This window comes from Mycobacterium liflandii (assembly GCF_022354805.1).
In the GTDB taxonomy this organism is placed as follows: Bacteria; Actinomycetota; Actinomycetes; order Mycobacteriales; family Mycobacteriaceae; genus Mycobacterium; species Mycobacterium marinum.
In genome coordinates this window covers 5,819,612-6,050,297 of record NZ_CP023138.1, presented here as the reverse complement: position 1 = coordinate 6,050,297, position 230,686 = coordinate 5,819,612, and the positions used below count along the sequence as shown (strand labels likewise).

Sequence of the window (230,686 nt, the reverse complement as noted above, 5' to 3'; positions counted from 1 at the left end):
CCCAGGCTGCGCCGCAGACTACGCACCGATGTTTTCGGGGCATGCGAGAACCTGAACAACAGCACGTGTGACTCGTCGGCTCTGGTGTGCGTCAGCGCCCGCAGCCGCTCTTGGAGGGAACCCAGGTGCGCGGCGAAATCGGGTGACAACCCACGTAGTTCGTCGTCGTTGCGCGCGTAGAGGAACACCGGAGCCAGGGGCTGCACCGCCAATCCGAGGTGTTGCGCGGTGATCCACACCGCCTCCATGGCCGAGCCGCCGCGCGCGTAGTCGGCCAGAGTATCGCCTTGAATGGACACCACGCCGAAGCCCGAGCTGGCACAGATGCGGGCGCGCGTGTAGTTGCCGAGCCCCGCACCGGCCTCCCACTCGGCGAGCTTACGTATCACGTCCGGGCGTCTGGCGATGTTGAAGCCGGTCAGCTCCCAGCGGTCCATCTCCAGGCTGCGCATGTCGATACCCGACTCCATGGAATCGGTGGTTGGCCAACGGATCTCCGACAACATCTCGGCGTGCATGTGCTGGGTCAGGTACCGAACGCGGTCTGAGGCGGCGAAAATCGACGCCACGTCCGCGATCTCGTCTGCACCGGTCAACAACTGCAGCCGAGCGCCCTCGGCCGCGGCCACCGCTTCCAGGGACGCGGCAACCCCGTCCTCGAGTGCGACAGCGGCACCCCGATGACGATTGGTTTCCCGCAGCCACATCGGCTCATAGAGGCGGGCCAGGTTGGGGTCCCCGCCGTCGGCAAGCTTGACCACGGCCGACAGTCGATGCCCGTGCCCGGCGATGTCGGCAGGTCCAAGTACTCCGTGTTTGGCCGCGGCAACTCGGGCGTTGAACCATGCGGCGCCGACGGCGACGGCGCTAGCGCGGTAGTCGACGTCCAACGTCGCGACGTGCTCGGTCGAGAGCTCGATGGTCACCGAATTCGGGTCGGTCTCGATATGCCAAGGCTGATTATTGGCGGCCGACGGCGCCCGATTGGCCGCGGCCGCGACGATGAGGTGCGCGGCTGACTCCGGTGGTTCGGCGGCCATCGCACAGTCCGCGCCCGACGGGCTGGATTCGTCATGCGGGGCGGGTTCGGCAACCCGATCGAGCGCCTGCCCGACGTCGATGCGCACCCGGCCCGATGCAAGCGGCTCGTTCAACCCGATGCGGCGCACGGCTTCACAGACCGCGGTCGCCCCGAGCGAGACCTCGCTGGCCAACTGCGGCCAGGTTGCCAGGGTTTGCTCGATCTCGACCAGCGAGGCCGCGGACCGGGTGGATAGTCCCTGGATGTCGAACAACCGGAGGATATAGGGGAGCTTCTCTCGATTGGACAAGCCCGACAGCTCGTCGAGGTCGATATCGCCCAACAGTCCGTGCAGGATGGGGCGCGACGGATCCATGTCGAACCGTTCGATGTCCACCAGGCCCCGGTCGCTGGTTGCCATCAGCACCGGAATGTGTCGTGCCCGGGCGGCGAGGCGGACCCCAACCTTCATGTCGAGCGAGTCGCATTCCTCGACGAGTATGTCGAGGCCGTCCAGGAACGCGTCCATGGCCGCGGCGGACAGCCCGGACGTGTTGACCTCCACGGGGAGGTAGGGATCGAGTTCGGCGATGCGCCGAGCCGCCACCGTCGCCTTGTTCACTCCCAGGTCGAAAACCGTTGCCGGTACCCGGTTGAGGTTGGAAACCTCGAGGGTATCGAAGTCGGCGAGCCGCAGCGTGCCGCACAGTCCTTGGGTGGCCAGCATGTGCGCGACGGCATGCCCCACGCTCAGGCCCACCACGCCGATCTTGAGCCGATCCGAGTCGATCCTGTTCGGAGCCGGTGATCAGGTTCCGGTTGCGATCCAGCCGCAGCGCCCGAAAAGATCTGGGGCCGAGGATGCTGACCACCGTCTTGCGCCAGGGATAAAACGCCCATCGCTTGGATTCGGCCATAATTTCCGGGGCCAGCGGGGGCAGCACACTTTGGGCATTGGCCTTCTGCTCGTCCCATCTGTCGATCACCTCGATATGTGGATCGGCGCGCAACTCCGCCAACGTACGCCGATCGCTAGCATCGGACTCATCGAGGATCACCGGGCGATTCACCGGCTCAGAGTAGCAACGGTCATCTTTTGGGGCGCGCTTGACTGGTGGTGTTGGAATCGCGGCAAATGGCGGCTGGTCGCTCGCCGCCGGATGTTTGCCAGTCGTCGACCAGATGCGTCGGCCCCGTCGCCGCGAATCGACCGCGATCATGCTGCGCGCCTGGTCCGGGCCCGGTTGACCGCCCGCATGCGGCTTGTCCGCGGACCGATTGCTGGTTGGGATGGAAAGAATCGGCATTCGGTTTGGGGATCGCGCCAATCCGGCCTCCGTCTTGGCCCAAAAAATCATCCCAGCTAACGACATTTGCCGTCAGCAAGATTGGTTTAGGGCGAGATCGTGGTTTCTAATTCTTGGTGCGAGTTGCTCGGACCAAATCATCATCGGATGACATTTCGATTGGACGTGCGGCAGTGAATTTGGAATGACGATGCAAATCGACGGCCGTGGTCAGAAGGTAGGGCTCCGGCGTTGTTGATTAGCAGGCTTGTGAGCTGGGTTGATGATCTTTGGTGCCGCGCTATTGGGGCCGGAGTGTAGGCACGGGCTATCTGGAGAACGATCGAGTTGGTTACTGTTCGTCGTTGGTCTGGAGTTGCCCGTGCCTACCGTTTCAGTATTGCCTGTGTCGTCGGTTCCAGAGGTGTTCGACCGCTGGAGTCCTGGTGAGCGCAGCGAGCTCATCGGATCGGAGTTTCTCGGTGTGTTGGTCTCGGTGCCAGACCCGAGGGACCCACGCGGTCGGAGGTATTCGCTGATGGCTTTGTTGGCGATCGCGGTTCTGGCCACTGCCGCGGGGATGCGCGGCTATGCTGGTTTTGCCACATGGGCGGCCACCGCTCCCGATGATGTGTTGGCCCAATTAGGGGTCCGGTTCCGGCGGCCCAGTGAGAAGACCTTCCGCGCTGTTTTGTCTCGGCTAGACCCCGCCGACCTCAACGCCAGGATGGGCAGTTACTTCACTGCACACGTGGCCAGCAGCGACCCCAGTGGATTGGTGCCGATCGCGTTGGACGGCAAGATGCTGCGTGGTGCCTTTACGCGCCAAAGCGACAGCCACGCATCTCGTGTCGGTGTTCACCCACCGTGCCCGATTGGTGCTCAGTCAACTCGCTGTCGCCGAGAAAAGCAATGAAATTCCCTGCGTACGTGCCCTGCTCACGCTGCTGCCGGGTAGCTTGCGGTGGCTGGTCACCGTGGATGCGATGCATACCCAGGTCGTCACCGCGAAGTTGATCTGCGCCACCTTGAAGTCGCACTACCTGATGATCGTCAAGTCCAACCAAGCCAAAATACTTGCGCGTATCACCGCGCTGCCCTGGGCCGAGGTGCCCGCAGCCGCTACCGACGACTCCCGCGGCCACGGCCGTGTCGAGACCCGCACCCTGCAAATCATCACCGCTGCACGAGGAATCGGCTTCCCCTACGCAAAACAAATCATCCGGATCACTCGTGAACGCTTGATCACCGCCACCGACCAGCGCAGCGTGGAGGTGGTCTATGCCATCTGCAGCCTGCCGTTCGAGCACGCCCGCCCTACCGCGATCATGACCTGGATGCGTCAACACTGGGGAATCGAGAACAGCCTGCACTGGATACGCGACGTCACCTTCGACGAAGACCGTCAAAGGGCACATACCGGAAACGGCGCACAGGTCCTAGCAACGCTACGCAACACCGCGATCAATCTGCACCGCCTCAACGGCGCCGACAACATCGCCGAAGCCTGCCGGATCACCGCTTTGACCGCCAACCGCCGCCTAGACCTCCTCAATCCACAATTCCCCAGCTCACAAGCCTGCTAATCAACAACGCCGGAGCCCTGGGTCAGAAGGCGGCGGCCTGACCGTCTCGGCGTGGGTCACTGGCGGCCAGGTAGCCATGCTCGAGCCGCCAAATCGCTTGGCAGCTACCGAACTCGTTGTAGTCCTCGACGGTAACCAGATCGTGGCCACGGCGGCGCAACTCGTCCAGCGTCGACGGTGGAAAGCCCTTCTCACAGCTGACTTTCAATCCCTGGACCCATCGGAATCGGGGACCGTCACATGCCGCTTGCGGATTCTGGTCGTAGTCGGCGATGCGGACCATCATCTGTACATGTCCTTGGGGCTGCATCTGGGCGCCCATCACGCCGAAACTGAGTACCGGGGCGCCGTCCTTGGTGACAAAACCGGGAATGATGGTGTGGTAGGGGCGTTTTCGGGGTCCGACCTGGTTCGGGTGTCCTGGTGTTGCAACAAAACCCGATCCCCTGTTTTGCAGTGATATCCCTGTTCCGGGCACCACCACGCCGGAACCGAACCCCATATAGTTCGACTGGATCATCGATACCATCAAGCCGTCGGCATCGGCTGCCGTGAGATAGATGGTCCCCCCTTTGGGGGTCCCGGCCGAAGCTGGCTTTGCCTGTTTGAGGTCGATCAGTGCCGCCCGCCCTCTGAGGTATTCCTTGTCGAGGAGTTGGTCGGGCCCCACCGTCATGTGGTCGATATCGGCCAGCTGGTGCTGGGCATCGCTGAAAGCCAGCTTCAGCGCCTCGATCTGCAGGTGCACGCTGTCGGCGGAATCGACTGGATAACAGGACATGTCGAACTGGTCGAGGATCCCGAGCGCGATCAGCGCCACGATGCCCTGGCCGTTGGGCGGAATCTCGTGGATGGTGTAGTCGCGGTAGTTTGTGCTGATGGTGCCGACCCAGTCGGTGCGGTGCGCGGCCAGATCGCTGGCGCGCAGCGCTGCGTCATTGGCCCGCGCGTGCGCTTCCAGCTTGTCGGCCAGCTCGCCTCGGTAAAACGCTGCCCCCGTGCTGGCGGCGATCTTCTCGAGTGTGTCCGCGTGGTCGGGAAAGGTGAACAGCTCGCCGGGCTTCGGCGCCCGACCGCCGGGCAGGAACGCCTCAGCGAATCCGGGCTGGTCCGCGAACAGGGCCACTTGAGCCTGCCATTGTGCGGATACCTTTGGTGATACCAGAAAGCCGTTGCGGCCGTAAGTGATAGCGGGACCGAAGAGCCGTTCAAAGGGCAGCTTGCCGAACTTGGCGTGCAGGTCCACCCATGCCGATACGGCGCCCGGCACGGTCACCGAATTCCAGCCGAGCATCGGAACGTCCTTGCCGCAGAAGTATTCCGGCGTCCACGCCGCAGGCGAGCGGCCGGATGCGTTGAGCCCATGCAGCTGTTGGCCGTCCCAGACGATGGCGAAGGCGTCCGAGCCGATGCCGTTGGACACCGGTTCCACCAGGGTGAGGGTGATGGCGGTGGCGATAGCGGCGTCGACGGCGTTCCCGCCTTCGGCAAGCATCCGAAGACCCGCTTGGGCGGCCAGCGGCTGTGAGGTGCACACGGCGTTGGCGGCCAGGATGGGCGTGTGCGGCCATGCGTACGGAAAGGTCCAGCCGAAGGGCGAGGCGGATCCGGCAGATGAGGTCACCGCCGGATCGTTGCACGTAGCTGCGGCGGGCTCAATTGAGGTGGCCGGCTCCCGGCGGGCGCCGGGGCTACGCCACCAGCAGTGGCGCCATCCAGGTCAGCTCCGCGGGCAGTTGCGAGCTCCAGAATCCGCCGTTGTGCCCGCCGGGGGAGAATCCGCCCGCGGGCGGATTCGGAAGTTGAGCGATGAACTGCTTGGTCGCGCTGTAGAACGGATCGCTGTCGCCACAATCCACTCGGATCGGGATCGAGCCGAGTGCCGGCATGCCCCATACCGAGTTGGCCGCATAGTCGGCGGCCCCGTCGAAGGCTCCCGGTGCGGCCGCGCCGGCCGAGGTCCACAGCGCCGGGCTCACCGCACAGATCGCCGCGGTGCGGGCCGGGCCGAGCCGTCCGCCCAGCAGCAATGCGCCGTAGCCGCCCATCGACCAGCCGAGGAAGGCCACCCGTGAGGTGTCCAGGCGCTGGGAATCCAGCATCGGGATGAGTTCGTCGAGCACCATGGCCCCGGAGTCCTCCCCGGACGCTCGCTTGTGCCAGTAGCTACCCCCGCCGTCGACGGCCACCACCGCGAACGGCGGCAACCCGGCGTTGACGGCCTGGGCGAGGCCCTGCTCGACCCCGCCGGCCATCACGGTGGCCGCGTCACTGCCCTTACCGTGGAGCGCGATCACCGGCCGCAGCGGCTGGGTCTGGCCGGGCGGGCGGGCGATCGCCCAGTTCGTCGTGATCCCGCCTTGAGCCGCTGACACAAACGAGCCGGTGGTCATCGTCGGAGCTGCCTGCGCGGGCGGGGGCGGATCGAGCGGCCGTGCCGGAGCCAATGGAACGTTTGTGCCAATCGGCGGCGCGGGCGCGGCGCGCGAAGTCCGCGGCAAAAGCGCCATGTCGAGTGCATATGCGCCGACCGCGCCAAGGGTGGCGCTGGCGCCGAGACCGAGCACGGCGCGGCGGCTGAGGTCTGGCATGCGGGCCATCATGCCATGGACGTTTGGCGAAAATGGCAATGCAGTACCACTTTTGCTGGCAGCATGTGTGGGCGTGACGGCAGCTGTTACTCGAAAAGGAGAACGTCGGCGGTATGCGTTGGTAAGTGCCGCCGCCGAGCTGCTTGGCGAGGGTGGGTTCGAAGCGGTGCGCCACCGGGCGGTCGCGCGGCGGGCTGGACTGCCGCTGGCGTCGACCACTTACTACTTCTCTTCCCTAGACGATTTGATCGCCCGGGCGGTCGAACACGTCGGGATGATCGAGGTGGCGCAATTACGGGCCAGGGTCAACGCGCTGTCGCGGCGGCGTCGGGGCCCTGAAACCACCGCCGACGTGCTTGTTGACCTCCTGCTGGGGGATGTCTCCAGTCCTGGGCTCGCTGAGCAGCTGATATCGCGATATGAGCGCAATATCGCTTGTACCCGCCTGCCGGCGTTGCGCGAAAGCATGCGTCGCAGCTTGCGTCAGCGTGCTGAGGCGGTCGCCGAGGCCATCGAACGATCCGGGCGTTCCGTGCGCATCGAACTGGTGTGCACATTGATCTGCGCGGTCGACGGCTCGGTGGTGTCCGCCCTGGTAGAGGGGCGGGATCCGCGTGCCGCGGCGCTGGCGACGGTGGTCGATCTGATCGACGTGCTGGCGCCGGTCGATCAGCGGCCGGTCCAGGTCTAGCGCCTGGCTGTAGGCGCCGGGGTCAGGCCGGCCGGCAGGGTCGGCGTCAGGATGTAACCGCTGGTGAGGTCTCCGTAGACGGTGATGTCGGCGGGGCATCGTTCGGCGTACAACGCCACATAGGCGCACACGACGGCATCGACCGGGTCTTCGGCGCGGCGCAGCTCGCACTTGCGCTGCGCGGTCACCACCTGCCGGCGCAACGAGAGCCAGTCCTGGTTCCCGGTCACCTGCAGCGGCACCGGCGCGGTGCGCAGTGCTTCGACCTCGTCCATCAGTCGCAGCAGCTCCGATCTGAGCCGATCGACGCTGCGGCCAGGTTTGGCCTTGTATTTCAAGGTGCGTGGCAGCCGAAACAGGGCCACCGTGGCCGCGCGTGGATAGACCTCGATGGCGCGCCGGGAAGCGGGGGAGAAGGGGTCGATATCAAGGCTCAGGGAGTCGGCCAGGCGTGCGGCCCGCGGACCGCGGGCAAACTCGGGCTTTCCCGTGTTGACTGGATGTGCGCCCGCCTCGAACTTGCGAAAGTCCCGGTTGAGTGCGGTCTCGGCCGGCCGCTGGCCGGTGGCATTGGCCACCACCAGCGGCGCGTCGAAGGCGACCCGGCAAGCACCCCGCAGATAGGGCCCTAGCGCCGCGAGCACCGCGGCATCCTCGCGGACCGCGCCGGCGCAGACCAGGTGACCGTCCGAGTCGAGCACCGCGACGCCGGTCGGATTGCGACCGGCCCAGGCCAGATCCACGCCGGCGAAGTACACCTGGCCAGGGTAGGGCGGCCTCATCCGGGTGCCCCTACCTTGCCGACCGGTCGCCCGCATCCGGGATCTGGACCTGCCCGGAGTGCTCGACCGTAAGCTGTGTCTTCGTGAGGACCAAGTGAGCGTTCCCAACGTCCTGGCCGCCCGCTATGCCAGCGCCGAGATGGTTGCGATCTGGTCGCCGCAGGCCAAGGTGGTGGCCGAGCGGCGGCTCTGGCTGGCGGTGCTGCGGGCGCAGCGGGAGTTAGGCGCAAAGGGCACCGATGTTCCTGCCGACGCGATCGCCGACTACGAGCGGGTGATCGATGACGTGGACCTGGACTCGATCGCGTCCCGCGAGCGGGTGCTGCGCCACGACGTGAAGGCCCGCATCGAGGAATTCAACGCCCTGGCCGGCCACGAGCACGTGCACAAGGGGATGACCAGCCGGGACTTGACCGAGAACGTGGAGCAGCTGCAGATCCGGCAGTCGCTGGACCTGACCTTCGCTCACGGGGTGGCGGTGGCGGCGCGGCTGGCCGAGCGGGCGGTGGCCTACCGCGATCTGGTGATGGCCGGGCGCAGCCACAACGTCGCAGCGCAGGCCACCACGCTGGGCAAAAGATTCGCCTCGGCGGCCCAAGAGACACTGATTGCCCTGGTCCGGTTGCGGGAGTTGATCGACCGCTACCCGTTGCGCGGGATCAAGGGCCCGATGGGCACCGCCCAGGACATGCTCGATCTGCTGGACGGTGACTCGGCCAAGTTGACCGACCTCGAACAGCGGGTGGCCGACTTCCTGGGCTTCTCGACGGTGTTGACCAGTGTCGGGCAGGTCTACCCGCGTTCACTGGACCACGACGTGGTCTCCGCGCTGGTGCAGCTGGGCGCGGGTCCTTCCTCGTTGGCACACACCATCAGGCTGATGGCCGGCCACGAGCTGGTCATCGAAGGTTTCGCGCCGGGGCAGGTCGGTTCGTCGGCGATGCCGCACAAGATGAACACCCGCAGTTGCGAACGCGTCAATGGGCTTCAGGTGGTGCTGCGCGGATACGCCTCCATGGCCGCCGAGCTCGCCGGTGCGCAGTGGAACGAGGGCGACGTGTTCTGCTCGGTGGTGCGTCGAGTCGTGTTGCCGGACAGCTTCTTTGCCATTGACGGTCAGACCGAGACATTCCTGACGGTGCTGGACGAGTTCGGAGCCTATCCGGCGGTGATCGCGCGTGAGCTGGACCGCTACTTGCCGTTCCTGGCCACCACCAAGGTGCTGATGGCGGCGGTGCGCGCCGGTATGGGGCGGGAGTCGGCCCATCACGTGATCCGCGAACACGCGGTGGCCACGGCACTGGCGATGCGTGAACACGGGTCCGAACCCGACTTGCTGGACCGGTTGGCCGCCGATCCGCGGTTGCCGCTGGATCGCGCGGCACTGGACGCGGCGCTGGCCGACAAGGCGGCATTCACCGGTGCCGCGGCCGACCAGGTTGACCAGGTGGCCGCGCAGGTCGACGCTCTGGTGGGTCGCTACCCGGAGGCGGCCAAATACGCTCCGGGGGCAATTCTGTGACATCCGCCGGCGTGCTCTCCAAGATCGACTTCACCGATCTGGACAACTTCGCCGACGGTTTCCCGCACGCGCTGTTCGCGATCCATCGCCGCGAAGCACCGGTGTACTGGCACGAGCCGACCGACAACACCCCCGACGGAGAAGGCTTCTGGTCGGTGGCCACGTACCCGGAAACTCTCGAGGTGCTTCGTGATCCGGTGACCTACTCATCGGTTACCGGCGGCCAGCGTCCCTTTGGTGGCACCTTGTTGCAGGACCTGGCCATTGCGGGACAGGTGCTCAACATGATGGATGACCCGCGGCATGCGCAGATCCGGCGGCTGGTCAGCTCCGGGTTGACACCGCGGATGATCCGCCGGGTGGAGGACGACCTGCGTGCCCGGACCCGGCGGCTCCTGGACGCGGTGGTGCCGGGTGAACCTTTCGACTTCCTGGTGGACGTGGCCGCGGAACTGCCGATGCAGATGATCTGCATCCTGCTGGGAGTGCCTGAATCTGAACGGCATTGGCTATTCGAGGCCATTGAACCCCAGTTCGATTTCGGTGGCTCGCGCAAGGCGGCGGTTTCGCAGCTGTCGGTCGCGCAGACGGCCGAGGAGGCCGCGTCGCGGATGTACTCCTACGGCCAGGAGCTGATCGCATCCAAGCGTGCCGCGCCCACCGACGACATGTTGTCCGTGGTGGCCAACGCAATGGTGGACGGGGGAGATGAGCCGGCCCTGTCCGATCTCGAGCTGTACCTGTTCTTCAGCCTGCTGTTCAGCGCTGGGGCGGAGACGACACGCAACGCGGTGGCGGGCGGGCTGCTGGCGCTGGCCGAGCATCCAGAACAACTGCGCGCGCTGCGTGGCGATCTCGACTTGTTACCGACGGCGGTCGAGGAGATGGTGCGCTGGACGTCGCCGTCTCCGTCTAAACGGCGTACCGCCACCCGTGACGTCACCTTGGCCGGGTGCTCGATCGAGGCCGGGCAGAAGGTGCAGATCTGGGAAGGCTCTGCCAACCGCGATGCCCGGATATTCGACCACGCTGACGAGTTCGATATCACGCGAAAGCCAAACCCGCACTTGGGATTCGGGCAAGGCGTTCACTATTGTCTGGGGGCCAATCTGGCCCGGCTGGAGCTGCGCGTGCTATTCGAGGAGCTGCTCGGCCGGTTTGGTGTCGTGCTGGTTGGTCAGCCGGTCGAATGGACCCGCAGTAACCGGCACACCGGGATCCGACACCTGGTCGTAGAACTGTTTGGTGGGTAGCGCTATCGGGTAGCCGGCCCGGCTGACGCCATGGGTCGCGCTCGTCCTGGAGCTACCCGGGCGGCCATCGATGTGTGGTGGTGCATCTTCGCGCGACGGCCTACCCATCCGCTATAGTGTCCGATATCGGCTACTATTCTCATCTGCCGGGTGTCCACCGTCACAGGTCAAACCCCAAGTGAGACAAGTCGCTTCGGGTACCTAAGGTTGCTTTGGGTACCTATAGTTCGCGGTAGGTAGTGTGCGACGCGGCTCTTGGGATGGGCCGCTGAGGGGAGAAGACTCGATGACGGCGATTATGTGGATGGCCTCGCCGCCGGAGGTGCACTCGGGCTTGCTCAGCAGTGGCCCGGGCGCCGGTCCGATGCTGGCGTCTGCTGCCGCATGGAAGTCGTTGAGCGGCGAGTACGCCTCTGCCGCAGCGGAGCTCGCTGGCTTGGTGGGTGCGGTGCCCCAGGTGTGGTGGGGCCCGGCCGAGCAGAGTTATGCGGCTGCCAATGAGCGCTATCTTGCGTGGTTGACCCAGGTCAGCGCGGATTACGCGCGCCAGGCCGCCCTGGTCGACGTGGTGGTGGCCGCGTACGGCGCTGCGGTGGCGGCGATGCCGAGTTTGGTCGAACTGGCGGCAAACCACACCGTTCACGCGGTGCTGTCGGCGACGAATTTCTTCGGGGTCAATACGATCCCGATTGCCGTGAACGAGATGGACTATGTGCGGATGTGGGTCCAAGCGGCCGCCGTGATGGGCACCTACCAAATGATTACGCAGGGGGAGTTGCTAGCGGCGCCAAACATTGCCCCAGCCCCGTGGATACTCGTACCCGGCGGTGAAGCAGCCGCGGTCGTCGGCCCCGCGGCCTCGGCAGCTGCCGCGACACCACCGCTTGCAGCGCTGATCGCATTGATCGTTGCTGCGATAGAGACTCCCAGCATTGCCACCGTACTTGCGGCGCTGGTGGCCATTGTTGCATTTCCAGTGCAAGCGGTCGTATTTTTCTTCAGCACCCTTCTTGGTCAATTCTTTTCGTGGATTCCCGTAATTTCGTTGTCGTATGCCCAAATCATCATCGGGTACTTTGTCGGATTTCTCGCGGCAGCGCCGGTGCTCACTTCTGGCGCCGAGATTGCGGTGCCGGTGAGCGTGCCGCTCGGTGTGGGGCGCCACCTCTATGACGTGCAGATGGCGAATGCCGACCTCGCCGAGGTCGAACGGGTTGCGGAGAGATCCAGGGAGGTGCTGGTCAGCGCACATCACGCGATAGCGCCCCAGCCGCTGTCCGATTCGGTATCGACGGTGGCTTCGGTGGATGTGCCGGCGGTGGCGCCAAGTGATCAGGGTGCCGGCCCGTGGGGATTTGTCAGCACCGCCAGCAAGGGGATCGTGGCGCAGCCGAGCGGGCTTACCACGTTGGCTGGCGCCGAGGTTGGCGATGGCCCGGCAATGCCGATGCTGCCGGCCACTTGGTGGCCGGCATTGGCTACCGTCGCGGGCTGAGGCGCGGCGGGTGCGAGGGCGCTCGCGACTTGGGTTGGCCAGGGTCGCATCCCGGTAGGGACGAAGCGGTGCGGTTGGGCGGTCGGCGTTGCTGGTCGGCGCCTTCGGTGGCGGGGCCAAAGGCCCCTGCCTGGTGGGCGCGGATTCGGTTATCGTGAGTCATGCGCGCTCACTGAGTCGCAGGTGAGCGCACCGCGAAGGTATTGCTGGTGGCAACGATGAGGACTGCGAATGAGATAGCCGCAGCACGGCTTTCGATGCCGGCGCTGCGTGCCCTGCGGGACCGGTTCGTTGCCGGTCGGGTCGATTCGACATATCTGGATTCCACTCCGGTGCGGCGTATCGTCGCCGACAGCTGGCGGCGCAGCCTGGCGACCGGCGTGGACCCGGACCGCGGTGGCGGGCAGATCGCGCAGCTCTCCGACACCGTGGAGCGGCTGCGCAGTGCGCACCCACTGGCGCCGGTGCTTCCCCTCATTCGCCGCCTGCTGATCGATGATGCTGCCGACTCGGGCGTCATTGTTGCGGTGACGTCCGCCGACGGCACCTTGCTGTGGGTGGACGGTGACCGCCGCGCCTGTCGAAAAGCCGAGTCGATGGACTTCGTGCCCGGGGCCGACTGGAGTGAGCGCGGCGCCGGCACCAACGCTCCCGGAACCGCGCTGGCGCTGGATCGAGAGCTTCAGATTCGCGGATCAGAACACTTCTCCCGCTTGGTGCAACCGTGGAACTGCACCGCGGTGCCGGTGCACGACCCGTCGACCGGTGTGCTGATCGGGGCCATCGACCTCACCGGCGGCGAAAGCGTCGCCTCACCCCAGACGTTGGCGTTGTTGCGGGCCACCGGCGTCGCCGTGGAAAGCCAGCTGGCCCTGCTGCGCAGCGGCGCTGTGCAGCCGCAGCCGTCGCGACAGGCGCAACTGTCGGTGCTGGGTGCGCAGCGACCCTCCTGGCGGGTCGCGGGGATGGGCCCGACGATGTTGGCCGGTCGTCACGCCGACATCCTGGTCCTGCTCGACCGGCACCCCGAGGGGCTCAGTGCCGATCACCTCGCCGTGCTGCTCGATGACCGCGAACTCGATGTCGTGACTATTCGCGCGGAGATGTCCCGGCTGCGTCGCGTGGTGGGGGAGCACCTGATCGCCTCGCGTCCCTACCGGCTCACCGAACCCATCGCCACCGATGTCGGCGATGTCTTCGACGCCGTGCGTCGCGGCGACCTGGCCGAGGCGCTGCGCCACTACGCCGGTGCGTTGCTGCCGCAATCGGTGTCCCCGGGTATCGCGCGGGTGCGCACCGAACTCAGCAACACCTTGCGGGCCGCCGTTGTCGCATCCAATGATGCCGATCTCCTGGCGAATTGGCTCAGGCTGCCGGAGGCGCGCGATGACCGGCAAGGCTGGCGAATGCTCTACGACCGCTCGCCGGCCGGCTCGCCATGGCGGGCGCAGGCCCAGGGCCACCTGGCTGGCCTGGACTTCGATCTGGCCTGAGGTTTCGCCGTTGCGGGGGCGTGCAACGGTGCTGCAACCCTCACGTTCCTAGATTTGTGATGACCGACACATTTTCGGGGTGGCACAAACTTCATACAGCCCCATCAAGCCAGGTTAAGGCAGGTGAAACCATGACCGTGTTCGCACGTCCGGGCGCGCACAGTTCATTGATGACTTTCGAGTCCCGCTACGGCAACTTCATCGGCGGCGAGTGGGTCGCGCCGGCCGCAGGCGAGTACTTCGAGGACCTAACCCCGGTAACCGGCGCACCGTTCTGCGAGGTGCCACGCTCCACCGATGTCGATGTCGAAAAGGCACTCGACGCGGCCCACGCCGCGGCGCCCGCCTGGGGCAAGGCCGCACCCGCCGAGCGGGCAGCGATTCTGCACAAGATCGCCGATCGGATGGAGGCGAACCTCGAAGCGCTAGCGCTGGCCGAGTCCTGGGACAACGGCAAGCCGATCCGCGAGACGCTCAACGCCGACATTCCGCTGGCGATCGACCACTTCCGGTACTTCGCCGGGGCCATCCGCGCCCAGGAAGGCTCGCTGAGCCAAATCGACTCCGACACCGTGGCCTATCACTTCCATGAACCGCTGGGCGTGGTGGGTCAGATCATCCCGTGGAACTTCCCGCTGTTGATGGCCACCTGGAAGCTGGCCCCCGCCCTGGCCGCCGGCAACGCCGTTGTGCTCAAGCCCGCCGAGCAGACCCCGGCCTCGATCCTGTACCTGATGAGTCTGATCGGTGACCTGCTACCCGCCGGTGTGGTCAACGTGGTCAACGGATTTGGGGTCGAGGCCGGCAAGCCGCTGGCATCGAGCAACCGAATCGCCAAGATCGCCTTCACCGGAGAGACCACCACCGGACGGCTGATCATGCAATATGCCAGCCAGAACCTGATCCCGGTGACGCTGGAGCTGGGCGGCAAGAGCCCCAACATCTTCTTCTCCGACGTGCTGGCCGCCCACGACGACTACCAGGACAAGGCGCTGGAGGGCTTCACCATGTTCGCCCTCAACCAGGGCGAGGTGTGCACCTGCCCGTCCCGCGGCCTGATTCAGGCCGACATCTACGACCGGTTCCTGGAACTGGCGGCGATCCGCACCAAGACCGTGCGCCAGGGGGATCCACTCGACACCGAGACCATGATCGGCGCGCAGGCCTCCAACGACCAGCTGCAAAAGATCTTGTCCTACATCGAGATCGGCAAAGAGGAGGGTGCGCGGGTGGTCACCGGGGGTGAGCGTTGCGAACTGGGCGGCGACCTCAACGGCGGCTACTACGTGCAGCCCACCATCTTCGAAGGCACCAACAACATGCGCATCTTCCAAGAGGAGATCTTCGGCCCGGTGGTCTCGGTCACCTCGTTCACCGATTACGACGACGCGATCCGCATCGCCAACGACACCCCCTACGGGCTGGGCGCGGGTGTGTGGAGCCGTGACGGCAACACCGCGTATCGGGCCGGGCGTGACATCAAGGCCGGCCGCGTCTGGACGAACTGCTACCACGCCTATCCCGCCCACGCGGCGTTCGGCGGCTACAAGCAGTCCGGCATCGGACGCGAGAACCACAAGATGATGCTCGACCACTACCAGCAGACCAAGAACCTGCTGGTGTCCTACGGCAGCAAGGCCCAGGGCTTCTTCTGATCGCGTTTCGAAAAAGACCCACCAATAAGACCGTCAACGATTGGAACCGTCATGACCCAGACACTGGCTAACCCAGGTGCAACGCAGGCGACCGAAACCCTGCGCGCGGCGGTCGTCACCGGATTCGGCGAGCCGTTGCAGATCAAGGAACTCGCGTTGCCCACCCCGGGCTACGGTGAGGCACTTGTCAAACTCGAGACCTCGGGTGTGTGCCACACCGATCTGCATGCGGCACATGGAGATTGGCCGGTCAAGCCGGCCCCGCCGTTCGTTCCCGGGCATGAAGGCTGCGGCACCGTGGTCGCGCTCGGGGACGGCGTCACCGACCTGAAGGTCGGCGACAAGGTGGGCAATGCCTGGCTGTGGTCGGCGTGCGGCAGCTGCGAACAGTGCCGTACCGGATGGGAAACGCTGTGCGAAAACCAGCGCAATGGCGGCTACACCGTCAACGGCAGCTTCGGCACCTACATGCTGGTCAACGCCGACTACGCGGCACGCATCCCCGACGGTGCCGACCCGCTCGAGGTCGCGCCGATCCTGTGCGCCGGTGTCACCGTCTACAAGGGGCTCAAGGTGACCGACACCCGGCCGGGCCAGTGGGTCGCCATTTCAGGAATCGGCGGGCTCGGCCATGTTGCCGTGCAGTACGCCCGCGCGATGGGCTTGCGGGTGGTGGCCATCGACATCGATGACGACAAGCTCGCGCTGGCCGCCCGGCTGGGCGCCGAACTGGTGGTCAATGCCCGTACCAGCGATGTCGTCGCGCAGGTGCAAGAAGCCACCGGCGGGGTGCACGGCGTCCTGGTCACCGCCGTGCATCCGCAGGCGTTTGGGCAGGCCATCGGGCTGGCGCGGCGCGGCGCGGCGGAACGATCGTGTTCAACGGGCTACCCCCGGGGGACTTCCCGGCGCCGATCTTCGACATCGTGCTCAAGGGCCTGACGATTCGCGGTTCGATTGTCGGCACCCGCCAGGACATGGCCGAGGCGCTGGACTTCTACGCCCGCGGTTTGATTCACCCCACGGTGGAAGGCGCCGCGCTCGAAGACATCAACCACGTCTTCGAGCGCATGGAGCGCGGCCAGATCGACGGCCGCGTCGTCATCGACTACCGGTAGCGAAGCCTGACCCCGGCCGCCCGCAATTCAAGTGCGGCCAGGCCGCGGATGATGGCCGGATCCTCGCGGCGCCAGCCACCAACCGGATCCGCGCTGACGGCCGCCAGCTTGGCCGCTGGACGGTTGGTCAACGCCCGAAGGGCCAGCAGCTGCTGGCCCGCCGCCGTGGCGGCCAGGGCCGTCACGGTCCACTTGCGCCGGAAGAACCGCAACCGTAGGAACAACCACGGCATGGCCACGGCCAGGATCGGCGTGGCGGCCACCGCGAGTGCGAGCACGATCGCCAGCCAGCTCGCCGTGGAATCCAGATTGTGTCCGGCCTCGGCGATGCCGAGTGCGGCGTCGGCCGCGGCGGCAATCGGCTTGCTGACCGCATCGCCCACCAACGGGATGTGCTGGGCGCCGTGCCCCGCCGAGGCCAAGTTGCCCGCGACCCCTTGCGAGCCGGTCTCGATCTGGTGCCCCGCTTCGGCGATCGCCGAGATGGCGCGGTGCACGGCGATGCCGACGAATACCCACAGCGTGGTCCAGACGGCCACGGTGATATCGCTGAACAATTGGATCGCCAACCGGAGCGGCCTGGTGGAGTAGGGCAAGAACCGCGATTTCATACCACTGATACCAGCACAGCTCCCGGCAGAATGGGGCGGTCTGGTTGCCCGATAGGCTGGCCCGATGCGCCCCCAATTGTCCGACTACCAGCACCTGGCCAGCGGCAAGGTTCGCGAGCTATACCGCGTGGACGACGAGCATCTGCTGCTGGTCGCCTCCGACCGGATCTCGGCCTACGACTACGTGCTCGACAGCATGATCCCGGACAAGGGCCGCATCCTGACCGCGATGAGCGTGTTTTTCTTCGGCCTGGTCGACGCCCCCAACCACCTGGCCGGCCCCCCGGACGACCCGCGGATCCCCGACGAGGTACTTGGTCGCGCGCTGGTGGTGCGCCAGCTGGAGATGCTTCCGGTGGAATGCGTGGCCCGCGGCTACCTGACCGGGTCAGGGCTGCTGGACTACCAGGCGAGTGGGAAGGTCTGCGGTATCGCCCTGCCGCCTGGCCTGGTCGAGGCCAGCAAGTTCGCCGAGCCACTGTTCACCCCGGCCACCAAGGCCGAGCTGGGTGACCACGATGAAAACATTTCCTTCGCCCAAGTGATCGAGACGGTTGGCGGGGTACGCGCCATCCAGCTGCGCGACCGCACCCTGCAGATCTACGTCAAGGCCGCCGACCACGCCCTGACCAGAGGAATCATCATCGCCGACACCAAGTTCGAATTCGGCGCCGACCGCGACGGTAACCTGCTGCTGGCCGATGAGATCTTCACCCCCGATTCGTCGCGGTACTGGCCCGCCGATGAGTACCGGGCCGGGGTGGTCCAGAACAGCTTCGACAAGCAATTCGTCCGCAACTGGCTTACCAGTGCGGAATCCGGTTGGGACCGCGGCGGTGATCAGCCGCCACCCTCGTTGCCGGATCACATCATCGAAGCCACACGGGAGCAATACATCGAAGCCTACGAACGAATTTCGGGTCTCAGTTTCGGTGAATGGATCGGGCCGGGCGCATGACCGATCCCACCCTTCCCCCCGTCGCCAAGCGCGTGGAGATTCGCCGGGAGCACCACGGCGACGTCTTTGTAGACCCCTACGAGTGGCTGCGCGACAAGGACAGCGTCGAAGTCATCGCACATCTCGAGGCCGAAAACACCTATACCGATCAGACCACCGCGCATCTCGAGCCGTTGCGGCAGAAGATCTTCGATGAGATCAAAGCCCGCACCAAGGAAACGGATCTCTCGGTTCCGACGCGACGCGGCAACTGGTGGTACTACGCCCGCACGTTCGAGGGAAGACAGTACGGCGTGCACTGTCGTTGCCCGGCCGCAGACCCGGACGACTGGAATCCGCCGCAATTCGACGAGCACACCGAGATACCGGGCGAACAGGTTCTGCTCGACGAGAACGAGGAAGCCGAAGGCCACGATTTCTTCGCCTTGGGCGCGGCCAGTGTCAGCCTGGACGACAACGTGCTGGCCTATTCGGTAGATGTGGTCGGCGACGAGCGTTACACCTTGCGGTTCAAAGACTTACGCACCGGCCAGCGCTACCCGGATGAAATCGCAGACATCGGCGCGGGCGCGACATGGGCCGCCGACCACCGCACCGTCTACTACATCACCGTTGACGCCGCCTGGCGCCCGGACACGGTGTGGCGCTACCGACTCGGCTCACCCGGATCGTCGGAACGGGTCTACCACGAACCCGACGAACGATTCTGGCTGGGCGTCGGACGTACCCGCAGCAACAAATACATTTTCATCGCGGCGGGCTCCTCGGTGACCTCCGAGATGCGCTACGCGGATTCGGCCGACCCCAGCGCCCAATTCACCATCGTGCTGCCGCGCCGCGAGGGCGTCGAGTATTCGGTGGAACACGCCGTGATCGGTGGGCAGGACAGGTTCCTCATCCTGCACAAAGACGGCGCGGTGAACTTCACCCTGGTGGAGGCACCGGTCGACGACCCGACCCGGCAACGCACCCTCATCCCACATCGCGAGGACGTGCGCCTGGACGGCGTGGACGCCTTTGCCGCCCACCTGGTGGTCAGCTACCGCATCGAGGCGTTGCCCCGCATCCAGCTGTGGCCGCTGACCGCCGACGGTGATTACGGCGAGGTCGAAGACGTCGTGTTCGACTCCGAGCTGATGTCGGCCGGCCTGGGCGCCAATCCCAATTGGGATTGCCCCAAATTGCGAGTAGGCGCAGGATCTTTCATCACCCCGGTGCGCATCTACGACATCGACTTTTGCACCGGTGAGCGCACCTTGCTGCGAGAGCAGCCGGTGCTGGGTGGCTATCGTCGCGAAGACTATGTCGAGCGCCGTGACTGGGCTCATGCCGAAGACGGCACCCGTATCCCGATCTCGATCGTGTATCGCGGCGGCATCCAGCTTCCGGCGCCGGCAATGATCTACGGCTACGGCGCTTACGAGATATGTGAAGACCCACGCTTTTCCATCGCGCGATTGTCACTGCTGGATCGGGGAATGGTGTTCGTCATCGCCCACGTTCGTGGCGGTGGCGAGATGGGTCGGTTGTGGTACGAACACGGAAAGTTGTTGCAGAAGAAGAACACCTTTACCGACTTCATCGCGGTGGCGGAGCATCTGGTGGAATCGGGCCTGACCCAGCCGGAACGTCTGGTGGCATTGGGGGCAGCGCGGGAGGGCTGCTGATGGGTGCGGTGGCCAACATGGCTCCGGAACTCTTCGCCGGAATTCTTGCCCAGGTGCCCTTCGTGGATCCGCTGACCACGATTCTGGATCCGTCGCTACCGCTTACCGTCACCGAATGGGACGAGTGGGGAAACCCGTTGAGCGACAGCGAAGTCTATGCCTACATGAAGTCATACTCGCCGTATGAGAACGTCGCGGACCGGCGGTATCCGGCCATCTTGGCGATGACTTCGCTCAACGATACCCGGGTGTACTTCGTGGAGCCGGCCAAATGGGTTGCCGCGCTTCGTCATGCCAACGGTGACGGCAATCAGGTGCTGCTGAAGACGCAGATGAACGCCGGGCACGGCGGTATCAGCGGGCGATACGAACGCTGGAAGGAAACCGCCTTCCAATACGCGTGGTTACTGGCAGCCGCCGGTTGCGACGATAGCGGCGGCGGCTAGGAATACGAGCTCCTCGGCGCTGCGCACAGATAGCCGCGTCGTCATCGACTTGGGTGGGCTGGGCATCCGGGCGGCATAGATGTTGGCGGGGAACATCGCCAGCATCAGGATCAGCAAGCACAGTGCCGCTGCCACCCGGGTGACCGGCAGCAGCAGGCCGGCGGCGCCCAGCAGTTCCAGCGCTCCGGTGATGGAGACCAATAGCCCGGGCGCCGGCAGCCGGGGCGGCACGATCGCGACGAGGTCGCCGCGTAGCGGCGGCGCGAAATGCGCGATGCCGGTCAGGGTGAACATTGCCGCCAGTCCGACCGCGATCGCGGCGGACCAGCTGTCCAGGTAAGCGACGCCGAGCTGGCCGATGATGCGGGCCACGATGCTGCCCAGCACCAGGGTGATCATCGGTGCCATCTGAGCCTCCCAACAATCTAGTCGATGACAAGATTGACCGTCAGGCTAACCCGCGGAACTATTCACTGTCAAGATTGGCTTGTATGCTGGCGGGATGAATCGTCCGGCGTATCACCACGGTGACCTGCGGGCCGTAATCCTGGACGAGGCGGCGCGATTGGTGGCACAGCGGGGCGCGGACCGGGTGTCGATGCGGGAGCTGGCGCGCGACGCCGGCGTGTCACATGCGGCCCCCGCGCACTACTTCACCGATCGGCGAGGCCTGTTCACCGCGCTGGCAACGCAGGGATTTCAACTGCTGGCGGCCGCCCTCGTGGCGGCCCGTGGTCACTTCGCCGATGCTGCCCTGGCCTACGTACGCTTCGCGATCGAGCATCCCGGCACTACCAGGTCATGTTCAACCGGTCGTTGCATGACGCCGATGACGCCGACCTGGCCGCGGCGCAGGCCGCTGCCGCTGCCGAATTGGCCGCCGGGGTAGCGACCTTGCGTGACCCGGGCGCGCGGTTCGATCCGGAGGGCGCGCAGTTGGCCGCCTGGTCCTTGGTGCACGGCTTCTCGACCTTGTGGCTCAACGACGCACTCGATGCGCAAGTGCGAGCGCTAGACCCGATGGACACCGTATTGCGTATCGCAATGATGCTGTTCAAAAGCTAGCCGGAGCGGCTGCCGGCGTTTTGGGCAGGAATGCCGCCGGGATGAGGGTCGACACCACCAGCACCACGGCAACCCCGAAAACCACCGTGTAGGCGTGGGAGAGATCATGCATCACGTTGTCGGCGAAGTCGGGGGTGAGGGCCTGGGGCGGTAACCCCGGAGGGGTCAACCGTGACTCCCCGTGCGGCCGCGTTCTGTTCCAAAGTGGCCACCTTGTTTGCGACCCAGATGTTGTCGCTGCGATTGAACTGGTTGGTCAGTATCGTCGCCATCAATGCGGTGCCGATCGATCCGCCCACTTGCTGGGTCACGCTGATCAGGGTCGAACCACGCGCGATCTCCCGCGGCTTCAGGGTCAGCACCGCTGCTCCGGCGAGCGGCATCATCGTGCATCCCGTGCCCATGCCCATGATCGCGAGCCCGACCAGCAGCGTGGGTAGGTACTGCGCCCGGGTGGCGACTCCGAAGGTGAACATGGCCAGGCCCACGGCGATCAGGACGATGCCGAGCAGCACGCTCTTTCCTGGCCCGCGCCGGTCCATGAAGGCACTGACGATGGGCATGGTCAGCATGGCGCCCAGGCCCTGGGGGATCAGATAGAGCCCCGATTGCATCGGCGTCTGGTGCAGCACTTGTTGCAGGTAGGTGGGGATCAACAGCGAAGAGCCGAAATACGCCGCGGCGAAGGCCAGCAGCGTCAGATTGGCCTGGGTGACCACGCTGTTGTTGAACAGATGCAGGTCGATGAGCGGGTGATCGGCACGGTGCCACGCATGCCAGGCGAACCCGCCGATCAGTGACAAGCCGGCAATGACCGGTATCAACACGTAGCGATCGGCCACGGTGCCCCGGTCGGGAATCAATGACAGGGCCAACAGAAATGCCGCCAGGCCTGGCGAGAGCAGCAGCACGCCGATGACATCGAAACTTTCCGAGGGCACCGGACGATCCGCCGGAAAGGTAATCGCCGCCAAGGCGAACGCTGCCAGGCCGATGGGCAGGTTCACCAAGAAGATCCAGTGCCAGCCGAAGGAACTGATCAACCAGCCGCCCAGGATGGGGCCACCGATCGGGCCTAGCAACATCGGTATGCCGATGGCTGCCATCAAGCGCCCCAGCCGTTTTGGGCCCGCGGCCCGAGTTAGGATGATGAACCCCAGCGGCATCAACATGCCACCGCCGACACCCTGAAGCACCCGAAAAAAGATGAGCGACAGGATGTTCGGTGCCAGCGCGCACAGCAGCGACCCCAGGGCGAAGGCCAGGACCGAGCCCATCCACAGTCGCTTGGTGCCGAACCTGTCGGCTGCCCAGCCAGCCACCGGGATCACGGTCGCCAGTGCCAGCGTGTAGCCGGTCATGGTCCATGCCACGACAGCCTGGGTGGAGTCGAATTCGATGATGAACGTGCGCTGTGCGACGCCGACGACGGTGGCGTCCAGTACCGACATCAACGAGGCGAGCACGCAAACGCCGGCAATGCGCAGCAGTCCCGCGTCGAGCCGGTCGGGGTAGACGTGTTCGCCGGGGCTGCTTGTCCCCGTGCGGGTATCGGGCGGTGCTACCTCCGCCGGTGTGCAATGCGCCTCGTCCATGGCGGTACTGAGCATATCTAGGCATATCTCGCCATGTCATCGGCGGCGATGCGCCATTGGCCCGCCGGCTTGCCGGTTAACCCGGCCGTAATCGGAATATCCGCACGTCAGGCATGCTAGTTAGACGTTTTAAGTCTGCATGTCCTTCACCGTCTCGAAACCTGCATTCGGCAAACTGCAAGCGTGGCTGGAAAACTGATCGTCTCGGTTTCGGGGATAGGCGAGCGCACCCTGGCCGACGTCGAGTCGTTCTGTGCGCAGATGGACGAGCGCTCGGTGCCGTTGTCGCTGTTGGTCGCGCCGCGGCTCAAGGGGGGCTACCGGCTCGATCGCGATCCGCACACCGTCGACTGGCTGGCCGGGCGTCGCAATGGTGGCGATGCCCTGGTGCTGCACGGGTATGACGAAGCGGCGACCAAGAAGCGCCGGGGCGAGTTCGCGACACTTCATGCCCATGAGGCCAACCTGCGGGTGATGGCCGCCGACCGGGTGCTCGAACATCTCGGGCTACGTACCCGCTTGTTCGCGGCGCCGGGCTGGGTTGTTTCGCCGGGTGTGGTCAAGGCATTGCCGGGCAACGGATTCCGCTTGCTCGCCGATTATCACGGGATTTCGGATCTGGTCCGCAAGACGACTGTGCGGACCCGCGTACTGGGCATCGGGGAGGGTTTCCTCTCCGAACCGTGGTGGTGCCGGATGGTGGTGTTGTCAGCCGACCGAGTCGCTCGGCGGGGCGGTGTCGTGCGCATCGCGGTGTCAGCCCGTCAGCTGCGCAAGCCGGGACCGCGCCAAGCCATGTTGGATGCCATCGATCTGGCGCTGATGTACCGCTGCACACCGATGGTTTACAACTGGCGCCCAGATGGTGCGGTGCTCGACGCCGCATAGTCGCTCAGGCTCACCGGCAAGCTCTCAACGCCCTGCAATTGATCACCTGTACCGGTGCGCCGCCGACTACGCGCTGGCAGCCGCAGCAGTCCGCGAGCCAACGCGACCCCGATCAAACATGCTCCCCCGCCAGCGAGCCCTAGCGGGTTGGGAACCTCGGCGAGCAACAGTCCCGACAACGCGATCACCAACGCGGGAACCATGAGCGTGGTCGCGGCCGTCACTCCCGCGTTGGTGCGCGCCAAGGCATACGCCCACGTGGTGAACGCGATGGCGCTGGGGCCCGCCCCGAGAAACACAAGCCACCAGAGATCGGCGGCGGAGGCCAGGCTCAGTTCCCGGGCCGCTGCCGGCAGAAATGGCAGCGTCACGATGAAGCCCACCAGCGTTCCCCAGAGGGTGGCACTCAGCGCGTCGACGGTCCGCAGTGCCACCTTCTGCAACAGCACCCCAGCGGCGTACAGCACCGCGGCGAGCAACCCCAGACCGACGCCCAGCCATCGGTCTGCGACCCGCCCCCGCCGGCGCTGATGAGCACAACGCCGGCGAAAGCGATTGCAATGCCAGTCAACAGCCGCGCCGAGTAGCCCTCGCCGAGAAAGAAACCCGCGAAGACGGCCACCAGAATCGGGGCCAAGTTGACCAGCAGCGCCGTCGTTCCGGCATCGATGTGTTGCTCGGCCCAGCTGATCACGATCGAATAGGCGCCGAACCATGCCACCCCGTAGGCGATCACAAGGGTGAGCGCGGCGGCCGACGGCGGACGCAGACGCCTGGTCGTGGCGTGACCGGCATAGGCGGTGTACGTCGCCGCGATGGTAGCGATCACCGCCATCACCATCACCGCGATGAAGAGCCGGCTCAGCGCCAGGACGCCGGGGGAAAACACGCGCCCGGCCGACCGGACTCCGACAAACGCGAACGCCCACAGCGTGACCGTGACCCCCATGGCCAACGCGGGCATGTTCACGGTGCGTTGCGAGGAGGTCGTCGAGGAGGCCATGGCGGGTATCGTCCCCGGAAAAACACTTCAGCACAATTGAATATTTCTAAACTAATGATTAGCAGTACCGTATAGGCGTTGCGCGTGATCGATCCTCATCGCCTGCGCATCCTGCGCATCCTGCGTGCCGTCGTCGCGGAGGGATCGATCGGTGGTGCTGCCGCCGCGCTGGGGTGCACACCGTCCGCGGTGAGTCAGCACATCGCTGTGCTGCAACGTGAGATCGGACTCACCCTGGTGGAGAAGGTCGGGCGTGGAATCGCCCCCACGGATGCAGGCGCAACCCTCGCGGCGGAGTCGGCGGCGGTCTTCGACGGGCTGTCGCGTCTCGACGGTCTGGTCGCTGATCTTCGACATGGCCGCGCCGGCACCCTGCGGGTGAGCTACTTCGCGTCGGCGGGGGCGGCCTGGATGCCGGCGGTCATCGCGACCATCAGCTCGGAATATCCCGCTGTCCGGCTGGATCTACGGTTGGTCGAACTCGCCGACGCCGACGACGCGGCGCCCGACGTCGAGATCAATGTCGCCGGCATGCCCGGCACCGAGCTATCGAACTACGACATCGCTGCCCTGGTCACCGAGGATTACGTGGTCGTGGTCGGCGCCGGAGACTCTCTCGCTGAACGGGATTCGGTGACCCTGCGTGAGCTCGCAGGCGAACCGTGGATCGACAACGACGTTGCGCGCGGCAACTGCCGGGAGAATCTCCTGCGTGCCTGCACTGCCGCGGGATTCACGCCGTGCTTTCGTGTCGAAACACACGACTACGTGACCGCGGTGCGATTCGTTGCCGCAGGTGTCGGTCTCACCGTGGTACCCAGGCTTGCCCTCATCGACCTACCTGCCGGGGTACGCACCGTCGCCATCTCCGAACCGACGCCGCGGCGCACCATCGTGGTTCGCCGGCACCACCGCGCACGTAACAATGTGGTCGCCGGCCGCGTACTCGAACTCATCCATCAACAGGCGGTGCGGACGCACGGACCGGCGGTGGGGGCACTGGCCTGATCTGGGCTTGGGTCGCACATCTTGACCCGAAAGACCTTGGGTGAAGTCGAAAATGATATGGCTGCAAGGTGTCTCGAGGTTAGAAGGTGACCGCGCTTTCTTCGGGCAACACCTGAAAGTCGGTATCGGTCATCTCGGCGAGCCGGCCGTAATAAATGCCACGTGCCTCGGTGGCGATGATCCCCTGATGGATGGGTACGGCGCGGGCCGGCGCGACCGATCGCAGGTAGTCGACGGCCTCGGAGATCTTCATCCACGGGGCGGCCGCCGGCGTGGCCAAGACGTCCACCGGTTCGTCCGGGACGAACAGGGCGTTGCCGGGATGCATCAGCCTGGCGCGATGATCGCCGTCGCCGACCAGGTACGAAATATTTTCTATGACTGGGATTTCCGGATGAATCACCGCGTGACGTCCGCCGACGGCCCGGATCGTCAGCTCACCGACCGCCAGTTCGTCGCCGACGTGGACCTCCCGGCATTCGGTGCCAAGTACGGCTGCGGTCTGCGCGTCGGCATACAGGGCGGCATCGGGGTTGGCCGCTAGCAGCGCGGGCAGCCGGCTCACGTCGACGTGATCAGGGTGCTGGTGGGTGATCAGGATCGCCGCCAGGCCAGTGATCCCCTCGAACCCGTGCGCAAAGGTCCCGGGATCAAACAGCACTCGGGTTTGACCGAAATCCGCGAGAAGACAGGAATGCCCAAAATGCGTCAGTTGCATGTCTACGATTGTGCCCTGATGGCAGCCCTGCCGATGCGACTGTTGCTGGCGACAATGCTGGTCGCCGGCAGCTTGGTGATCACGGTAGGGGTGGCCACGCCGGCAGTGGCGGAGCCCGAAACCTGCCCACCGGTCTGCGACCAGATTCCCGGTGCCGCGTGGATCCAGCGACGCGCCGTGCCCATGAACGCGGTCTATCGCTGGCCCGCGCTGGGCGCGGTCGCGACCGCCCTGACCAGGACGACACCCCGGTTCCGGTTCGAGGAAATCTGTGCCACACCGGCCTTTCCGGACGGCATCCGCAAATCGGCCGTTGCGGGCCGCGCGTCGGTGACTCACCCGGACGGTCAGTGGCAATTGCAGGCCCAAATACTGCACTGGCGGGGCGACACGGCCCGCGGTGGAGCCATCGCCGCGACCGTCTTCGGCGCCGCGGTCACCGCGCTGCGCGCGTGTCAGCTGGGGGCGCCCAAGCAATCCCCGTCGGTGACCGACGACGAACCCACCCGGATGTCCGCGGTGATCAGCGGTCCGGTCATCATGCACACCTACCTGGTTGCGCACCCGGCGAGTAGCACCATCAGCGAGCTCACGCTGTGGACTTCCGGACCGGCGCAGGTGGAATGGCCGGTGATCAACGATTCCACCGTCCTGGACGCCATGGTTGCGCCGCTGTGTGAGGCCTATATCGCCTCGTGCAGCTGAGCTGACCGCGCCGTTCCACCGGGGATCTAGGCGGTCATGCCAAGTGCTTCCACATGCTGTGCACGTGCCGCCGCCAAGGCGGCCGCCCTTGCGGAAACAGAAGCCGCAGGCGACACCAGCTCCGCTTCGGGCGCTATCGCCGACGCTATTGCGGAAGGCGCGGCAACAGGTTTAGCGCCCGCAATTTCAGATTCAGCCTCGGCGGGCGGTGCGTACAAGCTCAGAAAAAACGGGAGGTTCGGGCCAATATCGATATTGAACGCGTCCGATAACCCGCGCAAAGTCCCGGACAACGCGCATGCCGTTGCGATGAGCAGCAGCGTTGGGCCGGCCAGGGCCAAGGCCGGTGCCGCCAGGACGCCCACCGCCAAGGCAATTTCGTACAAATACACCATGAGAAATGTGTGCCAGAACACCAGCAGAATGATCATCGACAAATGGACGATTACATATAAATACACGCCCAAGATGATCGAATAGTACAGAATATTCATGATCAGCCACATGATTAAATCGATGATGTCGATTTTCTGGGCGGTGGCGGGCGTGCTGATTTCGGCCTTGAGTATGAGCGGGGCCGGTGTGGTGTGGGGCATCGAGGCCAGCGTCGTGCCTGAGACCGCCTGATAGGCGCTCATGGTGGTGGCCGCTTGGATCCACATCCGCGCGTAGTCGACTTCGTTGAGCGTGATGGGGATGGTGTTGAGTCCAAAAAAATTGGTCGCGACGAGCGCCGCATGGGTGGTGCGGTTGGCGGTCAACTCCGCCAGTGTCGGCATTGCTGCCAGCGCACTGGCGTAGGCCCCCGCCGCCGCCTCGTGCTCGGCCGCCGTCACCGCGTAGTCGGCGCTGGTCTTGGTCAACCACGTCAGATACGGGACATGGGCATCGACATAACTCTGCGCGCTCGGCCCCTCCCACGCCACGGCCGACTCACCCAGCATGGTGGTGAGTTCCTCTGCGGCCGAGGCGTGTTCGGCGGCCAGCGCCGTCCATGCCGCGGCGGCCTCGTGCAGTGGGCCCGGGCCCGGGCCCGCGCTCAGCAAAGCCGAATGCACTTCCGGCGGCGAGGCCATCCAAACAGACGCCGTCATAAAAGTCCTCCCGAAATCCGACAAGTCGCCGCCACAGTACGGACGCTTGGTGAACAAACGGGGTTAGCTGGTTGCCGGCATCGGGGTGCGGGCGTCGCGTCGGTGAACCGGCGCCGGCGAAGCGACACAACGCAGCGAAACCGTCGGTTGGCTCCGGTGCGATCGCACACCGATCTCGATGGGTATGCCGTCACCGGATCGGCGAACAGCGCGTCTTCGGTCGGTTGTTCTCACGGGCCGGCAGCAGCGGACTCGCGCCCGTGACGCGCCCCGGAGGCCATCGCCGGTAGAGTTGGCGCCGAGCAATCGGAGCTGAGGAGGAATGCCGGTGGCCCGGGTGGTCGTCAATGTGATGCCCAAAGCGGAGATTCTGGACCCGCAGGGCCAGGCAATCGTCGGCGCCCTGGGGCGTCTCGGGCATCCCGGAATCTCGGATGTCCGCCAGGGCAAGAGATTTGAGCTAGAGATCGACGACAGCGTGGACGATGCCACGCTGGCTGAAATCGCGGAATCGCTGTTGGCGAACACGGTGATCGAGGATTGGACGATAAGCCGGGACCTGCAGTGACAGCTCGGATCGGGGTCATCACATTTCCCGGAACGCTCGACGACGTGGACGCCGCCCGCGCGATCCGGCTGGTGGGCGCCGAGGCGGTGAATCTCTGGCATGCCGACGCGGATCTGAAAGGCGTCGAGGCCTTGGTGGTGCCCGGCGGCTTCTCCTACGGCGACTACCTGCGGGCGGGTGCGATCGCCAGGTTTGCCCCGGTGATGGGCGAAGTGGTGAGCGCCGCGCGGCGAGGCATGCCGGTCCTGGGGATATGCAATGGTTTCCAGGTGTTGTGCGAGGCCGGCCTGCTGCCCGGCGCGCTGACCCGCAATGTGGGGCTGCACTTCGTCTGCCGCGACGCATGGCTACGGGTGGCGTCGACGTCGACCGCCTGGACATCGCGTTTCGAACCGGCCGCGGACTTGTTGGTGCCGCTCAAGTCCGGGGAGGGCCGCTATGTGGCCTCAGAACAGGTGCTCGACGAGCTGGAAGCCGAAGACCGGGTGGTGTTCCGCTACCACGACAATGTCAACGGCTCGCTGCGTGACATCGCCGGGATCAGCTCCGCCAATGGCCGGGTGGTCGGGCTCATGCCCCACCCCGAACACGCGATAGAGGCGCTGAGCGGCCCCTCCGATGACGGGCTCGGGCTGTTCTATTCGGCGCTAGACGCGGTGCTGGCCGCCTGAGGTCGGCCGGATCAGCCGGCGTCGCGCATCAGCGGCGGCGTCTGCGGCAGCTCGGCGACCCGGTTCAACTCGCCAAACAGCTCGATCGATGCGCCGATGGCGCGGTCCACGAATACGGCGAATTCGCTGAAGTCCACCGGACCGGCGATCCATTGGGACTTGTAGGCGGTGACGCCGATGCGCTGTGGGTCAGACGAGTTGTGCACTATCGCGGTGACTCCGCGACGCTGGGTGTTCCAGCGGTCGGCGAACCGCGCCAGCAGCGCACGGTCGCCCGCGGGGAAAAAGCATGCGGGAGCGACCCGAATCGCGAACACTTCCGGATGCGCCGGTGAGATCTCCAGGTGGACGTGCAGCCGCTGGGGATGGGCGTCGGTGACGAAGAAGAACTCGCCGTCGTGCTGGCCGCGGAAATACCGCCTTCCACGGGTGCACAAGTAGCGTTCGATCAGGGTTGCGCACAGTGGCTCGGTCATGAATCCATGCTCCGCGCTGCGGCTATGCAGATCCTTGGAGCCAGGGAAAGCGGATCCAAAGAATCAGTTGAGAATTTCCTGAGTGGCTGCTGCTTGTCGGTTACGAGAGCGGATACAGCCCCGGCAGGTTGACCACGATCGCCTCCTGGGTGCTGCGCGCGATGACCACTTCGGCGGGCATGGTCGGGTCGGGATTTTCTTCCCGGTGCGGCAGATAGGGCGGAACGAAGATGTAGTCGCCGGGTTCGGTGGCGATACGCACCTCTTGCTCGCCGTCGTGAAACACAAACTCCGGGCGTCCGCTTCGCACATAGATTGCGGTTTCGGAGTCGCCGTGGTGATGGTTGGCCGAGACCGTCCGGGGCAGGACATGCGTCTCGCCCATCCAGATCTTCTCCGCGCCCACCGACCTTCCGCTAAGCGCGGCAAACCGGCGCAATCCCTCCGACTGCGCGGTATCGGAACTGATTTCGGAGGCCTTGATGTGGTGTACCTGCGCGCGACGGCGGTCCGGGGCGGCTGTTTCGGCTGGGAAGTCGGGATGGAATCCGTCCGAGGTTGCCATGGCTGCTCCGATTGTTGGGTGAGTGCTAGACAAGGACGAAAAACGAATCGCGGTAGGCCTCGAGAAGTCGCAGCCACAGTTCGCTGATCGTTGGAAAGCATGGTACGGCGTGCCACAGCCGGTCGATGGGCACTTGGCCGGCGATGGCGATGGTGGCCGCGTGCAGCAACTCCGCGGCGCCCGGGCCGACGATGGTGACACCGAGGAGGCAACCTCGGTCGACGTCGACGACCATGCGGGCCCGGCCGGCGTAGCCGTCGGCGAAGAGCTTGGCCCCGGTGACGACATCGCCGATTTCGACGTCGATCGTCTTGATCCGATGACCGGCCCGCGCCGCCTGCTCGGCCGTCAGCCCCACCGCGGCGGCTTCGGGGTCGGTGAAGAAAGCCTGTGGCACCGCGTGATGATCGGCGGTGGTCGCATGCGCACCCCACGGTGCGGTGTCCAGCGAGTCTCCGGCGGCGCGGGCACCGATAGCGCTACCGGCGATGCGGGCTTGGTACTTGCCCTGATGGGTGAGCAGTGCGCGGTGATTGACATCGCCTGCCGCATAAAGTCAACCGCCATCGACGGCGTTCACGCGGCAGGTGTCGTCGACATCGAGCCAGTTGCCCGGCGCCAGCCCGACCGTCTGCAGGCCGATGTCGTCGGTGCGTGGTGCGCGGCCGGTAGCGAACAACACCTCGTCGACCTCGAGCCGCGTATCGTCATCGAGTTCGAGGGTAACCGGTGCATCGGGATGCGGCCGGTGCAGCGCGCGCACTGAGATCCCCACGCGCACATCGACGCCCGCGCGGGTGAGACCGCGGCCGACGAAGTCGCCGACAAACGGTTCCATCCGGCTCAGCAATCGGGATCGCGCCAGCAGGGTCACTGACGACCCCAATCCTTGCCAGGCGGTCGCCATTTCGACACCCACACCGCCCGCGCCGACGATCGCGAGCCGGCGGGGCGCCGAACTGGCCTCGGTGGCTTGGCGATTGGTCCACGGCCAGGCCTCGGTGATGCCAGGCAGGTCGAGCAAGGTGGGGCGACTTCCGGTGCAGACGACAACCGCATGCCGCGCCGCGATCATCAGCGTCTGGCCGTCGTGATCGGACACACTGACTCGACGCGGACCCGCCAGCCGCCCATGGCCGCGGATCAGCGTCGCGCCGATACCACTGACCCAGTCGGCCTGGCCGCCGTCATCTCAGTTGCTCACGTACCGGTCCCGGCGATCGAAAACTGCTGCGGCGCTGATTGAGCCGCTGATTGCCTCGCGCGCACCGTCCACCAGGCGGGCATCGGCAACGGCGATCACCGGACGTAGCAGCGCCTTACTCGGTACACATGCCCAGTACGAGCATTCACCGCCGACGAGGTCACGCTCGATCACCGCAACGTGCAGCCCCGCAGCCTGGCAGCGGTCAGCGGCATTCTGCCCGGCTGGTCCGGCCCCGAGCACTATCACGTCGAACGAAAGATCGGGTTCGCCGGCCGGTATCCGGGCGCGTTCGTCTTCGGTCACGGCCGCAGATCCTTCCGTCGACTCTCTCTGCGACGCTACGCCCCGCACGCTGGTGCGCTACCGGCGAGTGTGGGCTGAGTTCGTCCTGTTCTTCTCGACGACTCAGCCGCGTTGCTACTGGCCCGCTCCCACCAATGCCCTGGTGCGGTGGGACTCCAGCCGGTACTGATCCCACGCCTGGCGGCCGTAGGACATGCCGGGGTGCCAGCCCGCGGGGTCCATACGACCGGGCCGCGGGCGGCGTCTCGGGCCGAAGCGCTCGCCGCTGGGTGTGACGGTCGGCGGCAAGTCCCATTTCTCCGAAGGTATTTGGTCCGGGCCTAGCACGTCAGCTTCGTACCTCTCGTTGGTGGTGCACGACTGTTTGGCTACCTTCCAGCGTCTTGCTCGATCGGTGGCGGGCCGTAGTGGGTGTGGCGCCCGGCCACGGAGGTTTTCGGGCCGCGCGGTTGTATCCAGTGATAGTCAGTCAGTCGCAGCTGGCGCTGTTCGCCGGCTGCAAGTTGGCTGGGAAACCCCAGGCGACGGCGCTCCCGTGGTCCGCCGTCGGTCCGTCGGCTATCCCGAGTGCGGACTCAGCGCGACCGAGGCTTCGGCGGTGTAGCACAGGAAGGTCAGCGTCTCCTGCAGGTACAACTGCACGGTGTCGGCGTCGTGGCTGGTGTACCCGATCGCGACATCGGTGCCCAACTGCAGGTCGAAGTCCCCGCCGCGAGTGGTCAGCACGAACGCACCGTCGATGGCCGGCGCCCAGATGATGTCACCGTCGACCAGCCGGTTCAGATGCTCACGAATGGGATAGCCGTGCTCGGTGGTCTCGCTGACCTTGGTGTAGACGTCGGCGGCCAGCAGCACCGAGTAGGGTCCGTCGACGCCGGCCAGCCGCAGTTCCGACAGTGCCTGGGTGATGACGTCCGGGATTTCGCGCGGGTCCTCGGGCAGCGTGAGCGGCGGGTTGGAGCTGGAGCTGCGGATGCCCTCGATCGATGCGGCGCCGTAACCCTCGAAGATGGTGCGGTCCTCCACGAACGCCAGCTGCTTGGCGGCCGCCTTGACCGGGTCCCAATCCGAGTCCTGGGAACCGCGTTCGACATCATCGATCTCGTTGCGTGACAAGGTGAATGGGACCCGCAGGCGCACCAGGGGCTTGCTCGCCCGCAGGTGGGCGATGACCCCGTCGGTAGGAGCCTTCACATCGATCAGCCGGCCCGTGCTCACTGCCGCGGTGACCGGACCTCCGGGGTCGCTCACGTCGACCACCCGACGGCCCGCGATGTGGCGCTTGAATGTCCGGGTGGCCTCCAATTCGATTTCGGCCCAAGCGGCTTCGGTGACCGGTGCCAGATCGCGGTAGAGGTTGTTCATTCGGAGGTTCCTTTCAGGCTGCCGATCGAGAGTGAGCCGTCGTCCGCGGTTGGGACGGCCGCCGGTGCCAGCGGCAAGGGCGGTGGATCGTCGAGGAAGTCGATGGTCGGCGAGAAGAACAACCCGCCGGTTGTCGCCGTGGAAAAGTCGAGCACGCGATCGGTATTTCCGGGCGGATCGCCGAGAAACATGTTGCGCAGCAGCCGTTCGGTGACGGTGGGAGTGCGCGAATACCCGATGAAATAGGTGCCGTATTCGCCCTTGCCGACCTCACCGAACGGCATGTTGTGTCGAACGATCTTCAGTTCGACTCCATCCTCGTCGGTGATGACGTTGAGCGCGATGTGCGAGTTGGCCGGCTTGGTGCTCTCGTCGAGTTCGATGTCTTCCAGCTTGGTCCGGCCGATCACCCGCTCCTGCTCGGTGACCGACAGCGAGTCCCATGACCCCATGTCATGCACATATTTCTGCACGTGCACATAGCAGGAGCCGGCAAAGTCGGGATCCTCGTCGCCGACGGTGGTCGCGCCGATCGCGATTGCGCCACCGGGGTTTTCGGTGCCGTCGACGAAGCCCAGCAGATCGCGATTGTCGAAAAAGCGGAAGCCGTGCACCTCGTCGACGACGGTGACCGCTGGGGCCATCGCCTTGAGGATTCGGCCGGCCAGCTCGAAGCACACGTCCATGGTTTCGGCCCGGATGTGCAACAGCAGGTCCCCCGGTGTGGCCGGCGCGTTGTGGCGTGGTCCCGTCAACGGGACGAACGGATGCAGTTCGGCCGGCTTTGGGCCGGAGAACAACCGATCCCACGCGTCGGCGCCGATCGAGGCCACCACCGACAGGTGCTTGGTGGGGTCGCGGAATCCGATGGCCCGCACCAATCCGGATATCTCGGTCAGCGCGTCATGCACGGTCTGCTCGCCGCCGGCGTCGATGGTGGCCACCAAAAAGATTGCGGCTGGCGTCAGGGGCGCGAGGATGGGTTGCGGCTGAACCGAAGGCACCCTGCCGACCCTAGCGTGAATCCCGCAGTCCCCAACAGCCATGATGTTGAGCATGTCCGATGCGCCCACAACTTCAGCCACCGCTCGAGGCCTCGGCGAGTTCATCGACGCGTCGCCCTCCCCGTTTCATCTGTGCGCCACGGTGGCCCGGCGTCTGCTCAATGCCGGGTACACCGAACTGAGTGAGATAGACCGCTGGCCGCAGCAACCGGGCCGCTACTTCACCGTTCGAGCCGGTTCGCTGGTCGCCTGGGACAGCGGCGGCGTCGGGACCGCGCAGGCACCGTTTCGGATTGTCGGGGCGCACTCGGACAGCCCGAACCTGCGGGTCAAACAGCACCCGGATCGGCTGGTCGCCGGCTGGCAGGTGGTGGCGCTCGAACCGTACGGGGGAGCGTGGCTGAACTCCTGGCTGGACCGCGACCTGGGCGTCAGCGGGCGGCTCTCGGTGCGCGCGCCCGGTGTTCGCGGCGGCATCAGTCACCGGCTGGTCCGGATCGATGAGCCGATCCTGCGGGTACCCCAGCTGGCCATCCACCTGGCCGAGGATCGCAAGTCGCTCACGCTGGATCCCCAGCGGCACGTCAACGCGGTATGGGGCGTCGGTGCGCAGCGGGGTTCCTTTCTCGGCTACGTCGCCCAGCGCGCCGGCCTGGCGGAGGGTGATGTGCTGGCGGCCGATCTGATGACCCATGACCTGACCCCGGCCGCGGTCATCGGCGCCAACGCCGACCTGCTCAGCGCGCCGCGGCTGGACAACCAGGCCAGTTGCTATGCGGGACTAGAAGCGCTACTGGCCGCCGAATCGGACCAGGTGCTGCCCGTGCTGGCGATCTTCGACCACGAGGAGGTCGGCTCGACCTCGGACCACGGCGCGCAGTCCAACCTGCTGAACACGGTGCTGGAAAGGATCGTGCTGGCCGGTGGCGGGGTCCGGGAAGACCTGTTGCGGCTGTTACCGGCTTCACTGCTGGCGTCCGCGGACATGGCGCATGCCACTCATCCCAACTACCCCGAGCGCCATGAGCCCAGCCACCAGATCGCGGTCAACGCGGGGCCGGTGCTCAAGGTGCACCCCAATCTGCGCTACGCCACCGAGGGGCGGACAGCCGCGGCCTTTGCGCTGGCCTGTCAGCAGGCCGGTGTGAATCTGCAACGTTACGAGCATCGGGCCGACCTGCCGTGCGGGTCGACGATCGGGCCGATGACCTCGGCCCGCACCGGTATCCCCACCGTGGACGTGGGTGCCGCGCAGCTGGCGATGCACTCCGCGCGCGAGCTGATGGGCGCCGCCGACGTGGCGGCGTATTCGGCAGCGCTACGGGCGTTCTACGCGCCCGAATAGTGGGCGGCAATAGACTCGGTTGGCATGACGCTCAGTGTCGAGATGGTCACCTTCGACTGCAGTGATCCCGCCCGGCTGGCCGGCTGGTGGGCCGAGCACTTCGGCGGGACGGCGCACGAATTGCTGCCCGGCGAGTTCATCGCGGTGACGCGTCCGGCGGGGCCGCGGCTCGGATTTCAGAAGGTGCCCGATCCAACACCCGGAAAAAACCGGGTGCACCTGGACTTTTCGGCCGCCGACGTGGACGGTGAAGTGTCACGGCTGGCGGCCGCCGGAGCGACCGAGGTACAGCGGCACCAATTCGGGGAGAACTTCCGGTGGGTGGTGATGGCCGATCCCGAGGGCAACGTCTTCTGCGTCGTCGGCCAGTAGCGCACCGCCATCGACGGTCAGGCCGCGCGCGAAACGCCGAACAGCTCACGACAGCGGTCAAACCCCTCAACCCGAACCTCGACGTTGCGCTGGCGCAGCCAGTCGTCACGAGTCAACCGGAAGCGCACCTGCTGTGCCGCGGCGCCCTCTCGCGCCACTCGGTCGACGCCGTTTTCCCGGTAGCCCTGACGTCGGGATATCGCGATCGAGGCCGGATTGTCGGGGAACGCTGCCGAGGTAGCGGCCTGGGCTCCAAGCTCACAGAACACGAAATGCAATGCTGCCGCCCGCATCTCGGTGCCAAGGCCGTTGCCTTGGTACCGCAGTCCCAGCCAGGATCCGGATTCGACTTCGCCGGCGATCGGGAAGTTGCTGGCGCGCAAGCCCTGCACACCGACGGCCCGACCCTCGACCACGACGGCCAGTGGCAGGGCCCAGTCATCGCGGCTGAATCCCGCCAGCTCCCGCCACAGGAAGGACAAGGTGTTGTACGGCAGCTCCGCCCGAGGGGCTCGGGTCCAGGGGACGGAAAACGGCATCCGGTCCGGCTCGTGCACGCCGTCCAGAATTGTGTCGATCAGCTGGTCGCACAGCTCTTCGGTGGGCAGTCGCAGCTGTAGGCGCGAGGTAGTGATCCGCAGATCGAACAGCGGCCAGTGACGAGACATCGCCCCATTATATTGACCGGGCCGACCGCTGTCAGCCGGTTTTCTTGCCGCGGGTCTCCGGCGGGAGCGATGCGGCCCGGGACTCTAGACTGTCTGCGTGACGAGCGCTCGCAGCCACCAGACTGACACAGTCGCACATGCCGCCACCACCCCCGACCAGCCGCAACCGTTTCACGAGCTGGGCCTCAAAGACGACGAGTATCAGCGGATTCGTGACATCCTGGGCCGTCGGCCCACCGACACCGAGCTCGCCATGTACTCGGTGATGTGGAGCGAGCACTGCTCCTACAAGTCCTCCAAAGTCCATTTGCGCTATTTCGGCGAGACCACCACCGATGAAATGCGCGCCGGGATGCTGGCCGGAATCGGCGAGAACGCCGGCGTCGTCGACATCGGTGACGGGTGGGCCGTCACGTTCAAGGTGGAATCGCACAACCACCCCTCCTACGTCGAGCCCTACCAGGGTGCGGCCACGGGTGTCGGCGGCATCGTCCGCGACATCATGGCGATGGGTGCGCGGCCGATCGCGGTGATGGACCAACTGCGCTTCGGCGCCGCCGATGCCCCCGACACTCGCCGGGTGCTCGACGGTGTGGTCCGCGGTGTCGGCGGTTACGGCAACTCGCTGGGGTTGCCGAACATCGGCGGCGAGACGGTCTTCGACGCGTGCTATGCCGGTAACCCCTTGGTCAATGCGCTGTGCGTGGGCGTCTTGCGTCAAGAGGACTTGCACTTGGCGTTCGCCTCCGGCGCCGGAAACAAGATCATCCTGTTCGGCGCGCGGACCGGCCTGGACGGCATCGGTGGGGTGTCGGTGCTGGCCTCGGACACCTTCAGCTCCGATGGCGAGGGCGAGGGCGCGCGCAAGAAGTTGCCGTCGGTCCAGGTGGGCGACCCGTTCATGGAAAAGGTGCTCATCGAGTGCTGTCTCGAGCTCTACTCGGGCGGACTGGTGATCGGCATCCAGGACCTCGGCGGCGCAGGGTTGTCGTGCGCCACATCGGAGTTGGCCTCCGCCGGGGATGGCGGCATGGCGATCAACCTGGAAGCCGTCCCGCTGCGCGCCAAGGAAATGACGCCCGCCGAGGTGCTCTGCAGCGAGTCGCAGGAACGGATGTGCGCGGTGGTGTCGCCGGAAAACGTGGATGCGTTCATGGCGGTGTGCCGCAAGTGGGACGTGCTGGCCACGGTTATCGGCGAGGTCACCGAGGGCGACCGGTTGCGCATCACCTGGCACGGGGAGACGGTCGTGGACGTGCCACCGCGCACGGTGGCCCACGAGGGCCCGGTGTACCAGCGTCCGGTCGCCCGCCCCGACACCCAGGATGCGCTCAACGCCGATTCGTCGAAGAGCCTGCCCCGCCCGGCTACCGGCGACGAGCTGCGCGCGACTTTGCTTGCGCTGCTTGGCAGTCCGCACCTGTGCAGTCGCGCGTTCATCACCGAGCAGTACGACCGCTACGTGCGCGGCAACACGGTGCTCGCCGAACATGCGGACGGCGGCGTGCTGCGTATCGACGAGGCCACCGGTCGCGGTATCGCGTTGTCGACCGATGCGTCGGGGCGCTACACCCTGCTTGACCCCTACACGGGTGCCCAGCTGGCACTGGCCGAGGCCTACCGCAACGTCGCCGCGACCGGCGCGACCCCGGTGGCGGTGACCAACTGCCTCAACTTCGGCTCGCCCGAGGATCCCGGCGTGATGTGGCAGTTTGCCCAGGCAGTGCGCGGCTTGGCCGATGGTTGTGTGGCGCTGGGAATTCCGGTGACCGGCGGCAACGTCAGCTTCTATAACCAAACCGGGTCGACGGCGATCATGCCCACCCCGGTGGTCGGGGTGCTCGGCGTGATCGACGATGTCACTCGTCGCATCCCCACCGCGATGGGCGCTGAGCCCAGCGAAACCCTGATGCTGCTGGGCGATACCCGAGACGAGCTGGACGGCTCGATCTGGGCACAAGTCACCGGCGAGCACCTGGGCGGCACGCCCCCCGCGGTCGATCTGGCGCGGGAGAAGCTGCTGGCTGACGTGCTGCGCGCGGCATCGCGGGACGGGCTGGTCTCCGCGGCGCACGACCTGTCCGAGGGCGGACTGGCCCAAGCCATCGTCGAATCGGCATTGGCGGGTGAAACCGGCTGCCGCATTGTGCTTCCCGACGACGCCGACCCGTTCGTCATGCTCTTTTCCGAATCGGCCGGCCGGGTGCTGGTGGCGGTGCCGCGCACCGAAGAGAGCCGGCTACGGGCCATGTGTGAAGCGCGAGGATTGCCCGCGGTGCGTATCGGGGTTGTCGACCAGGCATCCGATGACATCGAGGTGCAGGGCTTGTTCACGGTCTCGCTGGCCGAACTGCGCGCGACGTCTGAGGCGGTGTTGCCGAGATTTTTCGGGTAAGTCGGCTGCGCGCGCTGGCTCTGGCCGCCGGCTTGGTCGGCTGGAGCCTGGCCAGTCCGCGGCTGCCGGCGCGGTGGCGGGTGGCGCTGCAGGCCGTTTTGGGTGGCTTACTTGTGCTGGTGACCCGCGCACCACTGGGGCTTACGCCGCCCCGGTTGTGGGCCGGGCTGCGACTGGGCGCGGTGGCCGCCGCCCCGGTGGCCACCGCGATCGCGGCGATGACTCCGGTGCCGATGGTGCGCCTGTCGATGTCCGAACGCGACCTGCCCGCATCGGTGCCGGGCTGGCTCGGGCTGCAGATTCCGTTCGGGACGGTCTGGGCCGAGGAGGCGGCGTTTCGTGCGGCACTGGCCACCATGGGCACCAGAGGTTTTGGTCACGTCGGTGGGCGGTTGCAGCAGGCGGTCACCTTCGGTCTGTCCCACGTCGCCGATGCGCGCGCGACCGGTGCGCCGCCGGTGCCTACGGTGCTGGTCACCGGCCTGGCCGGCTGGCTATTCGGGTGGCTGGCAGAGCGCAGCGGCAGCCTGGCCGCACCGATGGTGCTGCACCTGGCAATCAACGAGGCGGGGGCGGTTGCAGCGCTGACGGTCCAGCGTCGCTGGATTAACGGTGCCGAAATCACGCCGCGGCGCCGCTATACTTGACACGCTGGCTTTTCGCAGCAAACGACTCGACCGAGAGGCTTGGCACCCCAGGTGCACAGACTTAGGGCCGCGGAGCATCCGCGGCCGGACTACGTTCTTCTTCACATCAGCGACACCCATCTTGTCGGAGGGGATGACCCTCTCTATGGTGCAGTAGACGCCGACAGCAGGCTGGCTGAACTCCTTGAACAGCTCAAGCACTCGGGGGTGAGCCCCGATGCGGTGATTTTCACCGGCGACTTGGCCGATACCGGTGAAGCGGCGGCCTATCGTAAGCTGCGCGCGGTGGTCGAACCTTTCGCCGCCGAGTTGGACGCCGAACTGATCTGGGTGATGGGCAACCACGACAACAGGGCCGCCCTGCGCACGTTCCTGCTGGACGAGGCCCCGTCGATGGCGCCGCTGGACCGGGTAAACATGATCGACGGCCTGCGGATCATCACGCTGGACACCTCGGTGCCCGGGCATCACTACGGCGAGGTCCGGGATTCCCAATTGAGATGGCTCGCCGAAGAGCTGAAGACCCCCGCCCCGCACGGCACCATCCTGGCGCTGCATCATCCGCCGATTCCCAGCGTCCTGGACCTGGCCGTAACGGTGGAACTGCGCGACCAAGCCCGGCTGGGGCGGGTGCTCGAGGGCAGCGATGTCCGGGCCATTCTGGCCGGCCACCTGCATTACTCGACCAACGCCACCTTCGTGGGGATCCCGGTCTCGGTGGCCTCGGCCACCTGCTACACCCAGGATCTCACCGTTGAGGTCGGGGGAACCCGGGGCCGAGACGCGGCGCAAGCCTGCAACCTGGTGCACGTGTACCCCGACACCGTGGTGCACTCGGTGATTCCCATCGGTACCGGCAAAACCGTGGGCACCTTCGTCTCGCCCGCGCAGGCGAAGCGTCAGATTGCCGAAAGCGGGATGTTCATCGAGCCGTCACGGCGGGACTCGCTGTTCAGCCACCCTCCGATGGTGCTGACGCCATCGGTTCGGCCAAATCCTGCGGATTGATATCCGCGGCAACCTTTTCCCATGGCGCGGGGATGGGGAAGTAGCGCTCCAGGAAATTGACCACGCGCTCCGCCCGCTCGGTGCCGCCGACTTCGGGGAAGCTGCCGTCATTGAGGCAGAAGAAGTCATAGTTGCGGCGCCTGCGTAATTCGGGAAGTAGGCCGAGCCCGGCGCGGGTGGTGGTGTCCACGTAGAGGACCTTGGCTTTCTCTTGCTGGACGGCCTTGCCGGTCATCAGCGCGTAGTAGTGGTACAGCGAATTCGTCACCGAGATGTCGGTGCCGGACCGGAAGGCGCTGGCCTGGGTCCGCGCGAATTCCTCCGGAAACTCCCGCTCCAACTCGATGAGCACGCTCTTGCGCAGCGGCACGGCGGTGTGTTCGAGGTGACGGGTGATCATCTGACCGAATCGGGCGAACAGCAGCTGGCGGTTCACCCGGGCCGCGTTTTCAAAGCCACTGCGGGCCGGATCGTTTGCCCCGAGCCCGATCCTCGTATTGGCCTCGATGAACCGGGTGACGCCGCCAGGGGAGAAGAACATGCTGGCCTTGAGTGGCCGGCCAAAGAACATGTCGTCATTGGAATACAGAAAGTGCTCGCTGAGCTCGGGGATATGGTGCAGCTGACTCTCCACCGCATGCGAGTTGTAGGTCGGCAATGCGGCCCGGTCGGAAAAGTGGTCCTCGGCGCGCACCACCGTGACGTTCGGGTGCTCAGCCAGCCACGGGGGCGGGGTTGAATCCGTCGCGATGAAAATGCGACGGATCCACGGCGCGAACATGTTTACCGATCGCAGCGCGTATTTCAGCTCGTCGATCTGACGGATCCGCGCCTCGGCGTCGTCGCCTTCTCCCACCACATGCTGCGACATCTGTGTGGCGCGTCGGGCCCGGAACTCCGGGTCGCTGCCGTCCACCCAGGAAAACACCAGATCGATGTCGAACGTCACATCGCTGGCGTGAGGTGTGAACATCCCATCCAGCGTTGGCCATTTGTATCCATATAGCTTGACCGACGAAGGCGAAAGTTCGTCGCGCGGCAATACCTTGCGGGTGAGGGAGTTTTCTATGGGGCACCGGATGAGCGTTTCCTCGAAGACCCAGAATTGGATCTCGACACCAAACATTGCGCCATAACGAAATCCGCCCGGCGCAATCCGCCGGCGATACAAACGCAGAATTTGCGGATCGGCCACCCTGGAAAGGTGGCCATTAGCCAGCAAAACGGGAGAAATTCCTTTCTCATCAATCGTTTTGGCGTACATCGGTTCGGTGGCACACGCCGCGGCGAGAGCGCGTTCGAGGGCGGGACGCAACTGTATGTCGACCGCAAGAATCGGGCGGCCGCTGTGGTTGCGAATCAGCAGGAAGGGAATGCCAGCCCGGTTCAACGTCTTTCGCAGGAAGACGAGGTCCTCGATCTGTGCCTCTTGGGGGGTGAGGCTCGATTCCAGGCGGGCAATCTTGCCGCCCCGGGTAACGATGATGGGAGCCAGGCCGCGCGCGGCGGGCCGACTGCCGTCACGTGAAGGGATCTTGGGCATCGGAACACCGCCTTAGGTAAGAGTGATTTCGGCACCGCGAGGATCTCACACTTCCGGCGCCCCCGCAGTGCGAGAGAGCCCGGCGGCAGCGGGGGGCTCCGGGTACCCTTAGCTACGTTGACAAATACTGCGCCGCAGACGATTTAGCACTTTGCCGACATCTGCAGGACACCTCGCCGTTTCCGGCATGACCTATGATGCCGGGTTCGTTGAGGCGTTGTTTCAGTGCACCCGGTCCGGCTGGTCGGCGACGATGCTGCCGTCGGGTTGCCGCAGCGGCGCCGGGCTGCCGTCCGGGTCATCGAACCCCTGGGTCGCGCAGGGATACGGCGGGTGTGCCGGGAGCGGGTCGATGAACATGGGATTGACCAGCCAGCGCCCGTCGGCGTCCGCGTAGGCGCGACACATCAGCTCGATCTTGTTGCGGTTGATCACCAGGCGCAACGCGGTGGCGTCGGTGAGGCACGTGGCGTCCCCGTTGGAGTCTCCGGCCGCGAACGATTGGCGGCGCCCTTCGGGGAGTTGGTCGAACGCGGCCGGCCCCGAAACCCCGAAAACCTGCTCGTTGACCCGGCACCGTTTGCCTTCGTTGAAGGGGATTGACGGCTCCCCGCCGCACTGGGCCAGACGCGTCGTGAGCACCTCGCCGTCGTGTTCGGTGCGGACACCCATCACATGGTCGGCGGCGATACCCACGTCCGCGGCCCACACCCGCACCACCGGCTCGGCTGATGCGGAGATGATCCGCACATCGAATCCGTTGGCCTGCAAGGTCGCCACCAGGTCCCGCATCTGCGAGTAGTAACGCACCCAGGCGATCTGTTGAGTGCTGCCCACCGTCTGTTCGGCATTCCCGGCCGCGTCCAGGTTCTCCTGCCGGGCCGCGGTGACAAATCCGGTGACCTCTGCCTCGGTCCAGCCGGCCAATAACTGCGCGGCCCAGGCATCGGCGGGTTGCATGCGCCGATGGTTGAACCCGGCGAATGCGGCCGCCCCGGATCGTGTTTTTTCGTTCGTGTACACCGAAATCAGCTCGTCGGCGCATCCGGTTTCGGAGCCGGTCGGCAAGGGCTGGCCGGGCGCCGCGAGGTCGCCACAGGCCGCGGCCAGGGCCGCGGCCGCCGGCGGGGTCAGATACGGGCTGGTGCTGGTCCAGTCGCCGGCCGCGGGCTGGCGCACCTTGGAATTGCGGATCATCCAGAACAATGTCGCGTTGCCGATGTCGTTTCGCACCATGGTGTTGTCCCAGTCGAACAACGCCACCGGAGCCCCGTCTGCCACCGAACCGGACTTGCCGCAGCTGCCGAGCCGGCCGATCATCTCGTTGATCCGGTCCCGATTGTCGCCGTACCATCCGGGATCGGCGGCCATCGTCCGGCAGGCAGTCCCGGTCGAGCTGGTCGAAGCGGTGCCCGAATGATCGCCGCCGCCGCTACAACCGGCCAGCCCCAGCATCGCCGCAGCAGCAAGTACCCGCACAGGCCAAAGTCTCATCGCTCGTCTCTCGCACGGTGGGTTTCGGTGATCGCAACATTAGGGGTTAATGGTGTTCTCACCGAACTGACGTCCCCAGACATATTCGTTGAGCAGGGGTTGTCCGATCTCGAGATGGTTGTAGGGCGCCATGTTCGCGCCGACGTCCATCACCAGATACGGAGCGGGCCACAAGTCGCGGGTGATCGTCTGCCAGCACCCCGGTCGCCCGCCGGGGCCGCCCCGCGCATTCACCCGCGGCAGATTCTCTGGATAGATATACGGATTCGGCGCACCCGATATGGCGCCCGATGAGGCTGCTCCCAGCGAGTAGCCGTTGAAGCCCAGCGCGTTGCGGATCCGGGGGGCGACCTCGTCGTAGTTGCGGATGGTGCAGAAGATCTCCGGGCTGTACTCGTCGAGCAGCTGGCCGGTGGGCACCAGATCGGCGGCGCCGCGGGTCAGGTAGGGGCCGCCCCGCTCGAACACCTCCGAGCCGTTGTTGGCCAAACCGACCGATGCCAGTAACGCCGCATCCAAATCGCTACGTCGCTGGTTGACCGTGCGCGCGACGGTCACCGTGGAGTTGACGGCATCCCATAGGTCCGCCGAGGCGTCGGCATAGATGTCACCCAGCGCCGCCAGCCCCCTGATGTCGCGGTGTACCTGCGGCATCAGGGGGTTCACGTCATCGAGGATGGCGTTGCCGTTGACCAGTGCGGTGCCCAACCGATCGCCCAGGCCGCTCAGGGCCTGCGCGGCCGCGCTCAGCGTCAGGTTGAGCTTGACCGGGTCGACCTTCTCGCTGATCGCCGTCACATTCTCGAACAGCGTGTTGAATTCCGTGGTCACCGAGGTCGCGTAGATCACGCTGGCCGGCGTGATGTGTTGCGGTGCCGGGTCTGTTGGCGAGGTCAGGGACACATATTTGTTGCCGAAAACGGTCGTCGCCTTGATGGTTTCCGACACATTGGCCGGAATTGACCCGATGTACTTCGGCGTGACGTCTAACGCGAATCTGGCCGCTGGCGCGCCGTCATGGGTGATCTCGGTGATGCTGGACACCCGGCCGATCTGCACACCGTTGAACGTGACCTTCGCGCCCGGATCGGTCACCAAACTGGCCCGCGGAGCAATCATGGTCAATCGGGTCTTGGGGATGAACGTCCCACGAAACTGCCAGTACAACATCGCACCGAAGAACACCAAGACCATCAGGGCCGCTAGACCGATGATCTTGTAGGGCGGCCGCGATCGCGGGTCCATGATTCTGAGACCCTAAGGTATGGCCGCCCGCGATAGAACCGATCCGGCAAAGACCCGCCAGATTGTCTTGGAGATTGCGGACTGGCTGCGCGACGAATCCCATCCAGCGCCGGGCCGCACCGCGCTGGCAACGGCGGTTCGGCTCACCGCGCGCACGCTGGGTGCGGTGGCACCCGGCGCGGCCGTCGAAGTCCGGATCCCACCTTTTGTCGCCGTGCAGTGCATTCCCGGGCCCAGACACACCCGCGGCACTCCGCCCAATGTCGTCGAAACCGATCCGCGCACGTGGTTATTGGTGGCCACGGGGCTGTTGAGGTTGTCCGAGGCGACGGCGACCGGCGCGTTGACGTTGTCCGGCTCACGGGCAGATGAAATCGGACACTGGCTACCGCTGATTGATCTCGGCTGAATTTTATGTCCTGGCCTGTGATTATTGTTCAACGCGGAAGATGGCCAAAAGGAAAACGCAGGTTTGATTCGGCCCCACGGCCATGGTGGCCGTAGACTCTTACTCGTCACCAACCGCGCCCCAGGGAGTCGCCAAACCGTGACCGCACAGCAGTCCGAAGAAGACTTCAACGCGCCTCGTGAAGAATGCGGTGTATTTGGGGTCTGGGCCCCGGGCGAAGATGTTGCCAAACTCAGCTACTACGGCCTTTACGCGCTGCAGCATCGCGGCCAGGAGGCGGCAGGCATTGCCGTCGCCGACGGCTCGCAAGTGCTGGTCTTCAAGGACCTCGGCCTGGTCAGTCAGGTGTTCGACGAGCAGACGCTGGCAGCCATGCAAGGGCATGTCGCCATCGGGCACTGCCGGTACTCGACCACCGGCGACACGACCTGGGAAAACGCCCAGCCCGTCTTCCGCAATACCGCTGCGGGCACCGGAGTTGCATTGGGTCACAACGGCAATCTCGTCAACGCGGCCGCCCTTGCGGCGCGCGCCCGGGACGAGGGACTGATCGGAAACCGATCCTCGGCGCCCGCCACGACGGACTCGGACATCCTGGGCGCACTGCTGGCCCACGGCGCCGCCGATTCCAGTCTGGAACAGGCCGCCTTGGAGCTGTTGCCGACGGTGCGTGGTGCCTTCTGCCTGACCTTCATGGACGAAAACACGCTGTATGCCTGCCGCGACCCGCACGGGGTGCGGCCGTTGTCGCTGGGTCGGCTCGATCGCGGCTGGGTGGTGGCATCGGAAACGGCCGCGCTCGACATCGTCGGTGCGTCGTTCGTGCGTGACATTGAACCGGGCGAGCTGCTGGCAATCGATGCCGACGGGGTGCGGTCCACCCGCTTCGCCAACCCCACCCCCAAGGGTTGCGTCTTCGAGTACGTCTACCTGGCACGCCCGGACAGCATGCTCAACGGCCGGTCCGTGCACGCCGCCCGGGTGGCGATCGGTCGTCGGCTGGCCCAGGAGCGCGGGGTCGAGGCCGATTTGGTGATCGGCGTGCCGGAGTCGGGTACCCCTGCCGCGGTTGGCTATGCGCAGGAATCCGGCATCCCCTATGGACAAGGGCTGATGAAGAACGCCTACGTCGGGCGCACGTTCATCCAACCGTCACAGACGATCCGCCAGCTCGGTATCCGGTTGAAGCTCAACCCGCTCAAGGAGGTGATCCGCGGCAAGCGCCTGATCGTCGTGGACGACTCCATCGTGCGGGGAAACACGCAGCGCGCCCTGGTGCGGATGTTGCGTGAGGCCGGTGCCGTCGAAGTGCATGTGCGAATCGCCTCGCCGCCGGTGAAGTGGCCCTGTTTCTACGGCATCGACTTCCCCTCGCCGGCCGAACTGATCGCCAACGCCGTCGAGGACGAAAACGAGATGCTCGAAGCCGTGCGTCACGTGATCAACGCCGACACGCTGGGCTACATCTCGCTGCGGGGATTGGTAGCGGCCACCGAGCAACCGATCTCCCGGCTGTGCACCGCCTGTTTCGATGGCAAGTACCCGATCGAGCTGCCCGGCGAGACCGCCCTGGGCAAGAACGTCATCGAGCACATGCTCGCCAACGCGGCGCGCGGAGCCGAGCTGGGCGACGTTGCGACCGACGAAGTACCCATCGGGCACTGAGATGTGCGCGGCGCGAGAGTTGCCGATACCGGCGGTGAGCGCCGCCCGGTAGCCTTTATCGCGATGACGGATCCCGAAAAAAGTCCAGAAAGCTCCGGAAGAGGCCCAGCCAGCCAAGGCGTCACGTACGCGGCGGCAGGTGTGGACATCGAAGCCGGCGACCGAGCCGTGGAGTTGTTCAAGCCGTTGGCAACCCGGGCCACCAGACCCGAGGTGCGTGGCGGGCTCGGCGGATTTGCCGGATTGTTCACCCTGCGCAACGACTACCGCGAACCGGTGCTGGCCGCCTCCACCGACGGGGTCGGCACCAAGCTGGCGGTCGCGCAGGCGATGGACAAGCACGACACTGTCGGTCTTGACCTGGTCGCGATGGTGGTCGACGACCTGGTGGTGTGTGGCGCGGAGCCACTGTTCCTGCAGGACTACATCGCGGTCGGCCGGACCGTGCCGGAACGGGTCAGCGCGATCGTCAGCGGCATCGCTGAGGGTTGTGTGCGCGCTGGCTGCGCCCTGCTGGGGGGTGAGACCGCTGAACATCCCGGGCTGATGGCACCCGACCATTACGACATCTCGGCCACCGGGGTGGGTGTGGTCGAAGCCGACAATGTGCTGGGGCCGGAACGCGTCAAACCCGGCGACGTCATTATCGCGATGGGCTCGTCGGGGCTGCATTCCAACGGTTACTCGCTGGCCCGCAACGTCCTGCTGGAGATCGACCGGATGAATCTGGCCGGTTATGTGGAGGAGTTCGGCCGCACGTTGGGTGAAGAGCTATTGGAGCCCACCCGGATCTATGCCAAGGACTGTCTGGCGCTCACCGCTGAGACGCATGTCCGAACGTTCTGTCACGTCACGGGTGGCGGGTTGGCCGGCAACCTGGAGCGGGTAATCCCGCATGGGCTGGTCGCCGAGATCGACCGCGGCACCTGGACACCCGCGCCGGTGTTCGCGATGATTGCCCAGCGCGGCCGGGTGGTGCGCGAGGAGATGGAAAAGACCTTCAACATGGGCGTCGGCATGATCGCCGTGGTAGCCCCTGAAGACACCGACCGGGCGCTGGCCATACTGACCGCGCGCCACCTGGACTGCTGGGTGCTGGGCACCGTCTGCAAGGGTGGCAAAGAGGGTCCACGTGCCACGCTGGTGGGCCAGCACCCGCGATTCTAGAAACCACAAGCCCTAGGGCGGAGTCGCCACCGGCGTAGCCGGTGGCGACCGAACCCTAGGGTTGGAATGTCAGCGGGAAACCGACCTGTGCGCCTAGCGGCGCCAGCTCTCCTCGTCGTCCCACGAGTCTTCGGTGTCGTCCACTTGGTCGGATGTGTCGGGACTTGCACCCGACAGCTCGCGCTGAAGCCGCTGGAAGTCGGTCTGCGGGGAGCTGTATTTCAGTTCTCGAGCAACCTTGGTCTGCTTTGCCTTAGCCCGGCCGCGGCCCATGGGGGAACCCCCTCGCGAAATAACGGAGCGGCCTAACAAGTAGGCGGCTCCGATCTCTTAGTGTCGTTATTGTCCTGCGGACAGCTTACCGTGCCGCGCGAGCGCGCGTGGGGCACCCTGCCAGCGGGCCCGGCCAGAATGGCGGACGTCACAGGGAATCATCGCGCACTGCCCCGTAATCGGTCCAGAGCCAGCCTTCCGGCGCCCACTTCGTCCGCCGGTGGCAGAGACTGCGCATCGATCAATGCCGGGATGGTGGCTTCGGCGCCGGTCATCAGCGCGGTGTCGGCGGGCAGCCCCCGCTTGGCCAAGGCCAAGGCAACCGGTCCGAGGTCCACGTGATCGACCACCGTTCCCACCCGTCCTACCGAACGCCCGCCGGCTAACACCGAGTCGCCGGTGGACGGTCGGTCCGTGGAACCGTCCAGATGGAGCAGGACCAGCATCCTGGGCGGTTTACCCAGGTTGTGTACCCGCGCGACCGTCTCCTGGCCCCGATAGCAGCCCTTGTCCAGGTGCACGGCCCCGATGCCGGGGCCACCGATCCAGCCGACCTCATGGGGAATCGTGCGTTCATCGGTGTCGACGCCCAGCCGCGGGCGCTTGGCCGCCACCCGATGCGCCTCGTAGGTCCAGATGCCGGCCGGTCGGACCCCCGCCTGCGTCAGGCGGTGCTTCCAGTCGGCGGTGCCGTCACGCGGTACCAGCAGATCCAGTTCGATCTGGCCGGCGCTCGATGGCATCCGGCGGGCGAAGCCGCCGCCCGGCAACGGGACCGCCATCAGGTCCGCGGGCAGCGCATCGAGACCGAGTGCGTCGAGCACCGCTTGGTCGGACAACTGCGGCCCGATCAACGACAGCACCGCCAGGTCTGCGGTGTCGGGGGTCACCTCCGCCCAGAACACCATCTTGCGCAGGTAGTTCAACAGTGGTTCGCCGCGCCAGGGTTCGGTATCCAGATAGGTGGTTGCGCCCAACTCGGTCTGGACCCAGTGGTCTTCGACTCGGCCCTGCCCGTCCAGGCTCAGATTCTGGGTGCTGGCCCCCTCGGGTAGCTCTCTGACGTGCTGCGTGGAGATGTTGTGCAGCCAGCTCTGGCGGTCTTTTCCGGTGAGGGTGAGCACGGCTCGATGCGAGCGGTCCACCAGCACGGCGCCGGTTTCGGCGGCGCGCTGTTCGCCGAGCGGATCGCCGTAGTGCCAGATTGCGCCGGCGTCGGGACCAGGATCAGGAGCGGGAACTGCGGACACACCACAACTCTACGGAGCGGCCTAGATCGGAAAAAGCATGGCCAAGAACAAGACAGCCATCCCGCCGGCCATCATCGCCTGAACCGAGTCGCCCAGCCAGCTGTACCGTGGCGCGCATTGCCGCCGGTCGAACAGGCGCCGCAATATCCAGAACGCCCCCGCGCCCGCGAAGCCGACGGTGCCCAGCCAATTGGCCGCGCTGAACCAGAGCGGTGCCCCGCTGGTAGCCGGCATGTTCATCGCGGTCATGGCTGTGCCCGGCATTGACATGACGGCATACATCCAGGCTGTCGCCAGCATCATGATCGCGTGATAGCCATACCGCACCCGTACCGCAGTCGTTGGGGCTGCGCGCAGTGCCATCACCGCGAACCACACGGTTGCCAGCAGGAAAAACGCGACAGGCCCCGTGGTCGGCAGCCGGGTGGCCCAGGGCCAGGCCATGGTTGCCATCGCAACGGCCATCGCGAAGTGCAGCCCATGACCGACGACCAGCGTCCACGGCCGGCGCACGGTGATGATCGGCAGGCCGCATTCGGCCGCGGACAGCGCGAACAACACGGTCACCACCCAACGCAGGGGCAGGTCGTGAATCATGCGTTGATTCGGGATCGGTGGGGATGCAAGTCGCCGTCACACGTCGCGGCCGAAGCGGCGCAACCGCAGCGAATTAGTCACCACGCTGACCGAGGACAACCCCATTGCGGCGCCGGCCACGACGCAGGGCTCCGGCGTTGTTGATTAGCAGGCTTGTGAGCTTGGGAATTGTGGATTGAGGAGGTCTAGGCGGCGGTTGGCGGTCAAAGCGGTGATCCGGCAGGCTTCGGCGATGTTGTCGGCGCCGTTGAGGCGGTGCAGATTGATCGCGGTGTTGCGTAGCGTTGCTAGGACCTGTGCGCCGTTTCCGGTATGTGCCCTTTGACGGTCTTCGTCGAAGGTGACGTCGCGTATCCAGTGCAGGCTGTTCTCGATTCCCCAGTGTTGACGCATCCAGGTCATGATCGCGGTAGGGCGGGCGTGCTCGAACGGCAGGCTGCAGATGGCATAGACCACCTCCACGCTGCGCTGGTCGGTGGCGGTGATCAAGCGTTCACGAGTGATCCGGATGATTTGTTTTGCGTAGGGGAAGCCGATTCCTCGTGCAGCGGTGATGATTTGCAGGGTGCGGGTCTCGACACGGCCGTGGTCGCGGGAGTCGTCGGTAGCGGCTGTGGGCACCTCGGCCCAGGGCAGCGCGGTGATACGCGCAAGTATTTTGGCTTGGTTGGACTTGACGATCATCAGGTAGTGCGACTTCAAGGTGGCGCAGATCAACTTCGCGGTGACGACCTGGGTATGCATCGCATCCACGGTGACCAGCCACCGCAAGCTACCCGGCAGCAGCGTGAGCAGGGCACGTACGCAGGGAATTTCATTGCTTTTCTCGGCGACAGCGAGTTGACCGAGCACCAATCGGGCACGGTGGGCGAACACCGACACGAGATGCGTGGCTGTCGCTTTGGCGCGTAAAGGCACCACGCAGCATCTTGCCGTCCAACGCGATCGGCACCAATCCACTGGGGTCGCTGCTGGCCACGTGTGCAGTGAAGTAACTGCCCATCCTGGCGTTGAGGTCGGCGGGGTCTAGCCGAGACAAAACAGCGCGGAAGGTCTTCTCACTGGGCCGCCGGAACCGGACCCCTAATTGGGCCAACACATCATCGGGAGCGGTGGCCGCCCATGTGGCAAAACCAGCATAGCCGCGCATCCCCGCGGCAGTGGCCAGAACCGCGATCGCCAACAAAGCCATCAGCGAATACCTCCGACCGCGTGGGTCCCTCGGGTCTGGCACCGAGGCCAACACATCGAGAAACTCCGATCCGATGAGCTCGCTGCGCTCACCAGGACTCCAGCGGTCGAACACCTCTGGAACCGACGACACAGGCAATACTGAAACGGTAGGCACGGGCAACTCCAGACCAACGACGAACAGTAACCAACTCGATCGTTCTCCAGATAGCCCGTGCCTACACTCCGGCCCCAATAGCGCGGCACCAAAGATCATCAACCCAGCTCACAAGCCTGCTAATCAACAACGCCGGAGCCCTGGGCCACGACGGGATTCAGTACGCCGAGTGCGGCAAGTGGGATCGCGGCGGTGTTGTAGCCGAAAGCCCAGCCCAGGTTCTGGTAGATCGTGCGCAGTGTGCGCCGCGACAGCTCAATCGCTGAAACGACACCGTCGAGGCGCCCCGACATCAGGGTGATGTCGGAGGCTTCAATGGCCACATCGGTGCCGGTGCCGATGGCAATGCCCAGGTCGGCCTGCACCAGGGCGGGGGCGTCGTTGACGCCGTCACCGACCATCGCGACAATGCGGCCCTCGTCCTGCAGTCGCCGAACCTCGTTGACTTTGTCCGCCGGCAACACCTCGGCGAGCACCCGGTCAATGCCCACCTGAGCCGCGATCGCGGCGGCCGTGCGGGCGTTGTCGCCGGTGATCAGCGCGACCTGCAGGCCCATGGCGTGCAGCTGGCTGACCACGTCGGCGGCGTCGTCCTTGACCGTGTCGGCCACCGCGAGCACACCCACAACCTGGCCATCCTGGCCGACATACACCGCGGTGCGGTCGCGCTCTTCCAGGTCCGCGGCCGCCGCGGCCAGCTGCTCGGGCAGCCGCAGGTGTTGCTCGTCGACCAGCTTGCGCCGCCCGACCAGCACGGACTTACCGCCAACCTCGCCTCGGACCCCATGCCCGGCCAGGTTGGTGAACTCGGTGGCGGGCGGAACCTCCAACTCCCGCTCACGTGCGCCGGCGACGATCGCGGCCCCGATGGGGTGTTCGGAACCCGACTCCACCGCGGCGGCGATGCGCAACACCGCATCCGGTTGGCGCCGCTTTCCGGCGATGACATCGGTGAGCTCCATCTGGGCCCGGGTGAGGGTGCCGGTCTTGTCGAACACGACGGTGTCGATCTTCTTCGAAGCCTCCAGGACCTCGCCGCCTTTGACCAGGATCCCCATGTCCGCACCCCGGCCGGTGCCGACAATGATCGCCGTGGGCGTGGCCAGGCCCAGTGCGCACGGACAGGCGATGATCAGCACCGAGACGGCCGCGGTCGTGCCGGCCACCGGGTTGGCGGCGAGCAGCGTCCACCCGGCAAAGGTTGCGGCGGCAATGCCGACGACCACCGGCACGAACACCGCCGAGACCCGATCGGCCAACCGCTGCACGGGGGCCTTGCCGCCTTGCGCCTCCTCGACCAAGCGCACAATCTGCGCGAGCGCGGTATCGGCGCCGACAGCGGTGGCGCGCACGGTCAGCAGCCCATCGGTGTTGACGGTGGCGCCGGCAACCCGGTCGCCGACTCCCTTTTCGACCGGAACGGATTCGCCGGTCAGCATCGACTCGTCGACGGCTGCCCGCCCGTCGATCACCTCTCCGTCGACCGGGATCTTCTCCCCGGGCCGGACCCGCACCAGGTCTCCGACTTGCACCCGGTCAACCGGCACGAGGTGTTCCTCGCCGTCCACGATCAGCCGGGCCTCTTTGGCGCCCATCTCGAGCAGCTTGCTGATCGCCTCCCGGGTCTTGCCGTGGGCGGTGGCCTCGAAATAGCGGCCCAACACGACGAACGCGATGATCAGCGCCGCGGTGTCAAAGAACAGCGGGCCACCGGCGAACAGCTGATAGGTGGAGTAGATGAACGCGGTCAGCGTGCCCAACGAAATCAGCGTGTTCATGTTCGCCGAGCGGGCCCGCGCTTGCTGCACCGCCCCCACCAGTAACGGCCACCCGGCGATGAATTGCACGGGTATGGTCGCGGCGAACGCCAGCCATCCCGCCCACGGGTATGCGCCGAAGAACATCGTCAAGCCAGAGGCCAGCAGACCCAACGGCCACGCCAACCAGGCCCGCCGCGACCAGAAGCGAATTCCGCTCCGGGCCTGCTCGCTCGGCGACAGCTGAGTCGCGGTGTCCTGCTCCGGCGAGTAGCCGATGCGATCCAACGCCGCGCGCAGTCGCGCGATCTCCGGCGGGGGGTCGTCGTCGTTGTCGTCGGTGCGCATGCCCAGCAGCGCTCGTGCCAGCCCGCCGATGACCCTGCCCACGACGCCGCCGTCGGCGATGCCGGCCGCACGGGCGGCGGGCGCGGGCGCGGGCGCCGATGCGTCACCCGCGTGCTCGGCCTCGGCGATCGCCGACACGATGGCGGCGGTGTCGCAGTGGGCGGGTGAGTACCAGATCACCACCGATGCCGTTCGCGGATAGGCGCGCACCGCACGCACACCGCCGACCCTGCCCACCGACTCCTCGATCGCGGCAGCCCGGGTGGCGTCGATCGCAAACCCATTGGCATGCACCCGCATCCGTCCGGCCGCCGCGGACACCACGGTGACCGTGGCATCGGCGGCGCAGGCCAGCTCAGTGGCAAGCATTGTTGGCCTTGGTGACGATGCTCGGCGGTGTGTCCTTGGCCGGTGGTGGCGCAACTTCGGCGCCCACCCGCTCGACCGCTTCGGCCAGCACATCGGCAGCCGCCAGGCGAACCCGCTCGGTTGCCTGTTTGGTCCTGCGTTCGGTGGTACGCGCGGTCCGCAGGCCCCAGGCCGTCGCCGTCACCGTTGCCGACCGCCACGGAGCTTTCGCCAGCGCTTCGTAGGTCGCGACACCCACCACGCCGGTCACCACCGAGGGCACCGCCTTCGTCCACAGTCCATGCCACAGCGTCATCTCGCGCTCCCTTCACTTCTTGCCTCGTCACAAGTTGCGGACAGGCGCCGGGCCTGGCCGCCACAGCTAGGTGCGAACCGCGGCGATCCCTTCGCGGATCGTCATGCCGGGCTCTGTGCCGGTTGGTCGCCAGGGGGTTCGCAGACCACGGCGCCGCCCAGCTGCGCCTGTGGGCCAGTCAGGGCGGGCGTGAACTTCACCGCGTCGATCAGTTCGTCAATGGCCGCCTGGCCGCGCCCATCAAGCACCGCCGCGGAAAAGCAGGTCTCCAGGTGGTTGTGCAGCATCACCCGATTTGCCCGCTCCAGCGAGGACTGAACCGCGGAGAGCTGCTTCATGACGTCCACGCAGTAGGCATCGGATTCCAGCATCCGAATGATCCCGTCGAGGTGCCCTCGAGCCGTCTTCAGCCGGTTCAGCGCCGCACGTTTCTTGTCGGTCAGCTCGTGGCTCATGGCCGGTACCAGTTCCGCACGATTCCAGCGTACTCCACCCCACCCGGGGTGGGGTAGACGCGATTGGCGGGCCGTCCGCTGGCGTCAGGCACTGCCGCGAGTACGCCCGCCGCGGGCCACTAGGCTGCTGGGACATGACAGGGCAGACCGGTGTTGTCGTCACGCTTGATGGGGAGATTCCCGAGCCCGGGACCCCGTTACTGCACGCCGATGATCTTGCGGCGGTCCGGGGCGACGGCGTGTTCGAGACCCTGCTGGTGCGCGACGGTGCGCCGTGTCTGGTCGAGCCGCATCTACAACGCCTGACCACCTCGGCTCGATTGATGGATCTGCCCGCACCCGATCTCGCGCGCTGGCGGCACGCGATCGACGTGGCGGCCCGGCGCTGGGTGGCATCCACCGGTGCCGAGGGATCGCTGCGCCTGATCTACAGCCGCGGCCGGGAGAGCGGTTCGGCGCCCACCGCGTACGTGATGGTCAACCCCGTACCCGAGCGCGTTGCGGCGGTCCGGCGCGCCGGCGTCGCCGCGATCGCGCTGGACCGCGGACTGCCGGCCGTCGGCGCCGACGCGATGCCCTGGCTGCTGGCCGGGGCGAAGACGCTGTCCTACGCGGTCAACATGGCTGCGCTGCGTCATGCGGCCAACCAGGGCGCCGGAGACGTCATCTTCGTCAGTTCGGACGGTTACGTCCTGGAGGGGCCGCGCTCGACGGTGGTCATCGCCACCGACTGCGACGGCGGGGCCGGCGCAAATCCGTGCCTGCTCACACCCCCGCCGTGGTACCCGATCCTGCGCGGCACCACGCAACAGGCGCTGTTTGAAGTCGCCCGCGCCAAGGGCTACGACTGCGACTATCGGGCACTACGCGTCAACGATCTCGCTGACGCACACGGAATTTGGTTGGTGTCGAGCATGACCCTGGCCGCCCGCGTGCACACCCTCAACGGTCGGCGGTTGCCCCGTTCCCCGATCTCCGAGGCATTCTCCGAACTGGTTGACGCCGCCGTCGTCAGCGACCGCTGAACCCAGAAAATCTGTTGTGGGCACGCCGATGCGGGGGTACGGTCGGCCGTACACAGGGAAGGAGGTGGTCCGCGAATTGAGTACTTCATGGACATGTGAGGTGGCTACGCGCTAGCTGCATTGGCTCGGAAGAGCTGGCGTTACGCGCGCTGGCGAATCCCCCGTAGCCACCCGGCCCCCGAGCTTTCGGTCTGTCCAACCGGAACTTCGCTCGGGGGCCGCTCCATTTCCGCGGAAACCCAACCCCTCGAGTTGCCGAGCTATCCGCGCTCGCCGGCCCGCGCCGCCGGATCGAACTCGCGGTACCGACGTGCGAACTCGTCGCCGGGAACCGGCCACTGTTCGCCGTCGCCGTCGCGCACCACCCAGTCGCCGTCGGCCGCGGTAGCCGGACCTTCCGGGGTGCTGATCGCCTCCCCGGCGTGCGCCGGGCGGGCTTGCACCGGCCCCTTGCGACGCCACTGTCCGTCGCCATTTTGTTCGTAGCTGGCCCGGAAAACATCGTCTCGCACCGACCACGTCTTCCCATCCGCCGCAACGGCCCAGTCGCCGGGGTCGGCGTGCCTGGTGCGCCCCGAATCCGACGTCCATGCCCAGGGCGCGTTTCGTTGTTGCGCGCTGACGGTTCCGACCCGGATAAACGGTCGCCACAGCGGACGCGACCGGTAGCCGAGCCGGCGCAGGCTCCACAGGGTGTCCGCCAAGCTGCCCAACGCGGCGTTGAGCAGATCCCGATCGCCTTCGACGACCGCCCAGTCGACGAGCCTGTCGTGGAGCTTGCGGGCGTCGTCGCGGGTGGGGCCGTAGCTCCAGCCGTTGCGGCGGTAGTAACGACACCAGTCTTCGTGCTCTGCCCGCGCCATGCTCAGCGCCGCATGGCGGTCAAAGCCCATCAGCGAAAGCTGTTCCAGTGGCGGTGATTCGGCCATCTCTTGGCTGGACAGTGGTTTGGCCGGGTTGCCCCAGGTGTTCCAGGTATGTCCGGCGATCTGTTTGACCATCCACAACGCGTTGCGTACCCGGCGCCGGGTGGACCCACGATAGAACTCGTTGAGCTCGGCCCACGGCATCGTGGCGGGTGAGCGCGATTTCGTCGGGCCGATCCCCGCGACCTTGCGTTCATGGATCAGCCGTGCCGCCCGGTCCCAAACGTCTTGGATCCTTCCCTCCCGGGTGTCGAGCACCAGGGAGTAGGACTGCAGCAATCCGACCACCTGGATCGAGTCGTCGGTGATGTTGGTGCCGAGGTCCGAGGCGTACACGGGCATCTCGGGAAAGCGGGCGGCCAGCCTGGTCCCGCGGGTCGCGGCGTCGGGACCGGCCAGAATCACCCCGCAGTTGGTGGGGTCGGCGTCGGAGATCAACCGCCACATGGTCGGCACCGTCGGCGCCTCCGAAACCGCAGTGACTGCCGGTCCGGTCGATGACCCGAATCCGGCTTGCTGACGGTAAAACTCGTGATCGCGCACGTAATCTTCGGCGTCCGTCTCGACCAGGGTAAGCGCTGGCAGCGGGGGCGCGCCGGGTGCGGTGTAGAAGTCACGCTCCAGGGCGCGGCGGGTCAGCTCGGCGCACAGCGCCAGGGTCAACTGTGAAGAGCCGCAGACGAATACGCGCGTGATCCGGCCGGTCGCCATGACCCCGTCGAGCAGCCGGCTGGCCGTCACCTCGTACTTGCCGACCACATCGGCCGCCCAACGGGTGTCGGATCCGCCGAATTGCTTGGCGCGCCAGGATTCGGCCAGCCACGGGTCATCGATACGCACGATGAGCGGCAACCGTTGCTTGTTGCCAAGCTGGGCGACTCGGCGACCGATCACATCGAGCCAGAGCAGGTTGGTCGACGGGTCGGGCGACATCAGACAAAGCCGCCCCAGGTGGCGCCACAGGCGCAACGAAGCCAGCGAGGACGGCGCGTTGAAGTCCACCAGCACGACGCGGGCGCCCTGCCGGCGAGCCCGTTGCACGTGTTCGTTGTCGGCGTTGGTGATCAGCACCAGGGTGCCGTGACGGTCCAGCGCCCGCGCCACACCGCTGAGCATGGGTTGGGTGTCGTCGTCGCCCCCCACGATCACGGTGACCGAATCGGCGAGGTTGGCCCGCAACCGGTCCACCCGGGAGCGGAAGATGCCGACCACCACACCGCCCAGGCCGGTAAAGATCGCCGAGAGTGCGGCGAACCGGGCCAATTCGAGTGCGACCGGGGTGGGATTGGGGCAGGTGCGTCCGCTCAGCGAGGTATCACCGACACCGCCTTTGACCAATTGGGCGGTCCACATCAGCGGGGTGAAGACGGCCGGATGGTTGTCGTCGTGGCAGCTCCAATACGCGCTGAGTCCCAGCACGGCGCTTGCCGAAACGAGCAGCGCGATGACGGTGAACGACACCCCCACCAGCCGGTGGCTGGCACTGGACCGGAAGGTCAGCACGCTGACCGCGCCCAGCACACCCACCACGATTGCGATGGTCGCCATCGATCCCGGCCGGCCGAACCAGCTCACCGGACTCGGCAGCTGGTCCAGGATGGCGGGCTGTAACGCGACGGCGGCCAGATAGCCGATCAGGAGCAGACCGACCAGCGAGAGGACCCAACGTGCCAGCGGCGCGGCTTTCCTGCTGCGCAACATCGGCCGGCTCCCTTCGCGGCTGAGCGGCTGCTTGAAACGTGGAACAAGTACACGCAGAACCGTCGGCGAAAGGCAATAAGAAACTAGAGGTGGGGGTTGGTTTTGCCGGGCCGGCGCCGGGCGCTACTAGCCGGCGTAGCGCGACAGGCGGGCCGAAAGGTGCGGCACCAAGCCGCCGTCGGCGTCCACTCGTTCCTCGACATAGGCGAGGTCGCCGCCTTCGATGATGCCGTAGAGCCGCTTGGCGCCGCCGACCAGCACTCCGGACCGGCTTCGGGCGAGCGCGTCGGTGACCAGCTCCCAAGATGACTGGGTGAGCGGGCGGCCGTAGAACAGTTCCACGTAACCGGCCGAATGCGCCAACAGCAGCTCGATGGCCTGCGATTCGCTCGGATCGTCCTCGGGGTCGCTGACGAAGCGCCAGAAGCCGGTCTCACGCAGGCCCGGCTCCTCGTACTGCCCGTCCTCGTCGAGGCGCCATGACCGGGCTTCCCAATTCAGATAGTCGCCACCATCGTGGGAAACCACGATCTGCTGGCCGAACCGGTAGTCGCCGTGGGGTCCGCGACCCTCGCCCTCACCACGCCACACTCCGACCAGCGGCAGCAGCGCCAGCAGCGCGTCGTGCAGGTTGGCGCCGTGGCGCAGGTTTGCGGTGTCGGCGGGTAGCGGTAGGTCGTCGAACGTGGGGATATTGCGGGCGGCGGTCAACTTGGCGCGTTCCGCCGCAGCGGCGACGGCGCGATCACCCGAGCCCGCTACTGCATCCGGTCCGTCCTGGCTCGCGTCAGACGTCACGACTCGTCAGTGATAAGCCGATACAGCGCATAAAGCGCGAACCAGGAGATGACCACGGTCGCAAGGACCAGCAAGATCTCGTAGAACAGCACCACGCCGATGATTCTATTCGGCCATGCGGGTCGGCGAGTGTAGGAGGGTCCGGGGACCCTCAGGCGATCTTGACATCCACCTCGTGGATGCCCGCCCCCGACGGTCTGACCACGGCGTCACCGTTTCCGGCCTTGGACAGTGCGCGCACGGTCCACGATCCCGGCGCGGCGAAAAACCGGAAGTCGCCGGTCGCCGATGCCACGACCTCGGCGGTGAACTCGTCGGAGGAGTCCAGCAGCCGCACGAACGCGCCGCCGATGGTCTGCCCGTCGCGGTCCACGACGCGACCGGTGATCACCGTTTCCTTTTCCAGGTCGACGCTGGCGGGCAACGTCAGTCCTTGCTTGGGCGCAGTGCACATATCAATTTCCCAACTCGATCGGGGCGCCCACCAGGGAGCCGTATTCCGTCCAACTGCCGTCGTAGTTCTTTACGTTCTTGTGCCCGAGCAGTTCGTGTAAGACGAACCAGGTGTGTGAGGACCGTTCCCCGATGCGGCAGTACGCAATGGTTTCCTTGGCGCCGTCGAGACCGGCATCGGCGTAGAGCTTGGCCAGCTGCTCATCGGTTCTGAAGGTGCCGTCCTCGTTGGCGGTCCTGCTCCAGGGCACGTTGATGGCGCCGGGAACGTGGCCGGGCCGCTGACTCTGCTCCTGGGGCAGGTGCGCGGGCGCGAGAATCTTGCCGGAGAATTCGTCGGGTGATCGCACGTCCACCAGGTTCTTGACGTGGATGGCCGCGATCACCTCGTCGCGGAACGCCCGGATCGAATTGTCCGGTGTCACCGCGGTGTAGGAGGTTGCCGGCCGGCTCACGGCGGCGGTGGACAAGGGGCGCCCATCGAGCTCCCACTTCTTGCGGCCGCCGTCGAGGAGCTTGACGTTCTGGTGTCCGTACAGCTTGAAGTACCAGTAGGCGTACGCGGCCAACCAGTTGTTGTTGCCGCCGTAGAGGACCACGGTGTCGTCGTTGGAGATGCCGCGGTCGGAGAGCAGTTTGGAGAACTGCTGGGCGTCGACGAAGTCGCGCTTGATCGGATCCTGCAGATCGGTGCGCCAGTCCAGCTTGATGGCACCGGCGATGTGGCCGTCATCGTATGCGCTGGCGTCCTCGTCGACTTCGACGAAGACAACGTTGGCGGCCCCGGAGTTTCCAAGATTGCTCTTAGCCCAGTCGGCGGAGACCAGGACGTCGGTGCGTGCCATGGTGTCGGTCCTTTCAGGTTATTCAGGTGAACAGCAGTTAGGCGGGGTGGGGATCGCGTCGCAGGCGTGCGGCCAGCGGGTAGAGCTCACAGCCCAAACAGATGCCGAAGGCCGCATTCAGGAAGGCAGCCACCAGTGCCAGCGCGGTCGCGACCGCGCCGACCAGGAACGGGCCGAGGGCAAAGCCGGCGACGCCGCAGACCGCGAACACCAGCCCGACGAGCTGGGCGAACTTCAGCGGGGGGACCGGCTCACGCTCCCGAACCGCCGCGATGCGAGGTGCCACGAATGCCGAAAACAGCACTCCATATGGGTGCCGGCGCGGTCCGGCGAAGGCACCGACGGCGAACGCGGTGGCCTGCAGGCCCAACACGACCGCGGCGGCGGCGGGGTTGAGGGCCGAGATGATCAGGACCACCAGCAGAACCGCGGTGGTGACCCATGCGGCGAACCGGGGTCCTCGAACGTCTACCAGCTCGACTGCGGTGCGGGTGTTGGTGCTGGACACGGACTGCTCCTAGAAATGGCTGTTGCGCGGCGATGCAGGGCACTTCGGGCGATATAGCGATATAGGGCGAAGTGGGGAGATAGGCCACGGTCAGATTCCGCGGCTGCCCCGAGTGAACTGCGTAGACGACGCAGCTACTCAGCAGCTACAGCAACAGCAACAACCCGCGATGCGGCACAGATCTACTGCGCGACGCTTGGTGAGCAGAGGCTCAAGGCGGGCTGACACGCCGGTCAGCTTACCCAATAACCCAACGACATCGTGATCGAGCCACCAGAGCGGCGCGCACGCCGCCGCGGTCACGACTGCTTGAACCCCTCGAGGGAAATCGTCACGTCGTTGGTGATGCCTTCGATGATGATGTCCGAACCCCGGGCCCCTACCGTGTTGGGGGCCACGGCGAACGGCAGCTTCTGGTTCGGCAGCCGGCTGCTGAAGGCGCGCAGCACCGCACCGAGTTTGTCGTCCGGAACGGTTTGGTCGGCGGTATCGGGGCCGGTGACGACGCGGGTTGGGGTGATGACCAGGGTCGACTGGTCCTCGGGGGCGATGGACACGTCCACCGAGACGCTGACCCGTTGATCAAAGTCGGCCGATGTCGGCGTTCCGCTGAGCACCAACCCGTGACCGTCCGATATCCCTGACTCGGTCGTGCCTCCGGTGGCGTCGTTGCTCTCCTGCGGGGGCGCCTGCACCATCAGATCGCTGATGCCGAGGTGGCGGCCCAGGTGCATCGAGTCGATGATGATGCGGCTTTCCAGCTTGTGCACCGTCATCCGCGAATTCGGCTCGATCAGCCAGGAAGCCTGGGAGAGGTCGATCGAATGCATGGTGGCTTCGAGCGTGGCCACGCCGACCACGGCGTGCTCGACGGCAATGGCCTTGATCTCCAGCTCGAAGTACCGATGCCTCATCGCTTGCGGAATGAACGGGAAGCCGAGGATGGCGACAAACGGGTCCGACCCCAGGTGCGCAGCCTTGCGTACGCTGGTCGACAGCCGGTATTCCGCGTAGATGCTGGCCCCGAAGTCGATGCCGACGGCACCGAGGATGACGATGCCCAGGACGATCGCGGTTGCAGTGAGTCCGACCAGCACCTTGCGCATCCGCATATTGTGGCCTACCGGCCGGATTGATCCGATCGGATCGTCGTGCTGGGCCGCGCCCCGGTCATGAACTGTCAGCTTGGTCACAGTTACCGGGACGGACCTGGGTGGGTCGGCCCAGGATGCGGCCGCCGGTCAGTCGAACCGCCAGGGCGCTAGCACGACCGCTAGCTGGCGGTTGTCGCTGCACGGCGGGCAAAGAGCGTGCCCTGGGCAGATCCTGGGCGGCGCAGCCCCGGGCGGCCGGCGCGACGCGCCGCGGGGCCCTCCGGCCACCCGTTTCTGCCTTGCGCAACGCCTTATCGTCGGGCCAAAGACCAGGTGGCAAGTTATCGTTAGATGTGCTGGGCGCTAACGTCACATGTCGCGATGAATCTGGGAGATGCCTTTCCCACGACGCTGGAGGGGCTTGTTGGAGTTATTACTACTAACCTCGGAGCTGTATCCCGACCCTGTGTTGCCGTCACTGTCGTTGCTTCCTCACAATGTACGGACGGCCCCAGCGGAGGCTTCTTCGCTACTGGAAGCGGGCAACGCGGATGCGGTGCTTGTTGACGCTCGCAACGATCTATCGGCGGCTCGTGGTCTTTGTCGTTTATTGAGCACGGCCGGCAGGTCGGTGCCGGTGTTGGCGGTGGTGAACGAGGGCGGCCTGGTGGCGGTTAGCGCCGACTGGGGTTTGGACGAGATCCTGCTGCCCAGCACCGGACCCGCTGAGATCGACGCCCGACTGCGTCTGGTGGTCGGCCGCCGCGGAGGTCAGGCCGATCAGGAGAGCGTCGGCAAGGTCAGCCTGGGCGAGCTGGTCATCGACGAAGGCACCTACACTGCCCGGCTGCGCGGCCGGCCCCTCGACCTCACCTATAAGGAGTTCGAACTACTGAAATACCTCGCGCAACATGCCGGTCGCGTGTTCACCCGCGCGCAGCTGCTACACGAGGTATGGGGGTACGACTTCTTCGGTGGCACCCGCACCGTCGATGTGCACGTGCGGCGCTTGCGGGCCAAACTCGGCCCCGAGCACGAGGCGTTGATCGGCACGGTACGTAACGTGGGTTACAAAGCGGTTCGACCGGCGCGCGGACGGTCAGTGGCCGTCGATGCCGACGACGAAGAGGCCGAGTCGGATCACGACGGTTACGAAGAGCCACTGGTTGACCCGTTACGCAGTCCGTGACGGCGGGGCAATGGCGCTCGCATCTGACCGACGATCAACAGCGGCAGGTGCGTGATCTCGTCACGGTGGCAACACAAGTCGACGGGGTGGCTCCCGTGGGCGAGCAGGTGCTGCGGGAATTGGCCCAGCAGCGCACCGAGCACCTGTTGGTCGAGGATCAATCACCAGGGAAATCCGCCATCGGCTATCTGAATCTCAGTCCCGCCCATGGGGCCGATGCCGCGATGGCCGAGCTGGTGGTGCATCCGCAGGCGCGGCGGCGCGGGATCGCGACCGCAATGGTGCGTGCGGCCCTGGCGAAGATGGGCGGACGAAACCAGTTCTGGGCGCACGGCACCCTGGCACCCGCTCGGGCCACGGCGTCCGCGCTGGGGCTGACCCCGGTCCGCGAACTGGGACAGATGCGGCGGTCGCTGCGCCAGCTTCCCGAACCGGTGATCCCGAACGGACTGCAGATCCGCACGTATGCCGGAACGGAAGACGACGCCGAGTTATTGCGGGTCAACAACGCCGCCTTCGCCTATCACCCCGAACAGGGCGGATGGACCGAAGCAGACTTGGCCGAGCGCCGAGGTGAGCCATGGTTCGATCCCGCTGGCCTGTTTCTGGCCTTGGAAGGCTCCGAAGGCGCCGAGGACTCCCCAAGCGGCCAGCCCAGGCTGCTCGGCTTTCACTGGACCAAGATTCACCTCAATGATCCCGGCCTCGGCGAGGTCTATGTCCTGGGTGTCGATCCAGCCGCGCAGGGGCGCGGGCTGGGCCGCACGTTGACGATGATCGGTCTTCGCTCGTTGGCTCAGCGGTTGGGGGATCGCGATCTCGGCCACGAATCCACGGTCATGCTCTACGTGGAGTCGGACAATATCGCCGCCGTGCGGACCTATCAGGGGTTGGGCTTTTCCACCCATAGCGTCGACACGGCCTACGCCCTGGCGGCACCGGACGCGGCGTTGGCCTAGCGTCGGTGGTCGGCCCGGTTGCGTGTGCGCCGAAGGGCATACTGGCCGGGTGGGTCGGCAATCCGTCTGGGAGACGGCGAGCGCCGCCGGAAACCGTCGAGAACGCGTGCAGGAAGCGAGATTTGTGAGACTCGGCATGGTGGGCAGAGCCTTGGCGACGGTGATGGCCGCAACGACGTTTTGCGCCGGGGTGTTGACCGCGTGCGGTGGCGATGACCGCCGGGGCTCGTCGGCGAACTCCGGAGCGGTTTCGCGACGGGTGGAGTGCGGCGGCAGGAATACCTTGACCGCCGAGGGGTCCACCGCTCAGGAGGACGCCATGGCGCTGTTCAACCAGGTGTGGGGCGAGCTTTGTCAGGGTAAGAGCGTGTCCTACAAGGCCACCGGGTCCGGTGCCGGCCGCGAACAGTTCATCGCGGGGCGTGTCGATTTCGCGGGATCGGACTCACCGCTGGTCGCCGACCAGATTGGGCCGGCCGCCGACCGTTGCGGCGGCAATCCGGCCTGGGACCTGCCACTGGTTTTCGGTCCCATCGCGTTGGTGTACAACTTGCCTGGCGTCAAGACGTTGATCGTGGATGCCGATGCACTGGCCAAGATCTTCAGCGGTCTGATTCGGACCTGGGATGATCCGATCCTGCTTGGGCTCAACCCCGGTGTGGCGCTGCCCAACGCCCCGATCGCACCCGTCTATCGACAGGAATCGTCGGGGACCACCGACAACTTCCAGAAATATCTGACCGCCGCGGCGCCGCAGAGCTGGACCAACGGGGTCGGCGGGGAGTTTCGCGGTGGTGTCGGCCAGGGCGCACGCGGCTCGGCGGGGGTGATCACCGCGGTGCAGTCCACCCCGAACTCGATCGGATATGTCGAGAAGGGTTTCGCCGACAGCGCCGGCCTGCCGTTCGCGCAAATCAACAACGGCATCAGCGTCGTACCGCTGACCAACGAAACGGCCCGCAGTGCCGTCGATGCGGTGACGTTTGCCTCCAGCGGCAATGACCTGGTGCTGGAGCTGAATTCGATCTACGGGCTGCGCAACCCGGGCGCCTACCCGATCATGCTGGCCAGCTACGAGATCGTGTGCTCGAACGGATATGACGCGGAAACCGGGGCCGCGGTGAAGGCGTTCCTCGCGACCGCCGTCAACAGCGGTCAGAGCGGCCTTGCCTCGGCCGGTTACGTTCCGGTGCCCGATAATGTCAAACAGCGCCTAGTGACCGCGATCAACGCTCTGCAATGACCGCCTGAGGATCAGCGCTCGGTAGGCACAAGGGTGATGGCATCGATGGGACCGCAGTGATAACACCTGACCCGGCCGACGTGGGTGCGGGGAACTGCCGGAATCGCCGGTCATCTCCATCAATCCGTGGGGCAACGGCAAACCGGGTTTGGCGGACCGGATATTTCGTTGGCTGGCTCAGGGCGCCGGAGTCCTGGTCGTCGCCCTGATCATCGCGATCGGCGTATTCCTGGCGTGGCGCGCGATTCCCGCACTGGCCCGCAACAAAGAAAACTTCTTGACCTACGGCGGGAATTGGGTGACCTCCGATACGTCGGCGATGCACTTCGGAATCCTCGACCTGCTCGAGGTCACGGTCTTCATCTCGCTGTTTGCGCTGATGTTGGCGATGCCGGTCGCGCTGGGCGTGGCGATCTTCCTGACTCAGTACGCGCCGCGGCGGGTTGCCGGCCCGTTGGCCTACCTGGTGGATCTGCTGGCCGCGGTGCCGTCGATCGTCTATGGCGTATGGGGTCTATACGTGCTGGCGCCGCAACTGCAACCGGCCGCTGCCTGGCTCAATCGCACCCTGGGCTGGTGTTTCCTGTTCGCCAGCGGTGATGGCCCGGTCGACGAGGGCGGCACCGTCTTCACCGGGGGGATCGTGTTGGCGGTGATGATCTTGCCGATGATCACCGCCGTCACCCGGGAAGTCTTCGCTCAAACTTCCCAGGACCAGATCGAGGCCGCGCTGGCGCTCGGCGCCACCCGGTGGGAGGCGGTCAAGACCACCGTGCTGCCGTTCGGGCGCTCGGGATACGTCAGCGGCGCGATCCTGGGTCTGGGCCGGGCCTTGGGTGAGACGGTCGCGCTGCTGATCATCCTGCGCGGCACCGAGCAGGCGTTCGGATGGTCGTTGTTCGACGGTGGCTCCACCTTCGCCACCAAGATTGCCGGCGCGGCCTCGGATCTCGACGACCAGTATCAGGCCGGGGCCTACCTGGCCGCGGGACTGATGCTTTTTCTGCTCACCCTCGTGGTCAACGCCATCGCCCGCACCGCGCTCATCGGTACCAGAAGGGTGCACCGATGACCTCGATGTTGGACCGGCCGGTCAAGGCGCGCACGTTCTCGGGACTGGCGCGCCGCCGTCGGCTGGTGAACAGCCTGGCGACCGTGCTGGTGACACTGTCGATGCTGGTGGCACTGACGCCGTTGATCTGGGTACTGGGTTCGGTGATCGCCAAAGGCTTCAAGGCGGTGACTTCCAGCGCGTGGTGGACTCATTCGCAGGCAGGGATGACGGCATTCGTGGCCGGGGGCGGCGCCTATCACGCGATCGTCGGCACCGTGCTGCAGGGCTTGGTGTGTGCGGCGCTGTCCATTCCGATCGGCATTATGGTGGCGATCTACCTGGTCGAATACGACGGTGGCGGGCTGATGGGCAGGCTGGTGTCCTTCACCGTCGACATCCTGACGGGCGTGCCGTCGATCGTGGCCGCGCTGTTCCTCTACGCATTGTGGGTCGGGGTGTTGGGTTTTCCCCGTTCCGAGTTCGCGGTGTCCTTGGCGCTGGTCTTGTTGATGCTTCCGGTGATCGTGCGGGCGACCGAGGAGATGCTGCGTATCGTTCCGGTGGATCTGCGCGAGGCCGGCTATGCGCTGGGGCTACCGAAGTGGAAGACCATCGTCCGCATCGTCATTCCCACCGGGTTGTCCGGCATCATCACCGGGATCCTGTTGGCATTGGCCAGGGTGATGGGTGAGACGGCGCCGTTGCTGATCCTGGTCGGATATGCACGGACGATGAACTTTGACATCTTCAGCGGGTACATGGGCTCGTTGCCCGGCATGATGTATGACCAGACCACGATGGGTGCCGGAATGAACCCGGTACCCACGGACCGGTTGTGGGGCGCCGCGCTGACGCTGATCTTGGTGATTGCCATCATCAATATCGGGGCCAGGGTGCTCACAAGAATCCTCGTCGCCAAGTAGTCAAGGGCAGGAGCGCTAAGTGGCCAAGAGGCTAGACCTCAAGGACGTCAACATCTACTACGGGTCGTTTCACGCCGTCGCTGAGGTGTCGCTGTCGATTCTTCCCCGCAGTGTGACGGCGTTCATCGGCCCCTCCGGCTGCGGCAAGACGACGGTGCTGCGCACGCTGAACCGGATGCACGAGGTCATCCCGGGTGCCCGCGTCGAGGGCTCGGTGCTGCTTGACGACGAAAACATCTACGGTCCCGGTATCGACCCGGTGGGGGTGCGACGGGCGATCGGGATGGTCTTTCAGCGCCCCAACCCCTTTCCCGCGATGTCGATTCGCGACAACGTGGTTGCCGGCCTCAAGCTGCAGGGCGTGCGCAATCGAAAGGTGCTCGACGAAACGGCCGAGTATTCCCTGCGTGGGGCCAACTTGTGGGATGAGGTCAAAGACAGGATGGACAGGCCCGGCGGCGGGCTGTCCGGTGGGCAGCAGCAGCGGTTGTGTATCGCGCGGGCCATCGCGGTACAACCCGACGTGTTGCTGATGGACGAGCCGTGTTCGGCGCTGGATCCCATCTCCACGATGGCGATCGAGGATCTGATCAGCGAATTGAAACAGGAATACACCATCGTGATCGTCACCCACAACATGCAACAGGCCGCCCGGGTGAGCGATCAGACAGCGTTTTTCAACCTGGAAGCCGTGGGCAAACCGGGCCGCCTGATCGAAATCGACGACACCGAAAAGATCTTCTCGAACCCGCGGGAGAAGTCCACCGAGGACTACATCTCGGGCCGTTTCGGCTGACCCGGGTGGCCCCGGCCGCCACGGCCGATCGCGGTCAGCGCGAGTGGGTTGGCGATTCGTCTTCGGGGAATCTCCCGGTGGCCTGAAAGATCACCCGCCGCGCCACTTCCACGGCGTGGTCGGCGAAACGTTCGTAGAAGCGGCCCAGCAGCGTCACGTCGACGGCGGCCGCCACGCCGTACTTCCATTCTCGGTCCATCAGCACGGTGAACAGATGCCGGTGCAGATCGTCCATCGCGTCGTCTTCTTCGCGGATCCGGGCCGCCTTCTCCGGGTCGCGGGACAACACCACTTCTTGCGCACTGCTCCCCAATTCGACTGCGACCCTGCCCATTTCGGCGAAGTAGCCGTTGACCTCTTCGGGTAGCGCGTGTTGGGGATGGCGCCGGCGGGCGATCTTGGCCACGTGCAGGGCCAGGGCCCCCATCCGGTCGATGTCGGCCACCATCTGGATTGCGCTCACGATCGCCCGGAGGTCACCGGCAACCGGTGCCTGCAAGGCCAGCAGCACGAAGGCGCTCTCCTCGGCCCTTGCGCTCAGCGTCGCGATCTTCTCGTGGTCAGAGATCACCTGTTCGGCCAGCAGCAGATCGGCTTGTAACAGGGCCTGAGTCGCCCGCTCCATCGCGATGCCTGCCAGCCCACACATCTCACCGAGCCGCTCGGATAACTCCGAGAGCTGCTCATGGTAGGCCGTCCGCATGTGCTAAGCCTACGTTCTCGACCGCCTAAACGCCGCGAAGCGCCGCCCGAAGGGCGCCTACTCGCAGGTGGTGTCGGCGGCGTTGGTCACCGTTAGGTCTTCCGGCAGCTTAATCGGTGGGCTGGTGGAATTGCGGCTGATCTGCACGCTGACCGACGAGCCGTTCGGCGGGGGAGCGGTCACCGCCTTGAAGTCGGCGCCGAGCACCACCTGCACCACCTCGCCGATCCCGCTGACCCGCTCAACCTTGCTGTTGCCGAACGCGGCGGCCACCGTCGCGGCGGCTTGCTCGTTGCCGGGGGCAAAAAGCACCGTCGTGGTCTGCAACGAATTCGGGTAGTCGTCGGGTGCCATCACGTTGAAGCCGTTGCGCTTGAGCTGGCTGGCGGCGGTGGCGGCCAGACCCGTGGTGCCGGTTCCGTTGGAGACCTGCACGGTGACTTCTTGCGGCGAGGTGGTTGTCACCTGTTGGTGCTGAACCTCGTCGGCAGGACTTGCCGGCGGCGCTGTGGGGGCCGTGGTCGGTGCCGTCGTGGTCGGCCGGTTTCCCAACGTCTGGGCGTTGTGATCGTTTTCCAGCGGCAGCGGCTCATCGTCGATGATGGCGCTGAACAGCGCCTTCATGTCGGCCGTTCGCGGGGGCTCGTCGCCGTTCTCATCGGTGATACCGGTGGGCACGGTGACGAACGTGATGTGTCCGGCCGCCATGCCCTGCAGCGACTGACCCAGCTCAACCAGATCCTTGGTCTTGACGTTGTCGACGTAGCTGTCGCCGATGAACATGTCGACCACGTTGTTGAGCTTGTTGAGGTTGAACAGGGTGTCTTCGGAAATCAGCGAACGCAGCAGCGACGACAAGAACAGCTGCTGACGTTTGATGCGGCCGTAGTCGCCGTTGCTCTCGGTGGTCACCTGGCGGGCTCGCACATAGTTCAGGGCGGTCGTCCCGTCGATCACCTGGCGTCCAGCGTGTTCGAGCACCGTGTCGATTTCGTAGTCGCGCAGCGGCGTGGTGCTGCACACCTCGACACCACCGAGCGCTTGGACCATCTTGGCGAAGCCGACGAAGTCGATGGCGATGAACCGGTTGATGCTCAACCCGGAGAGTTTTTGGATCACCTTCACCAGACACTTGGGCCCGCCGAAGGAGAACGACGAGTTCAGTTTGGTCTCGGTGTAGACCATCCGGGGACCCATCTGTCCCGTCGTCTCGTCATAGATCGGCCCGTACTTGCCGGTGTCGGGGTTCCAGGCCTCGCACTTGACGGGGGTGATCGCCAGGTCGCGGGGGAACGAGACCGCCACTACTCGTTTGCGGTTCGCCGGGATGTTGACCAGCATCACGGTGTCCGACCGCGCCCCGCCGGCGTCCTCGGTGTCACCGGCGCCGACATTCGAATTGGCGCCGGCACGGGTGTCCATGCCGACGATCAGGAAATTCTCGTCGCCGTATTGCCCGCTGGGGTTGACGATGTCGCCCGAGTGCGGGTCGAGCGCGCTCACCGTGTTGAGCCGGTTGTTTTTCGACGAACTCCATTCCCACGCCCCGCCGGTGAGCACCAGCGCCAGCACGGCGAACAGCGCCGCCAGCGACCGCCCGGCCAGCAGTATCGGGCGCCGGCGCGGCTTCGGCTCGTCCTTGCCGGGCCGGGGAGTCTTTGCGGTCGACCTGCGACGCAACCGCGGCCGCCGGGCCCGCGCCGGTGCGGCCGGCTGCTCGCCGGGCGATTCGGGGTCGGACTCGTCGTGCGGATAGTTGGCAGAACCGAGGTCGGGGAGTTCGGAGAGCAGTTGCAGCGAGTAGGCCGGGATGGCGATGACCTCGGTGTCCAGCTGCTCGTCAGCCGGCTCGTGGACCTGGTCGGCGATATCGGGGGCGGCATCCGCGGGACTGGGTCGGGCTCGGATTCCGGTGCGCTGTGGTGGTGGGCCGGATGGGCGGGAACGGGGGCCCCGAGTTTGGCGATCAACTCGGCGACGCTGACACCGCCGTCGATGTGAGAGCCGACCTTCGGGGTGCGCTCGACGTCGTCGTGGGCTTGGCGCGGTTTCGCGCCACCGCGGGTGTCGACCGCCGCGGCGGCCTGCGCCACGTCGGCGGATCGTGTACTCGACCATCGAACGAGGTCGTCATCGACAGGTGCGGCCGAGAACCGCTCCCACGGCGCGGCGCCTCGCATTTCCTGTCGGTTTGGGGTAATCAATTCATCACCGCGGTGGGTGCCGGACGCGCGCCGATGGCCAGGAGTGGCGTCCCTCTTGCCATCACCCATGTCCTACCGGCCTCCGAAAATCGGATGAAGACATCAGCGTTGTCCGTGCGCATACCACAGCGCAGCGCCAAGGTGATGGCGCCGCGCAATGCAATAAAGCCCACATCGTACTGACATATCGGCGCACACGCGATTTCGAGAGCGTCTCAGTTCGACTGCCGAAGTCGATGGGGCTAGCCGCCGGAGTGCATGACGTCCGCGCCGTCGGGCACCCGGCAGTCATCGGGGTCATCCAGCCAACCCTCGGGAAGGGCGACTCGGGAGGGTGAACCCTGCCGGCCCCTGGGGCCGTTGGCGGCTTCGGGGAAAGCGACGCCGGGGTCCAACCGCGTCAGCAGAGAGTCGAGTTCGTCTAGGGTCTTGACCAGCGCCAATGCTCGGCGCAGGTCGGATCCGGCCGGAAATTCGTGCAGGTACCAGGCGACATGCTTGCGGATGTCGCGCATGCCCTTGTCCTCGCCGAAGTGCGCGGCCAGTAGTTCGCCGTGCCGGCGGATGATGTCGGTCACCTCGCCCAGGGTGGGGGGCGTGGGTCCCGGGTTACCGGTGAAAGCCGCCGACAATTCGGCGAACAGCCACGGCCGGCCCAGGCAGCCGCGGCCGATGACAACGCCGTCGCAACCGGTGGCGGCGATCATCGCCAGCGCATCGCTGGCGTCGTAGATGTCTCCGTTGCCGAGCACCGGGACCGTCCGCACGTGCTGCTTGAGCAGCGCGATCTGCTCCCAATCGGCCGTGCCCGAGTAGCGCTGTGCCGCGGTCCGGGCGTGCAGTGCGACCGCGGCGGCGCCCTCGGCCTCGGCGATGCGGCCGGCATCGAGGTGCGTGTGGTGCGCGTCGTCGATGCCGATGCGGAACTTGACCGTCACCGGTATGTCGGTGCCCTCGACCCCGCGCACCGCGGCGGCGACGATCTGGCCGAACAACCGTCGCTTGAACGGCAGGGCGGCCCCACCGCCACGCTTGGTCACCTTGGGGACCGGGCAGCCGAAGTTCATGTCGATGTGATCGGCCAAGCCTTCCTCGGCGATCATGCGGGCCGCAGCGTAGGTGGTGTCGGGGTCGACGGTGTAGAGCTGCAGCGACCGCGGCGATTCGTCCGGGGCGAACGTGGTCATGTGCATGGTGACCGGATGGCGCTCGACCAGAGCGCGCGCGGTCACCATCTCACAGACATACAGTCCACTGACCGTGCCGACCTTGGCCTGCTCTAGTTCACGACACAGCGTGCGAAATGCGACATTGGTCACACCAGCCATCGGCGCCAATACAACCGGGCTGGCCAGCTCGATCGGGCCGATGCGCAATGCCGGAACTACCGCCGGCTCATCGGCAGCTTGCCGGCCGTCTTGTGCAGTTCGAAGGCCGACACCCGCTTGCCGGTACGAGCTTCCCGATCGAGCTGGCGCTGCTTGGACTCCTCGAACTTGTCGCAGGACATCTCGAGTTCCTTGACCAGCAGGGCAAGTTCGTCGCGCATCTTGGCGCCCTCGCCGGTGAAGTCCTCGCGCTCGAAGATGCGCCACTTCTTCAGCACCGGCATGACGACCTCGTCGAGGTGGATGCGCGGGTCGTAGACGCCCCCGACGGCGATGATCACCGCTTTGCGCCGGAACTCGGGCACCTGGAACCCGGGCATCTTGAAGTTGTGCAGGATCAGGTGCAGCGACTTCATCGCCTGGTTGGGGGCCAGGTCGAACGCGGCCTCGCTGACGTCGCGGTAGAAGATCATGTGCAGGTTCTCGTCGGCCGAGATCTTGGCCATCAGCTGGTCGGCGATGGGGTCGTTGCAGGCCTTGCCGGTATTGCGGTGCGAAACGCGGGTGGCCAGCTCCTGGAAACTCACGTAGATGACCGAGTCGGTGACGCTCTCGGCGAAATAGTCGCCCTGGTGGTTCTGGCCCGGGCTGAAGCCGCGGTTGACCACCTCGAGCCGTAGCTTCTCCAGCTCGACCGGGTCGACGGAGCGGGTCACCACCAGGTAGTCACGCAGCGCGATGCCGTGTCGGTTCTCCTCGGCGGTCCACCGGTTGACCCACTGACCCCAGGCGCCGTCCATGCCCATGTTCATCGCGATCTCGCGGTGATAGGAGGGCAGGTTGTCCTCGGTGACCAGGTTCTGCACCATCGCGATCTGTGCGACATCGGAAAGCTTGCTCTGCTCCGGGTCCCACTCCTGGCCGCCCAGGGCGTAGTAGTTCTTGCCGTCCGACCACGGGATGTAGTCGTGCGGGTTCCAGTTCTTGTGCATGCTGAGGTGCCGGTTGAGGTACTTCTCAACGACCGGTTCAAGCTCGTGCAGCAGGTGTAGGTCGGTCAGCGGGGCCGACATGGCGCCCTCCAGTATCTGTGGTTTTGCGGATTTATCTGTGTCTGTGGGTTGCAGTCAATATATCTGTGTCGATCGGTAGCATCAAGTTTGCGCACTATCGGGCGCGCCACTAGTGGCGTCGCATTTCGCGCAAATATCGAGTCGCAGGCCCTGCGATATTAATCGGCTTAGTCGTGCTGTCGGGCAGCGACTGGGTGCTCGGCTTCACCTCGGTCACGGTGTGGAGCGTAGGCGGCGGCGGTGCCGAGCAACAAATCCACGCAGTAGTCAATAAATTGCTGGCGGGTGGCTCCCAATTGTCCATTCAAATATGCGGTGAAAAGGCCGGTAAGGGCACCGATCAGGCTGGTGGCGACCAGTTTCTGCAAAACGGGGTCGGCGATTTGAGAGAGTTTGCGTTGCAGTAAATCGATGAAGTTGGGCATCCAGTCCGCGCCGGAGCGCGTCAGCACCGGTTCGACGGCCGGCGCCAAAAGCAGGACGCGACCGCGTACCGGATCATCGACCATCAGTGCAACGAATCGCTCCACGGCGTCTCGGGGGGTATTTGCCGACATAAGCGTCGCCATCGCTCGGGTGCAAACGTCGTCGTAGACTGCGCGTACGAAATGGTCACGGTCGCTAAAGCTTTCATAGAAATAACGCTCGGTGAGTGCCGCTTGGCGGCAGACCGCGCGAACGGTCAGCGCCGGTCCCGCTTCCTCGCCGAGCAATTGAACGCCGGCGGCGATGAGGGTGTCGCGGCGTACGGCGTGGCGATCTTCCAGCGGGACGCCCGTCCAGCGACCCCGTCTTTGACCCGCCTGCACATCCCTCCTAGAATCAAGTGACAACGCGTGTAGTCAAAATTGCTGACATCACCCAACCGCCCGGGGGACACCAGTGACCCAAGATACGTCCGCGGCCTGCCCACTGACCAGCGCCGAGCCGAAGTCGTCGACGAACTCTGCCGGCCAGGTTGCCGCGTCCGGCGATTCGCAACCCGCAGCAACCGGTTGTCCGGTTTCGTCGCTGGGCTATGAGGCGGCGCCGATCCCGCTGGGGCCGGACTCGTTGACGTGGCGGTACTTCGGTGACTGGCGCGGCATGTTGCAGGGGCCATGGGCGGGATCCATGCAGAACATGCACCCTCAACTTGGCGCGGCCGTCGAGGATCACTCGACGTTTTTCCGCGAGCGCTGGCCCAGGCTGTTGCGGTCGCTCTATCCGATCGGCGGCGTGGTGTTCGACGGCGACCGTGCCCCGGTCACCGGCGCCGAAGTCCGCGACTATCACGTCAACATCAAAGGGGTGGACGCGGCGGGTCGCCGATACCACGCCCTGAATCCGGACGTCTTCTACTGGGCGCACGCCACGTTCTTTGTCGGCACAATTCACGTGGCCGAACGGTTCTGTGGGGGGTTGACCGAAGCGCAGAAGCGCCAGCTGTTCGACGAACACGTGCAGTGGTACCGGATGTATGGCATGAGCATGCGGCCCGTTCCGGCGTCCTGGGAGGAATTTCACGTCTACTGGGACCACATGTGCTGCAACGTGCTGGAGAACAACTTCGCCGCGCGCGCCGTGCTCGATCTGACCGAACTGCCTAAACCGCCATTTGCGCAACGGGTTCCGGACCGGCTGTGGGCGTTGCAGCGAAAGTTGTTGGCCCCGTTTTTTGTGTGGGTCACCGTCGGTCTTTATGACCCACCGGTGCGAACCCTGATGGGCTATCAGTGGTCGCGGCGCGATGAGTGGCTACACCGGCGCTTCGGGGACTTCGTGCGCCTGATCTTTGCGCTGGTGCCGCGTCGAATGCGCAAGCATCCGCGCGGGCGCGCCGGCTGGGATCGGGCCATGGGGCGTATCCCAGCCGACGCGCCATTGGTGCAGACTCCGGCGCGCAACCTGCCGCCGCTGGACGAGCGTGACAACCCCATGCACTACTGCCCTGAGGTCTGATCCGGCGCGGTGTCAGCTGTGCGCGTGGCTGTGCACGCTTTCCAGGCCCGATTCATGCACGTGCTGATGGGTGTGCTCGGTCCCGTCATCGTGTGAGTGCGGGTGTGCGTGCTTGACGTGTTCGTGCTGATGGGTGGTGTGGGCGTGGCTGTGGGTCACCTCGCCGTGCCGGTGTTCGTGCGCATGCGGCCCGTGGTGGGTATGCTCATCGGACATGGATTCATCTCTCCTTTTTCTTCTTGTGTGAAACATGTTGTGGTTCTGAGGGGCTCGGTTAGGCGTCGGTTACGGCCTGCAGCCCGCCGTCGGATCGGTGATGGCGGGGGACGCCGGGGCCGGCGTGCTCGGCGTTGAAGACCGCATCGATCACCAACTGCCGCACGTGCTCGTTTTCCAGGCTGTAGAAAATCGTCGTCTTGTCCCGGCGGGTGCGCACCAGCCGCGCCATCCGCAGCTTCGCCAGGTGCTGGGAGACCGAGGGCGCGGGCTTGTGGATGTGTTCGGCGAGTTCATTCACCGACATCTCGCGATCGGCCAGCGACCATAGGACCTGCACGCGAGTGGCGTCGGCAAGCATCCGAAACACCTCAACCACCAAGCCCACCTGATCGTCCGGCAAGGGCTGTGATCTGTTATCTGCATGCATACGCAGATAACAGTTCAGATTGGTAGTGTGGTGTCAAGATCACCGGTTGTTGGACGTCTAGTCGGCCGAGTTGGGGGCCGCCGCGCGCTTCCCGCCGTTGAGCTCCTGCCAGAACCGGTAGACGTTCACGGCTGAGGGGCGCGGGTCGTAGCGCATCGGCAGGCGACGGTCCTGCCAGGCCTTGGCGAACTCGTCGTAGAAGGTCGCGAGCTCGAAATACTTGCGGTCGTCGACGTAGTACTGCTCGTAGATGTCGCGGGTGGTCAAAAAGATGACTTCGTCGGGGGAGCAGTAGTAGAGCGAACCCAGGCACATCGGGCATGGGTGCGCCAGCACGTAGAAGGTGGTCCCGAACAGCTGCTCGGTTCCCAGCTTGGTGCACGCTGCGCGGATGGCGAGGATCTCGGCGTGGGCGGTGGGGTCGTTGGTCTGGGCCACCTTGTTGGCGCTCTCAGCGAGTACCTGGCCGTCTTTGACGATGACCGTCGCGAATGGTCGGCCGCCTTCGGCCACGTTTAGGCGGGCGAGATCGATGGCGCGCTGAGCGAAGTCGGTCACACTTGTCAGCCTAGACCGGGCGCAATCGGCGCAGCCTGTGATACTAACTAGATTATCTATAGTCTTTTCCGGGTTTGGGGACGAAGGAGCGGCATGGTGCGTACCGACCGGTATCGTTGGGACCTTGCGACAAGTGTCGGTGCGACGGCGACGATGGTCGCCGCCCAGCGCGCGCTGGCTGCCGACCCGCAGTACGCGCTGATCGATGACCCGTACGCGGCCCCGCTGGTGCGTGCGGTCGGCATCGACGTCTACACCCGGCTGGTGAATGGACAGATTCCGGTTGATGTGGAGTCTGGATTCGATCCGGCCCGGATGGCCGAGGCGATGGCCTGCCGGACCAGGTTCTACGACCAGTTCTTCGTGGACGCCACCCGAAGCGGGATTTCCCAGGTGGTGATCCTGGCGTCCGGCCTGGATGCGCGCGCCTATCGGCTGGGCTGGCCGGCGGGCACCGTCGTCTATGAGGTCGACATGCCACAGGTGATCGAGTTCAAGACCCTCACGCTGGCCGATCTTGGGGCCGAGCCGACCGCCGAACGCCGCACCGTTGCGGTCGACCTGCGTGACGATTGGGCGGCCGTGCTGCAGGCCGCCGGATTCGACAAGGACGTGCCCTCGGCATGGAGCGCCGAAGGCCTGCTCGTCTACCTACCCGATGACGCCCAAGGCGCGTTGTTCGACAACGTCACCGCGCTCAGTGCTACGGGCAGCCGGCTGGCCTTCGAGTTTGTCCCCGACACGGCGGTGTTCAACGACGAGCGGTGGCGTTCGCACCATGCCCGGATGAGCGAACTGGGGTTCGAGATCGACTTCAACGACCTCGTCTACCACGGTCAGCGCAGCCACGTCATCGACCATCTAGCCCGCGACGGCTGGCAGAGTGCGTCCCACACCGCCAAGGAGCTACACGCGGCCAATGGCTTGGACTATCCCGACGATGACATCGCCGCCGTGTTCGCCGACATCACCTACACCAGCGCGGTGCTCGGGCGCTAAAGGCTGCGTAGCCGGCGCTAGGAGCGCAGCAGTTCATCCCTGAGGCGCGGGGTGATCAGGTCTTGGAAGACCTCCCGCGCGGGACCGTAGAGGTCCTGCAGGGTCGAAACGAGCGCATCCCGGTTGAACTCGGGAATCGAGCCGAGCGGCGTCCAGAAGCTGTCGATGTCCATCAGGAAGAACGGTCCGGTCTGGGCCGCGGTGACGCGACGCAGGTGGTAGTTCGCATCGAGGGCCTGGCCCATGCCCGGGCCGTAACGCAGGATGAGCGACTTGCCGGGCTGTGCCTCGCGGTAGACCGCGGCGCCCTGCCACTCGGCCATGGACAGCCCGCCCGGAGCGATGCGTTGCGGACCGAGAAGCTGCTCATCGATCCAGTTGCTCCACGTGATGCGGCCATCGACACCGGCGGGAACCCGGATTTCGAGGACGTACCGCAGGCCGATGCGCTCCACCCCGACGATGGACGACACCTGCGCCCGCGCGTCCGCGACCCGCAGCAGGATGTCGCAAAAATTATCGAAACTGCTGTAAGCGCTGGTCTCGACGACGATCGCCTGGTTCTTCAGCGACGCGGAAACCGTGTTGTCCCGATTGCCGTAGCGCACGAAACGGTCCGCCACGGGCGTGGGGGCGGCGCCGGGAGCCGTCATGCCCCAACTCACGTCTTGGGCTTGACGTTCGATGGGCAAGTCGTTGATGAGAAGGTGCTTGAGCTCGCGGCTGCTTGATTCGGTGAGCGAATCCGTTGCCGGGTGCCGAATTTCCGCGGTCACCAGAGCAACGGGTGCGTTGGGTTGGACTCCATCGGGATTCATCTCGGGAAGCATAGCCGGAGCATAACCAAGCGCTGGCGGGTTCTAAACGCCGCCCAAGGCTGGATGTGGCCGAAACCGTGAAGTGATCGTGCCCACTCTCATCGGCCGCGGATCGCACCCGGCCGATTCGCGCCTGCGGCCCGCCTCGGGATCGGCCGGCTCCGTGAAACGACCGATCCCGCGCGGGGAATCGGCCGAGTTCACGGCCCGTTTGAGTGCCCCCACTAGGACTCGAACCTAGGACCTGCGGATTAAAAGTCCGTAGCTCTACCAACTGAGCTATAGGGGCTGCGGAGGTCAAGGATACTGGGTCCGAAATGGGGGCTCGTTTGAGGATTGGCCCTGTGGTGACCTAAGCTAGCGAGGCTTCCAACGAACCACGTTGCGAGTGCCCCGGAGTGATTCGGATCGGGCCCCCATCGTCTAGTGGCCTAGGACGCCGCCCTTTCACGGCGGTAGCACGGGTTCGAATCCCGTTGGGGGTACACGCGACGCGGTAACGCGGAGCAAGCAGTACAGCAAGGCCCTGTGGCGCAGTTGGTTAGCGCGCCGCCCTGTCACGGCGGAGGTCGCGGGTTCGAGTCCCGTCAGGGTCGCCGATTATGGCGAGGCACATGCTGCCTTGGGGCCAGGTAGCTCAGTCGGTACGAGCGTCCGCCTGAAAAGCGGAAGGTCGGCGGTTCGATCCCGCCCCTGGCCACTCTTCTGACCTGCATAGACACGGATTATGCACTCGATGGTTGGTTTGGTTCGTCCGGTTCTTGTCCGGTCGTCGGTGTCTGAATCTCAGTCGCGTGAAGCTGATCGAGGTTGGTTGCCACTTGGTCTAGTTCGTCGGCGTAGAGATCGCTATAGATGTTCGCGGTCACGGTCGGCGTCGAGTGGCCCATGGTCTTCTGGACATATCTGAGGTCGGCGCCGGATTTGCGGGCCAGGCTGGCGTAGGTATGGCGTAGATCGTGGATGGTTAGTGGCGCTAGGTCGGTGCTTTTGAGGGCTTTGTTCCAGTGGGTGTGGCGACGCCTGTTGTTGGAGCGCAACATCGCTCCGTTGGCTGAAGTGACGGCGGGTTGGTCCGGTGCCCGCCCGGTGATACGCCCCTTGAAGATGTCGACGACGACTTGGGGGAGCGGGACGGTTCTAATGCCGGCTCGGGTCTTGGGTGGTCCGATAACAATGTGGCCCTCAACTTCCGGTGCGGCCCGTCGCACATAGAGCCGACGAGCAGTCAGGTCGATGTCCTTGACCCGGAGGCCGACGAGTTCGGACCAGCGCAGGCCGGTGTAGGCCAGGATCGTCACCACGTCGCCCTGATCGCCGCACGCGGTAGCGAGCATCCGGACCTCCTGAGCAGTCAAGTATCGGTGACGCTCCCGCTCAGGAATGCGGCCCGCCGAGACGCCGAGCGCGGGGTTGCGGTGGATGCGGCCGTCCTGGTGTGCGACATCGAGAATCGACCGCAGGAGACGCAGCGTCGACACCTTCGCCCACGGGCCGACCGTCAGGCCGTCAACGAACGCCTGGACGTCAGCGCGGGTGATCTCGTCGACCGGCACATGCCCGAACCGCGGCTTGATGCGCAATTCCCAGTGCTGGTTGTAGCCGCTCCAGGTCTTCGGCGACACCGCCGGCTTCTTGGAGTCGGAGAACTGCGTCCAGATCCTGCTGAGCGGCGTCCGACCAAGGCGGGGGTCGAACCGACGTGCGCCCAGCGCGGCCTCGTTGTCCCGTTCGGACTTGAAGGCCTTCGCCTCGCGCAGCGTCGGGAACGTCGCGGACGTTTCCACCCAGCCGGATGGGGCGTCCGGGTCACGGATCAGGTAGCGGACTTGGTAGCGGGGCTCACCGGCGGCGTTCAGCCGTTTACGGATGCCGCGCGGAGTGTTGCCGGCCATTACCGACGCACCTGCTTGAGCCAGGACCGGACTTCGGTCGCATCCCAGCGCCGTACCCGCTCCGACAACGTGTAGCAGGGCGGCCCGATCTGCTCGCCGGTCGTTTCGCGGAGCGCTGCCCACCGGTTGAGCGTCGCGGCAGAGACGCCGAGCAGCGCTGACACCTGATCTGCAGTCAGCAGCTCAGGAAAGCCGCCGGTGGAGACGAGCGTTTCCCGGAGACCGTGAATCACCATGGCATCACCTCGCTGCTCGGATTGCATCGGACCCGTTATTCACTGCGCTGCCCTCCGGCGGTTGTCGATCTTTCGTACTGCCTTGCAGTGGAGCGGATCTGATCGTCAGACCAGTAGTCGGATCGGACCTTGGTCGTATGGCCGTCCTCGGCGATCACGTAGCCGGTACCCGGTCTGTCGGGGCTGATTCGGTGTGCTGCCGCTTTCTCGGCCATGCCGTCACCGAGGACCATCGTGACTTCCTCGCGGGATCGCAGTCGAAGCGCAATGGTCTGGGTAAACAGGCCTCGCATCGGCAGGACTTCCTTGCGAGGGTCTTGCAGGAACGCGGCGACCACGATGCCCAGTGCTCGACCCTTGGTGAGAATCCGTGACAACAAGGCGGCGGCTTCCTTTCGAAGAGCTGGGTCGCTCATGTAGGCGGTCAGCCCTGCCAGCTCGTCGATCAGCAGCACGACCAGCGGTGAGGCCTTGGTCGGACGGTGCTCGCGGGTGAGGCTGGCCATCTCGTTGCCGCGCTTGTCCATCAGCATCTCTAGCCCGGCAAGGGTTGCCACGGCGTCGGTCTCGTTGGTGGCGATCTTGGTGAATAGACCTGCGCCGACTGACAACTCGATGCCGTACTTCAGGTCAATTCCGATCAGATGAACTACTCCGGCGCCGACGGCAGGACCAAGCCCGCAGGCGATGCCCCAGAAGACGGAACCTTTGCCTGCACCCGAGCAGCCCACGGTGAGGGTGTGTCGGCCGCTCAAGGGAAGGATCCAATCGGAACCGTCCTCGCGCCGACCGAGTGTCACCCGTGTTGTTGTCACCGCCATTGGCGGCGCTGCGTGACGTACCGTCGACAACTGCTCCCGCTTGACCAGCTCGATGCGCATCGTCCCCGGCGAGACGACAACCGCCCGCGCCGAATGTGCGCCGGTAGCATCACGGATCGCAGGGACTGCGCGCTCCAGGTCTTCCACGGTTTGTCCCATCCTTGCCCGCACCGTGAGCCGCCGGGTGGTCTGAGACACCTCTGTTCCCAACAGCTTTGGATGAAGCCAGCGGGTCGAAGTGACCTGGCGCCCTTCTTTGTCGCGACGCGTCACCTGTTCGGAGGCGGACAAGCCGCAGCGCTTGCAGAGCCTGCGCCAGGAGATGCACGCCCACAGTCGCCAGCTCAGGAGTGTGGCCGGTGTTGCGAACCGTTCTTCGAACGTCTCGGGTGAGTGCAGTCGCCAGGAGACGAGTGCAACGCCGGCGAGTGCCACGATGATCGCCACCCACAGGCCGAGAGTGGCGAGGAAATTCACGACGTGGTCGAGCCGGAACGGGGTGTCGGGATCGAGCTGTGCGTAGGGATCGGGATTCATGCCGACTCCCGACTTGTCGCTGCGCTCGTGGACGGCTTGCCCGGTGCCCTCATGTCGGAGGCTCGAAACGACCAGGCGATCCGGGAGAAGTCACCCGATTTCTCAACGTAGGGCAGCGCCATGAGACCGTCGAAAACCACTGGGGTAAAGGGTGTTCCGCTGGAATTGGCGGGCGCGGAGGGCTGCGTCGGCGAGGCGAACTTGACCGTCACCGTTCGGCTGCGCTTCGGTGCTGCGGGATCACCGTCGAGTACTTCGACCTGCCACATCGGCAAGCCGGTATCGCGATCCCTTGCCTGCACGCGGTTGTCGCCGGAGGACTTGTCGAAGTCGATCATCGGCGTTATCTCGGATACGAGGAACGCGCCGAGGGCGAACACCTGGTCGTGGCCGATTTGGAGCCATTTGGGGATGGACATTGCTGAGCCTTTCGAGAGAATTGACTAGATGACTACTCAACCTAGTCGTCTAGAGGAGTAGGTCAAGTGTTCGGGCGCGCTTGGTCGTTTCGCGACGTTTCAGCGCGCGGAGAAGTCGTATTCCAGCAGGTAGGCCGATGCCACCTTCACTGTGTCGCACACTTCAACGGCCACGTCCTTGGTGTCATAGGCAGTCCGCACCACTGTTAGAACAGGCGCCCCTGGCGGGAGCTGCAAGGCACGGCGTTCTTCGGGAGTGGGCATTCGGGCGCCGACCTCCTCGGTGAACCGCGCGAGGGTGTGACCAGCCTCTTCAAAGCGCGCGTAGATGCCACCTGGCCCCGTGTCGGTCTGTTCGATCTTGGTGCCCTGCGCGAATGCGACAGGAATGTATGAGGTTGCCGTTTCGACCGGCTTGCCGTCGGCGAGGTAACGTCGGGACCGAACCACCACTTCGTCATCTGCAGTCAGTCGAAGCCGTTCGGCCACAACCGAATCCGGCCTCTCGCGGGAAACGGTGATGTTGTCGACTTGAGGTGTGTGGCCGGACCTCTCCGCTTCGACGGTGAATGCCGCTTTGCCGTTGGCGCGATGTTGCCGGGCGAAGCGATCGGATGCGAGCCGCCTAATTGGGGGAGCGGGGCGCACAAACACCCCGCGACCGTGCTCGGAGATCACCAGGCCTTCGGTGCGCAGTTCTTGCACTGCCTGGCGGACTGTCATCCGCGCGACCCCGAAATACTCGATTAACTCGGCCTCGGAGGGCAGGCGTCCGCCAGCTTCTAGCTCGCCAGAGATGATGGCGCCACGCAACATGCTGGCGATCTGCCGATACGGCGGCTTATCGTCCGCCCGGTCGATCTGGCCAAGTTGCAGCACCTGAGAGCCTTCCACTACATGTCTAGGCGACTAGTCTAGGGAAACGACACGTCTCCTGTCACTAAGGGAGTCGGCCGCAGAGGAGTCTTGCGCATGGCAGCCACACCGAAACATTCGGTCAGCGTCGCCGGCATTGTGGTCCGCGACGACGGTCGCGTTCTAGTCATCAAGCGGGACGACAATGGCCACTGGGAGGCGCCCGGGGGGGTCCTGGAACTGGATGAATCTTTTGAGGCCGGTGTTCAGCGCGAGGTGTTGGAAGAGACAGGGGTTGAGGTCGCCGTCGAACGGCTGACTGGTGTCTATAAGAATCTGGCTCACGGAATCGTCGCGTTGGTGTACCGCTGTCGGCCGCTCGGAGGTGAAGCGCACGCCACTGAGGAGGCGTGCGAAATTCGTTGGATGACAAAAGAAGAAGTGCAGTCGGCGATGGTCCCGGCGTTTGGTGTGCGTGTGCTGGATGCCTTCGAGGAAGCGCCTCAGTCGCGGGCGCATGATGGAGTGAATCTCGTGCGCGTGTGACAGCTCGGGGGCTCTACCTCGGTAGGAATCGCAGTGTCCGCACTCCGGTCTCGGGCACTAGGGTCCAGCCGCCATGTACGGGATCGCCGTTCTCGCGCATCGCTTTCGCTGCGACGAGCAGCACGGTATTGAGACTGCCACGCAAGACCGCGGTCCTGGCCTCGTCGTCGTAGAGCGCCCAGCCTTCGGCGGACTCGCTCAACATGTAAGTCACCATGGCTGGAAGCTATCGCGTTGGACCGACAACAAGTCGTAGTCCGACACATGGCCCAGTCGCCGAGTCCTATCCGATTTCGGCGAGCCCGTCGACAATCTTCATTGTCTCGACCGCGACAGTAGTGACCTTCGCGATGAGGTCGACGATGTACCGCGGGTCGTCGTGCTCGTCGCACCAGTCGTTCGGGTCATTCACGATCCCGGACGCCTTGTCGGTCTTGACCTGGTAGCGGTCGATGATCCAGGCCAGCGCGGAGCGGGAGCCGAGCATGTACCTCTCGGCGTCCTCGGGGATGCCGGTGATCGTGACCTTCGGGTTGTATATCAGCTTCGTGTGGTCATCCACGTTCTTGCTGGTATCGGGGTCCTTCTTCTTGGCCCACTTCAGCTTTGTGACCCGCCACGTCTCGCGATCAGCCAAATCAGCGCCGGGCTTGAGCTGCACGTCGACCGGATAGGGTTCAACGTCTTCGTACCCGACGTGGAGGCCAGACAGAGCCCGGCCGGCAATCGCTAGCTGCTCGAATCGCTCCAGCGTCTCCGGAGTCGGAATGTGCGGCAGCATCTTCTTCAGGTCCGCCGCGTACGTCGATCGGTAGGCCGGGTCATGCAGCAGGCCGTAGACGTAGAAGAAGATGTCGTCTTTGGTGACCTGGTCGCCGACCGCCTCCCGATATAGGCGGAGGATGCCGTCGGTGATGTTGTCGACGCGACTGTAGCCGTACTCGTCTACCTCAGCTGAGCCAGCTGCCAGATCAAGGGTGCTGTCGTCGGGCTCGGCCTTCTCGTAGGTCCAGCGGGGATAGAAATTGGCGGCACCCGCTCCGAGATCGATGATTCGATCGGTCATCAAACACATGAACGGAAGCGCCATGCTGCCGGGGTTTGGTGCATACATTCCGATGTTTGCGTGATGGCGTGTTGGAAACATGGACGTAAGCCCGCCGGGGCGTTCAATAACTGAAGAGTCGAAATAGACGGTCTGGTGGTGGAACGGTCGGTAGATGGCGTCACGATGCGATTCCGGGTTGAATGCCAGCCGAGTTCCCCGTGCTAGCCTCGATTTCAGGCCGTCACTCCAGCTGATGTTGAAGGAGTCAGTGTCGATGAACGCATCAATATTCTGCCTACGATCGGTGATTGACCGCTGCGCGCAGTATCCGTCGAAATGGTCAGCCTGACTGTTATAGGAGTTGACCATGCGACGGACGTTTGCGTTGACTGCCTCGGCCGAGAAGCTATCAACCCACGCATCTCGGTTAGTTTTGAGCCCGCCTGAGAACTTCGCGAAAACGGACGACTCACCGTTCTTGCCGCCAATCACTGGCCAGGCGCTGAAATCGTCGCTGCGCTGGTTGACCCAATCTCCGTCAGCGTTGGGCGTGATGGCTTGCCAGTCAACGGATTCGAGATCGCCAACCGCGACGATCTCCAGTTTCCGCTCGCGGGTCAGGTAGTCGCCGATGTCTCGATAGAAGACTTCGCACGATCCGACGTGTTCGGGATTGCGAACCCCGATGAAGACGGCCACGGTGCTGCGACTACCGGAACCGAATACCTTGCCGCCCTCGCGCCGTGACTGATCCCCGGCGGTTCGCTGGTTCCCCCGCATGTTGTAGACGTAGATCCGGCTGTACTCGTCTGCCAATGTCAAGCGGATACCGTCCGCGGTATTGCTGTCGATCCAACCGCCGTTGGAGACGTACGCAACGATCCCGTGGTCGCCCACGCGGTCGGTTGCCCAGCGGAATGCTCGCAGGTAGGAGTCATAGAGGCTTGTCTTGAACTGAGCTGTCGACCGCGCAGCGTAAGTCGACTCGATCCGCGCATCAAGTGTCGGATACTTCAGGTTGGCATTCAAGTCGTTGGCACGGTCCTGCCCTCCCGAGTACGGCGGTTCCGTACATGGTTTCGGCGTGTTGCAGACCGCGGCGCGTTTTCCACGCGCAGCGGACTGTCGAAGCTCCCCCGCACAGCGATCGGAACTTGGTCTTGCCGTACCAGCCAGTCGCCCACAACGTTCCACCACCTGGTGTGTGGACGAGCGTGACTGGGCAAACCCGATCTCAATTATTCTCGTACTGGCCTGACAGCCGCTCATAGCTCCGCTGCCGCGGAGTTCATCGCCTCCTCGTTCTTCCGTCGAGTCCGTGCGTAGATGAGGTCGGGCACCAACGGTGCTGAGCGTCGCAGGCTGTAGAGGCGTTCCTGCCAGACGAGCAGATCCTCGTCGTTGAGCGGGTTGTCTCTGGTACCGCGTACGGCGTGTTCAATGTCATCGGCCATCGAGCGCCGGTCGGCGCACGCCTGCGTAGACGACCGCAACTGCTCACCGATGTCTAGGCAGGCCGGCAGCAGCGGTGCTGCCACACCAAGCAGAAACGTCGTCAGGCTGGTACCGATAATCATGCTGGTCATCACAATGACAACCGTCCAGACGACCAACACTGTCAGCCAGTAACGAGCGTTGAGGCGCTGCAGCCGTTCGGAATAGGCCGCGTTTGCCCGCTGCGCTATAGCCACGCACACCGTTCCTGCGGCGCCGCGATCCAGCGGGTACCAGCCCAGGGCTCCGGCGTTGTTGATTAGCAGGCTTGTGAGCTGGGGAATTGTGGATTGAGGAGGTCTAGGCGGCGGTTGGCGGTCAAAGCGGTGATCCGGCAGGCTTCGGCGATGTTGTCGGCGCCGTTGAGGCGGTGCAGATTGATCGCGGTGTTGCGTAGCGTTGCTAGGACCTGTGCGCCGTTTCCGGTATGTGCCCTTTGACGGTCTTCGTCGAAGGTGACGTCGCGTATCCAGTGCAGGCTGTTCTCGATTCCCCAGTGTTGACGCATCCAGGTCATGATCGCGGTAGGGCGGGCGTGCTCGAACGGCAGGCTGCAGATGGCATAGACCACCTCCACGCTGCGCTGGTCGGTGGCGGTGATCAAGCGTTCACGAGTGATCCGGATGATTTGTTTTGCGTAGGGGAAGCCGATTCCTCGTACAGCGGTGATGATTTGCAGGGTGCGGGTCTCGACACGGCCGTGGCCGCGGGAGTCGTCGGTAGCGGCTGCGGGCACCTCGGCCCAGGGCAGCGCGGTGATACGCGCAAGTATTTTGGCTTGGTTGGACTTGACGATCATCAGGTAGTGCGACTTCAAGGTGGCGCAGATCAACTTCGCGGTGACGACCTGGGTATGCATCGCATCCACGGTGACCAGCCACCGCAAGCTACCCGGCAGCAGCGTGAGCAGGGCACGTACGCAGGGAATTTCATTGCTTTTCTCGGCGACAGCGAGTTGACCGAGCACCAATCGGGCACGGTGGGCGAACACCGACACGAGATGCGTGGCTGTCGCTTTGGCGCGTAAAGGCACCACGCAGCATCTTGCCGTCCAACGCGATCGGCACCAATCCACTGGGGTCGCTGCTGGCCACGTGTGCAGTGAAGTAACTGCCCATCCTGGCGTTGAGGTCGGCGGGGTCTAGCCGAGACAAAACAGCGCGGAAGGTCTTCTCACTGGGCCGCCGGAACCGGACCCCTAATTAGGCCAACACATCATCGGGAGCGGTGGCCGCCCATGTAGCAAAACCAGCATAGCCGCGCATCCCCGCGGCAGTGGCCAGAACCGCGATCGCCAACAAAGCCATCAGCGAATACCTCCGACCGCGTGGGTCCCTCGGGTCTGGCACCGAGGCCAACACATCGAGAAACTCCGATCCGATGAGCTCGCTGCGCTCACCAGGACTCCAGCGGTCGAACACCTCTGGAACCGACGACACAGGCAATACTGAAACGGTAGGCACGGGCAACTCCAGACCAACGACGAACAGTAACCAACTCGATCGTTCTCCAGATAGCCCGTGCCTACACTCCGGCCCCAATAGCGCGGCACCAAAGATCATCAACACAGCTCACAAGCCTGCTAATCAACAACGCCGGAGCCCTGGGTACCAGCCCAGGAGACCGCCCTGCTTGGCGCGGTCCAGCACCTCTGTATCCGAGCCAGCGAGCTCGGCGACATCTTCAGGGGTGGGGCGCGGTACTCTCGTAGCCAGCGGCGGCATGTCGAAGACGAGCCTGTCGAAATCTTCCTGGACCGCCGCGCCCTGAGCGGCGAGTTTCCCCTCGAAAGCTTTGAAGATGGTGCGCGACAGGAAGATCCAGACGCCAGCGACCGCTCCCACCACAACCGCGGCTTTGGGAAAGAAAACTGCCAACGGCGGTGCCACTATGCCCATCACGCTAAACCCGATCCACCGCAGGTAAGTCCAGCGCTTCGCCTTTGCATACAGGGCTCGCTGGGCAATCAACAGTCGCAGCGCCCCCTGGGAGTCCTGCGTGGCGGCTATATCGGCGGCGGCAGGGGCCGTATAGTCGTGGTCTTCGGTGTCCATCTGCGCACCCTGTTATCCGTAGGTCGGAAATTTCATACCGGAAACATTGCGCCACAGTGAAATCGCCTCACTGTGCTTGTCCGTACATGCCTTCAGCCACGCGCTACGCGCGGTGTTGGTGGCGCTTGCGAGCTGGGCTGTGATCGCCTGCCTTTGTTCGTAGTTGAGATACCCAGAGACGTCTTGACCTGCGTGCCAGCATCAGTGGATCTCCGACTGCGCAAGCTCGAACCACTTGAAGATAGGCCAACTATAATCGTCCCACGATGTCGATAGTTTAAGCGCGATCACTTCGAGGTGATAGCTCTGCAGCTTAACCGGCTGACGCCGATTCCAGTGTTTCAGCATCGTGATCACTCGCCGGAAGCGGGACCCCCGAGCCGTAACCGCCGCGGCGATGTCGCTGCTGTGCTGGGGAGGGTTGGTCGGCAACCAGATCTCGCGTTTCATGTCGGGAATTTCGTACCCTGTGACCTTCCCATTGTTATCGTTCACTCGTAACGCTGGGACAACATCGATGTTGGGCCAGGACTGGAAGCTAACCGTGACGGCTTGTCCGTTACGCCGTCCTGCCCCTGCCTGCCCGGTCCCCAAAGCATTTTTCACCGCGAGCAGCACCTGCGACGGTCGGCGGTCCTTGATGTGTTTGCCGTAGTGGAGCACCGCCATCACGTCGACGTCCGCATGCTCCTTTAGCGCGGTGTACCGCGGGATTGAACCGAAGGCTATCGCCTCCAGTACCTCGATGCCGTTGTTGCGCAACCGGTCTAACACCGAGTCTCGACGCGCATTCGCCGTTGTGCGATGGTCTCCAGGTAGATTAACTTCCTCGTGGAAGCGGGCGAACGCCGCTTCAGTAGTCCAAGCCATATCACTCCATCGTCAGTGCCGACGGCCGACCCATCGCTGCCCTGGCGGTCAACGGATGACGGCTGGAACAAACCCTAGTGGCCCCCACCGACACGCTGATGTTGGTCGACGGCACCCCGTCGCGCCGGTTGGCACGCGTCGTCGTGGTCGATCTGAATCGTCGAACCGGCCGCTTGTTCCTTGGACGGCTACACCATGCTCGCTGGGTGCCACCCGAACATCGCCCGGTGAAACTTCGCTCGTTCGGGTGGCTCAGGATCAACGTGTCCCAGCGGCACTTCAACGCACCCCAGGAATCGGCTCGGAGCTGGAGCGCGATCCTCCTCGTCGGTCACGGTTTCATCGGTCGACTCTTTCGCTGCGGCAGCTTGCTCGGCGGCGATCATGGTGTTGGGTTTGTTGCAGAGGATCAGTCGCGTGAACGCTTCGACGTACTCCAAAGCTGCTCCCATCAGAGTGAACCCAGCAGTGGCCAAATCGGCGGACATTACTTGGGGGCCGAAGGGCGAAATGGGTTCTGCCATCCACACTCCGAGGTCGTCGTAGTGGGACTGGTCCAGATTCCCAGCTTCAGGTGCGAAATGCTGTATCCCGCCTAGCATCAGCGCGGCATTAGTGGCGTTCCCATATTGCCGTCCGGGCTGCGGCACGACCTGGAGGATGCCGTCGTGGATGTGGTTGCGCAGGTGTTTGCAGACCCAAGCGTATTTCTGTAAGCGGATCACATCGTCGAGCAACGTTTCGTCATACTGCTTCTGGACCAGCTTGTTAACGAAGTCGCGTGAGTCCAGTGACCGGTTTCGAATGGTTTTGTGATCCTTCGACGTGTCGAGCAGCCATGCGTACAGGCGTCCGTAGATGTCGAATGCTGCTGCAAGGTAGAGGAGTTGACGATCGAACGCCTCAGCGGCTGTCTCGACTACGTCGCTCCTGCGTTTGTCCAAAGGGTTGGACAAGGCGGCGAGCATGTGGTCCAGCGCACATGCTGCGCGGGCCAACCGGATGAGGATCGAATTGAAAGCCTCGGCGCACACGGGACCACCTTGCGCGGCCGCGGCATGTGCCGCGGCGAAGTCGAAGAACGTCATCGCGCTGGTAACGCCCCACAGGTACGAGTTCACGATGGTTCCCGTCGACTCGGTCGTCTCCCACGCGCCGCCACCCAGGAGTTGACCGCGCTCTATGGCCACGACCGGGTTCGAGGTGACTCGCAAATAGTGCCCGATGAGGGCAACCGCGTCGTCGGGAGTTACCGTGACGACGATGTCGTTGTCTCCGACATCTGTGCGCCCGGCGACGGCCCGATTGGTGACGATCACGTCGATCTCTACGGCTCCGGCGCCGGCGGCGTAGGCAGCGGCGGTGTGGCGTTCATCGAGGCATAGAACAGGCGCGTCGGCAGGAGCGGTCTGCTCGTCGAACTGCTGGAAAATCGGGAAGAACCCAGGGCTCCGGCGTTGTTGATTAGCAGGCTTGTGAGCTGGGTTGATGATCTTTGGTGCCGCGCTATTGGGGCCGGAGTGTAGGCACGGGCTATCTGGAGAACGATCGAGTTGGTTACTGTTCGTCGTTGGTCTGGAGTTGCCCGTGCCTACCGTTTCAGTATTGCCTGTGTCGTCGGTTCCAGAGGTGTTCGACCGCTGGAGTCCTGGTGAGCGCAGCGAGCTCATCGGATCGGAGTTTCTCGATGTGTTGGCCTCGGTGCCAGACCCGAGGGACCCACGCGGTCGGAGGTATTCGCTGATGGCTTTGTTGGCGATCGCGGTTCTGGCCACTGCCGCGGGGATGCGCGGCTATGCTGGTTTTGCTACATGGGCGGCCACCGCTCCCGATGATGTGTTGGCCTAATTAGGGGTCCGGTTCCGGCGGCCCAGTGAGAAGACCTTCCGCGCTGTTTTGTCTCGGCTAGACCCCGCCGACCTCAACGCCAGGATGGGCAGTTACTTCACTGCACACGTGGCCAGCAGCGACCCCAGTGGATTGGTGCCGATCGCGTTGGACGGCAAGATGCTGCGTGGTGCTTTACGCGCCAAAGCGACAGCCACGCATCTCGTGTCGGTGTTCGCCCACCGTGCCCGATTGGTGCTCGGTCAACTCGCTGTCGCCGAGAAAAGCAATGAAATTCCCTGCGTACGTGCCCTGCTCACGCTGCTGCCGGGTAGCTTGCGGTGGCTGGTCACCGTGGATGCGATGCATACCCAGGTCGTCACCGCGAAGTTGATCTGCGCCACCTTGAAGTCGCACTACCTGATGATCGTCAAGTCCAACCAAGCCAAAATACTTGCGCGTATCACCGCGCTGCCCTGGGCCGAGGTGCCCGCAGCCGCTACCGACGACTCCCGCGGCCACGGCCGTGTCGAGACCCGCACCCTGCAAATCATCACCGCTGTACGAGGAATCGGCTTCCCCTACGCAAAACAAATCATCCGGATCACTCGTGAACGCTTGATCACCGCCACCGACCAGCGCAGCGTGGAGGTGGTCTATGCCATCTGCAGCCTGCCGTTCGAGCACGCCCGCCCTACCGCGATCATGACCTGGATGCGTCAACACTGGGGAATCGAGAACAGCCTGCACTGGATACGCGACGTCACCTTCGACGAAGACCGTCAAAGGGCACATACCGGAAACGGCGCACAGGTCCTAGCAACGCTACGCAACACCGCGATCAATCTGCACCGCCTCAACGGCGCCGACAACATCGCCGAAGCCTGCCGGATCACCGCTTTGACCGCCAACCGCCGCCTAGACCTCCTCAATCCACAATTCCCCAGCTCACAAGCCTGCTAATCAACAACGCCGGAGCCCTGGGGAAGAACCGCGCAACCGACCAGCCTTCCTCCGATTCGGTATTCGTCGTGATGTGGAACTCCGCCGCGTCCATGAATCGGCCGGCGTCGGTGACCGTGGTGAAGTCAACAGTGTGTAGCATCGGCTTATCCAGAAGCGTCGACCATGCATCTGGAGGCTGATCCATCCCCTTCGGCATCAGCAGGTGGACTTGGATCTCGTCGCGGGTGAGGAAGCCAGTGAGGTAGCCATCCGCAGGAGGCTGCGGGATCGACTCGACGTCGATGCCGAGCCTCATTGGCCGCGTCTCGGGCCGTATTGGAAACAAGGGAGTGGTCTTCTCCGTGACCGGCGGCCGCACGTAACGCATGAACCGCTTGTTGGGACGGCCCTGAGGGATCCTGATCGTCATCCCAGCATCGTCGCACCGCAGTATGACAACTCAACCCAGCATTGTCGGTCAGGCTGTCGCACCTGCAATCAGACTTCACGCCCACACGAGGTTGCCCATGTCAGCGGCACGTGAATTCTGACCCCGGCGCGGCAAGGTGGCTTCCAGTCAACGTCGCAACAGTTGATGGTCTGGTGAGCTTAGCAGCGCGGTGAAAAGTTTGGCGGGACTGCGGTCTTCGAGGGTGTGGCGGGGGCGGTTATTGATCTCATATTCGACAGCGCGCAGATGGTCGGGTGTGTGGGTGCTTAGGCTGGTGCCCTTGGGAAAATATTGGCGTAGCAGCCCGTTGGCGTTTTCGTTGCTGCCGCGCTGCCACGGCGAGCGGGAGTCGCAAAAGTAGACCGGTACGCCGAGGTCCGCGGTGATGTCGGTGTGCCGGGCCATTTCGATGCCCTGATCCCAGGTGATCGATCGGATCAGGTTTGATGGCAGGTCACCCAAGGTCGCGGCGATTGCGATGCGCAGGGAGTCGGCGTCACGGGCGGGAAGGTGCATCAGTCGAATCAGCCGGGTCTGGCGCTCGACGAGGGTGCCGATCGCCGAGCGCTGGTTCTTGCCGAGGATGAGGTCGCCTTCCCAGTGTCCTGGCTGACTGCGGTCGGCGGGGGCGAATGGCCGCTGGTGGATCGACAACATCGGCTGGGCGAACCATGGGCGACGCCGGCCCGGCCGCTGGTGCGCGCGGCGATGGGTCCTGCCGGTGCGCAATGGGCCGCGGTCACGTGATCACCGCTGAGGCCGTACCTCTGCTTCAACCCGTCCTGCGCCTCCAAGCAGCACTCGCGGATGCTCCGCGGTCCGACCCCGAAGCCGTGATCATGGCCGCGGTTCGCGCCATTGAGCACTGCAACAGGTGGGCGGCTCCTCTCGCGGGCCACAAGTGGTACGCGTTCGTCGCCGAGTACTTCTTCGACGAGTACACCGTCACTTCGTTCGCCAACCGCGCAGTTCGCGACGTATTCGCCGCGGTCGTGCAGCACGTTCCCGATCGTTCACCGGGTGCTCGGATCCCCGCGGAGTTGCTGACTATCCGCGAAGACATCACGGATGGTAGCTGGGGCTTCCGCATCAACCGGCAGAAGACTTTGGACCACGTGGCCGTGCTGAAACGGATATACGCCGATCACTGGCTATCCCGCCAGCTCAACGAGACCGACGACATTTTGTCCTCGGGCGCTTCTCTCGGTGGAGCGTTCGCGATCGAGCAGCAGCGCCTTGAGAACCGGATAGCCAGGCTCACGCGGTCGCGCAACGCGGCGATTCACGGAGGGCCGTTGTCGTCGGCTGCCTGCGACAGCATCGCCGACTTCGCCACAGTCATTGCGCAGAAAGCGCTGTACACAGCGGTGCGTGCGACGGTCGCCGGGCAGGCGGTCGACGTCTACGCCAGCAAGCAGCGGGATGAGTACCGCCAGCGCAGCCAGAACCTCGCGTCGGGTGGCGATCTGAAGAACCTGTTCACCCTCATCTAGAGTCGGTCAGTCCTCCGGCTCGGCGTTGTAGAAGTCGTCGAGGGTCCACACTTCCGCTGCGACCGTCAGCTGCTCGGTTTTCGTTCGGGTGCCACGGCGGTCCATCGCACTGGAGGTCATCTCCACGGCGATCTCCTCGGGTGCGTTTCTACCGGCGACGATGGTCAGTGTGAAGTCGCCAGACTGCTCGCGCGGCCGGAGGTCACCGACGTTCCACGCGACCTCGAAAACGCCACCCTTGTCGGAGACGGACCCGGCATGCGGGAAGAAGTCGGGGACCTGCGCCCTGGTCATCCCGGCGAGAGCGTTCTCACGCATCTGGTCCAGCGGGTCCGGCCACTTCGGCAGCGGGGGAAGGTCACGGACATTCGGCGGGCAGGTGCGGACCAGAACCCCGCCCTTGCGGATGCGGACCGTCAACTGCAGACCGGAGACCGGGTCGTCGGTATCGTTGCCGACCTGGAAGCACACTGTGTTCGCTTCATCGTCGTTGACGATCTGGCGGAGCACGTGGTCCATCAGCCGGCTGCGCAGCCTGGTGAGGTAGTCGCCGACCCGGCGGTCGAACTCCCCGGCGTCCTTTGGGTCGGCGTACCGGAGCATCCCCAGCGGCCCGGTGATGTCACCGAGGGAGCTGAACGTGTCGTACGCGGTCCAGGCCGGACGAGCCGGATTGGGCTGTGGCTTGGGGCGTGGAGGTGGCCGATCCGGGGGCTTGCCGCTGTTGGCCCGGACGTACGTCTCATGCCGACGCAGCCAGTCCTCAAGGTCCTCCCGCTCGATGCTGAGGCGGATGAGCGGGTCCGCGGTGGCCGTCAGCGTCAGGTCCAGTTCTGGCCGCTGCGCGCCCTGCAGGAGACGGCGGCCGAGCATCTCAATCTCCTTGGGACCCGCCGGCGCCGTGCGCCCTGCCCCGCGGTGGAAGACGATCCCGGCGTGGTACTTGTCGTACTGCTTCTGCAGGGTGTGCTGCGGGTCGCCGGGCTCAGGCGCTTCGACGACCACGACGAGCACCTCGACGCCTTCGAATCGGACCGTGCGCGGCGTGAACCGAGGGGTGGATGCGTACGTCTTGATCCCCGGCGTGAGGTCGGCGTGGTCGACGGCAGGGATTCCAGCCGCGGCGCCGGGTTCCACGCCCACGACCATGTAGGCGACGCCGCCGTATTGGGGCCTAGCATCGTCGACGGACCGGTTGGCGAACCCGAGGACCGCCTTGGCTACCGCGAACTTGCCCGCAGCGACGCTGAGGTCGAGGGTGCTCTTCCACTCCAACCAGTTCGTCTCCTGGGCCTCGGGCCGGGAGCCGTGGATCGCTGCGACGAGGCGAAGAAGCTCGTCGTCGGTGCGAAGCGCACGGGTCGTGTCGATGTCGCTCAGCGTGATCGGCCGCGGATCCACCGGATTAGCGTATTGCTCGGTGGCGACAGCTCTGGGCGGCACGCGGCATGATCTCGCCGGGGTGTAGGCAACCGGGTGGGTACCGGTGCGTTGATCGCGCAAGGGCCAGCCGCGCGGACTCCGATGAGCACTACGTCCTCGACCCGTGCGACGGGGTCCTCGGCGTGGTTGGCCGCCGCCAGCAGCGGTTCGATTGGCTCCGCGGCGAACCGTCTGCTGGGCGGCCCCACGTTCTAATTGCATAAATACGGGTCATGTACTCGGTGGATAGTTTGATTCGTCTGGTTTTTGTCCGGTCTTCGGTGTGTGAATTTCAGTCGCGTGAAGTTGATTGAGGTTTGGTCAGCCCGGGCACCGGATGTCTTCCGCCAGCAGCGGCAGCAGAATTTCGGCGACCTCGGTCATGTTGTGCCGTGTCACCAGCAGCTCAAGGATCTGTTCCGGGGTCTGCCGCGGGTTGGTTCGGCGATTCGACATCTCTCGCAACGCCCGTACTCCTGCATGCGGGTGTGCTGACACTGTGTTCGCGGCGAACTGATGTGGGTGCACGGTCTCGATATCGGCCTCCACGAGCACGCGTGCTGTGCTGAACCCGGCCCGGCCATCGTCGGTGACGATGGCGTCGGCTTTGCCGATGATCGCGGCGTGGGCGACGTGGCCGTCATCGGGATCATTGAGGCCGTAGCTGTAGTCGCGGTCTTTGGATGCGTGAACCTCTGAGCCAGGAAATGCAGCCTTCAGCTGGTCGAAAAGGTGCTGACGGCGACTAGCGCTATCGGTGATTCCCCCCTTGTCGTGCAGGCCGGCCAGTACGTAGTCCAGCTCGAAGAGAATCCCAGATCCCCAGACAGGCGCGTACGCCTCCTCGGCGGCCAACTGCAGCAAGAAGTCACGCTGAAGGCTCGGCACGAGGGCACAGGTGTCGAGGACAGCGCGATACACGTGGGCGAGTCTTTCAAACGCCGCAGAAAGTCAACGCTTGCGTTTCGCCTCGGCGAGTAACTCGGCGACTTCGTCGGCATTGGCATCCGCGAACTCCGCCGAGCTTTCGCTGATGAACCGGTTGCGCCGGGCGTGAAGCTCCTCGCGGTAGGCAAGGACATCGGCAAGCCGCAGCTTGCGTCGCACCGCGCCAGGCACGTGCGCGTCTAATTCGCCGTTCTGGATGAGGCGAACCACCGTGGGGCGGCTGAGGCCGAGGATCTCGGCGGCCTGCTGGGTGGAGATTTCCTGGTCGCGGGTCAGGATGCTGATCGACTGGCCGTGGCTGAGGGCGTGGGCGGCACGCTTGAGGACCTCGTGAAGCTGTTCGGTCAGTTCGACGCGGTCATGTTCGCTCGCACCGGACAGGAAAAAGGCAGGCTCAGGAGAGGTCCCGTGACGGGCCTCGTGCGCCTCGATGAAGCTGAGTACATCGGCAAGCCCATTGGCATCAGCCGGAACCGGGTTAACAATCTCCGCGGAGGCGCTGCTCATGGGTCTCACTTCCTTTCATCTCACCATCGGAACGAAGCTAAGCGTAGCATAGTTACGAAAGTTACGAAAAGGGTGGCAGGCTGGGCTCTGCATCGCAATGTTGATTTCCCGAGGCTAATCGTAGGTAACTCGTTCGGCGCCAGCAGCTTTCAGTAGCTGGTCTCGTGCTTCACATAAGCTGTCGATAGCGGACTTCAAGTCGAGAGCGGCATCGGCCAGTTGGTGGCGCCCCGCAGGATTACCGTGTGAAGCAAGCAGTGCGGTCGCTGAGCGGAGTCTGTCCACATAGAGCAGCGCATCGACGGTGTATTGAGCGGTCCGCATTGGGGTGGCACCACCTGACCGTTGGAGGTGGTTACTCATGAGCGCTCTCCAGTCGTCAATGATGCGCCTATCGAAGCCGTGCAGTGCGTTGAGCACCCAACGTTGCCAGGCTGGCGGCCGTCGTTGCAGTGAACGGGAATGTGGTGATGGAGAGGCCATGTTCAAACCCTAAGATCCGTACTCGCCGTATCGCTACACCCGAACGAATTAGGTTTGACGGGCGCTGAGCTGAATTCCAACGCCAGCGAGCCGCGACGTTATTAGAGTGCCGTCCAGCGACACCGGCGCGGGTAGCTTCTTGATCGTTCGCGTCCCGTCAGGGCGCGCCGGTAGCGTCTATCGGCAAGGCAAGCCGAGTGGCTGCCCAATGGTCTCGATTCAACGGAGAAAAGATGGGCAACGAGATCGAATTGGTTACCGACGGCGATGGTTTGGCCGTGATCGGTAACTCAGCCGATGTTGAGCGCTTCTTGCTTGACCATGGCCTCGACCGGGCGCCCTCGAAGGTTCTGGATGCTCGCCGTCTTTCGTCGTTCGTGGGCACGGGTGGGACGGCGATGCAAGTCGGCTCGGAAGTTGCCACAAACTCGGGACGCTGGGTCAAGCTGACTGCTGAGTCCGCGCAGGCCGTCAAGCAATACGGGCTGATGGCGACCGAGACCCCCGGTGTCAGTCACGCGATGATCGGCAAGCCCGGTGAGATCAAGCAGTGGCTTCAGATCGCTCAGGCCCCGACGAAGCTGCTTAGTGGTCCGTTGGCCTTGTCAGCGGTGTCAACGATGTTGCAACAACAGGCGATGCAACAGCAGATGGACCAGATCGTGGAGTATCTCCAAGAGATCAACGAGAAGGTCGATGACATCCTGCGTACACAGAAGGACGCGGCTTTGGCGGAGATGATCGGCGTCGACCTAGCCATAGAGGAAGCGCTCGCCGTGCGCGACCAGGTTGGGCGGGTTTCGGAGATCACTTGGTCGAAGATCCAGTCGGGCTCATTCGTGCTCGCGCGGACGCAGGCATATGCCATACGCCAACTTGAAGCCATCGCCGAGACTCTGGAGAAGAAGGCCGACCTCGGCAAGATTGCCAAGGCCACCAAGGAGGCGGAGCCGAAGGTGCGCGAGTGGCTGGCGGTCATCGCGCGCTGCTTCCAGCTCCACGACGGGTTAGCCGTGCTGGAACTCGATCAGGTGCTCGATTCCGCTCCCGAGGATCTCAACAGTCACCGCCTGGGCCTGATTGAGGCCCGTCAGAAGCGGCTGGGCCTCATCTCGAGCAGCACCGCCCGCTTACTGACCCAAATGAACGAGACGGTCCGCGGCGCGAACTCCAAAGTACTGCTCAATCCACGCGACGCGCCTGTGGCCGTGCGGTCGAGCAACGAGATTGCGACGGATGTGGTGGCTTTTCGCGACCGCCTTGGCATCGAGTCGGGCGACGCGGCGACCGATGCGAGGCGGTGGCGCCAGGCCGTCGGCGAAGCCTTGGACAAAGCGCGGGCAACGGGAACAGGGGGTGTCGCGACAGCCAAAGACAAGGCCACGGATTTGGCCGACGCGGCCAAGGACAGAGCAATCGATCTAACCGGTGCTGCCAAGGACAAGACCGCCGAACTGAAAGGCGTCTTCCAGGCATTCTTACGCCGAAGGTGAGTATCGCGCGGCCAATAAGCGGTCGGCGCCTACGTGATTGCGAGCGCAAGCTTGACGACGAACGCTGGACCGTCATTCACGAGGGCATATCCGTCGGCCAGGCCGCCTTGATTGCAGAGCGTTCGTCGTCGGCGGACCCGCCGGTACGTCAAAGTGCCGGTATCGCGGTTGATGCGCGGGACCAGGCGCGTGGCCGTGCGCGGGACCACGGAAGTGGGGAAGTGACTACCCGAATCGCCGTACACCGCCTGGTTCCGCGACCACCGCCGCACGATCCGGCGGGCAGCGATGTACGCGTCCTGGGTCACCTCGACGACGACAATGGCTCTCTTGAGTCCGTAAACACCCCAGAACCGGCCCGGCCCGCGGCCGGGCTCCCGCCATAGTTCTGGCACGATGTGCTGATACTCCTTGTCGCCGTGCACGTTTGGTGATGAATGCTTGGTGAAGTAGATGGCCAGCCGCTTCGGATCGCACGCCCGCAAGCCATTGCGCACGTCGATTGCGGTCCCGGCGAGCCGGTGCCGGGCCTTCTGCTCGGCGTTGGGATGGTCGACAACCTCAGCCCACGTCTCGGACAACCAGTGAGCGAAGCCCCGTCTGGAGCGACCCGGTGATGTCGGCGGAGCCATCCACAGGTGAATGTGCGGTGCGCCGCGCCGCTGAAACTCGAGTTTCCAGATGTACCGAACCGGCTCGCCGTATTCGCGCTCAAATCGTTTGCGCCACAACACCATGTGCCGCTTCACGCTGGCGCCGTCCGGGGCGACGACTTCCCAGTCGCCGGGATAGGTGAGAGTGACCATGGCCGGGACGCGGCCGGACTCCACAAGAGGGGTGTAATCCAGCTCGGCGAAGGTCCGGCACATCGACGAGCGTGATTTGCGGGACCACTCAGTGATGACACCGCCGGTGTTGCACTGGTCGGGTGCCGTAAGGCTCCGTCGTGTCGAAGACCCGACGGCCCGATCACCGTGCCCGACATCGCCTTCGAGGTCACTTCGGAAATGGAACTTCGCATCGTCAACGTCACGTTGGTGACAACCGACGCCCCGCTCGGCGGCTTTCTCGACCCGGACGGGATTGGTCCACCCGAGTCGCACGACGCCGGGACCGACGGTGATGCGAAAACGACCCGATTCAGGTTCGGTGCCTCGACGGCCAGGACCGCAAGCCCACGGTGCTGCCGGCTCGAACAGTGCCGCAGCCGCGGTGACCATCTCGGGACTTGGGAACCGCAGCCCCAATGCGTCGATCGCCCGCAGATCGCCAGTCGCGACCCCGTCGGCGAGCGACTCGCGGACATTTTCGGCACATATAACAAGCCCGCCGGCCCGGGCCGGGTTGAAGCCGGTGCCTCGGTCGACGTCCGGCCGACCGCTGTGGCTCTCGCGCCCTGCGGCCTGGGCGGCCTCGGGCGCTCGCGACCTCCCGTCAACCGAGGCGGCAGCGACACCATGCCGCGAAGACGAGTGTTGTGATGCCGATGTCGAGTCCCGCGTCGAGGGTGTCGATACGGCGGCTGATGATTCGATGCTGGGCATCGGGGTGCCTGCTCCTTGGAGCCCCAAAGGCTGCCCACAACGCAGGCGGCAGCGCCGAAGCTCCTGGTCAGGAGTGCAAGCACCTTGTCCGGTCTATGTCCGTTCGCCGGACAAACTGAATACGTCAGCGCAGCTCAATGCGGCGCATTTGACGCACAGCATCGAATAAACCGCAGGTCAGCGGCTAATCCGTCCGCCTGAAAAGCGGAAGGTCGGCGGTTCGATCCCGCCCCTGGCCACACTCTTTGACCTGTATGGACACGATGACTGCACCCTATGGATGGGTGGTCTTGTCCGGTTCCTGTCGGTTCGCCTGGTTTCGTGCGACGTCGTGGAGCCGATCGAGGTTGGTGGCTACGTGGTCGAGTTCATCTGAGAGAGATCGCTGTATACATTCGCCGGCTGGCGTTGGTATGGCGCAGGTCGTGGATCGTGAGCGGCGCCAGGCCGGTCTTCTTGATGGCCTTGTTCCAGTGGGGGTCACCGATCGGGTTGCCGCTGTTTTTCTGTGTCAGGTTTGTGGCTTGCTGACGCGGTGACCCGTTTGGCTGTCTCGACTAGATGGGAAGCAGCGCGGTTCATCTTCTTGCACTCGGCGGTGGATAGATCTTGGTGTGTAGGCCGCCTTATTCTTGAGGCCGAGGAGGGTGCTCAGGTATTTTTCGGATCCGCTGTCGGCCGTTCTAAGCAGTGTTATGGCTTCGCTGTGAGTCCCGCCTGACGAATGCACGCCGAGTCGGACGCAGCAGATGACGTCGGACGCGGCGATACCGGCGTCCACGAACAGATCACCCGCCGCGTTGGGCATTTCATCTTCGAGATGCTCAGCGGCGTCGAAGAACTCAACTGCCTTGGACAGGCGCCCCGCGGTGACAACGGAATTGCACTCGCGCGTCCCTGCCATCAGGCCCTCCTCGCCGCCTTGGCCTTGCCTATGGGACGCAGCTGCCTATTGAGCCATGCACGTGTCCCGGAGACGGTCAGGCCTTGCCTAGCCACGTCACTTAGCAGCGGCTCACCGGCGGCGGCTGCGGCGCGAAGCTCATCTTCGGTGTACTCGACGACGCGGCCATCGTTACCAGTCCAGGCGTACTAGTTCGGCCACCCGTTGTTCCCACACCTCCGGTTCCTCTGGATGGCTATCGTGTTCGGGGTAGGAGGCACGCACCAGTAACAGGTCGATGTCGCTGTGGAGAGTCATCCGGCCCGTTGCCGCTGAGCCGAACACGGCGGCGTACTTGAGCGTCTTTCCCCACCCTTTGAGGTGCGCTTCGAGGCGGTCCAGGAACGTTGCGGTCAGCCGCGACAGCGCCAGGATCGGCTCTGCCGCAAGATGTTCGGTGTTGAGTCGGTAGGTGTTGGTTCTACCGACCTGATCATTGAGTACCACACCTTGGGTGGTGAGGCGGGTGAGGACTTTGCGGATGCCTTCCCCTGACGCGGTGGTCAGGATGCGCTGGATCTGGGTGATCGTGAACGTCACCTCGCTGGTCGCCAGAACGCCGAGAACGTCGCCGTCCAACGTCGGCGTCACCGTAGCGAATGGCCGGTTCAGCTGCACCGAGGGCGCTCCCTTGCTTGTAACTAAAGTTAGAGCAATTCAACTATAGTTAGAGCGGTGCTGCAACTATAGTTAGAGATATACAACTAAAGTTGAAATGCTTTTGGGTCTACAATGCGACGGTTGGAAGGGCGGCATACATCGTCGCGTTCGGACTTCACCTCGCGCGGCGCCGCAAAAGTGGCTGACATTTCGACCCAGCCCGATCGTGCGTCAGGACCGCGGGATCAGATGGCGGACTCGGTAGCGCGGCGCTCTGGCCGCATTAGGGCGCTCTCAAGCGCCGCGCCGCCACCACACCCGCTCTACTGGTCCGGTCATCTCCCGTCCGGCTCAAACTCCCAATGAATCTGTCGCCCTTGCCAGGCCGCTCGGGCCGCGCAGCGGCGGCTTCTCGGTGGAGCCCTCAGTCCTCCGGGTTGTAGCCGAGGTTGGGGCCCAGCCAGCGCTCGGCCTCCGGCAGGGTCCAGCCCTTGCGCTTGGCGTAGTCGGCGACCTGGTCCTGGGCCATCCGGCCGACCACGAAGTACTGCGACTGCGGGTGCGAGAAATACCAGCCGCTGACGGCGGCACCGGGCCACATCGCCATCGACTCGGTCAGCTCGATGCCGGTCCGCTTGGTCACGTCCATCAACTCGAACAGCGTCGTCTTCTCGGTGTGCTCCGGGCAGGCCGGGTAGCCCGGCGCCGGGCGGATGCCGACGTACCTCTCACCGATGAGCGCCTCGTTGTCCAGTTGCTCGTCGGGCTGGTATCCCCAGAACTCCTCGCGGACCCGCTGGTGCATCCGTTCGGCAAACGCCTCGGCCAGCCGGTCGGCGATCGACTCCAGCAGAATCGCGCTGTAGTCGTCAAGCGCCTCCTTGAACTCCACGATCTTGGTCTGGCTGCCCAGCCCCGCGGTGACGGCGAAGGCGCCGACGTAGTCGGCAAGACCGGTGTCCTTGGGCGCGATGAAGTCGCCCAGCGACCGGTTCGGAATGCCGGCCCGGTGCTCACCCTGCTGGCGCAGGTTGTGCAACGTGGTCAGCACCTCGGCACGGGTCTCGTCGGTGTACACCTCGATGTCGTCACCGACCGCGTTTGCCGGGAAGAACCCGATCACCCCGTTGGCGGTGAGCCACTTCTCCCGGATCAGGGTGTCGAGCATTTCTTGAGCGTCGTTGTACAGTTTGCGGGCGGCCTCGCCGGTGGCCGGATTGTTGAGGATGTCGGGGAATCGGCCCTTCATCTCCCAGGCGTTGAAGAACGGCTGCCAGTCGATGTACTCGCGCAACTCGGCCAGGTCGTAGTCATGAAACTCGCGCACCCCGAGACCTTGCGCGGGCAGCGGCGGCGTGTAGCCGTCCCAGTCGATCGGCGTCCGGTTGGCGCGGGCCTTCTCCAGCGTCAGCATCGGCCGCTCGTTCTTCTGCGAGTGCCGCTCGCGCAGGGCCGCGTAGTCGGCCGCGGTGGCCTCCAGCAGGCCCGGGCGCTGCTTGTCGTCGAGCAACGCGGCGGCGACGGGCACCGAGCGGGAGGCGTCCTTGACCCACACCACCGGGCCGCTGCGACGCGGCGCCACCTTCACCGCCGTGTGCGCGCGTGAGGTGGTCGCGCCGCCGATCAGCAGCGGGATCTGCATTCCCTCGCGTTCCATTGCGGCGGCGAAGTTGACCATCTCGTCCAGGGACGGGGTGATCAGGCCGGACAGCCCAATGATGTCGGCGTCGTACTCCCGGGCCGCGGCCAGGATCTTCTCGGCGGGCACCATCACTCCGAGGTCGACCACGGTGTAGTTGTTGCACTGCAGCACCACCCCGACGATGTTCTTGCCGATGTCGTGGACGTCGCCCTTGACGGTCGCCATGATGATGATGCCGTTGGTCTTGTCCTGCTCCGTGGAGCCGGACTGCGCCTTCTCCGCCTCGATGAACGGCAGCAGGTAGGCCACCGCCTTCTTCATCACCCGGGCCGACTTCACCACTTGGGGCAGGAACATCTTGCCCGCGCCGAACAGGTCGCCGACCACGTTCATGCCGTCCATCAGCGGACCCTCGATCACCTCGATCGGGCGGCCACCCGCGGCGGCGATCTCGGCCCGCAGTTCCTCGGTATCGGCGTCGACGTGCGCGTCGATGCCCTTGACCAGGGCGTGCGTGATCCGCTCGCGGACGGGAAGGCTGCGCCACTCGGCCGCGGCCGGGTCTTCGGGCTTGCCCTTGGTGTTGAACCGTTCGGCGATCTCCAACAGCCGTTCGGCCGCGTCCTCGCGACGGTTCAGGACGACGTCCTCGATGCGTTCCCGCAGCTCGGGGTCGATCGAGTCGTAGGGCACCAGCGCGCCGGCGTTGACGATGCCCATATCCAGGCCGGCCTTGATGGCGTGGAACAGGAACACCGCGTGGATCGCCTCGCGAACGGGGTTGTTTCCCCTGAACGAGAACGACACGTTCGAGATACCGCCGGAGATGTGTACCCCGGGAAGGTTCTCCTTGATCCAGGCGCAGGCCTCGATGAAGTCGATGCCGTAGGTCGCGTGCTCCTCGATGCCGGTCGCCAGCGCGAAGCAGTTCGGGTCGAAGATGATGTCCTCGGCCGGGAAGCCGACCTCTTCGGTCAGAATCCGGTAGGCGCGCCCGCAGATCTCCTTGCGCCGCTCCAGGTTGTCGGCCTGGCCCTTTTCGTCGAAGGCCATCACGACCACGGCGGCGCCGTACTTGCGGCACAGCCGCGCCTCGCGGATGAACTTCTCCTCGCCCTCCTTCATCGAGATCGAGTTGACGATCGGCTTACCCTGCACGTTCTTCAGGCCCGCCTCGATGACCTCCCACTTGGAGGAGTCGATCATCACCGGGACCCGGCTGATGTCCGGCTCGGCCGCGATCAGCTTGGTGAACCGATCCATCGCGGCGACGCCGTCGATCATGCCCTCGTCCATGTTGATGTCGATGACCTGCGCACCGACCTCGACCTGCTGCAGGGCGACCGACAGGGCGGTGTCGTAGTCCTCGGCCTTGATCAGGTTGCGGAACCGGGCGGATCCGGTGATGTTGGTGCGCTCGCCGATGTTCACGAACAGGGAGTCGTCGGTGATGTTCAGTGGCTCCAGGCCCGAGAGCCGGGTGGCCACCGGGATCTCCGGCAGCTCGCGGGGTGCCTTGCCCTCCACGACCTTGGCGATCTCGGCGATGTGCGGCGGCGCCGTCCCGCAGCACCCACCGACCAGGTTGACCAGGCCGGCGTCGGCAAACTCGGCGATGTAGCCGGCCTGATGCTCGGGGGTCTCGTCGTACTCGCCGAAGGCATTGGGCAGACCGGCGTTCGGGTAGCAGGAGACAAAGGTGTCCGCGATCCGGGCCATCTCGGCGATGTAGGGCCGCATCTCCGGCGCACCCAGGGCGCAGTTGAGGCCCACCGCGATCGGCTTCGCGTGCCTGATCGCGTTCCAGAATGCTTCGGTCACCTGACCGGACAGCGTTCGCCCGGAAGCGTCGGTGATGGTGCCCGAGATGATCACCGGCCAGCGGCGTCCGCGGTCCTCGAACAGCGTTTCGACGGCGAACACCGCCGCCTTGGCGTTCAGGGAGTCGAAGATGGTCTCGATGATGATTATGTCGGCGCCGCCGTCGACCAGGCCGTTGGCGGCTTCCAGGTAGGCGGCGACCAGTTGGTCGTAGGAGACGTTGCGGGCTCCGGGGTCGTTGACGTCTGGCGAGATCGATGCGGTCCGCGTCGTCGGCCCCAGCGCCCCGGCCACGTAACGGGGCTTCTCCGGGGTGCTGAACTCGTCGGCGGCCGCCCGCGCCAGGGCCGCGCCGGCGTAGTTGAGTTCGTAGGCCAGCTCGGCCATGTCGTAGTCGGAGAGCGAGACCGCGTTCGCGTTGAACGTGTTGGTCTCCAGAATGTCGGCGCCCGCCTGCAGGTACTCGCGGTGGATTCCCTCGATGATCTGCGGCTGCGTCAGGCTGAGCAGGTCGTTGTTGCCCACCAGATCGCTCGGCCAGTCCTTGAACCGCTCGCCTCGATAGCCGGCCTCATCCGGGCGGTCCCGCTGGATCGCCGTGCCCATCGCCCCGTCGATCACCATGATCCGCTGGCCGAGGGTGGCCGTCAGTGCGTCGGTGCAGTCAGGGCGGATATTCGGCTCAAAGGCGCTCACGTTTATTCCCTCCGTAGCGGAAGGCGTCCTTGACTCTGCCGAGCGTGGCGGATACCGGCGGGGAACCGGCGAACCGTTGCAACGCCTCTCGACCCACAAAAGTCTACGTCGTCACGCGGCGGTTCGTTGCTTGTGCTAAGTGTCCGAGCTTCGGCGGGCGGTTATCACCACCGAGGCCGCCCAGGCTCGGACACCATCACCGGTGCCAAACGAGCGCGTCGCTGGCCCGGTTCGGTTCAACTCCTGGGGCATGGTTTGCCGGGCCCGAGCTTGGGCGCCGGACAGTGACACAATCGTCGCCGAGACTGCGCTGATGCGTGATCCCGCCGCCGATACCTCAGAAGGTGTCGCTGCCAACGCTTCTGGTGCCACGCTGGCCCGAAACACAAGTGGCACCAGGTAGCGGTGCACGAACGATCACTACATCGGTTGGCGGCCAATAGGTTTGATCGAGATGACCTTGGCGCGCGGCCAGTCGTCTCGGATGATTACGTCGCCGAGGTGGCAGATCCGTTGTCGGGCCGGTCTGAAAACGTCGGGTAGCTGACCGGTTGGCCAGAGGTTTCGCCCGGGGCGATGTATTCCGGTGTCTCCGGGTGGGAGAACAGGTTCGAGTTGTCCACTTGGTGTCCTTCCAATGAAGGGGTCGGCTGGTTAGCACTGTCGACAGAAGGACGAACGACGACGATCGTATCGCGCGCAGGTCTTCCTGGTGGTGCGTTGAAGAGTTGCGATCACCGCTAGAGCGCGGTTCATACATAACTGTACGGGCAGTGATGTTGGGCACTCACGCCCACCCGGCGGCGGTGGTGGGCACGTCCGAGGTCGCTGTGCTGTTATGCTGCTAACAACGTTGACCGTTGCATTCGATGGTCAGCACGTCGTGAAACGCTTCTTCACCCCCCGTGCTCGCCCTGCTTTCGGGGCTGATGCCGGCGCAGTTCGTATCTCGGCGATCGATTTTGCCCACCGGCAATTTCGCCACCTTGTACTGACCGAACGCGCGTATCTCGCTGCCCACTCGGCGGAACCGATCCTGAAAGACATCAAATTGACTACTGGTACGACCTTTGCTGATCTCGGCGTGGGCGAATCGCTCATCGAGGTGCTCGCCGCCCGCGGGATCAGCCATCCCTTCCCTATCCAGATCGAAACGCTGCCCGACACGCTCGGCGGCCGAGACGTCCTCGGCCGCGGCAAGACCGGCAGTGGCAAGACGCTGGCCTTCTCCCTTCCGATGGTCAGCAGGCTGGCCGGGCGCCCGCGCCGCCCAGCCCGGCCCACGGGTCTGGTTCTTGCCCCCACCCGGGAGTTGGCCAGCCAGATCACCGCGACGCTGCAACCTTTGGCCGCGGTCAATGGCCTGCGGGTGACCACGATCTTCGGTGGGGTGCCGCAAGGCAGGCAGGTGACGGCGCTCAATTCCGGCGTCGACATCGTCGTGGCCTGCCCGGGCCGGCTGGAAGACCTGATGAAGCAACGATTGATCAGCCTCGACTCGATCGAGATCACGGTGATCGACGAAGCCGATCACATGGCCGATCTCGGTTTCCTGCCCGGGGTCACCCGCATTCTTGCGGCCACCCCGAGCGGCGGGCAGCGACTGCTGTTCTCGGCGACCCTGGACAACGGGGTCGACAAGCTGGTCAACCGATTCCTGCATGACGCCGTGCTGCACTCGGTCGATAGCTCCGATTCGCCGGTGCCCCAGATGGTCCACCACGTGTTCCACGTCTCGGGCGCGGCAGCCAAGAAAGACCTGGTGCACCGCCTTGCCTCGGGTACCGGCCGCCGAATCCTGTTCATGCGCACCAAACATCAAGCGCGCAAGCTTGCCAAGCAGCTCACCGAATCCGGTGTCCCGGCCGTCGATCTGTACGGCAACCTTTCCCAACCCGCCCGCGATCGAAACCTCGCCGCCTTCAGCAAGGGTGAGGCGCGGGTGCTGGTCGCCACCGACATCGCCGCCCGCGGCGTGCATGTCGACGGCATCGAATTGGTGGTGCACATCGACCCACCCGCCGAGCACAAGGCTTACCTGCACCGGTCCGGCCGCACGGCGCGGGCCGGGAACGCGGGTGACGTCGTGACCGTCGTGCTGCCCGAGCAGCGCAAGGACACTCATGCGCTGATGCGTCGTGCCGGAATCCGGGTCACTCCGCAAGAGGTCACCGCCGACTCGGCCGCCGTACATGAGCTGGTCGGTGACATTGCGCCCTATCAAGCTCCCGCGCCGAAGCAGGTGGCGGCACCGAAGAAGGCGGGCGCACCGAAAAAGGGGGCCGCGCCGAAGAAGGGGGCCGCGCCGAGGAATGGTGCGGCGCCGCATGGTTCGCCGCGGCCGAGGTCCGCGGGTTCCGGCAGCCGCCGACGGGGTCCCCGGCCTGGTCGTATGCGTCAGGAAACGTCATAGGACGCAATCAGTTTCAATGATTGCGGCTTGCGCTACGCTAGTTGTCCGGTCGTTGTTGGTACGTCCGGTAGTTAAATGAAAGAAGTAAGTGAATGGCACAGGGAACTGTGAAATGGTTCAACGGAGAAAAGGGCTTCGGCTTCATCACCCCTGACGACGGCACGAAGGACCTCTTCGTCCACTACTCGGAGATCCAGGGCAGTGGCTATCGCTCGCTCGAGGAGAACCAGCGGGTTCAGTTCGAGGTTGAGCAAGGTACCAAGGGGCCCCAGGCGGTAGGAGTCAGCGCCGTCTAGGAACCCCTCGCAAATCTTCGGGGAAATCCAGCCTTAGCGGCTCATCCACTCGATGGGTGTGCCGTGTGACCGGCCCGGATCGGGTCGGTGACGGTTCGCTGGGTTCCCCGAACGGAAGCTGTAGCACTTCCCCCGGCTGTTTCGCTGTGCGCCCACCAGGGCTTCGGTAGCGGTACCGCCGGGGGAAGTCGGCCGTGCTCGATCTGGTCGTTGAACCAGGGGAGCGCGCGCACAAACCCCCAGCAAGATCACCTCGGCCCGGCAGGATCTACGGGGCTTGGCCGCCGTGCCCGCCGATGCCGCCCGAACCGCCGAAACCGCCATGATCGCCGGACGGCCCGGTGCCTTCGGTGCCGGGTTGGACGGGCCCACCAGCGTATACGCCGCCGCTGGTGTAAGCGGTACCGCCGGCTCCACCGTTGCCGCCGTCGCCGCCCCATCCGGGGTTGAGCACGCCGTATCTGTTCACGCCGTTACCGCCCCAGCCGCCGTTACCGCCGTCGCTGCCGACGCCGCCGTATCCGTTGCCGCCCCAGCCGCCGAAACCGCCGTCACCACCGGATCTGAAGAAAAGCGTGCCCTTCGGGCGGGTGCCGCCGTTGCCCCCGTTGCCGCCGTTGAAACCCCAGCCGCCATACCCGCCGTTGCCGCCGTCGATGTCGGGTTGATCGCTGGTGGTGGAGCCGTTGCCGCCATCGCCGCCGTCACCGCCGTCGCCCATGGTTCCCTGGACACCGTGGGCGGCCCTGGTGGCGCCGTCACCGCTGAGGCCGCCCTGACCGCCACTGCCCCCGTAGGCGCCGTTCCCACCGTTACCGCCATCCCCTCCGGAGCGCCACGACGGGTCACCGGAATGGCCGTCACCTCCATCGGCGCCGTTGCCGCCCATACCTCCGGTACCGGCGGCGCCGTCGTGGAATCCCTCGGCGAGGGCATGACCGCCAGCGCCACCGGCCCCGCCGTCGCCGCCGTTGCCGCCGCGCGCACCGGCCCCGCCGGAACCGCCGCGGTCTCCCGGAAACTCCCCGGCCGACCCGGCTTGGCCGTCACCGCCGATGCCGCCGGCGCCGCCGGTGCCGCCGATTCCGCCGGCACCACCGTGGCCTTTGATGTGTCCGCCATCGCCGCCGATCCCGCCCACACCGCCATTACCGGCATCGCCGGCCCTAAACCCTTGCGCGCCCGGGGTTCCGCCGGGTGAGCCGGGGCCGCCGGCCCCGCCGATGCCGCCGGTTCCGCCGGTACCGCCGTTGCCGTAGTCCCCGGCATTGCCGCCCTTGCCGCCGGGCCCGCCATCGCTGCCCCGCCCGCCGGGCGCTCCGGTGGCCCCGGGGCCACCATCGCCGCCACGGCCACCGTCACCGATCCCGCGGGCATCCCCACCCGGACCACCCGCGCCACCGGCCACGGTGGGGTCAAACGAGGCCGCCCCGGGACTACCCGGCCCGCCATCACCGAGCAACAAACCCCCATCACCACCGGCCCCGCCGGCCATCATGGCCACACCCGAGTTAGCCCACCCGGCCCCACCGGCACCACCAGCACCGATCAGCCCGGCATCCCCACCACGGCCGGCCGCACTGGTGGCCGTGGCCGCCGCCCCCGGGCCGCCATCACCGAACAACCACCCCCCGGCCTGCCCGGCACCACCATCGACACCCGCGACCCCCGCCGCCCCGTTGCCGATCAACTCCCGGCCGGTCAACGACTCAAACGGCGCATTGACCAACGGATCGAGCAGCTCACCCGCCGGACTGGCCAGCCAGGCCTGCCCCAGCGTTTGCACCGGCTCCGCCAACACCTGAAACTGCCCATCGGCCACCGCCGCCGCCGCGGCGGTCTCGGTCTCCAGATAGGCGGTCCTGGCCGCATCCAGGATCTGCACGAAACGCTGATGGAACTGCTCCAACTGGGCGCCGAAGAGCTGGTAGTCCTGCCCCAGACCGCGGAACAACCCCACCACCGCCACCGACACCTCATCACCACCGGCGGGCACCATCGTGGTGGTCGCCGCCGCCGCGGCCGCGTTGGCCACCCCGATCGAGGACCCGATACGCGCTAAATTCCCCACCCCGTCGGCCACCACCTGCGGGGCCACCCTGACCAACGACACCACACCCACCGCCCCTTCAGCCCACCACACCCAACACCGATCGGCCGACGATATCGACGCAGGTCAACGACCTATCCACGAATCACCAAGATCACCACAACACGAAAAACACCCACCGGCGCACCACCGCACCCCCCGTCGCAGCCCACCCACCACCGACTGCACCACCACCCCCCAACCACACCCCACAACGTCTCACCCATGAGAAAACGTGTGCGCTCGATGAGGCGCGCCCGGTCAGCGCGCGGCGACTAATGGCTGGACGACACCGCGGAAACCGGTGTCCCGTGAGGGGCCCTAGTTCTGCACCAGGTCAGCCAGCGGCTCCGCGGCGGTAAGCCAGTGCCGGCGCGCCTGGCGGGCCGCCTCCCACTTGGGGACGCTCACCGCATCGTCTTGGCCCAGGTCCGCCGGGGTAGGACCGATGCGCCCGGCCAGGGAGCCAGTGCGTCCAGATCGAAGTTGTACACCTCGGCCGCCGCCAGGCCCAGGATCTGGCGGGTCTCGTCGATGGGGATGTCCCAAAACGATCGCCGCAGCCATTCCCGGGTGTGCGGCCAGGTCCCTTCCGGATGCGGAAAGTCGTTGCCCCACAGCATGTTGGACACCCCGATCTCGTAGCGCCGCGCCAGCTCCCGGCGCTCGGTGGTGGTGGCCCCGATAAAACAGTTGCGGTCGAAGTAGGCCGAGGGGGGCATCGTCAGGTCGCCCTCCAGCAGATGGCTCATCTTCTTGGCCGAGTGCTCCCGCAGGTACCGCGTGTCCATCAGCCACAGCAGGTCGTTGGCCCAAAACGCGCCACACTCGGTGGCGCCCCAGCGCAGCCCGGGGAAGCGCTCGAACACCCCCGACCACAACGCGAACCACAGCGGGCGGACTCCCCACCAGCGCACCTCGGTGACATAGATGCCCAGGTGCTCGCCGTACTCCTGCTGCGGGGCGGCGCCGACGTGGGTGTGTACCGGCATCTGCAGGTCCTGGCAGGCGGCCCAGACCTTGTCATAGCGACGGTCGTGGTAAGGCGGGTAGCTGGCCCACAGGGCGGGAATCATGATCCCGCCCCGCAGCCCCGACTCCGCCGCCCGGGTGATCTCGGCGACCGCCGCGTCGACGTCGGCCAGGATCGGCACCACCGCGACGCCCGCGCGGCGCTCGGGGCTGTGGCTGCACAGCTCGGCCAACCAGCGGTTGTGGGCCCGCGCCCCGGCCATGGCCCGCCCCGGGTCGAGCGAGCCCGACTGGGCCAGACCGGCGCCGAAGGGCGCGCCGGCGACCCCGGAAACGGCGTCGGCGTCGGGGAAGATGACCTCGCCGACCACCCCGTCGCTGTCGAGCTCCTTGTCCCGCAGGCCCACATCCCAGCCACCGGCGATGCCCTCGCCGTGCTCGGAGAACCAGTCCTGCGCGAACTGTTCGTCGATGAACCCACCGACCTGCGACGCGGCGGCCTTCTCGGCCAGGTAGACCTCGAAGTCCTCGCGGTAGTCGGGGTCGACGTACTCGCGGTACTGCTCGGTCGGCAGCTCGGCGTGGCAGTCCGCGGAGATGACCACATACGGTTCCAGGGGGTTCGGGGCCTTACGGGCTTCCATGGAGAGTCCTCTCGCTACCAGGCGCGGATGGGGTCGGGCTCGAACGCGGTGCTGCTCGCGTCGGCGGGGATGGCTGCCAGTGGCTCGGCGACTTCGGTGACGGTTGGGCCGATGCGGGCGGCCAGCGGCGCGAGGGCCTGCAGATCGAAGCCGTAGACGGCCGCCGCATTCCCGCCCACCATGGCCTCCACCTCGTCGGGGTCGACGTCGCTGAAGGTGTGGCGCAGCGCTTCCCGGCTGTAGGGAGCGGTCCCTTCCATGTGCGGGTAATCGCTGCCCCACATGATGCGGTCGACACCGATTCGGTGGCGCTGTGCACATTCGACCGGGCGCAGGAAGCTGGCGCCGACGTAGCACTGGCGGGCCCAGTACTGGCTGGGCTGCAGCGGCAGCGAGCCGGCGGTGGGCCCGGCGAAGCGGGCGATGGCCGAATTGGGCCGCCGGTAACGGGCTGCCGCCACGTCCAGTGAGTCGAGGGTCGCCGGTATCCACCCGGTGCCTTGCTCGGTCAGGACCACGGTGAGATCCGGATAGCGATCGAGCACGCCGCTGAAGATCAGGTGCCAGAGCGCGCGATGTGCCCACCAGTGCGACTCGTACACCCACACCGCCAGCGAGCTACCCCATCCGTCGATCGGGCTGGGTCCGGCATTGCCGCCGTGGTGGTTGATCACCAGGCCCGCCTGCGCGCACGCCGCCCAGAGCGGCTCCCAGTGCTCGGCATACAGCGCGGGGATGCCGGTGCCGGGGGCAACCCCGGGCAGCAACACGCCGCCGCGCAGCCCCAGCTTGGCGACCTGTGCCACTTCGGCGACGGCCTCGTCGACGTCCCCGAGCAGGATCTGGCCCACCCCGGCGCGCCGTTCGGGGGACAACGAGCAGAAGTCCGCCAGCCAGCGATTGTGCGCACGCAGGCCGGCCCACCGCAGTTCGAGGTCCCGGGCGGTACTCGGTGGGGGAGCGGCCAAGCTGCCCTGCGGGAAGAACGGCGGCACCGTATTGGGGAAGATGACCTCTCCCGCAACGCCATCGGAGTCCAGTTCCGCGTTGCGACGATCGCTGTCCCAGTTGTGTTCGGCGTCCGGCTCGCTGAGGTCGCCGAACGGATTCACAAACGTCTTGGCCCAGTCGTCGAACTCGTCTTGGTACTTCGCCTCGAGATACTCGCGGTAGTCGAGCAGGTCCGCCCCGGCGTGGCAGTCAGCCGAAATAACCGTGTATCGGTCCATGGCTATGCCCGGGCCGGCTCAGGGCTGGGGGGCGTGACCGGGGCTGGGGCGTCATGGGGTTCGTCATAGCGCTGGTGCACATAGGGCAGCAGCCACTCCTGGGGTACCCGGGTGGCGATCCGACCCACCTGGATGGTGCGCCGGCGGCACCAGGTGATCGACCTGATCTGGCGAATCACGATGTCGGCCACGGGGTCCAGCGGAGACTCGCCGAGCTCGAGGCTGCCGTCGATGTTCTCCAGCAGCTCGTAGTGGCGGTGATATTCGCCGTAGACCAAGTGCGGGTCGGTGATGCCGTTGCCGTCGGGGGAGCGCAGGAACTTGAAGTAGAACTCGGTGTTCACCTGGTCGGGCGGCAACGGCGCGCCGCCGCTCACCTGACCGCTGACGGTGATCAGCCGATAGCCCATCCGGTCAACGGTGGCGCTGACGCGGCTACCGGCATGGTCGACCTCGATGTGGGCCAATTTCTTTGGTTCACCGAATGTTTCGCGCCCACCGGTGACCGACTGTTCGGTGGACTGGGGCATGAAAAGGGGGTAATCGCCCTGCAGGTCGCCGTGCCGGGCGGTCACCGCAAACACCGCCGACCCGAATGGCGGGCGGCCCGCTATCTGGACCCGCTGCAGCTGGACCCGCACCAGCGGTTCGTCGGCCGGCTGCAGCGGTTTGGGCAGCACGGCCGCGACGATCTGCGGATCGGTGAGGTAGGTGACGGTCACCGCCTCGGTGGCGATGGGTGCCTTGGTGGCATCGATCTCATGGTCGACTTGCGCTTCGGGTGGGCGGGGACCATAGCGAACTGCGTTGGTAATCAACGCTTTCCTCCTTCGGTTTCCGGCTCCTTGGCGGCGTTGCGGCCGAGCACATCCACCAGGTAGTCGGGGTCGGCGCGGGCCACGATCGATGCCGCCTTGCGGGTGACCACCTCATCGGCCGGTGTGGGCGGGCCCATCATCCAGAACCGGTCGGCTCGTATTCCCTCCACCACTTGGTCGGCGACCGCGGAGAGCGGGGTGAACTCGACGCGGGCGCCGGCGGCCTCGAAGCGACCCACGACGTCGGCCAGGGTGTGCTCGGGGGTGCGGCGCGTCTGGGTCGCGGCGTAGCGCTGTGGCCGGTGCCGCCATGACTCCCAGATGCCGGTGTTGAGGAAACCGCCGGGGAAAAGGGCATGCGCCCGCACCCGCGTCCCGGTCATCTCCAGGTGGGTGTAGAGGCTCTCGGTCAGGCAGAGCACGGCGGCCTTGGTCATCGGATAGACCGCCATGGCCGGCCCGCCCATGGCCCCCCGGGCGATCGGCGCGAACCCGCCGTTGCCCGAGCAGGTGTTCACCACGTGTCCCTCGCCGCGCTCGAGCAGGATGGGCACGAAGGCTTTGATGCCGTGGATGACGCCCACGACGTTGACATCTATCCCCCAGTGCCAGTCGGCTAGGTCGTGTTCCCACATGTAGCCCTCGGAGACCCCGCCGGTGCCGGCGTTGTTGCACACCACGTGCACCGCGCCGAATCGGTGCAACGTCCCCTTGGCCAACGCCTCGACCGAGGAATAGTCGGTAACGTCGGTAACCACGCCGACCGCCTCGATGCCCTCGTCCGTGAGTGCGCGGGTCGCCCGGTCCAGCGGTTCGGCGAGGACGTCGGCGAGCACCACCTTCATGCCTTCCATGCCGAAGCGCTTCCCCAGGGCTCGGCCTATGCCTCCGGCCCCGCCGGTCACCACGGCCACCTTGCCTTGAAGGTCCTGCATCGAGGCATCCACTGAGGCATCCATTGAGGCAATCGTCACATCTTGCAGATGTTGCCTCAAGGGGTTGAATCGGGAAAAATTCCGGCTCCGGCCGCGGGGTCTCCCGTCCACGCCACCACCCCATCGGGTCGCGTCGAGCCGCGCCCGCGGCGATTACCGTCCACCGACACCGAGGAAACCAACGAAATTGACCCGCCGATACATTCTCACCGGCACGCCTGGAGCGGGTAAGACGTCGATCTTGCGGCGGCTCGCACAGCTCGGACACGCCGTCGTGGCGGAGGCCGCCACCGATGTCATCCTCGGTCGGCAGGCGCGCGGCGAAGACGCACCCTGGACGGGTGCGACCAAAGCGTCGTTTATCGACGAGGTTGTCGAGACACAGCGCCGGCGCCAAGTTGCGGCCGACCCGACGGGCCCCGGCGTTTGCTTCTTTGACCGCTCGCCGGTGTGCACCCACGCGCTCGCCGTCTATCTCGGGCTGCCCGTTTGCGCGGCGCTGACGGCCGAGCTTGACCGGATTGCCGCCGAGCACACCTATCAGCGGCAGGTCTTTTTCGTCCGGAACTTGGGCTTCTGCCAACCCACCACGACCCGCCGAATCGACATGGCGGAGGCGTTGAGGTTCGAACGAATCCACGAAGACAGCTACCGCGAATTCGGTTATCAAGTCATCGATATTCCGGCCGACCGGCTCGACCGTCGGGTCGCGACGATCAGCCGGATGATCTCGCCGCTCGCGCCGTGACCACCCCGCGACCGCGGCGGGCCGGGAGACGACGCAACTGATCGGTGGCCATTGTCGCGGCAAAGGCGCAGCGGATTGGTCGTATAGCACAAGGGGTGGGTTGGCGGGTCGGTCGCCCAACAGGACATGATCGTCCACACCGTGTTTACTTAGTCCACATTCGTTCGCCACCCGACGAGGTTTTTATCCATGCGCTTTGTTGATTTCAAGGCCAAGACGCCGCTTATCGGAATGTCGATGGTCTTTGGTGCCATGGCACTTGTCGCGGTTACCGCATACCTGCACGCAGGTTGGTATTCGATCATCGGCTATGCGATCGCCGCCGCGGTGGCGGCGTTCGGCTTCATCTTTACGTTTCGTGATATTCCGACACCACCACACACTCCGGGCCCGGACGATCCCGCGGGCTCGGAACCTGCCCCCGGCGGCTGATCCCCACAGCCAGCGACCGAACTGGGAAAGAGGCATCTGAGCGTTGAGAACCCCGTCGAGCCCGACCCATCCCGATGACATCGCTCTCGCGAGCGAAGATGCCGGCTATCACAAGAGCCTTAAGCCGCGCCAGCTACAGATGATCGCGATCGGCGGTGCGATTGGCACCGGCCTGTTCCTTGGCGCCGGTGGACGGCTGGCCAGCGCCGGTCCGGCACTGTTTCTGGTCTACGCGGTCTGTGGAGTGTTCGCCTTCCTGATCTTGCGGGCGTTGGGTGAACTCGTGCTGCACCGGCCGTCGTCGGGCTCGTTTGTCTCCTATGCGCGCGAATTCTTCGGCGAAAAGGCGGCCTATGCCGCCGGCTGGATGTATTTCCTGAACTGGGCGATGACCTCGATTGTCGACTCGACAGCGATCGCCACCTACTTCCATTTCTGGCGGGTGTTCGAGGGCATCCCGCAGTGGGCGCTGGCGTTGTTCGCGCTGGGTATCGCGTTGAGCATGAACCTGATCTCGGTGACCCTGTTCGGTGAGATCGAGTTCTGGGCGGCCCTGATCAAGGTGGTGTCGCTGCTGACTTTCCTGGTCGTGGGCACCATATTCCTGGCCGGCCGTTACCCCGTCGATGGTCATTCCACCGGTCTCGGCCTGCTCGCCCACGGCGGCGGACTCTTCCCGTACGGCCTGCTGCCGCTGGTCGTCGTCACCTCGGGCGTGGTCTTCGCCTATGCGGCGGTCGAGCTGGTCGGCACGGCAGCGGGGGAGACGGCGGAGCCGGAGAAGGTGATGCCGCGTGCCATCAACTCGGTGATCGCGCGTATTGCCCTGTTCTACGTTGGATCGCTGTTCTTGCTCGGCCTGCTGCTGCCCTACACCGACTACAAGGCCGGTGAGAGCCCGTTTGTCACCTTCTTCGACAAGATCGGGGTCACCGGCGCCGGCTCGATCATGAACGTGGTGGTGATGACCGCGGCGTTCTCCAGCCTCAACGCGGGTTTGTATTCGACCGGGCGCATCCTGCGGTCGATGGCGATGAACGGCAGTGCCCCGAGTTTCACCGCACGGATGTCGCAACGAGGAGTTCCCTACGGCGGGATCTGTCTGACGGCTGCCATCGGCCTGATCGGGGTGCTGCTCAACGGCGTCGTGCCCGAGATGGCTTTCGAGATCGTCCTCAATATCGCGGCGCTGGGCATCCTCGCGTCCTGGGCAACCATCGTGTGCTGCCAGATCCAGCTGTTCCGCTGGTCGAAGCAGGGCATCGTGTACCGGCCGTCGTTTCGGATGTGGGGCGCGCCCTACACCGGTTATCTCACCTTGGTGTTCCTGTTCGCGGTGCTGGTTCTGATGGGGTTCTCCTACCCAATCGGCACCTGGACGGTGGCGACCCTGGGACTGATCATTCCGATGCTGATCGGCGGTTGGTTCCTGGTCCGCGACCGCGTGCTGGAGATTGCGCGCAGACGTATCGGCTATACCGGTGAATTTCCCGTGGTTGCCAACCCGGGGCCGATGGACAAGAAATAGCGGAATCCAGCGGTGACTGCCGGGCCCGATCGGGCGCGATGAGGCCGTGTTTGCTTGGTTATCTTGGTATAACCTCGAGGTATGGTCACCCGCACCCCGACGCGTAAGGCGGCGCCGCGACGGCGTCAGCGGGCCAGCGCGTCGGCCGCACAGCTGAGTTCCGCGGTGCACGCGGTGTTGGACGCGGCGCCCGCGTCGGTCAAAGCGGGCTTTGTAGAAGCCGTCGCGGCACGGGACACGGGCGGTCTGGACGAATCGTTGTGGGGTAGTGCGCCAACCGCCAAGGAGATGAGCAGCGCTGCGCTGCAGGCATTGCAGGACGACTTCGTTGCCCGCCGAGAATTGCTGACCATGTCGCTGTCGACGGCGGAGGTTGCCGAGTTGCTCGACATCTCCAGCCAGGCCGTGCTTGACCGGATCACCGGTGGCGACCTGATCGGTCTCAAGGACGGGCGCCAGTGGCGAATACCCATGTGGCAGCTCAACGCCGGGGCACAACGCGGCTTTCTGTCGGGAATCGCCGAACTGCGACAGGCCTTTCCGGGGGGAATCGTCGCCTTGAGCAAGTGGGCCGCCACGCCGAACCCGGAACTGGGTGACATCACACCGGCCGATGCCCTGGCCGCCGGTCGCGTCGACGATGTGATCGCGGTGGTGGCGAAGTCGACCGCGGCGGCGTGGTAGCCGACCTCGGCGAACCGAATCGTCCGCTCTCAGGTGGTCGGGTCTGGACGTGGAAGTGGCCGGAAACGCTGAGCGCCCGCGGCTGGCAGTGGTGCCGGGTCTATCACCTGTCCGCGCACACCCCGGACGCCATCACCCATCGCGCCTTCGGGCCGCTGCACCGCCTCGACCACCACACGCCGCCGGCAGCTCATCCGGCGATCTGTCCCGAGGGAAGATCTGTGCTCTACGTTGCCGGCACCCTGGCCACCGCGCTGGGCGAGGTCTTTGGTGACCTGGGCGAGGCCGCCGTCTGTCCCCGGTTTCGCGTCGGGCTGTTGCGTCCGCGCACCGAGATCGTGGTGCTGGATCTGCGATCCGAGGGCGCCGCGATGCGCATTGGCGCGTTGCCGTCGCTGGCCACCGGCGCCTATCCACGGGTTCGCACTCAGGCCTGGGCACGGGCCATCTACGAAGATCAGCCGGCGCGCCGCCCGGTACACGGTGTCTACTACCACGCCGCGCACAGCAACGGTCGCGCGCTGGCGTTGTGGGACACCGATGGTGCTGTCGACCATGTGCGGACTCGCGCGCGCCAGCGCCAGGACTTCGCGCTGGCCGACGCGGCTATCTGGCCTCGGGTTCTGGTGGCCGCCGCCGAGCTCGCGATGACCGCCGCACGGGTCGATTCCTGCCCGTTGTGTGACATTTCGGCAACTTGACCAAACCGCGCGCGCGGTAGGCTCTGTGACATCAGTGACGGCGTCGTTGAACCCCAAGAAGGACTCGCATTGCTTGCCGCGACGAGGATCATGATGGCGACGGCCGGTGCTGCCCGATGACCAACGACCCGGCCGAGATCTCCAGCCGTAAGCGCCGGCACATCGACGTGTGCCTCAACCACGAGGTCAACTACGTCGGCGTGACGACCGGGCTCGAACGCTACCGCCTGCCCTTCAACGCACTGACCCAAACCAGCCTCGCCGACATCGACTTGTCGGCCGAGTTTTTCGGCGCGCCATTGCGTGCCCCGGTCCTGATCGGCGCGATGACCGGCGGTGCCGAGCTGTCCGCGATGATCAACCGAAATTTGGCCACCGCCGCGCAGCGCCTCGGTATCGGAATGATGCTGGGCTCGCAGCGGATCATGCTCGACGATGCCCGCGGGCAGCGGGCGGCGTCGAGTTTCGCGGTGCGCGAGGTGGCACCCGACGTGTTGTTGATCGGCAACATCGGTCTGGCTCAGTTGACCAAGGCCGCGGTTCCCGCGGTGGCCGCCGCGCTGCGCCGGGTTGGCGCGAATGCACTTGCGGTGCACGCTAACTCACTGCAGGAAGCGATGCAGCACGGTGGTGATACCGACTTCTCCGGGTCGCTGGGCCGGCTGCGCGACGCGGCCGACCTGCTGGACTATCCGGTGCTGCTCAAGGAGGTTGGCCACGGTATCGGGGCCGCGGCCGTCGCGCAGCTGCTGCGGCTGCCCGGCGGGCTGCCGGTATCGGGTATCGACGTGGCCGGCGCCGGAGGAACCTCATGGTCGCGGGTGGAGCAGTTGGTTCGCTACGGCGAGCTGCGCTATCCGGAATTGGCTGACTGGGGTATCCCCACCGCTGAGGCGATTGTCGAGGTGCGCCAAGCGTTGCCGGCTGTCCCGCTGGTCGCCTCCGGTGGCATCCGCACCGGAATGGATGCGGCCAAAGCGATCGCCCTGGGCGCCGATGTGGTCGCGATTGCCCGCCTGTTGCTTGCGCCGGCGATCGAATCCGCCACGGCGGTGCAGGATTGGTTGCAGCTGTTCCTCGACGAACTCCGAGTCTGCCTGCACTGTTGCGGTGCGTCGGATCTCACGTCGCTGCGCGACATCGGTGTGACAGCCATCCGGTAGCCGAGCGGTTTAGGGGCTTTCCGCCTGCGCCGGCGTTTTGCGGGGGCGCCCCGATGTCGGCGCGGGCGACTCGTAGAGCTCCTTTTCGAAGGTCTCCATCCCGTCCATCATCGCCGTCAACACCCGGTGTGCGGCCCGCAGATCGCGGTCGGACAGATCAGCCATCGCCTCGCGCATGTGGTCGCCGAGCGGCATGAAAAACTTGTGTGCGAGCTCCAGGCTGCTTTGCTCGAAGCGAAGGTGTGATTTGCGCCGGTCGTCCGGATCGGCTTCGCGGCGGATGTGCCCGGCATGGATCATCCGATCGGCAAGATAGGTGATCGCAGCGGCCGAGACGTCCAATCGCTGGCTGAGCTGGGCCGGTGTCACGGGTGTCCCCGCGGTCTCGGCGACCATGATGTGCAGCAACGCCTGGAAGTCGCCGTGGCTGAGATCGTTGTGTCGGGCGTAGTAGCGGCCGACACGGTCAGAATGAGCGGTGATTGAGCGCAGATCAGCCGATAACAGCCGCTCCAGCTCGGCTCGACTCGGCTGTCGATTCACAGCGACGCGCTTGGTCACCTGCCTGCATCCTTTTCGGGCGATAGAGCGACTAGCTTATCGCCCCTATCCCGGCGACCGGTGCACGTGGTCGTCGACGCGGCGATTGCTGTCGAATTTGCTGGAGTTGCCGCCGAGGGCACCGTCGCTGGGGCCGGTTTGGCCCGCGGATCGGTCGGCACCGCTGCGGCTGTGCCACCGTTCCAGTGGTTTGGGTGCCCACCAGTTCAATCCGCCAAACACATGCATGAACGCGGGCACCAGCAGCACCCGCACCAATGTGGCGTCGACCAGCACCGCAATGGTCAGACCCACCCCGAACATCCGCATGAAAGACACCTCTGCGGAAATCAGGCCGGCAAACGAGATCGACATCAGCAACGCCGCGGCGGTGATGACCCGGCCGGTGTGGGCCAGGCCCAGAGCGATGCTCTCATCGTTGTCGGCGCTTTGTTGAGGTGATCCAAGCCAGAACTCGCGGATGCGGGACAGCAGGAAGACTTCGTAATCCATCGACAAGCCGAAGGCGATGCAGAACATCAGCACCGGGATATTGGCGACCAACGTGCCGGTTGGTGTGGTACCCAGCGCGCCCAGATGGCCGTCCTGAAAGATCCAGACCAGGGCGCCGAAAGCCGCTGTAAGCGAGAGCATGTTGAGCACGACCGCCTTGATCGGTAGCAGCACACTGCCGGTGAGCAGGAACAGCAGCACCAGTGTCACGATCGCGATGAAGCCGAACACCATGGGTAGCCGCGAGGTAATCCCATTGACGGAGTCGCGGTTCATCTGTGCGACGCCGGTCATTTGCACCGCGGTGTCGCCGGGCAGCGCCACGGCGTGCAGACGATCCAGCTGGTTCGCCGAGGCCTTGGTGTACAGCGGCGCGGTGCTCTCCACGGTCAGGTACGCGCTGCCGGCGGCCATCGCGGTCGGTGCGGAGGGCGGGCCCCGCAACTCGCCGGCAACGAAGGTGCCCGTCGGCGCCGAGACCGCCGACACATCGGATACCTCGGACAATTGGGCGGCGTAGTGATTGAGATCCGGTTTGGTCAGCCCGGCGGTGTCGGTGATGACGACGGTGACTCTGCTCGCCGAGTTCGAGCCGAAATCGCTGCGGATTCGGTCACTGACCATGCGTGCCGACGCGGACTGCGGCAGCACGCGGTCGTCCGGATAGCCCCACTTGATGTTGAGGAACGGGATTCCCAGCGCGATCAACAACACGATGATGGCCAGGCCCACCGGAATCGCGTGGCGGGTGACCAGTTTGGCCGTGCGGTACCAGAAACTCTGCGCAACGGGCCGCGGCGGCGGTTCCGGACGCCCAAGCAGCCGCCGGCCCAGTTTCCAGACGTTGAGCGCGTCGAGCCGGTCGCCGAGCAGCACGATCACCGTTGGTGCGACCACCATCGCGGCCAGGGCCGAAAACGCCACGACCGCAACCCCGGCGTAGGCGAAGGACTTCAGGAAGTACATCGGGAACAGCGCCATCGCGACGAGCGAGAGCCCAACCGTCACCGCCGAGAACAGGACGGTGCGGCCGGCGGTTGTCATGGTGCGAACCAGGGCGTCCTCGTGGCTGCGCCCCTCGCCGAGCTCGTCACGGTACCGGCTGATGATCAGCAAGGTGTAGTCGATCGCGAGGGCCATGCCCAGGGCAACCGTGACATTTAGCGCGAAGATCGACACATCGGTCACCATCGCGACACCGCGCAGCACCGCCAGGGACCCCAGAATGGCGAAGCCGCCCACGGCCACCGGTAGGGCCGCGGCCAGCAAGCCCCCGAACACCCACACCAGCGCGGCGAAACTGACCGGGACCGCGATGAACTCCATTCGCAGCAAGTCCTTTTCGGTCTGCTGGTTGACCTGTGCATAGACCATCGCGGACCCACCGGCCTGCACCGTCACCCCACCGCGGTCGTGCGCCAACCGTTGCGCCAGCGCCTGCGCGTGCCGGGGTGCGCTGTTTTCGTCGCCCTTGAGCGCGACCAGAATCAGCGCCGATTTCCCGTCGGCGCTGAGCATGTCCGGCGGCGGTTGCGGTGTGTCCCAAGGCGATGCCACCTGCGCCACGAAGGGTGATTGCGCGAGTTGGCGCGCGATATCGGTGCCGACGATGCGCGCCGGGCCATCGCGGACACCGTCATCCGAACTCACCAGCAGCTCCATCTCCATGTCGCCTCGATGGAACTTGTCGGCGAGCACCGCCGCGGCACGCGCGGATTCCGACGATGGATCCAGAAACCCCCCGGCGGCCAGGCTATTTGCCGCCGGGATGCCGAAGATGGCGGTGCCGATCATGACCAGGATTACCACCGTGATGACCCGCCGTGGCGCGGAGAGGGAGAGTCGGGCCATTCTGGTCAACATGTCTTGTCCTCGAGGCTGTGCTTCTCGTGGCAGCCCGCCTGACTCGGCGGTACGGGCTCACCGGGTTCCCGTTGTCGCTCCCACAGCAGCAGAACGGCAGTGACCATTGCGAAGCCGAACAGGAAGTCTTCAATCGGGATGTCGAACGGGAACCGCAGGCCGGTGATCTGCCGCTCGTCGTAGCTGACGATGGGAGCGCTGAGCTTGGTAAGCCAGCCGTCGACCGGAACCTGAAAGCCCAGCACTATCAACATCGATAGCCAGTAAGCGGGACGCCGGAACAACCCGGTCCGTAGTACCAACAGCTCCAGGGCGCCAACGCCGGCCACGGCCAGCACGGCCGGCAGGGTGTACCCCAACCCGGTCATCGTCGGCGGAGCCGGTCGAGGATGGTGCTGACCGCGTTGAGGGTCAACAGGGCGCAGATGGGGATCACCAGAAAGAACAGGACCTCTTCGATCGGGACCTGAAACGGGACGTTCAGCCCGCTGATGTAGCGCGGATCGTAAGTCCACACCAGTGCGGCAACGGCCAACTCGTCCCAGACCAGGAATGCCGCGGCCACCGGTAGTACCGACCGCAGCAGCCTTCGCGGGCGCCGATATACGCCGGCGCCGAACACTTCCAGCGGCGCGGTGATTGCCAGGCATGCGAGCAGCACCAGCAGGTATTGCCAGCGATCGCTCATGCGGCACCGTACTCGGAGCGATCGGGGATGGCGTCGCTGGTTCGGGCGCGCCATGCTCGTATCAGCCCGGCACCGGCCACCCGCAGACGGCGGGCGGTCCCGACGGTGGCGCGCCGGCCGAACACCGCAAAGTCGTCGCCTTCGATGCGGTCCAGGATTTCCGAATACAGCGTCAAAGCCGTCGCGACACAGGGCCGCGACCGCGGCGCCAGCAGTTGGATCCCGGCGGCGGCGAACCGGTAGGTCTCTCTGGTGATCTCGTGTTGGGCGGCCAGAGCTTCGCGTACCCGGCCATCGCTGCGCTGGTTGTGGTGACACCACATCAGCACATCCCGATCAACGCCATATGCGGCGAGTTCGTCGGCGGGCAGATAGATGCGGTTGCGGGCCAGGTCCTCGTCGACGTCGCGAATGAAGTTGGTGAGCTGAAATGCGCGTCCCAGGGCGGCCGCGTAGGGCATGGCCTCTCGTGCCGGAACGACGGTGCCCAAGATCGGGAGTAACTGTAGGCCAATGGCTTCCGCTGAACCGCGCATGTAGGTGTTGAGCGCATCCCGGTCGGGGTAGTCGGTGATGCTGAGGTCCATGCGCATCGACTCCAGGAAATCTTCGAAAAGATCGGCGCCGATGCCGTAGCGGCGTGCGGTGTGGCTGACCGCGGCAAGTACCGGGTTATCAGGATGGTCGGCGCCGGAAAAGAACTGCTGCGCCAGCTGCTGCAGTCGCTGGGCGCGAGTGTCGGGGTCCAGCCGCGGATCGAAGGAGTCCAGAATGTCGTCGGCGTAACGGGCGAACCCGTACAGGGCGTGTACGGGTGGTCGCTGATCCGGTGCCAGCAGTCTGGTGGCCAAAAAGAAGGTGCGCCCGCTGGCGGCGTTGATTCGGCGGCTTTGTTGATAGGCCTCGCGCAACCGGGGATCACCGATCCCGGCGGCGTCCAATTCACTGCGAATCATGACAACTGTGCTTTCAGGTCGAGGTGTCGGATTGATCGGGTGGTGTTTCCCGTGATGCGGTCGGCGGCCAGCCGCCCGGAGATCAACGTCGTCGGAACGCCCACGCCAGGTACCGTCGACGAACCCGCCAGCACCGCGTTGTCGATGCCGCGCACCGTGTTCGCCGGGCGGAAGGGACCGGTTTGGCCGAACGTATGCGCCAGCGCGAACGGAGTACCTGCCGCCATGCCCTGCCGGGCCCAGTCCAGGGGAGTGACGACGTCGAGTAGTTCCACGCTGTCGCGAAAGTCCGGAAGCAGCCGGGAGGCGACGGTGTCGATCATGGATTGCGCGTAGCTACCACCGGCGCTGCCCCAATCGACCCGGCCCGCGGTCAGGTTGGGTGCCGGCGCGAGTAGATAGAGCAGATCTCGGCCCGGCGGTGCGAGGGCGGGATCGCCCGCGGTCGGTCGGGTGACCAACAACGATGGATCTCGCATCAGCCGGCCGTCGCGAATGATGTCGGTGAACGTCTGCTCCCATGCCTGTCCGAAAAGAATCGTGTGATGGGCCGCCGGCTCACTCGCGGTCGAGGCGCTGCGGCAGCCGGCGTGCACGACGACCGCCGACGGTGCCGCGCGTAGCCGGCGAAGCCGGCGGGGGGTTCGGCCCAGTAGGCGGTATGTGGTGGGCAACTCGGTGGTCAACACCACTGCATCGCAGGCAATGCGCTCGCCCCTGTCGGTGCGGACAGCGGTTATCCGCGCGTCGTCGCGCTCGAGTTCGCTTACCTGCGAACCGTAATGAAACTGCACGCCCGCGCAGGCCGCGGCGGCCGCCAGCGCGTCAGGCAGGGCACGAACCCCGCCGCGCGGAAAGAACACCCCCGATATGGTGTCCATATAGGCGATAACGGCATAGGCCGCCAGTGCATCTTGCGGCGCCACCCCGGCGTAGAGGGACTGGAAGGTGAACACCCGACGCAGCCTCGGGTCGGTGATGTGGCGCTTGACCATGCTGTCCCAGTTGCGAAATCCGCCGGCAGCCGCCAGTCGCGCCAGCTGCGGGGTGAGCAGTGATAGGGGCGAATCGAAGTTCGAGCCAATGAAGCCGGCGAATTCGATGCGGTACAGGCGGGTCAACCACTCGCGCAGCCGAAGATAACCGGTAGCTTGCTCGGGACCGGCGAAGTTCTCGATCGCCGCGACCATCCGATCCGCGTCGCAGTGCACATCGATCGAACTTCCGTCGGCGAACATGGCGGTGTAGGCCGGATCGACGGGAAGCAACTCCAGCCGATCCGAGATCGTCTCACCCACGGCCGCAAAGACCTCGTCGATAAGGTCTGGCATGGTGAGAACAGTTGGGCCGGTATCGATTCGGTATCCATCGATGTCGAGTCGGCCGGCACGTCCACCCGGCCAAGCCTCGCGTTCGACGACCGTGACGCTGCGGCCGCGGCCCGCCAGGTGTAGCGCCGTGGCCAACCCCGCTAGTCCCGCACCGATCACCACCACGTGATCGGCAGTGCCTTCAATGGTTCGCATCGCGGCTCCCTAATTCGCGTGATCTCACGTGCTGCGCTGCACGCAGGCTGCTGCCAGGTCGCCCAGCGCGGCTCGGGTTTGCTGCCCGATCGTCATGTCGGCCAATAGTGTTCGAACGCGATCGACACGGCGGTCAATCATGTCCTCGATTCGCTGCACAGCTCCCGTAGCGGTGATCAGTCGTTTGCAGTGATCAACCGCAGCGTCGCCGAGCTCAGCCCGATGCATCAGCTCGTGAAGCTGCCGACGCGTCGGCGGATCGGCCATCTCGTAGGCGGCGACCACGACGCTGGTTGCCTTGCGTTCGCGGAGATCGTCGCCACTGGGTTTGCCGGTGATCGCCGGTGTATCAAACACTCCCAGCATGTCGTCGCGCAGTTGAAACGCTTCTCCAACGGCGTCGCCGTATCGCGCGAGCTGTTCCAGCGTGCGCTCATCGCAATCGGCCATCGCGGCTCCCATCTCGAGCGGCCGGCGCACCGTGTAGTTACCCGACTTGCGCCGCGCCACGTCCAAGACGGCATCCAGTGTCGGCAGGTTGCGGATATCGTTGGACAGGTCGCAAAGCTGGCCCACCGCGAGTTCGATGCGCATGGCGTCGTAGCGGGGCCATACCTGCCGCAGACGGCGGTCCTCGACCCCGCTTTCGCGCAGCATCTGCTCGGCCCAGACCAGGCAGATGTCTCCGAGTAGTACGGCCGCCGATTCGCCGAAACGTGCTGCGGCACCGGATAGCCCGCGCCGCTGGTGGCACCGGGCCAGCTGGACATGGACGGCTGGACTGCCTCGTCGTTGCGGGGATTGGTCCATCACGTCGTCTTGGAAGAGCGCAAAGGCGTGCAGCAGCTCCAGGCTTGCCGCGGCCGATAATGCCGCATTGTTGGGACCGGCGCCGCACAACCAGCCCAGGTACATGAAGGTCGATCTCAGGCATTTGCCCTCGGAAACAAACCGCAGAAGTATGTCGCCGGCGACCTCCCACCCCGACCCGCCAAGCGCGCTGGCGCTGCGGTCAGAGACGAAGTCGGCGATCTGGGCCAGTGCCGCGGTGCGCAGCCGGGAGCGCCAATCTGCGTCGCCGAGGGAGACCGCGTCGCCGGTGGACGCCATTCGGCCGGAATCGGGTGAATCGACGGCTGTGGCCAAGGACAGGGTTGGTCGCTGTCTGGTCGACACCATTTCGTCAGGTTCGCTCAGCCGTTGGCCGTGGGCGCTAGAAGACACCGGAGCACACCCCTCTCGTAGGTGCAGAGAGTCTCGGGTTCATCCCTGATTGGCGATGTTGCTGCACCCAGGCTACCCGATGGGCTTCATAAACTTAATGATTAATTATATGAAGGTCTTCTGAGGTTTGGCGGCGCTGACGGCGCGGAGTTGGCCCTCGGCATGAACCGAACGTCTGATAGACAGGTATGCCGGTAGTCGCGGCGCGATGCGCCAGGTTCGAGCTGGTGCCGGCGGGTTAGGTTGCCAGCGCACGGATGCCGGCCAGGGCGGGGTTGCCGACAGTGGTGTCGCATGCCGATCGAGGAGAGTGACGCGATGCGTCAGGGGGGTGCCGATGTCGTTTCTAGCTCGTATTCGTGACATGGATGCCACCGCGTGGCGGTCGGCCACCTGGTCGGCGTCGGTGGTCATTCAATTCTGTTTGCTGCTGTTGCTTGCCGCCATGTGGCTGTTGGGGAAGTGGGCATTTCCGACGGAAAGCGGGCGAAGCGAACGCACGCTGTTGCTGACCGCGACGGCCCTGGCGACGCTTGTTTCGCTGGGGGCCGGTGCGGTGTTGCTCAACTCGAGTTCCTCGCAGCGGCGCGGTATTGGCTTAGGCGTCACCGGCGCCGCCGCGGTTGTCCTGATCGGCGGCATCGCCTTCGCCTTCTTGGTGTTGCGTTGACCGGGGCGACCGGCCGTTATGGACCGATCAGCTTCGCGGTGGCGCTGGCCCACATCCTGGTGGTGGAGTTCGCGACCTGGCTTTGTGTTCTCTCAGTTCCGCCGCTGGCGGTCTTCGTACTCCTCGTGTCGCTGATCTACCTGTCGATTTCCTCCGTTGTTGCCAAGAGCCCGGGCAAACTCGGTCAGGTTGGGCGGGGGATGCTGATTGGCACCGTAGCGGCGCCGCTGTCGCTTGCGATCCTTATCGCGGCCATTCTGGTGGCTCGTCTCTTCCCGGCCGGTTAGCGCCCGCGACCGGCGTCGTCAGTGGCGCACGCTGGCGGTAGGGGCCGGACCGTCGCCGCAAGATTCGCCGTTGAGCTGACAATTCGCAGGCGCCGAATACGTGCTGGTCTGGGCGGCCTGGAAACCGACGGTGACCGAGCTGCCGGGGGCGATGGTGGTGTTGTAGGACTCCGGTGTCAGGACGTAGTGCGTGCCGGTCTTGGAGAGTTTGCTGCTCCACGCTCGGGTGACCAGGGCTCCGGCGTTGTTGATTAGCAGGCTTGTGAGCTGGGTTGATGATCTTTGGTGCCGCGCTATTGGGGCCGGAGTGTAGGCACGGGCTATCTGGAGAACGATCGAGTTGGTTACTGTTCGTCGTTGGTCTGGAGTTGCCCGTGCCTACCGTTTCAGTATTGCCTGTGTCGTCGGTTCCAGAGGTGTTCGACCGCTGGAGTCCTGGTGAGCGCAGCGAGCTCATCGGATCGGAGTTTCTCGATGTGTTGGCCTCGGTGCCAGACCCGAGGGACCCACGCGGTCGGAGGTATTCGCTGATGGCTTTGTTGGCGATCGCGGTTCTGGCCACTGCCGCGGGGATGCGCGGCTATGCTGGTTTTGCTACATGGGCGGCCACCGCTCCCGATGATGTGTTGGCCTAATTAGGGGTCCGGTTCCGGCGGCCCAGTGAGAAGACCTTTCGCGCTGTTTTGTCTCGGCTAGACCCCGCCGACCTCAACGCCAGGATGGGCAGTTACTTCACTGCACACGTGGCCAGCAGCGACCCCAGTGGATTGGTGCCGATCGCGTTGGACGGCAAGATGCTGCGTGGTGCTTTACGCGCCAAAGCGACAGCCACGCATCTCGTGTCGGTGTTCGCCCACCGTGCCTGATTGGTGCTCGGTCAACTCGCTGTCGCCGAGAAAAGCAATGAAATTCCCTGCGTACGTGCCCTGCTCACGCTGCTGCCGGGTAGCTTGCGGTGGCTGGTCACCGTGGATGCGATGCATACCCAGGTCGTCACCGCGAAGTTGATCTGCGCCACCTTGAAGTCGCACTACCTGATGATCGTCAAGTCCAACCAAGCCAAAATACTTGCGCGTATCACCGCGCTGCCCTGGGCCGAGGTGCCCGCAGCCGCTACCGACGACTCCCGCGGCCACGGCCGTGTCGAGACCCGCACCCTGCAAATCATCACCGCTGCACGAGGAATCGGCTTCCCCTACGCAAAACAAATCATCCGGATCACTCGTGAACGCTTGATCACCGCCACCGACCAGCGCAGCGTGGAGGTGGTCTATGCCATCTGCAGCCTGCCGTTCGAGCACGCCCGCCCTACCGCGATCATGACCTGGATGCGTCAACACTGGGGAATCGAGAACAGCCTGCACTGGATACGCGACGTCACCTTCGACGAAGACCGTCAAAGGGCACATACCGGAAACGGCGCACAGGCAGGGCTCCGGCGTTGTTGATTAGCAGGCTTGTGAGCTGGGTTGATGATCTTTGGTGCCGCGCTATTGGGGCCGGAGTGTAGGCACGGGCTATCTGGAGAACGATCGAGTTGGTTACTGTTCGTCGTTGGTCTGGAGTTGCCCGTGCCTACCGTTTCAGTATTGCCTGTGTCGTCGGTTCCAGAGGTGTTCGACCGCTGGAGTCCTGGTGAGCGCAGCGAGCTCATCGGATCGGAGTTTCTCGATGTGTTGGCCTCGGTGCCAGACCCGAGGGACCCACGCGGTCGGAGGTATTCGCTGATGGCTTTGTTGGCGATCGCGGTTCTGGCCACTGCCGCGGGGATGCGCGGCTATGCTGGTTTTGCTACATGGGCGGCCACCGCTCCCGATGATGTGTTGGCCTAATTAGGGGTCCGGTTCCGGCGGCCCAGTGAGAAGACCTTTCGCGCTGTTTTGTCTCGGCTAGACCCCGCCGACCTCAACGCCAGGATGGGCAGTTACTTCACTGCACACGTGGCCAGCAGCGACCCCAGTGGATTGGTGCCGATCGCGTTGGACGGCAAGATGCTGCGTGGTGCCTTTACGCGCCAAAGCGACAGCCACGCATCTCGTGTCGGTGTTCGCCCACCGTGCCCGATTGGTGCTCGGTCAACTCGCTGTCGCCGAGAAAAGCAATGAAATTCCCTGCGTACGTGCCCTGCTCACGCTGCTGCCGGGTAGCTTGCGGTGGCTGGTCACCGTGGATGCGATGCATACCCAGGTCGTCACCGCGAAGTTGATCTGCGCCACCTTGAAGTCGCACTACCTGATGATCGTCAAGTCCAACCAAGCCAAAATACTTGCGCGTATCACCGCGCTGCCCTGGGTCGAGGTGCCCACAGCCGCTACCGACGACTCCCGCGACCACGGCCGTGTCGAGACCCGCACCCTGCAAATCATCACCGCTGCACGAGGAATCGGCTTCCCCTACGCAAAACAAATCATCCGGATCACTCGTGAACGCTTGATCACCGCCACCGACCAGCGCAGCGTGGAGGTGGTCTATACCATCTGCAGCCTGCCGTTCGAGCACGCCCGCCCTACCGCGATCATGACCTGGATGCGTCAACACTGGGGAATCGAGAACAGCCTGCACTGGATACGCGACGTCACCTTCGACGAAGACCGTCAAAGGGCACATACCGGAAACGGCGCACAGGTCCTAGCAACGCTACGCAACACCGCCATCAATCTGCACCGCCTCAACGGCGCCGACAACATCGCCGAAGCCTGCCGGATCACCGCTTTGACCGCCAACCGCCGCCTAGACCTCCTCAATCCACAATTCCCCAGCTCACAAGCCTGCTAATCAACAACGCCGGAGCCCTGGGGTGTTAGGACGTAATGCGTTCCCGATTGGGCCAGCTTGCTGCTCCACGAATTTGTCACAGATTCCTCGGCGGGCAGGTCGAATTCGAGCTTCCAGTCCGCCAACTCGGTCGCGCCGGGATTGGCGATCCGGTAGTTGGCGACGAAGCTGGTGTCCCATTGTGACGTCACCGCCAGCGTTGCGGTTATCGCTGCCGCGTGTGCGGTGGGGGCGGCGAGAAAAGCGGAGCAGACCAGGACAAATGCCGCGACGACAGCGTGAAGCGCGGGGCGCCGGTGGCGCTCGTTGCGATTCTCGTCGGACATCGCGCCAACGGTATAGTTCGATTAGCAACATATGTAATGGCGGTGTTTGAAAGCTGCGGTATCTTCGCCCAACCGAAACCCCGGCGAAATCTTGCGCCTTTGTTGGCTGGCTGGCTGGCTGGCGGCGTGCGATGTCCGTTGGCTCGAAGACACTGGATCCAAGAGTTTTCGGTGACTTTCTGCTCTTGTCCCCCGTGATGGCTGGTTGAGGATTGAATGGTGGTGTCGACAGCTCGACCGCGACCGACAAGTCCGCTGACGCGCCCGACATGTCGACATTCCCGGCCCGCTCAACAATCACAAGGAGAAAGAGATGAACGCGATAGCGCACCGGCAGCACGCGGGGCACGACCATTCGCATGGCGACGGTTGCGGACATGTCGCGATTCCGCATGGTGATCACGTCGACTATCTGCACGACGGTCATCTGCACCGGCGCCACGGCGATCACTTTGACGAATGTGAATCCGGCGACGGCCACTGCGTGCATGACGGGCCGTGATCACACTCACGGCGATGGCTGCGGCCACGTCGCCGTTCCCCACGGCGATCACGTCGACTACATCCATGACGGATGCCGGCATGCCGCCCACGATGGGCACTACGACGAACATTGATCGGCCGCTGATCGCCGAACACCGTCGGCGATAAACGTGAGAACGGGCTGACCCGACGTAGCCTCGGTGCGGTGAGCAGTATTGCCGATGCACTCCATAGCGGCCCATTGCGAAGGGTTGGCGCCGCCGCTGCCCTCGTCGCCTGCGGTATCACCGCCGCGCCGTCGGGTGTGTGGACGAGTCCCGGCGGGTCATCGATCCCATCGCCTCCGGTGGTCACCTCGGCCGTGCGAGCCGTCGCGACAACGGCCAGCGTGCCGGCCGGGTCCGTCCCACCGGTCAGTGCCGCCGCGGCTGCGGCCGGCCTTGTCGATGTGCGCAGTGTCGTTCCCGACGCCATCATCGACCTGCGCTACGCGACCACCAATAACTTCACCCGCACGCAGCTGTATCCCGCCGATGCCCGATGTCTGGTGCACGAATCGATGGCGCCGGGGTTGACGGCCGCCGCGGCGGCGCTGCGCCCGCAAGGGCAGGCGCTGGTGTTCTGGGACTGCTACCGACCGCACGATGTCCAGGTCAAGATGTTCCAGGTGGTCCCGAACCCGGCCTGGGTGGCGCGTCCGGGTCAATACGCCCGCAGCCACGAGGCGGGCCGCTCGGTTGACGTGACCTATGCCAGCGTGTCGCCACAATGCCCGCCCCAGCGGCAGATCAGCGGAATCTGCCTGGCCGACATGGGCACCGACTTCGATGACTTCTCGGCGCGGGCCAAGGCATTCGCCACCGAAGGGGTTAGTGAGGCGGCCCAAGCCGGCCGTAAACGGCTGCGCGACGCGATGAACTACGGCGGGTTGAGCGTGTACTCCGGTGAGTGGTGGCACTTCGATGGCCCGGGGGCGGGGGTCGACCGGCCGATCCTCAATACTCCGGTCGACTGACTGTCTCATATAATGAGATGGCTGTCTCACTGTTTGATTTAGGCGGGTAGGCTCCGGTTCATGAACGACGAACGCCGAGCCGTCTATACTCATGGGCATCACGAGTCGGTGCTGCGTGGGCACCGTCAGCGCACGGTGGCCAACTCCGCCGGCTACCTATCGCCGCATCTTCGTGCGGGGTTGTCCGTGCTCGACATCGGTTGCGGCCCCGGGACTATCACCGTCGACCTCGCGGCGCGCGTGGCGCCCGCTACGGTGACGGCGGTGGAGCCCACCGATGCGGCGCTGAACCTGGCCCGTGCCGAGGCGCAGCGATGCGACGTGTCCAATGTCGCGTTCGTGACCTCCGATGTGCATGCCCTGGACTTTCCCGATGACGTGTTCGACGTAGTCCATGCCCACCAGGTGCTGCAGCACGTGGCCGATCCGGTGCAGGCGCTGCGGGAGATGAAGCGCGTCTGTGCGCCCGGCGGGTTGGTCGCCGCGCGTGACGCCGACTACGCGGGGTTCATCTGGTACCCGCAACTTCCGGCCCTGGACCATTGGCTACAGCTCTATCAGCGGGCGGCGCGTGCCAACGGCGGTGAGCCCGATGCCGGCCGGCGGCTGCTGTCGTGGGCTCGTCAGGCGGGCTTTGCTGACATCACGCCGACCGGCAGCATGTGGTGCTACGCGACCGACGAGATGCGTGCCTGGTGGGGCGGAATGTGGGCCGATCGGATTCTGCGTTCGGATCTGTCTGCCCAACTGCTGGGCTCCGGGATGGCCAGCGCCGCAGATCTGGAGGCGATTTCGCAGGCTTGGCGCGACTGGGCCGCGGCACCGGATGGTTGGCTGGGGATTCCCAACGGCGAAATTCTCTGCCGGGTGTAGCCGCCGCGCCCCGTCGAAGCCGCGCACCCCGGCCGGCTCTGGAACCCCCCTCGCTCTGAGCCCGTTTATGCTGGTCAACTGAGTGGTATTGGCATTCTCGTTTTTTGCAAGTACGTTATTCATCGATGGATGATGTGACCCAGACTGCATCGGGCATCCCAGTTGCGCCGGTCTACGGCCCTGGGGACCGCACGGCGGAGCCGCCGTCTCCGGGGGAGTACCCCTTCACCCGCGGCAACTTCGCGTCGGGATACCGAGGCAAGTTGTGGACGTTTCGGCAGTACTCCGGGTTCGGCACCGCCGAGGAGTCCAACCGCCGCTACCGCTATCTGCTGGACCAGGGCGGGACTGGGTTATCGGTGGCGCTCGACCTGCCCACCCAATGTGGATTCGACTCCGACGACCCAGACGTCGCCGAGGAAGTCGGCCGCGTTGGCGTCGCGGTCGACACCCTGGCCGACGCCGAAATCCTGTTCGAGGACATCCCGCTGGACAAGATCAGCACCAGTTTCACCATCAATGGCACGGCGGCGATTCTGCTGGCGTTCTACGTGGCCGCCGCCGAGCGAAAGGGAGTTCCGCGCGCCAAGCTCACCGGGACGATCCAGAACGACATCCTCAAGGAGTACGCGTCGCGCGGGACCTGGATCTGGCCGCCGGAGCCCTCGCTGCGGCTGATCGCCGACACGATCGAGTTCTGTGCGGCCGAGGTCCCGAAATTCAACGCCATATCGGTGGCGGGAGCCCATTTTCGTGACGCCGGGGCCACCGCGGTACAGGAGATGGCATTCACCCTCGCCGACGGAATCACCCACTGCGACACCGTCGTTGCACGCGGTCGGATGACCATCGATCAGTTCGCCCCACAGATCTCGTTCTTCTTCTACACCCACGGCGACTTTTTCGAGGAGATCGCCAAATACCGTGCGGGACGACGGCGCTGGGCGACGCTGATGCGCGAGCGATACGGCGCCAAGACGGACAAAGCGGCGATGTTCCGGTTCGGCTGCGTGTGCGGCGGCGCGTCGCTGTATGCACCGCAAGCGCAGAACAACCTGATCCGCGTCGCCTACGAGGCGATGGCCGCGGTGTTGGGCGGGGTGCAGTCGATGTTCACTGCGGCCTGGGACGAGCCGTTTGCCCTGCCGACCGAGGAGTCCACCACTTTGGCGCTGCGCACCCAGCAGATCCTGGCCTATGAAAGCGGCGTGACCCGCGTCGCCGACCCGCTTGGCGGCTCCTACTTCGTAGAGGCGCTCACCGATGCCACCGAGGCTCGGATCATCGAGATCATGGACGACCTGCGGCGCCACGGCGGGATGGTCAGCGCCATCGAGGATGGATATCTGCAGGGCCTGATCGCCGACGAGGCCTTCCGAACGCACAAGGACATCGAAGCGGGTGTTCGACCCGTCGGTGGGGGTCAACAGGTTTGTCTCCGGGGACGCCGAACCCGACATCGTCACCTACGAACTCGACGCCGAAGGCCGTGACCTTCAGCTCAAGCGGCTCGCCAAGGTCAAGGCTGGAAGAGACAGCGACGCAGTGCAGTCCACCCTCGCCGCGCTCGCGCGAGGCGCCGGAGGAGCCGACAATCTGATGCACAGGCTGATCGACTGCGCCAACGCATACTGCACGGTCGGTGAGATGGTCTGCGCCCTCAAGGCGGTGTGGGGCGAATTCCAGCAACCGGTGGTGTTCTAGATGGCCGCCCGGATCCTGGTCGCCAAGCCCGGTCTCGACGGTCATGACCGCGGCGCCAAGATCGTCGCCCGCACGCTGCGCGACGCCGGCTTCGAGGTGATCTACACCGGCATCCGGCAACGTATCGAAGACATCGCCTCGATCGCCGTTCAAGAAGATGTGGCCGTGGTCGGCTTGAGCATCTTGTCGGGTGCCCATCTGGCCCTGACGGCACGCACCATCGAGGCCCTGCGCGACGCCGATGCCGCCGACATCGCCGTCGTCGTCGGCGGGACCATCCCGCACTCCGACGTGCCCAAGCTGCTGGCCGCCGGTGCGGCGGCGGTGTTTCCCACCGGAACACCGCTGGATGACCTGGTGCGCGACATCCGCGCGCTGACCGGCGACGCGCAAACCGCACCGCAACCGTCCATGGAGGAACCGTGCGTGTCGGAGTGATGATCGGCCCCGAGCGCGGGGATTCGGGCCGCAAGGTGGGCCGGATGCTGGCCGATATCGACTGGGCGGAAACAGCCGGCCTGGATAGCGCGTGGATTCCCCAGATTCCCAATGACTTTGACGCACTGGTCGCCGTGACCCTGATGGGAACGCGGAGCAGCCGCATCGAGCTGGGTACCGCCGTAGTGCCCCTGCAGACGCAGCACCCTATTGCGTTGGCCCGGCAAGCTCTGTCGGTGCATGCGGCCACCGGTGGTCGCCTGGTGCTGGGCGTCGGACCGTCGCACCATTGGATCGTCGACGACATGCTCGGGCTGCCCTACCAGCGGCCCGCCGCCTACACCCGGGACTACCTCGAGGTCCTGGCCGCGGCCTTGGCCAACCCCGGGCCCGTCGACGTGGAGAACGACAGCTTCCGGGTGCACAACCCGCTGGATCTGGCCGCGGTGGCGCCCCTGCCGGTGCTGGTCGCAGCGCTCGGGCCGGTGATGTTGACCCTGGCCGGCGAGCGAGCGGACGGCACCGTGCTGTGGATGGCCGACGAACGTGCGGTGGCCGAGCATGTGGTGCCCAGAATCTCCAAGGCCGCTGACAATGCCGGCCGCCCGGCTCCGCGCATCGTCGCCGGCATCCCCGTTTGCCTTTGCGGCTCGAGTGAAGTCGAGGTAGCGCGTGATCGCGCCAACCGGATTCTGGGGGAGGCCGAGGTTTCGCCGAACTATCAAAGACTGCTCGGATACGGCGATGCCAAAGACGTCGGTGATATCTGTGCGGCCGGCGACGAGGACGCGATCCTGGCTCGATTCCGTCGCTTCGCCGAGGCCGGTGTGACCGACCTGTCGGTGCGGCTGCTGCCGATCGGCGACAATCGTGAAGAGCTGGTTGCCTCCAAGCGTCGCACCCGAGACATGATTGCCACGCTGGCGACGGAGGTGCGGTGACCGCCGCGGGCCCGCTGACCGGCATTCGGGTCATCGAGGTCGGCACCATGCTGGCCGGCCCTTACACCATATTGCTGCTCGCCGACCTCGGCGCCAAGGTCGTCAAGATCGAACCGCCCGGCGGTGAGATCTCACGCACGGTCGGTGAGAGCTACTTCGCCAGCCTCAACCGCAACAAGTCCGGCCTCTGTCTGGATCTGAATTCCGAAGTGGGACAGCACCGGCTCGCCGAGCTGGCGGCCGACTCCGATGCGCTGGTGGTCAACCTGCGACCGTCGTCGATCCGCCGACTGGGGTTGACCTACGAAGCGCTGCGGCGGTTCAACGAACGCATCGTTTGCGTGGCGATCACCGGTTATGGGTTGCATGGCGGCGACGATCCGGCCTTCGACTACGTGATCCAGGCCGCCGCCGGAAGTGCCGCGCTGACCGGTGAACCCGGCGGTCCGCCGACCCTGCCCGGGTATTCCTCGGCGGACAACTCCACCGGGATGTGTGCAGCGCTCGTAGCGCACCGTGATCGGTGCGGTATCGGGTATGCCCTGACAGGTCAAGATGTAGCCGTCGGCCACCTCGCTGTCGTCAAGAGCGTCGTTGACCAGCATTGTCGCGCTGCCCTCCGTGAGGCGGGCCAGGCAGGTCCCGCAGTTGCCGGCCTCGCAGTTGAAAGGCGGGTCCAGCCCCGCTCGTCGTGCGCTTTCCAGCAGGGTCTCGCCAGGCACCAGCGGCACCGATGCCCGCCTACGGTCGAGGTAGATCGTCACCATGCCCGGTTCCGCCATGACCGCCCTTCCTGCGCCCCCACTGATGTACTTGCGTTCTTCTCTATTGAGAATACTATTCTCATCAGGAAATAGGATATTCTCAGACTGTCGTGACCGCCGGGAAGGACGAGACGTGACCGAGCCGGCCGCGCTCGTGTTCGAGGATCGGGGCTTTAGCCTGCCCGGGCTGGGGGCGATGGCCGACGGCCTGGCCGCGGCGCTACGCAAGCAAGGCGTCGTCGCGGGCGATCGGGTGGCGGTGATGTCGTCCAACCGGCCGGAGTTTGTCGCCGTGCTGAACGCCATCTGGTGTCTGGGCGCCTCGGCGGTGCTCATCAGCCCCGCCTGGAAGCGCGCCGAGGTGGATCATGCCCTCGCCCTGACCGGCCCCGCCCATGCCGCCGGGGATCACCCGGTGCTGGCCGGTCTGATGCCGATGCTGCACCTGGATGAGCCGATCACCCCCGCGGCACCGCTACCGGGCGCGCCGCGCCGTGCTGGCGATGCGCTGTTGGTGTTCAGCTCGGGCACCACCGGCCTGCCCAAGGCGGTCCGGCACACCCACGCGTCGCTGAACGCGGCCATTGGCCACTGGCGTGACGCGCTGGGGCTGACCGAGCGCGACCGCATTCAGATCGTCACGCCGCCCTCGCACATCCTCGGCTTGCTCAACATCGTCACCGCGTTGCGGACCGGCGTTCGGGTGCGTCTGCATCGCCGGTTCGACATCGACCAGATGCTGGCACACATCGAAAGCGACCGGATTACCGTGGAAATGGCGGTCGCCCCCATAGCTTTGGCGATGGCGTCGCATCCCAACCTCGAGTCCTACGATTTGTCGTCGCTGAGGTTCATCATGTGGGGCGCCACGCCCGTGAGTGCGGGCATCGCCGAGACGGTGACGAACCGGACCGGCATTGGCTGGGTGCCCGCCTACGGCACCACCGAGCTACCCGTGATCGCCTGCAGCCCGCTGCGGGGCGCCCGGCTCGACACCGTCGGACGTGTGCTGCCGGGCGTGGACCTGCGGGTGGTGTCGACCGAAACCGGTGAGCGGGTGGGCCCCGGTGAGGTCGGCGAAATCCAGGCGCGATCGCATTCACTGATGGCGGGCTATCTGCCGGCGGCCGCCACGGCCGAGGTCATGTCGCAGGGTTGGTATCGGACCGGAGACATCGGCTCGCTGGATGCCGCCGGCTGGCTGCGCGTCACCGACCGGCTCAAGGAGATGATCAAGGTTCGCGGTTTCCAGGTTGCCCCCGCCGAGATCGAGGCGGTTCTGCACGGCCATCCCGCGGTCCGGGATTGTGCGGTATTCGGGGTGCCGGACGGAGCCAACGGCGAAGCGGTAGTTGCCGCTGTCGCGGCCCGAACACCCGTCGACGCCGCCGAGTTGCGTGCCCGGGTGGCTGCCTCGCTCGCGTCTTACAAGCGGCTCTCGCGGATCGTGTTCGTGCCGGATATCCCTCGACTGCCCTCCGGAAAGGTGTTGCGCCGAGCGCTCAAGGAGCTCTATGGATGTACGTCTGACAGCTGAACAACGGCAACTGTGTGACGCGGCGGCGAAAATGGCCGACGATCTCGGTCCGGCATCTGTGCAGGATCTGGCTGACGAAGCCCGAATCGCCAAGCTGGATAGGCAGATCGAGGCGTCCGGGTGGAGAGCGTTACGTTCCGACGGCGCCTCCGGTGTCGAGGTCGCGATTGTGGCAGAAGAATTCGGGCGCGGGCTCGCCGATGCGCCATTCCTGGGACCCGTGCTCGCCGATGACCTGGCCCGGCAACTGAACTCAGACTCCGGGCGCGCGACGACGGGCGTCGGCGGCCGGGCGATAGATGCGCGCGGACATCGGCGCGCACTGGTGCTCTCGGGTACCGCCGTGCTGTCCGCAGATCTCGATGTTGCGGGAGCGGGCGCGGACCTGACGCGACTGGACGCGGGGTTGCTGGGACAGCCGGTGGCGGTCGGTGAGGTATCCGCCGATGCCGCGCAGCGCTGGTATGCGCTGGCTTTGGTCGCCACCACCGCAGACCTGGTCGGAGACGCCCGCGGCGCGCACGCCCTCGCCTGTGACTACGCGAAGATTCGCGAGCAGTACGGCAAAGCGATCGGGTCCCATCAAGCGATCGCTCATCTGCTGGCGGAGAACCTGGCGTTGATCGAGGGTTCGGTGAGCGTGCTGCGCCATGCCGCTTGGGCGGTGGACGAACTCGAGCCGGCGCAAGCCGTGCAGGCCGCCCGGATGGCAAAGGTGTACTGCGCGCGTGCCAGTCGAACCGTCTGCGAAACCGCGGTACAGGTGCACGGTGGCATCGGCAATACCTGGGACTGCCTGGTGCACGTTTACCTGCGCCGGGCGTTGACATCAACCGAGTTGTGGCCGGTGAGCTTGCAGGAGGTCGGTCGTGGACTTTCGTGATTCACCGCACGAGGCGGTCTTCCGGCAACGCCTGCGAAACTGGTTTTCGGTAAACGCCGATGACTTTCGCGGATCGGGGGACCAATATTGGGCCCGGCAGGCGCACTGGCACCAGGCCCTCTACCGCGAGGGATTCTTCGGGCTGTCGTGGCCACGCGAATACGGGGGCAGGGAGCTGGCACCGGTCTATGACGTGATCGTCGACGAAGAGTTGGCCCGTGCCGGTGCGCCACCGCGCCCCAGCGTCGGTTACCTGGTCTTCGGCATCGGCCGACACGGCAGCGACGCACTGCGGCAACGGTTTCTGCCCGGCATCATCGACGGGACCGAGCGCTGGTGTCAGGGGTTCAGTGAGCCCGGTGCGGGTTCGGACCTGGCCGCGCTGACCACCACCGCCACTCGTGTCGGTGACGATTATGTGGTGCATGGTCACAAGATCTGGACCAGTTACTCCGACGTGGCCGACTGGTGTCTGCTGCTGGCCCGAACCGAACCCGGTGCTAGCCGGCACCGAGGCTTGTCGGCATTTGTGGTCGCCATGAAACAGCCTGGTGTGCAGCAACGTCCATTGCGGATGATGAACGGAGTCACCAAGGAGTTCGGCCAGGTGTTCTTCGACGGCGCCACGGTGGCGGCCGACCGGATGGTCGGCGCCCCAGGGGATGGCTGGGCGGTGGCGATGACCGTGGTCGGGCACGAACGTGAACCGTCCACCCTCGGTTACGCCGCCCGCTACAACAAGCTCGTCGCAGAGCTGTTGGCGCGCAACCATGCCCAGGGGCATCCGGTCAGCGACGAGCTTGCCTGGGCCGCGGTCCAAGCCGAGATGCTGACTCATCACGTGCGGCGCCGGTTGTCCGAACAGCTCGACGGGGTGTCGCACGGACCCGAAGGCTCGCTGGACAAATTGCTGATGACCTGGGTGGAACAGTCTGTCGGGCATGCCGCGCTCGGCATTGGTGGCACGCATGATCCCGAGCTGTTCGGCGCCTACCTGTACAGCCGTGCGCAAAGCGTGATGGGAGGCACTTCACAGATACAGAAGAACATCAGCGCATCGCGCATTTTGGGATTGGGAGTCTGACATGTATGACATGCCAACAGAAATCGACGTTCGCGCCGAGGGGGCGCTGCGCATCATCACCCTGAACCGGCCCGATGCGCTCAATGCGGTCAACGACAATCTGCATGTTGGGCTCGCAGGGCTGTGGCGGCGGTTGAGCGAGGATCGCAGCGCGCGCGCCGCGGTGCTCACGGGCGCCGGGCGAGCCTTCTCGGCCGGCGGCGATTTCGCATATCTGGCCGAACTCGCCCAAGACGACGACTTGCGGGCGAAGACCATCGCGCATGGCCGAGACATCGTGCTGGGCATGGCCCGCTGCCGGGTGCCGGTGGTGGCGGCGGTCAACGGCCCGGCGGTGGGGCTCGGCTGCAGCCTGGTCGCCCTGAGTGACATCGTCTACATCGCGCCGGATGCCTATCTTGCCGACCCACATGTGCAAGTGGGTCTGGTCGCCGCCGACGGCGGTCCGTTGACCTGGCCATTGCACATCAGCCTGATGCTGGCCAAGGAATACGCGTTGACCGGTCAGCGGATTGCCGCGCAGCGCGCCGTCGAGCTCGGCCTGGCCAACCATGTGGCCGCCGATCCGGTGGCCGAGGCGGTGGCGTGCGCCCAGCGGATCATGAAATTGCCTCAGCAGGCGGTCGAAAGCACCAAACGGGTGCTCAATATTCACCTCGAGCGGGCCGTGCTCGCCAGTCTGGACTACGCGCTGTCGGCCGAGCACCAGTCGTTCACCACCGAGGACTTTCGCTCAATCGTGACCAGGTTGACCGCTCCGAAGAACTAGCCGGACCCGCCCAGCTTGGCCAACCCAATCAGTCGTTGCTGCGCAGGAAGTCGCGCATCACCCGGTCAAACCGGTCTGGTTCTTCGATGAAGGGCATGTGCGCGCTGCACTCGAAGAACTCGAATCGTGAGCCGGCAATCCGTTGATGCATCTCGCGCATGTCTTCCGGCGAGCATTCGTCGTACTTGCCCGCGAGCAGCAGTGTCGGCAGGGCGATTTCGGCCAACCGATCGACCACATCCCAATCGCGAATGGTCCCGACGATCCGAAAGTCGCTGGGCCCGAACATCGTTTCGAAGATCTCGGGACCCAGATTCTGGAATGCTTCAGTGAGGTAGGCAGGCCAGGGGAGAGTGCGGCACAGATACGTTTCGTTCCAGGTCGTGATTGCGGACTGATATTCGGCCGAATGTGTGGTGCCGGCGGCTTCGTGGCGGTCAATGGTGGCTTGGGTGCCAGGATCCAGCTCCGCCTTGAGCCGGATCACGCTGTCGGCGAACCGGGGAATGGACGCGGTGCTGTTGGAGATGGTCAGGCTGACGGCTCCCGATGGCACGTCCAGGACATACTGCTGGGCGAGCATTCCGCCCCAGGAATTGCCGAAGATGTGAAAGGCTTCCAGCCCGAGTGCGCGCACCACGGCGCCCATCTCGGCCACCGAGCGCCCCATTGTCCACAGATCCACGTCGGACGGGCGTTCGGAGTTTCCGCAGCCAAGTTGATCCCAGAAGATGACTTCCCGTTCGCCGGCCAGTCGTTGCAGCGCTGACAGGTAGTAGTGCGGCAGGCCCGGGCCGCCATGCACCACGAGCAGGGGAAGGCCGGAGCCGCCGCCGACGCGCTTGCTCCACACCTTGCCGCCCGGGACCGCGATTGTCGCCACCGGTTGTGTCACACCAGCAGTGTAAGGAGTCCTGGTTGTAACTGGTGCTCTCAAACTGAGATAATCAGATTCTCGTGAATGTGCGGTCGGCTTCTGGCCTCCGCGCCGCCGAAGTGGAGAAAGCCCGTGCCTGAAGCCGTCATCGTCGCTGCCCTGCGCACCCCGATCGGAACCGCCCGCAAGGGAACCTTGCGCGACACCAACGCATTCGACCTGGCCCACCATGTGGTCAGTGAGGCCACGGCGGATCTGGATCCGGGGCAGATCGACGACGTAATCCTGGGCGAAGGTCTCTACGGCGGCGGCGTTATCGCCCGCCACGCGGCCATCACGGCGGGGCTTGGTCATGTGCCCGGTCTTGCCCAGAATCGGCACTGTGCCGCCGGACAGGCGGCGGTGCAGGGCGCGGCCGCAAGCGTACGGGCGGGGATGGACCAGCTCATCATCGCCGGGGGCGTGAACTCGGCCTCCGCCTCGCCGCGGCCCCGGATGCAGATCGATGGCGAGTGGGTCGACTGGTTCCCGCCGACTCACCCGGACCGGCCGGATGCGCCGAACATGGACATGTCGATCACGGTCGGCTGGAATGCGGCGGTGGCCGCCGGAGTGAGTCGCGCCGAGATGGACGCCTGGGCCCTGCGCTCGCATCGCAACGCGATCGCCGCGATCGACGAGGGCCGGTTCAAGGAGGAGATTGTTCCGATCCCGACGCCGCACGGCCTGTTCTGTGTCGACGAACATCCGCGCCGGGACACGACGATGGAGAAACTGGCCGCGCTCAAGCCGTTGCATCCCGAGATCGACGGCTTCTCGATCACCGCCGGCAACGCCTGCGGCGCCAATGACGGCGCCGCGGTGCTGACCATCGCAAGCGACCGGATGGCCCAGAGGTTGGGCATGCCGGCGCTGGCGCGGGTGCTCAGCTGGGCGTCGGTGGGTGTCGATCCGGCCGCCACCGGCCTGGCCCCGGTCGAAGCTATTCCGAAAGCGCTTGCACGGGGCCATCTATCAATCTCCGACGTTGATCTGTTCGAGATCAACGAAGCGTTCGCGTCAATGTGCGTGGCGACCGTCAAACTGCTGGAACTGGACGCCGATCGGGTCAACGTGAGCGGCAGCGGATGCTCGTTGGGGCACCCGGTGGCCGCGACCGGGGCCAGGATGCTGGTGACGCTGGTGCACGAACTGCGCCGACGCGGCGGCGGGATTGGGCTGACGGCGATGTGCGCCGGTGGCGGCATGGGATCGGCGACGGTCATCGAGGTTGCGGCGCTATAGCTGCAAAATAGGACGCAATGAGCATCGATGATCTGATTGCCGCTGCGCGCAACGGATCTCAACGCGCCGCGGGCCGGCTCCTCAGTCTGATCGAGGGGGACCGCCGCGATGAAGTGCTGGCGGGTATCGAGGACTGGTCGCAGCGGCCCGCGCGAGTCATCGGCATCACCGGGCCGCCAGGGGCGGGCAAATCGACGACGATCACCGGGCTGGTCGGCGCCTACCGGGAGCGCGGAACCCGGGTGGCGGTGCTAGCCGTGGACCCGTCGTCCCCGTTCAGTGGTGGTGCGTTGCTCGGCGATCGCATCCGAATGACCGCGCATGTCAACGACTCCGAGGTGCTGATCCGCTCGGTGGCCAGTCGGGGCCATCTTGGCGGTCTGGCCGCCTCGGTGCCCGCCGCCATCCGGCTGCTGGGGGCGCTGCGTTACGACGTCGTTCTGCTGGAAACGGTCGGGGTGGGACAGTCCGAGATCGAGGTGGCGGCGGTGGCAGACCCGACCGTCGTCGTGCTCAATCCGGGAACCGGCGATGCGCTCCAGGCGGCAAAGGCGGGTCTGCTGGAAGTCGCCGACATTGTGGCGGTCAACAAGGCCGACCGCGTCGGTGCCGAACAGACCGTGCGAGACTTGCGGGCCGAAACCAATGCCCCGATCCTCAGCCTGGTCGCGGTCAAGTCGGAGGGCATTGGTGAGCTGTTGGCCCTGATCGACGCGCATCAGCGCGGCGATAGTCGCGATCGCCGGTTGGCCCGCGCCCGGGCACAGATTCTGTCGCTGGCGCAGACTCGGCTGCGCGGCCGTACCGACCTGGACCGGCTCGCCGAAGCGGTGGTCGACGGCCTCGAGGATCCTTATGCTGCGGCGGACCGGCTGTTGGCCCCGCCGCCGCCCTAGGTCCGCCAATTGGGGGACACGCAGTTCCTCTTGACGAATAGCTTTCCGGTCGACAGACAACGGCCTGGCGGAGTGTCAATCTTGTGCCATGGCATTTGTGACCAGTGCACCCGAAGCGTTGACCGCCGCGGCTTTGAACCTACATTCGGTTGGGGCCGGGATGAGCGCGGGCAATGCCGCCGCCATGGCCCCCATCACCGGGGTGGTCCCAGCTGCCGCCGACGAGGTGTCGGCGCTGACCGCGGCCCACTTTGCCGCCCACGGGGCGATGTACCAAACGCTGAGCGCGCAGGCGCAGGCGATTTACGAGATGTTCGTGACCACCTTGCAGGCCAGCGGCGGTTCCTACGCCGAGACCGAAGCGGCCAACGCTGTCGCCGCTCAGTAGCGGCCCACGGGCGGTTATTCGCCCGCTGTAGTCGATCGGCGGTGTCCCCCGATCAGCGGACAAGATTCTTGCCGCGTGGTGAGTTGATCGGAGGAGCCTCCCAGGTGCGATCATGCTTACCTCTGGATCGATGACGACTACCGCGACCATCGCCGCCGGCGAGGCGATGCGTGTCTCTTCTAGTTCTTCCCCGGATCTCCCCGATGCCGGGGACACCACGAAATTCCTGCGGCCCCGCAACGCCGCTTTGCGCTCCAAAGCCCGTGGCAGCAGCCGATCGGCTGCCCGCATGGCCAACACAAAGACCAACACAAAGCCCCGGTCGGCAAGGGCGCTCTGCGCTCGCGCGGTGGCGGCTCCACTTGGCGGTGCCCGCCCGTTGGGCGAACGCGCTGGTGGACGGCACCGGCCGGCCAGGGAGGGCTACCCGGCGGTCATTTGGCTGCTACTGGGCGGAAACCTGGTGGTGCGTGCCGCCGGATTCGCCTATCCGTTCATGGCGTTTCACGTGGCAGGGCGAGGATTTGCCGCTGCCGCGGTGGGCGCGGTGCTGGCCGCGTTCGGCGTGGGCTGGGCCGTGGGGCAGCTGGTCTGCGGATGGCTGGTGGACTCTCTGGGCCCCCGCGCGACGCTGGCTTGGACCATGACCATCGCGGCGGGTGTGCTGGTGGGAATGGCCGAAGCGCGCAGCGTGGCAGCGTTGCTGGTCGGCGCCATGATCACCGGCGTGGTCTACGACGCGCCCCGTCCGGTGATGGGTGCCGCGATCGCCGAGCTGATCCCAGAGCCGAGCCGGCGGGCCAAGCTCGATGCTTGGCGTTTTGGCTGGATCGTCAGCATCGGCCGAGCGATCACCGGCGGTGTGGGCGGACTGCTCGCCGCCTGGTCCGGCGTGCCGGTGCTGTTCTGGATCAATGCCGTGGCGTGCGCGCTGCTTGCGCTGGTGGCGGCCCGCTGCATCCCGGCAACGGCGCATCGGCCGCCGGTGGCACCGGCTGTGCATGTCAGGGCCGCACGCATCAGCTACCGCCGGGCATTTTCGGATGGTCGGCTGGTGCTGTTGTTCGCGTCCAGCCTTGCGACGCTGACCGCAGTGCGGGGGCTATACGCCACCGTGCCCATGCTCATGGCCGACAGCGGTCTGGGCGCGGGTGAATTCGGCTGGACCCAGGTGGCCAATGCCGCCGCCGGAATCGGCCTAACCCCGGTGATAACGCCCTGGCTGGGCCGAAAAGTCGCGGCCCGCATCAACCCGCGATTGGACATCCTGGCGATTGCCGGCGGATGGACGGCGTTGACCATGGCCGGTGCGGCGCTCGCGCACACGACTTTCGGCTTCGCCATCGCCGTGGCCGCGTCCGCTCCCGGGGAAATCGCCTGGTTCGTGATCGCGGCTGGGATAGTTCACCGAATTGCTCCGCCCGCCAGTGGCGGGCGCTACCACGGAATCTGGTCGATGACCCTGGCCATCGCGTCGGTCGTGGCCCCCCATCGTGTCCTCCTGCAGTCTGACGCACGGCGGCCATCGCTTGGTCGCGCTGGTCACCGTGACAGTGGGTTTGGCCGGGGCCGCGCTGTGCCTGCCGCTGGCCCGGGCGCTGAACAGGTCCGGTGACGTCGGGGTCCGGGACTCGCAATACACCGCTGTGGCTGCAGCCGCTTGAGCCGCTACGCGCGAGGCACCGCGTTGCGACTTCCCCCGATCGGGGGAACGGCGTTCGTCAGTTTGTCCGGCCGATCGGCGGTACCACGGCCGGGCCGGCCCGGCTAGCTTCAAACTTGCGCTGAGGTGCCGTCGAACCGCCATCCCCAAGCCCGCGACGTATCCGGGGCTGGCGCCGAAGAGCTCGGCGCTGACCCGCCGACGCCTCCGCTGACGAATGAGGAGCCGACAGATGACTCATGCCAGTGCACGCCCGGCCGCGCTCCTGCCCGACCACTTCGAAATGTATCGGCGGATGTGGGTGCTGCGGCTGCTCGACATGGCGCTGGAGGAAATGCGTGCCGACGGTCTGATGGAGTCACCGGTATCGACCGCGTTGGGTCAGGAGGCCGTGAGTATCGGTGCGACGGCGGCACTGACCGAGGGTGATCTGGTGCTGGCCAGCCGTCGCGCACATGCCCTGCACGTCGGTGTGGATCTTCCGCTGGGGCCGATGATCGCCGAGCTGATTGGCCAAGACAGCACCTGCGACCACGCTGACCAGCTGAACTCGCCGGAGCGATCGGGTGCTGCCGACCAGTGCCCGCTGCTGGCGGTCGGGCACGCATACTCGCAGTGGCTGGACAACAGCGACCGGGTCACGCTCTGCATCACCGGTCCTGACGATGTCAATTCCGGCGCGTTTGTCCAGGCCGCAAACATGGCGGTGCTGTGGCACCTTCCGGTGGTGATCGTGGTTGAAAGCGTTCCCGGTGTCGGTGTTGCCGGCCGTTTGCGCGGCGCCCCCGGCCATGGCGGAGATGCGTGCCAGCGGATTCCCAGCGTCACCGTGGATGGTCACGACGTCCAGGCGGTTCGACGCTGTGTGGCCACAGCGGTGCAGCGGGCGCGTGCTGGCGCCGGCCCCACCGTGGTACGCGCCATCACCTACCGGAGCAGCGATTTTCCCTCATTCGATGGTGATTACGACGCGGCCGCTACCGAACCTTTCCTGGATCCGCTGGTATTCACCGGCGGCCGGCTGAAGGCCGGTGGAGCCGATGCGGCGCAGCTCTGCGATGTGGAGCGCACGGCACGCAAACTGGTCGCCGACGCCGTTGCCTTGGCCAAGTCGGGGACCTGTCCCGGTCATGATGGGCGTAGTTAAGCAGCGCGCAGACCAGCTGGGCAGACCGGACGTCGCCGCTGAAACCTGGCAGCAGTGCCAGTTGGCGCGCCGGCCCCGCCTGTGCTGGTCGCAGCCCGCACGACTCGCATTTTGGTCCGAAGGTGGACCGGTGCGTGCCTGGCTTGGCAGAGCCGGGGTGCGCTGGGCGACTCCGAGTCTGGCAGGTGTCTGCCGCTGTGAGTACGGTGTTCCGGTGGGGATGACCGGCGATTTTGAGCTGGAGCGGGTGCACAAGCTGCATCAACTGCGCTCCTACCGGCTTGTCTCGGTGCTTCGCCTCGGGGTCTTGGTGTTCCTGATCGGCGCAATGCTCATCGGCACTCCCCAGCACGAATGGGCCCAGCAAATCACGTTGGTCGTGGTGTACGTGCTGGCCGCGGCGGGCGCCCTGCTGCTCGCGTTTTCACCGCGGCGAGTGGCGGCCAGCGGAGCGGTCACCATCCGGTCCTGGGAACCGCTGGCCTTCACTGCCGTCGACATAGCGGTGCTGACCGCGTTTCAGCTCTTGTCGGCCGATGGGATCTATCCGCTATTGATGATGACCTTGCTGCCGATTTTGGTGGGCGTCGACGTTTCGTCACGACGGGCGATGGTGGTGCTGGCATTCACCATTGTCGGGTTCACCATCGCCGGGGTTCATGACAATGTGCTGCTCGGCGACGCGGGGTGGCCCGATTCCGTGTTTGTGTTCTTGCTCTACGCGTTTTTGTGCGCCACCGCATTGGTGGTGGTCCGTACCGAGGAGCGCCGTGTTCGCGCGGTCGCGGGTTTGAGCGCGTTGCGAGAGGCATTGCTGGCCCAGACGATGACGGCCTCGGAGGTGTTGCAGCGCCGGATCTCGGAGTCCATTCACGACGGCCCGCTGCAGGACGTGCTGGTCGCGCGCCAGGAACTCGTCGAGTTGCAGAGCGTCTGGCCCGGCGACGATCGGGTGGAGCGCGCACTGGCCGGCCTGCAAAGTGCCTCCGAACGGTTGCGGCAGGCCACCTTTGAGCTGCACCCGGCCGTCCTCGAACAGGTTGGCCTGGGTGCGGCCGTGGAACAGTTGGCGACCTTCACTGCGCGCCGATCGGGCATCGAGGTCAGCACCGACGTCGACTACCCCATCCGCAACGAGATCGACCCGATCATGTTCGGTGTGGCACGCGAGTTGCTGTCCAACGTGGTGCACCATGCACAGGCCAAACATGTGTCGGTCAGCCTTGGGATCACCGACGGAGCTTGCGTTTTGGACGTGGCTGACGACGGGGTGGGCATCGCGGGCGGTACCGCGGCGCGCCGTCTCGGTGAGGGACATATCGGCCTGGCTTCGCATCGGGCGCGGGTCGACGCGGCTGGCGGAACGTTCGTCTTTCTCGATGCCCCGGCGGGCACCCATGTGTGCGTCGAACTGCCCTTGAAGTCGGTGCCTTCGCCGGCGCCGGATCGGCACCCGCCCGCCGGCGCAACTAGTCGAGAAGCCCTTGCCGCATCGCCTCGGCGACGGCGGCCGCTCGGTCACTGACGCCGAGCTTCTCGTATAGCCGTTGCACGTGGGTCTTGACCGTCGACGGCGCGACGTAGAGTTCGCCGGCGATCGCGGGGATGCTCTGGCCCTTGGCGATGCGATGAAGCACCTCGCGCTCCCGGGCGCTGAGCACCGCAGCCATGGGTGCCGCACGCTGGCGGATCTCTCCGGCAAGCCCGCCGACCAGCGACGGCGCCACCACATCGCGGCCCTTCGCGCAGTCGAGTACCGCCTTGACGATCTCGGTACGCGTCGAGTCTTTCAGCAAGAAACCGGCGGCACCCTGCTGCAGCGCCTGGTACACGATCGCCGATTCGTCGTGCGCCGAGATCAGCAACACCCGAGTGGGCAGCTCATTGCTGCGCACCGCCGCAGCGACCTGCGCACCGTCCATCCGCGGCATCAGGTAGTCGAGCAAGGCCACGTCGGGTAAGTGCGTCTTGATCAGTTCCAGCGCCGCCGCGCCATCATCGGCCTCGCCGACAACGTTGACCGAACCGCTCAACGACAGCGCGCGTACCACACCCTCACGAAAGAGCGGGTGGTCGTCACCGACTACCACTCGCACTTTCTCGGTTTTAGTCACATCCATGGCGCGCCGACCATGGCCTGAGTTTAGCGGGTGGTTCAGCAGGATCGATGACGAATTCCAGGCAACGCCAAGCCGACCGCCGACAGTTTGCTCCTAGCTGCCGGCGCCAGGACGAATCTTCTGGTCAGAGCCTCGGGCAGCGGCGCACAGAAAGGTCGCCGAACCCGTCGTGTGCAAATTATGGCCAGCTGGTCGGTTCGTGCCGTCTGTACGGTGTTCCTGTGGTGGTCACCAGCGACGCAGAACTGGCTCGGGTGCGCCGAACACACCAGCTGCGCGCTTACCGCATCGGCTCCGTGCTTCGGATCGGGGTTGTGTTGTTCATGGTTGCCGCCATGTTGGTCGGTACGCCGCGCCGGGAATGGGGCGCGCAGACGGCCTTGATCTGTGTCTACGCGTTTGCCGCACTGTGGGCGCTGGCGTTGGCGTTTCGACGGTCGCGGCCGATGGTCAGCCTGGACCGATTTGCCAACATCGCCAGATACGAACCGCTCGCCTTCACCGCCGTCGATGTGTTGGCGCTGACCGGCTTTCAGTTGCTGTCCACCGACGGCATCTATTCGCTGCTGATCATGACGCTGTTGCCGGTGCTGGTTGCCCTCGACATTTCGTCGCGGCGGGCCGCGGTGGTGCTGGCATTGACGCTGGTTGGATTCGCCCTGGCGTTGGCTCAGGATCCGGTGGTGATTCGGATGAATGGCTGGCCCGAGGCGATCTTTCGGTTCGGGCTCTACGCATTCCTCTGTGCCACCGCATTGATGGTGGTCCGCAGCGAGGAACGGCACGCCCGTTCGGTAGCGACGTTGAGCGTGATACGTGAAGAGTTGCTCGCACAGACCATGACGGCTTCGGAAGTGCTGCAACGCCGGATTTCGGAATCCATTCACGATGGGCCGCTGCAGGACGTGCTGGCCGCGCGCCAGGAACTGATCGAATTGCGGGCCGCCGCCCCCCACGACCAACGAGTGAGCACCGCACTGGCAGGTCTGCAGAGTGCGTCGGATCTGCTGCGGCAGGCAACCTTCGAGCTGCATCCGGCCGTTCTCGAACAGGTCGGCCTGGGTGCGGCGGTCGAACAGTTGGCCTCCTTTCACGCCCAACGTTCGGGCATCAGGATCACCGACGATGTCGACTATCCGATACGTGACGAGATCGATCCCATCGTCTTCGGTGTGGCCCGGGAGTTGCTGTCCAATGTGGTGCAGCATTCGCGGGCGCGTAATGCTTCGGTGGCTCTGGGCATCTCCGACGGCGTGTGCGTGCTGGATGTGGCCGACGACGGCGTCGGCGTCAGCGGAGAAACGATGGCGCGCCGCCTCGGCCAGGGGCATATCGGTCTGGCCTCGCATCGGGCCCGTGTCGATGCCGCCGGTGGATCGCTGGTCTTCCTCAATACACCGACCGGCACCCACGTTTGTGTACGCATTCCGCTGAAGGGCTAAACGGCGCTAGGGCGCATCGGCCGATTCGCCGGTGGCGGCCGTGCGGCCGGCCCGATAGCCGAAAACCATTGCCGGACCAATTGTTCCACCCGCCCCGCCGTATGCCTGCCCGGTCACTCCCGCCATAGCGTTGCCGGCGGCGAACAGTCCCGGTACGGATCCTCCGCTGACGTGCCGGACACGTCCGTCGCGATCGGTGCGCGGTCCGCCCTTGGTGCCCATGGCGCCCACCCGGATCGGCACCGCGTAGAAGGGCGCGCTGTCGATGGGGCCAAGTGTCTTGCCGGCAAGGGTGGTTGCCTGGTCGTCACCCCAATAGCGGTCGTATGCGCTGGCGCCGCGACCGAAGTCGGGATCGGTACCGGAGGCGACGTTATGGTTCCATCGCGCTATCGTGCGCCCCAAGCCGTCGGCGTCGATACCGGTCTTAGTGGCCAGCTCGGTGAGGTCGGTCGACTCACAGAACCAGTCCGGAACCGGTTGGCCGGGTTCGATCCCGAGGAACCCGTAGCGCTGCAGATGGGCCGAGTCGAACACGATCCAGGCGTGATCGTTCACGTAGCCACCCCTGGGATCGAGGTAGTGGAAGGCGCCGGCCATCGAGTTGTAGTCACACGCCTCGTTGACAAAGCGTTGCCCGGCCGGGTTCACGATGATGCTGCGCGGGCGGGTTCGCTCCAGCCGCACGCTGCGGCTGCGCTGCTTGCCATCGATGGTGTCGTTGGGGATCTGCACGATGGGAACCCACCAGGCTTCACCCATGTTGGCCAGCTCGGCGCCGCGTGCCATCGCCATCCGCAGCCCGTCGCCGGTGTTGTTGGGCGGTGAGACCGCACCGTGCATGGGGCCTCGCAGGAAGGCCCGCACCAGGACGGGATCCCATTCGAATCCACCGGTTGCCAGGACAACACCGCGGCGGGCACGGACGCTGATGCTGCGGCCGGACTGGGCAATCCGGACCCCGACGACCGCCCCGTCTTCGACCACCAGTTCCTCGGCCGCGGCGTCGGTGCGCGGTGTCACCCCGACGTCCAGCAATCCCTGTAATAGCCCGGCCACCAGAGCGGTACCGGCCACGCACAGGTCTTCGGATTCCTCGACGCCGGCGTGCAGCCGAGCCCGGGTTTCGGCGTCGAAGCCGACATTGGACCAATCCGGGGGGAAAGAGGTGATTCGGCTGGCCCATTCGCCGAGGCGGCTTGGTTCAAAGGCCGCCGGGCCGAGCGACCGGCCGCCCGCCGGTTGTCCGCCCGGCAACTCGGGCCGGTAGTCGGGGAAGCCGGCGGCGATCTCGAAACGCACGCCGCTGTGCTTTTCGACGAAATCGAGCATTGCCGCCCCGGTTCGGACAAACGTTTCGACCAGGGCGTCGTCCATCGAGTGCAAGGACTGTGCGCGCAGGTAGCGCAACGCATCGTCGACCGCGAGGTCCCGGTCGGGGGATCGCTGATGGGCGGGGATCCAAGCGATCCCGCCCGAGACGGCGGTGGTCCCGCCGACGGTCGGCGCCTTCTCGAACACCGCCACCGTGGCGCCGGCGACTGCCGCGCTCAGGGCTGCCGTGAGTCCGGCGCCGCCGCTGCCGAGCACGACGACATCGAATGTCTGACTCCACAACATGATTGGGTATCCCTTCAGCTCAGCTGCGTGGACAGCTGCCGCGCGGCGTCGATGACGGCGCCCTTCGCGCGCATCACCACGTCTTCTCGATGCGAGATGAGGTTGATGCAGGTTGGTGGGGCTGGTGCCGGCCGCCTGACCGGCACGGCCAGCCCATAGGTATTCGGTTCGATCTCGCCGAAGGTGGTCACCCAGCCACGCCGGCGCGTCGCGGCGACCAGCTCCCGCTCCCCGGGGCGCGCGGCCATGCTGGCTAGCAGCGCGATGCCGGCAGCGCCGCGGTCCAGGGGATATCTGCTGCCCTCGTGGAAGGCGAGTTGATAGGCGACCTGGGTGGGGACGATCACCGCGAGGGCGACCTGTTCGTCGCCCTCGGCAACCAGCAATGAAACGGTGGTGCCCAGATCATCGGCCAGTGCGCGCAGCGTTGGCAGACTGAGCTGGCGCACGTTGTGGTCGAAGGACGCGCCGAGCACCGCGAGGCCGGCTGCCGGCCGGAAGCGCCCATCTTCGCCCTTGGCCACCAGCCGGAACTGGGTCAACGTCAGCAGCAATCGGTAGGCGATGGTCCGGTGCACCCCGACCCGATCGGCAACTTCCTGCATCGACAGGCCCGCCGGAGACGCGGCGACCAACTGCAGCGCGGTGAGCCCCCGCGCCAACGTCTGCGACCCCGCTCCCGAGCCCGTCACAGTCTTGACACATCACCACCGCGCAGGGAGTTCGGACTCGCTACCTGCGTGCCGGCGAACCGGACCGGCCGCTACTGATGCTGTTGCACGGATCTGGTGGTCACGCCGAGGCATACGTCCGAAATCTAGCCGCGCACGCCGAGCACTTCTGGACCTGGGCAATCGACATGCTGGGCCATGGCTACACCGACAAGCCGGGTCACCCACTGGAAATCCGCCACTACGTCGAGCATCTGATGGCGGTGCTGCGTGCCATCGGTGCTCAACGCGCAAGCATCAGCGGTGAGTCGCTGGGCGGCTGGGTAGCGGCCCGCGCGGCCGTCGATCATCCCGAAGCGGTTGAACGCCTCGTACTCAATACCGCTGGTGGTTCTCAGGCGGATCCCGAGGTGATGGCGCGCATCGTTACGTTTTCGATGGCCGCCGCCGAGAATCCGACCTGGGAGACCGTGCAGGCGCGGATCAAGTGGCTGATGGCGGACAAGTCCAAGGACTACGACGATCTGGTGGCCAGCCGCCAACGGATATACCGCCAGCCGGGATTCGTTGCCGCGATGCGCGACATCATGGCCTTGCAGGATCCGCAGATCCGGGCCCGCAACCTGCTGGGACCAGCCGAGTACGGGGCCATCAAAGCGCCGACGCTGGTGCTCTGGACCAGCCATGACCCGACGGCCGACGTGACAGAGGGGCGCCGGATCGCATCGATGATTCCCGGCGCACGCTTTGAGGTGATGTCGGGTTGCGGCCATTGGCCGCAGTACGAAGACGCCAAGTCCTTCAATCACCGCCATCTCGACTTCCTGATGGGGCACTGATGTCTAGGAAGCGACGACAGAACGACTTTGATGTTCTGCTGGTCGGTGCCGGACCGGTTGGCCTTACCCTGGCCAATATCCTTGGCTTGCAGGGTGTCCGGACGCTGGTCATCGAGGAGCGCGCGACGCTGATCGACTATCCGCGCGGCGTCGGGCTCGACGACGAGGCGTTGCGTACCTTCCAGTCGATCGGCCTGGTCGAGGGCATCCTGCCGCACACGGTGCCCAACCAGATTCTGCGGTGCTTCGATGCCAAGCGCCGGATCCTTGCCGAGATGGCCCCGCCGGACGCGCGTTTCGGCTGGCCGAAGCGCAACGGATTCGTGCAGCCGCTGGTCGATGCGGAATTGCTCCGTGGTCTGGACAGGTTCGACCACGTCGAGGTGTGGTGGGGTCGGCCGGTGACCTCATGTGTGCAGACCGAAACCGCGGTAGCGGTCGAGTGCGGTACCGCAGCAGACGACTCTGGCAAATCGCGGCGGGTGCGGGCCGGCTATGTCGTTAGCTGCGACGGCGGCCGCAGCATCACCCGCCGGATGATGGGTGTGTCTTTCGACGGCACGACCTCGCCTACCCGATGGCTGGTGGTTGATATCGCCAACGACCCGCTGGGACATCCGAACAGCGAGGTGGGTGCGGACCCGAGCCGCCCGTATGCCTCGATCTCGATCGCTCACGGGATACGACGGTTCGAGTTCATGATTCACGCCGATGAGTCTGACGAGCAGGCCGACGATCCGGCCTTCCTGACCAGAATGCTGGCCCGGCTGGTACCGCACCCCGAACGGGTCGAGGTGATCCGGCGCCGCGTCTACACCCATCATTCGCGAATCGCCGGTGCCTTCCGCAGTGGGCGTCTGCTGCTGGCCGGCGACGTGGCACATCTGATGCCGGTCTGGCAAGGGCAGGGCTACAACAGCGGCATCCGCGACGCGGCAAATCTGGGGTGGAAACTGGCCGCGGTGGTTCGGGGCCAGGCCGGCGAAGCGCTGCTCGACAGTTACGATTTGGAACGGCGCAAGCACGCGCGGGCGATGATCGACCTGTCCACCATGGTGGGTCGGGTGATTTCGCCGACCGACCGCAGAATCGCGGCCGTGCGCAACGCGGTGGTGCGCTCCGCATCGGTGCTGCCCTCGCTCAAGCGCTACGTACTCGAGATGCGGTTCAAGCCGATGCCGCGATACGAGGTTGGGGCCGTCGTGCATGACCGGCCTCGGCGCCCTCGGTCGCCGGTCGGCACGTTGTTCATCCAGCCTCGAGTCGACACACGCGGCCAGCAGAACATCCTGCTGGACGACGTGCTGGGTGGCTGGTTCGCCGTGCTGTGCTGGAACAACAACCCGCGAAAGATTCTCGGGGATACCGCATTTGCTACGTGGAAAGCGTTGGGCGCCAAATTTGTTGCCGCGCGCCCGGCGGTCCAGCTGCACTGGACCGGCGACGATGACCCAGACGTGGTGATCGTCGGCGACCGTACGGGTGAAATCAAGGCCTGGTTCGACTCGCACGACGAATCGGTGTTGTTCGTGCGTCCCGACCGCTGCATCGCCGGCGCCTGCATTGCCCAGCTGGCCCCAGACCTGAGCCGATCGCTGGTCACAGCCCTCTCGCTTGCTTCGGGAGGGGGTGACGCCGAAAATGGCTCTGGCTCTGTGCTGTATGTCCCACAGCCCGCTGCTGAATCTACCGGGGCCGCGGCTCGACCTACTTGACGAGGTCCATGCCGCCATTGCCGAGGCCGCCGAGTTCGTGCGTGCCTACGACCCGGACCTGGTGGTCATCTTCTCCCCGGATCACTACAACGGCTTCTTCTACCGAGCGATGCCCCCGTTTTGTATTGGTATGTACGCCAGTGCGGTTGGGGACTACGGCACCCACATCGGTGCGCTTGATGTTCCTACCGACCTGGCAGCGGACTGCGCCAAGGCGGTGCTCGGCGCGGATGTCGACGTGGCCGTATGGCCAGCATGGACGTGGACCACGGGACCGTGCAGCCGTTGGAAAAGTTGTTCGGAACCGCGACCGCCCGCCCGGTGATACCGATCTTCATCAACGCGATAGCCGCCCCGCTGGGCCCACTGCGGCGGTGCCGAGCGCTGGGCACCGCGGTAGGAACTTTCTTGTCAACCCTGGACCTGCGGGTGTTGGTGATCGGACCGGGCGGGCTCTCCCATAGTCCGCCGGTGCCGACGTTGCACAGCGCAGATCCGCAGGTCCGGGAGCGCATCGTGCACGGCCAGCCTCTGACTCCCGCACAGCGGCAAGCCCGGCAGACCGTCGTGATGGAAGCGGCCAAGAGCTTCGCGGCGGGAAACAGTGACCTACAGCCGCTCAATCCGGCTTGGGACCAGCGCTTCCTGGAAATCATCGACAACGGACACCTCAGCGACCTCGATCGCTGGTCGAACTCGTTCGTCACCCACGAAGGCGGCAGCTCGGCGCATGAAATACGCACCTGGATCTCGGCGTTCGCCGCCATGGCGGTGGCCGGGCCGTATCAGACGAAAGTCCGCTACTACAAGCAGGCGGCCGACCTGATCGCCGGATTCGCCATCCGGACGGCGGTACCGATCCCATGACTGTCGGACCTTGGGGTGACGTCGACCGCATGGTCGACGTGCTCGTGGTCGGATCCGGTGGTGGGGGCATGACCGCCGCGCTGACCGCGGCGTCGAGCGGACTCGACACCCTGGTCATCGAAAAATCCTCATGCTTTGGCGGTTCCACGGCGCTGTCGGGGGGTGGCATCTGGGTTCCCGGGGCTCCCGCGCAACGCCGGGCGGGCTACTCGCCCAACCCCGATGACGTGGTCGGCTATCTGCGACGGATCACCGATGGCTTGGTGAGCGAGGCGCGCATTCGGCAGTATGTCTACTCGGCCCCACAAATGTTGGAGTTCTTGGAAGGCCTGTCTGCCTGGCTGGAGTTCGTCTGGAAGCCCGGCTACGCCGACTACTATCCGGAACTGCCGGGAGGCTCGGTGCTGGGCAGCACGATCAACGTGCCACCCATCGATCTGCGCAAGCTGGGCGACGACCAACCTCGCCTGCTCACACCGCTGGCGCTGGCCCCCAGGGGAATCTGGCTGGGCCCCAAGGAACTGCGGTCCTTCTATCGCATCCGGCAGTCCTGGGCAGGCAAGGCCGTCCTACTCAAACTGGTGACCCGGATGATCCGGGCCAGAGTCTTCGGTGAGCAGATAGCGGCGATCGGACAGTCGCTGGCGGCACGGCTGCGGCTGGCGATGAAGGAGCTAGGTGTCGCGCTGTGGCTCGATGCGCCGCTGGTGGAGCTGCTCACCGACGCCGGGGGAGCGGTGACCGGTGCGGTGGTGCAAACGGAGGGCGGCCGAGAACGGATCGGAGTGCGCGGCGGTGTGATCCTGGCGTCCGGCGGCTTTGACCACGACCTGGCCTGGCGCAAAGAGCATCAACCCCTGGTGGAGCAGGACTGGAGTTTCGGCAACCCCGCGGCACTCGGAGATGGTATCCGCGCGGGCCAACGGGTGGGTGCGGCCGCCGACCTCCTGGACGAGGCGTGGTGGTTCCCGGCGATCCAATGGCCGGATGGCCGAATGCAATTCATGCTCAACGAACGAATGATGCCGGCTCAGTTCATCGTCAACGGAGCGGGCAAGCGCTTCATCAATGAGGCGGCGCCATACATGGACTTCGGTCACGCCATGATCGCGGGCCAGAAATCCGGTGTCACCCATATACCGTGCTGGCTGGTCACCGATCACCGCTCCTTCAATCGCTACGTCGTGGCCGGTCATCTACCGATACCGAAGATTCCCGGGGCCCCGGTACCCACCGGCCGCAAGATCCCAACCGCCTGGCTGGAGTCGGGTGTGGTCAAAGCCGCAACGAGTTGGGCAGAGTTGGCGACCAAGATCGGTGTTCCGGGCGGGCAGCTGCAGGCGACTGCCGAGCGGTTCAACGAACTCGCCGTCTACGGCCACGATGACGACTTCAACCGCGGCGACAGCGTCTATGACAACTATTACGGCGATCCGACGCTGCCCAACCCCAACCTGTATCCGCTCGGAGATCCGCCCTACTACGCATTTCGCATCGTTCTCGGGGATCTGGGGACCTCGGGCGGTCTGCGCACCGACGAGTATGCCCGAGTGCTGCGGCCCGATGACACCACGGTGGGCGGACTCTATGCGGTGGGTAACACCTCCGCCCCGGTGATGGGCCGCAGCTACGCCGGCGCGGGGGCAACCATCGGGCCGGCAATGACCTTTGGCTTTGTGGCGGCCAAACACCTTGCCGCGCGGCTAGATGCGCGGCGCGCGACACCGACCACCCATTTCCACGGAAGGTAGCAATGAAAATCTCACTGTTCTACGAATTCGCTCTACCGCGCCCTTGGGCGCCCAACGACGAGCGGATCATGTTGCAGGACTGCCTCGATGAGGTCGAAGCCGCGGACAAGGCCGGATTCTCCACCGTCTGGCTCACCGAACATCACTTCCTCGAGGAATACTGTCATTCCACCGCGCCGGAGATCTTCTTGGCCGCGGCCAGCCAGCGAACCAAGAACATCCGGCTGGGATTTGGGATCATGCACCTGCCGCCCGCGGTCAATCACCCGGCCCGGGTGGCCGAACGCATCGCGACCCTGGATCTGCTGTCCAACGGACGAGTCGAGTTCGGCACCGGAGAGTCGTCCTCGATTGGGGAACTCGGCGGATTCAACATCGATCCGGCCGACAAGCGTGGGCAATGGGAAGAGGCCCTCGAGGTGGCGATCCGGTGCATGATCGAGGAGCCGTTCGCCGGATTCACCGGCGACCACATCCAGATGCCGGCTAGCAATGTGATCCCCAAGCCGATGCAAAAGCCGCACCCACCAGTGTGGGTCGCGTGCACACGCCCGGCCACCGTGCAGATGGCCGCCCAAAAGTGCATCGGTGCACTGAGTTTCGCTTACACCGGACCAGGTCCGCTCACCGAACGAGTCAACGGGTACTACAAGGAGTTCGAAGAGAACGGCACGCCGGTGACCCCCGCGATCAACCCCAACATCCTGGCCATCGGCGGTGACCTGTCGATGATGGTGGCCAAGACCGATGAGCAGGCACTGCAACGGCTGGGGCAGGGCGGCGGATTCTTCTCCTTCGGGATCATGCACTACTACATGACCGGGATTCACACGCCCGGGCGTACCGGAGTGTGGACCCGGTATCTCGAAGAGATCGAGAAGGACCCGACATTGGCTTACGGCCCGGGTCGCGGCGCCATTGGCTGTCCGGCCACCGTGCGCGAATTCCTGCGTGGCTATGAGGAAAGCGGCGTAGACGAAATCATCCTGCTGCTCAACCCGCGCAGTCATGAGGGAACCATGGAATCCATCGAGTTGATGGGCAAGGAGGTGCTGCCCGAGTTCATCGAGCGCGACGCGAAGGCGGTGGCGGACAAGGCCGTGAGACTGGCTCCTGCCATCGAGAAGGTGCAGGCGCGGCGCCAGGAATCGAATGCGCCACAGTTCGACGAGGCCTACTCGTTCGGCGGGTTGCCCACCGGTCGCGGTGGCAAGTTCACTGCCAGCGAGATTCCCGAGGCCATGGCGGAGATCAACGAAGGCCGGGTGCAAGCGGCGCAGCGCCTGAAGGAACAACGCAAGTAGCCGACCAGCACGGTACGCGGATCGGGAAAGGCCGGTGGCCCAGATCGAGCAGCTATGGCGCTATGACGGCCGTCGTGCCGTGGTCACCGGATGCGCATCGGGCATCGGCGAGCGGGCCGTGCATCAGCTGACCGGACTCGGGGCGCAAGTCGTCGGACTCGACCAGCGCCAACCCGGATATGAGATCAGCGAGTTTCACCAGATCGATCTCGCCGACCCCGGGTCCATCGATCGAGCCGTCGAGGCCATCGGCGGGCCCGTCGATGCGTTGTTCAACATCGCCGGTGTTTCGTCCGGAATTGGTGACCCGCTGCTGGTCGTCACGATCAACTTCCTGGGGTTACGCCATCTCACCGAGGCACTGCTGCCGATGATGGGCCCGGGTTCGGCGATTGTGAGCGTGTCGTCACTGGCAGCCGCCGGCTACCGCGAACACCATCGCGCCGTGGCGCCGCTGTTGAACACCACGACGATGGTCGAGGGTATCGACTGGTGCAAACGCCACCTGGAGGTGCTGGGCGCCGGCTATCAACTCTCCAAAGAAGCGGTGATCCTCTACACGATGCGAAGTGCGGTCGGTCTCGGTGCGCGGGGCATCCGCATCAACTGCACCGGGCCGGGGGTGACCGAGACGCCGATCCTGGATCAGCTCACAACCGCCTACGGAGCCGAGTTTCTCGACGATATCGCCAAGCCACTGGGCCGGGTCGCAACTCCGGGTGAACAGGCTTCGGTTTTGGTGTTCCTGAATGGTCATGCAGCCAGCTATATTTCGGGTCAGGTCGTATGGGTTGACGGTGGAAACGTGGCGGCATCGATCGCTGGAGAACTCGGGGAAGGACGGGCCTGATGGCAGATATGACTGAGTTCCGACGTGTGGCACGGGAGCTCAGCAACTGGGGGAGGTGGGGCGACGCTGACGAGTTGGGCACGCTGAACTCCATCACCGCCGAGAAGGTCCAGCGGGCGGCGAGCTTGGTCCGGCACGGAAAGGTGTTTGCGCTCGGCGTCGACTTCGGGTCATCGGGGCCTCAGGGTGCTTTCGGCTTCCGGCACAATCCAATACATCTGATGACGATCGACGGCGGCGACGCCAGTTCGTTGGCACAGTACGGGCCGGGGTGGGAGCAGAACCCGACCGCGAGGGAGATGGGCAAGTATCTGGTCGACAACCCATTCCGCTTCAACGATGACATGATCATCATGCCGCTACAGGCGGCCACCCAGTGGGATGCGCTGTCCCACGTGTACTACGACGACCAGCTCTACAACGGCTTCCCCGCCGACTCGGTGACCAGCCTGGGCGCCTATCACTGCGGTATCGACAAGGTCGATGTCAAAGGCATCACCTCGCGCGGAGTGTTGCTCGACCTGGTGCGTCATCGCGGAGCCGAGGTCTTTTTGGAGCACGGAAACCCGATCACTCCCGAAGAACTCGACGACGTGGCGCGCTCTCAGGGCGTCACCATCGAGTCCGGCGACATCGTGCTCATCCGGACTGGTTGGTGGACGAGATTTCTCATGACCGCAAACAAGACCGAGCCTTACTCGGGTTTGGATTGGCGATGCGCGCAGTGGCTGCACGATCACGAGGTTGCCGCGGTCGCTTCCGACAATCTGCAAGTCGAAGATCCGGTATCCGGCGTCGATGGTCTGTTTCTGCCGTTGCATCTGTTGTGCCTGCGTGACATGGGACTGTGCTCGGCGAGTACTGGGACCTGACCGCGCTGGCCGCCGATTGCGCCGCCGACGGGGTTTATGAATTCCAGCTCGTTGCGCCGCCGCTGCGATTTGTCGGCGCGGTAGGCTCGCCGGTCAACCCGATCGCAATAAAGTAGTGCGGATTCATCGTCGCGCGGTCGCGGTCGACGGCTTGCCTACCAGCTATCTGGAGGCCGGTGACGGGGACCCGGTGGTCTTGCTGCACGGCGGCGAGTTCGGGGCCAACGCCGAAATTGCCTGGGAACACAACATCGGCCTGCTCGGCGGCCGGTTTCGGGTGCTGGCGCCCGACCTCCTGGGCTTCGGGCAGTCGGCCAAGGTGGTTGATTTCGTCGATGGCCGCGGAATGCGCATTCGCCATGTGGCGAGGTTCTGCGATGTGCTCGGCGTTGACTCCGCGCACTTCGTGGGCAATTCGATGGGGGCCATCATGCTGCTGACCGACACGACCTCGGACGCGCCGATGCTGCCTGTGCGGACCATGGCGCTCATCTGCGGCGGCGGGCAGATCCAGCAGAACAGCCACTTTGACGCACTACAGAGCTACGACGCGACCCTGCCGGCAATGCGGCGCATCGTGGCAGCGCTATTTCACGACGCCCGCTATCCGGCCGACATGGACTATGTGCAGCGCCGATACGATTCGAGTATCGCGCCGGGGGCGTGGGAAGCCGTGGCAGCAGCCCGCTTTCGTCGCCCCGGCGCACCCCCCTCGGCTACGCCGTCCAGCAGTCGCCGGTATGACCGCATCACGGTACCCACGATGCTGGTGGAGGGGCGCAACGACAAGCTGCTTCCCAGCGGCTGGGGCGAGCAGATCGCCGGGCAGATCCGGAACGGACACTCGCAGGTTGTCGACCGTGCCGGGCACTGTCCACAGATCGAACAGGCCGGTACCGTCAACGAGCTGATGTTGGATTTTCTCAGTCGTTGAACCCGCCGGGTGCCGCGTCGGGGCCTGCTTTTAGAAGATGTAGTCCAGCAGCGTCATCATGCCGGCCTCACGGTGGTAGCTGTTGTGGCAGTGCAGAACCCAATATCCGGGGTTGTCCGCAACCAGCACCGCCCGCAGTTGTTGCCCCGGCAGCACGATAACGGTGTCCTTGCGTGCCCCGGGCGTGCCGTCGGGTTTGATCATCTGAAATGTGTGGCCGTGCAGGTGGATCGGGTGGTACATCATCGTGGGGTTGTCGAACATCCGGGTTGGCCGTTCGCCGAGGCGCACGGTCAGTGGATGCGTCTTGCTGTAAGGCTCCCCGTTGATGGTCCAGTCGTATTTCGCCATCGTGCCGCCCAGCGTGATCGGCAGGCTCATCTGGGGGTCGGGCCGGCCCAGGTTGACAGCCGTTGTGGCGGTGAACATTTCCACCGTTCCCACCCGCTTGTTGAGTTCGGCGGGCCGAAACTGTGGGTCCGGTGCGGTGCCGGAGCCGGTGGACAGCAGGGCACGCGCCAGCGCGTTCTTTCCCTCCGCGGAGGCAACCAGCGGAAAGACGCCGTCGGCGGCGGTGACGATCACGTCATAGCGTTCGGCCATTCCAATCAGCAGCGCGTCGACCTGGGTCGGAATCACCGGGTAGCCGTCGGTGTGGGTGACGGTCATCGTATGCCCGGCCAATGCGACACGGAACGCGGTGTCGGAGGCGACGTTGATGATGCGGATCCGGATTCGCTGGCCAGGCTTGGCCTTAAACGACGTGGGTGCCGCGGGAATTCGCCCGTTGACCAGGTAGTACGGGTAGGCGATGTCCCCGGCATCTCCGCCGAGCAGGTCGCTCGACCCGACTTCGCCGCTTTCTTCATCCGGCTTGCCCGTCGCCGATGTGGTTGTGGTGGGAGATGTCTTACTGGTTCCGGTGGTTGTCGTTGTCGTGCTGGTTTTGGTGGTCGGAGTTGTCGTGGTGGTCGTCGTACTGGTGGACGTGCTTGGAGCGGTCGATGACCCCGGGAGTTCTTGCATGCGGGGCTTGTTCGGATCCACCAAGGCGTCGAAAAGCTGTTGCGGGCTCTTGCCGACACCGTCGGTCCAGTCGTCGAGGACAACAATCCATTCGGAGTCGTAGCGGTTGGGTTCGGTCGGATCGTCGACGATGAACGGCAGGTACAGGCCGTGGTCGTCCTCGAGGCCGACATGCGGGTGTGCTCAGTAGGTGCCCGCATTCGGGACCGAGAACCGATAGGTGAAGTCCTGGTCTGCGCCGATGTTGGGGGTCGCGGGCTCGGCGCCATCCATGTCGTTGCGTAGCGCGATGCCGTGCCAGTGCACGGAGGTGGCGCGGTCGAGCCGGTTGGACACCGCGACCACCACCTCGTCGCCGACGCTGGCCCGGATCAGCGGTCCCGGAACCGTGTTGCCGAAGGCCAACGTTTGCACCACCGGCTCGCCCAGATCGATCTGTGCCTGTTGCGGGGTGAGGCTGGCGGTAACCGTTCGCCCGGTGTGCGGACGGGCTCGTTCGGCGGCCGCGATCGCATCGGCCATGGCCGTTTCGCCGGTCTGCGTGGTCTGCGAGTGGCCGCAACCGGCCAACGCCAGCCCGCCGGCGATGCCGGCGCCGATGAAGCCGCGCCTACTGAGCTGTGCGCTCCCGAATGGGTGGCCGCCCGTTGGCAGTACCGGCATTAACCGCTCCTCGTCTCGATCGATTCGGCAGTGCGCATATACCCTGTTTACCCTGCTAGGACATCAGGCATCCCGCAACCCGGAGCCCACCCTTTACGCTATACCGGTAGGGGGTATATAGTGAGCCGCATGAAAGGCCGCCGCGTGGTGTGGACGCGATCCGCGATCGTCGCGCTGGCCTTGGCGTGGGCCGCCGCGGTGGTCGCGGCGCAGTGCTGGTTGCCGCAGGTGCACTTGCAGCCGGCGCATTCCGATCACCCCTTGGCAACATCGGTGGGTAGTGAGTTTGTGCTCAGCGCCGACCACGCGCACCTCGTGGACAATTCGACCCCTCCATGCCCGGAACAATTCGCGACGGCGGTGTTGCCCCGGACGGCCACGATGTCGTTCGAATCCGCTCCGGTGGCCGCCGCGGCGGGGATTCCGGGCATTCTCACCTATCTCGTGGTGCCGGCCGGGCGTGGCCCGCCATCGGTGCCAGTCTATGTTCGCGCGGGTCAAGATCTGCTGACCCGGTACTGCCGCGCTCGTCGCTGACTGGTCAGCGCCAGGTCATGGGGACAAACCCGGACCGGGGACCGCTGACCCACATCAAATTGCCGCAGCGCCATCGCGGCCAAATGCAGAAGCGACGAGACAATGAACCCCAATTTACCCTTGGTAAACGCAGCAAATTCCGCTGGCGACAATCTGAACGTTTCACCCACAGCGCTTCCCGGCCGCTCACACCCGACCTCGATGCGGCCGCGGCCGACTCGGGATCGGTACCGTGTTGTTCCCGAGGGATACCACCCCATTCCCGGTCGTAACCGGCACCCGGGCGCCATGGTCGGCAACACCCCGGTGCTGTGGGTGTCGGGGGACGCGAGTCCAGTCGGCAGCGCCGATCGTGGATTCTGGGCCAAGCTGGAAGGCTTCAACCCCGGCGGCATGAAAGACCGCCCAGCCATGCACATGGTGGAACGGGCCCGCGCCCGCGGTGATCTGGCCCCCGGAGCGGCCATCGTCGAGTCAACGAGCGGCACGCTGGGGTTGGGCCTGGCGCTGGCCGGTTCCGTCTACGGCCATCCGGTCACGCTGGTCATCGATCCGGGACAGGAACTGATCGTCACGCGCATGATGACCGCCTATGGCGCCCGCGTCGACATGGTGACCGAACCGCACCCGGTCGGGGGCTGGCAACAAGCTCGCAAGGACCGAGTTGCGCAGTTGTTGGCCGCTGACCCCAGTGCCTGGAATCCCAACCAATCCAGCAACCCCGACAACGTCGCCGCCTACCGGCCGCTGGCGCTCGAGATGGCGGCTCAACTCGGCCGAGTCGACGTGCTGGTGTGCTCGGTGGGAACTGGCGGCCATTCATCGGGTGTTGCGCGGGTGCTCCGAGAGTTCAATCCCGCCATGCGGCTGATCGGTGTGGACACCATCGGCTCCACAATCTTTGGTCAGCCCGCGTCGAGCAGGCTGATGCGCGGGCTGGGGTCGAGCGTCTTTCCACGCAACGTCGATTACAGCGCCTTCAATGAAGTGCACTGGGTTGCCCCCGCCGAAGCCGTCTGGGCGTGCCGGTCCATGGCGGCTACCCACTACGCCAGCGGCGGATGGAGCGTCGGAGCGGTCGCTTTGGTCGCCGGATGGGCCGCGCGCACCTTGCCGTCGGACATCACTATCGCCGCGGTGTTTCCCGACGGTGCCCAGCGCTACTTCGACACGGTCTACAGCGACGACTACTGCAACGAGCACGGGCTGCTTGGTCAGCGACCCGCGACCGAGCCGGAGGTGATCGCCTCTCCCTCGGCCGCGGTGGTGCAACGTTGGACGCGTAGCGCGACGGTGATCGACCCGACCCAGGTAGCGGCGTGATGGGCTTCCTGGCGCAGTTCCGCAGCTTCAACCGGCCCAGCCGGGTGCTGATGATCAACCTGTTCGGCATCAACGTCGGCTTCTATATGTTGATGCCATACCTGGCCGACTACCTGGCGGGACCGCTCGGTCTGGCCGCATGGGCGGTGGGTTTGGTGATGGGCGTGCGCAACTTCTCCCAACAGGGCATGTTCTTTGTGGGTGGGACGCTGGCCGACCGGTTCGGCTACAAACCGCTGATCGTTGCCGGTTGTTTGATCCGTACCGGTGGGTTTGCGCTACTGGTGGTCGCACGGTCGCTGCCTAGTGTGCTGATTGCCGCGGCGGCAACGGGTTTCGCCGGAGCGCTGTTCAACCCCGCGGTGCGTGCCTATGTGGCCGCGGACTCCGGTGATCGCAAGCTCGAAGCGTTTGCGACGTTCAACATCTTCTATCAGGCCGGGATCCTGCTGGGCCCGCTGGTGGGGCTGGCCTTGCTGACGCTAGATTTCCGGATGACGGTGCTGGGGGCCTCGGCCGTCTTTGCGGTCTTGACGGCCGCTCAGCTGATGGCGTTGCCCCAGCACCTGGCCGACCCTGACACCAAGAACGAGTCGATTCTGCAGGGCTGGAAAGCGATTGTGCGCAACCGCTCGTTCCTGGGCTTCGCGGCCGCCATGACGGGTGCCTACGTGCTGTCGTTCCAGGTCTACCTCGCCCTGCCGATACAGGCATCGTTACTGGCGCCTGGCCACCAATCTGTTTTGGTAGCGGCCATGTTCGCGGTATCCGGGCTGATCGCGATCGCCGGCCAGCTACGCATCACCCGCTGGTTCGCGGCGCACTGGAGGGTAAGTCGCAGCCTGGTGGTCGGGGCTGCGATCTTGGCCATGGCGTTCGTGCCGCTTGCGATGGTGCCTAACGCGCAACGTTTCGGCACCGGTGCCGCGGTCGCGGCGCTGTTGGTATCTGCGAGTTTGCTCGCTGTCGCTTCGGCGGCGTTGTTTCCCTTCGAAATGCGCACCGTGGTGGTGCTGGCCGAAGACAAACTCGTGGCGACGAACTATGGCTTCTACAGCACGATAGTCGGCGTCGGAATCCTGGTCGGCAACCTTGCGGTGGGCTCGCTGATGAGCGTGGCACACCGTTTTGGCGCCGATGAAATCGTCTGGGGTGGATTGATTCTGATCGGTCTCGCGACGGTGGCCGGCCTGTATCAGCTGGACCGGCAGGCGACGCGCGCCGAGCGACTGAGCCGGCGTCATCCACCGGCGCAGCTCTGCCAACAGGCGGCCTAGTCGCGCGCAGGAACCCCGAGTCGGCCCCGCCGCAGTGGCCTAGTGTGCAGGTCTAGCCAGCGGCCAGCCAGTCACTGAAGTGGGTGGGGTAGATGGTCACATCCTCGCCGTCGGTGGGGACGATGCTGTGCCCATCGAGCACCGCGCCGAAGTAGCGGGCGTTGGGATCGGTGCGTACCTGGCGGGAATCGCCATGTGCAGCAAGCCCCATGCGGACGAAGTCGTCCATGCCGAACTTGTCCGGGCCGGCGATGTTGGTGGTCCCGTTGAGCGGATCGCTGATCGCAGCTCGAGTGACGCCGGTTGCCACATCGCTGGCCGCGATCGGCTGGATGGCCGCGGTGTGTGACAGGCGCACGGTGTCACCATTGGTGGCCGAATCGGCAATTCCGAGCACGAATTCGAAGAACTGGGTGGCCCGCACAATGGAATACGGCAGATCCGATTCCTTGATCAGCTTCTCCTGGGCGCACTTGGCCCGCAAGTAGCCGCTGTTGGGCACCCGGTCGGTGCCCACGATGGACAGCGCGACGTGGTGGCGCACACCCGCTGTTTGCTCCGCCGCGAGCAGGTTCTTGGTCGATGTGGTGAAGAAATGCAGTACGTCGTCGTCGGCAAAGGAGGGGGAATTGGAGACGTCGACCACCGCGTCGGCTACGGCAACGGCATCGGCCAGCCCCTCGCCGGTGAGCGCGTTGACGCCCGAGCGCGGCGACGTAGCGACGGCCTGGTGTGCTAGCCCGGTCAACTGGGCGACGACTTGCGATCCGATCAGCCCGCTGCCACCGATAACCAGAATCTTCATGGTCAAGCCCCTCCCGGTCCGCGTGATGGAACTGCTCAATCCAGCATCCTCCGTTTTCGGGCCGATGAAACAGGGAAAGTCCGTGGTTTTGGCGGGTCGCCGGGGGGCGTCAGGGTGATGACGGCTCCGGGTGACAGCAATGGGAACTAAATCAACTGCTTGACTTAACCTGGCTCGCGCGGATTAACTCGTTCTGTGGTCGACGAATTGGCCGGCAAAATAGCCATTGTCACCGGCGGGGCCTCCGGGATCGGGCGCGCCACGGTGGCGCGGTTTATCGCCGAGGGGGCGCGGGTTGTGATCGCCGACGTCGAAGAGGAGCGTGGGGAGTCCTTGGCGGCCGCGCTGGGCGCCGATGCCATGTTCTGTCGGACCGACGTCTCCCAACCCGAACAGGTCGCGGCGGTGGTGGCCGCCGCCGTCGACAACTTCGGCGGCTTGCACGTGATGGTGAACAATGCCGGTGTCTCCGGCGCCATGCACCGCAGATTCCTCGATGACGACCTGGCCGATTTCCACCGCGTGATGGCCGTCAACGTGCTGGGAGTGATGGCTGGCACCCGTGATGCCGCCCGGCACATGGCCGCCCACGGCGGAGGATCGATCGTCAATCTCACCTCCATCGGCGGGATTCAGGCAGGCGGGGGAGTGATGACGTATCGGGCGTCGAAGGCGGCGGTGATTCAATTCACCAAGTCGGCGGCGATCGAGCTGGCGCACTACGAGATTCGGGTCAATGCGATCGCGCCCGGCAACATCCCCACCCCGCTGTTGGCCTCGTCGGCGGCGGGACTGGATCAAGAGCAAGTCGAGCGGTTCACCGCGCAGATTCGCCAGACCATGCGTGAGGACCGGCCGCTGAAGCGGGAGGGCACGCCCGAGGACATCGCCGAAGCGGCGTTGTACTTCGCCGGTGAACGGTCGCGATATGTCACCGGGACCGTTCTTCCCGTGGATGGTGGGACGCTGGCGGGCAAGGTGATTCGCCGCAGCAGGTAGGGCGGCGGGACGATTCCCGGGTCGACCGGCGCCAGCAATTTAAATCAATCGCTTGACTTAATGCCTCGATGCGCGGTTGACTAGGCATCATGACCGCCGTTGGCAGGGCCGTTCGCGGTGAACGGGCCAGCTCCACACAAGAGGCGATCCTGGTCGCGGCCGAGCGGCTGTTCGCCGAGCACGGTGTGTTCGCGGTCTCCAACCGCCAGGTCAGCGAGGCGGCGGGGCAGGGCAACAACGCCGCGGTGGGGTATCACTTCGGCACCAAGACCGATCTGGTTCGCGCTATCGAGCAGAAGCATCGCGTACCGATCGAGCGGCTTCGCGAGCAAATGGTGGCAGCGGCCGCCGCCAAGGGGGCGGCCGCGACGATGCGGGATTGGGTGGCGTGTTTGGTCTGCCCGCTCACCGAACACCTTGCGGTCCTGGGTAATCCGACTTGGTACGCACGGTTTGCCGCGCAGGCGATGACCGATCCCGCCTACCACAACATCATCGTCAAAGATGCGCTGAGTTCGCCGTCGCTGGTTCAGGTCATCGACGGCATCAACAGCTGTCTACCGGATCTGCCGGTCGATGTGCGCTACGAACGCAACCTGATGGCGCGCAACCTCTTGATGCACACCTGTGCCGATCTCGAACGTGCGCTTGCCGCGGGCACCTCGGTGCCGCGACCCTCCTGGCGCGAGGCCGCGACCGGACTGATCGACGCGATAACTGGCCTATGGCTGGCGCCTGTGACAGCGCGCGAGTGAGAAGGGGCGCAGATGAAAGTGATTGTCGATGAAAACATCTGCGCATCGTCGGGCAACTGCGTGATGAATGCACCCGAGATATTCGACCAGCGGGGCGAGGACGGTGTGGTCGTCCTGCTCAACGCGAATCCGCCCGCTGAGCTCGCCGAAGGTGCCCGCAGGGCGGCCGCGTCCTGCCCGGCGATGGCAATCAAGATCGAGGAGTGACCGTGTCCGACACGCTCGCAAGCCCCAGCCCCGAGACGGCGGCGGGAATCCCGGACTATCCGATGTCGCGGTCCGCGGGCTGTCCGTTCGCCCCGCCGCCAGGAGTCATGTCCCTGGCGGCAGCTAAGCCGCTAACCAGGGTGCGCATCTGGGACGGCAGCACACCGTGGCTCATCACGGGATATGAGCAAGTGCGCGAGCTGTTTTCCGACTCACGGGTAAGCGTTGATGATCGGCTGCCGGGCTTCCCGCACTGGAATGCGGGCATGTTGTCGACCGTTCACAAGCGTCCCCGCTCGGTGTTCACCGCCGACGGCGAGGAGCACACCCGATTTCGGCGGATGCTGTCGAAACCGTTCACCTTCAAGAGGGTGGAAGCACTGCGCCCCACCATCCAGCAGATCACCGACGAGCACATCGATGCGATGCTGGCCGGCCCGCAGCCAGCCGACCTTGTCGCCAAACTGGCCCTGCCGGTGCCGTCGTTGGTGATCAGCCAACTGCTGGGGGTGCCCTACGAGGACGCCGAGATGTTTCAGCACCACGCCAATGTCGGGCTGGCCCGGTACGCGACCGGTGCGGACACCGTCAAAGGCGCGATGAGCCTGCACAAGTATCTGGCTGAGCTGGTCGAAGCCAAAATGGCGAACCCGGCCGAAGACGCGGTCTCCGATCTGGCCGAGCGGGTCAAGGCCGGTGAGCTCAGCGTCAAGGAGGCCGCCCAGTTGGGCACCGGCTTGCTGATCGCCGGACACGAGACCACCGCAAACATGATCGGTCTTGGCGTACTCGCGTTGCTGGTGAACCCCGACCAGGCTGGGATTCTGCGGGATGCCCACGACCCCAAGATCGTCGCGAATGCGGTCGAGGAACTGCTGCGCTACCTCAGCATCATTCAAAACGGCCAGCGCCGGGTCGCCCACGAAGACATTCACATTGGCGGAGAAACCATCCGCGCCGGCGAAGGCATCATCATCGATCTCGCTCCGGCGAACTGGGATGCGCACGCGTTCACCGAACCGGATCGGCTATATCTGCACCGCGCGGGCGCCGAGCGCAACGTCGCCTTCGGCTACGGCAGGCACCAGTGCGTCGGCCAACAGCTCGCCCGCGCCGAGTTGCAGATTGTCTACCGCACTCTCTTGCAGCGCATCCCCACGTTGACGCTGGCCACTGCGCTCGAAGACGTCCCGTTCAAAGACGACCGCCTGGCCTATGGGGTCTATGAACTACCCGTGACCTGGTGACCACTGTCTTAACCCGGATCCGAATGGAGGATCAATGATGTCGGCCCCAACCAGCTCCGTCTCGCTCTACCCGCCGGAAGGCTTTGGAGCACCCAAGAATCGCCGGGGACATGCCAGCGGCATCAATGTGGGGCTGCCCGAGGGCACGGTGGTGTTCTCGGCCGACAATCACATATCGCTGGCCGCCGACATCTTCTATGAGCGCTTCCCGGACGATCTGAAGGACAAGGCACCGCGTATCTGGTACGAAGACGGTGCTTTTCAGGTCGGGCGCAAGGGCCAGTCGTTCCTTCCGGGCGACTTCAGCGCGGTCCTCATGCAATACGACGACCTGCCCGGGGCCGCCAGCACCAACATCGAGGCGAGGATCCAGGAACTTCGTGAGGACGGGGTCGACAAGGAGCTCGAGTTTCCCAACGCGGTGCTCGCCCTCTTTCACTACCCGGACAAGATGCTTCGGGAACTCGCATTCCGCATCTACAACGAGTACATCGCCGAACTACAGGAGCGCTCCGCCGGTCACTTCTACGGTGCCGGGCTGATCAACTGGTGGGACCCCGACGGAACCCGCCGCACCCTAGAGGAGCTGAAATCGCTTGGACTCAAGACTTTTTTGATGCCGCTAAACCCGGGCAAGGACGACGACGGCAACCCTATCGACTACGCGAGCACGACCATGCGGCCAGTCTGGGACGAGATCGAGGCTTCCGGCATGCCGATCACCCACCACATCGGCGAGACCCCGCCCAAGAGCCCCTGTGAGTTCAACAGCGTCGTCGTCGGGATGATGATCAATATCGACGGATTCCGGGAGACGTTCTCCAAGTACATCTTCGGCGGCATCCTCGACCAGCATCCGGGTTTGCGGGTCGGCTGGTTCGAAGGCGGCATCGCCTGGGTGCCCTGGGCACTACAGGACGCTGAGCATTTGGTGGCGTCCTATCAGCACATGTTCAATCGGCCGCTCGAGCATGACGTTCGCTACTACTGGGACAAGCACATGAGCGCATCGTTCATGGTTGACCCGCTGGGACTGGAACTGATCGATCGCATCGGGGTCGGCAAGGTCATGTGGTCCTCGGACTATCCGCACAATGAGAGCACCTACGGCTATTCGGAGAAGTCGCTGGCCGCTGTCGTCGACGCGGTCGGGCCGCAGCATGCCGCCCGGATAGTCAGCGGCAACATCACCGAATTCCTAGGACTCTGAGGATTTCTGATGACGACGTTCGCGCGGCCGCCCTCGCCTGAGATGCAGATTCCGGAGCGGCCGGACCTGACCCGGATGCGGCGCGAGACGGGGGCCAGGCTCCGCCGCGCGATGGCCGATCGCGGCGTCGACGCGATGATCTTGTTGGGTAACAGCGCCGTCGTCTACGCCACCGGCGCCAGTTGGCCGCTGGGAGATGCCGGGCTGTCCTACGTTGAGCGCCCGGTGGCGGTGGTGCTGGCCGGCCACCCGTGGCCGCACCTGTTCCTGCCGTTTCGGGAGGGCGCATCCCAGGAGTCGGAGTTGCCCTCCGATCACCTGCACGGTCCGGTCTACCTCGAATTCGACGAAGGAGTAGAGAATTTCGCGCGCCTGCTGTCGGAGCTGATCCCACCGGCAGCCACCATCGCGGTCGACGAGTTGACCGGTGCCATGGCACGAGCCGCAAAGCTGCTGTTCCCCAGCGGTGCCCCCGTCGATGCGAGCGCCGTCGTGAGTGCCGCCAAGGTGATCAAGACCTCAGATGAACTCGCGTGCATCCGCAACGCCGTCCGAATCACCGATGAGGCGATGGTGCAAGTGCACGAGGCGCTGGCGCCCGGGATTCGGCAGATCGAGCTATCCGCGCGTTTTCTGCGCCGGGCCTTCGAACTGGGTGCCACCGCCAGCATGCTCGAACCGATCTGGCAGGTCATGCCGGCAAGCAGGGCCGAGGGTGTGTGGACCACCCACGGCGACTTGGCGCTGCCGCTGCTGAGCACCGAGCGAGAAGTCGCCGCAGGCGACGTGCTGTGGACCGACGTGAGCATCACCTACCAGGGCTACTGCTCAGACTTCGGGCGGACCTGGATCGTGGGGCGTGACCCGCAGCCACGGCAGCAGCAACAGTTCGACAGGTGGCGCGAGATCATGAGCGCCGTGGTCGGCGTGGCCCGCGCCGGCGCGACGGCAGCCGAGTTGGCCAGGGCCGCAACGGCGGCCAACGGCGGTGCTCGGCCCTGGTTGCCGCACTTCTATCTGGGCCACGGAATCGGTGTAAACGCGGCCGAAATGCCGATGATCGGAACCGATCTCGGTGACGAGTTCGATGAGAACTTCGTGCTGGAGCCGGGCATGGTGCTGGTGCTCGAGCCAGTTGTGTGGGAAGACGGTACCGGAGGCTACCGCAGTGAAGAGGTGCTGGTGATCACCGAGGAAGGCTCGACGCGCTTGACCGACTACCTGTATGACCCTTATGTCGACTGAAGTACTGCCCGACAATCGGGCGCTGCGTTGCGGGCGCCGGCAGCGTGCGCTCGAGCAGATGGCGGCCCACGATCTCGATGTCCTGGTTCTCGGTAGGCAGGCCAACGTCCGCTATGTCTCGGGCACTCCACAACTTTGGGTCGCTGGGACTAGGCCCTTCGGCCCCACCTGCGTCCTGGTCCGCGCGACAGGTGCCATTCATCTGCTCAGCACCTGGGATGAAGGCGTTCCCGATGACATCCCGCACGAGAACCTCTATGGCATCTCGTGGAACCCGATGAACACCATTTCGGTGCTCGAGCGCATCGACGGTGCCGCCACCGCCCGGCGGGTGGGGACCGACGCGCTGTCACCGGTCTTCGCCCAGCTGCTGCCGCAGGCATTTCCCAACGCGGAGCTAGTCGACGGCGAGGTCGCGATGCGCGCCGCCCGGCGGATCAAGACGGACGAGGAGGTGGTCGCGCTGCGGGCAGCCATCGCGGTCGCCGAGTCCGGGCTGGCCGCGGCGGTAGCCGAGCTGCGAACCGGGGTCAGTGAACAGCTGCTGGCCGGCGTGCTGGTGGAAGCGGTGTTGGCCGGCGGCGTCAGCACTCCCTCCAATCAGGATGTGGCGTGGGTGACTTCGCGCGAGCACCCGTGGCGGCGGGCCAGCGGCGATCGTCGCGTCCGGTCCGGGGACTTGGTGGCCTTCTCCGCGGGGGTCCTGGCCGGCGGATACATCGGCGAGGTGGGCCGAACCTGGCCCGCAGACGGTGTTGCGGGCGCCGCGCCGCTGTACCAACGATGGGCGAAGCTGTGGGATGGGCTGCTTTTAGCGTGCCAGCCGGGTGCGGGGGCCGGCGAATTGCTGAATGCCTACCGGCAGGCCGGAGAACCGGCGCCGCCGATGCCGGTAGCGCGGGGCCTGGGAATGGGCTTTGACCCTCCCGTCATCTCCGCCCAGCTGCCCGCGACGGCGGCCAATGACCGATTGGAGCCGGGAATGGTTCTTGCCGTGACGGGTTACGTGTGGGAGGCGGGGGTGGGCGCAGTGTTTGGCCGCGAAGCGGTGTTGGTCAACGCCGATGGACCCGAGGTGTTGACCGCCAGCCCGATGTGGCAGGCCTAGCCATGCCAAAATCGGAGCCGCCGGTGGACAAGGTGATCCGGTATGACAAGGACCCCGAGACCCGAATCGCCACCATCACCTTCGATCGCCCAGGCCATCTGAATGCGCCGACGATAGCCGCGCGACTGCGCTACGCCGATCTGCTGCACCGGGCCAGCATCGATGACGAGGTCAAGGTACTGGTGATTCGCGGCGAGGGAGAGGATCTGGGCTCGGGTGCGGATCTCGAAGAGTTCATGGAGGTGATGAACTCTCCGGATCAGGGCCCGCGGCTTGCCGAATTCCGGATCGGCCCTGAGGAGGTCAAGTATCCGCCGTTGGGCTCTTTTCGTCATGGCGCATCGGTCAGCCAGTGGTATGCCAATCCGAACGCCGGGATTCGTGGCCTGCAGGATTTCAAGAAGATCTCCATCCTGGAGGTCAAGGGTTACTGCTATGGCTGGCACTTCTATCAGGCGGCCGACGCTGATCTGGTGATCTCCAGCGATGATGCGCTCTTCGGGCATCCGTCATTTCGCTACTACGGCTGGGGTCCGCGGATGTGGTGGTGGGCGCAGACCATGGGCATCCGCAAGTTTCAGGAAATGGTGTTCACCGGAAGGGCTTTCACCGCCGCGGAGATGCAGGACTGCAACTTTCTCAACAGCGTGGTACCGCGCGAGGAACTCGAAGCCGAGGTGGCCAAGTATGCGTTGGTCTGTGCGCGCAACCGGCCTAACGACACGGTGTTCATGCAGAAGGTCTTCTTCGAAATCATGAAGCAGTTCCAGGGCGAGTACATGGGCAGCCTGCTTAGTGGCTTCTTCGAGTCGATGGGCAGCGGTGTGCGGGCCTACACCGATGACCTCATGCTCGATGACGCCATCGAGCAGGGTCTGGGCGATGCGGTCAAGGACAATGACAGCCGGTTCCCACCGGGGTGGCGCCTGAGCATGAAATCGCGGGCCAAAGACGGCACCGGCAAGCCTGCCAAGCAGAAGAAGAAAAAAGGTTAGTGGAGGCCACACCGCCGCCAGTTCAGCCGCCCCTGGCCGGTTACCGGGTGGTGGATCTGTCCACCGGTATCGCGGGCGCATATTGCACCAAACTGCTCGCCGACGGCGGTGCTGACGTTGTCAAAGTCGAGCCACCAGAGGGTGATCCGTTGCGCTGGTGCTCGGCTTCGGGCACCGCCATCCCCGAGGGCAACGACGGCGCCCTGTTCAACTTCCTGGCCGGTAGCCAGCACAGCGTCGTCGCGGCACCCGAATCCGATCGCGACCTGGCGTTGGTCGAGGCGCTACTGGCCGCCGCCGACGCGGTGGTGTGGTCGCCAGGTTCCAGAGTCGCTGAGCACCCGCGCCTTGGGCCGCAAGAGCTGCACCGGCGCCATCCGCAGCTCACGGTCACGTCGATAACCCCGTTCGGGCTGGAGGGGCCCTGGCACGACCGGCCCGCGACCGAGTTCACCCTGCAGGCGTGGTCAGGCGCAATCATCGGGCTCGGACGTGGCCTCGCCGATCGCGCGCCGGTCTTCGTCGGCGGGCGAGTCGGCGAAGACCTGGCCGGAGCATATGCCAGCGTGGCCACCTTGGCCTCCCGGCACCGCCGGATCAGCGACGGATGGGGAGAACTGATCGACCTATCCATGCTGGAAACCCAAATTCTCAGCCAGACTTACTATCCCGTAACCTATTTCGAAATGCTCGGCCGACCATGGCGTGACGCTCGGCGGTTGACCGTACCGGGGGTGGCTTGTGCCCAAGACGGGCTGGTCGATCTGGGATGTGGAACCGCGCAGCAGTGGTTCGACCTGTGCGCGATGGTCGGTCACCCGGAGTGGATCGACGAGCAATCGCCGTTGTCGATCACCGAACAAGCCAACCTCCATGCCGAGGAGATCTACGACTGGCTGCGCAGCCATCCGTCCGACGAGATGCGGGAACTCGCGACGGCGTTCCGGATTCCCAACGCGCCGGTGGCCAATGGGGCCAACATCGCCTCGCTCGACCATTTTCAGGCGCGAGGTTCCTTTGTCCGCAACCCCCGCGACGGGTTCCTGCAACCGGCCCATCCGTACCGGATCAGTTCGGTGCACCTGCGCCGCCCCGGTCCGGCGCCGCGGCTCGGGGAACATGGCGACCACTACCGGACGGCCGAACTGAAGCCCAGGCCGGTACCGACGCCGAAGGTTCTGACGCGGCTGCCGCTGAGTGGCATTCGCGTGCTCGACCTGACCACATTCTGGGCGGGCCCGTCGTGCACGCACCTGTTGGCCATGCTCGGCGCCGAGGTGATCCACGTCGAATCGACCCGCCGTCCCGACGGTACCCGGCTGATTGCCGGCGTACCCGTGACCGAAGACCAATGGTGGGAGAAGTCGCCCATTTTCGTGGCGCTGAACACCAACAAGAAGGGTGTGACGCTGGACCTGGGGGATTCGCGGGGTCGGGAAGTATTGCACCGGTTGATCGCAACCTGTGACGTGATAGCCGAGAACTTCACTCCGCGCGTCATGGACCAGCTGGGTCTGGATTTCACCACGGTGCAGTCGATTCGGTCTGATGCCATCCTGCTACGCATGCCTGGATTCGGCCTGGACGGACCGTGGCGCGACAATCCGGCGTTTGCTTATGTCATCGAGTCCGCGGCCGGAATAAGCTGGATGACGGGCTATCCCGACCTCACACCGTATGAGCCGTATTCGGTTGGCGACCCCAATGCGGGTGTGCATGCGGCCAATGCGCTGCTGCTGGCGCTCGAGCACCGGCGGCGCACCGGTCGGGGTGTGCTGGTGGAAGCGGCGATGGTGGACGCCGCGCGGAACATCGCTGCGGAGCAGGTCATCGAATACAGCGCGTACGGGCGGCTGCTGGAGCGCGCGGGCAACCGCGGCCCCGCCGCTGTGCCGCAAAACCTCTACCGCAGCTCTGACATCGACGAGTTCGGTCGCCTGGACAGCTGGGTTGCCATTGCGGTCTCGACTGACCAGCACTGGCAGCAGCTGGGTGCTGCGCTCGGATCACCCTCTTGGGCGGCCGAACCACGCCTGGCCACAGCGGCCGGCCGGCGCACCCACGAAGACGTCATTGACGACCACTTGACGGCGTGGTGCGGGCAGCGGGGCAGCGACGAGATCGTGGCCACCCTATGGCAAGCCGGTGTACCGGTGGCCAAGGTGATGCAACCGCATCGGCAGTCGGAGTTGGCCCAGTTGGCTTCGCGCGGCTTCTTCGAGGTGGTGGACCATCCGGTGAACGGCCCGGTCAGGCTCAGCACTGTGCCGATGCGGCTGTCCGGTTGGCCAGGACGATTTCACACCGAACCAGCGCCCCTGTTGGGTCAGCACAATCGTGAGTTGCTGACCGAGCTGGGCCTGACCGCGGCGGAGATATCCGAGCTGGAATCTGACGGTGTTATCGGGGCGGCCCCGGCAATGTACTCGGCAACCTGAGCAGCACCATGGCAATTGATCCCGCGGATGTCCTGCTCAACGGCCGGGTGGCGGTGGTGACCGGCGCGGGATCGGGGATCGGTCGTGGCGTCGCCGCTGGCCTTGCGGCGTTCGGCGCCTCGGTGGCGATATGGGAGCGGGACCCGCAAACCTGCGCGCAGGCCGCAGCCGAGCTTGGCGGCCTGGGCATCGCCACCGACGTACGCAGCGGCGACCAGGTGGACGCCGCCCTGCAGCGTACCCAGGCCGAACTGGGCGAGGTAACCATCCTGGTCAACAACGTGGGCGGGGTGTTCTGGTCGCCGCTGCTGCAGACCAGTGAGAAGGGCTGGGATGCGCTCTACCGCAGCAACTTAGGTCATGTGCTGCTGTGTACCCAGCGGGTGGCCCGGCGGCTGGTTGCCGCGGGGCTACCGGGCAGCATCATGGCGATCACCTCGATCGAGGGAGTGCGGGCCGCGCCTGGTTACGCGGCGTACGCCGCCGCCAAGGCGGGCGTTGTCAACTACACCAAGACCACGGCACTGGAGCTGGCGCACCACGGCATTCGGGTGAATGCGATCGCACTCGATATCACGATGACCGAGGGGCTGGCGCAGCTGGGCGGCGCCGCGGCACTGGAGCGCATCGGAAGTCTGGTCCCGTTGGGGCGCCCCGGTGATGTCGATGAGATAGCAAGTGTCGCGGTGTTTCTCGCGTCTGACATGGCGCGCTACGTCACCGGCCAGACAATTCACGTCGACGGTGGCACCCACGCCGCGGCGGGCTGGTACCGCGATCCGCAGACTGGCGAATACCGGCTGGGTCCGGGCTAGTGCCGCCAGCCTTCGGCGGCCTGCTCGTCGAATGTGCGGTCAATACGGGCAAACCTGCGTTGAATCGAGGTGCGGGCGCCCTCGTGTGGCAGCACGTAGAGGCGGTTGGCCAGGATGGCGTCGGCCGTCAGGCGTGCCAGCTCGTCGACGCTGAGGCTATCGTCCTGGGCCGGCAGGGAGCCCATATCCCCGGTTACCTGCGGTGCGGATGACAGTCCGTAGTCCGCGCCGCGGATCCGCTCCGAGTTGGAGACCAGCCGGGTCTCGACGACCATCGGGCACAACACCGTTACCCCGACTCCGCGGTCTTTCATTTCGCGGGAGAGGGTTTCGGCCAGGCCGACGACGCCGTATTTGGCTACGCCGTAGGCGCCGAGCCCGGCGTTGGGCACCAGTCCGGCAAAGGACGCGGTGAACGCGATGTGTCCACCGTGTTCCAGCAGCTTCGGCAGGAACGCCTCGACGGTATGAATTGAGCCCCACAGGTCGATGTCGATCACCCACCGCCAGTCGTCGTGGGTCATGTCGGCGATCGGACCCGCCACGACAATGCCGGCATTGCTGAACACCACGTCGATTTGCCCCAGCAGGCGGGCGGATTCGGCCGCGAGATGGCTGACTTCGCTCAGATGGCGGACGTCACACATCACGCCGTGCGCATCGAAACCCTCCCGCGCAGATGTTCGACGGACCGCTCCAGTCCCGGCTTGTCGATGTCGGCCAGCACCACCTTGGCCCCGCGCCGAGCGAACTCGGTAGCCGTGGCCAAGCCGATGCCGCTCGCCCCACCCGTTATGACCGCCCCGCGTCCCGCAAATCCGTCCATGTGACGGAACCCTATTTCAGGCAGCCACCTGCGTCGACGGGCAGGGTGACACCGGTTATGTAGCGGGACTCGTCGGAGGCCAGGAACAGCACGGCGTTGCTGATGTCTTCGGCCTCGACCCACGGAATCGGCAGGGTGTGGAAGAGCTGGCAGATCGGTGCCATGTCGTCGGGACCGGGATTCTCCAGGTCCGGGCGAAACATCTTGAAGGTGCCCTCGTTGTGCAGCATGGGGGTCCGGACATGCGTTGGGTGTACCGAATTGACTCGAATCATGTTTTGCCCCAACTCAACTGCAAAGGACCGCATCAGGCCCACGACGCCGTGTTTGGCCGCCACGTAATTGCCGCAGTGCGGGTACGCCTTCATTCCGCCGACCGAACTGGTCAAGACGATCGAGCCCCCGTTGCCCCCGGCAATCAGATGCGGCACTGCGGCTTTGACGGATTTCCAGACCCCGGACAGGTTGACGTCGATCATCTCCTGCCAGTCGTGTTCACCGGTCTTGTCCAGCGTGGCGCCACCGTTGCCGATGCCCGCGTTGGCCACGATGATGTCCAGCCGGCCCAGTTGGTCCACTCCGGCGTCCACCGCGGCTTTCAGCGCGTCGTAGTCACGCACATCGGCCTCGGCGGTGAAGATCCGGCGGTTGTGTCCCTTGACCAGATCGGCCGTCTCGGCCAGGTCCTCCGGGGTGGACGCCGGGATGGTGGTGTTCTCCACGATGGGTTTACACACGTCGACAGCGATGATGTCGGCACCCTCCTGCGCCAGACGTACCGCGTGGCTGCGGCCCTGGCCGCGAGCCGCTCCGGTGATGAACGCGACTTTTCCCGCGACCCGCCCGCCAAGCTGCTCAGTCATGGATACCTCACTTCCTCAGGTGGGGGTGGCTCAATCGAAGACGGCCGGCATGCTCTCCCAGCCTCGTACGGTGGAGGTCGGGGAGAGCTTGGCGTTACCAAGGTCGACATCCCATTCGGGGAAGCGCTTGAGGATCTCCTCGAGCGCGATCCGGCCTTCCAGCCGTGCCAGCGCCGAGCCCAGGCAGTAGTGGGTTCCGACGCTGAAGGTCAAGTGTTGGTGTGGCTCGCGCCGGATATTGAAAACATCACCGTCCGGACGGAATTGGCGATGATCGCGGTTGGCCGCCCCGATCAGCATCATCATGATGCTGCCTTCGGGCACCGATTGGCCGTAGTACCGTAGATCGCGGGTCACGTACCGGGCCACGTGTGGTGCGGGTGCCTCGTAGCGCAGCAGTTCCTCAACCGCCTGCGGAATCAGCGACGGGTCCTCGACCAGTGCTCGGCGCTGATCTGGATGCTCAGCCAATACCTTGCCGGCCCAACCGATCAGCCGGGTGGTGGTCTCGTTGCCCGCTCCGGACACCACACTGACATAGGTGAGAAGTTCATCGCGTCTGAGTCGACGCACGGTCCCGGTCTCGTCCTCGAATTCGGCGTTGAGAAGTTCGGTCATGATGTCGCTGGAGGGATGCTCGGCGCGCCAATCGATGTAGTGGGCGAAGAAGTCGCCGCTGACCATGCCGTCGGCGGAGGCCTTCATCGGTTTTCCGGCCTCGGTGCGTAGCTGGGCAGTGGCGAAATCGCGGGCGGCTTCCTGGTCCTCCTCCGGGACGCCCAGCAGCATGCCGATGACGCGCATCGGCATCTGGGCGCCGAGATCGGCGACGAAGTCGAACCTGCCGCTGCCGATCAAGGGATCCAAACTGCGCGCGCAGAATTCGCGGATTTTGGGTTCTAGATCATTGATCTTGCGCGGGGTGAACATGCGCGACAACAACTTACGGTGAACGTCGTGGACCGGCGGATCCTCGAAGACGAGTACGCCCGCGGGGATGTCGATGTTGGCCTTGATGATCTCGAGGATTGCCCCCCTGGCCGAACTGAACGTTTGATAGTCGACGATGGCCCGGTCGACATCGGCGAACCTGCTCAGCGCGTAGAAGCCGTGCTGCGCGTTGTAGTACAGCGGCGCCTTTTCGCGGAGCCGGCGGAACATTGGGTAGGGGTCCGCGTTGAGCTCTACGTCGTACGGGTCGAAGTAGACGTCACTCGCTGCGGTCACTGTCACCCATGTCGCCTCCCGAAGGAACGTGCTTGCCCGTTCGCCCGTGCAACACGAGTCGTGCGGCACCTGAACTCTGTCATCACCCGCCAACGAGTGTCAACGAGGAATCCGTTTTAGCTAATCGCAGTTCTTATATGAAGATAATAGCGTTCTCGTTAGGCGTTGATTCAACGCGCGCGGGCATTATCACCGGCGGACGAAGCGGGCCGGTGACTCGGGCAGGTCTGTTCGGGTGGTGTTAGGAGGCGGCGAATCCGCGTGAACAGAAATCCCATACCTCATCTGCGGTGATGGGGTGGGTCGTCGCGTCGTCGGTGCCGCCGCTGGACTGTGCGATGAACATGACCGTCTGCATGGTCATGGCGGCTATCCGTCTCGGGTTGAGGTCTTCTCGCAGTTCGCCGGCCTCAGCCGCGGCCTCCATCAGCTCGGTGAGCAACGCCACTAGCGGTGCGCGCGCGACTTTGACCTCGGTCGGGTGGCTTACCAACAGGCGCGGCGCGAAGTCGGTAAACAGTGGTCGCTTGGCTGTCGGGTCGGGGCGCGACGCCTCATACAAGAGCTCGACCGCCACTTTCAGTCGCTCCAGCGGATCCGCGTGGGTTTCGGTGGCGGCGCGGATCTGGTCGGCGGACCGGCTCAGTGCGTCCTCGAAGAGCGCCAGCAATAGCTCGTGTTTGCCGTCGAACTGCAGGTAGAAGCTGCGCAGTGACTGCCGTGACCGGTCCACGACTTCCTGCACGGTGAAGTCTGTGCTGCCCTTTTCGATGATGATGGCCTGTGCGGCGTCCAGGAAACGCTGAACGCGCTGCGCCGCTCGCAGTTTCGCGGTCTTGATCGACCGCTCGACGGCGCGCTGCTTCCACGCGGGTTCTTCGCTCGGGTTCGTCACGGGCGGCTCAGATGATTGCCGCGAGGAGAAAACATGATTGGACTGTACCGGAGAACGCCGTGCCATCGCTGCGCTCGACCTCCTCACGGACGGTGTACAGGAGATTGTAACTTCCTTTGCAAGAGAATACTATTCTCTTGCGCACGTGTTTGGGAAGCAGAATCAACTTCAGTGGGCGGCGAGGAGTTCTGTGCAGCTGACCTTTGATGCCGACGTCGAGGCCTTCCGCGACGAATTCATCTCGTTTCTGGACCGGAATTTGCGCGATCAGGCGGCAGGGATGGAGCGGCCGCGGTCCTGCTCGCACGTGCCGGAGTGGGCGCGGCGGTGGCAACGCTTGTTGTTCGACAACGGGTGGTTGATCCCGGGCAATCCGCCGGAGTTCGGTGGTCGCAATGCCTCACTGCTGCAGCAGTACGTGCATCTGCAGGAGTTGGCCCGGCGCCGCCTTTATCGCAGTTTCAACCCACAAGGCGTGGGCATCATTGCGGAGTCGCTGCTGTCGTTCGGAACGCCGGAGCAGAAGCGGCGCTGGGCAGTGCCGATCCTGCGGGCGGAGATGACCGCGTCGTTGGGTATGAGCGAGCCGGGTGCGGGCTCGGATCTGGCGTCGTTGAAGACGCGGGCAGTGCGCTACCGCGACGGCGAGGGTGACCGTTTTGTGGTCAATGGGCAGAAGGTGTGGACATCAGGTGCCCATGACGCCGATGTGCTGCTGACGTTCGTGCGTACCGATCCTGACGCCCCAAAGCACAAGGGAATCAGCGCTTTGCTGATTCCGACGGACACTCCCGGCGTGGTGCGGTGGCCATTCGCGTCGGTGTGCGACCACGACGATGTCGACTTCAATGAGGTGTTTTTCACCGACGCAGCGGTGCCGGCCGAGAACCTGGTGGGTGAGCTCAACGGCGGGTGGCGGGTGGCGACCCAGGGCTGCGGCGTTGTTGATTAGCAGGCTTGTGAGCTGGGGAATTGTGGATTGAGGAGGTCTAGGCGGCGGTTGGCGGTCAAAGCGGTGATCCGGCAGGCTTCGGCGATGTTGTCGGCGCCGTTGAGGCGGTGCAGATTGATGGCGGTGTTGCGTAGCGTTGCTAGGACCTGTGCGCCGTTTCCGGTATGTGCCCTTTGATGGTCTTCGTCGAAGGTGACGTCGCGTATCCAGTGCAGGCTGTTCTCGATTCCCCAGTGTTGACGCATCCAGGTCATGATCGCGGTAGGGCGGGCGTGCTCGAACGGCAGGCTGCAGATGGCATAGACCACCTCCACGCTGCGCTGGTCGGTGGCGGTGATCAAGCGTTCACGAGTGATCCGGATGATTTGTTTTGCGTAGGGGAAGCCGATTCCTCGTGCAGCGGTGATGATTTGCAGGGTGCGGGTCTCGACACGGCCGTGGCCGCGGGAGTCGTCGGTAGCGGCTGCGGGCACCTCGGCCCAGGGCAGCGCGGTGATACGCGCAAGTATTTTGGCTTGGTTGGACTTGACGATCATCAGGTAGTGCGACTTCAAGGTGGCGCAGATCAACTTCGCGGTGACGACCTGGGTATGCATCGCATCCACGGTGACCAGCCACCGCAAGCTACCCGGCAGCAGCGTGAGCAGGGCACGTACGCAGGGAATTTCATTGCTTTTCTCGGCGACAGCGAGTTGACCGAGCACCAATCGGGCACGGTGGGCGAACACCGACACGAGATGCGTGGCTGTCGCTTTGGCGCGTAAAGGCACCACGCAGCATCTTGCCGTCCAACGCGATCGGCACCAATCCACTGGGGTCGCTGCTGGCCACGTGTGCAGTGAAGTAACTGCCCATCCTGGCGTTGAGGTCGGCGGGGTCTAGCCGAGACAAAACAGCGCGGAAGGTCTTCTCACTGGGCCGCCGGAACCGGACCCCTAATTGGGCCAACACATCATCGGGAGCGGTGGCCGCCCATGTGGCAAAACCAGCATAGCCGCGCATCCCCGCGGCAGTGGCCAGAACCGCGATCGCCAACAAAGCCATCAGCGAATACCTCCGACCGCGTGGGTCCCTCGGGTCTGGCACCGAGGCCAACACATCGAGAAACTCCGATCCGATGAGCTCGCTGCGCTCACCAGGACTCCAGCGGTCGAACACCTCTGGAACCGACGACACAGGCAATACTGAAACGGTAGGCACGGGCAACTCCAGACCAACGACGAACAGTAACCAACTCGATCGTTCTCCAGATAGCCCGTGCCTACACTCAGGCCCCAATAGCGCGGCACCAAAGATCATCAACCCAGCTCACAAGCCTGCTAATCAACAACGCCGGAGCCCTGGGTGGCGACCGGCTCCCTTGGGCACGAACGGACGATGCTGTGGCTGGGATATGCCAACCTGTTGGGCGAATTGGCAACCGATTTCACTCCAGCGGGCGTGCTGCAACGGGATCACTACGCCACGTTGGTGATGGATACCCAGGCGATGCGACTGCTCGGGTCCGCGACACTGGCCTCGGCGGCGCGTGGACAGGAGGATGTGCCCGCGCAGTCGGTGCTCAAGCTGCTGGGCTCGGAGGCTTTGCAGCGTGCCTGCGAAGATGCGCTCGACTCGGCAGGCGGCGACGGTCTGGTGCACCCCTCGATCACGGCACCCATCGCTGCGTTGAACCTGGACAACCACCATGGCAGCTGGTTCGACCGCTACGCGCGTAGCTTCGCCGGCACCATCGCCGGAGGCACCTCTGAAATTCAGCGCAACATCATCGCTGAACGGATACTCGGGCTGCCGCGCGGTTAGGCGGTATCGGCTCGCCTCACATCGGCATGCCGGAATTCATGGCTACGTTTGTCCCGAAAATGGCTGTGTATGAACCGATTTAGCCGCCGACCCGGTGGCTGGGCCCGATCTGGTGGCGCCGTGATCTAGCCCACGAAATTCCAACTCTCCCCTCGGGAAAGGGTAGGATCCAGTCCGGCAGTGGGCCGATCCGAGTCCTCTCGGCCGGTCGTCCGCATTGGTGCGTCGACGCGTCTGCCGCCCAAATCGATCTTCGCGCCGCGCCGGGCCCTTGGCTACGCGCGAGTTGAACGGAGTGCTTTGTCTTCCCAACAGGTTTCGGCTGTCCCAACGATTCGCGAGGCGGGCGATCCCAGTACCGCGGTGCTGGCCGCACTGCGTTCGCCGACTCGTCTAGCGGACCGAGGTGCTCGCCGGTTTGGTGGTTGCGCTGGCGCTGATCCCTGAAGCAATCTCCTTTTCGATCATCGCCGGGGTGGACCCTCGGGTGGGGCTTTTCGCCTCTTTCACCATGGCGGTGACCATCGCTGTGGTGGGCGGGCGCCCGGCCATGATTTCCGCGGCCACCGGCGCCATTGCGTTGGTGATCGCGCCGCTGGCGCGTGAACACGGGGCCGACTACTTCATCGCCGCGGTGATCTTGGCGGGCCTTGTGCAGATCACGCTCAGCTTGCTGGGGGTCGCTCGGTTGATGCGGTTCATCCCACGCAGCGTGATGGTCGGCTTCGTCAATGCGCTCGCGATCTTGATATTCCTCTCACAGGTGCCCCACCTACTGGGGGTGCCGGCGGTGGTCTATCCATTTGTCATCGTTGGTTTGCTGTTGATGGTGTTCCTGCCAAAACTGACCACCGTTGTCCCAGCTCCTTTGGTCGCGATCGTGGTCTTGACGGCCGCCGCGGTCGCGTTCTCCGTCGAGATTCTCAACGTCGGCGACGAAGGCCAGTTGCCGTCCAGCCTGCCGACCCTATTGGTGCCCCACGTCCCGTTCGCACTGGAAACCCTGTCCATCATCGGCCCGTATGCGCTGGCAATGGCATTGGTCGGGTTGCTGGAATCGTTGCTGACGGCCAAGCTCGTTGACGACATCACCGACACCCACAGCAACAAGACCCGGGAGGCCTGGGGGCAGGGCGTTGCCAACGTTGTCACGGGCTTCTTCGGCGGAATGGGCGGCTGCGCAATGATCGGCCAGACCATGATCAACGTGAAGGTCTCCGGTGCTCGCACCCGGATCTCCACCTTCCTCGCCGGCCTGTTCCTGTTGGGCCTTGTCGTCGGCCTCGGCGACGTGGTCGCGCTCATTCCGATGGCGGCACTGGTCGCGGTGATGATCATGGTCTCGGTCGGCACGATGGACTGGCACAGCATTGCCCCCGCGACGCTACGGCGGATGCCGCGCAGCGAAACGCTGGTCATGCTCGCCACCGTGGTGGTCACCGTGGCAACCCACAACCTCGCTTACGGCGTCGTTGCCGGTGTCTTGACCGCGATGGTGCTCTTTGCGCGGCGTGTTGCTCACTTCATGACGGTGGAAAGAATCGTCGAATCAGACACCGGCAGTGCCGCTGAGACGGTGGTCTACCGAGTCAGCGGCGAATTGTTCTTCGCCTCGAGCAACGACTTGGTTTACCAATTCAATTACGTCGACGACCCGGATAACGTGGTGATCGACATGTCGCAGTCCCACATCTGGGATGCCTCCACCGTGGCCGCACTCGACGCCATCATCACCAAATACCACGCCAAGGGCCGATGTGTCGAAATCATTGGCCTGAACCAGGATTCGGCAGAGCGCCACGGCCGGCTGTCCGGACAGTTCGGCGCAGAACACTAGGGGCGGGGCCAGTCGTGGGGTGGGCCCGGGGTCGGGCCACAGCCGGTGATCGCCGCTGCTGCCACCTAAGCCGATTCCACTGACCAGCCGTAACGTTGGTAGCTCGGCATCGCGGTTGCTGTCGGAGAAATCAGAGTTGAGCTAGCCGGGGAGCAAATCCCTTGGTCCGCAAGACCGCACCCGCCTCGCGGGTGAGCTCGCGCGAACTGCCGAGCAGCCCATCGAGCACCAGGGACCGCTTGACGTGGTGATGCAGCTGATGTTCCGCGGTGAAGCCGATGCCGGCAAGCACCTGCTGGCAATGGCGGGCGGTGGTCAGTGCGGCCTGGCCGGCCGCGGCTTTGGCCAGCAGACAGGCCAATTCGTCAGGCTGGTCCGTGGCGGCCCGAAGGGTCGCTTCGGCGCCTTCGATCGCGACCAGCGCCTCGGCCAGCCGGTGCCGGACCGCCTGAAACGCGGCGATGGGGTGCCCGAACTGGTTTCGGTCCAGTGCATGCCGGCGGGCCAGCTCCAGCATGGCCCGGCTGGCGCCGGCCAGCCACCAGCCCACCGCGCTTCGGCCCGCGGCCAGTGCGGCGGGTGGCAGCGGATCGGCCGGTTCCACCCGGAGTATCGGTAGTTCACCATCCAACACGGAACCGGCCTGATCGCCGCGCGACCAGATCACCCAGGATCCGCCCGCAAACGGTAGCGGCACGGTGCCGCCACCCGGGCAGCCGGCGGCGCGCGCCACGACGTCATTGACGAGCGGCGCATGCACACCATTCTCGCCGAGCATGGCGAACACCAAGGGAACGGCAGTGCCGGGAATCTCGTCGAGCATGTCGAGCCAGCCGAGGGCCTGCAACGCCGCATCCAGCCCGGCGCCCGACGGCGACGGGTTCTGTGTGACTACGGTTTTCAGCGAGTCCGCCAGCAGTCGCAGCGATTCGGGGTCGGTGAGATCCACTGGTCCTCGCTATCTCGCGCTCATCTCTCGCTGCCCAATCCGAGCAGCCGGCGCGCGATGATGTTGCGCTGGATTTCGGCGGTCCCGCCATAGATGGTGGCCGCACGTGAATAGAGGTATTCCGGGCGCCACGGGGTGTCGTCGAGTTCCAGCGTTGCCGGCAGCAGGTCGCGGACGGTGTCGTAGAGGCGTTGCTCGGCGGTCGCCAAGAGCACCTTGTCTATCGAAGTATCCGGCCCGAGTCGCGAGCCGCCGGCCAGGCGGTGCTGTGTGTCACGGGAACGGCAGCGCAGGGTATGCAGTCCCAGATATGCCGCACCAAGGTCGAACTCGTCGAGTGCAGAGCTGGTGGCAGCGGTGTCGGTGATGAGTTCGTCGAGCCGGGAATACAGATAGGCGATGCGCTGCCAAAAGCAGGTGGAGCGTTCATAGGGGAGCAGGTCCATTGCCAGCCGCCAGCCATCACCGGGCCGGCCGAGCATCCGGCCGGACGGGATCACCACGTCGTCGTAGTACACCTCGCAGAATTCGTCGACCCCGTGCATGGTGCGCAACGGCCGTACGGTGATCCCCGGCGTGTCCAGATCGACAAAGAACGCGGTGATCCCGTCATGCCCAGGCGCGGTACGGGTGAGCAGAATGCAACGCGTGCAGAACTGCGCGAAGCTGGTCCACACCTTCTGCCCGTTGATGATCCAATCGTCGCCGCGAGGGGTCGCGCGGGTGGACAGCGATGCCAGGTCGCTGCCCGACCCCGGTTCGGAGAATCCCTGACACCATTGCTCGCGACCGCTGAGCAGCCGCGGCACCATGTCCGCCGCCAACCCTTTGGGTGCGTAGTCGATCAGCGTCGGTGCCAGCACCTCGGCCATGGAGTAGGGGCCGGGTTCGGCCAGCCGGCGCCCGACCACCTCCTCACCGACGATCGCGCGCAGCAGCGCCGGTCCACCGAGCCCGCCGACTTCGGTGGGCCAGCCGTAACGCATCCAGCCGGCTTCATACAGCGCGCCGTGCACTCGGGCCAATTGCTGCATGTGGCCCCGCAACGAATGGTCGGGTCCGGGGGTCAAGTCATTATCGTCGAGCCAGGTGCGCAGATCCGCCCGGAACCGCCCGATATCGACGGTCACGGTTGCGGACGGCCGACGGCATGCGGACGTCCCGAATCGTGCACGCCGCTGCGGCGAATGAAGGTCATTGCCCGGGTTTTCAGCCGCCAGCCATCGGCGGTGCGGGCATACGTGTCGCGGTAGTAACCGATACGCATGTCATGGGTGGCATGTTCGATGAAGCAAAGTGGTTGGGTGCCGGTGGCCGAATCACCGGCTAGCTCGATGACCGCGGTTGCCGTGAGAAACAAGCCTTTTGGCGCGGCGGCCACCAGGTCCGGGAACCGATCGAGGCCATAGGTGTCGCCGAAGGCGCTGTAGGTTCCGTCCGGGGTGAAAACGGCTACCAGGCCCTCGATATCGTTCTGGGTGATGGTCACCGCGTACCGGGCCAACAACTGCTGAATCTCGACCAGGTCGTCAGTCTTGGTGGACATAAACCTTGCCGCCTTTCATGACAAAGCCGACGTTGCGGGTAACTGTGATGTCATCCAACGGATTTCCCGCAACGGCGATGATGTCGGCGAGCTGGCCCGCCGCGAGCCGACCGCGATCGGTGACGTTGATCAGCTCTGCCGCGGTCACTGTGGCCGCCCGCAGCACGGCCAGCGGCGACATCCCCCAATGCACAAGCGTGACGAGCTCATCGGCGTTGCGCCCGTGCGGTATTGCCGGAGCATCGGTACCGATCGCGATCTTCACGCCGGCTTGATAGGCGGCCAGTATCGACTCACACGACCTCGGGAACATCTCGGCCGCCTTGGCCTGCAGCTCGGGTGGAGCGTGCGAGATGTCCATCGCATCGGCATCGGCCAGGCGCCTGGTGCTCACCAGGAACGTGCCGTGCTCGACCATCATCGCGATCGCCTCGTCGTCGACCAGGAATCCGTGCTCGATGCAGTCGATGCAGTCGATGCAGTCGATGCCGGCGATGACCGCGTGCTTGACGGCGTCGGCGCCGTGCGTGTGCGCGGCGACGCGCAACCCCCGCCGGTGTGCCTCGTCGACGATGGCGCGTAGTTCTTCGTCGGAATAGTGTTGTGCACCTGGCGGTCCCGTTAGCGACATCACCCCGCCCGAACAGCACACCTTGATCAGCTGGGCGCCGTGTTTGATCTGGTATCGCACCGCCTTGCGGATCTAGTCAACGCCGTTGGCGATGCCTTCCTCGATCGTCAGCTCCAGCACATGTGGGGCGAACGCGGCGAACATGGTGGGGTCCAGATGCCCGCCGGTAGGGGTGATGGCGTGTCCGGCCGGCACGATTCGTGGGCCGTCGATCCAGCCGGCATCGATGGCCTTGCCCAGCGCGACATCGAGGAGGTAGCCGCCGGTCTTGACGAATAGCCCCAGGTTGCGCACCGTGGTGAACCCGGCGCGTAGCGTGCGGCGGGCGTTTCCGACGGCGCGCAGCATCCGAGTCGGCGGGTCATCCTGGACCTGGGACAGGCCGGGCTTCTCGCCGCGCCCGCCCATCAGCAGGTTGACCTCCATGTCCATCAGCCCGGGTAACAGGATCTGGTCGCCGAGGTCGATTACGTCGCCCTCGGGGTCCCCGCCGACACCGGCAATCCGGTCGCCTTCGACGCGCACGACGGCCGGCGCCAGGATTTCGCCGGCGTCGACGTCAAGCAGTCCGGCAGCCTTGAGCGTGAGCACCGGTCAAACCACCGGTTCCCTGATCAGCTCGACCCAGGCGGCGCCGCTGTCGGGGACCCGGGGCTGCTTCCACGCCTCTACCGGAAACGACACCATGACCAGCGACTGCATCATGTGCATGAGTGTTCGCGCGTCCTCCGGCAATTCGGCCAACGGGAACTGGTCGCAGTAGGCGATCACGTCTTCCAGCCGGGGAAAGGCGGTGTCGTAGAAGCCCTGCATCTGCGACATGGATGAGGCCAGGCGCTTGGCATAACGTTGCGGCTCGGTGGCCAGGTCCCAATCCAGGTACGGCTCGAGGTCGGCGAACTGGGCGGGCAGCTTATTTGGCGTGGCCATTGTTGCGGTATTCCTTTACGTAGTCGCCGGTCATCTTGTGTAGATGTCGGAGCAGGATTTCCTGATCGCACAGTGGAAAGTCCTTGACGACCCCGGTACCCAGGGCTCCGGCGTTGTTGATTAGCAGGCTTGTGAGCTGTGTTGATGATCTTTGGTGCCGCGCTATTGGGGCCGGAGTGTAGGCACGGGCTATCTGGAGAACGATCGAGTTGGTTACTGTTCGTCGTTGGTCTGGAGTTGCCCGTGCCTACCGTTTCAGTATTGCCTGTGTCGTCGGTTCCAGAGGTGTTCGACCGCTGGAGTCCTGGTGAGCGCAGCGAGCTCATCGGATCGGAGTTTCTCGATGTGTTGGCCTCGGTGCCAGACCCGAGGGACCCACGCGGTCGGAGGTATTCGCTGATGGCTTTGTTGGCGATCGCGGTTCTGGCCACTGCCGCGGGGATGCGCGGCTATGCTGGTTTTGCCACATGGGCGGCCACCGCTCCCGATGATGTGTTGGCCTAATTAGGGGTCCGGTTCCGGCGGCCCAGTGAGAAGACCTTCCGCGCTGTTTTGTCTCGGCTAGACCCCGCCGACCTCAACGCCAGGATGGGCAGTTACTTCACTGCACACGTGGCCAGCAGCGACCCCAGTGGATTGGTGCCGATCGCGTTGGACGGCAAGATGCTGCGTGGTGCCTTTACGCGCCAAAGCGACAGCCACGCATCTCGTGTCGGTGTTCGCCCACCGTGCCCGATTGGTGCTCGGTCAACTCGCTGTCGCCGAGAAAAGCAATGAAATTCCCTGCGTACGTGCCCTGCTCACGCTGCTGCCGGGTAGCTTGCGGTGGCTGGTCACCGTGGATGCGATGCATACCCAGGTCGTCACCGCGAAGTTGATCTGCGCCACCTTGAAGTCGCACTACCTGATGATCGTCAAGTCCAACCAAGCCAAAATACTTGCGCGTATCACCGCGCTGCCCTGGGCCGAGGTGCCCACAGCCGCTACCGACGACTCCCGCGGCCACGGCCGTGTCGAGACCCGCACCCTGCAAATCATCACCGCTGCACGAGGAATCGGCTTCCCCTACGCAAAACAAATCATCCGGATCACTCGTGAACGCTTGATCACCGCCACCGACCAGCGCAGCGTGGAGGTGGTCTATGCCATCTACAGCCTGCCGTTCGAGCACGCCCGCCCTACCGCGATCATGACCTGGATGCGTCAACACTGGGGAATCGAGAACAGCCTGCACTGGATACGCGACGTCACCTTCGACGAAGACCATCAAAGGGCACATACCGGAAACGGCGCACAGGTCCTAGCAACGCTACGCAACACCACGATCAATCTGCACCGCCTCAACGGCGCCGACAACATCACCGAAGCCTGCCGGATCACCGCTTTGACCGCCAACCGCCGCCTAGACCTCCTCAATCCACAATTCCCCAGCTCACAAGCCTGCTAATCAACAACGCCGGAGCCCTGCCCCGGTACCGATCATCGTTTGGGTGGCCTCCAAGGTGTTGGAGTCCTGCAGCGCGTATTCCTTGAACGTCACCGCCGCCAACTCCTGGGCCAATCGTTCGCGCGCGTTTCTGGGGGGCACGAAATACAGCGTGGTCGCGAAGATGTGTTTGTCAACCGTCGTCGGCCAGTAGTGATAGGTCAGATACCAGCCCGGTTCCCAGATCAGCAGCATGAAGTTCGGAAAGAAGAGGAACGAATCGATGCCCCACTGCTTGGCTTTGGTCGGGTTGATGCCGGGCGGCGATTCCTCGAGGTCGGTGATCGGGGCGGGGCGGTCCCACGGACCGAACAAGCCGCTGCGCAGCACCCGGTCCATCGGCTTGACCATCTTCAGGTCCGCGGGCGGCGACTGGCCGCCCCAAACCGAGATCATCGCGTGCGGGCCCGCCAGCTCGTAATGCAGGGCCTCGAACCCGTACTTCATGATCTTGGCGGCTTCCTCTTTGGTGTACTGCCCCTGATGCAGCACCGGGGCGTGGTAGAACTCGGCGAACGCGTCGATGAACAGCTTCCAGTTGCTGCCGACTTCGGCTCGGTAGGAATAGACCTCGGTCATTTCGTGGAAGGGATAGCCCTGCAGGCCCTTGGCCATCGAACCCAGGTATTCGGACAGCGGTGCTGCGGCTGGGTCGAGGTTGATGAAGATGAAGCCTTCCCATACCTCGCAACGCACCGACTTGAGGCCGTATTGGCTCTTGTCGACGTCGAAGAACTCGTCCTCCTGCTGAATGAAGGTCAGTTCGCCGTCGAGACCGTAGCGCCAAGCGTGGTATTTGCAGGTGAACTGCCGGCAGGTGCCGGCGGTCTCCTCATGCGGAAAGTCGTTCCACACCAACTTGTTGCCCCGATGCCGGCAGATGTTGTGGAAGGCCCGGATCACGCCGTCCTTGCCCTTGACGACGATCACCGACATGCCGGCTCCGGTGGACGGCAGCTCCTTGGTGAAGTAGCTACCGGTGCGGGGGAGGCGTTCGATGCGGCCGACGTTGAGCCAGGTGCGCCGAAAGATCGCCCGCTGTTCGTCGGCAAAGTACTGCGGGTCGATGGAGTCCGTGTAGTCGACCGGCGCGGTGCCCAGCTCCGGATAGTTTTGCGTCCAGCTCCCGGCAGCCGGTTTGGTGAAGTGCGGCAAGGTCCTGCTACCTCTCTGCGCGATCTTGTTCCAGCTCTTCGAGCTGCACGCCAAAAGTGTTGAAAGCCATGGCCAGTAGCGCGTAGCAGCCGACCGTGAAGACGTAGTCCATGCGTTGGCGGTCATCGAGGTGTTTGCCGAGTGCCGCCCAGGTTTGATCGGACAGTTCGGAGTTCTCGTCGAGTTCGTCGACCCCGGTCAAGACGGCGCGTTCGAAGTCGTCGGTGGCCTCGCCCCGGCGAACCGCGGCTATCTCGTCACCGCTGATGCCGGCCTGTTCGGCCAGGGCCAGATGGTGGGTCCACTCATAGGCGCAAGCGCGGCGATGCGCGACCCGCAGGATGGCGAGTTCGCGAACCCGGGCGGGCAGGGTGGAGGCGAACAGCAAGTGGGTGTTGAACCGCAGAAACGCCTTGGCCAGCGCGGGGTGGTTGGCAAACGTCGACAGCGCGTTTCCGGCGTCGCGCGGATTGCAGCGTTGCGCGGGCAAGATCACCGACAGTGAGCGCTGGACAGCCTCGTCCCACTGATCGGCGGGCAGCGGCGGCAGGCGCATCCGGCCGGCTCCTCTCGGCGTTGTCCCAGTGCCCTCTCGACTTATGAGAAATACATTCTCATTTATTAGTAATAGACTTGCACAATTCGTCTGGCCGGTCAATGCTCACGCGGGCGCCGCTGCCTGCCGTCGCCGCCCCGGGTCTGGCGCGGCAGGTCGGGTCTTGCGGCGAACTGCTGAATGTTGATTCGCGAATCGCGAGAAGATAGTTTTCAGACAGAGGGCCTGGAGGCAGGTGGCAGCTCGCCGATGCCCGTTCGGTGGCCGCGCATCCGATATTCGGGAGCTTCAGGGAGACGGCAGGAAGACTGCGGAAAGAGGTACGGCTATGAACAAAGAGGACATGATCTTGATCAGTGTCGACGACCACACCGTGGAGCCGCCGAACATGTTCAAGAACCACCTGTCGGCCAAGTACCTCGACGATGCTCCCCGGCTGGTGCACAACCCCGACGGTTCGGACATGTGGAAGTTCCGCGACACCGTCATCCCGAATGTGGCGCTCAATGCGGTAGCTGGCCGGCCCAAGGAGGAGTACGGGCTGGAACCGCAGGGCCTCGACGAGATTCGGCCCGGTTGCTACAACGTCGACGAACGAATCAAGGACATGAACGCCGGGGGCATCCTGGCGTCGATTTGCTTCCCGTCGTTTCCGGGCTTTGCCGGGCGGCTGTTCGCCACCGAAGACCCGGACTTCTCGGTCGCGCTGGTGCAGGCCTACAACGACTGGCACATCGACGAGTGGTGTGGGGCCTACCCGGCGCGATTCATCCCGATGGCCATTCCGGTGATCTGGGACGCCGAGGCGTGCGCCGCCGAGGTGCGCCGCGTCGCGAAGAAGGGTGTGCACGCGCTGACCTTCACCGAGAACCCCGCCGCGATGGGGTACCCAAGTTTTCACAATGAGTACTGGAACCCGCTGTGGAAAGCATTGTGCGACACCAACACGGTGATGAATATCCACATCGGGTCCTCGGGCCGGCTGGCGATCACCGCGCCCGACGCGCCGATGGATGTGATGATCACGCTGCAGCCGATGAACATCGTGCAGGCCGCCGCGGACCTGTTGTGGTCGCGGCCGATCAAGGAGTACCCGGACCTCAAGATCGCGCTCTCCGAAGGTGGCACCGGGTGGATCCCGTACTTCCTGGAGCGCGCGGACCGGACTTTCGAGATGCACTCGACGTGGACGCACCAGAACTTCGGCGGCAAGATCCCCAGCGAGGTGTTCCGCGAGCACTTCCTCACCTGCTTCATCAGCGACAAGGTGGGCGTGGCGCTACGCAACATGATCGGCATCGACAACATCGCCTGGGAGGCCGACTACCCGCACAGCGACTCGATGTGGCCGGGCGCGCCGGAGGAACTGTGGGATGTCCTGTCGGTGAACGATGTCCCCGATGGCGAGATCAACAAGATGACCTACGAGAACGCGATGCGCTGGTACTCGTTCGACCCGTTCAGCCACATCACTCGCGAGCAGGCGACGGTGGGCGCATTGCGCAAGGCCGCCGAAGGGCACGACGTGTCCGTGCGGGCGCTGAGTCATCACAAGGATGCGCGGTCGGGCTCGTCGGTGGCCGAGTTCACCGCCAACGCGAAGGCGTTGACCGGAAACAAGGACTGAGGCCCGCCACTGCCCGGCGAGCAGACACAAAATCGCATACTTTGGGTGGTGACTGCGTGATTTTGCGTCTGCTCGCGGTGGATAGGTAGCAGTGGATAGGGAGCGGTGGAATGGATTTCGAGCTGACCGAGGACCAGTAGCTGATCCGGCGATCGGTCGCCGAGTTGGCGTCGAGGTTCGACGACCACTACTGGATGGAAAAAGATCAGGCGCACGAATTTCCGGCCGAGTTCTACCGTGCCATCGCCGACGGCGGTTGGCTGGGCATGACGATCCCGACCGAGTACGGCGGCCACGGGCTGGGCATCACCGAGGCCACGATCCTGCTCGAGGAGGTCGCCAAGTCCGGTGGCGCGATGAACGCCGCCAGCTCGATTCACCTGTCGATCTTCGGCATGCAGCCGGTCGTCGTGCACGGTTCAGACGAACTCAAGGCGCGCACCCTGCCGTCGGTGGCGACCGGGGAAACCCACGTCTGCTTCGGGGTGACCGAGCCCGGTGCGGGGCTGGACACGTCGCGCATCACCACCTTCGCCAAGCGGGACGGCGACCGCTACGTGGTCAACGGACGAAAGGTGTGGATCTCCAAGGCGGTGGAGTCCGACAAGATTCTGCTGCTGACTCGTACCCAAAGCTATGACGAGGTCAAGAAGAAGACCGACGGGATGACCCTGTTCATCACCGACCTCGACCGCAGCCGGGTGGAGGTGCGGCCGATCCGCAAGATGGGCCGCAATGCCGTGAGCTCCAACGAACTGTTCATTGACAACCTGGAGATCCCCGTCGAGGATCGAATTGGTGAGGAAGGCAACGGGTTTCAGTACATCCGGGACGGGCTGAACCCCGAGCGGATGCTGATCGCGGCCGAGGCGCTCGGAATCGGCCGGGTGGCGCTGGACAAGGCGGTCAAATACGGCAACGAGCGGGAGGTATTCGGCCGGCCGATCGGCATGAACCAGGGCCTGCAGTTCCCGCTCGCGGACTCGCTGGCCCGGCTGGACGCTGCCGAGCTGATGCTGCGCAAGGCCACCTGGCTCTACGACAACGGCAAACCCTGTGGACGTGAGGCCAATACGGCCAAGTACCTGTGCGCGGATGCGGGGTTCGCCGCCGCGGACCGAGCCCTGCAGACCCACGGCGGCATGGGCTACGCGGAGGAGTATCACGTTGCGCGGTACTTCCGGGAGGCGAGGTTGATGAAGATCGCGCCGGTCAGTCAGGAGATGATCTTGAACTTCCTTGGTTCACATGTGTTGAAGCTGCCGCGCAGCTACTGAGACCAACTAGGCTTGCTGCGCGTCGAACGTGCACGTACCGCGACTTTTTCGTGCTGAGGGCACGCTCGGCGATCAACGGGTGATGGGAGCCGGACATGGGTGGAACAGGCCGTGAGACAGTCATTGTCGAGGCCGTGTGCACGGCGGTGGGGAAGCGCAACGGAGGACTGTCCGGCATGCACGCCGCCGATTTGTCGGCCGTCGTCCTCAACGAATTACTGGAACGCGCTGGTGTCGGTCCGGAGATCGTCGATGACGTGATTTGGGGCTGCGTCTCGCAGGTCGGCGACCAGTCCAGCAACATCGGCCGCTACGCGGTCTTGGCCGCGGGCTGGCCGGAGACCATTCCCGGTACCACCGTCAACCGGGCCTGCGGATCAAGCCAGCAGGCCCTCGATTTCGCGGTGCAGGCGGTGATGTCGGGCCAGCAAGACGTCGTGGTTGCCGGCGGCGTCGAGGTGATGAGCCGGGTTCCTCTTGGAGCGGCCAGGGCGACCGGGATGCCCTATGGCCCGAAAGTATTGGCTCGGTATGACAATTTCTCGTTCAACCAGGGTTTGTCGGCCGAGCTGATCGCCAAGAAGTGGGGATTTTCCCGGGATCGGCTCGACGAGTACTCCGCCCTGTCGCACCAACGGGCCGCCGCCGCCCAGGATCGCGGCGCCTTCACCGACCAAATTGTGCCCGTGTTTCCCGCAGCCGCCACCGTTGTCGATACCGACGAGGGGGTTCGACGGGGGACCACCGTGGAGAAGCTGGCCGGCCTCAAGCCGGCGTTCGTCGAGGATGGATTGATCCACGCCGGCAACTCCTCACAGATCTCCGATGGTTGCGCGGCGCTACTGGTGACCACCTCGGAAATGGCGCTGGAGCTCGGCTTGACGCCGATCGTGCGGTACCGCGCCGGCGCGGTCACCGGCGCCGACCCGGTGCTGATGCTGACCGGCCCGATTCCGGCGACCGAGAAGGTGCTCGGCAAGTCCGGAGTCTCGCTGGATGAGGTCGGGGTTTTCGAGGTGAACGAAGCCTTTGCGCCGGTACCGCTGGCTTGGCTCGCGGAAACCGGGGCGGACCCGGGGCGGCTGAATCCGCTGGGTGGCGCCATCGCGCTCGGACACCCGCTGGGTGCCTCGGGCGCGGTGCTGATGACGCGGATGGTGCATCACATGCGCGACAACGGCATTCGTTATGGGCTACAGACCACGTGTGAAGGCGGGGGTACCGCCAACGCCACCCTGGTCGAGCTACTCAGCTAGGCGCAGCCGACAAGGCAAAAATGACGCCCTTGCCATCGCGGCGCAAACCAACCTACTGTGTATTCACTAGGTTGGTTAGCCCACGCGGTTCAGAGGGAATCCAGTGCCTGAAGTACGGCCGTACGACACGCTTCTCGCCAAAGGCGAGGATCGCAAACAGCGCATCCTGGGCGTCGCGCAGCGACTGCTATCGCGCAACGGCTGGCGCAACACGACCTTGGCTCAGATCGCCGGGGAAGCGGGCGTGACCCCTGCGGGTCTGCTGCATCACTTCGAGTCCAAAGAACAGCTGTTGCATGCGGTGCTGGATGCGCGTGACCTCGATGACGACGCGCATGCCGATCGCTTGGGTGACCTGATCGGCGAGATTGCCCAGGTCGCCGATCGCTTCACCCGGGCGCCCGAACTGGTCGGTACCTTCACCGTGCTGCTGGCCGAGAACATCGACCCCGATGCCCCGCTACATGACCGCCTGGTGTCCCGCCAGCGCGACGCGTGCGAGATCGTCGCCGAGGCCATCCGTCGTGGTCAGGAGGCTGGCCGATATCGCGCCGACCTAGATCCGACCGTCAAAGCAGTGGAGATCCTTGCCTTCATCCACGGAATGGAAATGACATGGTTGCTCGATCCTTCGATACCGCTGACCGAGGTGTTCAAGGAGTACGCCGAGGCACTCGCGCGCGACTTTTCCCTGCCGAGCACGACATGAGATATCGACTCGACGTCGTCGCCTCCACGGTCATCGACGTGGTGCGATATGCCGGCGGCTGGCTTTTCGACCGGGCCATGGCCGGGTGGGATGTCACCGTGCTGGTCGCCGACCACCTCGATGATCGGCCGCTGCACATTCTCGGAGCCCAGACGCTGGACCTCGAATGTGCGCTGGCGTCGGTGGCAACCCGGCCGCGTCCGCAGGCATTGGCGGCCGGGGCGGATCTATTTGGTTGCGACCCACGAGTGCGGCGCGGTGTGCTGCAAGCCATCGATCATGGCGTCACCGAGGTGACGCTGTGGGGGGAATCCTGGCCGGCCGAGCTGGAGGCCAGCGTTAGCCGCGTGCTGCATCCGCTGAGCGCGGCCGCCCGGACCTTCAAGGCCGCCGCGCTGGCCGCCGCCGCGGCGGCACCGGGTGCGGTCGACGGCAGCGAGATATTCCGCAGCGGACTGGTGGCGCGGGACTCGGTCGCCGCCGATTTGGTTCCGGCCTGAGCTGCGAGTTCGTGCCGGTGTAGTCACCGCGCGCTCGGTGGTTGGGTGCATTGACGCCGACGGACCCGCTATGGAAATGTCATAATCATCTTTGAGAGGAAGGTTCTCATGAATGATTGTGCCGAGCCGGATTTCTTCCGCGACAGCGGGCTCGTCGAGAACCCCTACCCCTATTACGAGACTCTCCGCCAGCGTTGCCCGGTCACCGGCGAGGGCCACCACGGGGTGACCATGGTGACCGGCTGGGACGAAGCCGTCAGCGTCTTGAACGACGCCGAGACGTTTTCCTCGTGCATCTCGGTGACCGGGCCGTTTCCCGGTTTCCCGGTACCGCTGGAAGGAGACGATGTCACCGAGCTGATCGAGCGGCACCGCAGCGAGTTGCCGTTCAGCGACCAGTTGCCGACGTTGGACCCGCCGACCCACACCAACCATCGCGCCCTGTTGATGCGGCTGATCACCCCGAAGCGGCTCAAGGAAAACGAAGACGCCATGTGGGTGCTCGCCGACCGGGTGCTCGACGACTATCTGGCCGCGGGGGAGGGCGAGTTCATCAAAGGCTTTGCGAGCCCGTTCACGCTGCTGGTGATTGCCGATCTCTTGGGCGTGCCGCCCGAAGATCGGCAAACCTTTGTCAACAACATCCACCACCACGCCGGTGGCGGTGTCGGGGGCACCGGCAAAGAGGCCTTGGCGCACAACCCGCTGGAATTCCTTTACGGAGCCTTCGCCGACTACGTGCGCGACCGTCGACGCGAACCACGCGAGGACGTGCTGACCGGCCTGGCCACCGCGACCTTCCCGGACGGCACCGTCCCCGATGTCGAGGACGTGGCTCGCGTTGCCTGCAACGTCTTTTCGGCGGGCCAGGAGACCACCGTGCGGCTACTGGGCGCCGCCCTGCAGATCATCGGTGAGCGTGCGGACATTCAGCAGCAGCTGCGCAGGGACCGCAGCTTGATCCCGAACTTCATCGAAGAGGCCCTGCGCATCGAGAGCCCGGTCAAGGGAGACTTCCGGTTGTCCCGGGTCCCGACCACCGTGGGCGAAGTCGACCTGCCCGCGGGCACCACGGTGATGGTGCTGCAAGCCGCGGCCAATCGGGATCCCCGACGATTCGTCGAGCCCGCGACGTTCGATCCCGCGCGCAAGAATGCCCGCCAGCACCTCTCGTTCGGGCGGGGGATCCACAGCTGCCCGGGTGCGCCCTTGGCGCGCGCCGAAACCCGGGTCGCCATCGAGCGCCTGCTGGACCGAACGGCTGACATCACGATCAGCGAGCGGGTGCACGGACCGGCGAATGACCGTCGCTACCAATATGTTCCGACCTACATCCTGCGCGGCCTGACCGAGCTGCATTTGGATTTCACGCCCGCATGAAGGTCCGGGTGGACGATCAACGTTGTCGGGGCCACGGCATGTGCCTGACCTTGTGCCCGGAGGTGTTCAGCCTGACCGATGACGGTTACGCGGTGGCGATAACATCCGATGTCCCAATGGAATTGGAGGAAGCGGTCCGCGAGGCCATCCAATGCTGCCCGGAGCAGGCGATCAGCGAGAGCTGATGGTGCCCAGCGGCGAAGAGCCCGCGCCCCGGTAGTTTGTCCCCGGTTCAGCCGGAAAGACCGGCGACGCCGTCCGCGCCGGCGTCACCGAGGCGCCCGTCAGCGCCGGAAATGCCCGGCATGATGACAGCAGATCCGCCGTCGCCTCCGGCGCCGGGGGTGCCACCTGCCCCGCCGGTTCCCGCGGACCCGCCCGCACCGCTGGCCCCGGTGTGGCCGGAGAGCCCGCCGGCACCGCCGGCGCCGCCGTTGCCGCCGTCGCCGCCCGCACCGCCGTCTCCCCCGGTGCCCCCGTTTCCACCATTGCCGGCAAGCCGGTCATCGATGGCACTGCTATCTCCACCAGTGCCGCCGGTACCGCCCTGACCGCCGGCGGCGCCGGCACCGCCCATGGCGCCGCCCCCGCCGCTGCCGCCCGCGCCGCCATCGCCGAACAGCAGTCCACCGTGGCCGCCCGCGCCGCCGACGCCGCCGGCACCGCCCATGGCGCCGCCCCCGCCGCTGCCGCCCGCGCCGCCATCGCCGAACAGCAGTCCACCGTGGCCGCCCGCGCCGCCGACGCCGCCGGCACCGCCCCCGTCGCCGGCGGCGCCCACGCCGCCGCTACCGCCGCTGCCGCCCGCGCCGCCGACGAACCCATTGCCGCCGGTACCGCCGTTTCTGCCGACGGCGCCGGTTCCGCCGGTTCCTCCGGTGCCCCCGGTCCCGCCTTCATTGCTGTCCGCAATGGCCGACCCGCCGTCTCCGCCGTTACCCCCCGCGGCGCCGGCGCCTCCGGCTCCTCCGGTACCCCCGGCGCCGCCGACGCCAAGCTTTGCCACCGTGCCGGTGGTGCTGTCACCGCCGCGGCCGCCGTCGCCGCCCACGGCACCCACCCCGCCGGCGCCCCCGGTGCCGCCGACACCTCCCACGTAGTTGCCGTCGCCGCCGGCACCGCCCTCACCGCCGGGCTGGCCGACGGTCGCGGTGCTGACTCCGTAGTCCCCGGGCCCGCCGGGTGCGCCGGGCTGGCCGAGATCGGAGCCGCCGGGGGTTCCGGCGGCAGCCGGTGTGCCGGCGGGTAGCGGGCTGGGGTTGACGCCGGCGGCCCCGCCGGCTCCGCCCATACCGCCGTCGCCGCCGGGAATGACGGCATTGCCGCCGGCGCCGCCGTTGCCGCCGGCACCGTAGAGCAACCCGCCGTTACCGCCGGTGCCGCCGGCCGCGCCAGCGGCACCGGACCCGCCGATGCCGCCGCTGCCGAACAGGCCGGCATTCCCACCGCGCCCGCCGGTGGGGTGGGCGGTGCCGCCGGATCCGCCGGCCCCGCCGTTGCCGTAGAGCAGCCCGCCGGCGCCGCCGTCTGCGCCGGTGCCGGCCGCGCCGTCGGCGCCGTTGCCGATCAGCGGGCGCCCCAGCAGCGTTTGGGTGGGGGCGTTGATCGTCGCGAGTAGCTGTTGTTCAAGGCTTTGCAGCGGCGAGGCGTTGGCGACTTCGGTGGCCCAATAGGCGCCCGCGCCGATGTCCAAGGCCCTGACGAACTCGGCATGAAACATCGCGGCTTGGGCGCCGATGATCTGATAGCCGCGCGCGTAGGCGCCGAAGAGCTCCGCAACCGCTGTCGAGATCTCATCGGCAGCCGCGGCGGCTACCTCGGTGGTCGAGGCTGCGGCCGCGGTGCTGCCGGCATTGATAGCCATCCCGATACGATCCAAATCCATTGTTGCCGTGGCTAATAGGTCCGTCGCGACCGCGACAAACGACATGTTCGCATCCTTCGATCGGAGACTGATGGCCCCGGCGGCGACCCGCCCATGGCCAAGCGAGTAGCTCACGCTAGCACCCGTGTTGTGCGCCGCATTCGGTTTTCGACCTGCAGTTATTCGCCGCCGCTAGCTACTGCGCTGCTGGCCGATCGACGTCGCCTCCGGTGCCCATGGAGGATGGTGGGCATCGGGAGGGCGCGCCGGTATTACCGCGTGATCGAGATGGCCTGCCGCGGGCACTGGCGCACCGCTTCGCGCACCAGCTCCTCGTTCTCGGGCGTGACTTCTGGCTGCAGAACGGTCAACATGTAGTCGTCGCCGAGTTGGAACACCTCCGCGACGACGCCCATGCATATGCCGTTGCTTTCGCACAGGTCCCAGTCGACTTCGATCCTCATGGCAGCACCCCTACCGCAGTACCCGCACCGGCACGCTCTGCCAGCCGGCGACATTTTGCATGTGAACACGTTTGCAGCCCGCCCAGTCCACCTCGAAGGCAGGCATGAAATCGAGCAACTTCTCCAGCGCGATCGCACTTTCCATCCGGGCCAACGCCGCGCCCAGGCAGCTGTGAATCCCGTAGCCGAAACCGAGGTTGGTGGCTTCGTGCGGGTCGCGGTCGATGTCGAACTTGTCCGGATCGGTCCAGGCGTGCGGGTCGCGGTTGGCCGCACCATTGATGAGAAACACCGGCTTGCCGGCCGGAATCGTGACGCCGTGCAGCTCAACATCTTCCATGGCGCGCCGGACCTGATATTGCGATGATGCCTCATAGCGCAGCAGTTCTTCGACCGCGGCGGGGACCTTGCTGCGATCGTCGAGCAGCTTTTGCCACTGCTCGGGATTTCGAGCGAACACCACGGCCGCATTGCCGACCAGCTTGGTCACCGTCTCGGCGCCGGCTCCGCCCAAAAGGGTGGCGAATCCGGCGATTTCGAGATCGTCAAGGTTGGTCACCTGCCCGTCTTCGCGCTCGATCTCGGCGTTGATCAACTTGGTGAACAGATCATCACGCGGGTCGTCGCGCCGCTGCTTGACCAGGTCGTAGTAGCGCATCGCGGTGTTGATGTTGGCTTGCATGCCCTGTTCACCGACTTCGACCTGGCCGGGCTCGCGGGTCAGTGATTCGTCGATCCAATGGCGCACCTGCTGGGCGTGCCGTTCGGGCACGCCCAGCATGGTGGTGATCACCTCAACCGGGAATGGGCCGGAAAACTCCTGAACCGCATCGAAGCCCTCGGGGTCCAGCGCGCCGAGGTACTTGTCGATCTTGTCGATGACCGTCTGGCGTTGGGCCTGAATCGCGCGCGGCGTGAAGACCTTGTTGAGCAGGCTGCGCATGTGTCGGTGGTCGGGCGGATCCATGAAGATGATCGACTGCGGCGGCTTCTGGCCGGAGCGCACCATCGACAAGTCAACGCCGTAGGCGGACGAATACCTCTCGAAGTTCTTCAGCCCCGCCGCCACATCCGCATGGCGCGTCAACGCGTAGAAGTCGTACTGCTCGCTGTAGTACACCGGGGCTTCGGCTTGCATCCGCCGGTAGGTCTCCCATGGTCCGTTGAAAAACTCCTCGGAGAACGGATCGAAGACGACCTTCGATGTGGTCATTGCATACTCCTCGACGGCGAAGTGCGGGCTGCGGGCGTTACGCCGGAATGCTCGACTGTAACGCTAACGGTAGCGCTTTCGTCGCGCGTCGAAAAGGACCGGACCGGCCCGGCGGATCCGATCCGTATCAACCGGCCGCCGCGGCAGCGTCGCCATCCGGGGGGCGTGCGGACGCACAGTCCTCGACGAAGGACAACACCCGGCGGTGGTAGTCGGCGGCGGTGTGTCCGAGGCTGAGATTGTGCCCGGCCCCAGGGTGTCGACTGTTAACGAAATGCTCTGTGGCCGAGAACATATCGGCAATTTCGGCCAGTTCGCTCGGGTCGGCCCGGAATACATTGTCGTGCTCGCCGAGGGTGAACCGCACCGGCACCCGCACGCCCGGTGCGAGCGCCGGAAAGTCCTGGTTCGGCCAATTGAGGGCCACCGTGCGTTCGTAACGGGGAGCTGTCGAGGAGTTCGTGATACCCCGCCGAATGTCGTCCGGGTACAGGTGCATCGGCTCCCACAACAGCTCGCGCACCCCGGGTGGGCGATCCTGTAGCGCGGCCAACCGCATGACTTCCTTGGCGGCAGGGTGGTAGCGCCGTCCGGTGCCCCCCAGTTCGACGCCCAGCAGATCGGCGGCGCGCGGGCTGGTTGCCATCCGCAGCACCAACTCGCAGCCGCCCGAATGGCCCATCAGGAATAGGCCCGCCCCGCGGGGCCGCTGGTCGAGCATGCGATCGATGGCGCCGAATGCGAGATCGACGCGCTGCTCGGGGTGTTGCATCGCCTCCGGATAGGGTGCGGAACTGCCGTGGCCGGGCCGGTCGAGGGCGACGACGGTGAAGCCCAGAGTCGCGCCGAGTCGCAGCAGCGACAGTTGCGGGTGTCCGGGACAGTCGAAGTACGACGATGAGGTGCCGCCGCCGTGCAGTGCCACGACGGTGGCTTTGGGACCCGTGGGGTCTGCGGCCTCGGCGAGCAGGCCCGACATCGGCACGCCGTCGACGATCACCACCCGCGGCCGGACCAGGGCTTGGTTCATGTGTCGGCCCGCAGCAGGATCACGCCGCTGGGAGTCAGGCCGCCGCTGCTGACCACGCCGACCCGGGCGCCGGCGACCTGGCGTGCGTCCGCCTCACCGCGGAGCTGGGTTACGGCTTCGTGCAGCAGACCCATGCCGTGCGTGCGCCCGTGTGACAGTTGACCGCCGTGCGTATTGAGCGGTATCAGGCCGTCGCGGGCGATGTTTTTACCGCCGTCGAGAAATTCCTTCGCCTCGCCGATCCCGCAGAACCCCAGTGCCTCGATCCAGGACAGGCAATTCATCGTGAATCCGTCATAGAGTTCGGCGACGTCGACGTCGGCGGGGCGCAGCGTGGTGCGGGTCCACACGTGTGCCGCTTGGCCTAGCACCTGCGGTTCATGGGTGAGCGTGCTTTGGTCCCAGTCGATCCGCTCGATGATCTGCGTGCCCACGGCCTCCACCAGGACGGGTGGTTTGGCCAGATCGCGCGCGGCGTCGACGGCGGAGACGATGACGGCTATCGCTGCGTCGCAGGGACCGTCGCAGTCGAAAAGACCGAACGGGGTGGTGATGGGCCGGGCGTTCAGGTAGTCGTCCATCGTCATCGGTGAGCGATAGACGGCGGTGGGGTTCAACTCGGCGTTCGCGCGTTGGTTCAGCGCGATCCACCCCAGCGTCTCTTTGGTGGTGCCGTAGCGGTGAAAGTGGCGCTGCGCGTTGATCGCCAGGGTGTGTGCCGCCGACGTCGCGCCGAATGGGTATTGCCAGCTGGTGGTCCGGCCGCCGGGCGGGGCGATCTTGCCCCGCTTCATCAGCTCGTTGTAGGTGGCTTCCCAGAGCGTGCGGAAACACAACACGTGACGCGCCAGCCCGCCGGCGACGGCGAGCATCGCGGCGATCACCGATCCGCCCAGCCCGAACGTCTCGATGCCGCCGTTGTGCCAGACCGGCCGGATGCCCAGCGCTGCCTCCAGCGCGGTGACGCCACCCTCACCGAAACCGCCGAGATTGCCGCCACCGGGGTAGGTGGACAGACCGTCGATGTCGTCGAACGTCAGCCCGGCATCGGCGACTGCCGCCTCGCAGGCGTCTACCGTCAGCGACAGCGGCGCAACCATCAGCCGGCGGCCAATGGTGGACATGCCGATCCCGGTGAGCGCCACCTTGTCCTCGAATTTCTGCGTGGTGAGCATGGGGCGCACATGTTCACCGAAGCGCTGCGGCGCGATCTCATCGACGGGCAGCGGGCGCGGTTGCGCGTCGGTGCGCGGACGAAACAGCGGTAGCCACACGTCCTCGATGCGCTCGAACACCACCTCCACGGTCTGGCCGAGTTCGATCCGATCCGGGTCGCACTCCACGATGTTGGTGGTCAGCCGGACCCTGGGGTCCTCGGCGATTGCCACTTGGGCGATCACATAGGGGGCAGGCAGGCCGGGCAGGCTGAACCGGTGGTTGACGGTGAATCCGGTGAGTGTTGCCGCACCGGAGACGGTCCGCACACCCATATCGCGGGATCGGCAGTATCGGCACACCGGTGCGGGCGGATGGATCAACGATGCGCAGGCGGCGCATTCCTGCAGGCGTAGCTTGCCGTCGGCGCCCGAAGTCCAGAAGAACTCGTTCTCGTCGGTGATCAGGGGCAGCGGACGTCCCGGTGCTGCTGACACTTCACCTCCGCAAGTTGAGCGCCCCGGCGTGAGCGGAAGGAGCATTATGCGAATACGAGAATTACGTTATCAGCTTGGGCTGGGCAGTTTCGAGACGTCTTGCCACGGACTTGCGCGGGCACCGAGCCCAGCCGGTCACCGGGTAAAACCCCACTGCGCCTCGTTCGACTCGGTTTTGAGGTGCTCAGCGGGATCTTCGGCGCTGGCCGGGGAGTGCTGCACCACATCTGGCTGGCGTTCTCCGATTTCGGTGATGGCATGCGCCGGGCAGTCCATCAGCGCCCGCAGCACCGCATCGCGGTCTTCCTCCCGCACCGTGCCGTCCCCGCTCAGGCAGGCGTATCCCCAAGCGTCGAGCGTGAAGTAGCCGGGCGCTTGCTTGGCGCACAGGCCGAAGCCGTCGCAAACGGTGCGATCGAGACGAATTCTCATGGTTGCCTCACCGGTGCCGTGGCCTGGTAGGGGCGTTCGGCGCGAAACGCTCCGCCGGTTCTGCTCGAGCAGTCTTGGCAGGCGCCTTCGAGATGGCTTGCCACCTCGTCGGGAAATTGGCTCAGCAGGGTGGCGGCCGCATTGGTCGCCGCGTCCAGGGTCGCGCAGGCGCCGCGCCCGCGTAACACCACCGACCAGCGGCGCAGTCGATCGATGTCTTCGCTGGTTGCAGCGAAATCCCGAAGTGCGCCGCCAACGGCGGCCATGGCTGCGGTTCCGTTGAAACAGGACCCGCACTGCCCGGCGTTTTCGCGGTCGAAGTAAGACAACACCGAAGCCGCGACCGCGACCGGGCAGCCGTCGGTGATCACCGAGATTGCGCCGCAGCCCAGACCGCTGCCCAGCCGTCGCATCGTCTCGTGATCGAGTGTGGTGCCGAGCACCCCACGGTTGAGCAAGCCGGCGAAGTAGCCGCCCATCAAGACTCCACGGATCTTTGTGGGCGCAACCGCATGCAGTGCCAGCAGTTCGGAAAACGGTAAACCGTAGGGGAGTTCGTAGAGCACGGGTGCTCGGCCGGCTCCGGGGATGGTGGCCAGAAATGTCCCCGGCGACGATGGCGTACCCAGCGCGCGATACTCGCTCGCCCCGTGGCGGTGCAGGTACGGCAGATTGGCCAGCGTCTCGACGTTGCTGACCAGGGTGGGCCGGCCGCTGACGCCGTATTCGAAGGGGCGCGGCGGCTTGTCGGTTGGTTTGACCGGGCCGCCGTTGATCGCGCGGACCGCGGCGGTCTCCTCGCCGGCCACGTACCCGGGTGGTACGGCCCAGACACTGACGGCGATACCACCGAATGCGTCGGGATCCAGCTGTGTCAGGGCGCGTTCGACGCTGCGCGCGGATTCCGGGTCGGACACATAGACATAGGCGCGCGTGGCGGCCACCAGCGCCGCGGCCAGGCGCAGCCCATCCAGAACCAGGTGCGGGCGGTTGCGCAGCAGCCATCGGTCTTTGAAAGAGGCCGGCTCTCCCTCCTCGCCGTTGGCGATGACCACAGCGCCGCCCGCCGGCCCGGCACGGCGGCAGTTGTCGTGCACCGCAAGCATTTTCACCGCGAGCGGGAATGCGGCCCCACCGCGGCCGAGGAGTCCGCTCGCGTCGATCTCGCGCAGCAACTTGTCGGCGTCGCCAAGCGGGCGGTACCCGCCTTGGGCCCGGTACGCCGCAACGTCTTCGTGGTCCTGTTGGTCCGCGTGGCCGCCCGCCACGCGCAGTAACCGCGGCGGGCAGCCCGGCCAGGCGGTCGCCTTGAATGCGATGTCGAGTGCTTCCATCAATCAGCCCGCTATCGTCGCCGGTCGGTGATTGCGCGCTAGGGTAGCCCGCATGCGGACTGCGGTGGTGCGGGTCAATGTCGACCCGGCCGGGTCGTTGACCGCGGCCCAGTTACGCGCGGGCATGGCTGCGCTCCGCACGCGTGCCGACGAGGCTGGCGCCGGTGTGGTCGACAACGACCTCGAGTCGCGGCCGGTCGGCCGTCGGGAGGTGGAATTGCTTATCGCCGGTGACGACGTTGATGAGGCCAAGGCGGCGGCAATTGAGTTGTGCGCCGGCGCTTTCAGGGTACGACCGGTGGTCGGCGTGGTCACCTTCATCAGCAGGGGAACCGACGACGATGCCCACGGCGTGCTGTCGGCCTTTGGGCTCGTCGGCGAGATCCTTCGCGAACCCGGGGACGACGGCTATGACATTGTCTACGTCACGCTGCGCGAAGCCGACCTCGAACGTGTCCCGGAAAGCCGAATTCACACGGCGCTGGAAGCGTCGCTCAATTGCGAGGTCCATATCCGCACCGGGTAGCCCATTGTGAGCAGTCACGAGTCCAAGAACTTCAGGATCGCGGGTGCTGCCAGCACCCAGGTGTCAAACATGTTGAAGTGCTTCACCCTTCCTGCCGCGCGATCCTCGGCGGCACGCTCCCAAGCGTCTTCCGGCCAGGGTGGGTCGATCAGCTCGGATCCCTTGATCAGGCAGCTGACCTCCAATGAGGTCCGTTTGGGATGATCCCAATCGTTCTCGCCGCCGCGGATGATCAGCGTGGGAACCTTGATGCGATCGAACATTTCGTCCTCGACGCCGGGAATGGTCTGCCCCGGTTTGGACACGAAGGCGTTGAGCCAGCGCAACATGACTTTCAAGAACTCGTCGCGGTCCAGGTCGAGGAACCGTTGTCTGTTGGTGGGGTTTGCTTCGATGCGCTCGCGCCACTCGGGCACCTTGAGCAGCGCCTCAATTCCGGTGCCGCGCACCGCCAAAATGCTGGGGACCAGGTAGTAGGAACCCAGCACGAAGGTGCCGTAGATGCCACCGACGATATTCCACACCACTAGTTTGCTGACCAGCTCGGGAAAGAGAATGGTGGCCAGGATGGAATCCCGCGCCCCGCCGGAGCCGCCGGCGATGATGCACTGCTGGACTCCGAGGGCGGCCAACAAGCCGTGCAACGTCTCGGCGCGCATGTGCGATTCGCTTTGCCCGTAGAACTGCACATCGGACGCGCCGGAGTTCGGACGATCCCACAGCAGCACCCGATAGCCGCCGTCGACCAAAGCCAGGGCGAGCGGCCGCAGGCCGGGGATGTCCTTGCCGAATCGACCGCCCGGGGTCAGAACAATGAGATATCCTGAATCGCCCAGGATTTCGTAAACCACCCGACCGCCGTTAACCTCGACGGAGGATACGCGATTGTCCTGCAATGTCATGCCATCACCAGCACATCTCTACCGATAACCCGGACCGGGTAGGTGCGAATGCTCCACTCCGGTTTGACCGCGGTGGTCCCGGTTGCCAGTTCGAAACCCCACTGATGCCAAGGGCAGTAGATGAACTCGAGATCGCGCACCATCACGGCGTCACCGGGTGCGCTCTCGTCGACCATGGTGCGTCCCCGGGCGCGGCCCGAACACAGCGGACCGCCTGGTGCGGGCAATAATTGGCTATCGCGTAGAAGGTCCCGTTGACGTTGTAGACACCCACACCGTGCCGGCCGATCGGCACCAGTTTGTGGGTTCCCGGCGGAATCTCGTCCACCGTCGCAACGATGTGTTCGCGCCCCTGAGCCAGCCGTGGCCGCGTTATCTTCTCGCCCAATTCAGAACACCCGGGTCTGGCCTTCGAGAACCGGCACCGTGTCCGGCAGGTGGTAGGTCGCGATGCCGTTCTTGTACATCACCGCGTCCCGGGCCGCTTTGGGCAGATGTTTCACCAGCCAGCGGGGGTCGTCGAAGGTCCAATGTGGGTAGTCCGAAGAGTAGAGCAAGATCTTGTCACCCTCCATCCAGTCGATCGCCCGGGTCAGCTCCGTCTTGTCTTCCGGGTAGTCCAGGGGCTGCGTGGTGAACTTGATGTGCTCCTTGACGTACTCCGACGGCTTGCGCTTGATGTCCATCCGAGACTTGCGGGCGTCATAGAGCGCGTCCATGCGCCACATCAGCGGCAGGATCCAGGTGAACGCATGCTCGACGAGCACGATCCGCAGTGTCGGGAATCGGTCGAAGACACCGTCGAAGATCAAACTCATCACCTGGTTGGCCGCCAGTAGCGAGTAGGTGACCATGAAGTCGTGGTTGTAGCTGGGGTAGCCCACCGGTGGCGTTGGCAGCATCTCGAAATTGCTGCGGGAAAGGTGACAGCTCACCGTGATGTCATGCTTGGTCGCGGCCGCCCAGATGGGGTTGTACATCGGGTGGCCCCAGCAGGGGCGGGGTTCGGCCTTGATCAAAACCTTTGCCATGTAAGGGTGTCCGGCCCACTCCTCGATCTCACGCGCGGCCCCTTCCGGATCCTCGACCGCCGCGCAGATGGAACCTCGCCAGCGTTGGTGCCAGTTGTTGTGGCTGTCGAGCCAGTGATTGGCCTGCCAGCGATTCAGCGCGGTCGAGTACGCCTGATGCGCCTCGGGCAGGCGCGGTGTGCGCCCACCGGGTTCGAGGATCGCGATGTCGGAGCCGGCTTCCATGATCAGCTGGCGAAACGCCATGTCCGGATCGCTGCCGGGGAACTCGCCATCGGCCGGGAAGGTATCCACCCGCATCGCGAAGCTGTGTGCGTAGTCGGGCGCGTCGTAGTAGATCAGCTCACCGACCTTGTGGTCGAGGAAAAATTTGCTGCGCCAAGGCTCGGGGATGTACGGGCTGATCTCACCGCGCTTGGGCACCGGATGAATGTCGGAGTCGACACACCGGACGGCGATGCGCTCGGCTGCGGGAACCCGTTCGTGCATATGAGTCAGCGTCATGTCGATCTCCTCAACGTCCCTCGTCTCTATTCTGCGACGGCCTCCGGCTAGCCACTAGTGAGCTCGGCAGAAATATCGATCCCGTACAGCTCGGCCGCGTTGCGCCAGCACAATTTCTCGCGCTGATCGGCCGTCAGCGCGGTGGGTAGGTTGCGGACATCGCGGAGGTCGTAGCACTGCCAATGGGGATAGCTGGAGCCGAACATCAATATGTCTTCCTTGCCGGTGAAGCTCAGCCACTCATCGGCGAACTCGACGTCACCGGGACCGTCCAGACCGCCCTGGATGAAGTAGACGTGGCCCGGCAAATAGTCGCTGGGTATCCGTGGGGCCCACGGGGTCTGTTCAAGATGCGGCCGGCCGAAGGTATCCATCCGCCAGATAAATGGCGTGACGAAGTCCGCTGCGCCGTCGGCCCAGACGAACTTCAGCTCCGCGAAGCGTTCGAACACCCCTTCGGCGATCATGTTCATCAGGTGATACAGGTAGTTCAGCGCCATGAAGCTGACGTACTGCTCGTAGGTGCGCGTGTGCCCGGACGGCGTTGGCGGAAATCCGATGCCCTCGCCCGATTCGATGTGCACGGCTACCGGAAGACCTGCCTCGACCGCGGCTTCCCACAACGGCCAGAACTGTGGCTTGCCGTATAGCTCGCGGGACTGCAGCGGCACACCGATCTGTACCACGCGCGGGTGAGCACGCCACTTCGCGACTTCTCGTACGGCGTCGGCAATGTCGTCGGGGTTCACCCGGATGGTGCCGCGGAAGCGATCGCCGAATTCGTCGTGTTCCAGCCAGCGCGACACCATCATCTCGTTGTGCGCGGCGTGTAGCGCGCTGCCGAGGTGCCGATCCGGCATGATCCCGCGGCCCATCGGATGCAGTACCGCCACATCGACACCACGCCGTGAAAACAACTCATCGGCAACGAATTTCGGGTCTGAACCGGGATATTGGCGGTCCGGCCCCTCGGTATTCGGCGCGTATTCACTACCGGGGGCTCCGTACCAGTCCATCTCGTAGTCGGGGAAACCCCGGCTCTTGAAGGGCTCACGCAGGAAGCTGCGCAGATCTTTGTTGGACGGAAAGAAGATGTGCACGCTGGCATCGATCACTGGCATGCGCGTCCCGTCGGCATGTTCAATCACCAAGGCACCCTCCAGCTCCGGCGAACATCACAAGCGCGGCCGGGGTATCTGCTAGCGAAGCTAACATTCTTCGCTCCCGCCGATCAACGTCTTTGCGGTAAGCATTTCGGTTAATCGTTTGTCCTGCTAGAAGATGTAATTATGGACGCCGACGCAAGTCATGTTCTGCACTGGAGATAATAACATTCCCATTAGCTGGTTGTGGAGCACAATCTCCGTGGCGGGCGTTGCTGCGGTGCGCTACCGACTTCTGTCGCCGGCCTTTCGCGTGATCGCCGCCGCGGCGGCCATGGCCTCAGTTGCACGCCGAGGTTAAGACCCAGCCGCCGCCAAGCCTGGCCTTGGCATCGTGTCCGGCCGCCTGGTGGGACCGGCCGAGTCCGCCGTGGAAATTCTGGCCGTCATGGGCTATGGCGCCGCACCGAGTGAAGACGCTGAGCACGTTGCAGCTGGGGTGTCCGCAGGTGGTCAGTGCGTGAATCTCGGCCTGTGCGCGCTTGCGGTGGCCCCACGTTTTGCCCACCGCGCCGTTGTCGGCAACGGCGATCGCGCCGTACCGGGGGGCAATCGGAGGGATGGGCGGGATGGGTGGCATGGCAACGGGCGAACTCTTGTCGCTATGCGCGAGGGCCCGGTGTGGAGGTGGGCCAAATGGCTGAACCATCGTCACGATCAGCGCGGCCACAGCAACCGCGCCGGCGATCGCAACCGCGATCCAACGGCGCCGTATCGCAGCTATCCTCTGCCTCCGGTCCGGCTTCACGATCTCCTCCCAGTTTACGTGTTTGTAACAACTTCTTTCCAGGGTACATGCGCCGAGTGCACCCGCCTGATGTTCTGAAATCGGTTACGGCGCAACCCCGTCCGGCGTGGCGCCCGGTCCCGGTCAATAGTTGCGGCCGGTGCGGCCAACGATGGCTCAACGGTGGCCGGCGGCTCAGCACAGGCCGCTGGGAATCCCCCTGGCGGGCGTGGTCTCCTGGGCGGGCATCGCTTGCGGGTAGGGAACCCGGTAGGGCGGATTCAGCTCAAATATTCCCGCCACCGCTTCGACCCCGAGCCCGCATTGCGCCAGCTGAGGCAGGACGCGTTTGGACTGGTTCAGGTTGGGGCGCGACGGGTTCGGCGGCACGCCGAAGCGTGTCTCGATCAATCGCAACTGTGACGTGTGGTCGAACACGTCGTGGGCCACCAGCCCGCCGCGGCTGAATGGGGAGATAACCAGGCCGGGAACGCGATAGCCCAAACCGATCGGGCCGCGTATACCGCCGGACCCGCGGACCTTGTCGATGTCAGGGACGGTCAGATATTCGCCCGGCGTCCCGTCCGGTGGGGTGGGCGGCACCACGTGGTCGAAGAACCCGCCGTTTTCGTCGTAGCTGACGATCAGCGCTGTCTTTTCCCACACCGCCGGATTCGACAGCAGAATCCGCAGCACGTCCATGAACGCGATGGCCCCGCCCGCGTTCGGCATCGCGGGGTGTTCGGACTCCAAAAAGTTCGGAATCAACCAGGAAACCTGGGGCAGGCGATTGGCTTTGACGTCGGTGGCGAAGTCCCGGGGGTAGCGGGGCGTGGCCCCGAAGCGAACCAGATCCGACCTTGGGTCTTGGGCTTGGGTGAACCATCGCACAATCTCGCCGTAACCCACGTAGCTGTTCACCGCGGGCCCTAATCGCTTGTCGTAGTACATTTTCCAGCTGACTCCCGCATCGCTGAGATGCTGCGGCATGATGGGCCAGCTGAACTTGCCGATCGGCGGGGTCGGGATGGTCTCAACCAGGGGCCCGCCGTTGGCGCCGTCGGGATCGAGCCAGGCGCTCACCCAGTACAGCCGGTTGGGAAACGTGGGCCCGATCACCGAGCAAAAGTAGTGGTCGCAGACCGTGAATGTGTCGGCCAGCAGAAAATGAATCGGGAGATCATCGCGGGTGTGATAGCCCGCGCGTCGCGGGGATGTTGGCCGCCGAACGGGTCCGTGCCTGCGCCGGTAGCCAGTTGTCGTTGGCTCCGCCGTTCCACGAATCGTGCAAGGTGGCCCAACCATGGTCGGGGTCATTGACACACGCGCCATTGAGCAACGGGGGTCTGGTGGTGTCGAGGCGGAACGGCAGGGTGGTGCTAGCCGGGTCCGGCGCCTGCGTCCGTGGGTTCCAGCCCTTTTGCGCAAACAATGGCGTCGGGGTGTCGAAGCCCTCGACGTCCGACAGCGTGCCGAAGTAGTGATCGAACGACCGATTTTCCTGCATTAACAGCACGATGTGCTCGATGTCGGTCAAATGTCCGGAGCACGGCCCCGCGCCGTAGGCTTTTTCGATCACCGGCCCGGCCAATGACATGAGTGCTCCGGTACTGGTGGCGGCGGCCAACTTAGCCAAAAACTCACGCCGCGACATCTTGTCGACCGCGTCAGCCCATGTCATCACGCATCCTTCTGCACAGGTGGAAACTGTATCTTTCGGATGCCGACCTGCCCCGAAATGTCAACGGGTGTGTCGCTTGGGGACTTTGCTGGCGTAAAGCAAATTCGTTCCTTGGCGCAGAGCCGAATTCGTCCACGCTCCGCGGAGTTGATCCGGTTCGGAAAGCGCCCGCCCCTCGAAATCAAACTCGAACGCTATCGGTTTGGTGGCAATACTGATATGACGTTGAGGTGCCCGAGGCAGCCAGCCCCAGCGGCGGCGCGACCGGTGACATCTGGGAGGTGATGTCGACCGCCCGGACGGTCCGCCGCTTCACCGACCGGCCGGTCGACGACGCCACCCTTGCCCGGTGTCTGGAGGCGGCCACGTGGGCGCCGTCCGGGGCCAATGCTCAAGGCTGGCGCTTCGTGGTGCTGCGATCGCCCGAACAACGGGCGGTGGTGGCCGCGGCGGCGGCGCGCGCGCTGGCGGTGATCGAGCCGGTCAACGGAATGCGCAGGCCGGCGGCCGACGATGACAGCCGGCGTGCTCGCACCTACCGGGCCACCTACGAGTTGCACGATCGGGCAGGCGAATTCACGTCAGTCTTGTTCGCCCAGCAGCATTACCCGACGGCGTCCGAACTTCTGCTCGGCGGATCGATCTTTCCCGCCATGCAGAACTTCCTGCTGGCCGTCCGGGCTCAGGGCTTGGGCGCCTGTATGACCAGCTGGGCTTCCTACGGCGGGGAACGGTTGCTGCGCGAGGCCGTCGGCGTACCCGAGGATTGGCTGTTGGCCGGTCATATCGTCATCGGTTGGCCCCAGGGCAAACACGGGCCACTGCGTCGGCGGCCGCTTTCCGACGTTGTCAATCTGGATCGCTGGGACCGGCCGGCCTTTCCGGGGCTTGGGAGTTAATCGACCAAGTGTGCGGTGGTGGCCAGCGCTTCATCGCCGTACTTGGAGCCGATGAGCCGCCACGGAGGTCCATTGCGACCACGGTGTGCCCACGGCGCAAAAGGATCTCGGTGCAGCGCTTGCCGATCTGTCCGAAGGCGCCGGTAACGAGCACGGTCTCCGACGTCATCGGTTACCGGCCCAGTCGGTGCAGCAGCGCCGCCGCCGCGTCGCGGAGCCGAGGTGAGATCGGCACGGAAAAAGGGGGATTGAAGACGTCCTCGCGCAACCTGGTCAAGGTGGAACTCTTGATGAGCCACGCGCCATCGAGCTTCTCGTAGGTTTCGTGGTAGTGACCACGCCCGTCGAGGTTGACCCCGGGGCCCAACCGCACCACATCCTGCAGCGCCCAGACACCGGTCGCCGTCGTCGGCGAGCTCAGCGTGATTTCCGGCGCGTGCACCTGATGCACGGTGGGGCGCGAGGGCCTTCCCAAGGTGGCGCGAACGTAGGCCACGAACTCGTCGGCGCCGTGGATTACCTTCCCGCCGCAGCGTGAGGTGTCGCTGAGGAAATCGTCGGTGAACAGCGTCCGCCAGTCGTCCCATCGTTTGGTGTCCAGGTAGCGGCAGTATCGGGCCTTGAGCTGCTTGATCGCCTCGATCTCCCACAGTGTCGTTGCGGCGTCCAGCATTACCGTCCCTTCCTGCACCCCACAGCCCTGTAGTGAGATTATCGCGTCCGATACTGAGAATGCTATTCTCGCCAGAGAGCGCACGACGGGAGGCGGTCCGCATGCTGTTGGAGTTCGATGCTGATCAGCGGCTCTGGCAGGCGACGGTGCGCGACGTGGTCACCAAGCAATGCCCGCCGTCGCTGGTCCGCAGCGTCGCCGAGAATGGTGCCGACTCCGATCCGCTGTGGAAGGTGTACGTAGACCTCGGCTGGACCGAGTTGAACGATCCGGCTAGCGCGGTGGAGTTGGCGATTGTGCTCGAGGAGTTGGGCCACGCGACCGATCCCACTCCCTTCTTGGCGACGATGAGTCAGTTCGCGCCGCTGGCCGCCGGTTGCTTCGACCCTCATCAATCGGGCACCGCCGTGTACAACGGGATAACGGTGCGCCGGGACGCGCAGGGGTGGCTGTTGGACGGGACGGCACGCCATGTCCTGGAAGGGGACCGCGCAGACCGGTTGGCGGTGGTGACCGACGCTGGGGTGTTCATCGTGGCGGCCAGCCAGGTTTCGGCTCGACGTGAATCCGTCTTTGACCCGGTGCTACACGTCGCGGACCTGTCCTTTCGCGAGGTCAGGGTGCCGGAGAACGCCCGAGTGGGCGTCGACGCCGAGCGGGCTCGCCACATCGCCCTGACTGGCATGGCCATCACGATGGTCGGCGCCTGCCAGCGCATTCTCGATCTGGTGCTCGAACATGTGCGCAGCCGTCACCAATTCGGTGTGCCGATCGGCTCCTTCCAGGCCGTCCAGCACAAGGCGGCGGACATGCATGTCGCGGTGCAGCGGGCCCGGGCCCGGGCCCTGGCGTATTTTGCCGCGCTGACCATCTCCGCCGATGATCCGCGCCGGCGCCTGGCCGCGGCGATGGCCAAGGCATCGGCGGGCGAGTGCCAGTCACTGGTGTTCCGCCATGGGCTACAGCTTTTTGGCGCAATGGGATTCACCTGGGAGAACGACCTACAGTTTGCGCTCAAACGGGCCAAAGCGGGCGAACTCATGCTCGGTGGTGCGGCGCAGCATCGAGCCCAGATCGCTGAGGAATACCGTGCAGCTGACTTTTGATCCCGACGTCGAGGCGTTCCGGACCGAGTTTGCCACCTTCCTCGACGAACACCTTCCGCCGGCGAGTGAAACGGTAGAGCGCCCCAGGTCGGTTTCGCATCTGCCCCAGTGGGCACGTCGCTGGCAGCGACTGCTGTTCGACAACGGCTGGCTGCTGCCGGGCCAGCCCCCAGAGTTCGGCGGGCGCAACGCGACGGTGGTTCAGCAGTTCGTACATCTCGAGGAACTGTGCCGCCGGCGGATCTATCACAGCCTCAACCCGCAGGGCGTGAATATCGTTGCCGCGTCGATACTGTCGTTTGGAACCGACGAGCAGAAGCTGCGGTGGGCGGTGCCGATACTGCGGGCGCAGATCACCGCTTCGCTAGGCATGAGCGAGCCCAGCGCCGGCTCCGACCTGGCGTCGCTGCGCACTCGCGCCGTGCTCGACGGCGATCACTTCGTGGTCAACGGCCAGAAGGTATGGACCTCGGGGGCCCATGACGCGGACGTCCTACTGACCTTCGTGCGCACCGACCCCGACGCGCCAAAGCACAAGGGGATCAGTGCATTACTGATACCCACCGATACCGCCGGTGTGGTGCGCCGGCCCTTCCCGTCCATCTGCTCCGCCGATGACCTGGACTTCAACGAGGTGTTTTTCAGCGACGTGAGGGTGCCCGCCGCGAATCTGGTTGGGGCGCTCAACGGGGGATGGCGGGTGGCCAATGGATCGCTGGGGCACGAGCGCACCATGATGTGGCTGGGATTCGCCGACCGGTTGGACAATCTGATCGCAGACTTGCATCCGGTCACCGAACTCGACCATGACCGATACGCCACCATGGTGATGGACAAGCAGGCCCTGCGGCTCTTGGGTTCGGTGGCGCTGGCGCGCGCTTCCCGAGGTGAGGACGACACGTCCGCAATCTCGGTGCTCAAGCTGCTCGGTTCGGAAGCCGAACTGCGGGCCAGTGAACATGCTTTGGCTGCCGCCGGATCCGACGGGCTGATTCACCCCGCACTGACCGGGCCGTATGCGCCGATGAATTTGGATCACTACTTCGCCAGCTGGTTCGAGCGATACGCCCGCAGCTTTTCCGGCACCATTGCCGGGGGCACCTCGGAGATTCAGCGCAACATCATCGCCCAGCGGGTACTGGGGCTACCCCGCGGCTGATCCCCCGTGCCGCGCGGCCCCCTTTTCCTGGCGAGCAGACGCGAAATCGCATCATCGCCCGCTACCTGATGCGATTTTGTGTCTGCTCGCCGGAGGGGCGTCAGTCGATGACCGCGGCTTGTTTGCGCTCGGTGACGGGCCGCGCGAGTTCCTGTTCGTCGCAGATGCGTTGCAGCTTCGCGAGAGTCTCGTCCAGGCCCGCGCCGACCTTGCGGCCCGGGGTGAACGTTGCGGGCAGCTTGCGCATGCCCTGGATGACGCCGATGGTCTCGTAGTGGACCGCCCCGTCGGGGTCACACCGGTAGTCGGGCATCCGGTCGGCGACGGCGCTCAGCATCGACTTGAACACCGTGCGCGCCACGTTGGATCCGATGCAGCGGTGTACACCGATGCCGAAACTGAAGTGCCGGTTTCCCCTACGGTCCAAGACGAGCTCGTCCGGGTCTGGGAAGACCTGCGGGTCGCGGTTGGCCATCGCCCACGAAATCCACAGCCGTTCACCCTCTTTGAAATGGATGCCGTCAAATTCGACGTCATCGGAAAAGGTTCTGCCATCGCCGGGGGCGGGGGTGAAGTAGCGGAGGAACTCCTCGGTGGCGGAATCGATCAGGGTATCGCGGTTGCGCCACAGTCGCTCGCGCTCGTCGTGATGCTCGGAAAGCCATTCCAGCGCATGGGCGGTCAGCGCGGTGGTGGTGTCGAATCCGCCGCCGATGACCAGGCCGAGATTGCCGAGGATCTCCAAATCGGGTGCGGGTTGGCCGTCAATACGCATCTGGACCAGGGCATTCACCAGACCGGGCCGGGGGTTATCGCGAATCTCGATCATGTTGGTCACCATGTCGAGCCCCATCTGTCGGTGCATCTCGGTCACCCGCTGAATGTCAGGGGAATGTTCCGGCGTGTACACCGCCGCATGGACTGGCTCACTGTAGAGGTTCCACTTCTCGAGCGGGATGCCCAAGATGGCCAGGGTCAGCACGGCCGGAACGATGTTGGCCAGATCGTCGACGAAGTCGATGCTGCCCTGTTCGATCCTCTCGTCCAGGCAGGCGCGCGTCACTTCGTCGATGAACGGCTCCCAGCGTTTGACCGCGGCCGGCGATAGATATGGGTTCAGCACGGTGCGATAAATGCGATGCTCGGGGTCGTCCATCTCCAAGATGCCGCCCCGCACGCCGTTGATGCGGCTCGCCGTCGGGATCGAGATTCCCTTGTAGCCGCGACGTTGGTTGTTGACGTCGTGATCGTTGGACACCGCCGGGCAGCGGGCCAGCTCGAATACCTCATGGCTGCCAGCGGCTACCCAGTGGCCGCCATAGGTATCGCTCCACGCCATGGGGCAGGTGGTGTGCATCTCCTCGGTAATTGCCTTGAACTGCGATCGGTACTCGGGAGAGTGCCGGTCGAATTGGTACCGGTTCTTCTGGTGATCGCTGTCGCTCACTACATCGTCGACACTCAACGTGCTGTCTCCCTTTATGTTTCGTCGGTGATGACGATGGCCTGCTCAGGACAGGAATGAGCGGCCTCCCGGACCAGGTCCCACTGATCGGCAGGAACCGTCTCGCTGATTGCCGACGAACTGCCGTCGATATCGCTGAGCTGGAACGAATCCGGAGCGATCATCGCGCACAGGGTGTGCCCCTGGCATCGTTGTGGATCAACCCAGACCTTCACCGTGCCTCCTCCCATCATGGGACTGCACCTCTTGTTGCTCTTGTTGTCGTAGCGCCTGGGGCACCGGACGGCGCGGTGCCTGACCTTCCACGCTTCCCACCTCCACGCTCAGGTGTTCCGGCCGCCGTTGACACCGAGGATCTGACCCGTGATGTAGCCGGCTTCCTCGGACACCAGAAAGGCGCATGCCGCCGCGATGTCTTCCGGCTTGCCGATCCGGCGCACCGGGGTGCGGGCGATGTTCTGTTCGATGTCACCGAGGTGCCCCTGCGCGGCGGCGTTGCGCAGCATGGGGGTGTCGATGAACCCCGGCGGCACCGCATTGACGGTGATACCGCTGGGCCCGTACTCGAGCGCCAATGCCTTGGTGAGTCCGTTGACGGCGGACTTCGCCGCCACATAGTGGGTCATATACGGAGTGCCCGAATGCGTGCTCGACGATGAGATGTTGACGATTCGGCCCCATCCCGCCGCCACCATGTCGGGCAGCACCGCCTGGATCGTGTGGAAAACCCCATTGAGGTTGACGTCGATCACTCGCTGCCAGTCCTCGAAGGTGATGTTGCTGAACCGCTTGAACCCGTCCAAACCCGCGGCGTTGACCAGAATTGTGACCGGGCCCAGCCGCTGGCGAATCGCCGCCAACGCGGCATCGATCTGCGAGCGGTTGGTGACATCGGCGGAGAAGGCAAGCCCACCGTCGGGGTTTTGAGGTCGAGGGTGGCGACATCGATACCGTCGGCGCGCAGCCGCCGTGCGATGGCCAGCCCAATCCCGGATGCGCCACCGGTAACGACCGCGGTTTTCATTCCGCCAATATCCGAGGCGCTGGTGGGGCCGTCGCAATCTCAATCATAAAGAATCTCCCTTGCAATTATGAGAACCCTACTCTCGGACGAAAGCGGCTCGCAAGCTAGCCGCGAAACGGGGTGTGGCCAGCGGCAATGGCCACTCGGCGGTGGACGCTGAGCGATCGCTTAGCCGATCGACGGTGCAATCCGGTCGGGCGACTTTCTTGAACTCTCGGGGGCGAATGTAAGATTTGCCTGAGATGAGAATCAAATTTTCGTGACTGTCACCACACCAGGGGGCCGCAGAATGTCATCGCAGGACACGGGGCAGACCATCGCGGATGCGCGATCAGGGGTTGCCGAGGCCCCGGCCGCCTCGCGGGCGCAGCGCCGACTGTTGATTGGCGGGCGGCTCATCAGCACCGATCGGACGTTCCCGTCTGTCAATCCCGCCACCGGTGCGGTGCTGGGGTATGCCCCGGATGCCGGCGTCCCCGAAGCCGAGGCGGCGGTTGCGGCGGCCCGGCGCGCCTTTGACACGACCGAGTGGTCGACCGACGTCGAGTTGCGCATCCGGTGCCTGGACTAGCTGCACCGGGCCCTGGTCGACCATGCCGAGGAACTACGGGAGCTCACTATCGCCGAAGTGGGGGCGACCAGCGCGCTGACCCAGGGCGCCCAGCTCGACGAACCGATCGGCATCGTGCGCTTTTACGCCGACTTGTTGTCGCGCTACGAGTTCTCCGAAGACCTTGGCGAGAAGGAATCGAGGGGGATGCGCCACCACCGCTGGGTGGAGAAGGAAGCAGCGGGCGTGGTGGCGGCCATCATCGCCTACAACTATCCGAACCAGCTCGCGTTGGCCAAGCTGGCTCCCGCCCTGGCCGCGGGCTGCACGGTGGTGCTCAAAGGCGCGCCGGACACCCCACTGGTCACGTTGGCGCTGGGTGAACTGATCGCCAACCACACCGATATTCCGGCCGGTGTGGTCAACGTGCTCAGCTCGTCAGATCCCGCGGTGGGGGAGGTGCTCACCACCAGCCCCGACGTCGATGTCGTGACCTTCACCGGGTCCACCGCGACCGGCCGGCGAATCATGGCCGCGGCAAGTCAGACGGTCAAGCGGGTCTTCCTGGAGCTAGGTGGCAAGTCGGCGGTGATCATGCTCGACGACGCCGACTTTGCCGGCGCCGCGATGTTCGCGGCCTTCAGCATGGTCACCCACGCGGGTCAGGGCTGCGCGCTGACATCGCGGCTGCTGGTGCCCAGGGCCCTCCACGACGAGATCGTGGAGTTGATCGCGCAGAACTTTGCCAGAGTGCGCCACGGTGACCCGGCTGATCCGAAAACCTATATGGGCCCGCTGATCAACGAACGCCAGCGCGACAAGGTCGACGCGATGGTGGGTCGGGCCGTCGCCGCGGGCGCGACGCTGGTCACCGGCGGCAAACGCCTGGATCCGGGCTTCTTCTATGCGCCCACGCTGCTCACCAATGTCGACCCGGACAGCGAGATCGCTCAAGACGAGGTGTTCGGGCCGGTGCTCGTGGTGATTGCGTTCGACGATGACGACGACGCGGTGCGCATCGCCAATAACTCGATCTACGGACTGGCCGGCGCCGTTTTCAGTCGCGACCAGGAGCGCGCCCTGGCCCTCGCCCGCCGCATCCGCACCGGATCGTTCTCGATCAACGGTGGCAACTACTTCGGCGCAGACAGTCCCTTCGGCGGCTTCAAGCAGTCGGGTGTCGGCCGGGAGATGGGCGTCGCCGGCCTCGAAGAGTTTCTGGAGCGCAAGACTTTCGCGGTGCCCGTGATGCCGGCCGTACCGGCCGGGGAGGCCCGGGCATGAAGCCGTTGGAAGGCATCCGGGTTCTGGAAGTCGCCATGTACGGCTTCGTCCCGTCGGCGGGCGCGGTACTCGCCGAGTGGGGCGCCGACGTGATCAAGGTCGAACACGCGGTGACCGGTGACCCGCAGCGGGGGCTTCGGCAGACCGGCATGTTGCGGGTGGAAGGCGATCCCAACCCCAATATCGAGCATGCCAACCGCGGGAAGCGCAGTCTCGGGCTGGACATGTCGATATCCGAGGGCAAGGAGGTGCTGCACGAGTTAGCGCGTCGGTCAGATGTTTTCCTGACGAGTTTTCTGCCGGGCGCGCGGCGCAAGTTCGGCATCGATCTCGAAGACATTCGGGCCGTGAATCCGTCCATCATCTATGCCCGCGGCAGCGCGCTGGGGCCGCGCGGGGAGGAAGCGACCAAGGGCGGCTACGACATGACGGCCTTCTGGTGCCGGGCCGGAACGGCCGCCACCATCACACCGATGGGCTACCAGGGGATGATCAATCCGCCGGGGCCGGCGTACGGCGACACCATCTCCGGCACCAACCTGGCCGGTGGTATCGCGGCAGCCCTGCTCAAACGGGAACGGACCGGTGAACCGTCGGTTGTCGACGTATCGCTGCTGGGCAGTGGGCTGTGGTCGTTGGGACACACGGTGGCGCTGACCCGCCATCTGGGGCAGCGACTGGAAGCGCCACCACCAGGGATCCACGGATCGCCGATCAACCCTCTGGTCGGGGTGTACGCGACATCGGACGGTCGCTACATCTCGTTGGTGATGATGCAGCCGACCAAGTTCTGGGCCGATGTGTGTCGCCATATCGACCGACCGGACCTAGCCGAGGATCCGCGCTTTGCCACCGTCGAGAAGATCGCCGCCCACACGGCGGATGCGGTGGAGATCTTGACCAAAGCCATCTCAGCCCGCACGCTTGCCGAGTGGAGCGAACGCTTTGCGACGCTCGCGGGACCTTGGGCGCCGGTGCAGGACACCGTCGCAAGCGGCCGACGACGCGCAAGTCCGGGCCAACGAGTATGTGGTTCGCGCAGGCGAACTCGAACTCGTCGCCAACCCAGTGCAATTCGACGTGACCGCGCCGCAGACCGGACCGGCGCCCGGGTTCGCCGAGCAGACCGACGACATCTTGCTGGAACTCGGATTCGACTGGGACCGCATCATCGAACTCAAGACGGCCGATGCCGTCACCTAGAATCCGGAGCCCACATGCCCAACGCCGCCAACGCCGCCGGTCTACCCGTCTTGTCGGATAACGGTTGTGCGTTTTCGGTTCCACGTGGGCGCGCGATGAGCAATAATCGCCGAACGCGGCAAGACATGGGACTGGGTCGGGTCCGCATCGCTTGCAAGCGCCAACTCACGCAACAGAACGGAGGACTGGCGTGAGGGTGGTAGCCGCTGTACACGGCGAAACGGCATGCCCTCCGGGGCGATCGCAGCTACGGGTCGCCCATATCAACTTGGTACGCAGCGTATTTGGCTGTCCGCTCGGCGAAGGGCCGTGGACCCATGGCGAATAGGGCGGCCGACCGTTGGACCCCGGGCATCACGTTCGGGCGCGGCTCCAAACCAATGCAAGCCGTCGGCGGGCTGTTCGCGATGTCGGCCGACGCCATCAAATTCGCCTTCCGCCGTCCGTTCCAGTGGCGTGAGTTCCTGGAGCAGTCATGGTTTGTCGCGCGCGTGGCCATGCTGCCGACGCTGTTGGTGGCCATCCCATTCACCGTCTTGGTCAGCTTCACCCTCAACATTTTGTTGCGGGAGTTGGGTGCAGCGGATCTGTCCGGCGCCGGTGCCGCGTTCGGAGCGGTCACTCAGGTCGGCCCGCTGGTGACGGTGCTGATCGTGGCGGGTGCCGGTGCCACGGCGATGTGCGCCGATCTGGGTTCACGAACGATCCGCGAAGAGATCGATGCGATGGAGGTTTTGGGCATCAATCCGGTGCAGCGCCTGGTGACGCCGCGGATGCTGGCCTCCGGGCTGGTCGCGCTGCTGCTGAACAGTCTGGTGGTGATCATCGGCATCGTGGGCGGCTACGTCTTCTCGGTATTCGTCCAGGATGTGAACCCCGGCGCATTCGCCGCCGGCATCACGCTGCTGACCGGTGTGCCCGAAGTCATCATCTCCTGCGTCAAGGCGGCGCTTTTCGGTCTGATCGCCGGACTGGTCGCCTGCTACCGCGGCCTGACCATATCCGGCGGCGGAGCCAAGGCCGTCGGAAATGCGGTTAACGAAACGGTGGTCTATGCATTCATGTCGCTCTTCGTCGTCAATGTGGTCGTCACCGCGATCGGCATCCGAATGTCGGCGAAGTAGCTGCGAAGGCCAAGGATCCCAAAGGAGGCGCAAAGACACCCTGTGGCGCTTAGAGCGGTCTATCCGCGTATGACGCGACAACTCGAAAAGCCGGTCGGCACGCTGAGCCGCATCGGTGACCACACACTGTTCTACGGCAAGGCGATTGCTGGCGCTCCTTTTGCGGCCACCCACTACCGACGGGAGATCATTCGCCTGGTCGCCGAAACCAGCATGGGTGCGGGGACTCTGGCGATGATCGGCGGGACACTGGTGATCGTCGGCTTCCTGACCCTGGCCGCCGGTGGAACCCTGGCCGTTCAGGGCTATAGCTCGTTGGGCAATATCGGCATCGAGGCGCTCACCGGCTTCCTGGCCGCATTCATCAATGTCCGGATTGCCGCGCCCATAGTCGCCGGGATCGGTTTGGCCGCGACCTTCGGCGCCGGTGTCACCGCGCAGCTGGGTGCGATGCGGATCAACGAAGAGATCGACGCACTGGAATCGATGGCGATCCGGCCGGTTTCGTATCTGGTCAGCACCAGGATCGTCGCGGGGATGATGGCGATCACCCCGCTGTATTCTATCGCCGTCATCCTGTCGTTTCTGGCCAGCCAGTTCACCACGGTGATCCTGTTCGGCCAGTCGGGGGGCCTGTATCAGCACTACTTCACAACCTTTCTCAACCCGATCGATCTGTTGTGGTCCTTTTTGCAGGCCGTGTTGATGACGATCACGATCTTGCTGATCCATACCTATTTCGGTTACTTCGCTTCGGGTGGTCCCGCGGGTGTCGGGGTCGCGACCGGCAACGCGGTGCGTACCTCGCTGATCGTGGTGGTATCGGTGACGCTGCTGGTGTCGCTGTCGGTGTACGGCTCCAACGGCAACTTCCACTTGTCGGGTTAGGGGAGGCGAACAAAAGACAATGTCGCGCAACCTCGGTCCCAACCCGATGCACCGTTCGGAAACCGCCAGCGCTGCAACCCCTGTCGCGGCGTCGCCCGGTCGGCACTTTGGCGTCAGCTCCTACGCACGCCCCTTGGCCGGGTTGGCGACGGTATTGGTGATCGCTTTGATCGTGGCCGTCGCGGTGGGCTTGTTCCGCGGTGACTTCACCCAGAGCGTGCCGGTGACCGTGGTCTCGCCCCGTGCCGGGCTGGTGATGAACCCGGACGCCAAGGTGAAGATGCGCGGTGTGGAAGTGGGCAAGGTTGCCGCCATCGATGTGCGGTCCAACGGTGACGCGGTCTTGCACCTGGCGATGGACCCATCGCAGATCAGGCTCATTCCGAGCAATGTGCTCGTCGATATCGCTTCGACAAGCGTCTTCGGCGCCAAGTTCGTCGAACTGGTTCCGCCCGAGCAGCCTTCATCGGAGAGCCTGCAACCTCACCAGGTGCTCGAAGGCAAGCACGTCACCGTGGAAGCCAACACGGTATTCCAACAACTCACATCGCTGTTGTCGGCGATCGATCCGGCCAAGCAAGATCCGAGTCTTCCCGCACTGAGCCACGACCTCGCAGTCCTGCCCGTGGTGAGCAACGCCTATGCGGACGCGGCACAGGATCTTGTCAACACGGCCGAGAACGCGATCAGGATCAGCAAGTCGATCGTCGACGAGCAGCAGAACTTGGACGCGTTCCTGATCAGCTCGATCGGTTTGGCTGACGTGGGCAACGACGTGGTGGGCGGCAACCGGCAGGCGCTGACCGATGTCCTCGATCTATTGGTGCCGACCAGCGATCTGCTCTACGAATACCGCCAAGCGTTGTGGTGCGGCATTTCCGGTTCCCTGGTGAATCTTCATGCCCCGCCACTACCCGAGCCCATGATCAAGGTCTTGGTCTACCTGGGCTTCGGCGCCGAACGCTACCGGTACCCGTCGAACCTGCCCAAGGTGGCCGCCACCGGTGGGCCTCAGTGTTCAGGGCTCCGGCGTTGTTGATTAGCAGGCTTGTGAGCTGTGTTGATGATCTTTGGTGCCGCGTTATTGGGGCCGGAGTGTAGGCACGGGCTATCTGGAGAACGATCGAGTTGGTTACTGTTCGTCGTTGGTCTGGAGTTGCCCGTGCCTACCGTTTCAGTATTGCCTGTGTCGTCGGTTCCAGAGGTGTTCGACCGCTGGAGTCCTGGTGAGCGCAGTGAGCTCATCGGATCGGAGTTTCTCGATGTGTTGGCCTCGGTGCCAGACCCGAGGGACCCACGCGGTCGGAGGTATTCGCTGATGGCTTTGTTGGCGATCGCGGTTCTGGCCACTGCCGCGGGGATGCGCGGCTATGCTGGTTTTGCCACATGGGCGGCCACCGCTCCCGATGATGTGTTGGCCCAATTAGGGGTCCGGTTCCGGCGGCCCAGTGAGAAGACCTTCCGCGCTGTTTTGTCTCGGCTAGACCCCGCCGACCTCAACGCCAGGATGGGCAGTTACTTCACTGCACACGTGGCCAGCAGCGACCC

183 protein-coding genes, 5 tRNA genes and 41 pseudogenes (2 of these 229 cut by a window edge) are annotated in these 230,686 nt (G+C 65.2%); 113 read left to right on the top strand and 116 right to left on the bottom strand.

The features are described from left to right. A pseudogene (locus CKW46_RS27015) lies at positions 1 to 2,091 on the bottom strand (Rv1355c family protein); it reaches 37 nt to the left of the window's first position. Between the two features lie 598 nt (positions 2,092 to 2,689). On the opposite strand from CKW46_RS27015, the pseudogene CKW46_RS27010 reads away from it, so the two are divergent. Continuing rightward, positions 2,690 to 3,893: pseudogene (locus CKW46_RS27010) on the top strand (ISAs1-like element IS2404/ISMul1 family transposase). A 22-nt stretch (positions 3,894 to 3,915) separates the two neighbouring features. Here the strand turns inward: CKW46_RS27010 and CKW46_RS27005 are convergent. Together CKW46_RS27005 and CKW46_RS27000 are read right to left on the bottom strand one after the other, a co-directional pair. Further along, entirely contained in the window at positions 3,916 to 5,517 is a 1,602-nt protein-coding gene (locus CKW46_RS27005) for a gamma-glutamyltransferase family protein (RefSeq protein ID WP_482052604.1), read from the bottom strand. Positions 5,518 to 5,584: 67 nt separating this feature from the next. Further along, positions 5,585 to 6,496, bottom strand: coding sequence for an alpha/beta hydrolase-fold protein (locus CKW46_RS27000; protein WP_482052603.1), 912 nt, complete (start codon positions 6,494 to 6,496; stop codon positions 5,585 to 5,587). Between the two features lie 55 nt (positions 6,497 to 6,551). On the opposite strand from CKW46_RS27000, the gene CKW46_RS26995 reads away from it, so the two are divergent. Next, complete coding sequence (locus CKW46_RS26995) at positions 6,552 to 7,175, top strand: TetR/AcrR family transcriptional regulator (protein WP_117437718.1); 624 nt, start codon at positions 6,552 to 6,554, stop codon at positions 7,173 to 7,175. On the opposite strand, the gene CKW46_RS26990 is transcribed toward CKW46_RS26995, so the two are convergent. After that, positions 7,172 to 7,933: a DUF429 domain-containing protein gene (locus tag CKW46_RS26990; protein WP_041300650.1), complete on the bottom strand. Its 762-nt coding sequence runs from the start codon at positions 7,931 to 7,933 to the stop codon at positions 7,172 to 7,174. The two genes, CKW46_RS26995 and CKW46_RS26990, sit on opposite strands and share 4 nt — an antisense overlap. 118 nt (positions 7,934 to 8,051) lie before the next feature. On the opposite strand from CKW46_RS26990, the gene purB reads away from it, so the two are divergent. The 6 genes and pseudogenes from purB (at position 8,052) to adhP (ending at position 16,493) form a co-directional block, all read left to right on the top strand. After that, entirely contained in the window at positions 8,052 to 9,479 is a 1,428-nt protein-coding gene (gene purB / locus CKW46_RS26985; protein ID WP_482052602.1) for an adenylosuccinate lyase, read from the top strand. Next, positions 9,476 to 10,732, top strand: a complete 1,257-nt coding sequence (locus CKW46_RS26980; RefSeq protein ID WP_015357303.1) for a cytochrome P450 — start codon at positions 9,476 to 9,478, stop codon at positions 10,730 to 10,732. Before purB ends, CKW46_RS26980 begins: the two co-directional genes overlap by 4 nt. Positions 10,733 to 11,018: 286 nt before the next feature. Next, positions 11,019 to 12,227: a PPE family protein gene (locus CKW46_RS26975; protein WP_482052601.1), complete on the top strand. Its 1,209-nt coding sequence runs from the start codon at positions 11,019 to 11,021 to the stop codon at positions 12,225 to 12,227. 257 nt (positions 12,228 to 12,484) lie between these two features. Further along, a complete protein-coding gene (locus tag CKW46_RS26970) occupies positions 12,485 to 13,720 on the top strand; it encodes a GAF domain-containing protein (protein ID WP_015357302.1) in 1,236 nt (411 codons plus the stop codon). Positions 13,721 to 13,851: 131 nt separating this feature from the next. Further along, entirely contained in the window at positions 13,852 to 15,375 is a 1,524-nt protein-coding gene (gene adh / locus CKW46_RS26965; RefSeq protein ID WP_117437714.1) for an aldehyde dehydrogenase, read from the top strand. 51 nt (positions 15,376 to 15,426) lie between these two features. Next, positions 15,427 to 16,493 (top strand): annotated as a pseudogene (gene adhP, locus CKW46_RS26960) (alcohol dehydrogenase AdhP). Here adhP and CKW46_RS26955 read toward each other — a convergent pair. After that, positions 16,484 to 17,104, bottom strand: coding sequence for a hypothetical protein (locus CKW46_RS26955; protein ID WP_012396440.1), 621 nt, complete (start codon positions 17,102 to 17,104; stop codon positions 16,484 to 16,486). The pseudogene adhP and the gene CKW46_RS26955 sit on opposite strands and share 10 nt — an antisense overlap. Positions 17,105 to 17,168: 64 nt before the next feature. On the opposite strand from CKW46_RS26955, the gene CKW46_RS26950 reads away from it, so the two are divergent. Next, positions 17,169 to 18,062 (top strand): phosphoribosylaminoimidazolesuccinocarboxamide synthase, encoded by an 894-nt coding sequence (locus CKW46_RS26950; protein WP_117437711.1) that lies wholly within the window; start codon positions 17,169 to 17,171, stop codon positions 18,060 to 18,062. Then, a pseudogene (locus CKW46_RS26945) lies at positions 18,059 to 20,175 on the top strand (S9 family peptidase). Before CKW46_RS26950 ends, CKW46_RS26945 begins: the two are co-directional and overlap by 4 nt. Here the strand turns inward: CKW46_RS26945 and CKW46_RS26940 are convergent. Then, complete coding sequence (locus CKW46_RS26940) at positions 20,134 to 20,583, bottom strand: DoxX family protein (RefSeq protein WP_011738826.1); 450 nt, start codon at positions 20,581 to 20,583, stop codon at positions 20,134 to 20,136. The pseudogene CKW46_RS26945 and the gene CKW46_RS26940 sit on opposite strands and share 42 nt — an antisense overlap. Before the next feature lie 94 nt (positions 20,584 to 20,677). Between CKW46_RS26940 and CKW46_RS26935 the strand changes: the two are divergent. Then, positions 20,678 to 21,240: pseudogene (locus CKW46_RS26935) on the top strand (TetR/AcrR family transcriptional regulator). Here CKW46_RS26935 and CKW46_RS26930 read toward each other — a convergent pair. Then, positions 21,230 to 22,850: pseudogene (locus tag CKW46_RS26930) on the bottom strand (DHA2 family efflux MFS transporter permease subunit). The pseudogenes CKW46_RS26935 and CKW46_RS26930 sit on opposite strands and share 11 nt — an antisense overlap. A 168-nt stretch (positions 22,851 to 23,018) precedes the next feature. Here CKW46_RS26930 and CKW46_RS26925 point away from each other — a divergent pair. Then, positions 23,019 to 23,723 (top strand): DUF2334 domain-containing protein, encoded by a 705-nt coding sequence (locus tag CKW46_RS26925; protein ID WP_012396434.1) that lies wholly within the window; start codon positions 23,019 to 23,021, stop codon positions 23,721 to 23,723. Here the strand turns inward: CKW46_RS26925 and CKW46_RS26920 are convergent. Then, a pseudogene (locus CKW46_RS26920) lies at positions 23,681 to 24,726 on the bottom strand (DMT family transporter). The gene CKW46_RS26925 and the pseudogene CKW46_RS26920 sit on opposite strands and share 43 nt — an antisense overlap. 84 nt (positions 24,727 to 24,810) lie before the next feature. Here CKW46_RS26920 and CKW46_RS26915 point away from each other — a divergent pair. After that, a complete protein-coding gene (locus CKW46_RS26915; protein ID WP_482052600.1) occupies positions 24,811 to 25,734 on the top strand; it encodes a LysR family transcriptional regulator in 924 nt (307 codons plus the stop codon). A gap of 79 nt (positions 25,735 to 25,813) precedes the next feature. On the opposite strand, the gene CKW46_RS26910 is transcribed toward CKW46_RS26915, so the two are convergent. Then, positions 25,814 to 26,452: an MBL fold metallo-hydrolase gene (locus tag CKW46_RS26910; protein ID WP_015357294.1), complete on the bottom strand. Its 639-nt coding sequence runs from the start codon at positions 26,450 to 26,452 to the stop codon at positions 25,814 to 25,816. Between CKW46_RS26910 and CKW46_RS26905 the strand changes: the two genes are divergently transcribed. Continuing rightward, complete coding sequence (locus CKW46_RS26905) at positions 26,429 to 27,157, top strand: ATPase (RefSeq protein WP_252872665.1); 729 nt, start codon at positions 26,429 to 26,431, stop codon at positions 27,155 to 27,157. The two genes, CKW46_RS26910 and CKW46_RS26905, sit on opposite strands and share 24 nt — an antisense overlap. Positions 27,158 to 27,183: 26 nt before the next feature. Here CKW46_RS26905 and CKW46_RS26900 read toward each other — a convergent pair whose 3' ends face one another. Continuing rightward, positions 27,184 to 28,251 carry a PPE family protein gene (locus CKW46_RS26900; protein WP_117437708.1) on the bottom strand — a complete coding sequence of 356 codons (1,068 nt, stop codon included), beginning with the start codon at positions 28,249 to 28,251 and terminating at the stop codon, positions 27,184 to 27,186. A 328-nt stretch (positions 28,252 to 28,579) separates the two neighbouring features. On the opposite strand from CKW46_RS26900, the gene purS reads away from it, so the two are divergent. Both purS and purQ read left to right on the top strand, forming a co-directional pair. After that, positions 28,580 to 28,819, top strand: coding sequence for a phosphoribosylformylglycinamidine synthase subunit PurS (gene purS, locus CKW46_RS26895; protein ID WP_117437721.1), 240 nt, complete (start codon positions 28,580 to 28,582; stop codon positions 28,817 to 28,819). Then, positions 28,816 to 29,490, top strand: a complete 675-nt coding sequence (purQ, locus tag CKW46_RS26890) for a phosphoribosylformylglycinamidine synthase subunit PurQ (RefSeq protein WP_482052599.1) — start codon at positions 28,816 to 28,818, stop codon at positions 29,488 to 29,490. The genes purS and purQ overlap by 4 nt, the downstream gene beginning before the upstream one ends. Positions 29,491 to 29,501: 11 nt before the next feature. Here the strand turns inward: purQ and CKW46_RS26885 are convergent, their stop codons facing one another. The 5 genes and pseudogenes from CKW46_RS26885 to CKW46_RS26865 all read right to left on the bottom strand — a co-directional run bounded on the left by CKW46_RS26885 (position 29,502) and on the right by CKW46_RS26865 (position 34,452). Next, complete coding sequence (locus CKW46_RS26885) at positions 29,502 to 29,966, bottom strand: YbjN domain-containing protein (RefSeq protein WP_012396426.1); 465 nt, start codon at positions 29,964 to 29,966, stop codon at positions 29,502 to 29,504. Positions 29,967 to 30,066: 100 nt separating this feature from the next. Next, positions 30,067 to 30,531: a cupin domain-containing protein gene (locus CKW46_RS26880; RefSeq protein ID WP_012396425.1), complete on the bottom strand. Its 465-nt coding sequence runs from the start codon at positions 30,529 to 30,531 to the stop codon at positions 30,067 to 30,069. 25 nt (positions 30,532 to 30,556) lie between these two features. Beyond that, positions 30,557 to 32,041 (bottom strand): annotated as a pseudogene (locus CKW46_RS26875) (dihydrolipoyl dehydrogenase family protein). Positions 32,042 to 32,599: 558 nt separating this feature from the next. Continuing rightward, positions 32,600 to 33,406, bottom strand: coding sequence for a family 1 encapsulin nanocompartment shell protein (locus CKW46_RS26870; protein ID WP_012396423.1), 807 nt, complete (start codon positions 33,404 to 33,406; stop codon positions 32,600 to 32,602). Continuing rightward, positions 33,403 to 34,452, bottom strand: a complete 1,050-nt coding sequence (locus CKW46_RS26865) for a Dyp-type peroxidase (protein WP_051155107.1) — start codon at positions 34,450 to 34,452, stop codon at positions 33,403 to 33,405. The genes CKW46_RS26870 and CKW46_RS26865 overlap by 4 nt, the downstream gene beginning before the upstream one ends. A 10-nt stretch (positions 34,453 to 34,462) precedes the next feature. Between CKW46_RS26865 and CKW46_RS26860 the strand changes: the two genes are divergently transcribed. Next, positions 34,463 to 35,755: a M18 family aminopeptidase gene (locus CKW46_RS26860; protein ID WP_020785837.1), complete on the top strand. Its 1,293-nt coding sequence runs from the start codon at positions 34,463 to 34,465 to the stop codon at positions 35,753 to 35,755. Between the two features lie 24 nt (positions 35,756 to 35,779). Beyond that, positions 35,780 to 36,127 (top strand): VOC family protein, encoded by a 348-nt coding sequence (locus CKW46_RS26855; protein ID WP_012396420.1) that lies wholly within the window; start codon positions 35,780 to 35,782, stop codon positions 36,125 to 36,127. Positions 36,128 to 36,144: 17 nt separating this feature from the next. Here CKW46_RS26855 and CKW46_RS26850 read toward each other — a convergent pair whose 3' ends face one another. Next, positions 36,145 to 36,795, bottom strand: coding sequence for an acetyl-/succinyl-CoA transferase (locus tag CKW46_RS26850; RefSeq protein WP_015357286.1), 651 nt, complete (start codon positions 36,793 to 36,795; stop codon positions 36,145 to 36,147). Between the two features lie 97 nt (positions 36,796 to 36,892). Here CKW46_RS26850 and purL point away from each other — a divergent pair, with 97 nt between their 5' ends. From purL to cpdA, 3 genes are read left to right on the top strand one after another with little or no spacing between them, the layout of a single operon-like run. Then, entirely contained in the window at positions 36,893 to 39,190 is a 2,298-nt protein-coding gene (gene purL, locus CKW46_RS26845) for a phosphoribosylformylglycinamidine synthase subunit PurL (RefSeq protein ID WP_015357285.1), read from the top strand. After that, entirely contained in the window at positions 39,178 to 39,837 is a 660-nt protein-coding gene (locus tag CKW46_RS26840; protein ID WP_085981879.1) for an Rv0804 family intramembrane glutamic endopeptidase, read from the top strand. Before purL ends, CKW46_RS26840 begins: the two co-directional genes overlap by 13 nt. Positions 39,838 to 39,888: 51 nt before the next feature. Next, complete coding sequence (cpdA, locus tag CKW46_RS26835) at positions 39,889 to 40,845, top strand: 3',5'-cyclic adenosine monophosphate phosphodiesterase CpdA (RefSeq protein ID WP_012396416.1); 957 nt, start codon at positions 39,889 to 39,891, stop codon at positions 40,843 to 40,845. On the opposite strand, the gene CKW46_RS26830 is transcribed toward cpdA, so the two are convergent. From CKW46_RS26830 to CKW46_RS26820, 3 genes are all read right to left on the bottom strand, one after another. After that, the gene (locus CKW46_RS26830) at positions 40,790 to 42,388 is read right to left on the bottom strand and encodes a stealth family protein (protein WP_015357283.1); all 1,599 of its coding nucleotides are present in this window, start codon (positions 42,386 to 42,388) and stop codon (positions 40,790 to 40,792) included. The two genes, cpdA and CKW46_RS26830, sit on opposite strands and share 56 nt — an antisense overlap. Before the next feature lie 222 nt (positions 42,389 to 42,610). Beyond that, positions 42,611 to 43,882 (bottom strand): HAD family hydrolase, encoded by a 1,272-nt coding sequence (locus CKW46_RS26825; RefSeq protein WP_240274340.1) that lies wholly within the window; start codon positions 43,880 to 43,882, stop codon positions 42,611 to 42,613. A gap of 39 nt (positions 43,883 to 43,921) precedes the next feature. Next, complete coding sequence (locus CKW46_RS26820; protein ID WP_482052597.1) at positions 43,922 to 45,127, bottom strand: MCE family protein; 1,206 nt, start codon at positions 45,125 to 45,127, stop codon at positions 43,922 to 43,924. 19 nt (positions 45,128 to 45,146) lie between these two features. On the opposite strand from CKW46_RS26820, the gene CKW46_RS26815 reads away from it, so the two are divergent. From CKW46_RS26815 to purM, 3 genes are all read left to right on the top strand, one after another. Then, the gene (locus CKW46_RS26815) at positions 45,147 to 45,536 is read left to right on the top strand and encodes a sterol carrier family protein (RefSeq protein WP_012396412.1); all 390 of its coding nucleotides are present in this window, start codon (positions 45,147 to 45,149) and stop codon (positions 45,534 to 45,536) included. Positions 45,537 to 45,674: 138 nt separating this feature from the next. Further along, positions 45,675 to 47,201, top strand: a complete 1,527-nt coding sequence (purF, locus tag CKW46_RS26810) for an amidophosphoribosyltransferase (RefSeq protein WP_015357281.1) — start codon at positions 45,675 to 45,677, stop codon at positions 47,199 to 47,201. Between the two features lie 63 nt (positions 47,202 to 47,264). Then, positions 47,265 to 48,368 (top strand): phosphoribosylformylglycinamidine cyclo-ligase, encoded by a 1,104-nt coding sequence (purM, locus tag CKW46_RS26805; protein WP_036427112.1) that lies wholly within the window; start codon positions 47,265 to 47,267, stop codon positions 48,366 to 48,368. Between the two features lie 93 nt (positions 48,369 to 48,461). Here the strand turns inward: purM and CKW46_RS26800 are convergent, their stop codons facing one another. The 8 genes and pseudogenes from CKW46_RS26800 to csoR all read right to left on the bottom strand — a co-directional run bounded on the left by CKW46_RS26800 (position 48,462) and on the right by csoR (position 55,060). Continuing rightward, the gene (locus CKW46_RS26800; protein WP_011738758.1) at positions 48,462 to 48,641 is read right to left on the bottom strand and encodes a DUF3073 domain-containing protein; all 180 of its coding nucleotides are present in this window, start codon (positions 48,639 to 48,641) and stop codon (positions 48,462 to 48,464) included. Positions 48,642 to 48,799: 158 nt separating this feature from the next. Next, a complete protein-coding gene (ygfZ, locus tag CKW46_RS26795; RefSeq protein ID WP_015357279.1) occupies positions 48,800 to 49,891 on the bottom strand; it encodes a CAF17-like 4Fe-4S cluster assembly/insertion protein YgfZ in 1,092 nt (363 codons plus the stop codon). A gap of 21 nt (positions 49,892 to 49,912) precedes the next feature. Then, entirely contained in the window at positions 49,913 to 50,488 is a 576-nt protein-coding gene (locus tag CKW46_RS26790; protein WP_015357278.1) for a DUF5134 domain-containing protein, read from the bottom strand. 36 nt (positions 50,489 to 50,524) lie between these two features. Then, positions 50,525 to 50,611 (bottom strand): annotated as a pseudogene (locus CKW46_RS26785) (hypothetical protein); the annotation flags it as partial. A 21-nt stretch (positions 50,612 to 50,632) separates the two neighbouring features. Further along, positions 50,633 to 51,836 (bottom strand): annotated as a pseudogene (locus CKW46_RS26780) (ISAs1-like element IS2404/ISMul1 family transposase). 119 nt (positions 51,837 to 51,955) lie between these two features. Next, on the bottom strand, positions 51,956 to 54,241 hold the full coding sequence (locus CKW46_RS26775; RefSeq protein ID WP_482053486.1) for a copper-translocating P-type ATPase: 2,286 nt from the start codon (positions 54,239 to 54,241) through the stop codon (positions 51,956 to 51,958). A 55-nt stretch (positions 54,242 to 54,296) separates the two neighbouring features. After that, the gene (locus CKW46_RS26770) at positions 54,297 to 54,605 is read right to left on the bottom strand and encodes a DUF1490 family protein (RefSeq protein ID WP_015357275.1); all 309 of its coding nucleotides are present in this window, start codon (positions 54,603 to 54,605) and stop codon (positions 54,297 to 54,299) included. Positions 54,606 to 54,706: 101 nt separating this feature from the next. Then, on the bottom strand, positions 54,707 to 55,060 hold the full coding sequence (gene csoR, locus CKW46_RS26765) for a copper-sensing transcriptional repressor CsoR (protein ID WP_015357274.1): 354 nt from the start codon (positions 55,058 to 55,060) through the stop codon (positions 54,707 to 54,709). 134 nt (positions 55,061 to 55,194) lie between these two features. Here csoR and CKW46_RS26760 point away from each other — a divergent pair, with 134 nt between their 5' ends. Next, entirely contained in the window at positions 55,195 to 56,085 is an 891-nt protein-coding gene (locus CKW46_RS26760) for an aminodeoxychorismate lyase (RefSeq protein WP_482052596.1), read from the top strand. A gap of 260 nt (positions 56,086 to 56,345) precedes the next feature. On the opposite strand, the gene CKW46_RS26755 is transcribed toward CKW46_RS26760, so the two are convergent. The 7 genes from CKW46_RS26755 to lmeA form a co-directional block, all read right to left on the bottom strand. Further along, positions 56,346 to 58,712: a RyR domain-containing protein gene (locus tag CKW46_RS26755; RefSeq protein ID WP_482052595.1), complete on the bottom strand. Its 2,367-nt coding sequence runs from the start codon at positions 58,710 to 58,712 to the stop codon at positions 56,346 to 56,348. Between the two features lie 126 nt (positions 58,713 to 58,838). Further along, on the bottom strand, positions 58,839 to 59,510 hold the full coding sequence (locus CKW46_RS26750) for a heme-binding beta-barrel domain-containing protein (protein ID WP_012396402.1): 672 nt from the start codon (positions 59,508 to 59,510) through the stop codon (positions 58,839 to 58,841). A 151-nt stretch (positions 59,511 to 59,661) separates the two neighbouring features. Further along, positions 59,662 to 59,964: a DUF1416 domain-containing protein gene (locus CKW46_RS26745; protein ID WP_011738766.1), complete on the bottom strand. Its 303-nt coding sequence runs from the start codon at positions 59,962 to 59,964 to the stop codon at positions 59,662 to 59,664. A gap of 1 nt (position 59,965) precedes the next feature. Then, the gene (locus tag CKW46_RS26740; RefSeq protein WP_482052594.1) at positions 59,966 to 60,808 is read right to left on the bottom strand and encodes a sulfurtransferase; all 843 of its coding nucleotides are present in this window, start codon (positions 60,806 to 60,808) and stop codon (positions 59,966 to 59,968) included. A gap of 37 nt (positions 60,809 to 60,845) precedes the next feature. Next, positions 60,846 to 61,316 carry a DUF4395 domain-containing protein gene (locus tag CKW46_RS26735; protein WP_015357271.1) on the bottom strand — a complete coding sequence of 157 codons (471 nt, stop codon included), beginning with the start codon at positions 61,314 to 61,316 and terminating at the stop codon, positions 60,846 to 60,848. Between the two features lie 138 nt (positions 61,317 to 61,454). Next, the gene (locus CKW46_RS26730) at positions 61,455 to 61,544 is read right to left on the bottom strand and encodes an Ms5788A family Cys-rich leader peptide (RefSeq protein WP_369073493.1); all 90 of its coding nucleotides are present in this window, start codon (positions 61,542 to 61,544) and stop codon (positions 61,455 to 61,457) included. Positions 61,545 to 61,615: 71 nt separating this feature from the next. After that, positions 61,616 to 62,428, bottom strand: coding sequence for a mannan chain length control protein LmeA (lmeA, locus tag CKW46_RS26725; RefSeq protein ID WP_011738769.1), 813 nt, complete (start codon positions 62,426 to 62,428; stop codon positions 61,616 to 61,618). 403 nt (positions 62,429 to 62,831) lie between these two features. Here lmeA and CKW46_RS26720 point away from each other — a divergent pair, with 403 nt between their 5' ends. From CKW46_RS26720 to pstB, 6 genes are all read left to right on the top strand, one after another. Next, positions 62,832 to 63,599, top strand: a complete 768-nt coding sequence (locus tag CKW46_RS26720; protein ID WP_085981878.1) for a winged helix-turn-helix transcriptional regulator — start codon at positions 62,832 to 62,834, stop codon at positions 63,597 to 63,599. Further along, positions 63,596 to 64,558, top strand: a complete 963-nt coding sequence (gene mshD / locus CKW46_RS26715) for a mycothiol synthase (protein ID WP_482052593.1) — start codon at positions 63,596 to 63,598, stop codon at positions 64,556 to 64,558. The genes CKW46_RS26720 and mshD overlap by 4 nt, the downstream gene beginning before the upstream one ends. A gap of 136 nt (positions 64,559 to 64,694) precedes the next feature. Further along, the gene (gene pstS, locus CKW46_RS26710) at positions 64,695 to 65,801 is read left to right on the top strand and encodes a phosphate ABC transporter substrate-binding protein PstS (protein WP_482052592.1); all 1,107 of its coding nucleotides are present in this window, start codon (positions 64,695 to 64,697) and stop codon (positions 65,799 to 65,801) included. Between the two features lie 94 nt (positions 65,802 to 65,895). Next, complete coding sequence (pstC, locus tag CKW46_RS26705; protein WP_117436951.1) at positions 65,896 to 66,873, top strand: phosphate ABC transporter permease subunit PstC; 978 nt, start codon at positions 65,896 to 65,898, stop codon at positions 66,871 to 66,873. Then, positions 66,870 to 67,778, top strand: coding sequence for a phosphate ABC transporter permease PstA (gene pstA / locus CKW46_RS26700; RefSeq protein WP_117436950.1), 909 nt, complete (start codon positions 66,870 to 66,872; stop codon positions 67,776 to 67,778). The genes pstC and pstA overlap by 4 nt, the downstream gene beginning before the upstream one ends. Positions 67,779 to 67,797: 19 nt before the next feature. Further along, the gene (gene pstB / locus CKW46_RS26695) at positions 67,798 to 68,574 is read left to right on the top strand and encodes a phosphate ABC transporter ATP-binding protein PstB (protein ID WP_011738774.1); all 777 of its coding nucleotides are present in this window, start codon (positions 67,798 to 67,800) and stop codon (positions 68,572 to 68,574) included. Positions 68,575 to 68,608: 34 nt separating this feature from the next. On the opposite strand, the gene phoU is transcribed toward pstB, so the two are convergent. The 5 genes and pseudogenes from phoU to CKW46_RS26670 form a co-directional block, all read right to left on the bottom strand. Then, positions 68,609 to 69,277 carry a phosphate signaling complex protein PhoU gene (gene phoU, locus CKW46_RS26690; RefSeq protein ID WP_012396392.1) on the bottom strand — a complete coding sequence of 223 codons (669 nt, stop codon included), beginning with the start codon at positions 69,275 to 69,277 and terminating at the stop codon, positions 68,609 to 68,611. Positions 69,278 to 69,334: 57 nt separating this feature from the next. Continuing rightward, positions 69,335 to 71,274, bottom strand: a pseudogene (locus CKW46_RS26685) (LCP family protein). Between the two features lie 449 nt (positions 71,275 to 71,723). Next, positions 71,724 to 72,809, bottom strand: a complete 1,086-nt coding sequence (gene dusB, locus CKW46_RS26680; RefSeq protein WP_420891772.1) for a tRNA dihydrouridine synthase DusB — start codon at positions 72,807 to 72,809, stop codon at positions 71,724 to 71,726. Between the two features lie 56 nt (positions 72,810 to 72,865). Beyond that, the gene (locus CKW46_RS26675; RefSeq protein ID WP_012396389.1) at positions 72,866 to 73,882 is read right to left on the bottom strand and encodes an acyl-ACP desaturase; all 1,017 of its coding nucleotides are present in this window, start codon (positions 73,880 to 73,882) and stop codon (positions 72,866 to 72,868) included. A gap of 167 nt (positions 73,883 to 74,049) precedes the next feature. Beyond that, the gene (locus CKW46_RS26670; RefSeq protein ID WP_011738778.1) at positions 74,050 to 74,691 is read right to left on the bottom strand and encodes a TetR/AcrR family transcriptional regulator; all 642 of its coding nucleotides are present in this window, start codon (positions 74,689 to 74,691) and stop codon (positions 74,050 to 74,052) included. Positions 74,692 to 74,764: 73 nt separating this feature from the next. Between CKW46_RS26670 and CKW46_RS26665 the strand changes: the two genes are divergently transcribed. Continuing rightward, complete coding sequence (locus CKW46_RS26665) at positions 74,765 to 75,823, top strand: oxygenase MpaB family protein (protein WP_482052591.1); 1,059 nt, start codon at positions 74,765 to 74,767, stop codon at positions 75,821 to 75,823. Positions 75,824 to 75,835: 12 nt separating this feature from the next. Here the strand turns inward: CKW46_RS26665 and CKW46_RS26660 are convergent, their stop codons facing one another. From CKW46_RS26660 to CKW46_RS26650, 3 genes are read right to left on the bottom strand one after another with little or no spacing between them, the layout of a single operon-like run. Next, a complete protein-coding gene (locus tag CKW46_RS26660) occupies positions 75,836 to 76,039 on the bottom strand; it encodes a hypothetical protein (protein ID WP_015357261.1) in 204 nt (67 codons plus the stop codon). Positions 76,040 to 76,097: 58 nt separating this feature from the next. Then, positions 76,098 to 76,469, bottom strand: coding sequence for an ArsR/SmtB family transcription factor (locus CKW46_RS26655; protein ID WP_011738780.1), 372 nt, complete (start codon positions 76,467 to 76,469; stop codon positions 76,098 to 76,100). A 57-nt stretch (positions 76,470 to 76,526) separates the two neighbouring features. Then, on the bottom strand, positions 76,527 to 77,027 hold the full coding sequence (locus CKW46_RS26650) for a nucleoside deaminase (protein WP_096369722.1): 501 nt from the start codon (positions 77,025 to 77,027) through the stop codon (positions 76,527 to 76,529). A gap of 93 nt (positions 77,028 to 77,120) precedes the next feature. On the opposite strand from CKW46_RS26650, the gene CKW46_RS26645 reads away from it, so the two are divergent. Next, positions 77,121 to 78,026, top strand: a complete 906-nt coding sequence (locus tag CKW46_RS26645; protein ID WP_117436944.1) for an SAM-dependent methyltransferase — start codon at positions 77,121 to 77,123, stop codon at positions 78,024 to 78,026. A 17-nt stretch (positions 78,027 to 78,043) separates the two neighbouring features. Here the strand turns inward: CKW46_RS26645 and CKW46_RS26640 are convergent, their stop codons facing one another. Both CKW46_RS26640 and CKW46_RS26635 read right to left on the bottom strand, forming a co-directional pair. Beyond that, entirely contained in the window at positions 78,044 to 78,856 is an 813-nt protein-coding gene (locus tag CKW46_RS26640; RefSeq protein ID WP_482052590.1) for a TIGR04255 family protein, read from the bottom strand. Positions 78,857 to 79,060: 204 nt separating this feature from the next. Next, a tRNA-Lys gene (locus CKW46_RS26635) sits at positions 79,061 to 79,133 on the bottom strand. A 123-nt stretch (positions 79,134 to 79,256) separates the two neighbouring features. Here CKW46_RS26635 and CKW46_RS26630 point away from each other — a divergent pair. The 3 genes from CKW46_RS26630 (at position 79,257) to CKW46_RS26620 (ending at position 79,544) form a co-directional block, all read left to right on the top strand. Next, positions 79,257 to 79,329 (top strand) — tRNA-Glu (locus CKW46_RS26630). 37 nt (positions 79,330 to 79,366) lie between these two features. Continuing rightward, positions 79,367 to 79,440, top strand: a tRNA-Asp gene (locus CKW46_RS26625). A gap of 30 nt (positions 79,441 to 79,470) precedes the next feature. Continuing rightward, positions 79,471 to 79,544: transfer RNA gene (locus tag CKW46_RS26620), tRNA-Phe, on the top strand. A gap of 25 nt (positions 79,545 to 79,569) precedes the next feature. On the opposite strand, the gene CKW46_RS26615 is transcribed toward CKW46_RS26620, so the two are convergent. From CKW46_RS26615 to CKW46_RS26595, 5 genes are all read right to left on the bottom strand, one after another. Next, entirely contained in the window at positions 79,570 to 80,739 is a 1,170-nt protein-coding gene (locus CKW46_RS26615; protein ID WP_015357257.1) for a tyrosine-type recombinase/integrase, read from the bottom strand. Then, a complete protein-coding gene (locus tag CKW46_RS26610; protein WP_015357256.1) occupies positions 80,739 to 80,975 on the bottom strand; it encodes a helix-turn-helix transcriptional regulator in 237 nt (78 codons plus the stop codon). The genes CKW46_RS26615 and CKW46_RS26610 overlap by 1 nt, the downstream gene beginning before the upstream one ends. A gap of 35 nt (positions 80,976 to 81,010) precedes the next feature. Beyond that, the gene (locus tag CKW46_RS26605) at positions 81,011 to 82,333 is read right to left on the bottom strand and encodes an FtsK/SpoIIIE domain-containing protein (RefSeq protein ID WP_117436941.1); all 1,323 of its coding nucleotides are present in this window, start codon (positions 82,331 to 82,333) and stop codon (positions 81,011 to 81,013) included. Next, positions 82,330 to 82,752: a hypothetical protein gene (locus tag CKW46_RS26600; RefSeq protein WP_015357254.1), complete on the bottom strand. Its 423-nt coding sequence runs from the start codon at positions 82,750 to 82,752 to the stop codon at positions 82,330 to 82,332. Before CKW46_RS26600 ends, CKW46_RS26605 begins: the two co-directional genes overlap by 4 nt. A 99-nt stretch (positions 82,753 to 82,851) precedes the next feature. Further along, positions 82,852 to 83,631 carry a GntR family transcriptional regulator gene (locus CKW46_RS26595; RefSeq protein ID WP_015357253.1) on the bottom strand — a complete coding sequence of 260 codons (780 nt, stop codon included), beginning with the start codon at positions 83,629 to 83,631 and terminating at the stop codon, positions 82,852 to 82,854. A 93-nt stretch (positions 83,632 to 83,724) separates the two neighbouring features. On the opposite strand from CKW46_RS26595, the gene CKW46_RS26590 reads away from it, so the two are divergent. Continuing rightward, positions 83,725 to 84,153, top strand: a complete 429-nt coding sequence (locus tag CKW46_RS26590) for an NUDIX hydrolase (protein WP_117436940.1) — start codon at positions 83,725 to 83,727, stop codon at positions 84,151 to 84,153. 13 nt (positions 84,154 to 84,166) lie between these two features. On the opposite strand, the gene CKW46_RS26585 is transcribed toward CKW46_RS26590, so the two are convergent. The 7 genes and pseudogenes from CKW46_RS26585 to CKW46_RS26555 all read right to left on the bottom strand — a co-directional run bounded on the left by CKW46_RS26585 (position 84,167) and on the right by CKW46_RS26555 (position 90,938). Next, positions 84,167 to 84,370: a hypothetical protein gene (locus CKW46_RS26585; RefSeq protein WP_117436939.1), complete on the bottom strand. Its 204-nt coding sequence runs from the start codon at positions 84,368 to 84,370 to the stop codon at positions 84,167 to 84,169. A 66-nt stretch (positions 84,371 to 84,436) separates the two neighbouring features. Continuing rightward, entirely contained in the window at positions 84,437 to 86,230 is a 1,794-nt protein-coding gene (locus tag CKW46_RS26580; protein WP_051045837.1) for a type ISP restriction/modification enzyme, read from the bottom strand. A gap of 236 nt (positions 86,231 to 86,466) precedes the next feature. Further along, positions 86,467 to 86,892, bottom strand: coding sequence for an S-4TM family putative pore-forming effector (locus CKW46_RS26575; RefSeq protein WP_252872545.1), 426 nt, complete (start codon positions 86,890 to 86,892; stop codon positions 86,467 to 86,469). Positions 86,893 to 86,954: 62 nt separating this feature from the next. After that, a pseudogene (locus CKW46_RS26570) lies at positions 86,955 to 88,158 on the bottom strand (ISAs1-like element IS2404/ISMul1 family transposase). Between the two features lie 123 nt (positions 88,159 to 88,281). Beyond that, entirely contained in the window at positions 88,282 to 88,749 is a 468-nt protein-coding gene (locus CKW46_RS26565) for an S-4TM family putative pore-forming effector (RefSeq protein ID WP_252872566.1), read from the bottom strand. 201 nt (positions 88,750 to 88,950) lie between these two features. Beyond that, on the bottom strand, positions 88,951 to 89,619 hold the full coding sequence (locus CKW46_RS26560) for an SMODS domain-containing nucleotidyltransferase (protein WP_482052589.1): 669 nt from the start codon (positions 89,617 to 89,619) through the stop codon (positions 88,951 to 88,953). A gap of 188 nt (positions 89,620 to 89,807) precedes the next feature. Beyond that, entirely contained in the window at positions 89,808 to 90,938 is a 1,131-nt protein-coding gene (locus CKW46_RS26555; protein ID WP_252872568.1) for a hypothetical protein, read from the bottom strand. A 268-nt stretch (positions 90,939 to 91,206) separates the two neighbouring features. Here CKW46_RS26555 and CKW46_RS26550 point away from each other — a divergent pair. Further along, positions 91,207 to 92,409, top strand: a pseudogene (locus CKW46_RS26550) (ISAs1-like element IS2404/ISMul1 family transposase). Here the strand turns inward: CKW46_RS26550 and CKW46_RS26545 are convergent. Then, on the bottom strand, positions 92,375 to 92,821 hold the full coding sequence (locus CKW46_RS26545) for a hypothetical protein (protein ID WP_041299661.1): 447 nt from the start codon (positions 92,819 to 92,821) through the stop codon (positions 92,375 to 92,377). The pseudogene CKW46_RS26550 and the gene CKW46_RS26545 overlap by 35 nt on opposite strands. Positions 92,822 to 92,968: 147 nt before the next feature. Continuing rightward, positions 92,969 to 93,589, bottom strand: a pseudogene (locus CKW46_RS26540) (IS30 family transposase); the annotation flags it as partial. 92 nt (positions 93,590 to 93,681) lie between these two features. On the opposite strand from CKW46_RS26540, the gene CKW46_RS26535 reads away from it, so the two are divergent. Continuing rightward, positions 93,682 to 94,335, top strand: coding sequence for a hypothetical protein (locus CKW46_RS26535; RefSeq protein ID WP_252872519.1), 654 nt, complete (start codon positions 93,682 to 93,684; stop codon positions 94,333 to 94,335). Between the two features lie 6 nt (positions 94,336 to 94,341). Here CKW46_RS26535 and CKW46_RS26530 read toward each other — a convergent pair whose 3' ends face one another. The 3 genes from CKW46_RS26530 to CKW46_RS26520 form a co-directional block, all read right to left on the bottom strand. Further along, a complete protein-coding gene (locus CKW46_RS26530) occupies positions 94,342 to 95,736 on the bottom strand; it encodes a hypothetical protein (protein ID WP_482052588.1) in 1,395 nt (464 codons plus the stop codon). Positions 95,737 to 96,078: 342 nt separating this feature from the next. Further along, complete coding sequence (locus tag CKW46_RS26525) at positions 96,079 to 96,678, bottom strand: PIN domain-containing protein (protein WP_117436816.1); 600 nt, start codon at positions 96,676 to 96,678, stop codon at positions 96,079 to 96,081. 30 nt (positions 96,679 to 96,708) lie between these two features. Then, positions 96,709 to 97,212, bottom strand: coding sequence for a helix-turn-helix domain-containing protein (locus CKW46_RS26520; RefSeq protein ID WP_011738836.1), 504 nt, complete (start codon positions 97,210 to 97,212; stop codon positions 96,709 to 96,711). A 716-nt stretch (positions 97,213 to 97,928) separates the two neighbouring features. Between CKW46_RS26520 and CKW46_RS26515 the strand changes: the two genes are divergently transcribed. Next, entirely contained in the window at positions 97,929 to 99,188 is a 1,260-nt protein-coding gene (locus CKW46_RS26515; RefSeq protein WP_117436821.1) for a hypothetical protein, read from the top strand. 29 nt (positions 99,189 to 99,217) lie between these two features. On the opposite strand, the gene CKW46_RS26510 is transcribed toward CKW46_RS26515, so the two are convergent. Then, complete coding sequence (locus CKW46_RS26510) at positions 99,218 to 100,732, bottom strand: rolling circle replication-associated protein (protein WP_015357243.1); 1,515 nt, start codon at positions 100,730 to 100,732, stop codon at positions 99,218 to 99,220. 174 nt (positions 100,733 to 100,906) lie between these two features. Here CKW46_RS26510 and CKW46_RS26505 point away from each other — a divergent pair. Next, positions 100,907 to 100,971 (top strand) — tRNA-Phe (locus CKW46_RS26505). A 241-nt stretch (positions 100,972 to 101,212) separates the two neighbouring features. Here CKW46_RS26505 and CKW46_RS26500 read toward each other — a convergent pair. From CKW46_RS26500 to metH, 3 genes and pseudogenes are all read right to left on the bottom strand, one after another. Then, positions 101,213 to 101,636 (bottom strand): annotated as a pseudogene (locus CKW46_RS26500) (hypothetical protein). Continuing rightward, positions 101,636 to 102,293 (bottom strand): annotated as a pseudogene (locus tag CKW46_RS26495) (nucleotidyltransferase domain-containing protein). Before CKW46_RS26495 ends, CKW46_RS26500 begins: the two co-directional pseudogenes overlap by 1 nt. A 406-nt stretch (positions 102,294 to 102,699) precedes the next feature. Further along, the gene (gene metH, locus CKW46_RS26490; RefSeq protein ID WP_482052587.1) at positions 102,700 to 106,434 is read right to left on the bottom strand and encodes a methionine synthase; all 3,735 of its coding nucleotides are present in this window, start codon (positions 106,432 to 106,434) and stop codon (positions 102,700 to 102,702) included. A 1,051-nt stretch (positions 106,435 to 107,485) separates the two neighbouring features. Here metH and CKW46_RS26485 point away from each other — a divergent pair. Both CKW46_RS26485 and CKW46_RS26480 read left to right on the top strand, forming a co-directional pair. Beyond that, positions 107,486 to 108,847, top strand: coding sequence for a DEAD/DEAH box helicase (locus CKW46_RS26485; protein ID WP_166436205.1), 1,362 nt, complete (start codon positions 107,486 to 107,488; stop codon positions 108,845 to 108,847). Positions 108,848 to 108,939: 92 nt separating this feature from the next. Then, positions 108,940 to 109,143 (top strand): cold-shock protein, encoded by a 204-nt coding sequence (locus CKW46_RS26480; RefSeq protein WP_012396359.1) that lies wholly within the window; start codon positions 108,940 to 108,942, stop codon positions 109,141 to 109,143. 268 nt (positions 109,144 to 109,411) lie between these two features. On the opposite strand, the gene CKW46_RS26475 is transcribed toward CKW46_RS26480, so the two are convergent. The 5 genes and pseudogenes from CKW46_RS26475 to CKW46_RS26455 form a co-directional block, all read right to left on the bottom strand. Next, entirely contained in the window at positions 109,412 to 111,256 is a 1,845-nt protein-coding gene (locus CKW46_RS26475) for a PE family protein (RefSeq protein WP_482053484.1), read from the bottom strand. 297 nt (positions 111,257 to 111,553) lie between these two features. After that, positions 111,554 to 112,848 (bottom strand): annotated as a pseudogene (locus CKW46_RS26470) (amidohydrolase family protein). Between the two features lie 14 nt (positions 112,849 to 112,862). Next, positions 112,863 to 114,077, bottom strand: coding sequence for an amidohydrolase family protein (locus tag CKW46_RS26465; RefSeq protein WP_482052586.1), 1,215 nt, complete (start codon positions 114,075 to 114,077; stop codon positions 112,863 to 112,865). A gap of 2 nt (positions 114,078 to 114,079) precedes the next feature. Beyond that, positions 114,080 to 114,895: an acetoacetate decarboxylase family protein gene (locus CKW46_RS26460; RefSeq protein ID WP_482052585.1), complete on the bottom strand. Its 816-nt coding sequence runs from the start codon at positions 114,893 to 114,895 to the stop codon at positions 114,080 to 114,082. Beyond that, entirely contained in the window at positions 114,892 to 115,830 is a 939-nt protein-coding gene (locus tag CKW46_RS26455; RefSeq protein WP_482052584.1) for an SDR family oxidoreductase, read from the bottom strand. The genes CKW46_RS26460 and CKW46_RS26455 overlap by 4 nt, the downstream gene beginning before the upstream one ends. Before the next feature lie 187 nt (positions 115,831 to 116,017). On the opposite strand from CKW46_RS26455, the gene CKW46_RS26450 reads away from it, so the two are divergent. The 6 genes from CKW46_RS26450 (at position 116,018) to fni (ending at position 121,086) form a co-directional block, all read left to right on the top strand. After that, positions 116,018 to 116,578 carry an AAA family ATPase gene (locus CKW46_RS26450; RefSeq protein WP_482052583.1) on the top strand — a complete coding sequence of 187 codons (561 nt, stop codon included), beginning with the start codon at positions 116,018 to 116,020 and terminating at the stop codon, positions 116,576 to 116,578. A 189-nt stretch (positions 116,579 to 116,767) separates the two neighbouring features. Continuing rightward, positions 116,768 to 117,010 (top strand): hypothetical protein, encoded by a 243-nt coding sequence (locus CKW46_RS26445; RefSeq protein WP_012396352.1) that lies wholly within the window; start codon positions 116,768 to 116,770, stop codon positions 117,008 to 117,010. 43 nt (positions 117,011 to 117,053) lie between these two features. Then, complete coding sequence (locus tag CKW46_RS26440; RefSeq protein WP_117437595.1) at positions 117,054 to 118,538, top strand: amino acid permease; 1,485 nt, start codon at positions 117,054 to 117,056, stop codon at positions 118,536 to 118,538. Positions 118,539 to 118,619: 81 nt separating this feature from the next. Continuing rightward, entirely contained in the window at positions 118,620 to 119,222 is a 603-nt protein-coding gene (locus tag CKW46_RS26435; protein WP_012396350.1) for a helix-turn-helix domain-containing protein, read from the top strand. Further along, entirely contained in the window at positions 119,216 to 119,923 is a 708-nt protein-coding gene (locus tag CKW46_RS26430; protein WP_015357233.1) for an RES family NAD+ phosphorylase, read from the top strand. Before CKW46_RS26435 ends, CKW46_RS26430 begins: the two co-directional genes overlap by 7 nt. A 116-nt stretch (positions 119,924 to 120,039) precedes the next feature. After that, a complete protein-coding gene (gene fni, locus CKW46_RS26425) occupies positions 120,040 to 121,086 on the top strand; it encodes a type 2 isopentenyl-diphosphate Delta-isomerase (protein ID WP_482052582.1) in 1,047 nt (348 codons plus the stop codon). A 9-nt stretch (positions 121,087 to 121,095) separates the two neighbouring features. On the opposite strand, the gene CKW46_RS26420 is transcribed toward fni, so the two are convergent. The 7 genes from CKW46_RS26420 to CKW46_RS26390 are packed head-to-tail and all read right to left on the bottom strand — an operon-like array spanning position 121,096 to position 128,351. Beyond that, complete coding sequence (locus CKW46_RS26420) at positions 121,096 to 121,647, bottom strand: MarR family winged helix-turn-helix transcriptional regulator (RefSeq protein ID WP_015357231.1); 552 nt, start codon at positions 121,645 to 121,647, stop codon at positions 121,096 to 121,098. Positions 121,648 to 121,692: 45 nt separating this feature from the next. Beyond that, positions 121,693 to 124,002, bottom strand: coding sequence for an MMPL family transporter (locus tag CKW46_RS26415; RefSeq protein ID WP_482052581.1), 2,310 nt, complete (start codon positions 124,000 to 124,002; stop codon positions 121,693 to 121,695). Beyond that, positions 123,996 to 124,370 carry a lycopene cyclase domain-containing protein gene (locus CKW46_RS26410; protein ID WP_015357229.1) on the bottom strand — a complete coding sequence of 125 codons (375 nt, stop codon included), beginning with the start codon at positions 124,368 to 124,370 and terminating at the stop codon, positions 123,996 to 123,998. The genes CKW46_RS26415 and CKW46_RS26410 overlap by 7 nt, the downstream gene beginning before the upstream one ends. Continuing rightward, positions 124,367 to 124,690, bottom strand: coding sequence for a lycopene cyclase domain-containing protein (locus CKW46_RS26405; RefSeq protein ID WP_015357228.1), 324 nt, complete (start codon positions 124,688 to 124,690; stop codon positions 124,367 to 124,369). The genes CKW46_RS26410 and CKW46_RS26405 overlap by 4 nt, the downstream gene beginning before the upstream one ends. Continuing rightward, the gene (locus CKW46_RS26400) at positions 124,687 to 125,646 is read right to left on the bottom strand and encodes a phytoene/squalene synthase family protein (RefSeq protein WP_011738721.1); all 960 of its coding nucleotides are present in this window, start codon (positions 125,644 to 125,646) and stop codon (positions 124,687 to 124,689) included. Before CKW46_RS26400 ends, CKW46_RS26405 begins: the two co-directional genes overlap by 4 nt. After that, complete coding sequence (crtI, locus tag CKW46_RS26395) at positions 125,643 to 127,172, bottom strand: phytoene desaturase family protein (protein WP_015357226.1); 1,530 nt, start codon at positions 127,170 to 127,172, stop codon at positions 125,643 to 125,645. Before crtI ends, CKW46_RS26400 begins: the two co-directional genes overlap by 4 nt. Positions 127,173 to 127,196: 24 nt before the next feature. Further along, positions 127,197 to 128,351: a polyprenyl synthetase family protein gene (locus CKW46_RS26390; protein ID WP_482052580.1), complete on the bottom strand. Its 1,155-nt coding sequence runs from the start codon at positions 128,349 to 128,351 to the stop codon at positions 127,197 to 127,199. A gap of 382 nt (positions 128,352 to 128,733) precedes the next feature. On the opposite strand from CKW46_RS26390, the gene CKW46_RS26385 reads away from it, so the two are divergent. After that, positions 128,734 to 129,066: a hypothetical protein gene (locus CKW46_RS26385; protein WP_117437586.1), complete on the top strand. Its 333-nt coding sequence runs from the start codon at positions 128,734 to 128,736 to the stop codon at positions 129,064 to 129,066. Next, entirely contained in the window at positions 129,063 to 129,353 is a 291-nt protein-coding gene (locus tag CKW46_RS26380; RefSeq protein WP_012396339.1) for a hypothetical protein, read from the top strand. The genes CKW46_RS26385 and CKW46_RS26380 overlap by 4 nt, the downstream gene beginning before the upstream one ends. Positions 129,354 to 129,371: 18 nt before the next feature. Here CKW46_RS26380 and CKW46_RS26375 read toward each other — a convergent pair whose 3' ends face one another. Further along, positions 129,372 to 129,587 carry a cellulose binding domain-containing protein gene (locus tag CKW46_RS26375; RefSeq protein WP_238559665.1) on the bottom strand — a complete coding sequence of 72 codons (216 nt, stop codon included), beginning with the start codon at positions 129,585 to 129,587 and terminating at the stop codon, positions 129,372 to 129,374. A 140-nt stretch (positions 129,588 to 129,727) separates the two neighbouring features. Here CKW46_RS26375 and CKW46_RS26370 point away from each other — a divergent pair. Then, a pseudogene (locus CKW46_RS26370) lies at positions 129,728 to 130,780 on the top strand (ISAs1-like element IS2404/ISMul1 family transposase); the annotation flags it as partial. Between the two features lie 144 nt (positions 130,781 to 130,924). Beyond that, positions 130,925 to 132,128 (top strand): annotated as a pseudogene (locus CKW46_RS26365) (ISAs1-like element IS2404/ISMul1 family transposase). On the opposite strand, the gene CKW46_RS26360 reads toward CKW46_RS26365, so the two are convergent. Continuing rightward, complete coding sequence (locus tag CKW46_RS26360; RefSeq protein WP_252872353.1) at positions 132,125 to 132,454, bottom strand: cellulose binding domain-containing protein; 330 nt, start codon at positions 132,452 to 132,454, stop codon at positions 132,125 to 132,127. The pseudogene CKW46_RS26365 and the gene CKW46_RS26360 overlap by 4 nt on opposite strands. A 313-nt stretch (positions 132,455 to 132,767) precedes the next feature. Between CKW46_RS26360 and CKW46_RS26355 the strand changes: the two are divergent. The 7 genes and pseudogenes from CKW46_RS26355 to CKW46_RS26325 all read left to right on the top strand — a co-directional run. Then, positions 132,768 to 133,071: pseudogene (locus CKW46_RS26355) on the top strand (hypothetical protein). 107 nt (positions 133,072 to 133,178) lie between these two features. Continuing rightward, positions 133,179 to 133,952 carry a M15 family metallopeptidase gene (locus CKW46_RS26350; protein ID WP_482053483.1) on the top strand — a complete coding sequence of 258 codons (774 nt, stop codon included), beginning with the start codon at positions 133,179 to 133,181 and terminating at the stop codon, positions 133,950 to 133,952. A gap of 60 nt (positions 133,953 to 134,012) precedes the next feature. Then, positions 134,013 to 134,825 carry a class I SAM-dependent methyltransferase gene (locus tag CKW46_RS26345; RefSeq protein ID WP_020785905.1) on the top strand — a complete coding sequence of 271 codons (813 nt, stop codon included), beginning with the start codon at positions 134,013 to 134,015 and terminating at the stop codon, positions 134,823 to 134,825. A gap of 125 nt (positions 134,826 to 134,950) precedes the next feature. After that, a pseudogene (locus CKW46_RS26340) lies at positions 134,951 to 136,529 on the top strand (methylmalonyl-CoA mutase family protein). Next, positions 136,530 to 136,967 (top strand): cobalamin B12-binding domain-containing protein, encoded by a 438-nt coding sequence (locus tag CKW46_RS26335; RefSeq protein WP_015357218.1) that lies wholly within the window; start codon positions 136,530 to 136,532, stop codon positions 136,965 to 136,967. It abuts the pseudogene before it with no gap. Then, positions 136,952 to 137,908, top strand: a complete 957-nt coding sequence (locus CKW46_RS26330) for an LLM class F420-dependent oxidoreductase (RefSeq protein WP_012396332.1) — start codon at positions 136,952 to 136,954, stop codon at positions 137,906 to 137,908. Before CKW46_RS26335 ends, CKW46_RS26330 begins: the two co-directional genes overlap by 16 nt. A 47-nt stretch (positions 137,909 to 137,955) precedes the next feature. Beyond that, positions 137,956 to 138,543: pseudogene (locus CKW46_RS26325) on the top strand (CoA transferase); the annotation flags it as partial. Here the strand turns inward: CKW46_RS26325 and CKW46_RS26320 are convergent. Next, a pseudogene (locus CKW46_RS26320) lies at positions 138,505 to 138,675 on the bottom strand (2Fe-2S iron-sulfur cluster-binding protein); the annotation flags it as partial. The pseudogenes CKW46_RS26325 and CKW46_RS26320 sit on opposite strands and share 39 nt — an antisense overlap. Before the next feature lie 130 nt (positions 138,676 to 138,805). Here CKW46_RS26320 and CKW46_RS26315 point away from each other — a divergent pair. The 4 genes from CKW46_RS26315 to CKW46_RS26300 are packed head-to-tail and all read left to right on the top strand — an operon-like array spanning position 138,806 to position 142,945. Continuing rightward, positions 138,806 to 140,209, top strand: coding sequence for a class I adenylate-forming enzyme family protein (locus tag CKW46_RS26315; protein ID WP_015357216.1), 1,404 nt, complete (start codon positions 138,806 to 138,808; stop codon positions 140,207 to 140,209). Beyond that, positions 140,187 to 141,092 (top strand): acyl-CoA dehydrogenase family protein, encoded by a 906-nt coding sequence (locus tag CKW46_RS26310; protein ID WP_015357215.1) that lies wholly within the window; start codon positions 140,187 to 140,189, stop codon positions 141,090 to 141,092. The genes CKW46_RS26315 and CKW46_RS26310 overlap by 23 nt, the downstream gene beginning before the upstream one ends. Then, positions 141,079 to 142,176 carry an acyl-CoA dehydrogenase family protein gene (locus tag CKW46_RS26305; protein WP_482052579.1) on the top strand — a complete coding sequence of 366 codons (1,098 nt, stop codon included), beginning with the start codon at positions 141,079 to 141,081 and terminating at the stop codon, positions 142,174 to 142,176. Before CKW46_RS26310 ends, CKW46_RS26305 begins: the two co-directional genes overlap by 14 nt. Before the next feature lies 1 nt (position 142,177). Continuing rightward, positions 142,178 to 142,945: an enoyl-CoA hydratase/isomerase family protein gene (locus CKW46_RS26300; protein ID WP_117435902.1), complete on the top strand. Its 768-nt coding sequence runs from the start codon at positions 142,178 to 142,180 to the stop codon at positions 142,943 to 142,945. A gap of 28 nt (positions 142,946 to 142,973) precedes the next feature. On the opposite strand, the gene CKW46_RS26295 is transcribed toward CKW46_RS26300, so the two are convergent. Next, complete coding sequence (locus CKW46_RS26295) at positions 142,974 to 143,828, bottom strand: proline iminopeptidase-family hydrolase (protein WP_015357212.1); 855 nt, start codon at positions 143,826 to 143,828, stop codon at positions 142,974 to 142,976. A gap of 126 nt (positions 143,829 to 143,954) precedes the next feature. On the opposite strand from CKW46_RS26295, the gene CKW46_RS26290 reads away from it, so the two are divergent. The 6 genes and pseudogenes from CKW46_RS26290 (at position 143,955) to CKW46_RS26265 (ending at position 150,725) form a co-directional block, all read left to right on the top strand. Next, entirely contained in the window at positions 143,955 to 145,106 is a 1,152-nt protein-coding gene (locus CKW46_RS26290; protein ID WP_117435904.1) for a thiolase family protein, read from the top strand. A 17-nt stretch (positions 145,107 to 145,123) separates the two neighbouring features. Then, on the top strand, positions 145,124 to 146,002 hold the full coding sequence (locus CKW46_RS26285; RefSeq protein WP_482052578.1) for an ArgK/MeaB family GTPase: 879 nt from the start codon (positions 145,124 to 145,126) through the stop codon (positions 146,000 to 146,002). 88 nt (positions 146,003 to 146,090) lie between these two features. Then, positions 146,091 to 146,390: a PE family protein gene (locus tag CKW46_RS26280; RefSeq protein WP_015357210.1), complete on the top strand. Its 300-nt coding sequence runs from the start codon at positions 146,091 to 146,093 to the stop codon at positions 146,388 to 146,390. 112 nt (positions 146,391 to 146,502) lie between these two features. Then, positions 146,503 to 148,054, top strand: a pseudogene (locus CKW46_RS26275) (MFS transporter). A 231-nt stretch (positions 148,055 to 148,285) separates the two neighbouring features. Continuing rightward, positions 148,286 to 149,200 (top strand): thiamine pyrophosphate-dependent enzyme, encoded by a 915-nt coding sequence (locus CKW46_RS26270; RefSeq protein ID WP_482052577.1) that lies wholly within the window; start codon positions 148,286 to 148,288, stop codon positions 149,198 to 149,200. A 214-nt stretch (positions 149,201 to 149,414) separates the two neighbouring features. After that, the gene (locus CKW46_RS26265) at positions 149,415 to 150,725 is read left to right on the top strand and encodes a sensor histidine kinase (RefSeq protein WP_482053482.1); all 1,311 of its coding nucleotides are present in this window, start codon (positions 149,415 to 149,417) and stop codon (positions 150,723 to 150,725) included. Here CKW46_RS26265 and CKW46_RS26260 read toward each other — a convergent pair. After that, a complete protein-coding gene (locus CKW46_RS26260; protein WP_117435909.1) occupies positions 150,670 to 151,320 on the bottom strand; it encodes a response regulator in 651 nt (216 codons plus the stop codon). The two genes, CKW46_RS26265 and CKW46_RS26260, sit on opposite strands and share 56 nt — an antisense overlap. A gap of 221 nt (positions 151,321 to 151,541) precedes the next feature. On the opposite strand from CKW46_RS26260, the gene CKW46_RS26255 reads away from it, so the two are divergent. Then, complete coding sequence (locus tag CKW46_RS26255; protein ID WP_036426254.1) at positions 151,542 to 152,762, top strand: sensor histidine kinase; 1,221 nt, start codon at positions 151,542 to 151,544, stop codon at positions 152,760 to 152,762. A 6-nt stretch (positions 152,763 to 152,768) separates the two neighbouring features. Here the strand turns inward: CKW46_RS26255 and CKW46_RS26250 are convergent, their stop codons facing one another. Together CKW46_RS26250 and CKW46_RS26245 are read right to left on the bottom strand one after the other, a co-directional pair. Continuing rightward, complete coding sequence (locus CKW46_RS26250; protein ID WP_482052576.1) at positions 152,769 to 154,382, bottom strand: FAD-dependent oxidoreductase; 1,614 nt, start codon at positions 154,380 to 154,382, stop codon at positions 152,769 to 152,771. A 14-nt stretch (positions 154,383 to 154,396) separates the two neighbouring features. After that, positions 154,397 to 155,074 (bottom strand): IclR family transcriptional regulator, encoded by a 678-nt coding sequence (locus CKW46_RS26245; RefSeq protein WP_015357205.1) that lies wholly within the window; start codon positions 155,072 to 155,074, stop codon positions 154,397 to 154,399. Positions 155,075 to 155,085: 11 nt separating this feature from the next. Between CKW46_RS26245 and CKW46_RS26240 the strand changes: the two genes are divergently transcribed. From CKW46_RS26240 to CKW46_RS26205, 8 genes and pseudogenes are all read left to right on the top strand, one after another. Continuing rightward, on the top strand, positions 155,086 to 155,892 hold the full coding sequence (locus tag CKW46_RS26240; protein WP_117435912.1) for an alpha/beta fold hydrolase: 807 nt from the start codon (positions 155,086 to 155,088) through the stop codon (positions 155,890 to 155,892). Beyond that, on the top strand, positions 155,892 to 157,607 hold the full coding sequence (locus tag CKW46_RS26235; protein ID WP_482052575.1) for a bifunctional 3-(3-hydroxy-phenyl)propionate/3-hydroxycinnamic acid hydroxylase: 1,716 nt from the start codon (positions 155,892 to 155,894) through the stop codon (positions 157,605 to 157,607). Before CKW46_RS26240 ends, CKW46_RS26235 begins: the two co-directional genes overlap by 1 nt. Next, a pseudogene (locus CKW46_RS26230) lies at positions 157,555 to 158,474 on the top strand (3-carboxyethylcatechol 2,3-dioxygenase). The gene CKW46_RS26235 and the pseudogene CKW46_RS26230 overlap by 53 nt, the downstream one beginning before the upstream one ends. Beyond that, positions 158,471 to 160,225, top strand: coding sequence for an FAD-binding protein (locus tag CKW46_RS26225; protein WP_117435914.1), 1,755 nt, complete (start codon positions 158,471 to 158,473; stop codon positions 160,223 to 160,225). The pseudogene CKW46_RS26230 and the gene CKW46_RS26225 overlap by 4 nt, the downstream one beginning before the upstream one ends. Positions 160,226 to 160,227: 2 nt before the next feature. Beyond that, the gene (locus CKW46_RS26220) at positions 160,228 to 161,529 is read left to right on the top strand and encodes an LLM class flavin-dependent oxidoreductase (RefSeq protein WP_015357201.1); all 1,302 of its coding nucleotides are present in this window, start codon (positions 160,228 to 160,230) and stop codon (positions 161,527 to 161,529) included. Between the two features lie 34 nt (positions 161,530 to 161,563). Continuing rightward, a complete protein-coding gene (locus tag CKW46_RS26215; protein ID WP_015357200.1) occupies positions 161,564 to 162,379 on the top strand; it encodes a coniferyl-alcohol dehydrogenase in 816 nt (271 codons plus the stop codon). Next, positions 162,379 to 163,367: pseudogene (locus tag CKW46_RS26210) on the top strand (cyclase family protein). The gene CKW46_RS26215 and the pseudogene CKW46_RS26210 overlap by 1 nt, the downstream one beginning before the upstream one ends. Further along, entirely contained in the window at positions 163,367 to 164,185 is an 819-nt protein-coding gene (locus CKW46_RS26205) for an alpha/beta fold hydrolase (RefSeq protein WP_117435915.1), read from the top strand. Before CKW46_RS26210 ends, CKW46_RS26205 begins: the two are co-directional and overlap by 1 nt. A 30-nt stretch (positions 164,186 to 164,215) precedes the next feature. Here the strand turns inward: CKW46_RS26205 and CKW46_RS26200 are convergent. Further along, positions 164,216 to 165,874: pseudogene (locus tag CKW46_RS26200) on the bottom strand (multicopper oxidase family protein). A gap of 129 nt (positions 165,875 to 166,003) precedes the next feature. On the opposite strand from CKW46_RS26200, the gene lpqS reads away from it, so the two are divergent. The 3 genes from lpqS (at position 166,004) to CKW46_RS26185 (ending at position 169,011) form a co-directional block, all read left to right on the top strand. Beyond that, entirely contained in the window at positions 166,004 to 166,411 is a 408-nt protein-coding gene (lpqS, locus tag CKW46_RS26195) for a putative copper homeostasis (lipo)protein LpqS (protein ID WP_223161693.1), read from the top strand. A gap of 201 nt (positions 166,412 to 166,612) precedes the next feature. After that, positions 166,613 to 167,734 carry a PLP-dependent cysteine synthase family protein gene (locus CKW46_RS26190; RefSeq protein WP_085981940.1) on the top strand — a complete coding sequence of 374 codons (1,122 nt, stop codon included), beginning with the start codon at positions 166,613 to 166,615 and terminating at the stop codon, positions 167,732 to 167,734. Continuing rightward, positions 167,734 to 169,011: an MFS transporter gene (locus CKW46_RS26185; RefSeq protein ID WP_015357196.1), complete on the top strand. Its 1,278-nt coding sequence runs from the start codon at positions 167,734 to 167,736 to the stop codon at positions 169,009 to 169,011. Before CKW46_RS26190 ends, CKW46_RS26185 begins: the two co-directional genes overlap by 1 nt. A 52-nt stretch (positions 169,012 to 169,063) precedes the next feature. Here CKW46_RS26185 and CKW46_RS26180 read toward each other — a convergent pair whose 3' ends face one another. Further along, positions 169,064 to 169,816: an SDR family oxidoreductase gene (locus CKW46_RS26180; protein WP_117435918.1), complete on the bottom strand. Its 753-nt coding sequence runs from the start codon at positions 169,814 to 169,816 to the stop codon at positions 169,064 to 169,066. A 195-nt stretch (positions 169,817 to 170,011) separates the two neighbouring features. Here CKW46_RS26180 and CKW46_RS26175 point away from each other — a divergent pair, with 195 nt between their 5' ends. From CKW46_RS26175 to CKW46_RS26130, 10 genes are all read left to right on the top strand, one after another. After that, entirely contained in the window at positions 170,012 to 170,815 is an 804-nt protein-coding gene (locus CKW46_RS26175; RefSeq protein WP_015357194.1) for an SDR family NAD(P)-dependent oxidoreductase, read from the top strand. A gap of 89 nt (positions 170,816 to 170,904) precedes the next feature. Further along, a complete protein-coding gene (locus CKW46_RS26170; protein WP_096372302.1) occupies positions 170,905 to 171,570 on the top strand; it encodes a TetR/AcrR family transcriptional regulator in 666 nt (221 codons plus the stop codon). Between the two features lie 12 nt (positions 171,571 to 171,582). Beyond that, a complete protein-coding gene (locus tag CKW46_RS26165) occupies positions 171,583 to 171,777 on the top strand; it encodes a ferredoxin (RefSeq protein ID WP_117435920.1) in 195 nt (64 codons plus the stop codon). Positions 171,778 to 171,839: 62 nt separating this feature from the next. Continuing rightward, positions 171,840 to 173,024 (top strand): cytochrome P450, encoded by a 1,185-nt coding sequence (locus CKW46_RS26160; protein WP_223161692.1) that lies wholly within the window; start codon positions 171,840 to 171,842, stop codon positions 173,022 to 173,024. Between the two features lie 148 nt (positions 173,025 to 173,172). After that, positions 173,173 to 174,234: an amidohydrolase family protein gene (locus tag CKW46_RS26155; RefSeq protein WP_482053481.1), complete on the top strand. Its 1,062-nt coding sequence runs from the start codon at positions 173,173 to 173,175 to the stop codon at positions 174,232 to 174,234. Between the two features lie 9 nt (positions 174,235 to 174,243). Then, on the top strand, positions 174,244 to 175,479 hold the full coding sequence (locus CKW46_RS26150; RefSeq protein ID WP_015357190.1) for a M24 family metallopeptidase: 1,236 nt from the start codon (positions 174,244 to 174,246) through the stop codon (positions 175,477 to 175,479). Next, a complete protein-coding gene (locus CKW46_RS26145) occupies positions 175,469 to 176,587 on the top strand; it encodes a M24 family metallopeptidase (RefSeq protein ID WP_482052574.1) in 1,119 nt (372 codons plus the stop codon). The genes CKW46_RS26150 and CKW46_RS26145 overlap by 11 nt, the downstream gene beginning before the upstream one ends. Before the next feature lie 2 nt (positions 176,588 to 176,589). Next, the gene (locus CKW46_RS26140) at positions 176,590 to 177,582 is read left to right on the top strand and encodes an enoyl-CoA hydratase/isomerase family protein (RefSeq protein ID WP_015357188.1); all 993 of its coding nucleotides are present in this window, start codon (positions 176,590 to 176,592) and stop codon (positions 177,580 to 177,582) included. Beyond that, complete coding sequence (locus CKW46_RS26135; RefSeq protein ID WP_240274325.1) at positions 177,582 to 180,020, top strand: CaiB/BaiF CoA-transferase family protein; 2,439 nt, start codon at positions 177,582 to 177,584, stop codon at positions 180,018 to 180,020. The genes CKW46_RS26140 and CKW46_RS26135 overlap by 1 nt, the downstream gene beginning before the upstream one ends. Positions 180,021 to 180,028: 8 nt before the next feature. Continuing rightward, a complete protein-coding gene (locus CKW46_RS26130) occupies positions 180,029 to 180,835 on the top strand; it encodes an SDR family NAD(P)-dependent oxidoreductase (protein ID WP_117435926.1) in 807 nt (268 codons plus the stop codon). On the opposite strand, the pseudogene CKW46_RS26125 reads toward CKW46_RS26130, so the two are convergent. The 4 genes and pseudogenes from CKW46_RS26125 to CKW46_RS26110 form a co-directional block, all read right to left on the bottom strand. Further along, positions 180,832 to 181,661, bottom strand: a pseudogene (locus CKW46_RS26125) (SDR family NAD(P)-dependent oxidoreductase). The gene CKW46_RS26130 and the pseudogene CKW46_RS26125 sit on opposite strands and share 4 nt — an antisense overlap. A gap of 11 nt (positions 181,662 to 181,672) precedes the next feature. Next, on the bottom strand, positions 181,673 to 182,524 hold the full coding sequence (locus CKW46_RS26120; RefSeq protein WP_482052573.1) for a mycofactocin-coupled SDR family oxidoreductase: 852 nt from the start codon (positions 182,522 to 182,524) through the stop codon (positions 181,673 to 181,675). Between the two features lie 30 nt (positions 182,525 to 182,554). Then, a complete protein-coding gene (locus tag CKW46_RS26115; RefSeq protein WP_015357184.1) occupies positions 182,555 to 183,757 on the bottom strand; it encodes a cytochrome P450 in 1,203 nt (400 codons plus the stop codon). Between the two features lie 235 nt (positions 183,758 to 183,992). Continuing rightward, positions 183,993 to 184,646: a TetR/AcrR family transcriptional regulator gene (locus CKW46_RS26110; RefSeq protein WP_117435929.1), complete on the bottom strand. Its 654-nt coding sequence runs from the start codon at positions 184,644 to 184,646 to the stop codon at positions 183,993 to 183,995. A gap of 190 nt (positions 184,647 to 184,836) precedes the next feature. Here CKW46_RS26110 and CKW46_RS26105 point away from each other — a divergent pair. Continuing rightward, a pseudogene (locus CKW46_RS26105) lies at positions 184,837 to 185,586 on the top strand (acyl-CoA dehydrogenase family protein); the annotation flags it as partial. An 8-nt stretch (positions 185,587 to 185,594) separates the two neighbouring features. On the opposite strand, the pseudogene CKW46_RS26100 reads toward CKW46_RS26105, so the two are convergent. After that, a pseudogene (locus tag CKW46_RS26100) lies at positions 185,595 to 186,798 on the bottom strand (ISAs1-like element IS2404/ISMul1 family transposase). Positions 186,799 to 186,933: 135 nt separating this feature from the next. On the opposite strand from CKW46_RS26100, the pseudogene CKW46_RS26095 reads away from it, so the two are divergent. Both CKW46_RS26095 and CKW46_RS26090 read left to right on the top strand, forming a co-directional pair. Then, a pseudogene (locus CKW46_RS26095) lies at positions 186,934 to 187,401 on the top strand (acyl-CoA dehydrogenase family protein); the annotation flags it as partial. A 300-nt stretch (positions 187,402 to 187,701) separates the two neighbouring features. Beyond that, positions 187,702 to 189,238: pseudogene (locus CKW46_RS26090) on the top strand (SulP family inorganic anion transporter). A 130-nt stretch (positions 189,239 to 189,368) separates the two neighbouring features. On the opposite strand, the gene CKW46_RS26085 reads toward CKW46_RS26090, so the two are convergent. The 5 genes and pseudogenes from CKW46_RS26085 to CKW46_RS26065 all read right to left on the bottom strand — a co-directional run bounded on the left by CKW46_RS26085 (position 189,369) and on the right by CKW46_RS26065 (position 193,294). Beyond that, a complete protein-coding gene (locus CKW46_RS26085) occupies positions 189,369 to 190,187 on the bottom strand; it encodes an acyl-CoA dehydrogenase family protein (RefSeq protein ID WP_094358355.1) in 819 nt (272 codons plus the stop codon). A gap of 20 nt (positions 190,188 to 190,207) precedes the next feature. Further along, on the bottom strand, positions 190,208 to 191,317 hold the full coding sequence (locus CKW46_RS26080) for an acyl-CoA dehydrogenase family protein (RefSeq protein WP_015357179.1): 1,110 nt from the start codon (positions 191,315 to 191,317) through the stop codon (positions 190,208 to 190,210). After that, positions 191,314 to 191,733 (bottom strand): nuclear transport factor 2 family protein, encoded by a 420-nt coding sequence (locus CKW46_RS26075; RefSeq protein WP_015357178.1) that lies wholly within the window; start codon positions 191,731 to 191,733, stop codon positions 191,314 to 191,316. The genes CKW46_RS26080 and CKW46_RS26075 overlap by 4 nt, the downstream gene beginning before the upstream one ends. After that, positions 191,717 to 192,955, bottom strand: a pseudogene (locus CKW46_RS26070) (metal-dependent hydrolase family protein). Before CKW46_RS26070 ends, CKW46_RS26075 begins: the two are co-directional and overlap by 17 nt. Before the next feature lie 3 nt (positions 192,956 to 192,958). Then, the gene (locus CKW46_RS26065; RefSeq protein ID WP_015357176.1) at positions 192,959 to 193,294 is read right to left on the bottom strand and encodes a hypothetical protein; all 336 of its coding nucleotides are present in this window, start codon (positions 193,292 to 193,294) and stop codon (positions 192,959 to 192,961) included. 243 nt (positions 193,295 to 193,537) lie between these two features. On the opposite strand from CKW46_RS26065, the pseudogene CKW46_RS26060 reads away from it, so the two are divergent. Next, a pseudogene (locus CKW46_RS26060) lies at positions 193,538 to 194,741 on the top strand (ISAs1-like element IS2404/ISMul1 family transposase). On the opposite strand, the gene CKW46_RS26055 reads toward CKW46_RS26060, so the two are convergent. Continuing rightward, positions 194,742 to 195,935, bottom strand: a complete 1,194-nt coding sequence (locus CKW46_RS26055; protein ID WP_482052572.1) for an aromatic ring-hydroxylating oxygenase subunit alpha — start codon at positions 195,933 to 195,935, stop codon at positions 194,742 to 194,744. A 7-nt stretch (positions 195,936 to 195,942) separates the two neighbouring features. Beyond that, a complete protein-coding gene (locus CKW46_RS26050; RefSeq protein WP_117436078.1) occupies positions 195,943 to 196,491 on the bottom strand; it encodes a carboxymuconolactone decarboxylase family protein in 549 nt (182 codons plus the stop codon). A gap of 328 nt (positions 196,492 to 196,819) precedes the next feature. On the opposite strand from CKW46_RS26050, the gene CKW46_RS26045 reads away from it, so the two are divergent. The 7 genes from CKW46_RS26045 to CKW46_RS26015 all read left to right on the top strand — a co-directional run bounded on the left by CKW46_RS26045 (position 196,820) and on the right by CKW46_RS26015 (position 203,425). Further along, entirely contained in the window at positions 196,820 to 198,118 is a 1,299-nt protein-coding gene (locus tag CKW46_RS26045; RefSeq protein ID WP_015357173.1) for an amidohydrolase family protein, read from the top strand. A 140-nt stretch (positions 198,119 to 198,258) separates the two neighbouring features. Then, positions 198,259 to 199,395: an acyl-CoA dehydrogenase family protein gene (locus CKW46_RS26040; protein WP_252872389.1), complete on the top strand. Its 1,137-nt coding sequence runs from the start codon at positions 198,259 to 198,261 to the stop codon at positions 199,393 to 199,395. Positions 199,396 to 199,490: 95 nt separating this feature from the next. Further along, positions 199,491 to 200,651: a thiolase family protein gene (locus CKW46_RS26035; RefSeq protein WP_482052571.1), complete on the top strand. Its 1,161-nt coding sequence runs from the start codon at positions 199,491 to 199,493 to the stop codon at positions 200,649 to 200,651. 103 nt (positions 200,652 to 200,754) lie between these two features. After that, positions 200,755 to 201,360 carry a TetR/AcrR family transcriptional regulator gene (locus CKW46_RS26030; protein WP_012396277.1) on the top strand — a complete coding sequence of 202 codons (606 nt, stop codon included), beginning with the start codon at positions 200,755 to 200,757 and terminating at the stop codon, positions 201,358 to 201,360. Next, positions 201,357 to 201,860: a hypothetical protein gene (locus CKW46_RS26025; protein ID WP_012396276.1), complete on the top strand. Its 504-nt coding sequence runs from the start codon at positions 201,357 to 201,359 to the stop codon at positions 201,858 to 201,860. The genes CKW46_RS26030 and CKW46_RS26025 overlap by 4 nt, the downstream gene beginning before the upstream one ends. Positions 201,861 to 201,968: 108 nt before the next feature. Next, positions 201,969 to 203,240 carry a cytochrome P450 gene (locus tag CKW46_RS26020; protein ID WP_012396275.1) on the top strand — a complete coding sequence of 424 codons (1,272 nt, stop codon included), beginning with the start codon at positions 201,969 to 201,971 and terminating at the stop codon, positions 203,238 to 203,240. Then, entirely contained in the window at positions 203,237 to 203,425 is a 189-nt protein-coding gene (locus CKW46_RS26015) for a ferredoxin (protein WP_012396274.1), read from the top strand. The genes CKW46_RS26020 and CKW46_RS26015 overlap by 4 nt, the downstream gene beginning before the upstream one ends. Before the next feature lie 47 nt (positions 203,426 to 203,472). Here the strand turns inward: CKW46_RS26015 and CKW46_RS26010 are convergent, their stop codons facing one another. From CKW46_RS26010 to CKW46_RS25980, 7 genes are all read right to left on the bottom strand, one after another. Beyond that, positions 203,473 to 205,170, bottom strand: coding sequence for a PE family protein (locus CKW46_RS26010; protein WP_482052570.1), 1,698 nt, complete (start codon positions 205,168 to 205,170; stop codon positions 203,473 to 203,475). A 206-nt stretch (positions 205,171 to 205,376) separates the two neighbouring features. Continuing rightward, the gene (locus tag CKW46_RS26005) at positions 205,377 to 205,568 is read right to left on the bottom strand and encodes a ferredoxin (protein ID WP_117437817.1); all 192 of its coding nucleotides are present in this window, start codon (positions 205,566 to 205,568) and stop codon (positions 205,377 to 205,379) included. A 10-nt stretch (positions 205,569 to 205,578) separates the two neighbouring features. Next, complete coding sequence (locus tag CKW46_RS26000; RefSeq protein ID WP_117437818.1) at positions 205,579 to 206,781, bottom strand: cytochrome P450; 1,203 nt, start codon at positions 206,779 to 206,781, stop codon at positions 205,579 to 205,581. A gap of 127 nt (positions 206,782 to 206,908) precedes the next feature. Continuing rightward, positions 206,909 to 207,811 (bottom strand): alpha/beta fold hydrolase, encoded by a 903-nt coding sequence (locus tag CKW46_RS25995; protein ID WP_117437819.1) that lies wholly within the window; start codon positions 207,809 to 207,811, stop codon positions 206,909 to 206,911. Further along, positions 207,808 to 209,508, bottom strand: a complete 1,701-nt coding sequence (locus CKW46_RS25990; protein ID WP_482052569.1) for a thiolase C-terminal domain-containing protein — start codon at positions 209,506 to 209,508, stop codon at positions 207,808 to 207,810. Before CKW46_RS25990 ends, CKW46_RS25995 begins: the two co-directional genes overlap by 4 nt. A 90-nt stretch (positions 209,509 to 209,598) precedes the next feature. Next, the gene (locus CKW46_RS25985) at positions 209,599 to 209,895 is read right to left on the bottom strand and encodes a ferredoxin (protein ID WP_117437821.1); all 297 of its coding nucleotides are present in this window, start codon (positions 209,893 to 209,895) and stop codon (positions 209,599 to 209,601) included. Continuing rightward, on the bottom strand, positions 209,892 to 211,229 hold the full coding sequence (locus tag CKW46_RS25980; protein ID WP_482052568.1) for an NADH-ubiquinone oxidoreductase-F iron-sulfur binding region domain-containing protein: 1,338 nt from the start codon (positions 211,227 to 211,229) through the stop codon (positions 209,892 to 209,894). Before CKW46_RS25980 ends, CKW46_RS25985 begins: the two co-directional genes overlap by 4 nt. Positions 211,230 to 211,281: 52 nt before the next feature. Here CKW46_RS25980 and CKW46_RS25975 point away from each other — a divergent pair, with 52 nt between their 5' ends. Next, complete coding sequence (locus CKW46_RS25975; RefSeq protein WP_012396266.1) at positions 211,282 to 211,755, top strand: hypothetical protein; 474 nt, start codon at positions 211,282 to 211,284, stop codon at positions 211,753 to 211,755. Positions 211,756 to 211,769: 14 nt separating this feature from the next. Here CKW46_RS25975 and CKW46_RS25970 read toward each other — a convergent pair whose 3' ends face one another. From CKW46_RS25970 to CKW46_RS25945, 6 genes and pseudogenes are all read right to left on the bottom strand, one after another. Continuing rightward, positions 211,770 to 212,657 (bottom strand): alpha/beta fold hydrolase, encoded by an 888-nt coding sequence (locus CKW46_RS25970; protein ID WP_482052567.1) that lies wholly within the window; start codon positions 212,655 to 212,657, stop codon positions 211,770 to 211,772. Further along, positions 212,654 to 212,985, bottom strand: a pseudogene (locus CKW46_RS25965) (Rieske (2Fe-2S) protein). Before CKW46_RS25965 ends, CKW46_RS25970 begins: the two are co-directional and overlap by 4 nt. 61 nt (positions 212,986 to 213,046) lie before the next feature. Continuing rightward, complete coding sequence (locus CKW46_RS25960; RefSeq protein ID WP_015357162.1) at positions 213,047 to 214,192, bottom strand: amidohydrolase family protein; 1,146 nt, start codon at positions 214,190 to 214,192, stop codon at positions 213,047 to 213,049. 47 nt (positions 214,193 to 214,239) lie between these two features. Continuing rightward, positions 214,240 to 215,340 carry an amidohydrolase family protein gene (locus tag CKW46_RS25955; protein WP_117437826.1) on the bottom strand — a complete coding sequence of 367 codons (1,101 nt, stop codon included), beginning with the start codon at positions 215,338 to 215,340 and terminating at the stop codon, positions 214,240 to 214,242. 295 nt (positions 215,341 to 215,635) lie between these two features. Continuing rightward, positions 215,636 to 215,863: a DUF4189 domain-containing protein gene (locus CKW46_RS25950; protein WP_499018489.1), complete on the bottom strand. Its 228-nt coding sequence runs from the start codon at positions 215,861 to 215,863 to the stop codon at positions 215,636 to 215,638. 414 nt (positions 215,864 to 216,277) lie between these two features. Beyond that, a pseudogene (locus CKW46_RS25945) lies at positions 216,278 to 217,736 on the bottom strand (phospholipase C). Positions 217,737 to 218,047: 311 nt separating this feature from the next. Here CKW46_RS25945 and CKW46_RS25940 point away from each other — a divergent pair. After that, positions 218,048 to 218,662: a nitroreductase family protein gene (locus CKW46_RS25940; protein ID WP_051045890.1), complete on the top strand. Its 615-nt coding sequence runs from the start codon at positions 218,048 to 218,050 to the stop codon at positions 218,660 to 218,662. A 46-nt stretch (positions 218,663 to 218,708) separates the two neighbouring features. Here the strand turns inward: CKW46_RS25940 and CKW46_RS25935 are convergent. Together CKW46_RS25935 and CKW46_RS25930 are read right to left on the bottom strand one after the other, a co-directional pair. After that, positions 218,709 to 218,831: pseudogene (locus tag CKW46_RS25935) on the bottom strand (NAD-dependent epimerase/dehydratase family protein); the annotation flags it as partial. Positions 218,832 to 218,834: 3 nt separating this feature from the next. Beyond that, positions 218,835 to 219,335, bottom strand: a complete 501-nt coding sequence (locus tag CKW46_RS25930; RefSeq protein WP_015357157.1) for a nuclear transport factor 2 family protein — start codon at positions 219,333 to 219,335, stop codon at positions 218,835 to 218,837. A 101-nt stretch (positions 219,336 to 219,436) separates the two neighbouring features. Here CKW46_RS25930 and CKW46_RS25925 point away from each other — a divergent pair, with 101 nt between their 5' ends. Then, positions 219,437 to 220,441, top strand: coding sequence for an acyl-CoA dehydrogenase family protein (locus CKW46_RS25925; protein WP_015357156.1), 1,005 nt, complete (start codon positions 219,437 to 219,439; stop codon positions 220,439 to 220,441). Then, the gene (locus CKW46_RS25920; RefSeq protein ID WP_015357155.1) at positions 220,425 to 221,600 is read left to right on the top strand and encodes an acyl-CoA dehydrogenase family protein; all 1,176 of its coding nucleotides are present in this window, start codon (positions 220,425 to 220,427) and stop codon (positions 221,598 to 221,600) included. The genes CKW46_RS25925 and CKW46_RS25920 overlap by 17 nt, the downstream gene beginning before the upstream one ends. A gap of 100 nt (positions 221,601 to 221,700) precedes the next feature. On the opposite strand, the gene CKW46_RS25915 is transcribed toward CKW46_RS25920, so the two are convergent. From CKW46_RS25915 to CKW46_RS25905, 3 genes and pseudogenes are all read right to left on the bottom strand, one after another. Beyond that, entirely contained in the window at positions 221,701 to 223,065 is a 1,365-nt protein-coding gene (locus tag CKW46_RS25915) for a cytochrome P450 (RefSeq protein ID WP_020726586.1), read from the bottom strand. 14 nt (positions 223,066 to 223,079) lie between these two features. Continuing rightward, positions 223,080 to 223,280, bottom strand: a complete 201-nt coding sequence (locus CKW46_RS25910) for a ferredoxin (RefSeq protein WP_011738671.1) — start codon at positions 223,278 to 223,280, stop codon at positions 223,080 to 223,082. Between the two features lie 108 nt (positions 223,281 to 223,388). Beyond that, a pseudogene (locus tag CKW46_RS25905) lies at positions 223,389 to 224,089 on the bottom strand (SDR family NAD(P)-dependent oxidoreductase). Between the two features lie 259 nt (positions 224,090 to 224,348). On the opposite strand from CKW46_RS25905, the pseudogene CKW46_RS25900 reads away from it, so the two are divergent. From CKW46_RS25900 to CKW46_RS25875, 6 genes and pseudogenes are all read left to right on the top strand, one after another. Further along, positions 224,349 to 225,923, top strand: a pseudogene (locus CKW46_RS25900) (aldehyde dehydrogenase family protein). Continuing rightward, positions 225,920 to 227,126 (top strand): annotated as a pseudogene (locus CKW46_RS25895) (CaiB/BaiF CoA transferase family protein). Before CKW46_RS25900 ends, CKW46_RS25895 begins: the two co-directional pseudogenes overlap by 4 nt. 317 nt (positions 227,127 to 227,443) lie before the next feature. After that, positions 227,444 to 228,250 carry an MlaE family ABC transporter permease gene (locus tag CKW46_RS25890; RefSeq protein ID WP_012396251.1) on the top strand — a complete coding sequence of 269 codons (807 nt, stop codon included), beginning with the start codon at positions 227,444 to 227,446 and terminating at the stop codon, positions 228,248 to 228,250. Positions 228,251 to 228,292: 42 nt separating this feature from the next. Further along, positions 228,293 to 229,138 carry an ABC transporter permease gene (locus tag CKW46_RS25885; protein WP_482052566.1) on the top strand — a complete coding sequence of 282 codons (846 nt, stop codon included), beginning with the start codon at positions 228,293 to 228,295 and terminating at the stop codon, positions 229,136 to 229,138. Between the two features lie 142 nt (positions 229,139 to 229,280). Then, entirely contained in the window at positions 229,281 to 230,177 is an 897-nt protein-coding gene (locus tag CKW46_RS25880; RefSeq protein WP_499019341.1) for an MCE family protein, read from the top strand. A 123-nt stretch (positions 230,178 to 230,300) separates the two neighbouring features. Continuing rightward, positions 230,301 to 230,686: pseudogene (locus CKW46_RS25875) on the top strand (ISAs1-like element IS2404/ISMul1 family transposase); it runs 818 nt beyond the window's last position.

What these genes read in the sequence shown, in the direction of transcription:
- CKW46_RS27000 (WP_482052603.1), bottom strand. Translation starts at nt 6,496, where the DNA reads ATGATGGCCCGCATGCCAGACCTCAGCCGCCGCGCCGTGCTCGGTCTC.
- CKW46_RS26975 (WP_482052601.1), top strand. Translation starts at nt 11,019, where the DNA reads ATGACGGCGATTATGTGGATGGCCTCGCCGCCGGAGGTGCACTCGGGC.
- CKW46_RS26970 (WP_015357302.1), top strand. Translation starts at nt 12,485, where the DNA reads ATGCCGGCGCTGCGTGCCCTGCGGGACCGGTTCGTTGCCGGTCGGGTC.
- adh (WP_117437714.1), top strand. Translation starts at nt 13,852, where the DNA reads ATGACCGTGTTCGCACGTCCGGGCGCGCACAGTTCATTGATGACTTTC.
- CKW46_RS26955 (WP_012396440.1), bottom strand. Translation starts at nt 17,104, where the DNA reads ATGAAATCGCGGTTCTTGCCCTACTCCACCAGGCCGCTCCGGTTGGCG.
- CKW46_RS26950 (WP_117437711.1), top strand. Translation starts at nt 17,169, where the DNA reads ATGCGCCCCCAATTGTCCGACTACCAGCACCTGGCCAGCGGCAAGGTT.
- CKW46_RS26940 (WP_011738826.1), bottom strand. Translation starts at nt 20,583, where the DNA reads ATGGCACCGATGATCACCCTGGTGCTGGGCAGCATCGTGGCCCGCATC.
- CKW46_RS26905 (WP_252872665.1), top strand. Translation starts at nt 26,429, where the DNA reads ATGCCCAAAATGCGTCAGTTGCATGTCTACGATTGTGCCCTGATGGCA.
- CKW46_RS26910 (WP_015357294.1), bottom strand. Translation starts at nt 26,452, where the DNA reads ATGCAACTGACGCATTTTGGGCATTCCTGTCTTCTCGCGGATTTCGGT.
- CKW46_RS26900 (WP_117437708.1), bottom strand. Translation starts at nt 28,251, where the DNA reads ATGACGGCGTCTGTTTGGATGGCCTCGCCGCCGGAAGTGCATTCGGCT.
- CKW46_RS26885 (WP_012396426.1), bottom strand. Translation starts at nt 29,966, where the DNA reads ATGACCGAGCCACTGTGCGCAACCCTGATCGAACGCTACTTGTGCACC.
- CKW46_RS26880 (WP_012396425.1), bottom strand. Translation starts at nt 30,531, where the DNA reads ATGGCAACCTCGGACGGATTCCATCCCGACTTCCCAGCCGAAACAGCC.
- CKW46_RS26870 (WP_012396423.1), bottom strand. Translation starts at nt 33,406, where the DNA reads ATGAACAACCTCTACCGCGATCTGGCACCGGTCACCGAAGCCGCTTGG.
- CKW46_RS26865 (WP_051155107.1), bottom strand. Translation starts at nt 34,452, where the DNA reads ATGGCTGTTGGGGACTGCGGGATTCACGCTAGGGTCGGCAGGGTGCCT.
- CKW46_RS26860 (WP_020785837.1), top strand. Translation starts at nt 34,463, where the DNA reads ATGTCCGATGCGCCCACAACTTCAGCCACCGCTCGAGGCCTCGGCGAG.
- CKW46_RS26855 (WP_012396420.1), top strand. Translation starts at nt 35,780, where the DNA reads ATGACGCTCAGTGTCGAGATGGTCACCTTCGACTGCAGTGATCCCGCC.
- CKW46_RS26850 (WP_015357286.1), bottom strand. Translation starts at nt 36,795, where the DNA reads ATGTCTCGTCACTGGCCGCTGTTCGATCTGCGGATCACTACCTCGCGC.
- CKW46_RS26830 (WP_015357283.1), bottom strand. Translation starts at nt 42,388, where the DNA reads ATGCCCAAGATCCCTTCACGTGACGGCAGTCGGCCCGCCGCGCGCGGC.
- CKW46_RS26825 (WP_240274340.1), bottom strand. Translation starts at nt 43,882, where the DNA reads ATGAGACTTTGGCCTGTGCGGGTACTTGCTGCTGCGGCGATGCTGGGG.
- CKW46_RS26820 (WP_482052597.1), bottom strand. Translation starts at nt 45,127, where the DNA reads ATGGACCCGCGATCGCGGCCGCCCTACAAGATCATCGGTCTAGCGGCC.
- CKW46_RS26815 (WP_012396412.1), top strand. Translation starts at nt 45,147, where the DNA reads ATGGCCGCCCGCGATAGAACCGATCCGGCAAAGACCCGCCAGATTGTC.
- purM (WP_036427112.1), top strand. Translation starts at nt 47,265, where the DNA reads ATGACGGATCCCGAAAAAAGTCCAGAAAGCTCCGGAAGAGGCCCAGCC.
- CKW46_RS26800 (WP_011738758.1), bottom strand. Translation starts at nt 48,641, where the DNA reads ATGGGCCGCGGCCGGGCTAAGGCAAAGCAGACCAAGGTTGCTCGAGAA.
- CKW46_RS26790 (WP_015357278.1), bottom strand. Translation starts at nt 50,488, where the DNA reads ATGATTCACGACCTGCCCCTGCGTTGGGTGGTGACCGTGTTGTTCGCG.
- CKW46_RS26775 (WP_482053486.1), bottom strand. Translation starts at nt 54,241, where the DNA reads ATGCGGGTGCATGCCAATGGGTTTGCGATCGACGCCACCCGGGCTGCC.
- CKW46_RS26770 (WP_015357275.1), bottom strand. Translation starts at nt 54,605, where the DNA reads ATGACGCTGTGGCATGGACTGTGGACGAAGGCGGTGCCCTCGGTGGTG.
- csoR (WP_015357274.1), bottom strand. Translation starts at nt 55,060, where the DNA reads ATGAGCCACGAGCTGACCGACAAGAAACGTGCGGCGCTGAACCGGCTG.
- CKW46_RS26760 (WP_482052596.1), top strand. Translation starts at nt 55,195, where the DNA reads ATGACAGGGCAGACCGGTGTTGTCGTCACGCTTGATGGGGAGATTCCC.
- CKW46_RS26755 (WP_482052595.1), bottom strand. Translation starts at nt 58,712, where the DNA reads ATGTTGCGCAGCAGGAAAGCCGCGCCGCTGGCACGTTGGGTCCTCTCG.
- CKW46_RS26745 (WP_011738766.1), bottom strand. Translation starts at nt 59,964, where the DNA reads ATGTGCACTGCGCCCAAGCAAGGACTGACGTTGCCCGCCAGCGTCGAC.
- CKW46_RS26740 (WP_482052594.1), bottom strand. Translation starts at nt 60,808, where the DNA reads ATGGCACGCACCGACGTCCTGGTCTCCGCCGACTGGGCTAAGAGCAAT.
- lmeA (WP_011738769.1), bottom strand. Translation starts at nt 62,428, where the DNA reads ATGCGGATGCGCAAGGTGCTGGTCGGACTCACTGCAACCGCGATCGTC.
- pstS (WP_482052592.1), top strand. Translation starts at nt 64,695, where the DNA reads ATGGTGGGCAGAGCCTTGGCGACGGTGATGGCCGCAACGACGTTTTGC.
- pstA (WP_117436950.1), top strand. Translation starts at nt 66,870, where the DNA reads ATGACCTCGATGTTGGACCGGCCGGTCAAGGCGCGCACGTTCTCGGGA.
- phoU (WP_012396392.1), bottom strand. Translation starts at nt 69,277, where the DNA reads ATGCGGACGGCCTACCATGAGCAGCTCTCGGAGTTATCCGAGCGGCTC.
- dusB (WP_420891772.1), bottom strand. Translation starts at nt 72,809, where the DNA reads ATGGCTGGTGTGACCAATGTCGCATTTCGCACGCTGTGTCGTGAACTA.
- CKW46_RS26675 (WP_012396389.1), bottom strand. Translation starts at nt 73,882, where the DNA reads ATGTCGGCCCCGCTGACCGACCTACACCTGCTGCACGAGCTTGAACCG.
- CKW46_RS26660 (WP_015357261.1), bottom strand. Translation starts at nt 76,039, where the DNA reads ATGTCCGATGAGCATACCCACCACGGGCCGCATGCGCACGAACACCGG.
- CKW46_RS26655 (WP_011738780.1), bottom strand. Translation starts at nt 76,469, where the DNA reads ATGCATGCAGATAACAGATCACAGCCCTTGCCGGACGATCAGGTGGGC.
- CKW46_RS26645 (WP_117436944.1), top strand. Translation starts at nt 77,121, where the DNA reads ATGGTGCGTACCGACCGGTATCGTTGGGACCTTGCGACAAGTGTCGGT.
- CKW46_RS26640 (WP_482052590.1), bottom strand. Translation starts at nt 78,856, where the DNA reads ATGCTTCCCGAGATGAATCCCGATGGAGTCCAACCCAACGCACCCGTT.
- CKW46_RS26615 (WP_015357257.1), bottom strand. Translation starts at nt 80,739, where the DNA reads ATGGCCGGCAACACTCCGCGCGGCATCCGTAAACGGCTGAACGCCGCC.
- CKW46_RS26610 (WP_015357256.1), bottom strand. Translation starts at nt 80,975, where the DNA reads ATGGTGATTCACGGTCTCCGGGAAACGCTCGTCTCCACCGGCGGCTTT.
- CKW46_RS26605 (WP_117436941.1), bottom strand. Translation starts at nt 82,333, where the DNA reads ATGAATCCCGATCCCTACGCACAGCTCGATCCCGACACCCCGTTCCGG.
- CKW46_RS26600 (WP_015357254.1), bottom strand. Translation starts at nt 82,752, where the DNA reads ATGTCCATCCCCAAATGGCTCCAAATCGGCCACGACCAGGTGTTCGCC.
- CKW46_RS26590 (WP_117436940.1), top strand. Translation starts at nt 83,725, where the DNA reads ATGGCAGCCACACCGAAACATTCGGTCAGCGTCGCCGGCATTGTGGTC.
- CKW46_RS26585 (WP_117436939.1), bottom strand. Translation starts at nt 84,370, where the DNA reads ATGGTGACTTACATGTTGAGCGAGTCCGCCGAAGGCTGGGCGCTCTAC.
- CKW46_RS26565 (WP_252872566.1), bottom strand. Translation starts at nt 88,749, where the DNA reads ATGGACACCGAAGACCACGACTATACGGCCCCTGCCGCCGCCGATATA.
- CKW46_RS26560 (WP_482052589.1), bottom strand. Translation starts at nt 89,619, where the DNA reads ATGGCTTGGACTACTGAAGCGGCGTTCGCCCGCTTCCACGAGGAAGTT.
- CKW46_RS26545 (WP_041299661.1), bottom strand. Translation starts at nt 92,821, where the DNA reads ATGACGATCAGGATCCCTCAGGGCCGTCCCAACAAGCGGTTCATGCGT.
- CKW46_RS26535 (WP_252872519.1), top strand. Translation starts at nt 93,682, where the DNA reads ATGGCCGCGGTTCGCGCCATTGAGCACTGCAACAGGTGGGCGGCTCCT.
- CKW46_RS26520 (WP_011738836.1), bottom strand. Translation starts at nt 97,212, where the DNA reads ATGAGCAGCGCCTCCGCGGAGATTGTTAACCCGGTTCCGGCTGATGCC.
- CKW46_RS26515 (WP_117436821.1), top strand. Translation starts at nt 97,929, where the DNA reads ATGGGCAACGAGATCGAATTGGTTACCGACGGCGATGGTTTGGCCGTG.
- CKW46_RS26510 (WP_015357243.1), bottom strand. Translation starts at nt 100,732, where the DNA reads ATGCCCAGCATCGAATCATCAGCCGCCGTATCGACACCCTCGACGCGG.
- CKW46_RS26480 (WP_012396359.1), top strand. Translation starts at nt 108,940, where the DNA reads ATGGCACAGGGAACTGTGAAATGGTTCAACGGAGAAAAGGGCTTCGGC.
- CKW46_RS26465 (WP_482052586.1), bottom strand. Translation starts at nt 114,077, where the DNA reads ATGGACCGATACACGGTTATTTCGGCTGACTGCCACGCCGGGGCGGAC.
- CKW46_RS26455 (WP_482052584.1), bottom strand. Translation starts at nt 115,830, where the DNA reads ATGCAGGACCTTCAAGGCAAGGTGGCCGTGGTGACCGGCGGGGCCGGA.
- CKW46_RS26445 (WP_012396352.1), top strand. Translation starts at nt 116,768, where the DNA reads ATGCGCTTTGTTGATTTCAAGGCCAAGACGCCGCTTATCGGAATGTCG.
- CKW46_RS26435 (WP_012396350.1), top strand. Translation starts at nt 118,620, where the DNA reads ATGGTCACCCGCACCCCGACGCGTAAGGCGGCGCCGCGACGGCGTCAG.
- fni (WP_482052582.1), top strand. Translation starts at nt 120,040, where the DNA reads ATGACCAACGACCCGGCCGAGATCTCCAGCCGTAAGCGCCGGCACATC.
- CKW46_RS26415 (WP_482052581.1), bottom strand. Translation starts at nt 124,002, where the DNA reads ATGTTGACCAGAATGGCCCGACTCTCCCTCTCCGCGCCACGGCGGGTC.
- CKW46_RS26410 (WP_015357229.1), bottom strand. Translation starts at nt 124,370, where the DNA reads ATGACCGGGTTGGGGTACACCCTGCCGGCCGTGCTGGCCGTGGCCGGC.
- CKW46_RS26405 (WP_015357228.1), bottom strand. Translation starts at nt 124,690, where the DNA reads ATGAGCGATCGCTGGCAATACCTGCTGGTGCTGCTCGCATGCCTGGCA.
- CKW46_RS26400 (WP_011738721.1), bottom strand. Translation starts at nt 125,646, where the DNA reads ATGATTCGCAGTGAATTGGACGCCGCCGGGATCGGTGATCCCCGGTTG.
- crtI (WP_015357226.1), bottom strand. Translation starts at nt 127,172, where the DNA reads ATGCGAACCATTGAAGGCACTGCCGATCACGTGGTGGTGATCGGTGCG.
- CKW46_RS26390 (WP_482052580.1), bottom strand. Translation starts at nt 128,351, where the DNA reads ATGGTGTCGACCAGACAGCGACCAACCCTGTCCTTGGCCACAGCCGTC.
- CKW46_RS26385 (WP_117437586.1), top strand. Translation starts at nt 128,734, where the DNA reads ATGTCGTTTCTAGCTCGTATTCGTGACATGGATGCCACCGCGTGGCGG.
- CKW46_RS26360 (WP_252872353.1), bottom strand. Translation starts at nt 132,454, where the DNA reads ATGTCCGACGAGAATCGCAACGAGCGCCACCGGCGCCCCGCGCTTCAC.
- CKW46_RS26345 (WP_020785905.1), top strand. Translation starts at nt 134,013, where the DNA reads ATGAACGACGAACGCCGAGCCGTCTATACTCATGGGCATCACGAGTCG.
- CKW46_RS26335 (WP_015357218.1), top strand. Translation starts at nt 136,530, where the DNA reads ATGGCCGCCCGGATCCTGGTCGCCAAGCCCGGTCTCGACGGTCATGAC.
- CKW46_RS26310 (WP_015357215.1), top strand. Translation starts at nt 140,187, where the DNA reads ATGGATGTACGTCTGACAGCTGAACAACGGCAACTGTGTGACGCGGCG.
- CKW46_RS26300 (WP_117435902.1), top strand. Translation starts at nt 142,178, where the DNA reads ATGTATGACATGCCAACAGAAATCGACGTTCGCGCCGAGGGGGCGCTG.
- CKW46_RS26285 (WP_482052578.1), top strand. Translation starts at nt 145,124, where the DNA reads ATGAGCATCGATGATCTGATTGCCGCTGCGCGCAACGGATCTCAACGC.
- CKW46_RS26280 (WP_015357210.1), top strand. Translation starts at nt 146,091, where the DNA reads ATGGCATTTGTGACCAGTGCACCCGAAGCGTTGACCGCCGCGGCTTTG.
- CKW46_RS26270 (WP_482052577.1), top strand. Translation starts at nt 148,286, where the DNA reads ATGACTCATGCCAGTGCACGCCCGGCCGCGCTCCTGCCCGACCACTTC.
- CKW46_RS26260 (WP_117435909.1), bottom strand. Translation starts at nt 151,320, where the DNA reads ATGGATGTGACTAAAACCGAGAAAGTGCGAGTGGTAGTCGGTGACGAC.
- CKW46_RS26250 (WP_482052576.1), bottom strand. Translation starts at nt 154,382, where the DNA reads ATGTTGTGGAGTCAGACATTCGATGTCGTCGTGCTCGGCAGCGGCGGC.
- CKW46_RS26235 (WP_482052575.1), top strand. Translation starts at nt 155,892, where the DNA reads ATGTCTAGGAAGCGACGACAGAACGACTTTGATGTTCTGCTGGTCGGT.
- CKW46_RS26225 (WP_117435914.1), top strand. Translation starts at nt 158,471, where the DNA reads ATGACTGTCGGACCTTGGGGTGACGTCGACCGCATGGTCGACGTGCTC.
- CKW46_RS26220 (WP_015357201.1), top strand. Translation starts at nt 160,228, where the DNA reads ATGAAAATCTCACTGTTCTACGAATTCGCTCTACCGCGCCCTTGGGCG.
- lpqS (WP_223161693.1), top strand. Translation starts at nt 166,004, where the DNA reads ATGAAAGGCCGCCGCGTGGTGTGGACGCGATCCGCGATCGTCGCGCTG.
- CKW46_RS26190 (WP_085981940.1), top strand. Translation starts at nt 166,613, where the DNA reads ATGCGGCCGCGGCCGACTCGGGATCGGTACCGTGTTGTTCCCGAGGGA.
- CKW46_RS26185 (WP_015357196.1), top strand. Translation starts at nt 167,734, where the DNA reads ATGGGCTTCCTGGCGCAGTTCCGCAGCTTCAACCGGCCCAGCCGGGTG.
- CKW46_RS26180 (WP_117435918.1), bottom strand. Translation starts at nt 169,816, where the DNA reads ATGAAGATTCTGGTTATCGGTGGCAGCGGGCTGATCGGATCGCAAGTC.
- CKW46_RS26170 (WP_096372302.1), top strand. Translation starts at nt 170,905, where the DNA reads ATGACCGCCGTTGGCAGGGCCGTTCGCGGTGAACGGGCCAGCTCCACA.
- CKW46_RS26165 (WP_117435920.1), top strand. Translation starts at nt 171,583, where the DNA reads ATGAAAGTGATTGTCGATGAAAACATCTGCGCATCGTCGGGCAACTGC.
- CKW46_RS26160 (WP_223161692.1), top strand. Translation starts at nt 171,840, where the DNA reads ATGTCGCGGTCCGCGGGCTGTCCGTTCGCCCCGCCGCCAGGAGTCATG.
- CKW46_RS26150 (WP_015357190.1), top strand. Translation starts at nt 174,244, where the DNA reads ATGACGACGTTCGCGCGGCCGCCCTCGCCTGAGATGCAGATTCCGGAG.
- CKW46_RS26145 (WP_482052574.1), top strand. Translation starts at nt 175,469, where the DNA reads ATGTCGACTGAAGTACTGCCCGACAATCGGGCGCTGCGTTGCGGGCGC.
- CKW46_RS26140 (WP_015357188.1), top strand. Translation starts at nt 176,590, where the DNA reads ATGCCAAAATCGGAGCCGCCGGTGGACAAGGTGATCCGGTATGACAAG.
- CKW46_RS26130 (WP_117435926.1), top strand. Translation starts at nt 180,029, where the DNA reads ATGGCAATTGATCCCGCGGATGTCCTGCTCAACGGCCGGGTGGCGGTG.
- CKW46_RS26120 (WP_482052573.1), bottom strand. Translation starts at nt 182,524, where the DNA reads ATGACTGAGCAGCTTGGCGGGCGGGTCGCGGGAAAAGTCGCGTTCATC.
- CKW46_RS26075 (WP_015357178.1), bottom strand. Translation starts at nt 191,733, where the DNA reads ATGTCCACCAAGACTGACGACCTGGTCGAGATTCAGCAGTTGTTGGCC.
- CKW46_RS26065 (WP_015357176.1), bottom strand. Translation starts at nt 193,294, where the DNA reads ATGGCCACGCCAAATAAGCTGCCCGCCCAGTTCGCCGACCTCGAGCCG.
- CKW46_RS26050 (WP_117436078.1), bottom strand. Translation starts at nt 196,491, where the DNA reads ATGCGCCTGCCGCCGCTGCCCGCCGATCAGTGGGACGAGGCTGTCCAG.
- CKW46_RS26045 (WP_015357173.1), top strand. Translation starts at nt 196,820, where the DNA reads ATGAACAAAGAGGACATGATCTTGATCAGTGTCGACGACCACACCGTG.
- CKW46_RS26035 (WP_482052571.1), top strand. Translation starts at nt 199,491, where the DNA reads ATGGGTGGAACAGGCCGTGAGACAGTCATTGTCGAGGCCGTGTGCACG.
- CKW46_RS26025 (WP_012396276.1), top strand. Translation starts at nt 201,357, where the DNA reads ATGAGATATCGACTCGACGTCGTCGCCTCCACGGTCATCGACGTGGTG.
- CKW46_RS26020 (WP_012396275.1), top strand. Translation starts at nt 201,969, where the DNA reads ATGAATGATTGTGCCGAGCCGGATTTCTTCCGCGACAGCGGGCTCGTC.
- CKW46_RS26015 (WP_012396274.1), top strand. Translation starts at nt 203,237, where the DNA reads ATGAAGGTCCGGGTGGACGATCAACGTTGTCGGGGCCACGGCATGTGC.
- CKW46_RS26010 (WP_482052570.1), bottom strand. Translation starts at nt 205,170, where the DNA reads ATGTCGTTTGTCGCGGTCGCGACGGACCTATTAGCCACGGCAACAATG.
- CKW46_RS26005 (WP_117437817.1), bottom strand. Translation starts at nt 205,568, where the DNA reads ATGAGGATCGAAGTCGACTGGGACCTGTGCGAAAGCAACGGCATATGC.
- CKW46_RS26000 (WP_117437818.1), bottom strand. Translation starts at nt 206,781, where the DNA reads ATGACCACATCGAAGGTCGTCTTCGATCCGTTCTCCGAGGAGTTTTTC.
- CKW46_RS25995 (WP_117437819.1), bottom strand. Translation starts at nt 207,811, where the DNA reads ATGAACCAAGCCCTGGTCCGGCCGCGGGTGGTGATCGTCGACGGCGTG.
- CKW46_RS25990 (WP_482052569.1), bottom strand. Translation starts at nt 209,508, where the DNA reads ATGCTCCTTCCGCTCACGCCGGGGCGCTCAACTTGCGGAGGTGAAGTG.
- CKW46_RS25985 (WP_117437821.1), bottom strand. Translation starts at nt 209,895, where the DNA reads ATGAGAATTCGTCTCGATCGCACCGTTTGCGACGGCTTCGGCCTGTGC.
- CKW46_RS25980 (WP_482052568.1), bottom strand. Translation starts at nt 211,229, where the DNA reads ATGGAAGCACTCGACATCGCATTCAAGGCGACCGCCTGGCCGGGCTGC.
- CKW46_RS25975 (WP_012396266.1), top strand. Translation starts at nt 211,282, where the DNA reads ATGCGGACTGCGGTGGTGCGGGTCAATGTCGACCCGGCCGGGTCGTTG.
- CKW46_RS25970 (WP_482052567.1), bottom strand. Translation starts at nt 212,657, where the DNA reads ATGACATTGCAGGACAATCGCGTATCCTCCGTCGAGGTTAACGGCGGT.
- CKW46_RS25960 (WP_015357162.1), bottom strand. Translation starts at nt 214,192, where the DNA reads ATGACGCTGACTCATATGCACGAACGGGTTCCCGCAGCCGAGCGCATC.
- CKW46_RS25940 (WP_051045890.1), top strand. Translation starts at nt 218,048, where the DNA reads ATGTCGACCGCCCGGACGGTCCGCCGCTTCACCGACCGGCCGGTCGAC.
- CKW46_RS25930 (WP_015357157.1), bottom strand. Translation starts at nt 219,335, where the DNA reads ATGCTGGACGCCGCAACGACACTGTGGGAGATCGAGGCGATCAAGCAG.
- CKW46_RS25925 (WP_015357156.1), top strand. Translation starts at nt 219,437, where the DNA reads ATGCTGTTGGAGTTCGATGCTGATCAGCGGCTCTGGCAGGCGACGGTG.
- CKW46_RS25890 (WP_012396251.1), top strand. Translation starts at nt 227,444, where the DNA reads ATGGCGAATAGGGCGGCCGACCGTTGGACCCCGGGCATCACGTTCGGG.